The following is a 230,686-nucleotide window of genomic DNA, read 5'->3' on the forward strand; positions in this document are numbered from 1 at the left end:
ATAGAAGCGTTATTCTATTTGAGGCGCCAAATTTGAAGACAGATGCCTAAACACCCCCCAATTGAAGGCAACGAACTGTTAAAAAGCGTGGAGAATAAAGTATCTTCATTTGTTGCCTTTCGAAATTCATGACGCAGATCGATCTACCGGCAGACAACTCTGATACGGTTGCGAGGAACAGCACCGATAAACCTGACCGGATGAAGCAGGCCGTAAAGGACATGACACCACTGAAGGGCAAAACTGCGCTGGTGGTGGACTCAGCCTTGGCCACGCGGCGTGCGCTTCAGGAGCAACTTTCTCAACTGGGTGCAAAAGCGGTCATTTTCGCCAGTTCGGTTTCCGAAGTTGAACAGCACTTGAGTTCTCGCGAGTTCGCGCTGATTGTGTGCGAATATCAGCTGGAAGGCGACCGCAATGGTCAACAACTGCTGGAAGACCTGCGAGTGAACAAAAAACTGGCGTGGTCAACCGCTTTCATGATGGTGACTGGCGAGCGGAGCTACGGCAATGTGGTGGCAGTGGCTGAATTCGAACCCGACGATTACCTGATCAAACCTTTCACGGCCTCTACGCTTTCAGACCGTGTTGTTCGAGTATTCAACCGAAAAATTCGATTGGCCGATGCGTACCGTTCAATGTTTGAAGAACGGTTTCAAGAAGTGCCTGCCATTTGCGAAGATCTGGAATCAAAATTTCCGCAGTATTTGAATGAACTCGAACGCATGCGTATTGAATCGTTCTACAGATTGGCGGAATACGAAAAAACCGAACAGGAATTGCAGGCAAAGATTGAGAAGGCGCCAAAACCATGGATGCAACTGTTGCTGGCCAAGGTCAACCTTGAGAAAAAACAGTTTGAGCAAGCCAATGACCTGCTCACTGAGGTGGTAAAAACAAACCCGGAGTACCTGGCCGCCAGCGACTTGTTTGCCGACGTGCTTTGGGAGCAGAACCGCCCGGCCGATGCCCTGGATATTCTTGAAAAAATGGGAGCGAAGGCACTGTCATCGACGACCCGCCTGCGCAAACTTGCTGATCTCGCTGTTCGCATTGGTGACAATACGCGCTCGAAAAACTACCTGACGAAAGTAATTGATCGATCCCGAAACACCTCACTTTCGCAAATACACGACTACCTTCAGTTGTCGAAAATTTACGTGCAGGAAGGTCGACATGAAGAAGCCGAGAAGCTGACCGCAAAAATGCGCAGCACGGTGAATTCCACTGAACTTGATTTGGCGCGTGCCATGATGGCGATTCAAAAAGACATTGCCGATGGGCGCGGGGAGAAGGCAAGTGACAAACTGCTTTCGTTTTTCGAAGACAACACAGAAGCGTTGCCCAAGCTTGAGCCAGAAACCTTAACCAGTCTGCTGGAATTGTGTTTCGCAGTGAGTATGGACACCAAAGGCTATGAACTGGCCAGCCAGATCACCAAGCACAAACCGTCCAAAGCCATGCTGGACAGAATTCGAACTGCCATATCGGACTTCAAGGGCAGCCAGAGTACTGCCAACGACTGAATTTACGGTCTACAAGGCCCATGCGGCCTTGATCAACTGGTCCAGATAAGCGCCATAAAACTCGGGTAAACTGGCACCCAACAAGGGTTTGCCCGCCACAGCACCTTTTGCATTGAACACCATGACCGTGGGCGAAAACTTCACATTCAGCGGACTGGCCAGAGATTTTCCGGTGTATCGATTTCCATCAAACCAGATAAAACTGCGCTTGCTGTCTGAAAAATCGATTTCGTAAACAGCCACCTTGCCCTTGTAATCCGGATCGGTGCTGACATGGCGTAATGACTGCTGCCGGACCTTTTCGCAGTAAGCACAATCCGGCAAGGAAAACAGCACAACAACAGCTGGCACTTGCTGTTGTTGAAGATTAACCGGAAAAGAAAGTGCTTCTCCACCTGCACTGTGTGCAGGCGAGAGCCAGACCAACACAAGAAACACCCAGATTGCTTTCATGCAATTCAGACCACATATCCCGGGTTGTCGTTCATTCCAATCAGTTTTGGTGTGTAAGGCACTTTGGTGGCAATGGTTTTTTTGGCTTTCAAATAGGTTTCAACCACATCCCAAATTGGCGGTTCACCATTGTTGCGAGCCTCTTCGGCCACCGGAGCCCAGCCCGCCACCTTGTATGCTTTTGACGCCTCAATGGGTTTACCGTTCAAACGCATATCGGAAATGCGCTGGCCTGCTTCCCCGTTGGGATTGCAGGTGTAAGTCAAACCACCCACACGCACCATGTCGCCGCCCTGCTGATAATAAGGGTCCGGGTTGAACAAGTTGTCGCACACGTCTTCCAGCACAGTTTTGATGAACTCGCCTTTCATGTCGACCAAAGTAGTATTTGGATAGGTAATCGCTGTTTGGTCCATCAGGTGTTCACGCGTGATGGTTTGACCTGGCAGCAGGCTGGTGCCCCAGCGAAAGCCTGGAGAAAAAGCAATTTCAGCGCCCTTCACTTCCATCAGTGCATCAACAATCAATTGATCCCAACTGCCATTGAAGTTGCCACGGCGATACAGCAAACCTTCACTGACTGCCAAGGGTTCGCTCAGCTTTTCAATGTAGGGTTTGCGCACGTTGGTCACAAAGGTTTCCATCGCGGGGTCGGCGGGCAGCATGTTCGAGAACACTGGCAAGAGGCGGTATTTGAAATCGCGCAATTTGCCGCCACGAATGTCCATGTCAAGCACGCCCAAAAACTTGCTGTTGCTGCCTGCATTGGTGACATAGGTTGTGCCAGAAGAGTTTTTCACGGGAATGGCGTTGGGCACACCGTCGTGCGTGTGGCCACCCAAAATGAAATCGATCCCGGTCACGCGGCTGGCCAGTTTCAGGTCAACATCCATGCCATTGTGAGAAAGCAGCACCACCGCTTGCGCGCCTTTTGCCCGCACTTCGTTGACCACTTCCTGCATGCTTTCTTCCTGAATGCCGTAGGACCAGTCTTTGACGAAGTAACGCGGATTGGCAATTGGGCTATACGGAAAGGCTTGCCCGATGATTGCAACCTTGGCCCCATTGATGGTTTTCATCACATGGCTTGGAAAAACCGGATCACCAAAATCAGTGGTTTTAATGTTTTGGGCAACAATGTCGATTTTGCCTTTGAAATCTTTCTCGGCCACTTCAAGAATTCGGTCTGAGCCATAGGTGCATTCCCAGTGCAGGGTCATGACATCGACGCCCAGCATTTTTGCAGCATCAACCATGTCTTGCGCATTGGTCCACAAACTGGTGGCCGAGCCTTGCCAGGTGTCGCCGCCGTCCAGCAACAAAGCGCCAGGCCGGTTGGCCTTCATCATTTTCACCAAGGTAGACAAATGCGCAAAGCCACCCACCTTGCCATAATGCTTGGCGGCTTCTTCAAAATTCAGATAAGTGAACGCGTGCGCTTGTGCGGAACCCGGCTTGATATTGAATGCCTTGAGCAATGACTCGCCCACAAGGTGTGGGGCTTTGCCAAAGGCATCGGCCACACCCAAATTCACATTCGGTTCGCGGAAATAAATGGGCACCAGTTGCGCATGGCAGTCGGTCATGTGCAACAGGCTGGCATTGCCAAATGGTTTCAGGTCATACAGCTTTTCACCGTGACCACCGGCCAGTACATGCGGTGAGTTGATCGCCATGCCCGCCGCCGAGGCGGCCGCGAGCATGCCCATGAATTCGCGTCGATTCATCTGCATTGAATAATTTCGCTTTTCAGAGAGTTAGCACCTGCACTTTTTTCAAGCACAGGTGATCGGAACAATTTGTGTTTACTTGTTGACCGGCGAATCGGTTGCCATCAACAAGGCCATCACGTCTTTCAACTGATCTTCCGTCAAAATGCCTTCCGCGCCAAAACGAGGCATGTTGGAACATGCGTTGTAAGCATGTGAATTCCAGATTTTCGCCCAGGTGTATTTCATGATGGCATCCGAGTTGCCCCGCAACTTGCCATACTGATACAAGGACGGACCAATGTTTCCATAAGACAACTCCTGGGGTGCCAACTGGTGACAGGCGTAACAGTTGCCACCAGCAGCTGTACCTTCTTTGTCCGAAAACTGAAAACCAACGCCGGTCTGGGCAATTTTTTCACCGGCTTTCCAGTCGCCAAGGTACTTGCCATCGCCTGGATATTTCACCGAGGCCAAAGCGGCATTTTGCAGCGCAGTTCGCTGGGTATCGGGCAAACCTCCCGGTGCAGTTTCAGCCAGTGAACAGGCTTGCTGCAATTCGGTTTGCTTGATCCGATCCAGTTTGGCCTGGCCTTTGTCTTTGAACGAGGCCAACATCAACTGAGTGATTTCCTCATTGCTTGGCTCTGCGACCACGGGCTTGCTGTCTGTGTTCGCGCATGCCCCCAAAAGGGCAATGAGCAAAACACTGGCCGAATATTTAATTGTGCTGTGCATGTTTGTTCTCCTTGTTATTAGCGCTTCAGCGATGTGGCCTGCATGGTACCGCCCTCGGCTTTCACGCCCAGGAAGGTAATCAGGTCGATCGACGCTTGCGAGCCATACTTCAACTCGGGGAAACGTTGCTGCCGGAAACAGTCGTACATGCGCCATTGCATGGAACGCACAGCACCCTGAGAAACGCGATACGCTGGCCAAGCAGCAAATGCAGCTTGAGCAGGTTCGGGTTTGGTCAAGTTGGGCAGACCTTGCAAACGAATGCGCTGGTCGTCAGTTGCGTGGCAACTTGCGCAGGAAAAGTCATAAGGGCCTGCACGGTAAAAGAAGATTTTTTCGCCGCGTGCGCGGGATGCCTTTTCTTCAGGATGGCCTTGTGGAACCTTGATCATGGCACCACGGGATTGTGCGTACACATAAGCAACCAAAGACTCCATCTCGGTGGGTTTTTCACCCGCACTTGAGAAAGGTTTCTTGGTTATTTCAGCAACATCGCGCCCTTGCAATGTCACCATGCAATGCACCAGACGAGATTCCACGTCCATGACTTTGCCTGTGTCGCTGAAGAAGCGGGGCATGGTCGCCACTGCCCCTTCCAGCTTGCCGGGGCCTACGCCCAAATCGCATTGCTCAAGCGATGCATTCTTGGGGCCTTGCGGCTTTTGCCAAATGTCTTCGCCGCGCAACTCGACCAACTCGGCAGGATTGCCGTCGGCCAGCATGTCGCGGTATTCCTGAATACCCTGCTCGGTGGTTTTTTGTGCATGTGCGCTCATTGTGAAGGTCGCCATTGCACCTGCGCCCACAAAGGCCACAGCGGCTAGCTTGACCGCTGTTCTTGCTGTTTGCCTCATCTCACACCCCTTCTTATGGTTATGCATTAATTGGAGATTACGCCACTTTGGTCTTGTCAGTTCGGGAGTCGCCCTTGTTGTCAGTCCATGTCACTTCCACTGTATCACCGGCTTTGCCCCCATTGAAAGAGAAGGACAAGAAGGGATTTTTGGATACGGCAGGACCCCAATTGGCCTGCAAAACCACCTTGTCGTTGCACTTGGCGGTCACGTTCTGAATAAACCAGGCAGGAACCAAACTGCCATCGGAGGCTTTGCGCTGGCCAGTTTCCATTTCATGCGCCATCAATACTTTCACTTCCACTTCATCGCCGTTGGCCTTGGCGCGAATTTTCATTGGATCACCCATATTTTTCTCCTGAATTTTGAATTAACCGCCACAACCGCCGAGGGTTACTTTGACCTCTTTTTTGGCAAAGTAATACTTGCCATCGGCCTTGACGAGCGCATAAACATCACTGGACTTACCCATTTTTACGCGCGTGTTTACCTTGGCCTCTGTGCCAGCGGGAATCATGAACTGGGCCGACATCATGGAGGGGTTATTGGCAACCAACAGGGCTACTTCTGTGGTGTTTTTTAACTTGCTGTCAGCACCAACTGGCACCACGGCGCCGTTTTCAGCGATGTCAGGAGCAATCACTGTAATTTCCTTGCTTTCCGTGGGCATACTGCCGCCCAAGGCTTTCATCAGTTCATCCAGAGACTTGGCACCAAATGCTTTTTCTGGGTACCCAGCGGCTGCGAACACCTCATTGGGTTTGATCAATCCGGCGGCAACTGCCAAGCCCAATACTGTCAGGCCCGACGAGGCTTTCAGCATGGTGCGTCTGTTTTGGTTCATTGACTAACTCCTCCTAAAAATTCCATCAATCACTTCTTCTTGGACAAAAACCAGTCAGAAAGTGCGTTCAAATCTTCTTCAGACAAATGCGACTGCGCCGGCATGGGCATGTCACCCCAAACACCGCTGCTACCTGCCTTGATTTTACCCGCAAGATAGGCTTTTGCATCGGTTTTGTCAGCGTACTTATTGGCCACTGCCACAACAGACGGCCCCAATTTTTTACTGTCCATGCCGTGGCAGGCCACACAACCATTTGCGCTAAACAGGGACTCACCTGAGTGCTTGCTCATTTTGAGGCCTGCGGATTTTTCATTTGCCTGCGCCACAGTGAGTACGCCCCGAATCGGGCCAACCAAACGATTTTGATCCTTCAAATTGCCATGCGCATCACGTGCGTAATCGGGCAAAAAAGAAATGACTTTCGCGTCAGGTTTGCAGTTTGACATGCAACGTGGCGCTTTCACATCGGGTTTACCCGAGGCAAGCCACATGCCATGATTGGTTTGCATGCCGTTGCGGTTCGGCAGTCGGGCTTGAGTTTGCGCCATGTTTTGGTCGCTGAGGACAAAGTCATCACCCACGATTCCACCCATGTTCAAAATATAAGCAGTCACCGCATACACTTCCTCGGTACTCAGGCTTTTGGGTGCGGTCCAGGGCATGGCACGGTTGATGTAGTCCCACAAGGTGGACAGGGTAGGCACTTTCATCAAGGTAGTGCGTTGGGGAGAGGATCCGTCAATCAGCGATTGCACGCGACCCTTTTTAATGTCTTCGGCTGTAGTACCGCCAACGATGGGCGTGAATGCCTCATTGCTTTCGCCAAACACGCCGTGGCATGAGGCGCATTGCGATTCCCACACCTGCATGCCTTTGGTGACACTGCCACTGCCTTTGGGTAAGCCCACAAAATCAGGGCGAACGTCGATGTCCCAGGCTTTGACTTCATCGGGCGTTGCCACACGCCCCAAACCCTCAAAACCAAAAGCGTGGGTGCTGATTAAAAGCGTTGCACAAAGGGCGAGCAGGGATTCAAATTTGAATTTCATGCCTTACCCCACATGCACATTGTGCACTTCACCAGCGGCATCGACTCGCCAGCTTTGAATTGCGTTGTTGTGATAAATGCTTTTGTTGTCACGCTTCTCGCGAAGCGTGCGGTAGCTGGGCTGCACGTAACCGGTGCTATCAACCGCCCTGCTTTGCAGCAACACCTCACTTTTTCCATCCCAAACCCAAGGCAAGTTGAAACGGGTCAGCGACTTGTCATGTACAGGCCCCTGCAGTTTGGCAGTTTCCCAGTTTTTACCCCCATCGGTGGACACATCCACTGCAGTAATTTTCCCTCTGCCGCTCCAGGCCAGCCCTGTGATGTTATAAAAACCCGGGCTGAGTAATTGTTGACCGCCAGATGGCGTTGTGATCACTGATTTACATTCTTGAATCGATGTGTATTGACGGTGCGTGCCATCGGGCATCAAGTCAACGTAATGAATGGCTTCGTCTTTGGTGCCATAAGGTTTGTCGCCCACTTCAATGCGTCGCAGGTATTTGACCCAGCTTACGCCTTGAACCCCGGGCACCACCAAACGCAATGGATAACCATTTTCAGGCCGCAGCATTTCACCGTTTTGGCCATAAGCCAACAACACCTCGCCGCTTTCAACCAGCTCCATGGGAATGGTGCGGGTCATGGATGAACCATCGGCACCCTCGGCCAGAATGAAGCGACCCTTTTTCAAATTCACGCCGCAGTATTCCAACACCTTGATCAAGGGCACACCCGTGAATTCGGAACAGCTCAACATGCCATGGGTGTACTGCACGGTGGGCACCGCCACATTGGCCCATTCCATGCCGGAATTTGCGCCACACTCAATGAAATGCACACGCGAAACCGATTCCATGCGCATGAGTTCATCGACTGTGAACACCATTTCTTTTTTGACCAAACCGTTGATCATCAAGCGGTGTTGGGTGGGGTCGATGTCCCACCAACCCTGGTGATGGCGCTCAAAGTGAAGCCCGGAGGGTGTGATGACACCAAACAAACCCTGCAAAGGGCAAAACGAAACAGACGAGCCGCCCACGCGGGTCAAGCCCGGTGATTCACGGCGTTGCAAATTCTTCTCGTACTGTGAGGGCATGCCGTAAGGCATGGTGGCCACGGGCTGACCAAGCCCTTTGCTGTGTGCAGGCAAGTTGAGTATGGCTGGGTCGCCCTGCGCTGCACGAGCCAAAGCAGGTGTTGCCACCACCGCTCCCGCGGCAGCTGCTGCGAATGCTTTTTTGAAAAAACCACGACGATCCGTTTCACTGGCACGATTGACAAAGGCAATGTCACTGCGGCTTACAAAGTTTTCTGGTGCGCGTCGAACTTGACCCAACGGGGTGTCTGAAGAAATGTCAAACGACACAAATGTCTCCTGGATATGCATGTTTTTCCATACGACGCACTTGATTATTAAATCTTATATGCGCATATGATCATATCTAGAATTTACGCTCTAAATTTGACTTGTGCAAGCAGTTTGAACCTAGGGTTTCTTCTTAGTCTTCTGCACAGATTTCTGCTTTCGAAGACTGTCGTGGTCTATTTTGTAATCGGGTTTGGAAATGCCCTGGCTGGTGGGGTCGGTGGGCAAAACATTGTGCACGGCCTGCGCACCCACCTTGGCCACCAAACGAACGGTGTCATAAGCGGAGTGGGTGATCTTCTTTTCCACCATGTGTACCACCGATGAAATGGGTGCAATTGGGCGAATCTTCTTCAGCACGGAAAATGGAATGTCTGCAATTCGACGATGAACACCCTCAACTTGCCGGGTGCCTTCGTCAAGTGTGGCGGATACCAAGTCAACAATGCCGCGCAAATGGGGCTCAAGTGACTTTTTTCGGGACATACAAACCTCTTTGGGCCTTGATTGTTGTTGATCGAATTCTAGAAGAGATTCAAATTCAGCAGTAGGCAAACCATTCCACTGTAAAATACCCAAATTCAGAGACAGATTCAAATATTGTGGCAATCATTATTTACGACCTGGAGTGTGAGTACTCCCACCGCTTCGAGGGCTGGTTTCGATCCAACGAGGATTTCGACAACCAGCGCGAACAAAAACTTCTCACCTGCCCCGAGTGTGGCACATCTGCCATTCGTAAAGTGCCTTCAAAAATCAATATTGGCAGCAAGGCCGATCATGCACATGCAGTTACCGGGCAAAAAGCAGAAGAGTTACCTGCGGCACCCGCTGTGCAAAAACCAAATTCCGTGGATGTGGCCACTGCTTTTGTCATGGCACGGCAAGCCATACAGGCTTTAATTAATCATTCTGAAGATGTGGGCGACCGCTTTGCCGAAGAGGCCCGAAAAATTCATTACGAGGAAGCGCCCATACGCGCCATTCGCGGACAAGCCAGCCCAGAAGAGTTCGACGAACTGCGCGATGAAGGCATTGAAGTCATTGCACTGCCGGTGTTGCCCAGCGAAGAAGAGTTGAATTAAAACAGATTACCCGACCACCGCCAGCTACTTGACCCTACGCTTTTCAAGCTTGCGGGCCAGGGTTCGGCGGTGCATGCCCAACCTGCGCGCTGTTTCAGAAATATTGAAATCTGTCTCGACCAGCACCTCGTGAATACGCTCCCATTCCAGGTTTTTGATCGAGGTGGTTCGGTTGGTCAGCTCGACGGGTTCACTACCAGCCACATGTCCAAATGCAGCCTCAATGTCGTCGGTATTTGAGGGTTTGGCCAAGTACTGACAAGCGCCCAGCTTGATTGCTTCAACCGCCGTATTAATGCTGGCAAACCCCGTTAACACCACAATCAACATGGCTGGGTTGTGCGCATGCAAGGCTTGAACACAATTCAAGCCCGATGAGTTTCCACTGAGCTTCAAATCCACCACCGCATGCGTTGGCGTTTGTTTCAACAACACTGTCTGCATTTCTTCCTGACTGCTGGCATGAAGCACTTTGTAATCGCGCCGCTCAAATGAACGCTTGAGCACGCGGGCAAATGCTTCGTCGTCTTCGACCAGCAACAAAAGCCTTTCCGTACTGCTACTTTGGCTCATGGCTATTGGTTCTCCTGCAAGACCAGTGAGCTTAATGGCAATGTAATCACCACTTCTGCACCGCCCTCTTTGCGATTGTTGACTGCCAATGTGCCGCCCAAGGTGCGCGCCACATTCATTACCAAAAACAGACCCAAACCACCACCTGGGCGCCCCTTGCTTGAGTTGTAGGGCGTGCCCACCTGTTCAAGAATATCGGCCCGGAAACCAGGCCCACGGTCTGAAACAATCAGGAACAATTGCTCCTGGTTTTTGGACACCTCAAATCGCAACCAATTCGGAGAAACTTCAAGTGCATTGTCCAGTACGTTGAACAGCATTTGTTTCACCGTTGAATCAAAGGCCACGGTGAACTCTTCATCAATGCAATTGTTGTACTCAAAGTGCTGGGCCGGGCGACTACTTTCCCATTCTTCAACCAGACTTTCAAAGAAGTTGTCCAGACTGGTTTTTGATGAGGACTCCCCACGGGTTTCGCCAGCCGACAACAAAATACCGCTGACGATACTTTTACAGCGCAGCAGCTGACCTTCAATTTCTTCGATTTCCTCGAGCATGGCCGCATTGCCTGAAAATTGAGGCATTCGCTTCCAGTCACCCAACACAACCGACATGGTGGCCAATGGCGTGCCCAGTTCATGGGCTGCACCACTGGCCAACAAGCCCATGCGAACAATGTGCTCTTCCTCGGCGGCACGTTGTCGCAAGCTGGCAAGGGCAGCATCGCCAGCGCGCAAATTGCGCCCAATGCGGGTAATAAAGATAACCAGCAAGGCTGCGTTAAGCACAAAGCAAATGAGCAAACCGATGGCGTACAAATCAGCAAGCTTGTATGGGCTGTTGGCTGGCCACACCAGGGGCTTGTTCACAACCGACAGAAAAGCCAGACACAGGGTGGTGATGGCGACCACCAGCCAGGTGGATTCGGCGCGCAGCAGCACGGCACTTAAAATGACCTGCAGCAAAAACAGAAACACGAAGGGGTTGTTGATGCCCCCGGTGAAGTACAACTGCGCGGTAAGGCTGGCGATATCGACCAGCATGGCCAAAAACAATTCACGATTGCTGACCACGCGTTCTTCGTGCCAACGCAAGTGGCCACCCACATTGAAAGCAATCAGGCACACCATCACGGCAAGCATGTTGAACAGCGGCAACTGAATGCCAAAACCCCAGGTGGCCACCAGAATTGTGGCGATTTGACCACCCACAGCCAGCCAGCGCAGGTGAATCAAATGCAACATGTTTTTGTGGCCGGTTTCATTCAATACGTTTGTTTCATCAAACGCACTGGCGCCCTGCCGAATGGAAACAATGTCGGAATTAATGGCCATTGAAATGTGAATCCTGCTGCTGAACCTGTAAAAACGGGGTTGACCTGATCGGACTACTTTCGATTCAGCCACACAGTGACACCCGCCACCATCAAGGCCAAAGCATACCAAGTGAAGGCGTACACCAAATGGCTGTTGTGAAACTTGATCACAGTTAATCCATCCACTGGATAAGATTTCGGGGTAAAGCCTGTGATTTCTTCGCCCAGGTTGCGCGGTGTTCCAGCATCGATGAAGTAAGGCGCGGTACCTTCCAAACCATGGTGGGCAGACAGCGCCGCAATGTCGCGAGAATACCAACGTTGACCGGCCGGGTCGTTCTCTCTTAAAAACGCCCCGCCCGCTTCGCTGATTCGCAACAGGCCGCGCACTTCAAACTGCCCTTGGGTGTTTTCCGTTGTCATGGGATCTGCTTCATTGACCGGAATGTAGCCACGATTGATCCAGACAATGTTGCCCGCTGAATTGCGCAGTGGTGTCATCAACCAGTGCCCCGCACCCAAGGCTGTGGTGGCTTGCACACGGGTGGTGTATTCAGGCAGCAATTCGCCCTGCACTTTCACGTTCAGGTATTCGTGGGTATTCCGGCTAACCGCGGGCCATTCTGATTTGGCCGGTGCATCAACAGGCTGGGCATGCACCCGATTGTCTACCCGCTCAATCAGATCAAGCTTGTAATCCAGCCGATAAACCTGCCAGGTTCCCAGCGCACAAAATGCAAGGAAAAAAAAGGCCGCCAGGGCAAAGCCCAGCAGCCTTTTTACCGTATTGGTCGAGCTGTTTTTCACTTCAGTTGTTGAATCGACTCAATGGCCTCGTGATTCATGCCGGGCATCATGTTCGTGTTCAGGTGATACATCACCCAAATCGAACCGACCAAGGTGATCACCACGATAATCAAGGTGAACATCAAAGCCAGCATGGTCCAGCCACCTTCCGATTTGCTGTTCATGTGCAGGAAGTAAACCATGTGCACCACCATTTGAACAGCACCCAAAGCCAGAATAACCAATGCAGTGGTGGTCGAGCTTTCAAATACACCACCCATGACCAAAGCAAAAGGGATCACGGTGAGAATGACCGCCAACACGAAGCCGATGGTGTAATCGCGCATGCTGACATGCACTTCATCTTCATCATCGTGGTGATCGTGATGGTCATTTGTATTGTGTGGATGTGCGCTCATGGCAATACTCCCATCAAATAAACGAAGGTAAACACACCGATCCAGATCACGTCGAGGAAGTGCCAGAACATGGACAGGCACATGACGCGGCGGCGGTTTTCAGGAATCAGCCCGTGTTTTTTCAACTGGAACAACAACACCACCAACCAGATAATGCCGAAGAACACGTGCAAACCGTGCGTGCCCACCAAGGCAAAGAAGGCCGTTAGAAAGCCACTGGTTTGCGGTGTGGCGCCAATGCTGATGAAGTGCCAGAACTCGTAGATTTCGACTGCCAAAAAGGCCAGACCAAGTACGCCAGTAATTGCAAGCCACTGAATGGTTTTCTTCTGGTTGCGGTTTTGCATGCCGACCATGGCCACGCCATAGGTGATTGAACTCAGCAACAAAAATGCTGTGTTCAGAGCCACCAGATTCAAGTCGAAGATTTCCGCACCGGTGGGGCCACCGGCGTAGTTGCGACCAATCACCGCATAGGTTGCAAACAGACAAGCGAAAATCAGGCAGTCGCTCATCAGGTAAATCCAGAAGCCCAGCGACGAACCATTTTTCGGATGGTGGTCTTTCACGTAATAACGTGCACTAGGGTCAGCGGATTCGTTCATGGCTGCATTGATTGTTAAGTCAGACATGGGCTTGCTCCAGTTTCGTGCGCGCGGCTTCCGTGTTGGCCACCACATCGGCCTTGATGTAAAAGTCGCGTTTGTAATTGAATGTGTGTGCAATCACGGCCGCCAAGAGGGCCGCTGCACCGCCTGCGGCAAGCCACCAGATGTGCCACACCAAGGCAAAGCCGATCACAGCGCTGATTGCTGAAATAATGAAACCAGCAGCGGTGTTCTTGGGCATGTGAATGTCGACAAAACCACTGCTTGGGCGCTTGTAGCCATTCTTTTTCATGTCGGCCCAGGCGTCGGTGTCGTACACCACGGGTGTGAATGCAAAGTTGTACTCTGCAGGTGGGCTTGAAGTGGCCCACTCCAGCGTACGGCCACCCCAGGGATCGCCGGTGGTGTCGCGCAACTTGGCACGATCACGGTAAGTTGCATAGAACTGCATCAACATGGCCGCAATACCCACGGCAATCATGCCGGCACCCAAGGCTGCGATCTGGAACCAGATTTGCAGTGAGGGATCGTCAAACTGGCTCATGCGGCGCGTAACGCCCATCAGGCCCAACACGTACAGCGGCATGAAAGCGAAGTAGAAACCAATCACCCAGAACCAAAAAGACACCTTGCCCCAGAACTCGTTGAGCTTCACACCCAGCGCTTTGGGCGCCCAGAAGTTAATGGCTGCAAACAAACCAAACAACACACCACCAATAATCACGTTGTGGAAGTGCGCAATCAGGAACAGGCTGTTGTGCAAGACAAAGTCAGCAGGCGGTACGGCCAGCAACACACCAGTCATGCCACCGATCACAAAGGTGATCATGAAAGCAATGGTCCACATCATGGGCAACTCGAAACTGATTTTGCCCTTGTACATGGTGAACAGCCAGTTGAAAATTTTCGCACCCGTTGGGATGGAAATAATCATGGTCGTGATGCCGAAGAAGGCATTCACGCTGGCCCCACTGCCCATGGTGAAGAAGTGGTGCAACCACACCAGGTAAGAAAGAATCGTAATCACCACGGTGGCGTACACCATGGAGCTGTAACCAAACAGGCGCTTGCGGCTGAATGTGGACACCACTTCGGAGAACACGCCAAACAACGGCAGGATCAGAATGTAAACCTCGGGGTGGCCCCAAATCCAGATCAGGTTCACGTACATCATGGAGTTACCGCCAAGATCGTTCGTGAAGAAGTTGGTGCCCAAATAACGGTCCATGGTCAACATGCCCAATACTGCGGTAAGCACAGGAAAGGCAGCCACGATCAACACGTTTGCACACAGGGAGGTCCAGGTGAAAATCGGCATTTTCATCAGGCTCATGCCGGGGGCACGCATTTTCACAATGGTCACGATCAGGTTGACACCCGAGAGCAAGGTTCCGACCCCCGCAATTTGTAGCGCCCAGATGTAGTAATCAACCCCAACATATGGACTCTGGAAAATACCGGACAGCGGTGGATAGGCCAGCCAGCCAGTCATTGCGAATTCACCCACAAACAGCGACGCCATAATCAACGCGGCACCCATGGCGGTCATCCAGAAACTGAAGTTGTTCAGGAAGGGAAATGCCACGTCGCGCGCACCAATTTGCAGCGGAATCAGGTAGTTCATCAGGCCAGTGATCAAGGGCATGGCCACAAAGAAAATCATGATCACACCGTGGGCCGTGAAAATCTGGTCGTAATGGTGTGGTGGCAAAAACCCCTCGTTGCCGTTAAAGGCAATGGCTTGCTGTGCACGCATCATGATGGCGTCTGCAAAGCCGCGCATCATCATGACCAAGCCCAGGATCATGTACATGATCCCGATCTTCTTGTGGTCAATACTGGTAAACCAGTCGTGCCACAAAGTACCCCACAAACGGTGCTTGTGAATTAGCGCAAGAATCACGATACCCAGCGCCATTGCCACGGCCAGCGTACCCATGATGATGGGGTCGTAGTATGGAATCGCGTTGAGTGTTAGCCGCCCGAATATCGGGCTTGTTTCAATTGGATACTGAGTCATAGCCGTTCTTCTTGGATGAAGTAATGAGTGGAAGCGCGTCAGCGTTGGGTGCAATTGTGCACATGGCTTCGTTGATCAGAATTGCCAGTTCGTCGGCAGACAGATTGGTGCGGTTGCGCATGGAATCCGCCATCATCTGTGTGTCCATACACACTGTGCCCTCGACCACGCAACGGTTGACGATGGCATGAAACAGGTTTTGTTCCACATTGCCGTAGTACTCCACCGGATGCTTGGTGGTGGGCTTTTCCAGATCGATGTACTCTGCACGGTCTAGTGTTTGTCCCGCAGATTTGACCTGGGCTACCCATTGATCAAACTCGCCCTCGCTCACGCCGCGATATTTAAAACGCATGTGGGAAAAACCAGCGCCACTGTAGTTGGCCGAGAAACCTTCCCACTCGCCCTGCTCGTTGATTACGGCGTTCAGCGTGGTTTCCATGCCGGGCATGGAATAAATTTGACCAGCCAGTGCCGGAATGTAGAAAGAATTCATTACAGTGCTTGAAGTGATCTTGAAACGCACAGGCACATTGGCGGGCGTTACAAGTTCATTCACGGTGGCAATGCCCTGCTCGGGATAAATGAACAGCCACTTCCAATCCAGCGAAGTGACTTGCACCACCAGTGGTTCGTGATCAGCAGGCAACGGTGTGCTTGCATCGATCCGGTCCAGTGGGCGATAGGGGTCAAGTTTGTGGGTGCTTACCCAGGTGACCAAACCCAAAATAATAATGATCAGCAGCGGTGCGCCCCAAATGACCAACTCAAGCTTCGTGGAGTGGTCCCATTCAGGATCGTACTCGGCCTGGGTATTGGCCTTGCGATACTTCCACGCGAAGAAGCAGGTAAGAAAAATGACCGGCACAATGATGATCAGCATCAACACCGTGGACAGCACGATCAAATCGGCCTGTTGCGAAGCGATATCCCCTTTGGGATTCATCACGATGGTGTTACACCCTGCAAGCAGGAACAATGGCACCAGCAACAAAAGACTACGTTTCAGTGGCTTGAACATAAGACCCAGCACAGTTAGGAAATGATTTCATGCTAATTTACTGACATGGGGTGCTGCTGGGCATTGGACATATTGTCCCAGCCAGCAGATTTCACTTTCAAGCCATTGAAAATAAAAATAATATTGTTGCAAGCAAAGATTCGAGGAGAGCTTCAAATGTCCGGCACAAGTACAGTTCACGCGGAACAAGGCGTCACACCGGGCCACCACGGCAGCAACAGCAACGTCACACCCGGCGAAATTGCAATTGGGGTTGTGATCGGGCGCGCGTCTGAATATTTCGATTTTTTCGTCTACGCAATTGCGTCGGTGTTGGTATTTCCTGCAGTGTTCTTCCCTTTTGAAGACCCGCTCACTGGCACTCTGTATTCCTTCCTGATTTTCTCGTTCGCCTTCATAGCCCGCCCATTCGGCACAGTGGCGCTCATGATGGTGCAGCAAAAGTTTGGGCGTGAAACCAAACTGACAGTGGCCTTGTTCATGCTGGGTATTTCTACGGCAGGTATCGCCTTCCTGCCCAGTTATGCGTCGTTGGGCGCAGCAGCCATCGTGTTATTGGCGGTGCTCCGGATCGGTCAAGGCTTGGCTTTTGGCGGCTCCTGGGATGGCCTGCCTTCCTTGCTGGCGTTGAACGCACCTGAAAACAAACGTGGCTGGTACGCCATGTTGGGCCAGTTGGGCGCGCCCATTGGCTTTATTGTGGCCGCTGGTTTGTTTGCCTATTTGTTGTCTGCCTTGTCCAACGCTGACTTTCTGGATTGGGGTTGGCGTTATCCCTTTTACGTGGCATTTGCCATCAACGTAGTGGCCTTGTTTGCACGCCTTCGCTTGGTGGCCACCAGTGAGTACGCACGCCTGCTGGAAGAACGCGAACTTCAACCCGTCAAAGTGACCGAAATTGTGGGCTCGCAAGGCCATAATATTTTGGTGGGTGCGTTGGCTGCCTTGGCCAGCTATGCCCTGTTCCACGTGGTTACCGTATTTCCGCTCTCGTGGATTGCGCTGCACTCCGAGCGCTCCATTTCCGAATTTTTGTTGATTCAAATTGCAGGTGCCGTGTTAGCCGCAGGTTCAGTCGTGTTGAGTGGTGTGATTGCCGACAAGCTGGGGCGCCGCAATACATTGGGCTTTCTGGCCATTTTGATCGCCTTGTTCAGCTTTTTTGTACCCCACATGATGGATGGTGGCTACAGTGGTCAAAATGCATTCATCTTGATCGGCTTTGTGTTGTTGGGTCTTTCTTATGGGCAAGCCGCTGGTGCGGTAACCGCCAACTTCAAGGCAAAGTATCGTTACATGGGTGCGGCACTTACATCTGATTTGGCCTGGCTGGTGGGCGCAGGCTTTGCGCCGCTGGTGGCCTTGGGTCTGGCCGCTCACTTTGGCCTGGAATACGTAAGCTTGTATCTGCTTTCGGGTGCAGTGGGTTCACTTGCCGCGCTGAGCCTGAACCGTGCACTTGAGCTGAAAGACTAACCCTGAAGTTTTATATGATTTTCAACACGAAATACCCAATTGTGCAGGCACCCATGGCGGGTGTTCAAACCAGTGCCTTGTGCATTGCAGTCAGCAATGCTGGTGGCCTGGGCTCCCTGCCCTGCGCCATGCTCTCGGCCGAACAACTTCGTGCTGAACTACTGGCAATTCGTGCTGGTACAGACCAGCCTTACAACGTCAATTTTTTCGCCCACACGCCACCGGAAATTAACGCAGCACGCAATTTGAAATGGAAAAACACCCTTGCGCCTTATTACCGTGAATTTGGCTTGAATATTGATGAATTCCCAAGTGGCCAAGGGCGTACGCCTTTCAATGCCGAGTCAGCCGAACTGCTTGAAGAATTCAAACCGCCCATTGTTAGTTTTCATTTTGGCTTGCCAAAACCGGAATTGCTGAAACGCGTGAAGGCCATGGGTGCGCAAATTATTTCGTCGGCCACCACGGTTGACGAAGCAATTTGGTTGCAGGCCAATGGCTGCGATTTCATCATTGCGCAGGGGCTGGAAGCTGGCGGGCACCGCGGGCATTTTTTGAATCATGATTTGAACTTGCAAATGGGTACGTTCGCCCTGCTGCCCCAAGTGGTTAAAGCAGTTCAAGTACCGGTGATTGCAGCAGGTGGAATTGCCAATCCACAAGGTGTGGCAGCTGCAATGGCTCTGGGTGCCAGTGCAGTGCAAGTGGGTACAGCCTACCTGCTTGCGCCAGAATGCAGCACCAGCGCCATTCATCGCAAGGCCCTGCAAAGTGAAGCGGCCCGCCACACGGCGCTGACGAACTTGTTCAGCGGTCGGCCAGCGCGCGGCATTGTGAACCGTGTCATTCGCGAATTGGGGGCTTTGTCTGAATCGCCTCCCGAATTTCCATTGGCCACACCCGGCATTGCCCCCTTGCGAGCCAAGGCGGAAAGCATGGGCTCTGGTGACTTTTCGCCATTGTGGGCGGGCCAAAACGCCAGTGAATGCACTGCAACGGCTGCAGCCGAGACAACGCGCCGCCTTGTCAGTACTCTTTTGCCCGTAAAGGACTGAATCCAATAGAGGTTTTTTGAAGTAGAAGTGGTATAAACATCACAACAACTTCACGAGACATGCAACACCCAACAAACCCCGCCTCACGCCGAAAAAACGTGCTTATTGCGCTATGCGCGCTTCTCGTTCTGGCGCTTGTCGCGGGTATCTTCACTTACAAAACCACAAGTAAACCAGCCAGCACTGTCAGCGCCATTGACTCGGGCTTTGCACGCAGCATGCTGTTGCACCATGCCCAGGCCATTCAAATGTCGATGATGATGCGCAGCGAGGCGTCTCCTGAAATTCAAGCCTTGGCTCAGTCCATCATCATGAAACAGACGCGGGAAATGGGCGTGATGGAAGGTTGGCTCACAGCCTGGAATGAACCCGTGATGTTGGCAGGTCAGCCCATGGCTTGGGTGGAAAACGCAAGCCATGTGCGCCATCTGGATGACCAGTTGTACCAGGCCCAATGCAAAGCCGACGGTGGCGCCATGGCTGGCATTGCCACACCGGAGCAACTGGAACAACTCAAAAATGCCAAGGGTTCAGAGAAAGAAGTTCTTTTTCTTGAGCTGATGCTGGCCCACCACCGTGCAGCCATTCCCATGGCCTGGTTTGCAAACCGAAACGGCCAGTCCAGCCTGGTTAAAGCCCTGGCCAGCAGCATGATCCGCGACCAAGGCATGGAGATTGGCTGGATCCAATTGAAATTACAACAAATCAAAAATTCCTGAAATGGAGACATTCCCAATCATGTTAAAGAAACCGACACAAGTGGTACTCGCCGCCTTGTTGTTGCCCACGCTGGTCGCGGGCTGCCTGGGCGGCTCAGATTCCAGCAGCAACGTGGGTGCGCGCACCAATTCCAGTCAAGTGGTCAACGGTTTGAATGTAACCGCCACACCGCAAAGCCAATGCGGCCCGGGCTCGCGCCCTGAAACGGGCATGCAAGGCCGCGTTTCGCAGGCAGACCATGACGCAGGCCTGGCCACAGCTGGTTTTACGTGCAACACACAAATGGTGGGCTCGTTCGCGCCTGAACGCGTGATCGGTACCGTAGGTGGCTTCAAAGTGGAACGCTACCGCGACAAAGCAGGTCGCGACTGCGCATTCGCAGACAGCACCTTGTTGTTCCCCACCAATATTCTGGACATGGAATTGGGCGTGAATGTGTTCGACATGAGCGACCCCACCAAGCCAGTGCGCACTACACGTTTGATTACGCCTGCGATGTTGTCGCCGCATGAATCACTGGTGGTGAGTCAGGAAGGGGGCGTTTTGGCTGCTGTATTAGGCAACCCTGCATTTGGCCCGGGTATTGTCGATATTTACGATGTGTCAGAAGACTGCCGCAACCCTGTGTTGAAATCATCCACCCCTTTGGGCCTGTTTGGCCATGAAAGCGGTATTTCTCCCGACGGCAAAACATTTTTCTCAGGTTCGCCCTCCACTTCCACGCTGGTGGCGCTTGATATCTCCAACCCCAGCCTGCCACGCCCACTTTGGGCAGGGCAATATTCATCACACGGATTGTCGATTAGCCCCGATGGCAACCGCGCCTATGTGGCCAGCATTGGCGACCCTGCTGGCATGCTGATTCTGGATATTTCTGATATTCAGGCCCGCAAAGCCAACCCGGAAGTGCGTGAAGTTTCCCGTCTAACCTGGGACACGGTGACCATTCCACAAAACGCAATTCCGTTTACCCGCAATGGTAAAAAGTATGTGATGGAAGTTGATGAATATTCAGGTGGCAACAGTGGACCCTTGCCTGTGGGCGCGAATGGTCCCAATGTGGGCGCGGCTCGAATTATCGATATTTCAGATGAAACAAAACCCAAGGTCATTTCAAACTTGCGGCTTGATGTACACAACATTGCCAACCGCGAAGAAATTGCCAACGACCCGGGCGCACAAAACCCGACAGGTGGTTACGCAGGGCATTACTGCAACATTCCAACGCGTGTGAACCCCACCATTGTTGCTTGCAGCATGATTTTGTCTGGTTTGCGAATTTTTGACATTCGCGACCCCGCCAACCCTGTTGAAGTGGCCTATTTCAACGCTCCGGTGAAGCCGCGTGTGTTAACTTTGCCAGCACCTGCCAGCAACTGGGCCATGTCCAGCCCGGCATTTGTGCCTGAACGCAAAGAGATTTGGTACACCGATGGTTACCAAGGCTTTTATGTGGTCAAGGTCACCAACAACGCTTGGAAATAATTCAACCGGAATTTATCTCAATGAACTTTCAGTATTTGAATCTTGAAGTAGCAGAACGCGTGGCCACTGTCACGATCAACCGGCCCGACAAGGGCAATGCCTTGGCGCCTGATGTGCTTGAAGAAGTAACGGCGATGTTCAACGCGCTGGGTACAAGGCAAGACGTGAACGTGATTGTGTTCACCGGTGGCGAGCGATACTTTTCAGCAGGCTTTGACCTGAACGAAATTCGCAAACTGGAAAAGGTTAACAACGAAGCCTACACTGCCCTGTTTCACCGCGCATACCGTGCAATTTTGTTTTGCGAACAACCCGTGATTTGCGCTGTGGGCGGCGCCGCAATTGCAGGTGGGTTTGACTTGACCATGATGTGCGACATTCGTTATGCATCAACACGCGCCAAGTTCGGGCAGCGTGAAATTGTGTTGTCGCTGACCCCCATCATGGATCCGCTGTGGCGCATCATTGGCATGGGTCGAGCCAAGGAAGTGGCGCTGACTGGTCGCATTTATGATGCGGCTGAAGCCGAGCGCATGGGCTATGTCAGCAAGGTGTTTCCCGAAGGTGAACTACTAAGCTCGGTTGCGCAAATTGCGCGCGACATGGCGCAATACGACCGCGCCTGCTTGGCTGAAACGAAGCGGCTTTCGAATGTGGTGTTGAACCAGGATTTGGACATGTCCATGCGAACTCAAGAATGGCTGTTCAGAAGTTACATTGGTTCCGAAGACAACCACCAGCGCATTGATGCGCTGCAAGCACAATTGGCTGCAGCGCGGAAAGCAAAAAGCTAAATCTGTTTCAACTGTAGCGCGCGTACTCCACGGGGTCGTGCGCACAGAACAGCTCAACTTCATCGCCGCTGCTTTTCACCAACTCACGCAAACGCGCCTGCGTCGCAACGCGCTCTGCAGGCAATGTTTGCACCAGCTTTTCAAAAAATGCCACGCCCGCAGGCATGGGGTCTTCGTGCTTCAATGCCACTTCGCTGCGGTGAAAATAAGCATCGCCACAATGCAGTAGCCACTTACTACCCGACTCGTTGCCCTGCTTCACCGCCACACCCACATGGCCGCGGGTGTGTCCAATCAAGGGCACCATCAGCAAATCAACACCGGCAATCGGGCGAATGGCTTGAAAGCCATACCAGGTTTCAACTGGTTCTGAATGAATGACCCACTGTGGGCCATGCTCAAACTGCGCTTTTCTGAATCGCATGGAATCGCGCAAACTCGGGTTGATCGCATGCCGGTGTTCTGGCTCAAACACATGCACCTGCGCATCGGGAAAATCGCTCAAACCGCCTGCATGGTCCAAGTCGAGGTGAGTCGGCACAATGTGCTTCACATCACTCGCGTTAAACCCCATGGTCTTGATTTGCTCAATGGCTGTTTCTTCCATTTTCAATTGTGGTGCCAACATGGCCATAAAACCGGTGCCCAAGCGCCTTTTTGGCTCGAGTATATCGCCCGTGCCCACGCCGGTATCCACCAAAACAAGACCCTGCTCGCTTTCAACCAACAAGCAATGGCACACCATGTTCGCCCGTTCAAAAAAACCACCACTGCCGTTGATCAAGCGTTTACAGATCGGGCACATGGTGCCGCAATTCATGTGGTGAATTTTCATCAGTCAGATTCCGTGTGGTTGTGTGTATTCAGTTTAAATTGCAACCCATCCACAATGCCTTAAGCTGTTCAATTCTCCAACTCCTGAACCAACAATTCAGCAAAATAATCACAAGGCGGGCGCTTGGATTTCGAACTTCTGGACAACACCACCTCCACGGGCTGCAACGGTGGCAAGCCCTCCGCTGTACCCAGTCGCACCAGGTGCGAAGGCACGCCACACTGGGCCAAGGGCGCAATTGCAAGGCCAGCGTCTACCATACTCACCAAACCCTGCACGGCCGGGCTTTCGTACGACATGCGATAGGGAATTTTTGCTTGCTGCAAGGCTTTCAGAGCATGGGCACGTGCGGTGCTGCCCTCACCAAACACAGCAAGCGGCAACGGGCGCTCTTTCCAGATATTTTTGTTGCTGGGCGAGCCAGCCCACACCAAAGGTTCCATTCTCAACAACACACCAGGACAACCCTTGGTGCGTGTAATCACGGCCAAATCCACTTCATTGTCTTTCACCAATTGCGCAATGTGCTGGCTGGGCCTGCCCACCACTTGAATTTCCACCCTGGGGTAAGTGGCAGAAAATTTGCGCAACACTGGCGGCAGCAAAGACGAAGCATAGTCATCGGGCACACCGATACTGACACGCCCAGTCAATGCAGGCCGGGTTAATTCTGCAAACGCCTCATCCCGCAGAGCCAACATTTGTCGGGCATAGCCAATCAAAGTGTGTCCCTCAGCTGTCAACTCCAGGTTTCGAGTGTCGCGCAAAAACAGAGGCTTACCTAGCAAGCTCTCCAGCCCCTTGATTTGCATGCTGACCGCCGAGGGCGAGCGATGTACCAAAGCAGCACCAGCTGCAAAGCTGCCCGAGTCAGCTACTGCAATCAACATGGCCAAGGCATCCAGATCGAGTTTTTTCATTTAATCAGTTTTTCTGAATAATTAGTTCAATTTAATTCGTTTTACGAAACTTATCCAGTGTTCAATAATTCACCTCGCAATTCACTCAACAAGGAATTCTTCAAGTGCAAGACCTGAGTTCACTGTATGCATTTTTAGTGGTGGGCAGTTTGCTGTCCATTACCCCCGGTCCCAACATGATTTACGTGATCTCACGCTCAATAACACAAGGGCGGCGCGCCGGGCTGACTTCGCTGGGCGGCGTCATTGTGGGCTACCTTTTTTACATGTTTGGTGCTGCATTCGGAATTACTGCTTTTTTTAAAACACAGCTTCATGCCGCGCAAATACTCAGCGCCTGTGGTGCGGTGTACATGGGTTGGCTGGGCTGGAATACCATTCGCCCCGGCGGTCGTTCACCACTTGAAATTCGCGACCACTTACCGCGCGAACATACAGGCAAACTATTCGCGATGGGTGCCACCACCAGTTTGCTGAACCCAAAACTGGCTTTGATTTTTCTCACTTTGTTGCCGCAATTCATTGATGAAACCCAAGGCGAAATGTTGCAGCAGTCGCTTTTTTACGGCGGCTTGTTAATCTTCATGTTCGCCTTCGTGAATGCTGGCATGGCCCTGTTCTCGGGCAGCATGGCTGCTTTTCTTGCGCGTAAACCTGGCTGGCTGTTGGCTCAGCGTGTGGTGATGGGTGTTACCTTGCTGACCTTGAGCGCAGAGATGGCATTGCAGGCTTTGGGTTGATATGCTGTAGTGTGTTACGGTCAGTTTTACCGAAGGAAGTACCCCATGTCGCAAGCGTCCATGCCACTGTTTCCGTTGGCAACAGTCCTGTATCCACAAGGTGTTTTGAATCTTCAAATTTTCGAGGTGCGCTATCTCGACTTGATGAAAAAATGCCTGCGTGACAACACACCCTTTGGTGTGGTCAGCCTGCTCGATGGCAATGAAGTTCGCCGCCCCGATGAACAAATTCAGTTGGCCAAGTTCGGCACACTGGTCAATATTGAACACCACGAATTCACCACGCCCACATTGATGAACATTTCCACCGTGGGAACACAGCGTTTCAAGTTGCTGAATGCCGAACAAGAAAAAAATGGTTTGTGGATGGGCGAGATACAAACCCTGCCCGCTGACTCCGTGGTTGAAATACCCGACTACCTGCAAGGCAGCGCCAATGCCCTGGCCAACCTGATCAACTCAATCGACGAGCAAGGAATTGCCGAGGATCAATTGCCATTTCGCAAACCCTATAAATTGATGGACAGCGGCTGGGTTGCCAACCGTTGGTGCGAACTGCTGCCCCTGGACAAGCCCACCAAACTACAACTGCTGGCTTTGGACAACCCATTGCTGCGGCTTGAGTTGATTGACGACACTTTGGCAGCGCAAGGTTTGCTCAAAAGTTGACCAAACCAGCAATGCGACCTACTATTGCGCCATGCCTACCTTCAAAAAACATGCCGCAGCCGCACTGCACGCCTTGCTCAACTGCAAGGCACGCTGCCGCGCGCGTGTTTGCCCGCCGGCCGCACATTCTTAAGCCCGGCGATCACCCACCCTACCCAATTCGCGCACACCACACGCATCGCCGGGCACACTCCAAGCGCAACAGCCTGAGAGTTAAACATGAAGAAATTACGCACGCCCGAGCGATTGATGAACGAACTGGATTTGGCCCGCATTTCCAAATTGACTGCTCCATTCCCGCCGGAATTGCTGGAGGCGATTGATGATTCTGAAGTGATCACGCCGAAAGAAATTCCTGCCGACGTGATCACAATGAACAGCCTTTTTACCGTAGTTGAAACAGAAAGTGGACACAGCAACAAACTGATGCTGTGTTACCCCAACGATGCGGAACCTGCGAAAGGCTATATTTCCGTACTGTCGCCTGTGGGTGCCAGCTTATTGGGTCGTAAAGCGGGCACGCTGGCACAATGGGCAACCCCGAACGGAGAACAGCATTTCGCAGTGGTGAAGGAAATTCTGTTTCAGCCCGAGGCCAGCGGCGATTACACAACTTAAGTTGTTTAAGTGTTGGCTGTGATCACCACCTTGCCCACCACTTTTCTGTCCAACAAATCTTGCAGGGCCTGTGCGCCCTGCGAGAGTGGATACACCTTGGACACCAGTGGTTTCAGTTTGCCTTGTTCGATCAAGGCAAACATTTCACCCAGGTCTTTGATGAAATCGAACAACTGACGATTCACAAAGTCACCCCAAAATACACCCACAATCGCTGCGCCTTTAAGCAAGGGCAAATTCAGTGGAATACTTGGAATTTCACCGTCTGCAAAACCGATCACCAAATAGCGCCCACTCCAGCCAATGCTGCGAAATGCCGGTTCAGCATACTTGCCACCCACCGGATCAAAAATAACATTCGGACCTTTACCGCCAGTCAATTCTTTCACGCGTTCACGCAAATCGCTGGTGCTGTAATTAATTAATTCATCAGCTCCGTTCTCTTTGCAAATGGCCAGCTTTTCTTCCGTAGAAGCGGCTGCAATCACTTTCGCACCCAAGGCCTTGGCAATTTGAATAGCAGCCAAACCCACGCCACCTGCAGCACCCAACACCAACAGGGTTTCACCTTCTTTCAGTTGTCCACGGGCTTTCAATGCGTGGTAGGAAGTGCCATAGGCCAAGGTGAACGAGGCAGCAGTTTCGAAATCAATGGCCGCAGGCATTGGGATAATCTGCTTGGCTTGCACCAGCACTTTTTCAGCGAAGGCACCGTGTGTGCACATTGCAATCACGCGGTCGCCCACTTTCACGTTCTTTACACCGTCACCCAGTGCAGCCACCACACCAGCCAGTTCTGCGCCCGGCGCAAAGGGCAAGGCAGGCTTGAACTGATACTTGCCCTGGATAATCAAGGCATCGGGAAAATTAACACCAGCGGCTTTCATGTCCACCACCACTTGGCCTGGGCCCGGCTGCGGGTCGGCGGTTTCCTCATGCACCAGGGTGTCGGGCAATCCCAAAGTTTTACACAGCAATGCTTTCATTGTTTTGTCTCCTTCTTATTTTGGCAGTGTGGGATTTTGTTGCCCCAGAATTTCTTGCATACGGGTTTCAATCACCGGGAACATGTAGCTGTGTGGAATCACATAGAAACGGTTCTCTGAAATTGCATTGAAAGTTTCCACGGCCATGTCATCTGCAGTTAACTGCCCGCTGGCAATTGCCTTGCCAATTCGCTTGTTCAGTTGAGCAGAAAATCCCTCGATTGGCATGGTTTGCGCCACATCACTGGGTCGGTTGCGCTCGGAATTGCCAATGCCTGTCGGTACCCATGCCGGGCACAACAGAGAAACACCCACCGTTGATTGAGTCATTTGAAGCTCAAGGCTCAAGGTTTCACTTAGCGTTACCACACCGTGCTTACTCACGTTGTAAGCCGCCATGCCGGGGTTAGACACCAACCCTGCCACCGAGGCTGTGTTCACAATATGCGCCGCGCCGCCCTGTGCCTGCATGCGGGGAAGAAATTCAGAAATGCCGTGCACCACACTCCACAGGTTCACCTGCAACACCCATTCCCAATCGGCCACGGTGTGTTCCCACGTGGTGCGCGCCAAGGCCACTCCCGCATTATTGAACAGCAAATGCACGGCGTTGAATTTTGAATATGCTGCATCGGCAAGGGATTTTATTTCTGCTGCATGGCGCACATCGATGCGCAACGCCAACACCCGATCAGCCGGCAAGTTCAGTTGTTCTGTCGCCGCAAGAAGTGCAGCCTCATCAATGTCGGCCAGCACCATGTTCATGCCCTGTGCTGCTGCATGTTTGGCCAAAGCCAAACCAATGCCGCTGGCCGCCCCAGTGATCACGGCGGTTTTGCCGTTGAATTCATTCATGGATTGTTGTCTCCGAATTTCTTCTTTTGCTTTTCAGCTTCTGCTGAGTTAAAACCAGATTAACAGAACCAAAGGAACAGTTTTATCTCAGAGGCTTTGCAATGAAAAATCGATTAAATAAGTTGTTGGCGATGTCAGTCTTGCTGCCGTTGTTTTGGATTGGGAATAATGCCTGGGCCAGCTGCACCTACGCCACCATTGCCAACCCCCACCCCGATGGAATTGGCAAATCGTATTGCGACCGTCAAATTTCAAAAGTAATGGGTTGGCAAGGTGCGCCCTGGCTTGAGCGCCCTCAACGCCTTGAAGAAGAGCGCACCGATTTGCTGATCCAGAAATTGAATTTAAAACCCGGCATGGTGGTAGGCGACATTGGCGCGGGCACAGGGCACATTGCCCAAATGATCGCCGACAAAATTGCACCGAACGGTGTGGTTTGGGCAGTTGATATTCAGCCGCAAATGATCAAAATGCTGCAAAAGAAGGCAGATGGTTTACCCAAAGGCCGCATGCAAATTCGACAATCGGGCGAGAAGAACTTGAACCTGCCCGACCGAATACTGGATGTAGCGATTATGGTCGATGTGTATCACGAGCTTGAATACCCGCGTGAAACGCTTCAATCGCTGATGAAGGCTGTAAAAAAAGGCGGAAAAATTGTGTTTGTAGAATACAGGGCCTTTGACCCCGATGTGCCGATTAAAGCGCTGCACACCATGAGCGTGGCACAGGTTCAAAAAGAAGCGGAAAACCTGGGGCTGAAATACGAAAAAGCCGAAAGCCTGAGCTGGCAGAACATGATTACGTTCATCAATCCGTAATTGAGTCGTAATGCCAGCGCAACACGCCCTGCCCTGCAGCCATTCCGGTTGCAAAACAGGCAGTGAGCAAATAACCGCCAGTGGGTGCTTCCCAGTCCAGCATTTCACCTGCCACAAATGTACCCGGCTTGTGCGTCAGCATGTAATTGCTGTCCATGCCTTCAAAACACACACCACCTGCTGTGCTAATTGCCTCGTCGATGGGGCGTGTTGCGTGAACAGTAATCGGCAGGGCCTTGATGGTTGAAACCAGTTTGTCAGAATTCTTGAAACCATCTTTACCCAACACTTCATGCAACAGGGCCAACTTCACGCCTGCAATTCCCAATTTGCTCTTGAAGTAGCTGGACATGGACTGACTGCTGCGAGCCAAACCCGCCACGTCAGTTCGAACCCGATCAACACTGCGCCCCGGCAACAAATCGAGCGTGAAAGTTGCACTGCCCTGCGCATTCAACCGTTGGCGAATCTCACGCGAGAATGCATAAATCAGGCTACCCTCAACACCGTACTGGCCAATCACCATTTCACCTGGCCGCTCGGTTTCCAGACCTTGCAAGTTGGTAAATTTCAAAGCCACCGATTTAAGCGGTGCGCCTGCAAATTTCTCGCGAAGGTAATCGCTCCACTTCACCTCAAAACCGCAATTCGCGCTTTCAAGTTCAGCCACGCCAACACCAGCGCCACGCAAGAGGGGCACCCACGCACCATCGGAACCGAGCTTGGGCCAGCTTGCACCGCCCAGCGCCAGTATTGTGGCCGTGGGTGAACATTCAACTGAACCATTCGGCGTAGAAAATTGCAATTGACCCTGCGCGCACCAACCTTGCCACCGGTGGCGCACATGCATGCGCACACCCTTGCTTCGCAATCGATGCAACCAGGAACGCAACAAAGGCGCTGCTTTCATTTCCTTCGGGAACACCCGGCCTGAGGTACCCACAAAGGTTTCAATACCCAAACCATGCACCCATTCGCACAATTGCTCCGGTGTCATCAAATCAAGTGTGGCTTGTAAATGCGGTTGCCGGTCTGCATAGCGGGAGCAAAACTTTGCGTACTCTTCGCTGTGCGTAATGTTGAGCCCACCAATGCCAGCCAACAAAAACTTGCGCCCAAACGAAGGCATGGCATCAAACACATCCACCTGCACGCCCGCATTGCTGAGCACCTCCGCGGCCATCAAGCCCGCAGGACCGCCGCCAACAATGGCCACTGATTTATTCAAGGTGTCAGGCATGCAGTGATAGGCTTAATTTGAAGTTGAATTGCGAAGTGGTTTAAGCAAGTGGCTTAAACCGTTGTGGTCAATTTCCTGCATCAAGGCAAGCAAACGACCAATTTCACCTTTCGGAAAGCCCTCACGGGCAAACCAGTTCAGGTAATTGCCGGGCAAATCTGCAAGCAACTTGCCCTGGTGCTTACCAAAAGGCATTTTCATGGTCACAAGCTTTTGTAGATCGTCTGGATTCATTTAAAAATTATAAAGCATGAAGCCCGCCGCCCAGCAAGGTTTACCCTTGCGCGTTAAATCTGTACCCGCGTACCCAACTCCACCACCGCATTCGAGGGCAACCTGAAAAAATCCACCACACCGCCTGCATTGCGACTCATGGCAGCAAAAAGTTGCTCGCGCCACCTGGCCATGCCCGAACCCGCCGTGGGCACCACGGTTTCACGGCTCAAAAAGTAAGTGGTTTCGAACAGAGAAACTTTTAGGCCCACCTCGTCAGTCAACTCCAAAGCCTTGGGAATGTCAGGCGTGTTCATAAAGCCATAGCGCACCGTCACTTGCCAAAACCCGCGGCTTAGCGAATTCACTTCAACCCGGTTCAAATTGCCAACCCAAGGCACGCTTTCAAACACCACCGTCAATATCACGTTCGATGCATGCAGCACCTGGTTGTGTTTCAAGTTGTGCAGCAAAGCCATGGGTACTTTGTCAGGGTCAGCCACCGGGTACACGGCAGTGCGGTAAGCACGGTTAATTTGATCCACATTCAGTGTGGGCAAAAAATCGTTCAAATCAATGCCGTCTTTCTGAATACTTTTCATCAGCAACTTGCGGCCACGCCACCAGGTAGACATGGCTACAAACAAGGCCAAGCCCAACACGATCGGAAACCAGCCACCATCCAGCAATTTGAATGCGCAGCTAACCACCAGCAGTATGTCGATCAGAATGAAGAAGATGGTGGCCCCCACCGACAACCATGCAGGCAGACCCCAGCTGTGACGAATCACAAAGTAGGTCAGCGTGGTGGTGATCAGCATGGTCAAGGTGACCGCGATACCATAAGCCCCCGCCAGGTTGGAGGAATTATGGAACATCAATACCGCCAGCAACACGCCCGCCAACAACAACCAGTTTACGGCGGGCATGTAAATTTGGCCCGACTCTTTGGCGGAGGTGTAGTGAATTTTCATGCGCGGTAAAAAGCCCAGCTGAATGGCTTGCTTGCTCATGGAATACGCACCAGAAATAACCGCCTGCGATGCAATAATGGCGGCCATGGTGGCCAAGGCCAATGCAGGAATTACCATGGTTTCGGGGAACGAACGATAGAATGGATTTTCAATGGCGCTGGGGTCTGCAATCAACAAAGCCCCCTGCCCCAGATAATTCAAAGCAAGGCTTGGAAAAACAAAGAATGTCCATGCTAGCCGAATTGGTTTTTTCCCGAAGTGTCCCATGTCGGCATATAGCGCTTCTGCGCCGGTTAAGGCCAACACAATTGCGCCAAATGCAGCAAACAAACCCCATCCTCTGTCGAGCACAAATTGAACGGCATGCACCGGGTTCAGTGCGTATAAAATTTTGGGTGCACTGGCAATATTGACAATGCCCACCACGCCCAAGGTAATAAACCACACAACAATAACAGGGCCAAAAAACTTGCCCACCACCGAAGTACCGTGACGTTGAACAGCAAACAGCCCAATCAGGATCAATACACTAAGCGGAATAATGTAGGGCGTTAAGGTGGGCGTAATCAGCGTCAGCCCTTCCATGGCACCCAGCACTGAAATAGCTGGTGTAATTACGCTGTCGCCATAAAAAAGCGTGGCACCAAACACACCAATTAACAACAACACAGTTTTCAGTTTCGGGTTCTTGCGAACTGCTTCCGAGGCCAATGCGGTAAGCGCCAAGCCACCGCCCTCGCCATTGTTGTCAGCCTTCAAAATCAGGACCACATACTTCAAAGTGACCACCAACATCAAGGCCCAAAAAATGACGGAAATGGCGCCAGTTAGATTCTCGGGATTCAATGGCACGCCACTGTTCTCGCCAAACACTTCCTTAACTGTGTACAGCGGGCTGGTCCCAATGTCGCCGTACACAACGCCGATGGCACCCAAGGTAAGTGCGGCCAGGCCAGCTTTGGTTTTGTCTTTTGATTCGGGTTTGTTCATGTTTGCAACGCATCTGCAGTGTGAAAACAGCCTGCATCATGCGCTGCAACATATAAGGAAGTTATAAGGAAACTTATTCGCTGGCTAACATACGATAGCCAACACCGGTTTCCGTCAAAATAAAGTGTGGGTCTGCGGGGTTGTTCTCAATTTTCGCGCGCAACTGGCCAACATACAAGCGGGTGTATTGGGTGTGCTCAAGGTACTCCGCACCCCACACATCAGCCAACAATTGCCGATGGCTTACAGCCTGCCCGGCACTTCGCACCAGGCGAGCCAGTAACTCATACTCGGTGGGCGTTAATTTGATTTCAGCGCCTTGCAGGGTAATTTCACGCTTCACCAGGTCAATGTTCAAACCATCACGCTGATACATCAAAGTGGCTGGCTGCGCCAAATTGCCACGGTGGCGCAAGGCCACACGGATGCGTGCCAATAACTCGCCTACGTTAAAGGGCTTCACCAGGTAGTCGTCAGCCCCGGCATCCAGTAATTCAATTTTGCTGTCTTCATGCGGGCGCGCTGAAATCACAATCACTGGTGCACTGCCTGCCCGGCGGGCCAGTTCCAAAAAGCTTTTGCCATCGCCATCGGGTAAACCCAAATCCAGCAAATACAAATCAAAAGCCTGCCCATCGGGCTGATTGGCCAACAAGGCTTTGGCTTCAGACAAACTGGCCGCCGTGGCCACCGAATGCCCTTCCGTGATCAAAGTGTTGCGCAGCGCCTTGCCCAGCTCGCGGTCGTCTTCAATCAACAAAATACGAATGCTCATGTGTTGTTGTCCTGCACCGCGGCCAAGGGCAACGCAAAGGTAGCCAAAACGCCCTGACCGGAATTTGCTGGCGAGGAAAAACTCAAACGGCCCGAATGAACCTGCGCCACGGCATGGCAAAGCTGCAAGCCAATGCCCAAACCCCGGAATTCATCACCCTGCAATTTATGTTGACCCTGCATGCCCTGCCCACGGTCTGCCACTTGAAACACCACCTCACCCTGCTGTTGCAACACAAGCAATTCGACTGAACCAGGAGCGCCCGAATGTTTCATCGCATTGTCAATCAGATTGTCCAACACCTGCTCCACCAGCACCATATTGCAATTCACCAAGGGCAAGCCAGCATCAACTTTCACGGTGGGCAAATACAGGGTCTTGCGTTTTCTCAGGCGCTGCAACACGGCCGCTACCATGTCCTCAACCGATTCCAGTTGCATGGGCACCTGCACCTGTTCACCACTAAGCCGCGCCAGCGTCAGCGTGTTGTCGGTAAGGCGTGCCACCTGCTGCGATTCCTCTTGAATCAACTCAGCATAATGCCTAATTTCATCTTTGCTCAAACGGTCAGTTTGCTCCAGTATCGCCGAGGCGGAAGTCATGATACTGGCCAGCGGTGTGCGCTGATCGTGCGCAATCGATGTTAAAAACAAGCTGCGGGTTTTCTGGGTTTGTGCCGATTCACGTGCACTTTGGGCACGTAACACATTGTCTCGACGCTCGCAGGCAAGGCCCATTTGATCCAACAGTGCCTGCGCGTCCCGCACCCACAAAGTCTCGTTAAAATCAACATCACCACCCACACACACGCACACACCATAGGCTTTCGATTTTCCACGCATGGGCAGGTAAAGGTCTTCAAGGTTGTCGTAACGCCCAGTGCTTTTCCCCAGCGCCTTGTTCTCTTTCAGGCAGGCATTGAACGCTTTGATTTGTGCAGCATTCAGTGAATCAACCTCCGTAGCAGTAAACTCCACAACCACTTGTGCACAACCCTCGGCCATGCCAAGCAACAACTGCTGTAAATCTGAAAGCAGTTGTTCCGGCTTGTCGACCTCACGCAGCTTTTCACTCCACTGCATCAGCTGCAAGGTGCGCTGCGCCTGTTGCCGCTCAAGCGCAGCAATTTGCTTTTGACGCCGCAACAAATAGGTAACCAGCCACGACACACTCATCATTGTGATCAGCAAAATGCCATGCTCGTGAAGGTCAACATGAAATGTGTGCACGGGGGGCACCATTTGGTAGTTGAACATGAGTACCGCAAGCGCGCTGAGTGCCAACGAAAGCGCCAAAGGCAATAAAAGGGAATAGATGGAGGACACCAGAATGAGCACCACGGGCGCATTGGAAATCGTAACCCAGTCGTGCGGGTAGGCAAGCACCAACATCAGGGTGGCCCACAGGGCAATGCCCAAAACACCAGTCAGCAACGTGATCGATTTCATGAATTCATTTATCCAGAAGCTGTAGTTAAGCGTTCAATCAAATGCCTTGCAAAAGGCGTCAAATTGTCGTTATTTCGAATGCACACTTGCAAATTGCGTTTGGCCCAGGGTTCATCCAGGTCAATCACAACCAGGTCAGCTCTTGGCGAGCCATCGTGATTCACCAAGGCGCTGCGGGGCACCAAACCAACACCCACGCCCGCCGACACCATTCGACACACTGCCTCAAAGCTTCGAACCTGAATACGAACATCCAGGTGCCGCCCCAGTGCAGCGGCTGCATTCAGCGTAAAGGTGTGAATCGAAGAACCCGCATGCAACATGACAAAAGGATCGTCCAGCACCTCGCTGAATTTGATACGTTTGCGACGTGCACGCGGGTGGCTCAAGGGTGCAATCAACACCAGGCGATCCGAACGGTAGGGTAACAGCCTTACATCAGCCCCCTCCACTTCCTCGGCCACCACACCAACATCCACCTCGCCACGAACCAAAGCCATCACAATATCAAGGCTGGAGTGCTCCTCAAGCGAAATACTGACCTGCGGAAAGTCTTTCAGAAAGGCCGACAAATCGGCCGGTAAATAAGTATGTGTGGCATGGGTATTGGCCCACAGGCGAACATGTCCACGCACACCCCTCGCCAAGGGAGAAAGGTCGGCGTGCATTTGCTCAAGCTGGGCAAACACACGGCGAGCATGGCGCATCAGCGTTTCGCCAGCGGGCGTTAAGGTAACGCCACGCGCCTGCCGGGTGAACAAAGGCGTGCCAATTGCTTCCTCCAGGCTTTTAAGCCGATGGCTGGCTGAAGATGGTGCAAGGTTTACCTGCTGCGCACCGCGGGTCAGATTGCGCGCCTGAGCAATGGCCAGAAAAACCCGAAGGTCATCCAGGTCGTAACGCAAAGGATTCGTCATTTTCGAACGCTCATGTGCAGAAATAGCAATTTTCATTCAATTCTAAGCGGTTCATCATTCGATCCACAAGAACTCTGCACACAATCATGATTGCCACTGCCACCCTGTACTTCAACCGCATGTCGCCCGAACGCATAGGCGTACTGCTTGCAGTGTTGGCCGCCACAGGTTTTTCCATGAAAGCAATTTTCGTGAAACTGGCCTATGGTGCAGCACCCATCGACCCCATCACCACCTTGTCGCTGCGCATGCTGTTTTCATTGCCCCTGTTTTTGTGGATAGGCCGCAACGTGTTGTTCAGTGGCCCCGCCTTAAGCCGAGGAAATTGGGGCATGTTGGTGGCTTTGGGTTTGCTGGGCTATTACGGTGCCAGCATTCTCGACTTCATGGGTTTGCAATATATTTCGGCAGGCTTGGAAAGGTTGATTCTGTTCACCTACCCCACCATTACTTTGCTAATCGGCGTGCTGTTCATGGGCCATGCGCTGAGAAAGTCGCAAGTGGCTGCGGTGGTGCTCTCATACGTGGGCATTGGTATTGCGTTTTGGCATGACTTGAGTTTTACCGAGAACACCACTGAATTGTTGTTGGGCGCAGCCCTGGTTTTTGGCTCGGCCATTTCATATGCGCTGTACAGCGCAGGCACCGAGGGCATGGTGCGCAAAATCGGTTCACTGCGATTCGCTGTGTTGGCCACTTTAGTATCCACAGTGGCCACGCAAATTCATTTTGTGAGTAGCCAGCCAATCAGCGACCTGGTGCAACCTGCGCCGGTTTATTTCTATTGCGCAGCCATGGCCGTGTTTTCAACCGTGTTGCCCGTGGTGTGGCAGTCGATGGCCATACGCTCAATAGGTTCGGCACGTGCAGTGTTAATTGGCACATTGGGCCCAGTGCTTAGCATTGTGTTTGCATGGGCACTTCTGGCTGAACCCATTTCCGTGTATCAGTTGATCGGTGCAGGGTTTGTGCTGGCTGGGGTGTACCTGGTGTGGCGCACTCGCTAAGCGGTGTCATGTGGCAGCGGTATACTGCGGCATGAACGAATTACTTCTGCGCCTGAAACTGGCGGTTGCACACCCTCACGACGACAAAGTTTCCGTGCGATTTTTAGCCGACATGCACGGCGAATCCGCCCACGGCGCATTGCTGCTTTTTCTCGCAGTGCTCACCCTGCTGCCCATTCCCTTCTCAGGCTTTTTGTTCTCATTCGGAATCTGGGCAATTGCACGCATGATGTGGATCAACGACAGCAGCCACGGCCTGCCTGAATCGGTGTGCCGCGTTGAACTGTCCAAAGCATCGGCCACCCGCATGATCAAGATTTTGACGTGGATTTACACCAAAGCTGACCTGGTGTGCAAACCACGGCTTGAAGCACTCAGCAGCCCCGCCCACAGGGGCTGGCTTGTTCCCTTCATCGCGCTAATGGGCTTTATCATTTTCTTGCCCATACCCGGTGGCAACGGCACCCCCGCAGTTGCACTTATATTGATTGGGCTTGGGCTGATGGCGCGCGATGGTTTTGCGATCATCGCGGGCATTGTGACTGGCTTGGTGGGTGTCGGTGTGTTGGGGTTTTTGGTGTGGTTGATATTGAGAGTGGTTTAAGCGACTATTCATCGGCCTTTGCAGTCATTTGAAAGCAGTCAGCATCAGTCAGTTGTTCGGGCCATGGCAGAAGCGGCACTCATGACCTGGGGCGAAAACTCGACATGACGTTCAGTTATATCTTCCAACACCATGTCTGCGGCCTTCTCTGCAATCATGGTGGCGGCGGCATTCGTATTGCCACCCACCAAGGTCGGCATGATAGAACAGTCCACAATTCGCAAACCAGTCACGCCTCGGACTCTCAGGCGCGAATCTACCACGGCCATGTCATCAACACCCATTTTGCAAGTACCCACTGGGTGGTAAGCAGTTTCCGCCGTTTGGCGAACCCAGCTTTCAAGTTCTGCATCGGTTTGTACACCCTCGCCTGGAGCCAACTCTGATCGGCTATACGCTTCCAATGCCGGCTGCTTGACCAAATTCCGAAGAATTTTTATGGACTTAACCAAGCGGTCAATGTCGCGCTGATGCGCACCATAATTGGGATCAATTTCAGGGGGCTGCATTGGATCTGCACTTTTCAAACGGACTTCCCCACGAGATAGCGGACGAAGATCATAGGCCATGATGGAGTAGGCGTAATAGCGAAACAAAGGCCACAAGTTAAGACCATGCTTGGTTGCGGGTAACGGCACCACGTGAAATTGCAAATCCTCAATGGGTTCACTTTCCGCAGATTTCACAAAACCACCAGCCTCGGCCAAGTGGCTTGAAAACTCGCCTTTTTTGAAAAATACGTATTTGAACAAAGCCAACAAACGGGTACCCAATGCCAAGGGATTCATTGAAATGGTCACCCCGCGTTTTGCTTTCATCACCAAAAAAACATCCAGATGATCTTGCAAATTTTTGCCCACACCTGGCAACTCATGATGAAGATCAATATTGTGGCGATCCAGTTCAGCCTTCGGCCCTACACCGGACAGCATCAGTATTTGTGGTGTATTGAAAGCACCAGCGCTCAGAATAACTTCGCATCGAGCCTTGGCCACCATTTTTAAACCTTGAGAAAGGTATTCCACGCCCGTGGCTTTCTTTCCCTCAAAAAGAACCCGACTAACCCGGATATCGGCAATTACAGTCAAGTTGGGGCGCGTCATAATTGGCCACAAATAAGCCCTGGCATTGCTAAATCGCTGGCCGTCTTTGTGATACGACTTGTAAACCCCAAAACCAGTTTGAGTTGAACCGTTAAAATCATGGTTCTCTGGCCAACCCGCCTGAATTCCAGCCTGAACGAATGCCGAAGAAACAGGATTCAGATGCAAAGCGCTGGAAATATGCAATGGACCCTCGGTGCCATGAAATCTTGCAAGCTCGCTGGTGTTGTTTTGTCTCAAAGGCGCATAGCTTTCAGACTTCTTAAAATAAGGAAGCACCTCATCGTAGGACCAACCCTCGCAACCGAGATCTGCCCACAAATTGAAATCGGCAGGATTGCCACGAATGTTGACACACGCATTGATCGAGCTTGATCCACCCAGGGTTTTACCTCGCGGCTGAAACATCTCCCGATTACCCAAATGCGATTGAGGTGATGTCCAATAACGCCAAGTGTACTTTCGGCTAAACATCAAAGCAGCAATACCGGCTGGCATATTAATCAATGGATTTTTATGGTCTGTGGGGCCGGCCTCAAGCAACAACACCTTGAACCGCCCGCATGCAGTCAGACGGTTTGCCATGACACAACCGGAGGACCCAGCACCAACTACGACGAAGTCGAATTCATCCATCAGCCACCCTCTTGTTATTTTGATTCAAATTCATATTAATGGGTTGCATCGCCAGGACGCAGTGGCCAATACGAAGAAAGCTCAAGATTTTTTGACAGGGCCCATTGGTCGGGGCAAAAAGCCGTTCAAGGCTGCGCTGACGGTGGTTCTAACCACAAGTGTGGGTGTGCTTTGTTTGGTGTGGAGTTGTAATGTAGACAAACGCTGATTCAAAACAAAAAAGCCCAAGCTTTTAGACTTGGGCTTTTTCAATTTTGGTCGGAATGAGAGGATTCGAACCTCCGACCCCTTGCACCCCATGCAAGTGCGCTACCAGGCTGCGCCACATTCCGAGAAGGCTGGATTATACCTAGAAACGTTTAAGCTTTCAGGGCTTCACGCAAATTTAGCAATTGTTCTTTCAAAACTTCACGATCAATCAAAATTGGCAACGGTGCATCGCCCGCAGGGCCATTTTTTTCTTGATCCAAACGATTGCGTGCGCCGTTAATGGTAAAGCCGTGTTCATACAGCAATTCACGAATTCTGCGAATAAACAGCACTTCGTGATGCTGGTAGTAACGGCGATTGCCACGGCGGGTAATCGACTTCAGCTGCGTGAATTCTTGCTCCCAATAGCGAAGCACGTGGGTTTTAACGCCACACAATTCAGAAACCTCACCAATGGTGAAATAACGCTTGGCCGGAATGGGCGGCAAGCTGGCTGAGGGTGGTGCTCCGTCTGGGTTTACGGTTTTTTGCATTGAGTAATTTGCTTGTACTTAAATAATTTAGTGAAAATTATTCAACCAAAGCTTTAAGTTTCTGGCTGGGATGAAAGGTTACCACTCTACGCGCTGCAATGGGAATTTCTTCGCCAGTTTTTGGGTTTCTACCTGGGCGTTGTGGTTTGTCTCGCAGCTGAAAATTGCCAAAACCCGACAATTTGACCGAGTCACCGCCTTCAAGAGTGGTGCGAATTTCATCAAAAAACGCATCGACGAAATCTTTCGCCTCGCGCTTGTTCAAGCCCAGGCTGTCAAACAGCATTTCAGCCAGTTCGGCTTTGGTCAGAGACCCCGATGCCAGACCGTCTTCAATCAGGTCCATGCGGTCGGAGCGGGCTGTCATCTCGTTACTTCGGTCGTCGTTCAACACAAATTGATCCACAGTGAGTTCTACCTATTAACCAAATATATTTTTATCGCAAACGAGCAGCGCAACGCTGGCTGGCTTGCTCAATCATTTTCTTTAACAATGGCTCGATGTCTGCATCGGTCAGGCTGCGGTCCGCGGCCTGGAGGGTTAACCTGAATGCCAAACTTTTCTCATTTAGATTCAGACCCTTACCTTCTTCTTTCGGTACGAATTCATCAAAAAGGATAACCGATTTCAGCCAGCCAAGGTTGTCATCTTTCACTTCCGTGAAGGCTTTTTTAAGTTGCGCAGCAGCAATTGCCTGGTCCACCACAAACGCCAGGTCACGAACCACCACAGGTTGCTTGGACACCTCTTTGAATGCAGGCAACTTGCGGGTGTTCAGGCCATCGAGCAGCAATTCAAACACAATAGGCGCTTGGGGCAAATCGTACTCTTGTGCCAGCTTGGGGTGCAGCTCACCGATAAAACCAATGGGCTGCTTGTTCACCAACACGCGGGCACTGCGGCCTGGGTGCAAGGCTGGGTGTGGGTTTGCAGCATCGAATACTTCAAAGTCCACCTTGCGGCCATGCAGCAATTGCTCTACATCGCCTTTTACATCAAAGAAATCGAGTGCGCGGTTATTGCCGGCAGCCCATTGCAGCTGGTCGGCCAAGCCATAGGCCAAGCCGCCCAATTTCCAGGTTTGCTTGAAACCGGCCACGGTTTGCGCACCGTCTTGCACCTTGTCGTCTTTCTCGAACACGCGGGCCACTTCAAACACGCGCAAGCGGTCAACACGGTGGCCCAGGTTGTGTTTCAACACGCCAGCCAAGCTGCCTATCAAGGTGGAACGCATTACGCTCAAATGGCTTGCAATCGGGTTCAGCAGGCGCACAGGGTTGGTGTTGGCATTGAAGTCTGCCTCCCATTGTTCGGGCGTGAAGCTGTAGCTGACCACTTCCTGGTAGCCCAGCGCTGCCACTTGACGGCGAATGGCATGGCGGCCAATTTTGCCTTCAGCGGCAGGAAGCATTTTCAGCTTGCCCATGGGCGCGCGCAGCGGCAAGCTGTCGTAGCCAACCACGCGAATCACTTCTTCAATCAGGTCTTCTTCAATATTAATGTCGAAGCGGTAGCTGGGTGGGTTGACCACATAGCGGATTTCAGCGCCCTGCCCCTCGGTTGAAAACTGAAAACCCAGCTTGGTGAACACATCGTTTACTTGCTCAACAGTGAATGGCATGCCAATCACCATTTCAGCACGCGCATGGCGCAGCGTAACCGGCTTGCGTGCAGGCAGGTTCAACACCTGGTCCACCACGGGGCCAGCCTGGCCACCGCAAATTTCAAGAATCAAACTGGTAATGCGCTCAATGTGCTCGGGAATGGTTTGGAAGTCCACGCCACGCTCAAATCGGTGCGAGGCATCGGACGAGAAATTGAATTCGCGTGCACGGCCCACAATGGCGTCGGGGTGCCAAAACGCAGCTTCCACAAAAATATGGGTGGTGCCTTCGTTCACTGCAGTGTGGTCGCCACCCATAATGCCAGCCAGCGCTTCAGGGCCATTGGCATCACAAATCACGCCCATGTGCGGCTTCAGCGTTACTTCCATGTCGTTGAGCAGCTTCAGCTTCTCGCCGTCGCGAGCCCAACGCACGGTAAGGTCGCCCTGCACTTTGTCCAGGTCGAACACATGGCTGGGGCGGCCCAGTTCAAGCATCACGTAGTTGGAAATATCGACCAAGGCGTTCAAGCTGCGCTGGCCTGCGCCTTCAAGGCGATCAACCATCCACTGCGGTGTTTTTGCATTGTTGTTCACACCACGAATAACGCGCCCGGCAAAACGACCACACAGATCGGTGTTTTCAACTTTCACATTCAGTGTGTCGCCAATGCTTGCGGCCACAGGTGCAAATGAAGGCGCGTTCAGTGCTGCGCCTGTCAGTGCTGCCACTTCACGGGCCACGCCCCACACGCTTAAACAGTCCGCGCGGTTGGGTGTCATTTTCAGGGTGAACTTCATCTCGTTTAATCCGAGAAGTTCACGCACATTGCCACCCACTGGGAAGTCGCTGTTCAGAATGTGAAGGCCATCGACATCGCTGGGCACGCCCAATTCTTTGCCGGAACACAACATGCCGCCGCTTTCAACACCGCGCATTTTGGTGGGCTTGATCTTAAAGCCACCAGGCAACTCGGCACCGGGCAAGGCGCAAGGTACTTTCAGGCCTTCAGCCACATTGGGGGCACCGCACACAATTTGGCGCACATCGCCCTCGCCAACCTGCACTTGGCACACGCTTAAGCGGTCGGCATCGGGGTGCTTGTCTTTTTTAACAACCAAACCCACCACCACGCCAGAAAATTCTGGGGCCAGGGGTTCAAGTTCTTCAACCTCCAAACCCGCCATGGTGAGCTTGTCGCCCAGTTCTTGCGTGTTCAAAGGGGTGTTGACGAGTGACTTCAACCAGGATTCTGTGAATTGCATCTTGAAATATCCAAAACTGGTTTATTTAAATTTAATTGAATTGCTGCAGAAAACGAATGTCGTTTTCATAGAACAAGCGCAGATCGTTGATGCCATAGCGCAGCATGGTCAAACGGTCGGGGCCCACACCAAAGGCAAAGCCCGTATAGGTTTCCGGGTCGATGCCCACATGGCGCAACACATTCGGGTGCACCTGTCCGCAACCGGCAATTTCCAGCCACTTGCCTTTGTTGGGGCCACTGGTGAATGCCATGTCAATTTCCGCAGACGGTTCAGTGAACGGGAAAAACGAGGGGCGAAAACGAATGGTGATGTCGTCGGTTTCGAAAAAGGTTTTCAGGAAATCCATGAACACCGCTTTCAAATCAGCAAAACTGACGCCTTCATCAATCCACAAACCTTCAACCTGATGAAACATGGGCGAATGGGTTGCATCGCTGTCTACGCGGTACACGCGGCCCGGCGCAATAATGCGAATGGGCGGCTTGTTGGTTTGCATGTAGCGCACCTGCATGGGCGAGGTGTGCGTGCGCAGCAGGTTACCGCCGGTGCCTTCAACGTAGAAGGTGTCGTGCATGGAACGCGCGGGGTGATTCTCCGGTGTGTTCAATGCGGTGAAGTTGTGAAAATCGGTTTCAATTTCAGGCCCATCGGCCAAATCAAAGCCAATGGTGGTGAAAATTTCTTCAATGCGCTCTAGTGTGCGCATGGCTGGGTGCAAACCGCCGGTGCCACGCATGCGACCAGGCTTGGTGACATCAATGGCCTGTGCCTGCAGCTTGGCTTGCATGGCGGCATCGGCCAGCGCCTGGCGCTTGGCATTCAACACGGCCTCAACCTGCTGCTTAAGCTGGTTGATTTCCGCGCCGCGGGTTTTCTTTTCTTCGGGCGACAGCGCTGCCATGCCTTTGAGCAACTCGGTGACCTTGCCCTGCTTGCCCAAAAACTGGGCCTTGATGTTTTCAAGACTGGCCGGGTCGGTTGCCGATGACATGGCCTGTTCGGCCTCGGTAAGAATGGCTAAAAGCGATGCATCCATGGGTATTGGGTCGATTCTTCTTGAGATTGGAACGGCTTTGCGTAGAGCCCTGAATTGTACCGCCTGAAAACAAAAACGGAGCCCGAGAGCTCCGTTTTGTTTAGTCTTTTCGCCGACTTAAGTGAAATACCTCACTGGTAACACTTATGACAATTATTTGACTAGCTTAGGCCTGCGCTGCACGCACTTGACCCACGATGGCAGCGAATGCTGCTTTGTCGGTCACTGCCAAATCAGCCAACACCTTGCGGTCCAGACCAATTGCGGCTTTCTTCAAGCCATTGATGAATACGCTGTAGGTCATGCCGTGTTCACGCACTGCTGCGTTGATACGGGTGATCCACAGGGCGCGGAATACGCGCTTCTTGTTGCGACGGTCACGGTATGCGTACTGACCAGCACGCATAACCGCTTGCTTGGCAACGCGGAATACATTGTTACGACGACCGCGGAAGCCTTTGGCTTGGGCGATAACTTTTTTGTGACGGGCGCGAGCCGTTACACCACGTTTTACTCTAGGCATTTGACACTCCTCCCGGTTATGCGTAAGGCATCATGTCGCGAACGCGACCGATGTCTGATTTATGAATCGTTTCCATGCCGCGCAATTGACGCTTGCTTTTGGTCGTTTTCTTGGTGAGGATGTGGCGCTTAAAGGCGTGGCCACGCTTGATCGATCCGCTTGAGCGGACCAAGAAACGCTTGGAGGCGCTCTTTTTGGTCTTCATCTTGGGCATCTTGGTGCTCCTGATACTGTTTGGTAATTGAACCAAACCTGCTTGCAGGTGGCTTCGACGAAGCACTTTTCTGACCTGGTGGGCAATTTGTTGCGCTGTGTTTTTACTCACAATGCAGCAAGCCCGCGATTATAGCGCGGGTTTGCTAATACTGGCAATCTTTTTGGAAAATTACACTTTCTTGCGTGGCGCAATCATCATGACCATTTGGCGGCCTTCCATTTTGGGCATTTGTTCTACCTGACCAATTTCTTCGAGGTCGTTGCGAACACGCTCCAAAAGGCGGGCACCAATGTCTTGGTGAGCCATTTCACGTCCGCGGAAGCGCAAGGTAACTTTGCACTTGTCGCCGTCTTCCAGAAAACGGGTCAAATTACGCAACTTCACGTTGTAATCGCCGTCGTCTGTTCCGGGGCGGAACTTGATTTCCTTGATTTGAACCTGTTTTTGTTTGGATTTGGCCTCAGCAGCTTTCTTTTGCTCTTGGTAACGGAACTTGCCGTAATCCATCAGCTTGGCCACTGGCGGCACCGCCTGGGGTGCAATCTCTACCAAATCCACACCGCCTTCTTCAGCCATCCGCAGCGCGTCTGACGTTTTAACGATGCCTAACTGCTCACCCTCAATTCCAATGAGGCGCACTTCGGGGATACGAATTTCCTCGTTCGTGCGATTTTTCTTTTCTGCTACGATGTCTAGCCTCTTTCTTCTGGTTAAATAAAATCAGGCCCTGCTGTTGATTTCACCCAGCAAGCGCTGAACGAATTCATCAACAGGCAAGGAGCCCAGGTTTTCGTTGCCGCGCAGGCGCACAGCAACTTGGTTTGCATCACGTTCCGCGTCGCCGATTACAGCGATATACGGGATTTTCTGCATGGTGTGCTCACGGATTTTACGATTGATCTTTTCATTACGCAAATCCGCCTCCACCCTAATGCCTTGTTTTTTCAACATTTGCACCACATTGTGCGCGTATTCATTGTGCGCTTCGGTGATGGTAGCAACCACCACTTGCACCGGCGACAGCCACAGAGGCATGGCGCCCGCATGGTTTTCAATCAAGATGCCGATGAAGCGCTCCATTGAACCCACAATGGCACGGTGAAGCATAACAGGCACGCGGCGACTGTTGTCTTCGGCCACATATTCGGCACCCAAGCGACCAGGCAACTGGAAGTCAACCTGAATGGTGCCGCACTGCCATGAACGACCGATCGAGTCTTTCATGTGGTATTCAATTTTAGGGCCGTAGAAAGCGCCCTCGCCCGGCAGCTCGGTCCACTCAACGCCACAGGCCTTCAAGGCAGCACGCAGGGAATCTTCGGCTTTGTCCCAGGTTTCATCGGTGCCCAAACGGGCCTCGGGGCGCAAGGCCAACTTGACATTGATTTCATTGAAACCAAAGTCAGCGTACACCTGCATGGCCACCTGGTTGAATTTGGTCACCTCTTCGCGAACCTGATCTTCGGTACAGAAAATGTGACCGTCGTCTTGCGTGAAGCCACGCACTCGCATAATGCCGTGCAAGGCACCGGAGGTTTCATTGCGGTGGCATGCACCAAATTCACCATAGCGCATGGGCAAGTCGCGGTATGAACGCAAATCGCTCTTGAACACCTCGATGTGACCCGGGCAGTTCATCGGCTTTAAGGCGTAGTCGCGCTTTTCCGATTCGGTGGTGAACATGTGTTCTTTGTAGTTGTCCCAATGACCCGACTTTTCCCACAGCTTGCGGTCCAGAATCTGGGGGCAGCGAATTTCCTGGTAATCACCATCCAGATACACTTTGCGCATGTATTGTTCAATTTGCTGCCACAGTGCCCACCCCTTGGGGTGCCAAAACACCAGGCCTGGCGCTTCGTCTTGCATGTGGAACAAATCAAGCTGCTTGCCCAGTTTGCGGTGGTCGCGCTTTTCAGCTTCTTCAAGGCGGTGCAGGTAAGCGGCCAGGTCTTCTTTTTTGGTCCAGGCCGTGCCGTAGATACGCTGCAACATTTCATTGTTGGAGTTGCCGCGCCAGTAAGCACCAGCCACTTTCATCAGTTTGAAATGCTTTAACTTGCCGGTGTTGGGCACGTGGGGACCACGGCACAAATCGATGAACTTGCCTTCGCGGTACAGGGAAATATTCTCGTTGCTGGGAATGCTGGCAATGATTTCCGCTTTGTAATGCTCGCCTTGGTCTTTGAAAAACTGCACGGCGTCGTCGCGCACCCACTCTTCGCGAGTAACCACTTCATCGAGCCTGGCCAGTTCAGCCATTTTTTTCTCGATTGCTTCCAGGTCTTCAGGGGTGAAGGGGCGCTCGTAAGAAAAGTCGTAGTAAAAGCCGTCTTCAATGACCGGGCCAATGGTGACCTGCGCTGTGGGGAACAATTCCTTCACGGCATAGGCCAACAGGTGGGCCGTTGAGTGGCGAATCATGTCCAGCCCTTCCTCGTCCTTTTCAGTGACGATAGAAAGTGAGGAGTCGCTTTCGATGGTGTAGGAGGTATCAACCAGCGTGCCGTTTACCGTGCCGGCCAAGGCGGCTTTCGCCAAACCGGGGCCGATGCTTGCAGCCACTTGGGCGACTGTCACGGGGTGATCGAAAACACGTTCGGATCCGTCAGGCAGGCGGATAACTGGCATATGTACTTCCCTTACGATTGTTTAGGCTTGGATAGACTTTTCATCAACCCTCTATTTTAGCCTTTCAATCGGTGCCTGAATGTTGAAATCAAACCAATTTGGGCTTGTGAATGCCTTCCTTGATGTCTTTTTTCACTTTCTTCGCCGCTTTTTTCTCTTTGGGTGAGCTTAGCGCTTTCTTCTTGTCCATCTTGTTGCTTTTCTGTTCATGGCCCATGGCCAGCACTCCTGAAGGTTTCAAGCATGCAAATGCAAACCTGATTCCTGCATTGTGCAACGGAATGGAGATTCTTGATGATTTAGTTTTGGGGGGAGAATTTGGTAGGACCGACTGGAATCGAACCAGCGACCTCTGCCATGTCAAGGCAGCGCTCTAACCAGCTGAGCTACGGTCCTAAAGAAGAGTGCGAAATATACACCAGTGCGCTTGCGGGGGCAAGTCCAAACGCGCTTGACAAGACTTCTGACAAGAACTATTGTCATATTCAATTTTTCAAGACCTCCCTCACCCACAAGGAAAGCAAATGGCCATTAAAGTCAGCCCTCAATCGTTTGAATCCATGCGCAAAGTCATGAACGGCTTCTGGATTGTGGTTCCAGCCTATTTGCTGATTAGCCTGGTCATGCCTTTCCTGTTGGTGCTGGCCGCTTTGCTGCTGGTGGCGCACACGCTGGAATTGCCAATTGCCTTCTTGCGACTGCGCGGTAAAAACTTGCCAACCATGGAAGTGGTGTCAAAAACCCTGCTGTATGGCTTCACCTGGTGGCTGCCGAAAAGCCTGGAAGCAAAATAAAACCAGTCACATTGCTGTTTATGGCTCGGGGTTTTTGTCAAAAAAGAGTCATATAACTGTCACAAGGTAGTCAAATCGAGCGCGTTTAATGGGGCCATGACAAGAACATGGACATTAAAAATGCGCTCGAACCAGTTGAATTTCAAGCAGCAACTTGCCGAACAACTGTTTGCGAAAGCGACAACTGAAGAACATTCCCTCAATGCAGCGGCATCCGCAGTTTCTCAGGGTTCCGACCCCGTCGACCCTGCTTCTGAGGAACAAGGTTCCAACAAATACCGCACCATCTGGATTTCAGACATTCACTTGGGCACGCCCGGTTGCCAGGCCGACGCCCTGCTCCACTTCCTGAAACACAATGAAAGCGACACGCTGTACCTGGTCGGGGACATTATTGACGGCTGGCAATTGCGCAAAAGCTGGTTTTGGCCGCAAAGCCACAACGATGTCATTCAGAAAGTGTTGCGCAAAGCGCGCAAGGGCACGCAAGTGGTGTTTATTCCCGGCAACCACGATGAAGCCGCGCGCCAGTTTGCAGGCATGACCTTTGGCGATATTCCGATTATGGAAAATGCGGTGCACGTCACTGCAGACGGCAAACGTTTGTGGGTAGTGCATGGAGATGAATTTGATCAGGTGGTGCGCTACGCCAAGTGGCTGGCCTACCTGGGCGACACGCTGTACACCTTCGCTTTGACCATGAACCGAATGCTGAACAACATTCGAATCAAGCTGGGTTACCCGTACTGGTCGCTGTCCCAGTTCTTGAAGCAGCAGGTCAAGAACGCGGTGAACTTCATTCTCGAGTTTGAGCATGCTCTGATACATGAAGCCAAACACCGCGGCTACGACGGTGTTGTGTGTGGCCATATTCACAAAGCCGAGATTAAAGAAGTCGACGGCTTGTTGTACTGCAACGATGGCGACTGGGTGGAAAGCCTGACCGCCCTGGTTGAACACCCTTGCGGCAAACTGGACATTGTTCACTGGCCACACCGTGACCTGCCGGTTCGCAAACAAAAAGCGCTTGCGCACACAGCAGCGGAGTGAACCACCATGCGAATTCTGATAGCAACTGATGCCTGGGCACCACAAGTCAACGGTGTGGTACAAACGCTCAGCCAGGTGGTAGAACAGCTCACTGCCCGCGGCCACGACGTGCGGGTGATTCACCCTGGTTTGTTCAAAACCATTCCTTGCCCCACCTACCCTGAAATTCGCTTGGCCCTGTGGCCTTTCACCCGCCTGCGCACTGAACTCGACCAGTTTAAACCGCAGGCCGTGCACATTGTGACCGAAGGGCCCATCGGCTTGGCCATGCGTTTGCTGGCCCATGGCCGCAAGTTGCCCTTTACCACTGCGTACCACACGCAGTTTCCCGAGTATGTCAAAGCGAGGTCGGGCATTCCCATTCGCTTTACTGCCGCACTGTTGCGGTGGTTCCACAAGCCCTCCCGCGCAGTCATGGTGCCCACCCAATCAGTAATCACCACGTTGAAAAAGCGTGGTTTATCCAACTGCGTGCTGTGGCAACGGGGTGTGGATTTGAAACGCTTCAATCCCGATCAATCGGCCGCCAGCAAGCACCTAAGTTACAGCCCGCGCGATTTGCCTCAAGATGACGCGCAACAAGTAGAACTGCTGCGTCGACTGAATGAACTCACGGATGAAAAACCGGTGTTTCTGTACGCGGGTCGAGTGGCTGTGGAAAAAAACCTGGAGGCTTTTTTAAGTCTTGAATTGCCCGGCGAGAAGTGGATTGCTGGTGATGGACCCGCCCGCAAAGCGCTTCAAAGGCAGTTTCCCGAGGCCAAGTGGTTTGGCATGTTGAACCATGCTGCCTTGTCTGAATTGTACAAACGTGCTGACGTGTTTGTCTTTCCCAGCCTGACCGACACGTTTGGATTGGTGCTGCTTGAGGCCATGGCCAGTGGCTGCCCCGTGGCGGCCTTCCCCGTGAACGGGCCGCTGGATGTAGTAGGCAGTTCCGGTGCTGGCGTGCTGGACTGGAACCTGAAAACAGCCGCCATGGCCGCATTGAGAATTGAACGAAATGCGCCACTGAAACACGCCAGCACTTTTACCTGGGAAAACTGTGCTGAGCAGTTTCAAGGTTATTTGGCCCCAATTGGACTGGGCAACCTTGCTCCCAAGAAGCTGCCGGGCAACCCCAAACCTTTGTCCAACCGCCCCTGAAGTCGATTGCCCTGTGAATTGCCTATAATAGGCACAAAATGAAAACTCAAAACCTATTCTCGGGAGCAATACAAATTGGGATTCCTAGCCGGTAAAAAAATTCTGATCACAGGCCTGCTGTCAAACCGTTCAATCGCTTACGGTATTGCCAAGGCCTGCCATGCGCAGGGGGCTGAACTGGCCTTCACTTACCAAACCGAACGCTTTATCGACCGTGTAACCGACATGGCTGCCGAGTTTGACTCCAAGTTGGTGTTTCCTTTGGATGTGGCTGAAGACGCTCAAATTGAAAGCCTGTTTGCCGAACTGAGCAAGCAATGGGATGGTCTGGATGGTTTGGTACACGCCATTGGCTTTGCACCACGCGAAGCCATTGCAGGTGACTTTCTGGAAGGTATTTCACGCGACGCGTTCCGCATTGCGCACGATATTTCTGCCTACAGTTTTCCGGCACTGGCCAAGGCTGCCTACCCCATGATGCAGGGCCGCGAAGGCGCATTGCTTACGCTGAGCTATCTGGGTTCGGTGCGCATGGTGCCCAACTACAACACAATGGGTTTGGCCAAAGCATCGCTGGAAGCATCTGTTCGCTACCTGGCTGAATCACTGGGCCCCAAAGGCATTCGCGTCAACGGTATTTCGGCTGGCCCCATCAAAACACTGGCTGCCGCTGGCATTAAGGGCTTTAGCAAAATTTTGCACGCCGTGGAAGACGCGGCCCCACTGCGTCGCAACGTGACCATTGACGATGTGGGCAACGCCGCTGCCTTCATGTTGTCTGATTTGGCGCGTGGCATTACTGCTGAAATTACCTATGTGGACGCGGGCTACAGCACGGTTGTAGGTGGCATGGCAGAATAAGGAACATTGTTCCTAAAACGTTTCACCCTAGGGCGGTATTCAGGTGAATCAAGCACATGCAAACACGGCAACCCTCGCTGTAGCGGGGGTTTCAAAAACACTTGGTGGCGTTCAGCTTTTTAAAGACGTCAATCTGCAACTTCAGCAGGGTGAATCTCTTGCAGTGGTTGGAGAATCGGGCTCAGGCAAATCCACATTGCTCCACCTGATGGCGGCCCTGGATCAGCCCGATACAGGCGAAGTGTATTGGGCAGATAAAAATATCTGCACACTCAACACCAATCAAGTGGCGGCCATTCGCCTTCGGCACGTGGGTCTGGTGTTTCAGGCCTACTACCTGATGCCGCATTTAAGCGCCCGACAAAACGTTGAACTGCCCTTTCTGCTTGCGGGTCAAAAACCTGATTCCGCACACGCATCACTCTTGCTGGAACAAGTGGGCATGGCCCACAAGGCAAATAGTTTCCCCCGAGAAATGTCGGGTGGCGAGCAACAGCGCGTGGCCATTGCGCGTGCCCTGGCTTTGAACCCGCCCCTGATACTTGCAGACGAACCCACTGGAAACCTTGACGAAGACAACGCCGAACGTGTTCTGCAGGTGTTGCTGCAAGCCTGCAATACACATGGCTGTGCCTTGGTCATGGTGACTCACTCCATGAAGGCAGCAGGCCATTTGAATCAACAACTCAGCCTGGCCGAGCACCGACTGGTATGAAATCCGGCATGTACCTACCTGCGCAACTCGCATTGAAATTTCAATTGTTCTCGGGTGCGTTGCGGGACCAGCCTTTCAAATGGTTGATCGCCACGTTGTCAATTGCAGTGGGCGTGGGCCTTGGCTTTGCAGTGCACCTGATTCACAAACAGGCACTGGATCAGTTCAACAACGGTGTGCGCCAGTTTTCCGGGCAGGCCGATTTGCAATTGCTGCCGCACAGCCAACTGTTGCCGGAAGCCGCACTGGACCAACTCAGTGTGCTGCCTGAAGTGGCTGTGGCATCGCCAGTCATTGACATTTTGGTACCGGTCAGGGACCTGGAAAAACCAGTGCGTTGGTTGGGGCTGGATGTTTTTACCGCGGCCCTGGTAACCCCCAACCTGATTGGACAAACCAATGAAAAAACAGAGAACCCCCCAGAGCAAGGCGACATACCGCTGTTAAACAGCAACAACGTATTCATCAGCCCGGCATTGAAAGAACAGTTGCCCGGCGAACAGCCGACGCTCAGCACACTGCAAGGTAACCGTAGTGCTGAATGGCGCATTGCGGGCAATGTGCCTGCGGCGGGTGCGGGCCAGGTGTTGGCCATGGCGGATATCGCAGCAGTGCAGTGGCGCCTGGGCACCCTGGGACACATATCCCGAGTCGACCTGAAGCTCAGAGAAGGCGTAAGTCCGGCTGCATTTCAAAAACAATACGAGGCACAGTTCGCCAGCCTGGGCCGCCTTGAAACACCCAGTGAACAAGGCACACGGGGTGCCAGTGTGTCACAGGCCTACCGTGCCAACCTGTCAATTTTGGCCATGGTGGCCCTGTTAACGGGTGGCTTTCTCACCTTTTCAACTCAAATGCTCGCCGTGGCGCAACGTTCGCGCCAATGGGCCTTGTTGGCAGCCTTGGGGGCCAAAGCGGGCACATTGCGCATGCAAGTGCTGTTTGAATCCATGTGCTGCGGCATCGTGGGTGGGGCCTTGGGTGTTGCAATGGGCTGGGGATTGGCCTGGTCGGTAGTGCGCTATTTGGGCGTTGATTTGGGCGCAGGTTACTTTGAAGCAGCGCACGGTGCGGTAAGCCTTGCACCTGTTGACGCGATGCTGTTTGGCGGTTTCGGCGTGTTGGCGACATTACTGGGCGGCTTGTCCCCTGCATTTCAAACCGGGCAAATGGCTTTGCACCAGCGGCTGCGCGCTGGCACCGAAGAGGCAGGCCTGCAGTTTGCCAACAAAGCGCACTGGCTGGGCTTGCTGCTGTGTGCAATTGCGCTTGCCTGCCTGTGGATTCCTCCATATGGCAACATTCCCGTGGGCGGCTATTTGGCGGTTGCCTTTGGCCTGTTTGGCGGCATTGCCATGATCGGGCTTGTAGTGCGCGCATTCATTCGCCACCCCGTGCAGCTGTCTGCCCTTGGGGATCTTGCAAAATCGCGGCTGGCCAGTACGCCGAATTTGCTGGCGGTAGGGTTATCGGGCGTGGTGGCCAGTTTTGCGTTGGTGGTGGCCATGCATGTGATGATCTACAGTTTTCGCTTTTCGCTCGACAATTGGTTAACGCAGGTGCTGCCCGCGCCCCTGTATGTCAAATTAAACACACCCACAATTCCAGCATTTCCGGATGAATTTCAAAACAAACTGGCTGCGGAGCCAGGCATTGATTTGATTGAATTCTGGGGCTCGCAATCTTTGGTGCTCGACCCGAAACGACCTGCCGTGGAATTGATTGCAAGACCGATTGGTGTCGATGCGGCCCGGCAACGCCTGCCAATGACCGGCACCACCCTGGATTCACCACAGGCTGGTACTTTGCCAGTGTGGGTCAGTGAACCCATGACCGACCTTTACGGTTTTAAAGCAGGCAGTCAACTTGTGTTGCAACTGGACCAGGGCACCGTGATACCCACCACGGTGATGGGCGTGTGGCGCGACTACACCCGGCAGCACGGTGCGATCGTGTTGCCCAAAGCTGCACTGCTGAGTGAATTCAATGTGAAATTCAAAGACACTCAAGGCGCTGTATGGCCAAACCAGGCTGTCACGGTGAAAGAAGCCATCACCCGGATTGAAAAGGCAGCCAGCACTACCGCCTTGTCAAATAAAATCGACTTTGCCGAGCCCGGAGAAATCAGACAAATCAGCCTGGACATTTTCGATCGGAGTTTTGCGGTCACCTACCTGCTGGAAATTGCCGCCATAGTGATTGGCCTGTTTGGTGTGGGCACAACCTTCTCTGCCATGGCATTGCAACGCAAGCGCGAATTCGCGCTGCTCGGTGCCATTGGGGCTGGCCCGGGATGGATGCTCAAGCTGATTGCACGCGAAGCTTTCCTGGCCTCGACTTTGGCGGCTGGCGTGGGTTTGACGATTGGCCTTGCATTTGCAGCCATCCTGATTTTCGTGGTCAATCCACAATCGTTTCACTGGACCATGGAATGGTTTACGCCCTGGCGTGATCTGATCTTGATGGTCGTGGTGTTGGTGGCAATGAGCAGCGCAACAGTCACGCTTGCCCTGCGCGGCAAATTGAATACACAACTGGTGGACCAACTCAAAGAGGACTGGGCATGATGCGGCGGAAAATTCTGAAAGCAGGCTTGGCGCTGCCCGTCCTCGCGCAACTGGCCTTGCCGCGATCGGTTCATGCCGCACGCGGCCTTGAACGGGTATACGCACAGCCAAGCCCAGAGATACTACCCAGGCTGCCACAAGATCACGGCGTGCACCCTGCATTTCGTACCGAATGGTGGTACTTCACCGGGTGGTTTGAAAGCCCTGAATTTGAACAGGCTTTCGGCGTGCAAATTACGTTTTTCAGATCTGCACCCAATGTGAATGTTCAAAACCCCAGTGCATTCTCGCCCCAACAACTGTTATTTGCGCATGCAGCGGTGGCGCTGCCCAAGGCAGGCAAGCTGGTGCATGAACAAATCGTTCGCCGCGCAGGCCGCGGCGGCGCCGAATTGAAAACCAGCAGCACTGAGGTACTGAATATTCGAATGCCAGGCTGGCACCTGCAAAGTGGCAATGGCAGCCAATGGCAATGCCGGGTGGATACACCGCAACTTTCGATGAACCTGAGCATGGCAGAAACCCAGACCCCATGGATACAGGGCCAAGGCGGCTACTCCCAAAAAGGACCAAAACCAGAGCAAGCGAGTTATTACATCACCATGCCGCACCTGAAAAGCACGGGCACCATTCGCATTGAGGGCAAAACATTGCCAGTGCAAGGCACCTTCTGGATGGATCATGAATGGTCCAGCACTGTATTGGCACCCAACGCCCAGGGTTGGGACTGGGTTGGTTTGCACGGTGATCAGGGCGAGTCGCTGATGGCCTTTCAAATTCGCGACCGCGACAACACCAAACCCCCGGTGTGGACCCATGCGGCACTTCGCCAGGCCAATGGCGAGGTACGCAATTTCAGGCAAATCCAGTTCAAGGTGTTGCGCCAATGGAAATCAACCCGAACCGGAATTCAATACCCTGTGGCACAGCAACTGCAACTCGATGAGCAAACCTTCGAACTTGAACCGCTGTTTGATGATCAGGAACTGGACGCACGCGCCAGCACGGGCACTTTGTATTGGGAAGGCGCTGTGCGCGTGAAAAGCAACAAGGCTTCGCCTTGGGGCCGAGGCTATCTTGAAATGACGGGGTATGATCGCCCCATGCAACTTTAAGTCAAATGCCACACACTGAATGAGCAACACGAACAAACTTCAAACGTTGGGCTCCACACTCGGCTCGCTGATAAGCCCGCACAAGTCCTGGGCCATGGCCGCGCTGGGTGCATTGCTGCTGGGCTCGGCCATGTCGCTGACCATGCCAGTCATGTTTCGCTGGCTGATCGACAGCGGTTATCTGGCTGGTGAAAATCCGGAAGGCTTGAATACCGCATTTGCTTATTTACTGATATTGGTGTTCGTTCTGGCCATGGCCAGCGCTGTGCGGTTTTACCTGGTGACCACACTGGGCGAACGAATTTCTGCCGACTTGCGCAACCGCGTATACAGCCACCTGCTGGTACAACGACCCGAGTTTTTTGAAACGCTGAAAGTAGGCGAAGTACTTTCACGACTTACTGCCGACACCACACTCATCCAAACATTGATTGGCAGCAGCCTGTCATTTTTCTTGCGAAACAGTTTGACCTCATTGGGTGGTTTGGTGATGTTGTTGCTCACCAGCCCCCTGCTCTCGGGTGCGGTACTGCTCTTGGTCGTGGTGGTCATGATCCCGGTGGTGATATTGGCAAGGCGCGTACGCAAATTATCCCGGGCCAGCCAGGACAAACTGGCCGACAGCAGCGCAATTGCACAAGAGGTTCTAAACCAGATTACTACCGTACAGGCATTCAACCAGGAACACACCGAAGCAGCCAAATTCACCAAGTCCAGCGAGCAAACGTATCAAACCGCACGCAGGCGCACGGTGAACCGCTCGGCCTTGTTGTTTGTCGCCATTGGCTTGGCCTTTTCAGGCCTGGTGGTGGTGCTGTGGATGGGTGCCAAGGCAGTGGCCAGTGGTGAAATGAGCGCAGGCGAATTGGCCCAGTTTGTGATGTATGCAGCCTTTGTGGGCGCGGGCTTTGCAGCTTTGTCGGAAGTACTGGGAGAATTTCAACGTGCTGCAGGTGCAGCCGAGCGGCTGGTTGAATTGCTGAACCTGGACACCACCATTCACAAACATGGCTTGCCGCCGCCGCCCAAACAAGGTGGTTTCTTGATCGAGTTCAACCACATTGATTTTGCCTACCCTTCTGCCCCTGAAAAATTCATACTCGAAGACTTCAACTTGAGCATTCAACGCGGCGAGACATTGGCCGTGGTAGGGCCTTCGGGTGCTGGCAAATCAACCCTGTTCAGCCTGCTGCTACGCTGGTACGACGTGAACCAGGGACAAATTTTGATCGAAGGCAAAGCCCTGGAAAGTTTGCACCTGGAGCAATGGCGTGCCAATTGTGCCTATGTATCGCAAGAAGCCGTGATTTTTTCTGGAAGCCTTCAGGACAATGTGCGCTACAGCAAACCTGACGCCACCGCCGAAGAAATCAACAAGGCGCTTGCCGATGCGGCTGCAACCCATTTTGTACGCAGAATGCCAGAGGGCCTGGATACAAACGTGGGTGAAAAAGGTGTGCGCTTAAGCGGCGGCGAACGTCAACGGGTATCCATTGCCCGCGCTGTGCTGCGCGATGCAGGCTTGCTATTGCTTGACGAGGCCACCGCAAGCCTGGATGCAGAAAGTGAACAACTGGTACAACAGGCCATTGAAAAAAGCCGTCACGGCCGAACCACGCTGATTATTGCTCACCGCCTGGCCACAGTGATGGCAGCCGACCGCATTGTAGTGATGAATGAAGGCAAGATTGTCGAAATGGGCACCCACAAAGACCTGATGGCCCGGCAAGGGTTGTATGCCAAGCTGGCCTCGCTTCAGTTCATTGATGAAAATGCACAGAAAATGATGGCACCAGCTTAGGGTGCATCGGCCCGACAAGGTAAACTTATCGGATCCAAGAACCCTCGAATTTGCAGCGAATACACCATGCAACAGTACCTTGACTTGATGCAGCACGTGCTAAACCACGGCACCGACAAAATGGACCGCACCGGCACCGGCACGCGTTCCGTGTTTGGCTATCAAATGCGCTTCAATTTGCAAGACGGCTTTCCGATGGTGACCACGAAAAAATTGCACACTCGCTCGATCATTCACGAGCTGCTGTGGTTTCTGATGGGCGACAGCAACATTCGCTACCTGAAAGAAAACGGCGTCAGCATTTGGGACGAGTGGGCCGATGAGAACGGCAACCTGGGCCCTGTTTATGGTGTGCAGTGGCGCAGCTGGCCCACAGCCGACGGCCGCCACATCGATCAAATTTCGCAGTTGATGCAGCAAATCAAAAACAACCCCGATTCTCGCCGCCACATTGTGAGCGCCTGGAACGTGGCTGAAATCAACAATATGAAGTTGCCACCTTGCCATGCACTGTTTCAGTTTTATGTGGCCGATGGCAAGTTGAGTTGCCAACTCTACCAGCGCAGTGCCGATATTTTCCTGGGTGTGCCTTTCAACATCGCCAGTTACGCCCTGCTCACCCACATGGTGGCCCAGCAGTGCGATCTCGAGGTGGGCGATTTTGTGTGGACGGGCGGCGATTGCCACCTGTACAGCAATCACATGGAGCAGGTGGCCGAGCAACTCAGCCGCAAGCCCTATTCTTTGCCTACGCTACAAATCAAGCGCAAGCCCGAAAGTATTTTCGATTACAAATTCGAAGACTTTGAAATTCTGAATTACACTTGCCACCCGCACATCAAAGCGCCCGTGGCGATTTAAATCATGAAAGTATCCATTGTGGCTGCGGTGGCCAAGAACGGCATTATCGGCATCAACAACAGCCTTCCCTGGCATTTGCCCGAAGACCTGGCTTTTTTCAAGCAAACCACCCTGGGGTGCCCGGTTTTAATGGGCAGAAAAACCTATGAGTCGATTAATCGACCGCTGCCTGGTCGCCTGAACGTGGTGTTGTCGGGCAACGCGGAATGGACGCCCGCCCCCGCCAAAGACGGCACGCCTCGAAACGTAATCGCTTACCCTGCAGCGCTACCGGAAGGCAGCGCCACTCAAATTGCCACAGCCACAAACTTGCCCAATGCACTGAAATGGCTTGCAGGCTTTGAACAGGTATTTTTGATTGGCGGCAGCAACTTGTATCAACAGGCACTGAACCAGAACCTGGTCGACGAGTTGATTCTGACAGAGATCCATCACGACTTTGACGGTGATGCCAGTTTTCCAGATTGGGACCGATCCAGGTTCGGGGAAACAGATCGAATCGTCAATCCAGCCACCAGCGAACGCGCATGGGGCTTTGATTTTGTAAAATACGCAAAAGTAGACAATCACCCCGCGAAGAATTAAACCCTTTACAGGGTTAGAAGGAGTAAGAAATGGCACGCACAGTGAACTGCATTAAATTGGGTAAAGAAGCCGAAGGGCTGGACTTCCCCCCCGCACCCGGTGAATTGGGCAAGAAAATTTTTGAAAACGTGTCCAAACAAGCCTGGCAAGACTGGTTAAAGCACCAAACCATGCTCGTCAACGAAAACCGCCTGAGCCTGGCTGATGCACGCGCCCGCAAGTACCTGATGGAGCAAATGGAAAAGCATTTCTTTGGCGATGGTGCCGAACAGGCAGCGGGTTATGTACCACCCAGCAACTGATTGATCGAAGCAAATTTAGCTAAAAAAAAGCCCGCTACACAGTAATGAAGCGGGCTTTATAGTTTTACTCAGGCACAAACAGTGGTTGATCAGTTCCCCGAGGCTTCTTGGGCAACTGCCTCTGGACCTTGGTGGCGAACGTCACGCCCTTTGACCATGTAAACCACGTGTTCAGACATATTTTTGGAATGGTCGCCAATTCGTTCAATTGCTTTTGCAATAAACAAAATTTCAATAGAACGAGAAATGGTGCGTGGGTCTTCCATCATAAAGGTGATCAACTGGCGCAAAATCGCCTTGAATTCGTCGTCCACCTCTATATCCGCCTTCACCACTTCAGCCGCGGAAACCGCATTAACCCGAGCGTATGAATCCAACACCTTGCGCAACATGGCAATGGCGTTGCTGGCAATGCGGTGCAAATCGACTTTGGGTACAAAGTGCTTACCGGCATCGGCAATCATCATGCCCATGCGAGCCACTTTTTCGGCTTCATCGCCAATGCGTTCAAGGTCGCGAATCATTTTGATGGCCACAATCACGGAACGCAAATCGACGGCTGCTGGTTGGCGACGCGCAAGGATATGGTTACACAATTCATCAATTTCAAGTTCGATGTCGTTGACCTCTTTCTCGCGACGAATCACCTCCTTGAAAATGTTGGTATCGGCCGCACCCAGACCCTCGATTGCTGACACGATCTGATTCTCCACCAGGCCGCCCATCTGTAGAACGCGAGTGCGCAGCGACTCCAGTTCGGCGTCGTACTGTTTGGAGGTGTGTTCAGTCATTTGTCTTCCTTAACCGGATAATTGTTGTAACGATGCAATGTGGCACAAGCACATGACAGGAATTTGTCAAACCGAGCCACATCGTCACTTTATTCTGCCATGTTCTACACAATTATTCAGGCCTTCATCCTGTCTGCATGTGGGATTAAAGGGTTTTTATGCCCTCTGCTGTCGCTATTAGCACCACATCGGCCTTTCGAATCGCAAAAAGCCCGTTGGTTACCACGCCCGGCCAATGATTAATCTCTTTTTCCATGGCAACCGGATCGGTGATTTTCAAGCCACTCACATCCAGAATGATGTTGCCATTGTCGGTGGTAAAACCTTCGCGCAATTTCACCTGACCACCCAAGGCTTCGAGCTTTCGAGCAATCGCATTGCGCGCCATGGGCAAAACCTCAACTGGCAAAGGGAAAGCCCCCAGCACTTGCACCAGCTTCGATTGGTCTGCGATACAAACAAATTTTTCAGAAATATCGGCCACAATTTTCTCACGGGTGTTGGCACCGCCACCACCCTTGATCAGGCAATTCGCTGGATCCACTTCATCAGCGCCGTCCACGTAAATCGACAGACTTTCTACATCGTTCATGTCGACAATCGGCACGCCAATTTCACGCAGCTTTTTCTCGGAACGCACGGAAGATGACACTGCACCCTTGAGTTGAATGCCTGACTCGGCCAAGGCATCAATGAAGCAATCCACAGTCGACCCAGTGCCCACACCGAGTACGGTGCCCGGCTGGACATATTCAAGCGCGGCCTTGGCCACCATTTTCTTCAGTGTTAGAGCATCCATGATGGGTGTTGATATTCCTGATTGATATTGAGTGTGCTGACGGGTAAACCGTATTTTAAAGGCAGAAGTGAAGCGGAAAAGAAAAAACCAACTGCATGCAGTTGGTTTTTCCTCACTTTGCGACCAAGAGGTCTGTGTTTACTTCTTTTTCTGTGCTGGTAAATCGGTACACACACCTTTGTAAACCTCAGCAGCCATGCCCACACTTTCACACAGGGTTGGGTGGGGGTGAATGGTTTTGCCAATGTCGACAGCGTCTGCGCCCATTTCTACGGCCAGGCATACTTCGCCGATCAAGTCGCCGGCATTCATGCCGACAATACCGCCGCCCACCACACGCTTGGTTTCCTCATCAAACAGAAGTTTGGTGAAGCCATCATCGGCGTTGTTGGCAATGGCACGACCGGACGCCGCCCACGGGAATACCGCTTTGCCCACTTTAATGCCTTGGTCTTTGGCCTGGTCTTCAGTCAGACCGACCCAGGCCACCTCGGGGTGGGTATAGGCCACGCTTGGAATAACCCGAGCATCGAAATAGGCTTTTTCATCCGCAGCGGCTTCAGCGGCCACATGGGCTTCATGCACAGCCTTGTGCGCCAACATGGGTTGCCCCACTACATCGCCGATGGCGAAAATATTCGGCACGTTGGTGCGCATTTGCTTGTCCACCGGGATAAAGCCACGGTCAGTGACAGAAACACCTGCTTTGTCAGCACCAATTTTTTTGCCATTGGGCGTACGGCCCACTGACACCAACACCATGTCGTAAAGCTGGGGTTCTTTCGGGGCTTGCTCACCTTCGAAAGTTACCAAAATGCCTTTCTTGGTGGCCTCCACCCCCACGGTTTTGGTTTTCATCATGATGTTGTCAAAACGCGGTGTATTGCGCTTCTGCCAAACCTTGACCAAATCACGGTCAGCACCTTGCATCAGGCCATCGAGCATTTCGACCACATCAAGGCGTGCGCCCAGCGCGGAATACACAGTGGCCATTTCAAGGCCGATGATGCCCCCGCCAATAATCAACATGCGTTTGGGAACAAACGGCAGTTCAAGGGCACCGGTGGAATCGACAATTCGCGGATCTTCAGGAATAAATGGCAAATGCACAGGTTGCGAACCAGCAGCAACAATTGCCTTGCCGAATTGCACCACTTGTTTGCCGCCATCGGCAGCCACCACTTCCAGGTGATTGGCGCTCAAAAAGCTGCCCACACCTTGCAGGGTTTTTACCTTGCGGCCCTTGGCCATGCCAGCCAAACCACCGGTCAGCTTGCCCACTACGCCTGCTTTGTGCGCGCGCAGTTTGTCGAGGTCGATTTTCGGTTTGGCAAATGCAATGCCATGCTCGCCCATGTGCTGCGCTTCTTCAAGCACCTGTGCAGTGTGCAACAGTGCTTTGGAAGGAATGCAACCCACGTTCAAACACACACCACCCAAGGTGCTGTACCGTTCAACCAGAATTGTGTTCATGCCAAGGTCGGCACTGCGGAAGGCAGCGGAATATCCACCTGGGCCTGCGCCCAACACCAACACATCGCATGTGTGGTCCACTTGACCACTGTAGCTGCTGGCGGGGCCAGCAGATGCCACGGGTGCAGCGGCCACAGGCGCAGCCGGTTTGGACTCCACCGCAGGTGCTGCTGGCTTGGACTCGGCGGCAGGGGCAGAAGCCGGGGCGGCAGCAGAAGCACCACCACCACTGATTTCGCAAATCTCGCTGCCCTTGGATACTTTGTCGCCCACTTTCACGAGCAGCTTGGTAACCACGCCATCATCCGATGCCGGAATTTCCATGCTGGCTTTGTCGGACTCCACCGTGATCAAGGATTGCTCCTTGCTCACTTTGTCGCCTTCTTTCACCAACACTTCAATAATTTCTACGGAATCAAAATCACCAATATCAGGAACGATCAGTTTCATGTGTTCATCCCCCTTACAACAGCACTTTGCGCATGTCGGCCAACACGCCAGCAAGCTCAGTGGTAAATCGGGCAGCCATGGCACCGTCGATGACACGGTGGTCGTAACTCAAACTCAAAGGCAACATCAGGCGTGGTTCGAACTCCTTGCCGTTCCAAACCGGTTTCATGGCCGATTTGGACAAGCCGAGAATTGCAACTTCTGGTGCGTTAATAATGGGGGTGAACAGGGTTCCACCGACACCGCCAAGCGATGACACCGTGAATGTGGCGCCTTGCATGTCGGCACCTTTCAGCTTGCCATCGCGTGCCTGGGCGGAAAGCTCGCCCAATTCATTGGCAATTTGCGCAAAGCCTTTTTGGTCAACGCCTTTGATCACAGGCACCACCAAACCATTGGGTGTGTCGGCTGCAAACCCGATGTTCCAGTACTTTTTAACAATCAGCTTGTCGCCAGCTTCGGTTAGCGAGGCATTGAAAGCGGGGTACTTTTTCAGCACGGCCACGCAAGCTTTCATGACGAAGGCCAGCATGGTCAGCTTCACGCCCTGTTTGGCCAAAGCTGCATTGGTGTCTTTGCGGAATTGCTCCAGATCGGTAATGTCGGCTTCATCGAACTGGGTAACGTGGGGAATCATGACCCAGTTGCGATGCAAGTTCGGGCCAGACAGCTTCTTGATGCGAGAAAGCTCTTGCTCTTCAATTTCACCAAACTTGGTGAAATCCACTTTTGGCCAAGGCAACAAATCAAGGCCGACACCACTGCCGCCCTTGGCTGCACCGGTCGAAGAAGAACCCACTCCCGCAACGGCAGCTTTCACAAAATTGCGAACGTCGTCGGGCGTAATGCGACCCTTGGGCCCAGTGCCTTGCACGGTGGTCAAATTCACACCCAGTTCACGTGCAAACTTGCGCACGGAAGGGCTTGCGTGCGGTGCGTTCACCGGTGCAGCTGTTGGATTGTGCGGCTCAGCACCAACTGGAGCAGCAGGCGCTGGCGCAGCGCTTGCAACAGGCGCAGGCGCTGCGGCTGGTGCTGCAGGTTTCGGTGCTTCCGTTTTGGCTGCCTCAGCTTTCGGTGCTTCTGCCTTTGGGGCCGCTTCAGATTTAGGCGCTGCAGCAGCACCCCCTTCGGCAGGCTCCAGAATCAGCATCAAGGTTCCTTCTTTAACCTTGTCGCCGATTTTCACTTTCAGTTCTTTTACTACGCCGGCTTGCGGGCAGGGAATTTCCATGCTGGCTTTGTCAGATTCCACCGTGATGATGGATTGCTCCGCCGATACGGTGTCACCGGCTTTCACCAGCACCTCAATGATTTCCACCCCGTCAAAATCGCCGATGTCGGGTACTTTGATTTCGATTGTCATTTCAGTCGTCCTTTTTATGCGTAGGCTGGGTTGGGCTTGTTGGGGTTGATGCCGTATTTCTTGATTGCATCACCCACGGTGCTCAAGGGAATTTCACCCTGATCGGCCAGGGCCTTCAATGCTGCAACGGTTACGAAATGACGGTTCACCTCAAAATGCTCACGCAACTTGGAGCGGAAATCGGAACGACCAAAACCATCGGTGCCCAATACTTTGTATTCACGACCTTTGGGCATGAATGGACGAATTTGATCCGCAAACAACTTCATGTAGTCGGTTGAAGCCACAATTGGACCTTCGGTTTTTGCCAGCGTTTTTTCGACATAGCTAGGCTTGGATTTTTTCTCAGGGTGCAGCATGTTTTCACGTTCAACATCCAGGCCTTCACGGCGCAGCTCAGTGAAACTTGTTACTGACCACACATCGGCAGCAACACCCCAGTCTTTCTCAAGCAACTCCGCAGCTTCCAGTGATTCACGCAAAATGGTGCCCGAACCCAACAACTGAACGCGTTTCTTGCCCGCTTTCTTCAAGGCAGATTCGCGGCACACATACATGCCTTTCAGAATGCCCTCTTCGGTGCCCTTTTTCAGACCAGGTTGCGCGTAGTTCTCGTTCATCACGGTGAGGTAATAAAACACGTTTTCCTGATCTTCAACCATGCGCTTCAAGCCATGTTGAATGATCACCGCCAGTTCGTGCGCAAATGTGGGGTCGTAGCTAACGCAGTTGGGAATGGTCGAAGACAAAATATGGCTGTGACCATCTTCGTGCTGCAAACCTTCACCATTCAATGTGGTGCGGCCTGCAGTGCCGCCCAACAGGAAGCCACGCGCTTGCATATCGCCTGCGGCCCAGGCCAGATCGCCCACACGCTGGAAACCGAACATGGAGTAATAAATGTAGAAAGGAATCATGACGCGGTTGTTGGTGGAGTACGACGTGGCCGCCGCGATCCAGGAACTGAACGCACCCGCTTCGTTGATGCCCTCTTCCAGAATTTGGCCGGCCTTGTCTTCGCGGTAGTACATCACCTGGTCGCGATCCACTGGTTCGTACAACTGCCCCTGTGAGGAGTAAATACCCAACTGACGGAACATGCCTTCCATACCAAAAGTGCGGGCTTCATCGGGCACAATCGGCACAATGCGCTGACCCAGTTCTTTGTCGCGAACCAATGCAGTAAGTACGCGAACAAAAGCCTGTGTGGTGGAAATTTCACGGCCTTCCTTGGTGGGCTCCAGCACCGATTCAAATGCATCCAGGCCTGGTACTTTCAGCTTTTCGTCGGCCTCGCGGCGACGCTTGGGCAAATAACCGCCCAAAGCTTGGCGACGCTCATGCAGGTACTTGATCTCTGGCGCATCGTCGGCCGGTTTGAAGAAAGGTACTTCGTCGATGATGTCGTCGGAAACCGGAATATTGAAACGATCGCGAAATTCCTTGATGGATTGAATATCAAGCTTCTTTTGCTGGTGGGTGGTGTTCTTGCCTTGGCCCACTTTGCCCATGCCAAAACCTTTCACGGTTTTCGCAAGAATCACTGTAGGCTGACCTTCGTGTTTCATGGCCGCATCGTATGCAGCATGTACCTTGTGCGGGTCGTGGCCGCCACGGTTCAGGCGCCAAATGTCTTCGTCGGTCATGCGGGCAACCATTTCCAGCAATTTGGGGTGCTTGCCAAAGAAGTTTTTACGCACATAAGCGCCGTCGTTGGCCTTGCAGTTTTGGTATTCGCCATCGACCATTTCCAGCATGACTTTGCGCATCAGCCCGTCTTTGTCGCGGGCCAGCAGTTCATCCCAGTAACCGCCCCAAATTACTTTGAGTACATTCCAGCCTGAACCACGGAACTCGCCTTCGAGTTCCTGAATAATTTTACCGTTACCACGCACAGGTCCATCCAGGCGCTGCAAGTTACAGTTCACCACAAACACCAGGTTGTCGAGCTTCTCGCGCGCGGCCATGCCGATGGCGCCCAATGATTCGGGTTCGTCCATTTCACCGTCACCGCAGAACACCCACACTTTGCGCTTGGATGTATCGCAAATACCGCGGGCGTGCAGGTACTTCAGGAAACGGGCTTGGTAAATACCCATCAACGGGCCAAGACCCATTGACACGGTGGGGAACTGCCAGAATTCAGGCATCAACTTGGGGTGGGGGTAGCTTGAAAGACCCTTGCCATCGACTTCCTGGCGGAAGTTGTCCAGTTGATCTTCGGTTAGGCGACCCTCTAGAAATGCGCGGGCATAAATACCGGGAGAAACATGGCCTTGAAGGTACAACAAGTCGCCGCCGTGGTTTTCATCTTCAGCATGCCAAAAGTGGTTAAAACCCACGCCCAGCATGGTAGCCAGGGATGCAAACGACGCAATGTGACCACCCAGGTCCCCGCCATCGGGCGGGCTTTTTTTGTTGGCACGCACCACCATGGCCATGGCGTTCCAGCGCATCCAGCTGCGCAGGCGCTCTTCGTATTCCATGTTGCCGGGGCAACGGGTTTCAAGGTGCACGGGGATGGTGTTCACGTACTCGGTGTTCGCCGAAAACGGAATAAAGGCACCGCTTAAACGGGCTTTGGCAATGAGTTGTTCGAGCAAGTAATGCGCGCGCTCCGGGCCTTCGCGTTCAAGCACGGCCTCCAGGGCATCTAGCCATTCTTGGGTTTCTTGGAAATCGGGATCGTCCGATCCGGGGAAATCGAGTTGCGCTGACATTGCTTCCTCCTTGGGTCTCTGGGTTCTTTTGCAGAAGTACGAGCTTTTGGCTGTATTTCCTGTTGATATTAGAGTATCACACCTAATTCATAAAGTTTCAAATTATGATTTGTGTTTTCATATTGTGGAATTTATAAGGATTTTCCCGAATCCCCTTGAATCCAGTCAACCCACCTGCCCGCTTGTTTTGTACACTTCAGTCATCTTCAGGATTTCGAGACCGATTCGACCGTGCGCCTCAGCGATCAACCCCGTACAAGCCCATTGGTTTGGGCCACCCCGCTGGTGGGCATCATTCTGTTTTTGCTCGCCATGGGGGCGTTTTTCTACACCCTGCATTCCGAGGATCAAAATCAAACCCAATTGCGGGTAATCCGCGATGTCGAACTTGCACGCCAAACCATTCGTACCCGCTTGCTGGCCTCGCAAGAACGCCTGAACCAGATCGCCCGTGGCTTTGAACAAAACAGCAGTGATGTTGAGGGGTTTCGCTTTTCCGCCCAAGCCCTGCTAAATGAGTTTCAGGAAGTCAGCAGCGTGCTGATTATTGATGAGGAAAGACGGGTCACCAATTTGGCCCTGCCTGCTTCGCGATCCTCGGAAGTGCTGCATCCCCTATTCCAGACCATTGAAGATGCCGAGAGCTACTGGGCATTCAACACCGCCAGGGAAACTCGCCTGCCCGTGTTTTCACGACCTTTCCTGGACCCATCCGGCAAGGTTTTTATTGAAGTTCACAGCCCGATCTTTAACAAGGGCGATTTCATTGGCACAGTTGCCGCGACCATTCCCCTTGCCTCGTTGCTCAACGATGCAGTGCCGGAGTCTTTTGTTCAACTCTATCTGGTCAGCATTGTGGACGGAGGGGGCAACCCGGTGGCGTCCAATGTCAGCCGGTCGATCGACAATGCCAAACTAAGCCACGAGGTACCGCTAGACCCACCGGGGCACGGCCTGAAACTGCGCGCAGTGCTTTACAAAACCAACACCGAGCTGTTCTCCAATATGCTGGCGTGGGCCGTGTTTGGACTTTCATTGGTGATTGTATGGAGTTTTATCTTGCTGTTTCGCCATGCGAAACTTCGCAGTCAGGCCGAGAAGCGATTGTTGGCTGAGACCAAGTTTCGACGTGCGATGGAGGACTCAGTGGTCACCGGGATGCGAGCCATCGACATGCAAGGGCGGATTACCTATGTCAACCCAGCTTTTTGCAAGATGACAGGCTACAAGGAATCGGAACTGGTGGGCATGACGCCGCCGTTTCCTTATTGGCCAGACCGGTCTTACGAGGAACAGCAAACCAATCTGGACTTGATTTTGTCGGGCAACGCGCCGCAGAAGGGCATCGAAGTGCAAGTTCGCAGGCGCGACGGCAGCGTGTTCGATGCGCGCATGTACGTTTCGCCACTGGTCGATAGCGATGGCCAGCAAAGTGGCTGGATGACCTCAATGACAGACATCACCGAACCCCGCAGGGTACGCGATGAGCTGGCTGCAGCCCACCGCCGGTTTGTTCGCATTCTCGAAGAGCTGGATGCCGCTGTTTGCGTGCAAGGCCCCGAGGCCGGGCTTGACGAATATATTTTCGTGAATCGGCTGCATCGCGAATGGTTTGGTAAAGCGACGCCGCCACGCATGTCGAAGAATCGCCGAAACCGTGTGAACCTGTATGAGCCTTTTGAGTGGCTTAATCCCGTTTCACAGCGTTGGTACGAGGTTCGAAGACGATCCATTTCCTGGGTAGACGGCGCAACGGTGGTGATGCAGGTGGCCACCGACATATCTTCGCGCAAGGAAGCCGAGGACATGTCACGTCAGCAACAGGAAAAACTGCAGTTCACCTCCCGATTAATCACGCTGGGTGAACTTGCCTCCTCCCTGGCCCACGAGATTAATCAGCCGCTGGCGGCCATTTCCAACTACAACATGGGCAGCGTCACACGCCTTAAAGCAGGCAAGGTAAGTCCTGAGGAACTGCTGCCTGTGCTGGAAAAGGTCAATGTCCAGGCCCAGCGCGCCGGAGCTGTCATTCGCCGCATTCGCGAGTTTGTGAAGCAACAGGAACCCAAGCGTGGCCCCTGCCCGATCGGAAAAATTATTGAGGATGCGATCAGCTTCTCGCGACTGGAGGCGAAACACCAGTCTGCACGAATCGAAATGCACCTGCCGGACGCATTGATGTCTGTAGTAGCAGACCCCGTGCTGATCGAGCAAGTACTCATGAACTTGATCAAGAACGGACTTGAGGCCATGGGGCATTTGCCATCGGAGCAAAAACTGATTGAAATCCAGGTGGGCCAATCGGCTCAGTTTGCCCTGATTGAAGTTCGGGATCACGGTGTTGGAGTGCCCGAAGAAATTCGTCAACGGCTGTTTGAGTCCTTTTTCACCACCAAATCCGATGGAATGGGCATGGGGCTGAACATCTGTCGTACTATTATTGAGTATCATCAAGGCCAATTGTGGGTAGAACCCGCGCAAGGCCAAGGCAGCGTGTTCAAGTTCACCTTGCCCTTGGCCGAAGACTCGGTGCTTGCGCACATCAACCCACCTGTTATGGAATAAAGCCAATGCTCCACACCCAGCCACGCCCCACCGAAATACAAGAAACCGTGTTCATCGTGGACGATGACGAGGCGGTGCGAGACTCGCTTCAATGGTTGATTGAAACCGAGGGATATCAGGTAAAAACCTATGAAGATCCTGAGTTGTTTCTGGAACAACTGGCATGGCCACAGCCCTGTGTGTTGCTGCTGGACATACGCATGCCCAAGCTTTCTGGCCTGGAAGTTCAAAAAACACTGAATGAACGCGGCATACCGATTCCGATCGTGTTCATCACCGGCCATGGCGATGTCACCCTGGCCGTTGAAACCATGAAAAACGGCGCGGTTGATTTTCTGGAAAAACCCTTTGATGAAGGCAAAATCAAAGACCTGATTCACCAGCACATGCGCCTTGCCCATGAACTCGCACAAACTGCCAAACTTGATGAACAAATCAACAAACTGTATTCCAAGCTGACAACGCGTGAGTTGCAGGTGCTTGAGCGCATTGTTTCTGGCCGTTTGAACAAACAAATAGCCGACGACCTGAATATCAGCATTAAAACAGTAGAGGCCCACCGCGCCAATATTATGGACAAGCTGCAAGTAACCACTGTGGCCGACTTGTTGAAAATTGCCTTGCGTAAATCACCGGAATTGGCACAGTCCTGACGATCTCTCAACAAGGCCCACTGCCAACCTGAAGGTGGGCCTTGTTCAATTGAACCATTTCAAATTTAAGAACTCATTCAACCATGTCTGCACAACTTATCAGCGGCACTGAACTGGCTGCCTCAATTCGTGAAACCATTGCAAAGCGCGCTGCCGAACTCACCGCGCTGGGCCACCAGCCGGGCTTGGCCGTGGTACTTGTGGGTGAAGACCCAGCCTCGCAGGTTTATGTGCGCAACAAGGTATCTGCGTGCGAGAAAGCGGGCTTTAAATCGGTCATGCACCGCATGCCCGAAAACACCAGCCAGGACGCGCTGGTGGGCTTGGTTGAACAACTGAATGCCGACCCCAGCATCCACGGCATTCTGGTGCAACTGCCATTGCCCAAGCACCTGGATTCGCATTTGGTGATTGAGTCCATCAACGCCGAAAAAGATGTGGATGGCTTTCACATCAGCAATGCAGGCTTGCTGATGACAGGCAAACCCCTGTTTCGCCCGTGTACGCCCTACGGCGTGATGAAAATGCTGGAATTGACTGGCATTGAATTGCGTGGCGCAGAAGCAGTCGTCATTGGCGCGAGCAACATTGTGGGCAAGCCCCAAGCCATGTTGCTGCTGCAACAAGGTGCAACGGTCACCTTGTGCAACAGCAAAACCAAAGACCTGAAAGCGCATTGCCAGCGCGCTGACATACTTGTAGTTGCGGTGGGGCGCCCCAATATGATTACTGGCGACATGATCAAACCCGGCGCAGTGGTGATCGATGTGGGTATTAATCGCCTGCCAGACGGAAAATTGTGCGGCGATGTGGATTTTGAATCAGCCAAGGAAGTGGCCGGCTGGATTACGCCAGTACCTGGCGGCGTTGGCCCCATGACCATCACCATGCTGTTGCAAAACACAATTGAAGCGGTTGAACGCAGCATATAAGCGCAGCCTTTAAGCATTTTTTAGCAGGACCCCAGACCTATGAACGCGAACATGAGCAACCCCCTACTCGACTTTTCCGGATTACCTCGTTTTTCGGATATCAAAACCGAGCACGTGGAACCAGCAATTGACACGCTGCTTGCGGCTGCAAAAAAACAACTGGAAACAACCGCCAGCACCGCACCAGAACAAGCCACTTGGGAAGACACCCTTCTGCCACTGGATGTGGTCTGTGAACAGCTCAGCCGCGCTTGGGGTGTGGTGGGTCATCTGCATTCGGTGGCCGACACCGACGAACTGCGCGCAGCCTACAATGCCTGTTTGCCAAAAACCACCGAATTCTGGACCATGGTTGGGCAGGACGAACGCCTGTATGCCATATACAAAGCCATTGAACAAAGCGATGCAGCCAAGCTGTTCACACCGGCGCGACTGAAAGTACTGGCCAATTCCATTCGCGGCTTCAAGCTTGGCGGTGCCGAACTGCCGGCTGATCAAAAGCCGCGCTACGCCGAAATTCAAGACCGCCAGGCGGCCATTACGGCCAAGTTTTCTGAAAACGTGCTGGACGCGACCAATGCCTTTGAACTGATCGTGACCGACAAAGCCGAGTTGGCTGGCATTCCCGATTACGCAGTTCAGGCCGCTGAAGAGTTGGCGAAATCTGAGGGCAAGGAAGGCTACAAATTCACCCTTCAATTCCCCTCCTATTTTCCTGTGTTGCAGTACGCAGACAAACGCGAGTTGCGCGAAACCCTTTATGAGGCTTATGCAAAGCGCGCGTCTGAATTCGGCCCTGCGGAGCTCGACAACACGGCACTGATCCGCGAGCTGCTCCAGCTGCGCCTTGAAGAAGCCCAAATGTTGGGTTACAAGAATTTCGGTGAATTGAGCCTGGTTCCAAAAATGGCCAACACACCCGGTGAGGTTGTAAACTTCCTGCGCGAATTGGCCCTGAAGGCCAAACCATTTGCCTTGCGTGACCTTGAAGAAATCAAGGCATTTGCGAAAGCCGAGCTGGGCATGGATGAATTGCAAAGCTGGGACATGAGCTATGCATCCGAAAAACTGAAAGAAAAGAAATACGCCTTCAGTGATCTCGAAGTGCGCCAATACTTTCAGGAAGACCGCGTGCTGGATGGTCTGTTCAAGCTGACCGAGAAGCTGTTCAGCGTGCAAATTGTGAAAGCCCAGGCGGACACCTGGCACCCCGATGTACGCTTCTTTGAAGTTCAGAAAGAAGGCAAAGCGATTGCGCACTTTTACCTGGATCCGTATGCGCGTGCCAGCAAGCGCTCAGGTGCCTGGATGGACGATGCCCGTGGCCGCAAACGCACAGACCAAGGTGTGCAAACACCTGTGGCTTACCTCACCTGCAACTACACAAAACCGGCAGCGGGCAAGCCGGCACAACTTTCGCACGACGACGTTCAAACCCTGTTTCATGAATTCGGGCATGGCATTCACCACATGCTGACCCGTGTAGACGAACTGGATGTGGCCGGCATCAATGGCGTGGAATGGGATGCAGTGGAGCTGCCATCGCAATTCATGGAAAACTTTGCCTGGGAATGGAGTGTGGTTGAATCACTGACTGCACACGAGACCACTGGCGAGCCAATGCCCCAAGCCTTGTTCGACAAAATGGTGGCCGCCAAGAATTTCCAGAGTGGTTTGCAAACCCTGCGCCAAATCGAGTTTTCCTTGTTCGACATGCTGGTGCACACCGATTTCGACCCGCACAGCGGAACGAATATTCTGGACCTGCTGGCCCAAGTACGCAGCGAGGTGGCAGTGTTGATTCCCCCAGCCTACAACCGATTCCCCAATTCGTTCGGTCATATTTTTGCGGGTGGCTATGCCGCGGGTTACTACAGCTACAAGTGGGCTGAAGTATTGTCGGCCGATGCATTTGCCATGTTCGAGGAAAACGGAGTGGTAAGCCCGGAGACCGGCAAGAAGTTTCTGGAAGAAATACTGTCGGTGGGTGGCAGCCGCCCGGCAGCAGAATCGTTCAAGGCCTTCCGTGGTCGCGAACCCAGTATCGACGCCCTGCTTCGCCACACTGGCATGGTTGACAACAGGCAGGCGGCGTAATGGCCAACATTCAACTTGCAACCTGGAATGTGAATTCGCTGAAGGTGCGTTTGCCGCACCTCTTGCAGTGGCTTGAAAGCAACCCGGTTGACTTGCTGGGCCTTCAAGAGTTGAAACTGACTGACGAGAACTTTCCAGTGGCCGAGCTTCAAGCCGCTGGATACGGTGCCGTATTTGCAGGTCAAAAAACCTACAACGGCGTGGCCATTCTGTACAAAAAAGCCACCATGCCTGAGCCTGCAGATGTGCAGGTGAACTTGCCCAGCTTTCCGGATGAACAAAAGCGGGTCATTGCAGCCACATTCGGTGAATTGCGCTTTATCAGCGCCTATGTGGTCAATGGCTCAGAAGTGGGCTCGGACAAGTTCGAGTACAAAAAAGCCTGGCTGGATGCCTTGCTGAAAGACTGCAAAGGCTGGCTTGCTCAATATCCAAAGCTGGCCTTGGTGGGCGATTACAACATTGCCCCCGACGACCGCGATGTGCACGACCCCAAGGCTTGGGCCGGGCAAGTGTTGTGCTCAGACGATGAACGCAGTCGCTTCAACACGCTTCTGGGTATGGGTTTGGTCGACAGTTTTCGCCTGTTTGAGCAACCCGAGAAAACCTTCTCGTGGTGGGATTACCGCATGCTGGGTTTTCAGAAAAACAAAGGCTTGAGAATTGACCATGTTTTACTTTCCAAGCCACTTGCCGAGAATTGCACAGCCAGCGTGATTGACCGTGCCCCCCGCAAATGGGAAAAGCCTTCCGACCACGCCCCCGCAATTGCAACCTTGAATATTTGATTGACAAGCCCCCCCCTTCCAAAAGGGGGAATGCTTGAACCCAACAACCGTACTTTAGACACTGATAGCAGGCGATTTACCCCTCTAATTAGGCAATTAGTCTGGGGTAAGCGATGCGATGATCGAGGCTGTTCATCACCCTCCCAATCGCTCCGAATCATGAACCTAAAGACTCTGCCCCTTTCCAAACAGATCAGCTTTACCAGCGCCGCCTTGGTGGCCTTGATTGTATTGAGTCTGGTCGGCATTACTGCTGCTTACACTTTCAATGCCGCCACTGCGCGCACCGAGCGTGCCGTTTCAACTCAGGCTGAAGGTTTGCGACAAACAATGGAAATTGCCTACAAGCTGTCAGAAGGCTCTGTGACGCAACTTGCTGAATTGTTTGAGGTTGAGTTCAAAGGTGAGTTACTGGTTGATCCAGAACAGCCAATTTCAATTACCCCTGAAATTGACGGCCCCATGGTTACCCTGGATTCTACTTTCATCACCGGCAACTACGGTGTGGTCGATAACTTTACAAAAATGACCGGTGGCATTGCCACGGTGTTTGTTCGCACGGGCGACGACTACCTGCGAATTTCCACGAGTTTGAAGAAAGAAAATGGCGACCGTGCCGTGGGCACCAAGCTGGATCGCAGCCACCCAAGCTACGCCAAGGTGATTAAAGGCGAAACCTATGTGGGTGAAGCCCTGCTGTTCGGCAAGCGATACATGTCCAAGTACCTGCCGATTAAAAGCACCAACGGTCAACATGATTTGGTGCTGTACATTGGTTTTGACATGACCAATCTGTTTGCCGATGTTCAGAATGCCGTGTTGAGCACGCGCATTGGCGAAACTGGCATTCCTTACGTGCTTTACACCACCGGCGCCAATGCAGGCAAAGTAATGATTCACTCGCAACTCAAAGGCGATGAATTCAAGGAATTGGCAGCCAAAGAATCAGATTTGACGGGCTTGCTCGACAAGATGAGCAAGGAAGACAAAGGTATTACACAAGTCAGTTGGAACGATCCGAAATCAGGTGAAAGCCGCACAGAGTTTGTTGCATTCACCAAGGTTCCCCAGTGGGGCGGTGCAGCCATTGTTGCACCCGCGCTTACCTCTGAAATGTTTAGCACCATTTACGCCATGTCGTCGATGATGGTTGTGATGGGCCTGATCGCCTCTGCAATAATTGCTTTGGCCCTGTTTTGGGTAACCAACCGCTTGACTGCTTCTACCAAAGTACTGACTGCCTTGGCCTTGAAGTTGGGCAATGGCGATATGACCGCACGTGCTGCCGACGATGTGACCAATGGCAGCGTGTCCACGAAAAACGAAATCAGCCTGCTGGCTCGCAGCATGAATCGCATGGCTGAAAGCATGGAACAGGCGCTGGGCGCGGTAAAACGCAGCACAGATCAAGTTCAGTTTGCTTCTGAAGATCTGGTTCAAACCAGCGAAGAATTGAGCAAGGGTGCCGCATCGGGCAGCGATGCCGCCTCGGGTATGGCTGCTGCAGTTGAAGAAATGTCTTCTTCCATCTCCAGCGTGGGTGAGTCTGCAACCGAAGCCAAAGACGTGAGCAACAAGGCTCGCCAGTTGGCTGATGATGGTCTGGGTGCGATCAATTCAGCCACCCAGCAAATGCACAAGATTTCCGAGAACGTTCAGGGAACTGCCAGTGTGATTCAACAACTGGGTGAACAGTCTCGCGAGATTTCTGAAATTGCGCTGATTATCAAGGGCATTGCAGAGCAAACCAACCTGCTGGCCTTGAATGCCGCCATTGAAGCCGCACGTGCCGGCGAACAAGGTCGAGGTTTCTCTGTTGTGGCCGATGAGGTGCGCAAGCTTGCTGAACGCACTCGCAAATCTACCGACGATATTCACGGCATGATTGAAGCCATTCAAAACAGCTCAGGCGTGGCCGTGAACAACATGGACATGGCTGTAGAAAGCGTGAAAAAAGGCGTGGAACTTGTGGACCGTGCAGGCCAGGCGATGAATCAAATTACGGCAGACTCTTCTGCGGTAGCGCATTCAGTTGAAAATATTCATGCTGCCTTGCTGGAGCAAAACCAGGCCTCGGAAAGCATCGGCCAGCAAGTGGAAGTGGTAGCCCAGTTGTCCGAAGGCAACCTGGACATGGCACGCCGCGCGGCCAATGCTGTTTCAGGCCTGAAGGGTGTGGCCACCGATCTGTCCAATATTCTGAAAAAGTTTCAGGTTAAAAACATGTAATTTCACACCACCCGGTGTAACAAAAAAGCCTCTGCATGCAGAGGCTTTTTTGTTGGTGGGGCTGAACCAATCAATCGATGTCTTTTACATCAATATTCAGATCCTGAATTTTACGGGTAATGGTGTTGCGCCCTATTCCCAAACGCTGAGCGGCTTCAATTCGTTTGCCGTGTGTTGCCTTCAAAGCAGCTTGAATCATGGTGGTTTCAAACTGGGCAGTTAAGGCATCCATCACATCGGGTTGGCCGCGTTCCAATGCCTTTTCAGCCTCGATGAACAGCAATTCAAGCCAACTGACACTGCCAACCGGCACCGGTGAATTCGAAAATGAATCCACCACGCCAGAATCAACGGGATACTTGCCGGCAGACATGCCCGAGTTCAGCGGCAATGCCTGTGCATCTGTTGCAGGCAAGACAGGACTGCCCTCGGCACGCCAAAAGCTGGGGCTTGTAGAGGAGTTCTCCGCCATTTTATCCGGCGCTTTAGCACCTTCGTTCTGGAAGGCATTGAGCTCAGGAGGCAAATCACGCGCCTCGACCAATTGGGCAGGTGCCATTACAGTGATCCAGCGGCACACGTTTTCCAGTTGGCGCACATTGCCCGGAAACGGGAATTCGCCGATGATTCGAATGGCTGAATCGGACAGGCGTTTGGTTTCAGTACCCAGTTCGCGTGCCGACACATTGAGAAAGTGTTTGGCGAGAATGGGAATGTCTTCCTGCCGCTCGCGAAGCGGTGGCAATCGAAGACGAATCACATTCAAACGGTGATATAAATCCTCGCGGAACATGCCAAGCTTCACACGTTCATCCAGATTCTGGTGTGTGGCTGCAATCACCCGCACATTGGCCTTGATCGGTTGCTGGCCGCCCACACGGTAAAAATGCCCGTCAGACAACACACGGAGCAAACGGGTTTGCAGTTCAGCGGGCATGTCGCCAATTTCATCCAGAAACAGCGTGCCGCCCTCGGCCTGCTCAAACCTGCCCTGCCGTTGAGCCTGCGCACCCGTGAAGGAACCACGCTCGTGACCAAACAATTCCGATTCAAGCAGGTCTTTGGGAATGGCCGCCGTATTCAAGGCAATAAACGGCTTCACTGCGCGCGGACTGTGGCGGTGCAAGGCACGGGCCACCAATTCCTTGCCTGCGCCGCTCTCGCCCGTAATCAATACGGTGACGTTGGACTGCGACAAACGGCCGATGGCGCGAAAAACGTCTTGCATGGCGGGCGCCTGACCCAATATTTCAGGGGCTGCCGAATCAGCTTCTTCAACAAACTCTTCCGTTTGCGATTCGCGCACTGCGCGCAGAATCAATTCAACCGCTTTTTCTATGTCGAATGGCTTGGGAAGGTATTCAAATGCGCCACCCTGAAAGGCAGACACCGCACTGTCCAAATCAGAATAAGCCGTCATGATGATGACCGGCAAATCAGGCTGAAGCTCGCGAACCTTGGACAGTAGCGTAAGCCCGCTTTGCCCTGGCATGCGAATATCTGACACCAATACCTGTGGTACCTCAGTTTCCAGTCGTTCTAAAACCTCGGCTGCGGACGAAAAAATTTCGCAAGGAATTCCTTCGCGGGAAATTGCTTTTTGCAACACCCATCGAATGGAGTGGTCATCATCAACAACCCAAATTGGACGCATTAATTGTGGTTCCTTCAAACCGCTCAGTTGGTAGCGTGATCAAACTGCAGCGGCAATGTGACTTTAAAAAGTGTTCTTCCCGGTGTGGAGCTGCATTCAATAATGCCTTCGTGTTGTTGCACGAATGTTTGAGCCAACGTTAAGCCCAAACCACTGCCGCCCTCACGCCCGGAAACCAGCGGGAAAAAAATTCTTTCCATGATTTCAGCAGGTATGCCGGGTCCGTTGTCGATCACTTGCAAGTCTAATGCCAGCCTGTGTTGTTTGCGGTTTAAGGTTACCCTACGCACCACTCTGGTGCATAGAGTTATTTGTGCGGTGCTTTCTGCGATTTGTGGTGCCAAAGCTTGTGCAGCGTTGCGCACTATATTCAGGATTGCCTGAATAAGCTGCTCCAGGTCGCCCAAAAACTCGGGGATGGAAATGTCGTAGTCACGAACGAATTTCAAACCTTTTGGATGCTCAGCCAAAATCACAGAACGGACGCGCTCGCACACCTCGTGAATATTCATCATAGAGACAATGTGAGGTTTGCGGTGCGGGGCCAGCAGACGATCAACCAGGGTTTGCAGGCGATCTGATTCCTTGATCACCACCTGCGTGTACTCTTTTAGCTCGGGTGAAGGCAGCTCAATTTCAAGCAACTGCGCAGCGCCGCGAATACCACCCAAAGGATTCTTGATTTCATGGGCCAGGTTGCGAATCAGCTCTTTGTTCGCAAGCGACTGGTCCATCATTCTGGCTTCGCGATCTACTTTGAGCTGCTGTTCAATTTCACGCAGCTCGATCACGGTGACGCCGTTGGCACCATCGGGACATGAAAGAGTCACGTGCACATGCTCTGAGGTACCGCTTGGGCGAATCAGTTCAAACACCTGCCGCTTGACACCAAAGGGATCTGCCAGGGATTTGTTGAGAAACTCCCGAAACGCATTGGCCTCGACGAACCACGCGGCCAGTGACTGCCCATCCAGGCTTCGCCGTGACACTTCAAGCAAAGTTTCGGCAGACAGATTGGCGTACAACACCACGCCTTCCGGGTTACTTACCACCACCGCAGTGGCCAACAATTCAATGCCTTGAAACCGTTCTTTTTTCACTTCGTCCTCGGGTGACCCGGCGGCATTCAAAACAGCTATTTTGAAAGACGGATCAATTCTGTTTTAAGAATTTCAATATTGTCATTGGTCACCATGATTTCCTGCTCAAGTCGTGAAACACGGTCCAAATATTTTTGGTAATTTTTCTCACTGCCCAAGCGATCAGGCTGACCGTTTTTGTATTCGTCTTGCAAAGACTTCAACTTGCTTTCTTCAATGCGCAACTCTTCTTGCATAATTTTCATCCGATCGTCTTTCGCATTGAAATCGGCGGCTGAACGGTTGTCGTAAGCAGCCGTGGCTCGCCTTCCAGAACCACCTGTGGAGGAAGGCCCAGACATTCCGTTGCTTTTTGACGCTGAACGGGGAGAAGGCACCACAGTAATCGGATTCAGGTTCAACGGCACACAGCCGTCACCACCATCCGAGTTTTGATAGGTTCGAACACCGTCTGCGCCTGTACACACAAACATCTCGGTGCCTTTGGCTTGCGCCTTGGGTACAACAAAAACCCCCAGCACCAAGGCAAAAAATAAATGTTGGATGACGCTCGACTTCACCATGGTTGCATCTCTAAAAAATTCCGGACGACTTTCATGATACTCGATCCCCTTCGGAAGCCCCTCCCCATTGAAGGCGAGTGCTGATACCAGACGGGGGAAGACCTTTACAAACTGTTCAAAACAAAAATGGCCCTTTGCAGGGCCATTTTCACATCGGACTAATGCGTACAGTCTGAATTACAGGCCGTAGTACATGTCATATTCAGCTGGGTGTGGGCTCATGCGCAAGCGCTGAACTTCTTCCATTTTCAAGGCAATGTATGAATCAATCATTTCCTTGCTGAACACGCCACCACGAGTCAGGAACTCGTGGTCAGCCTGCAGGGCTTCCAATGCCTGTTCCAGGCTGGAACACACGGTTGGTACCAATGCGTCTTCTTCTGGAGGCAAGTCATACAGGTTTTTGGTTGAGGCTTCACCGGGGTGAATCTTGTTCTGAATGCCGTCCAGACCAGCCATCAACAAGGCAGAAAACGCCAGGTATGGGTTGGCCATTGGATCCGGGAAGCGCGCTTCAATGCGGCGACCCTTGGGGTTGGCAACGTGCGGAATGCGGATAGAAGCAGAACGGTTCTTGGCAGAGTAAGCCAGTTTTACCGGCGCTTCGTAATGAGGCACCAAACGCTTGTACGAGTTTGTAGATGGGTTGGTGATCGCGTTCAGGGCACGTGCGTGCTTGATGATACCGCCGATGTAATACAGGGCGAAATCAGACAAACCTGCGTAACCGTTACCAGCAAACAGGTTCACGCCGTCTTTCCAGATCGACTGGTGAACGTGCATACCGGAACCGTTGTCGCCCCACATTGGCTTGGGCATGAATGTGGCTGTTTTGCCATAGCTGGCGGCCACGTTCCATACGGTGTACTTCAAAATTTGAGTCCAGTCAGCGCGCTTGGTCAGCGTAGAGAACATGGTGCCGATTTCGTTCTGGCCTGCGCCAGCCACTTCGTGGTGGTGCACTTCAACGGGTACGCCTTGCTGTTCCAGCAACAGACACATTTCCGAACGAATGTCCTGGAAAGAATCAGTTGGGGACACAGGGAAATAGCCGCCTTTTACTGTTGGGCGATGACCCAGGTTACCGTGTTCGTAATCGATGCTGGTAGACCATGCAGCTTCTTCTGATTTGATCTTGAAGAAACAGCCAGACATTTCATCACCCCAGGTGATGCTGTCGAAAATAAAGAATTCGGGTTCTGGACCGAAGTAGGCAGTGTCGCCCAGGCCAGAGGACTTCAGGTAAGCTTCAGCACGGCGCGCGATGGAGCGTGGGTCGCGGTCGTAACCCTTGCCATCGGTTGGCTCGATTACATCGCAAGTCAAAATCAGTGTGGGCTCTTCGCGGAACGGGTCCATGCGAGCAGTGTCAGCATCGGGCACCAATAGCATGTCAGAGGCTTCAATGCCTTTCCAGCCAGCGATGGAAGAGCCATCGAATGCATGGCCAGACTCGAACTTGTCTTCGTCAAACATCTTAACTGGCACAGACACGTGCTGTTCTTTGCCTTTGGTGTCGGTGAAGCGGAAGTCAATAAACTTCACTTCGTTTTCCGCAACCATCTTCATTACATCTTGGGCGGTCGCCATTGAAAATCTCCTGGTACGTGAGGTGGATAGTGATCTAAAAAAATTCTGGGTTGAACTCTTTGATTTAAGCGAAACAATAGCACGTTCGATACAGCTATATATGACGCTCAGCACGAATTCAATCTTCAACGTGGAGGGGTAAAGCAAAGTTCATACCAAGTCGCAGGCAACACCAAATCAAGGCTTCACGCAGGTCACTTTGAATCAACCCAATCTGATTTGCACCATTACAGTGCAAAACGCACCACAACGGTGCAAATTAGTATTTTGTCTAATCGATCGCATGCTTGTATTACAATACACTCATTGATAATGCCATTTGCGAACAACATCTTGATGCCACCATCCACCTCACAACAATTGATTGACCTGGCCAAACAGTACGCGTCTGAAAAGGGGCTGGGCTATTTGGGCGCGCTGACCCCCCAAGAAGCCTGGGCGTTACTCAATACCGATGAAAATGCCGTGCTGATCGATGTGCGAACAGACGCAGAACTGGATTGGGTTGGGCAAGTGAGTTTTTCAGAGGACCGCTCATTTCACGTGGAGTGGAACAATTATCCCGACGGAATACGCAACCCAGACTTTATTGCTCAAATTGAAGCGCGGGTTGAAAAGCATCAACCGGTACTTTTTATTTGCAGAAGCGGTGCTCGCTCACACCATGCCGCCACATTGGCTGCCAAGCATGGTTTTGAATTTGCAATCAATGTTCTGGAAGGATTTGAGGGTGACAAGAACGACTTTCACCAGCGTTCGAGTACAAATGGCTGGCGTTTTCATGGGCTGCCCTGGGAGCAACATTAACGCCGCAATGTGGGCATTATTGCCCGAAAAGGCCAAACAACCTGCCAGCTACAAAAAACGCTGCCAAACAGCCCAGCACATGCACTGCGGCATGCCCCAAGGCCAGTACAGGCTTGTCGAGCAACAAATTAGCGCCTTCGGCTGTGAAGGCAGAGAAAGTGGTCAACCCACCCAATACCCCAGTCATGAGAAACAAACCCACAGGGTTGGCTTTTAACCACACGGGTCCCAAAACCGAGAACAAAATACCGGCGACAAAGCCGCCCGCCAGGTTGGCCGCCAAGGTCCCGATTTGAAAAGGTAACCAGGCGGGTTGAATCAATACCAACCCCAGGCCATAACGCCCTACTCCACCCAAGCCTGCGCCCACAAACACTGCCAAGGCGTTCAGCGCACTCACTGAGCCTGCTCCCAACGTGTTTTGGCGGAATCGTCGCTGTCGCGTGCGGACACCCAACGCGCACCGTCAGGCGTGTCTTCCTTTTTCCAGAAGGGCGCTTCTGTTTTCAGGTAATCCATGATGAACTCGCAGGCCAAAAAAGCCTGCTGCCTGTGTTCGCTGGTGGCTGCGGCAAACACGATCTGATCCTCAGGATACAGTGGCCCTACTCGGTGAATGATCATGGCTGATGTAATTTCGAACCGTGCATCAGCCACCTTCAAAATGTTTTCAAGTGCCTTTTCCGTCATGCCCGGGTAATGCTCAAGGGTCATTGCCTGAACTTTGCTGTTGTCGTTGATGTCGCGCACGGTGCCAATAAAGCTTGCCACTGCACCAATTTCGGGCAAACCTTGCCGAAGCCAGCGAATTTCCTCGGCCACATCAAAATCTGCCTCTTGAACCAAGACCTTGGAGCGCTTCATTTCAACCCCCTGTAACCGGCGGAAAAAAGGCGACCTCTGCGTGCTCAGCCACGGGCGTTTCATCATCGGCCATGTCCTGGTTTACAGCAGCACGCACACGCCCCACTTCTGAAATGGCCCTGGCGAAATCTGGATACTCGGCACACAAATAGGCACGCAAACCTGCCACGGTTGCAGGTGAAAATATCGCGTTGATCTCCAGACCGTCGCGCCCAACATATTCTTTCAGGCTCGCAAAAAACCGCACTTTTACTTTCATTTCATCAAATCCTGATACGACACGTAATCAACCCAGCCGCCCGGCTCAACTTGCTGCCCTTTCGCCAATCTGATCAAACCGCTGGAGCTGGCCAGCGAAGTCAACACGCCCGAGCTTTGATTCGCAAACAAACCCGCTTTGTCAGATTGTACATCGACCCGCAAAAACTCTTCACGGCGAGAATCGGGCTTGCTCCAGGCAAAATCCGCTTTTACTTTTCGCATGCGCGAACGCCAGTCCACCTCATTTCGGGCCTGGCCTTCCAGCAGGCCCAGAAAGGGTTTCACAATCAACTGAAAAGCGACTGCGCTCGAGACTGGATTACCAGGCAACCCGAAAAACCAGCTTTGCCCACCACCTGGTCGATTGATGTGACCAAATGCAATGGGCTTGCCGGGCTTCATCGCCACTTTCCATGAACGCAGCTGCCCCACTTTTTCAATGGCGGGTTTCACATGATCTTCTTCGCCAACCGACACCCCACCCGAGCTGATCACCGCATCGCAATCGGCCAAAGACTGTAGCGCAGTGCAGGTGGCCTCAAAATTATCAGGAACAATGCCCACCGAGCGCACTTCCATATTCATCGACTCAAGAAGACCACACCACACATACTCGTTGGAGTTGTAAATTTGACCGGGCTGTAAAACTTCTCCGGGGCTTTGAAGCTCGCTGCCAGTGACCATGACACCCACTTTCAGGCGCTTGGTGACCGTCACAGCGGGCACACCAATCGAGGCCAGTAAACCCACATGAATTGCATCCAGGCGGGAGCCTTTGGCCAACACCACCTGCCCGCTCGCAATGTCTTCGCCCGCGCGGCGTATCCATTGCCCTGGCTTTGACAAGGCGTTGAACGTGACGCTGGCGTCGTCATTGACCACAGCGTCTTCCTGCATGATCACGGAATCTGCGCCCGGAGGAATTGGTGCGCCGGTGAATATTCGGGCCACCGTTCCTGGCTGCAAATGTTGCGGTGAAGAACCGGCAGGCACACGTTGAGACACCCTGAATGGTTGACCCGGCTGTAAATCGGCACATCGAACTGCGTACCCATCCATGCCACTGTTGTCGTGCTGCGGTACGTTTAACGTGGACACAACGTCTTCGGCCAATACACGGCTCAAGGCATTCTTCAATTCCACAGATTCAGTACGCATTGCTTGCTGGGCGGCAATCGGCCACACCTGCTCAAGCAAATCATTCAAATCAATCATTCAAAAACCGTTTCAGAATAAATTTCGCAATTGAAGCGGGGTCATTCAAGGGGAGCACCGGCAAGCCGCGGCATTCAATTTCAGTGTCGCAAGCCACAGCCACAATGTTTTGATCCTGAGGATACAACACTGGCTTGCCGTTGGCCTCCCGCCAAATTTCAATTTTTGGAATATCTGCCCTTTTGAAACCTTCAACAATCACCAAGTCACAAGGAGACAGCTTTTCAAGTTGCTCTTCCAGGGTGGGCTCGGTTTCATTGCGCAACTCGTGCATTAACACCCAACGCTTGTTGGCTGTAATCAGTACTTCATAGGCGCCCGCCTCGCGGTGCCGATACGAGTCCTTGCCCGGTCGATCAATGTCAAAATCGTGATGGGCATGTTTAATCACAGACACCCGAACGCCCTCGCCAATCAAAATGGGCAAGAGCTGTTCAATCAATGTGGTTTTACCCACGCCGGAAAAACCGGCAAAGCCAAACACCTTGGGCACTTCAGTTTCCTTCTGACAGTTGCTTCTCGATCAGCAAAAGCTGCTGACCTGTTTCCTTCAAAATATCCGCGGATGGACGCGCCTTGCAACGCAATACGATTTCGAAACACGCACCGAATTGTGGTTCACCTTCAGGCACCACCGGGCTGGCGGCCAACAAATCGCCACCATAACGTTGCACCAACATCCGCGATACTGGCAAACCCAAACCGGTTCCCCGACCAGCCTGTTTGCTGGTGTAGAACATTTTGAAAATGAGTTGCAGGCGATCAGGGGGAATCGCTTCACCGTTGTTTTGTACCAGAATTTGCACTGCTTGCTGACCATCGCTCAAACGAACATCTGCAGTTTTTATGCAAATGGTGGGCCCTTCATTCAAAGCGGCAAACTGCGCATCAAAGGCCCCCTCCAATGCATGGGTTGCATTGATCAACAAATTCACCATGACCTGCTGCAATTCGGTTTTGCTGATTTGCACCGTTTGCTGCGCAGAAAAATCAAACTTCAATTGCGCACGCGCCGTGTCAATTTCATTGCGAACGAACAAAATACTGTCCTGAATGATTTCATTGACACTGACTTCTTCGGTGTAAGAAGCATATTCATCTGGTCTGCAAAATTGCAGCAGCTTTTGAACAATATTGCGCATGCGATGAACTTGCTCATCGAGCAAACGCAATGTTTTTGCGCTTTCAGGATCGTTCAAGGTGATGCGAATCAAATCCAGATGCCCCATCATGATCGCCAAGGGGTTATTGAATTCATGGGCAATACCCGCAGTCAATTGCCCCAAAGCCGCCAATTTCTCGGAGGCCAGCAACTGTTCCACCGCCTGATGAAGTTTTTGATTGGCCGCTTGCAAATCTGCCGTTCGTTGCCGCACACGCTCATCCAATTGCTCATTCAAGCCAAGCAACTCGCTGCGGCGAGCATCCAGTTGATCCAGCAAAGCATCAAAGTGATTGGCCAGGTCAGCAAACTCATCCTCGCGGCGAAGATCACCCACACGGGCTGCTGTATCGCCCTTTTCCTGCAGACTCATAATGTAGTTCATGCGGCGCAGCGGGTAAAAAATACCCGAAGTCAAGCGCACCACCATCATGGCACCCAACACCATGGCAGCGCCCACCGCCAGCAAAAACAAAATCAGCAACTGGGTTTTGATATTGGCGTAAGGTGCTTCCAGAAAGCCGACATAAAACATGCCGATCCGTGCGCCCTCCGGGCTCAACAACGGTGCGTAAGCGGCCACATACCAGTCGTTCACAACAAAGGCGCGTTCCAGCCACACTTCACCGCGCCCCAACACACTTTGCCGAACCACATCGGAAACTCGGGTACCCAAGGCACGCGACTCCCCATCGCGACGAACCGTGGTGGCCACACGCACGTCTTCCAGAAAAATCGTCGTGGTGCCGATCGAACCTTCCAGCAAAGTATTGGGCGAGTAAATCAGGTTGTTGATCTCATCCACCAAACTCAGGTTGCCGTTCAACAGCAAGCCACCTTCCAGGTAACCCAGCATGTTGCCGTCGTTGAAAACAGGTTGCAGAACCTGAACGACCAAACCTCGATCTTCGGTACTTTTGGGTGAAGGACTGGCGTTGGATGTGGGAATAATGGCTTGCACTGCACTCGACGCGAGATCGGGAGAAATGTCCTTCAGCTCTTTGTTCGAGAGCAACACAGTGTAACTGCCCGACTCTCGAAACTTCACCGACTTTTGAACCTCGGGGTCGAGCATGTAGGGCAAGCGAGACGGAAACGAATTCACAACCATGCCAGTTGGACTGATCAAACGAAGGTAAGCAAAACCGAGTCGCTCTGCCTGCGTTTGCAGGTCTTTGTTATTCAGTTTGCCACCACGCTGGCTCAACAAATTTCGAAGAAAGGCGCTCTCGGACCAGGCCTTTAACGCTTGCGATTTACTTTCTTGCACATCGGTAAGTTCTTGCTGTGCCAGCACCAGATCGCTGCGTACCTTTGAAATCAGGATTTTGGTGTAGGCAGCTTGCCCAGCCGACCACACCAACATGGCCACAATTGGTATAAGTACCAGCAAAGGGATACAGGCTGTAACAACCAGTTTGGTTTTGACAGTCCAGTGGCTGGGCCAGAAATGCCCGCGTGGCGGAAACGGCCGCTGACCTATTCTTGGCTCCACGCCATGCACTTTCGTTCAAGTGTTTTTCGGGACACGCCCAAGCGACGCGCCGCCTCGGATTTATTTCCGCTGCACGCATTCAACACACGGAGAATGTGGGCCTTTTCAACCTGTTCAAGTGATTCATTTTGTGGGTCTTCTTCGGTTTGCTCTCGCTCATCCAGATCAAGATTCAAAGGCAAGTCTTCTTTGGGGAAGTAGCCTAGAATCAATGAACGTTCAATGAAGTTGCGAAGCTCGCGCACATTGCCTGGCCATTCATAAGCCTGCAAGCGGGCCAGCATGTCGGGGCTGATTGTCAATGGATCAATGCGCAGCTTTTTGGCAAACACCTTGATGAAGTAATTGGCCAACAGTTCGATGTCTTCCGGGCGGGTTCTCAGGGGCGGCATTTCAATTGGCATCACCTGCAAGCGGTAGTACAAGTCTTGCCTGAAGCGCCCTCGCTTAACCTCGACATCCAGATTCACGTTCGTGGCAGCAACAATGCGCACATCCACATCCACTTCCTTGGTACTGCCCACGGGCCGAATTCGCCGATCCTCGAGAACACGCAGTAATTTGGTTTGCATGCTGAGCGGCAACTCGCCAATTTCATCGAGAAACAGGGTGCCACCTTGTGCGTAATAGAACAGACCCTGATGCGATTCATTGGCACCGGTGAAAGCACCTTTGGCATGACCAAACAACTCGCTTTCAATCAGCTCAGGGGAAATGGCACCACAGTTAATTGGCACAAACGGGCGTTCGCTGCGCAGGCTCATGCCATGAAGCGTACGGGCCAACACTTCTTTGCCTGAGCCTGACTCACCTGTAAGCAACACGGTTGAATCTGTGGGGGCCACTTTGGCCACCAGCTTTCGGAGCTGGCGCACAATCGGGCTTTCACCCACCATTACCTGCTCGTTTTGTTGCAGGTTGGAAACTGCCCGTTTCAATACAAAGTTTTCGCGCTTCAAGCGGTTTTGATCAGCCGCGCGATCCAGCGCATACCAAAGCTGATCAATTCGAAACGGTTTTTGCAGAAAATCCTGAGCCCCAGCCCGCAGTGCACCAATTGCAGTGTCCATGTCGGCATAGCCTGTGATTAAAATCACATCGCCTTCATAACCACCTTGCCGCAACTCATTCAACCAAGACAAGCCACTTTTACCCGGCAGGCTCACATCGAGCACCACAGTGCTGTAGTCATGGCCGTCAAACAGTGCTTGCGCCATTTCAACGGAACCAGCCGTGTCTACCCGGGCAAAACGGGTTTCCAGCGCTTTTTCCAGAAAGTGGCGCATGCCGGGCTCGTCATCCACCGCCAATGCGGCCAAACCCTTTCTGGGCTGGGCGTCAATGCCTTGGCCTGCGGCAACTTGGGGAAGGTCAACGGTGTTGGATTGAGAGGTCAAAACAGTGGCTTCACGAGGTGTTACTTAACTTTGCCATTGTTCATGATTCCGTTTGTACCTGCAAGTTAGGTAAACCCTATTACTTGCAGGCAAACGATTGTTTGAAATACCGAACTGGAACGATTTAAAGCCCAGTGTTGTCGGTAATGAATGCTTTGACCTGTTCTACTGAAACTGGCATTTCAGTTACACGCTGCGGCAACTTCTCGATGCCCTGGAACTGGGCCGGTACAGGTGGTGTTTGGCCTGTGGCTTCTTCAATGGTTTCGGCAAATTTCACCGCCAGCGCTGTTTCCAAAACCACCATGGGTACACCGGGCTCCACCAGGTCTCGAGCCACCTTGACTGCGTCTGCAGTATGTGTGTCGATCAAAGTACCGGTGCGGGCATACACTTCCTTGATGGTATCCAGACGATTTTGATGGCTGGATGAGCCCGACTGAAACCCGAAGTCTGATTCGATGTGTTTGAAGCGCGAATCATGGGACAGGTCAAAGTGACCGTTTTTCGCCAAACCTTGCCACAAGGCCTTCAATGCCTTGGGGTCTCGGCCCAGCAAGTCGTACACAAAGCGCTCAAAATTCGAAGCTTTGGAAATGTCCATCGACGGGCTGGAGGTAATGTAGGTTTCCACAGATTTACGCGGGCGATACACACCGGTTTTGAAAAATTCGTCCAGCACGTTGTTTTCATTGGTGGCCACAATTAGTTTGCGAATGGGCAAACCCATTTGGCGCGCAATGTGACCGGCCAACACGTTTCCGAAATTACCGGAAGGCACGGCAAAACTGACCGGATCACCGATTTTTTCAGCCGTACGCAGGTAAGCGTTGAAGTAATAAACCACCTGGGCGGAAATACGCCCCCAGTTGATGGAATTCACCGTGCCGATTTTTTGACGCGCTTTGAAGACCAGGTCTTCGCTGACCGCCTTTACGATGTCTTGGCAATCATCGAACAAGCCATCAACAGCAATGTTGAAAATATTGGGGTCTTGAAGACTGTACATTTGCGCGCGCTGAAACGCGCTCATTTTACCTGCCGGGCTCAGCATGAAAACACGCACGCCTTTCTTGCCACGCATGGCATATTCAGCTGCAGAACCCGTGTCACCACTGGTTGCACCCAAAATATTCAACTCGCGGTTGGTGCGGGCCAATTGGTACTCAAACAAATTGCCCAACAACTGCATGGCCATGTCTTTGAAGGCCAAGGTGGGGCCGTTGGACAGCTCCAACACCTTCATGCCATCAAACAGCTCACGAATCGGCGTAATTTCTTCGGTGCCATACACCGCCTTGGTGTAGGTTTTGGTGGTCAGTGCTTTCAGATCGGCTTCGGGAATGTCGGTGGCATAGGGCTTCAACACCTCAAATGCCAATTCACCATAGCTCAGGTCTTTCCAGCTTTCCAGCACATGCAGGGGCACTTGCGGATAAAACTCGGGTACGGCCAAGCCGCCGTCAGGGGCCAGCCCTTCCAGCAAAATCTCCGAGAAATCTTGGGGGTCCATTCCCCCTCGGCTGCTGAAGTATTTCATTTCAGCTCAAGTCCTCTACGCGAATACGAGTCAATGGGCCATGTACGCTGTCCAAGGCTTCAATTTTGGAAATCGCTTTGTTGACGTCGCCTTCCACACAACGGTGAGTCAACAGCACAATTTCAGCGGTCTCTTTCTCACTTGTGGCTTGGCGCTGAATCATGGCCTCGATTGAAATTTGATTGTCGGCCAACAGGCGCGTCACTTCAGCAAGCACACCCGGGCGATCGTCCACCGCCAAGCGCAGGTAAAAGGCCGTAACCACCTTCTCCATGGGCAATACTTCCAGATTCTGAATGCCCGACTTTTGGAACGCAAGCACAGGCACGCGGCTGGCCAATGGCCCCTGGCTTGCACGTGCAATTTCGATCAGGTCAGCCACCACAGCTGATGCCGTGGGCAAACTGCCCGCACCTGCGCCGTAGTACAAGGTTGGGCCCACGGCGTTGGACTTCACCAGCACCGCATTCATCACGCCTTCTACATTGGCGATCAGGCGCTTGCCCGGTATCAATGTGGGGTGCACCCGCAGCTCAACGCCTTGATCGGTGCGCTTGGCAATGCCCAGCAATTTCACACGATAACCCAGTTGCTCAGCAAACTGAATGTCTTCCTTGGTCAGTTTGGTAATGCCTTCAATGTAGGCTTTTTCGAACTGCACGGGCACACCAAAAGCAAGCGAGCTCAACAGGCTAATTTTGTGGGCGGCGTCCACGCCTTCAATGTCGAATGTGGGGTCTGCTTCGGCATATCCGAAGGCTTGGGCTTGGGCCAATACTTCAGTAAACGGCAAGCCCTTGTCCCGCATTTCCGACAAGATAAAGTTACAAGTGCCGTTAATAATGCCGGCCACGTACTCAATTTTGTTGGCAGCCAAACCTTCCTTGATCGACTTGATCACAGGAATACCGCCGGCCACCGCGGCTTCAAAAGCCACCATCACGTGTTTGGCTTCCGCTGCCGCAAATATTTCGTCGCCATGCACCGCCAGCAAGGCCTTGTTGGCGGTTACTACGTGTTTGCCTGCATCGATTGCGGCCAACACCAGTTGCTTGGCGATGGTGTAACCACCGATCAGCTCAACCACCACGTCGATATCATCGCGCTTGACCGCTTCGAATGCATCACCCAATACCTCAACACCGGGGCCAGCCAGTTCACGGGCTTTCTCGGTATTCAGGTCGGCGATGACTTTGATCTGAATGGGAAAACCCACACGGCGTTCAATTTCACTCGCATTGTCTTTCAGCACGTTGAATGTGCCAGAACCGACAGTACCCAAACCCAGCAGGGCCACTCGAAGAGGTTTATTCATTTTTAAATCAGCCAAGGTGTTGTTTTCGATAACTTTCCAGGAAGCGTGCAATTCTACCAACTGCGTCCGTCAAATCATCGGTGTTGGGTAGGAAAACCACCCGGAAATGATCCGGATTGATCCAATTAAAGCCTGTACCCTGCACCACAAGTACCTTTTCAGCCTCTAACAGTTCAAGCACAAAGCGTTGATCGTTCTTGATGGGGTAAATTTTGGGGTCCAGGCGCGGAAACAGATACAACGCTGCCTTGGGCTTCACACAAGTAACGCCAGGAATGGAAGTCATTAAATCGTAGGCCAAATCGCGCTGACGGGTTAAACGCCCACCCGGACCCACCAGGTCGTTGATACTTTGATAGCCGCCCAGCGAGGTTTGAATGGCGTACTGGCCCGGCACGTTGGCACACAGGCGCATGGACGCCATGATGCCCAAACCGTCGATGTAATCGGTGGCATGCCGCTTGTCGCCGGAAATCACCATCCAGCCTGCCCTGTAACCACAGGCGCGGTAGTTTTTGGACAAACCGTTCATGGTGATGAACAACACGTCGTCGGCCAGCGAGGCAATCGAGGTGTGCTCGGCACCGTCGTACAGCATTTTGTCGTAAATTTCGTCCGCAAAAATAATCAGCTGGTGCTCACGGGCAATCTGGATCAGCTCCTGCAACACTTCCTCGGGGTACAAAGCACCCGTCGGGTTGTTGGGGTTGATGATGACCATGGCCTTGGTTTTTTCATTGATCAGGCTGCGAAGGTGTTTGGTGTCGGGGTACCAATCGCTTTGCTCATCGCAAAGGTAGTGGCGCGGCGTACCGCCAGAAATACTGACGGCAGCGGTCCACAGGGGGTAATCCGGCGCAGGTACCAGCACCTCATCGCCATTGTTCAATAGCCCCTGCATGCTCATCACGATCAACTCAGACACACCATTGCCAACGATGATGTCGTCGAGTGTTACACCCTTGATTTTCTTTTGCTGGGTGTAATGCATGATGGACTTGCGCGCTGCAAACAGGCCTTTGCTGTCGCTGTAGCCCGAGGCATCGCCCAGATTCATGATCACGTCTTGCCGAACTTCGTCGGGTGCTTCGAACCCAAAAGGAGCCAGATTGCCAATGTTGAGCTTCAGGATTCGGTGCCCTTCCTCTTCCAGCTGCCGCGCTCGCTGCATCACCGGTCCGCGGATGTCATAGCAAACATTGGCCAGCTTGGCAGATTTGAGAATGGGTTTCATGTCGACCTGTGTGTAGATTGTTAAGGTTGTTATTCTTTTGCTCGCGCAAAGTCTTATAATTTAACCGTTTAGGCCCTTGCCTGCTAGGCTTTGGCCCCATCCTGGAGCATCTTTCGAATGAAATTTCAACCTGAATCGCTCGACAATCAATTCGTCGTTCAGCGGTATGACGAGGAAGGTGTCGTGATCAGCGGCAGGCTTCAAACTGAAAGTGTGGTGTTTGGCACCGATTTCGCACCCCGTATCTGGGAGAACACGGGTTCAGGCCCGCTAACGTTGGCACACTGCGAATGGCTTTACAGCCAATGCCCCGACAGCATGGAAGTGCTGCTGATTGGCACAGGTCCCAAACAGGTTTTTCCGGGCATGGACATACGCAAGTTTTTCGCCAACAAACGCTGCCCGGTGGAATACATGGACAGCCAGGCCGCATGCCGCACTTACAACATTTTAATTGGTGAAGGCCGGCAAGTAATTGCCGCGATTCTGCTATGACAAGCTACGCTGCAATGCTAGTACTTTCCGGCGTGGTACTGAATGCGCTGGCCCAGTTTCTCCTGAAAATGGCGACCAATAAAGTGGGGGTGATCGAAGTCTCCAGCGCGCTCAGCCTGGGTGCCATGTCTGCTTTGTTCTTGCAGTGGCCCATGATTCTGGGACTATTCTGTTATGGATTTTCGCTGCTCATTTGGCTGATGGCGCTGTCACGGGTCGACGTAACCCTGGCTTACCCCATGCTGGCCATTGGTTATGTGATCAACGCTTTTGCGGCACAGTACTTTTTGAATGAACCCGTGAGCCTGCAGCGCTGGGTGGCCATTGGGGTGATCGTACTCGGTGTGGCGCTTTTGGCGCGTTCCTGACACTTGCGGCAATTTGCTGCCAAAAGCTGTGGTTATACTGAGCCATCGACATGCAATCACAACACCGTGGGGAGCAGTACCGTGTCTCTTGAAGTCAACAGCAAAGTGCCTGATTTTTCAGCAGCTTGCACAGGCGGCGCCGATTTTACCCTGTCAGCTTGTGCTGGCAAAAACCTGGTCATTTATTTCTACCCCAAAGACAGCACACCCGGCTGCACAACCGAAGGCGAGAATTTTCGCGATCTACACCCCGAATTCTTGAAGGCAGACTGCCTTGTGTTTGGTGTTTCTCGCGACTCACTGAAGTCGCATGAAAACTTCAAAGCCAAACTGGACATGCCATTTGAGTTGATTTCTGATCCCGACGAAAAAGTGTGCACAATTTTCGACGTGATGAAAATGAAAAACATGTACGGCAAACAAGTGCGTGGCGTGGAAAGAAGTACCTTTGTAATCAACAAGAAAGGTGTTCTTGTGCAGGAATGGCGCGGCTTGAAGGTGCCAGGCCATGCGCAAGCTGTGCTTGACTTTGTACACACAATTGGGGACTAATATCCTCACGGGCGCGGGATTGACGACCCCGCGCGATTTATGAGCTTCCTACTTCAGATCGTTGACAATGCCTCTGCCCAAAGAACCCAGCAAACCCGCAACCACACTGAACGAAATTCCTCCAATCACGGCGCCCAAACCCAAGAAGCCGGCCAAGAAAATTGACGTTTCCGACAACACCGTGGCAACGGGCAAAGCGCCCCTGACCCTGGCTGCCGACAACACTGTCACGGCCAAAGCCCCGGAAACAAACCGCACTCGAAACATTCCAGCCGCTGCCTCTGGGAAAACGCGAAAATCTGCAGGCACTGCGATTACGAAAACCAAGCGACAGGTCACCCACACTGGCAAGAAAATTTTTGTGCTCGACACCAACGTGTTGATGCACGACCCCACATCACTATTCCGGTTTGAAGAACATGATGTGTTCTTGCCATTGATTACGCTTGAAGAACTGGATAACCACAAGAAAGGCATGTCGGAGGTGGCACGTCACGCCCGACAGGTTAGCCGGGCACTCGATGCATTGATGGAGAACATCGAGGACATCGAAAAAGGAGTCGCGCTGAACCGATTGGGCAATGTGGATGCCATGGGGCGTTTGCTTGTTCAAACCACAGAATTGGCTGCCGAATTACCCAAAACATTGCCAGTGGGCAAGGCTGACAATCAAATTCTGGGTGTGGTATTTGCATTGAGCAAACACCACCCAGATCGTGAAGTCGCATTGGTGTCCAAAGACATCAATATGCGAATCAAGGCGCGTGCCCTGGGCTTGCTGGCCGAAGACTACTTCAATGATCAGGTGCTGGAAGACCGTGATTTGCTGTATTCCGGCATCATGGAATTGCCATCCGATTTTTGGGAAAAGAACAGCAAAGGCATTGAAAGTTGGCAGCAAGGTGGCAGCACCTTCTACCGCATCAGCGGCCCTGCAGTGAAAGACATGATGGTGAACCAGTTCGTGTATTGCGAAACCGGCATTCCATTGATCGCCCAAGTACTCGAAGTGAGTGGCCGCACCGCAGTACTGAAAACACTGCGCGATTTCAGCCACAACAAGAACAGCGTTTGGGGCATTACCGCACGCAATCGCGAACAAAACTTCGCTTTGAATTTGCTCATGAACCCTGAATGCGATTTCGTGACGCTGCTGGGTCAGGCCGGTACGGGTAAAACATTGTTGGCTCTTGCTGCAGGTTTGTCGCAGGTACTTGAAAGCAAACAGTACTCGGAAATTATTGTGACCCGTGCCACCGTGCCTGTGGGTGAAGACATCGGCTTCTTGCCAGGTACTGAAGAAGAAAAAATGGCTCCCTGGATGGGCGCATTTGAAGACAACCTGGAAGTGCTGAACAAGCCCGACCCAAGCAGTGGTGATTGGGGCCGCTCGGCCACCACCGATTTGATTCGTACAAAAATTCGAATCAAGTCAATGAACTTCATGCGGGGCCGCACGTTTATCAACAAGTTTTTGATTATTGATGAAGCGCAAAACCTGTCACCCAAGCAAATGAAAACCCTGATTACCCGGGCAGGCCCTGGTACGAAGGTAATTTGTTTGGGTAACCTGGCGCAAATTGACACGCCTTATTTGACTGAAGGCTCTTCTGGCCTGACGTATGTGGTGGATCGATTCAAAGGCTGGCCGCATGCGGGGCACATTACGCTACAGCGTGGCGAGCGTTCAAGGCTGGCTGATTTTGCGTCGGATAACCTTTGATTCGTTGATGGGCATGTGAGCAATTGCATGCCCTCATCAAGGCAGCACGAGCAATACCCCGCTTATTCCCCTTCCGGCTGCATCCCTGCGTAATTCTCAAACTTGGTGTACATACCAAGGAAGGTCACCCGCACCGTGCCAATCGGTCCGTTACGCTGCTTGCCGATAATAATCTCGGCGGTGCCTTTGTCGGGCGAATCCGGGTTGTAAACCTCGTCACGGTAAATGAACAGAATCACGTCGGCATCTTGCTCAATCGCCCCCGATTCACGCAGGTCGCTCATCACTGGGCGCTTATTTGGTCGCTGTTCCAGCGAACGGTTCAACTGCGAAAGTGCAATTACAGGGCAGTTCAATTCTTTCGCCAAACCTTTCAACGAACGGGAAATTTCAGAAATTTCGGTGGCCCGGTTTTCTCCCGGCGAGGACGCACCCATCAATTGAATGTAGTCAATCACCACCAATCCGAGCTGGCCACATTGGCGCGCCAAGCGGCGGCAACGGGCACGCACTTCCATTGAAGACAAGGCAGGCGTTTCATCAATGAACAGCTGCGCATTCTGCATTTTCTCGACCGCATAAGTCAGGCGCGGCCAGTCTTCATCGGTCAATCGCCCGGTTCTCAAGCGGTGTTGGTCCAAACGCCCCACAGAACCCAGCAAACGCATGGCCAATTGGGTTGCGCCCATTTCCATGGAGAACACAGCCACTGCATGCCCCTCTTCCACGGCCACGTGTTCGCCAATGTTCAGGCTGAATGCTGTCTTGCCCATTGAGGGCCGACCAGCCACGATAATCAAATCACCGGGCTGCAACCCCGAGGTTTTCCCATCCAGATCAACGAAGCCGGTAGAAATACCGGTAATGTCACTGGTGCTGTCGCGGTGGTAAAGCTCGTCAATACGCTCCACCACTTTGCTGAGTACTGGTTGCAAGTCTTGAAAGCCACCTGCACCACGGGCGCCGTCTTCTGCAATTTTAAAAATCTTGCTTTCAGCTTCGTCCAGAATGGTTTTGGTGTCTTTGCCTTGCGGATTCAAGGCCGTGGTGGCAATGTCGTCGCTAATGGTGATCAAGCGCCGCAGCACTGCCCGATCGCGCACAATTTCCGCGTAGCGGCGAATATTGGCTGCAGACGGCGTGTTGGTGGCCAGCGTGTTCAGGTAAGCCAAACCGCCTACGTCTTCGGCCTTGCCCGAGGACTGCAATGATTCATACACGGTGATGACGTCGGCAGGTTTCGAACCGTCGATCAGCTTGGCGATGTGTTCGAAAATAACGCGATGATCGTAGCGGTAGAAGTCATCGGCACGAATAACATCGCCGATTTTATCCCAAGCCTGGTTATCAAGCAGCAGACCCCCCACCACCGATTGCTCTGATTCAAGCGAGTGAGGCGGAACACGCAGGCCCGTCATTTCTTGTTCTGTAAATCGATTCTCGGACATAGTTTCGCAATAGAAAAAGGCCACCCTGAGGTGACCTTTTTGTGGGGTTCAGGCAGATCAAAAGTATAACCGAATGTGGTCAATGCCTTTGATCTTATTCGCCGTAAAACCCGCGGGTACTTAAGCTGCTTCGCCAGCCACTACAACTTTCACGTCTACAACCACGTCGGGGTGCAGGGCTACAGTTACTGTGTGCTCGCCAGCAATTTTCAGTGCGCCGTTGGGCATGCGCACCTGGGATTTCTCAACTTTCAAGCCAGTCGCGTTCAAAGCGGCGGCAATGTCGTTGTTGGTTACAGAACCAAACAAACGACCGTCCACGGCAGCTTTTTCGCTCAACTGAACAGTTGCTGCAGTCAACCTTGCACCCAAGGCTTGGGCTGCGGTCAGCTTTTCAGCGGCTGCTTTTTCCAGTTCAGCACGACGTGCCTGGAACTCAGCAATTGCTGACTCAGTGGCGCGCTTGGCTTTGCCATAAGGAATCAAGAAGTTACGTGCGTAGCCGTCTTTTACGCGAACCACGTCACCCAGTTGACCCAAATTGGGCATTTTTTCAAGAAGAATTACTTGCATGGTGTTCTCCCGTACTGCTTAGTGGTTGTCGGTGTAAGGCAGCAAAGCCAGGAAACGTGCGCGCTTGATCGCTGTGTCCAACTGGCGCTGATAATTCGCCTTGGTACCAGTGATACGAGCGGGCATGATCTTGCCGTTTTCGCTGATGAAATCCTTGAGCGTGTCGATGTCTTTGTAATCGATTTGCTCTACCTTGCCCACTGTGAAGCGGCAAAACTTCTTGCGCTTGAACAAAGGGTTCTGTTGTGGACGACGTCCCTTGCGATCATTTTTACGACCAAAAGCCATAATATTCTCCAACTATTTCAAGTCTTCAACATTCGCGCACTGCGCAAACATGGAATCGAAGACTTTTTGATTTGTGCGAACGAAGCGCTATAAATCCGGACCAGTTTTTCAGGCTTCCCACTTCAAGGCCGCTGATTTGGTTGGCTGCCACACCCAGCGCGACCGCTGAAACTGTGCACTTCACCATTCTTGGCTTGCTGGCTTCAAGCTGTTCACCTTCGTGTTCAAGCTCAAATTCGCAAATGGGCAAACCTGCCGGGGTATATCGCAATATTGATTTTGCAACCAACGTGGCGGTCAAGGTGAACTGGTTAACGCCAGCATTTCCTTCTTCCCCAAACTTGTTTGAATTTTCCGCTGCTTCCTCCTGATTCATTGATTCAGTGTTTTGCGAAGACGAAATTACTCGTCATCACCCTCGTCTGAATCGGAACTGTCGTCGCTTGAAGACGCTGTGGCAGAAGCGGCTTTACGCTCTTGCTCACGCTGAACTTCCTTCATCATTGGAGAAGGAGCTGTTTCAGCTTTTTTCATCTTCACGGTCAAGTGACGCAGTACGGCGTCGTTGAATTTAAACGCAGTTTCCAGTTCTTCCAGAACTTCCTGGCTGCATTCGATGTTCAACAACACATAGTGTGCTTTGGCCAGTTTCTGGATTGGGTAAGCCAATTGGCGGCGACCCCAATCTTCGTGGCGGTGTACTTTACCGCCGTTGGCTTCGATGGTTCCACGATACTTCTCAACCATGGCAGGCACTTGCTCGCTTTGGTCGGGATGCACGATGAAAGCAATTTCATAGTGACGCATTGATTAACTCCTATGGATTTTCCACAATTGGAAAAGCTGCCACACCCCCGTGGTGCAGCAGCAGGTAACCAGAAATTATAGTGGGTTTTCAGAAAACAGGCAACGAAGTTGATCCATTGCCCACTAAAACCTGGAAAATCAGGCCGTTTGGTCTTGCAAGCGCTTCTTTTCCATGTCGCGAAGCTCCCTGCGCAACACCTTGCCCACCGGACTCTTGGGCAATTCCTTCATGAATTCCACGTGACGGGGAATTTTATAAGCGGTCATGTGCTTGCGACAATGCTCAATCACCGCCTCGGCGGTCAAATCAGCATCCTTTTTGACCACAAAAAGCTTCACGGCCTCGCCTGTCTTTCCGTCGGGCACGCCCACAGCTGCCGCCTCGAAAATACCAGTGAGCAACGTGGCGACCGCTTCAATTTCCTTGGGGTACACGTTAAAACCCGACACAAGGATCATGTCCTTTTTGCGATCGGTGATATAAAAATAACCGCTTTGATCCATGTAGGCGATGTCGCCGGTTTTCAACCAGCCGTCCTGCGTCAAAATCTCGGCAGTCTCGCGTGGCTTGTTCCAGTAGCCGCGCATAACCTGCGGGCCTTTTACGCACAATTCGCCCTCTTGCCCAACAGGCAATTCATTGAAATCATCGTCGCGAATGGTTACCTCGGTGGAAGGAACAGGCAGGCCGATCGAGCCGTTGTATTCCTCATGCAGCGGGTTAATACACACGGCGGGTGATGCCTCGGTCAAGCCATAGGCTTCCGACAGGCGGGTACCAGTCACTTTCTTCCAGCGATCGGCCACAGCGGGCTCAATGGCCGCACCCCCGCCCAGCACCAACTTCACATGTGAAAAATCAACCTGCTCAAACCCGGGCGTATTCAGCAGCCCATTAAACAAAGTATTTACACCCGTCAATGCGGTGAATGGCACAGCCGACAAGGTTTTAACAAATGTCTTCATGTTGCGCGGATCAGTAATCAATAGGCAATGCCCACCGACTTTGATGAATACCAGTATGTTCGCGGTCAGGCAGAAGATGTGGTACATCGGCAGCGCGGTAATGGCGATCTCCTTGCCTTCCTCAATGTCCTGATTCAACCAGGCTGATGCCTGCTGCAAGTTGGCCACAATATTGCCGTGAGTCAGCATGGCACCTTTGGCCACACCCGTGGTGCCCCCGGTGTATTGAAGAAAGGCCAGGTCGTCGTGAGTGATATTGACTTTGCGCAGCTCATTGTTGCGACCATGGGTCAAGGCTTTTTTGAAGGTAATGGCGCCGGCAATATTGAATGCTGGCACCAGCTTCTTCACATATCGCACTACAAAATTCAGCAACAAACGTTTGAAAAAGCCGTGCATTTCGCCCATTGAGGCCAGCACGATGTGCTCAACTGGGGTGTTTTTAATGACTTTTTCAAGGGTGTGGGCCACGTTCTCAAACACCACGATCACCTTGGCACCAGAATCGCGCAACTGGTGCTCCAATTCGGTGGGTGTGTACAGCGGGTTTACGTTTACCGCCACAAAGCCAGCGCGAATAGCGCCCAGCATCGCCACGGGGTATTGCAATAAATTGGGCATCATGAAGGCAACGCGGTCGCCTTTCTTCATGCCGGGCAGGCTTTGAAGGTAAGCCCCAAAGTCACGAGTCAGAGAATCGAGACGCTCATAGGTGAGCGCTGTACCCATGTTGCTGAAAGCAGTTTTGTCAGCGAACTTGCGACTGGCGTCCTCAAAAATATCCCGAATGGAGGGGTACTGATCCAAATCAACCGACGTGGGTACACCCGGTGGGTAGCTCTGAGCCCAGGCTTTATCTGTCACAAATGTCTCCTTCTTGTAGGCACTGCCGTGCTTCGCAACTGTTTTGTATTGATGGAAAACGATACCGGAATATCAAAGAGCATGGATTCTAATGCACTACGATTGTGATGTGTACCTGCCCCGAAGCCGCAATCAAGGAAATTTCGACAAGGTACCTTGTCGAATCCCTTCTAGTATGGACATCTCACGTTCTTGAATCAGTTGGAAAAAAAGGGTTGGCTTCTCAAGAGAGGCAAACGCATCCAGGCCCTGGCTTAAAAAATTGTGGAAATCCTCTAAATTGGCCTTTTGCGCTGCACCACGCGTCATCTTCATCAAAGGTCTCAAAAAAGGCAGACGCATCAATTTGCGCAAGGATTCGCCCACTTCCCGAACCAGCAGAATTTGCCGCTCGCGCAATTCAAACTGCCCTTGTTCCCGAAAGGCGTTTATGTACAGCATTTCTTTAAGTGAATTATCAGAAAAAAACTCTTTATTACTGATAAATAGGGTTATTTCATCATCCAGAAATTCCGCCAAATAGTCCATGTAAATCACTTTTCGCACGGTATCGACTGCGCCTGCGGGCAATAATTTTTCCAGTTTGGGCAACACTCTTTCCACCTGGTGGTCTCGCATGCTGACATCATGTGTGCAGTACAGCTGATCGAGGAAAAAACGGCACGCAGCACGCATGCCATCATCTGCAAGCAAATCCTTATATGTTCCCTCTAATCGACTGTTTTGAAATACTTTTATTTCTTTCTTTAAATTCAGAAATTCAACTGAACGCCCCTGTCCTTGTCGAAGGGCTGTGATGGCTTTCTGTAATTCCAAGGGAGAACTGTGAATATCGATCATGGCCATTGAATTGCAATTGCGTCATAAAGCTCCATGCTGTTTGCTGCATAGCAGCACAAATCAGACATGGAAAATAGTCAAAATTTATGTTTACATCCGTTAATGTTAAACCGGAGAGTGAGACAACAATGAATGCCCCATCCAAAGCACACGGCCAAGAATTGACAGCAGCAGAACTAAAAGCAACTTTGGAATCGTTAAAGCAAGCTTACCGCATCAATCCCTACCCGGAATGGAACCAGCGCAAAGCCTGGTTGATGGCGTTAAGCGACATGATTTATGACAACAAGCTTCGAATTGCAGACGCCATTTCTGAAGACTTTGGCTATCGCTCGAAAAACGACACGCTTCTGGCCGAGGTATTTCCCTCCCTTGAAGGTATTCGCCACGCGATCAAGCACGGCAAGAGTTGGATGAAACCACGCAATCAAGGCGCCAGCATTTGGTTCAAGCCTGCGAGCACTTGCCTGATGCCCCAACCGCTCGGCGTTGTGGGCGTGATCGTGCCCTGGAATTACCCCCTGTTTTTGTCAATCGGTCCCATGATTGCCGCACTGGCTGCAGGCAACCGTGTATTTATCAAAATGAGTGAGTACACCCCACGCTTCAGCGCTTTGCTCGATGAGTTATTGGCCAAAGCACTGGGTCGAGAAGTTGTGCAAGTCATCAACGGTGGTCCAGAGGTGGCAGCGGAGTTTTCACACCTTCCTTTCGATCACCTGCTGTTCACCGGTTCAACGCCTGTGGGTAAAATGGTGATGAAAGCCGCCAGTGAAAACCTGGTGCCCGTTACCCTGGAGTTGGGCGGCAAAAGCCCTGTGATTATTACTGCGCCCACCGCAGCCAATCCTGGCCGCTTTGACAATGCGATTGCCCGTACCTTGTCTGGCAAGTCAATCAATGCCGGGCAAACCTGTATTGCACCCGACTACTTGATGGTTCCGGAAGGTTGTGAAGAACAGCTGATCCAACACGCCAAAGCAATTATTGACCGTCGCTTCCCGGACGGCATTCTGTCCAAAGACTTCACTGGCATTATTTCTGACCGCCACGCCACGCGCCTGCAACGCCTGATTGACGAAGCTGAGGAACAAGGTGCGCGCGTAGTGTCACTCATGAAAACTGCCGACAGCCCTGGCCGCAAAATCCCGATGACTCTGGTGTTCAATGCCAAGCCCGATTCCATGCTGATGCAAGAAGAAATTTTTGGTCCAGTGTTGCCAGTGATCACATACAAACGCCTGGATGAAGCGATTGATTACATCAACGACCGCCCTCGCCCACTGGCCTTGTATTTGTTTGACGACGAATCAAAAACCCAAGACATGGTCATGAAACAAACCATTGCCGGTGGCGTGTGCCTGAACGAAACACTGTTCCACATTGCGCAGGAAAACCTGCCATTTGGTGGCGTGGGCGACTCGGGCATGGGTCACTACCATGGCAAATTTGGTTTTGACACCATGACCAAACTGAAACCCATTTTCAAACAAAGCCGTTTCCACGTCATGGAAATGTTGTCCCCCCCGTATGACAACAAAATGTTCGCCTTCATGACCAAACTGCTGACCCGCAAGGTATAAACCGCCACCCCATGAACAGACGTAAATTTTTCAAGCTTAGTGCCGCCGGCCTTTTAATGGCAGGCGGCTTGGGCTGGTTGGGCAAGCACTTTGCCCAGGTTGAAATTGTGGCGGGCCAATCGGTAGTACAGCCGCAGCACCTGCCCATGCTAAGGGCAATTGCAACAGGCTTGCTCGACTCCGCCTTACCGGCTACCGGCCGCGCTGAAGCAATTGAAACGGCAGTGAACACATTTGTGAACGCCAGCAAAATGTTGGCAGCCAGCGCACAGGCTGAACTGGGCCAATTACTGAACATTCTCGAAAACCCGGTGGGAAGAAGACTGATTGCAGATTTGGACAACAGCTGGGAAGATGCCACGCCAGCGCAAGTGCAAGCGTTTCTGTTCGCTTTTCGGGACCATCCAATTCCGGCACTGCAGCCTGGCTATCACGCGCTACACGATCTGATGATGGCTGGCTGGTACGGCCTTCCTGAGCAATGGGCTGACATGGGCTATCCTGGCCCTCCATTCAAGCTTTCCTGACACGTATTACCACCCTGAAGACCAATGACTGAACAAGAAATCAAGCCCATGAGCACATTGGTGCCAGACCTTTTCACAGCCGGCATTGCCAGTGGCTGGAATGCCTACGAAGCCCACAGCCGTGAAATGCCCAAACAAATGACTGCCGACGTGGTGATCATTGGCACGGGCGCGGGTGGTGGCATTACTGCTGAAATATGCGCCAAGGCTGGCTTGAAGGTTCTGCTGATCGAGGAAGGGCCACTTAAAACCTCGAAAGATTTCAAGATGCTGGAATCTGAGGCCTACCCCACGTTGTACCAAGAAAGTGCTGCTCGCAAAACTGCTGACAAGGCAATCAATATTTTGCAAGGCCGCGCGGTGGGCGGGTCTACTACAGTGAACTGGACCTCCAGCTTCAGAACCCCAGCTGACACACTCGCATTTTGGCAAAACCAGTTCGCCTTGAAGGACATGACCGTAGAGGCCATGGCACCTTGGTTTGAACAGGCTGAACGCCGTTTGAACATTGCTGACTGGTTGGTGCCACCCAATGAGAACAACGATATTTTGCGCCGAGGCGCTGAAGCAAAGGGCATTTCATGGGGCGCGATACGCCGCAACGTGAAAGACTGCTGGAACCTGGGCTACTGCGGCATGGGCTGCCCCACCAACGCCAAACAGTCCATGCTCGTGTCCACAATTCCGACCGCCCTGCAGCATGGTGCCGAACTGGTGGCTTCGCTTCGTGCACACTCATTCAAAATTGCGCAAGGCCGTATTCGCACACTGCGCTGTCAGGTCATGAACGCAGACGGCGTCTTGCCTTCCGGCAAGGAAGTTGAAGTCTCAGCCAAGCATTTTGTGCTGGCCGGTGGGTCCATCAATAGCCCCGCTGTGCTGTTGCGCTCGAATGCGAGCGACCCTTATGACCGCTTGGGCGAGCGTACCTTTTTGCACCCCGTTGTGATTTCCGCCGCCATGATGGAGCAGGAAGTGCGCGCAGATGCAGGTGCCCCCCAGACCATCTACAGCGACCACTACCTGCACACCGACCCGATCGACGGGCCTGTGGGCTTCAAGCTGGAAGCACCGCCCCTGCACCCGGTTATTTTTGCTTCGACTCTGCCTGGCTTTGCAAAAAAGCATGCAGACATCATGAAGAATTTCTCGAAAACGCACATGCAACTGGCCTTGCTGCGCGATGGTTTCAATTCAGGCAGCGTGGGTGGACAGGTGCGTTTGAACGGCGATGGCAGCCCTGTGCTGGACTACAAATTAACCCCCGCAATTTGGGATGCTGCGCGCCGTGCATTGATAGCCATGGCCGAATTGCAACACGCTGCAGGTGCGAAATCTACCCTGCCCGTGCATGAATTCGCCACACCGGCCAACAACATTGACGATGCATTGAAACAAATCAATCAACTCGACATGAAGCCCCTTAGCATGAAGGTGGTTTCAGCACACGTGATGGGCGGCTGCGCCATGGCTGGCGAAGAAAAGCTTGGGGTTACCCGGCCGGATGGCCGTCACTGGCAAATCGAAAACCTGTCCATTCACGACGGCTCGCTGTTCCCCACCAGCATCGGCGCAAACCCGCAGTTGTCCATCTATGGCCTCACCAATAAACTCAGCCAGCAACTGGTGGCCGAGTTGACTGGCCAAGCAGCCACGGCGCTGGCTTAAGTACCATGGTTCGCTACCTGAACAGGCTGTACTGGATTGGCTACATTTCAGTCATGTTCAGCCTTTACTGGGCACTTCACCATTGGCTCGGTATTCGGGCCGACAACGCTGCAGTGGCCGCCATGGCCCTGGTAGTCGGCGTATTGTTTGCCGCACATGTGGGCTTTAACATCTCGGGCTTCGCCCTTTCTTACAGCGTGCGTCAAATTCCGCAAGTCCGCGACAAGGGGCTTCACTTTCACAGCACCGAAGGGGAAGGATTTCACCGGCTTGGTCTTGCTCGCTGGATCAAGGCCGTGTTGGTAGAAAGTATCGCTTCGCTAAAACTGATCACCCTGTTACAACCCTGGGCCCCGAATCCCGACGGTATTCAATTGGCTGGCAAGGCTTGGCGCAGGAAAAAACCTCTACCTGTGCTATTGGTGCATGGCTATTTGTGCAACTCGGCGGTTTGGGCTGGAACCCGAACCCTGCTTGAACGAGCCGACGTGACTACACACGCAATTACGCTTGAACCTACGATTGGCTCGATTCGCAGCTACTCCGACACGATTCACGAGGCGATTGATGAATTATTGGTGGCGACAGGCGCCCCCCAAGTCAAAATAATTGCACACAGCATGGGCGGAGTCGCTGTGCGCTACCACGCCACCGAGTACGGGCACCATCGCATTGCCGGTATGATTACAATTGGCAGTCCGCATTACGGCACAGCCTTGTCTACCTTCGGTATTGGCAAGAATGTGAAGCAAATGGCCTGGGGAAGTTTTTTCTTGAATACGCTGCGGGAACACCCGACAGACCGAGAATTTCAGAACAAGATCTGGTCGCTGTGGAGCCCACAAGACAACATGGTGTGTCCACCGGTTTCCAGCAAACTGGAGTTTGGAAAAAACATCGCCGTGCCCGGATGCGGGCACGTGGCTTTGGTGACAGATTCCACCACGGAAGACCTGATTCTCAACTGGCTTGCAGAAGATGCTCAGGCCTATCCGTTGGCAGAAAACAGGGCTTAGAAGTGGATACCTTGCATCAGGGTTGAGAAGGCAACCTGCTCTGCAGATGGCCCACCACCCTTCTTGCCCTTCGCCGCAGATTCCGAATCCGGGAACATGCGGAACGAGGTATTCATCAAAATTTGCGCAGGCTTCGGTATCAGCGCATGCATTACCTGACCCAACACACCCAGGCGCGTTGCAATTCGAACCGGCTTGTGAATGACCGCTTGCGCAATCAAATCAGCTGCCTGCTCAGGACTCAGCGTGGGCACATTGTTGTACAGCTTGGTGGGCGCGATCATGGGTGTGCGCACCAGCGGCATGTTGATGGTGGTGAAAGTAATGTTCAAATCCGCAAATTCAGAAGCTGCACAACGCGTCCATGCATCCAGCGCCCCTTTGGAAGCCACATAGGCAGAGAAGCGAGGCGCGTTGGTCAACACACCAATTGAAGAAATATTCACCACATGGCCTTTGCGCTTTTCCATCATTTTTGGCAACAAACCGTAGGTAACACGCAAGGCACCAAAGTAATTCAGCTGCATGGTTCGCTCCAGGTCATGGAAACGGTCAAAGCTGTTTTCAATACCCCGGCGAATTGAACGACCCGCGTTGTTCACCAACACATCGACATGGCCGAAATCAGACAGCAATTGCGCAACGAATCGGTCGCAATCCTGCATGTCCGCAATGTCGACAGAATAAGTGTGCAGCGTGTTGCCTTCTGATTTGATCAAGGCCTTGGCCTCAGCCAGCTTTTCTTCATCGCGGCCACAAATAATGGTAATTGCACCCGCTGCCGCAAATTTTTGCGCAGCAGCCAAACCAATACCGGATGAACCACCAGTAATAAGCACCACCTTGTCTTTCACCTGGCCTGTCAGGCTGCGGTCGATGAACAAATCGGGATCCAGGTGACGTTCCCAGTAATCCCAAATGGCCCAAGCGTAGTCTTCAAGACGCGGGCACTCAATGCCACTGCCGTCCAGTGCAGCCAAAGTTTGGCGACAGTCGTATCGGGTTGGCCAGTTAATGTAACCAAACACCTCTTCGGGCAGGGCCAAATCTTTCAGCAAGGCATTGCGAATTCGGCGCACTGGGGTCAGGCTCATCAGCCCCTTCTTCACTGCACCAGGTACAAAACCGAACATGGCCGCATTAATGCGCATTTCCATTTTCGGTGCATGTGCAGCACGCGCAAAAATGTTCAGTACATCGCCAATTCGATTGGGGCTGGGGTCAACAAGGTGGAATGCCTTACCGTCCAGATCAGGCTGGTGCGCAATGTGATCCATGGCATTGACCACAAAATCCACAGGCACAATATTGATTCGACCGCCTTCGATACCGATCGTAGGCACCCAGGAAGGCAGTAGCTTGCGCATTTTCTGGATCAACTTGAACAGGTAATAGGGTCCGTCAATTTTGTCCATCTCGCCAGTTTTCGAATCACCCACCACAAAGCCCGGCCGGTACACACGCCATGCGCCTTTTACTTTCTTGCGCACAATTTCTTCTGAATCGTGTTTGGTGCTGAAATAAGGGTGATCCAGGTTCTCGGCCTCTTCGAACATGTCCTCACGGAACACGCCTTCGTACAAGCCAGCAGCCGCAATCGAGGAAGTCAGCTGAAAGCAGCCGGCTCCAATTGCATTGGCCAAATCCACCGCGTTTTCGGTGCCTTTGATATTGGTTTCTTGCTGGCTTTCGGCATCCGCAGCCAAATCATAAATGGCAGCCAGGTGAAAAAAGTGGGCAATATTCTTGTTTAGCTCCTTGATTTCAGTGGCTTTCAAACCCAACTTTGGTTTGGTCAAGTCACCAACCACAGGCACGCACTGCCCTTTCTTGGCACCCCAATACTTTTGGAGTTCGGGCACTTTGTCCAGACTCGATTCGCGAATCAAAAAGTAAATGGTGCCTTTGCGCTTTTGCTCAACCAAGCGTTTCACCAATCGTTTACCGATGAAGCCCGTGGCTCCGGTCACAAAATAATTCATGTATGTCTTCTCCGCGCGGGGTTTTTTATGGAAGATACGTCTCAGGAAGGCTTACTATAACTGCCCGCCCGAAATTCTCAAACTCCATGCGGGCTGTGCGGGTGTTTTGTCAGCACCCTGCTTACGGGAAAACACGAGGTAGGGTTTAGTGTGCCTTCTCTAGTGTGGCCTCGATAAACTACTACAATAATCAAAAAAGGCAGCGACCCGCGACGGGTCACTTTGCCATCACAAGGAGAGACAACATGGCCGGTAAGAAAAAGCCCATCAAAGGTGCAGTCGATAGCGCACAACAATTGTGGACCGCAGGTGTGGGCGCCATTACCAAAGCGCAAGAAGAAAGCAACCGTGTTTTGGAAAACCTGGTCAAGGAAGGCCATGATATTCAGGAGCGAACCGTGAAATTTGCAGATCAAAAAGTAGTTGAAGTAACCGGCAAGGTCAGCAAGCTGGCAGGCTCAGTATCCAGCAAAGCCACCCAACACTGGGACAAGCTTGAACAAGTATTCGAGGAACGCGTAGCCCGCGCCTTGGGTCGCTTGGGTGTTCCTACCAACAAAGACGTTCAACAATTGTCTGAACGTATTGATCAATTGTCTGCTGCCATTGCCGAATTGACAGGCAAAAAAGCAGAAACCAAAGCAGGCACTGCAAAGCGCACCAGCACCACGCGTGCCAAAAAATCTGCTGAGTAATTGAATCAATTGTTGACCGGGCCAACGACGGCCTTGTCAACAAACGCTTTGGGCTGGAGCACACAACCCGCATGAACAATCACGAATCTGGCCCGAAAATCGGGTTGGCCTTGGCAGGTGGCGGCCCCTTGGGCGCCATTTATGAAATTGGTGCATTGGTCGCGCTTTCAGAGGCCATCGATGGACTCGATCTGAACGACATGAGTGTCTATGTGGGTGTATCTGCTGGCGGAATTGTTGCCACCGGGTTGGCGCACGATCTGACTCCACACCAAATCTACAAGCTGTTCATTGAAGGCGAACCCGAAGAGTTTGCCTTTGATCCGTCGATTTTGTTGCGTCCGGCCTGGAAAGAGTACTGGATGCGCCTTAGAAAGGTACCCAGCCTTCTGGGCACTGCCATTTCAGACTATTTCCTGCGCGATGACGCCACTTGGGTCAGCTGCATTGAACGCTTGGGCGCAGCAATACCCACTGGCTTGTTCAATGGCGACGAATTGCACGAATGGATGGCGGACCTGATCGCCAAAGGCGGTGGTACCAACGATTTCCGCAGTTTGCGCAACCGGCTTATTTTGGTGGCGACCGACCTGGATTCAGGCGACTCCATCCCCTTCGGAATGCCCGGGTTTGATGACGTTCCCATATCAAAAGCTGTGCAAGCCTCTGCATCCCTGCCCGGCTTGTTTCCGCCCACGCGCATTGCCAATCGGCACTATGTAGATGGGGCGTTGAAAAAAACCCTGCATGCCTCCACAGCCTTAAAAGAAGGTGTGGAGTTACTGATTTGCCTGAACCCCTTGGTACCGTACGATGACCGGTTAAACCCCAAAAACCATCGGCGCAGGGCCAAGGGCAAAGCATTTCAGCCCGGATCGCGTTTATACGAAGGCGGATTGCCGCTGGTGCTCTCGCAAACGTTTAGATCAATTATTCATTCACGCATGGACATTGGCATGGAGCGCTACGCGCACCTTTATCCCAATGCTGACATTGTGCTGTTTGAACCCCAACATGGCGATGGCGAATTTTTCTTCACCAACCCTTTCAGCTACGCAAGCCGCCGACGTTTGTGTGAGCATGCCTACCAACGCACGCGCGAAGAATTGTGGGCACGCCGTTACGATTTGGCAGAGAAGTTTTCGCGACATGGTCTTGAACTGAATCTGGAAGTTCTGAAAGATCCCACCATGCAGCTGGCCAACAAAACCAGCAAAAGACCAGCACGTACTGGATCCATGGTGTCCAAATTTGATCAACTTGAAGACTCGCTCAACGAGCTTGATCGTTACATACGTATTGCAAAAACAAGAAATGCTGCGTGAAGAACGCCATTACTCACAAGTAACAAGGGCAGTGAGGCCCCAAATACTTGATAAAACAACGTAGACTAATAGTATTCAAAATACCAATAACAGACTTGCTGCATGAAGTCTTAAGCTTGATCAGGACTTTGGCCAGACAGGAGACGACCAGAACATGGAACGCAAGCCTCCAAGAAGAACAAGAGAACGAATTCTTGATTTATCGCTTCGGCTATTCAATGAATTCGGGGAGCCCAATATTACAACTACCGTGATCGCTGATGAAATGAACATCAGCCCCGGTAATTTGTATTATCACTTCCGAAACAAAGACGACATCGTCAACAGTATTTTTGCCAGTTTCGAGAAAGAAATTGATGGTCTGCTCGACGTACCCGGCAACCGCCAAGCCAATATCGAAGATGCCTGGCTTTACCTTCAGGTGTCATTTGAGCTGATTTGGCGCTATCGATTCCTGTACCGCGACTTGAACGATCTGTTGTCGCGCAACCGCACACTCGAAATCCATTTCAAACGCATTCTGAAACACAAAGTTGATGTGGCACGCCGCTTGTGTCAAGGCTTGGTGGAATCGGGTGACATGATGGCATCCCAGCCACAAATCAATGCCTTGGCCACCAACATGGTGGTTGTAGCCACTTACTGGCTGTCATTCGAATACGTCAGGGACCCGCGCCACTTCAACGATGAAGCCACCATGAGTGCTGCGCTGGCCAACGGTGTGTATCAGGTCATGTGCCTGCTCGCACCCTATTTACAAGGCAATGCCAAAGAACTGTTCGAAAGCCTTGCCCAATCTTTTATTACTGAAGAAAACACATAACAAGACTTAGGAGAACTTATGAGCGACTTGAAAGCCCGTTTCGAAAAGGCAGTGGCCGAATCAAAATCACTGCCGTCACGCCCCGACAATCAGACCCTGTTGAAGATTTATGCTTTGTTCAAGCAATCAACCGAAGGTGACAACACCGGAAAACGCCCAGGGTTCACCGACATTGTTGGCCGCGCAAAGTTTGACGCGTGGAAGGGCCTGGAAGGCACCAGCAACGATCAAGCCATGCAGAATTACATTGATCTGATTGAGTCGCTGAAATAAATCAAGGCACTGAATTCATAAAAAAAACCGGCCAATGGCCGGTTTTTTTATGGCTGCTTGAAAAAATCAGGCAGCTGCCTGGAGTCGACAGGCACGGCGTCTAGCTTGGCCGCCACATGCACACACACGGTTCGGCAAAGCTCCACCACTGTCGGCTCCTTTACCTGGTATAGCACCAAGGTGCCTTCTTTGCGGCGCTGTAACACGCCTGCACGGTACATCAAGTTCAAATGACGAGAAATATTCGACTGGGTTGAATCAACCTCTTCCACGATGTCGTTTACTGATTTTTCCCCGTTGCACAGGGCGTGGATAATTTTCAAACGCGTGGGTTCAGACAACACAGCAAAGTAGCCTGACACTTGTTCCAGCAGGGAATCCAGTTCACTCATAGCATGACCGATGTATTTTTTATGTTGAAATGATTGTACCCCCGTTTTCACACGGGGGTGGCGGGTCAGTGATTGGCCAACAAAAGCCCTGCATGTTCGCGCATGGGATGAAACTCAATGGTTTCCCAACGCTTTTGCATCACATCAAGATCAAATCTCGATGTCGCCAAAAAAGCGTGTGTGTCGGCAGCATCGGTCACAATGCGACCCACATTGGCATCCATAAACCGGCGCAAGTCATTGGCGTTTTTGCTGGTTACCCAACGTGCGCAACTGTAACGGCTTGGCGCCAGGCGAACTTCCACACCATACTCACCTTTCAAACGGGCTTGAACCACTTCAAACTGCAACTGCCCGATTGCACCCAACAACATTTCCGACCCCAACAGGGGCTTGAACACCTGAATGGCGCCCTCCTGCCCCAGTTCCATTAAACCTTTCTGTAGCTGCTTGCTTCGCATGGGGTCTTTCAATTCGACGGATGCGAACAGCTCCGGTGCAAAAAACGGCAAACCCGTGAATTGCAAACCTTCGCCTTCACTCAAAGAATCGCCCAATTGCAAACCACCGTGGGTGGTCAAACCGATGATGTCGCCCGCATAAGCTTCATCAACCCGATCGCGGCGCTGAGAAAGAAAGGTCACCACACTGGTGGGACGGAAATCCTTGCCTGTGCGCAACACCTTGAATTTCATGCCATGCTCAAAACGCCCTGACAGCACGCGAACAAAAGCAATGCGATCCCGGTGGGAAGGGTCCATATTGGCTTGAATCTTGAACACCACGCCGCTGAATTTGTTCTCGGTAGGCGCCACTTCACGCTCAATCGCTTTGCGCGGGCCGGGGTGTGGCGCAACGTCCACCAAAGCGTCCAGCACTTCCTGAACACCAAAATTGTTCACCGCAGAGCCAAAAAACATGGGCGTTTGCTTACCGGCAAGAAATGTTTTTTCATCAAAACTGGGGGCAGCGCCCGTAACCAGTTCAATTTCCTGCTCGGCCTGTTTGAACTCGTTGCCAAAGCGACTTCTGAGTAACTCGCGATTGTTGCCATCGACCACTTCGTCGTCTTCCCGACGGCGATCTGCACCGGGCGTAAATACCCGCATGTGGTTTTTGCGAATGTCGAAAATACCGTGGAACAACTTGCCCTGCCCCACAGGCCAGGCAAAAGGCACGCAAGGAATACCCAGCGTGCTTTCGATCTCGTCCATCAGCTCAAGGGGGTCACGCACCTCGCGGTCCATTTTATTGACGAATGTAATAATTGGCGTGTTACGCGCACGGCACACCTCGATCAAACGCAAGGTTTGCGGCTCTACACCGTTGGCGGCGTCAATTACCATCAAGGCCGCGTCTACGGCAGTCAACACCCGATAAGTGTCTTCAGAAAAATCCTGGTGGCCCGGGGTATCGAGCAAATTAATCACTTGGTCGCGGTATTCCATCTGCATCACCGAACTGGCCACAGAAATACCACGCTGCTTTTCAATTTCCATCCAGTCCGACGTGGCATGGCGACTCGCCTTGCGAGCCTTAACACTTCCAGCGATTTGAATGGCGCCCGCGAACAGCAAGAGCTTCTCGGTCAGGGTGGTTTTACCGGCATCGGGGTGGGAAATAATTGCAAACGTTCGGCGACGCTTGACTTCAGATTCAATCGACACAGCAGCCCTTTGGCTCAAAAGCGGTGATTTTACACGCCCGGTGGCTTAAATTCACCCTCTTTAATTGTCATATCGATACATAAACGACCAACCTGATAAAAACCCTGTTGCGGACATCCCGTATTGCTCATTTTGTGTATAAATAAGACATTAGCCAAGTGTATTTGCACACTCGATTCGTTCAATTAAAGAACGATAATAATCACAAAGCCCAATACCCAATGGGCACAGTTTCATCAAATCATAGGGGATACCAATGAAAGCAATTCTGGCAAAATCCGCCGTTGCAATCAGCCTGGCCGCGTTGGCCATGGGTGCAGCTTACGCAGACAAATCCAAATGGCCCAAAAGCTTTACCGTAGGTACAGCTTCTCAGGGCGGTACGTATTACGCATATGGCGCTGGCTGGGCAAACCTGGTTGCAGAAACTGTGGGCATTACCGGCGGCGCGGAAGTTACTGGCGGCCCCACTCAAAACCTCGCTTTGGTACACACAGGTAAACTTGCCTTTGGCATGACCACCATGGGCCCAGCGCGCGAGGCACTGGACGGCAAAAGCCCCCTGGCCCCCGGCCTGAAGATGAACAAGGTATGCGCCATGTTCCCCATGTACCAAACCCCGTTCTCGGTCACCGTGCTGTCCTCCAGTGGAATCAAATCCATTAAGGAGATTCCACCTGGCTCCAAAATCGGTTTTGGCCCTGCAGGTTCTACCTCTGACACCTACTTCCCGAAAATGCTGGAAACCCTGGGCGTGAAATTTGAACGCCGCAACGGTGGCTGGAGCGATTTGGGCGGGCAATTGCAAGATGGCCTGATCGATGTGGTGGCATTTGCAGCCGGTGTACCCATTCCTGCCGTGACCCAGCTTGAGGTGCAGACCGAGATCAATATTCTGGAATTTACAGAAGCTGAACAGAAAAAGATCATGGACACCTACCCCGTGTCGGCATTCCCGATCAAGGCCAGCACTTACAAAACCTTGAAGAAAGATGCACGTGCGGTATCCATGTGGAACTACGCCATTGCCAACTGCGACCTGCCAGAAAGCTTTGTATACGAAGCGACAAAGGCGGTGCTGGACAACAACGAGAAAATGTTGACCATCCACAAAGGTGCCCGCACCACATTGGCCGAGAACTGGGACAAGAACACATTCATCCCATTCCACCCCGGTGCCGTGAAGTATTACGAAGAAAAAGGCATCAAGATTCCAGCGAATCTTAAGTTGAAATAAAAAGCAAACAGCCTTGACGGCTGAATCGGGAAGCGCTGAACTCAACTCAAGAGTTCAGCGCTTTTCTTAAACCTCAATTCTCAATTTTTTTTGAATCGGTCAAATCATGTCCAAATCCACCAGCATATCCAGCCATGCCGAAGAGGAACACCTCATCGCGCAAGGCGTCGATGACGAACCAATGGCAAGCAATCAACGCAAATTTGTGCAAAAAACAGCGCTGTTTGTCTCGATCATTTCTGCGGCTTATGCGTTTTGGCATGTGTTTACCCTTAACATCGCGCCGGTGGAAACCTGGGCTTTTCGCATTCTGCACGTTTCAGGCGCGCTGATTATTGGTTTCATCGCCTATTCATCTGCGAACATTGACCAGCCGCAACGTGGCAATCAAATGCTGATCAAGGCCTTGGCTGTATTACTAGCCTTACCCGCCCTTTACTCGCTTTACATTGTGTTCGACATGAACCAGATCATTGCCAATGGTGAAATGATCGCACCCGAGATGGAAGTGAACCAGTTTGGCATTCCCCTGGCCATCGCAGGGCTGGGTGCTATCGTGGCCTCATGGTTTCTACGCCCGGAAGGCCATCGCTTCAACTGGCTGGATGCAACGCTGGTTCTGGCAACAATAGCGAGCACAGCCTATTTGATGGTGCACCTGGACGGCACTGCGCTGCGCATGCGTGCGGGCACGCCTTTCGCCTCACCCGGCAATGCCTGGGCAGCCATGGTAGGTCTTGCCCTGATTCTGGAACTGACGCGTCGCGTGGCCGGAAGCGCCTTGGTGATCATTTCAGTTATTTTCGTGCTCTATTCATTCGTTGGGCCTTACCTGCCCGGCTTTTTGACACACGACGGCTTTGATTTCAGCCGCTTCTTTTCCTACATCTACACCGATGCGGGAGTGTTGGGTGCAACCACGGCAGTGTCTTCCACCTACATTATTTTGTTCATTGTGTTCGCTGCGTTTCTGCAGGCTTCCAAAGTGGGCGACTACTTTGTCAATTTTGCATTTGCTGCCGCAGGAAGAGCCCGTGGAGGCCCTGCCAAAGTGGCAGTTTTCGCGTCTGGCCTGATGGGCATGATCAACGGCACGAGCGCCGGCAACGTAGTGGCCACGGGTTCGCTGACCATTCCACTCATGAAAAAAGTAGGCTACAACGGAAAAACTGCTGGCGCCATTGAAGCCGCAGCCTCTACTGGCGGGCAAATCATGCCGCCCATCATGGGCGCTGGTGCCTTCATCATGGCGGAAATCACGGGCATTCCCTACTCGGAAATCGCGATCGCGGCAGTGATCCCGGCCGTGTTGTACTTCCTCTCGACTTACCTGATGGTTGACTTTGAAGCAGCCAAACTGGGCATGCGTGGCATGCGGTCCGACGAACTGCCTCAATTCTCCAAAATGGTGAAACAGGTCTACCTGTTTATTCCCATCATCATCCTGATCGTTGCTTTGTTCATGGGCTATTCAGTGATCAGGGCCGGCACATTGGCCACGGCTGCTGCTGCTGTAGTTAGCTGGCTCACGCCCTTTAAGATGGGTCCAAAAAGTATTTTCAAAGCCTTCGATCTTGCGGGGGTCATGTCGATTCAGATCATCACAGTGTGTGCCTGTGCAGGCATTATCGTGGGTGTGATCGCCTTGACGGGTGTGGGCGCCAGGTTCTCCTCCATTCTTCTGGACATTGCTGAAAACTCGCAACTGATCGCCCTGTTCTTTGCCATGTGTATTGCAATCTTGCTGGGCATGGGAATGCCAACCACGGCAGCCTATGCAGTGGCTGCTTCGGTGGTTGCGCCTGGCCTGATTCAACTGGGAATTCAGCCACTGGTGGCCCACTTCTTCGTGTTCTACTTTGCAGTAATCTCGGCAATCACGCCACCTGTGGCGCTGGCCTCGTATGCAGCCGCCGGCATTTCAGGCGCAAACCCCATGGCAACTTCGTTCACGTCATTTAAAATCGGTTTGACGGCCTTTATCGTGCCTTTCATGTTCTTCTACAATGCGGCGTTGCTCATGGAAGGTGAATGGTTTGTGATTTTGCGTGCCTTTGTCACGGCGTGTATCGGCGTGTTTTTCCTGGCTTCCGCCATCCAAGGCTGGTTCTGGGGCGCACACTCGAACTGGGTAGTACGGGGCATTTTGCTTGTCGCAGCGCTTTGCATGATCGAAGGTGGTTTGTACACCGACATTGGCGGTGCTGTACTGGCTATCGTTGCCATCATTCTTAATAAATTCTTTAAAGGAAAACCCGCGCCAGAACCCATGGTTCAAACTCGCGGAATGGATTAAAAACGTAACACCCTGAGGCACCTACACTCTTTTTTAGTGTAGAGCCTCAGGTTCAAACCCTTTCATTGCTAAAGCGATTTCCCTATAGTGCGAAGTGTCACGAAATTTGACTACCCGCTACCCAAGGAGATCTCACGATGTACGCATTTGAAAAAACAGCTGAACTGCTGACCAAAACCAATACCGAACTGAAGAACCAGCACCAAGTTGCTGCCAAGGCATTGAACAGCCTGGTACAAGCACAATTTGGCCTGTTGTCACAAGGTTTGGGTAACGCATTCACTGCTGCTGAAAAGCTGCCTTTGGCTGACAAGTCAGTGGTTGTCAATGCACGCACCGAGATCAAGCAAGGCTTGGAAAAAGTTGTTGGTGTTAGCCAGGTGTACACACAAAAAGGCGTTGAGCTGTTCGAACAGCAACTGCCAGTTGTGATCGACAAAGGTTTTTCATACGCAGCTTTGGCTTTGTCGCAAGCCGAGTCTTTGACTGAAAACGCAATCACCATGGGTGTAAGCGCCTTGGAACAAGCCAAGAAAAACGAAACTTTGAAGCCTGCCATTGAACAAGCCGAGCAAATCGCTTCTCAGTTGTTCGAGAAAATTGGTGTGAAAGGTGAAACTGGCGCGACGAAAACTGCCAAGAAGCCCGCCGCCAAGAAAGCTGCTGCACCACGCGCCAAGCGCGCTGCTGCTACACCCAAGGCCTCGGTCTGAAAAGACATTGCCCAGCTTGAGCTGTGCTTTGACTAAACAAAAAACCCTCGAACTCTCGAGGGTTTTTTTATGGTGACAATGAATTGTTCAGTGCGTTGTCAGAGCAACCAAAGAATCAGGCCGTAGCACACACTGGCACCGAGTACACCGACAAACCACTCTCGTTTGGCTTCCAGTTCACCCAGCATGGTCACATCAAAGCGCTTGTTTGCGAAATCGTCCATGGTAATACTCCCGGTGCATAATGCACATGTGTGTTGATGACTCTATTTAAGAGCAAAAACACAAGTGCGTCTTTCCCACAAAGGGGGCCACCTTATCCGACTACCCCCAAGAGGTAAATACAATGACAATTAGTTCGGCCACCGCCTTTGCCATACTGTCCGCAGGATTTTTCCTGTTAGTAGGTCTTTGCAGCGGATTGTGGAAATTCTTGCAAATGTGGAAAAGCGCTGAAGGTTTGGCACACCCCTATGTAGACATCGCCCACCGGGCCAGCCTGCTTTACGGCTTTGCGTGCATCACTTTGGCCGTGTTGGCACATTTCAGTGTCTTCAATCCAGACAACAATCTTTACGCGGCAATAATCGTAATTGCTTTTTTTGTGCTGGCCGTTACCGGCTACCTGATACAGGCTGCACTCAAAGGACCCGACAACCAACTGCGACAACCCCACAAACTTGGAAAACACCCCATGCCCCGGGCGGGCCTGGCTGTATTCATGGTGGCCTTGGTATTCGCGGAAATTGGTGGGACACTCTACTTGTTTGCTGGTGCGCTACAGAACCCTTTGCTGCAATTCTGGTCTTAAAGAGCAAACCATGCTTACCCGGGGATACCTCACAATGTCTAACCAGTTCACTCGCCGTTTACTGCTTGCCACGCTGACCATGCTGACCATGGCGGCGTGTAGCACAACCAGTCCTGCAAATTCCACTGGTCAGTACCAGGCCAAAGCCAACTGGACCAGTTCGTTTTTGAGCCAGGTCTTTGGCGGTCAAACAATGCCCGATGGCGTTAACAATTGGGCGTGTCGCCCCACGAATGATCAAAACCCGGTGGTGCTGATACACGGTACTTTTTCTTCCAGCATGTATTCATTCGGCGCTTTGGGCCCAGCACTGGCCAATCAAAACCTGTGTGTGTATTCGATCGATTATGGTGCAGCCGAACCCAGCGACTGGTTCAAAGGCGTAGGCGCAGTTGATGAATCGGGACAACGGATCGCTGATTTCATCAAGTTCGTAAAATCAGCCACAAAGCACGACAAGGTGACCTTGGTGGGTCACTCTCAGGGTGGGCTGATTGGCTTTTATTATTTGAAGAAATTACAAGGTGCTGATCATGTTGATCGTTTTGTCGCTTTGGCACCCAGTGTCAATGGCACATCGATTGCAAAAACACCCAACCGCGATTTGGTGGAGTATTGCCTGGCTTGCGCGGACCAACACCCCCGCTCGGCATTGTTGCGTGATTTAAAAGATGGGCCCATTACAATGCCTGGTGTGCAGTACAGCGTGCTGGTCACCAAGAATGACAAGGTCGTGGTACCTGTTGAAAATCAGTTTGTGAAAGAGCCCGGCGTTCAAAATATTTATATTCAAGACTTGCTCCCGGGTAAAAGCGTGTCACACAGCGGCATGTTGTACGACACTGAAACTCTCGATTTGATTGTCAAGCTGGTTCAAGGAAAGCCGGTACAAACCGCCTCAAACTAGCACCGTGTACTCCCGGGTTGCAGTGTCGAAACGATACAAAGGATCGCTCACCACAGCTTGATCAATGCCCTCTTTCTTCAGTTGTACTTTTTGATATTTGAAGGTGCCGGTGGTTTCCACACTTTGAAGTAAGCGCACATACTGCGGCACTGCATACCCGGGAAGTTGGCTAGTCACATGCTGTGCCAAGGCTTTTAAGTCCAGCTCAACACCCGGCTTTACCGCCACAGCTGCCATGCCAGCCCGGCCATCAACGCCTTCCAGCTTGACGCCATACACCACTGCATGCTCCAGAAATGACAATTTGGCCAACACACCCTCAACTTCCGAGGTCGCTACATTCTCACCCTTCCAGCGGAATGTGTCGCCCAAACGGTCTACAAACTGAATGTGTTGCCACCCTTGCCTGCGCACCAAGTCGCCTGAATTGAACCAGCAATCACCTTGTTTAAACACATTGCGCAGCAGTTTTCCTTCGTTGGCTTTCGGGTCGGTGTACCCATCAAAGGGGCGCAGATCGGTCACTTCACTGATCAGCAAACCCACTTCGCCACGCGCAACTTTTCTGCAGAACCCGCGTGCATTTCGTACCACTTGCTCGGAATCCGCATCGCAGGCGATCACTTCAAATGGCATTGGACAAAAACCCACGGTTTCCTTCAACCCAAAGGCATTCATAAAACCCAGGTTGGATTCGCTTGCTCCGTAAAACTCGAAAATTTGATGAATACCAAACCGGTTCTCAAAGTCATCCCATATTTCCGGACGCAAGCCATTGCCCAATATCAAGCGAATTTCATGGTTTTGATCATCCATGGTGGGTGCTTGATTCAACAGATAACGCAGCAATTCCCCGATATAACAAAACGCAGTGGCTTTGTAATGGGCGATCCGTTTCCAGAATTGACTGGCACTGAATTTTTCATCCAGCGCAAAGCAGGCCCCCGAGGCCAACACAATACCAAGCGACACGGTAAGCGCATTGTTGTGATACAGCGGCAGACAACAATAAAACACATCATTCGCAGTTAAACGCACAGCCGTACTCATTCCCGAGGCAGCTTGCAACCAACGGTAGTGACTCATCACCGACGCTTTGGGTAAACCGGTAGTGCCTGAAGTAAAGATATAAAAACAGGGCCAGTTCGCTGTAATTTGAGCAGTTTGTGCCAGGTTGTGGGAAGGCTGCGTATACCAGGCACTGCGAAAATCACTTACCCGCAAAAGGCTACTGTCCGTTTGCAGCGAGAGCAATTCGATGCCTTTGAGCAGCGTGGCGTCCTCAGATTCCAGTTGCTTAAGAATATCCAGCCCACGATCGCAGGCCAAAATTATTTTGGGCTTCACCAACTTCAAACTGTGCGCCTGCACAGCACCTTGCTGATTGATATTCAACAGCGCGGCAACAGCCCCCAACTTGGCACAGGCAATTACTGCAAGCAAAGTTTCAGGTCGATTGGCCGACAGCAACCCGACCGTGTCACCGGCCTTGACTCCCATCGAAAGCAGCCCGCGCGCCATTTGATTACACATTGAGTTGGCTTGTCCGTAGGTCCAACATTGCTCGTCACTTTTCAGGAATGAAGATTTCGCATGCTTGCGCGCAGTTTCCTGAAACAGAAGGCCTAGTGAGCGGCGTGAATGCGGCCGGAGAAATGCCAAACTGGCCAATGAAGGTAAAATATGGGGGACGTCAGGCAGAAAACCCAAGGCACCTTTGGCAATGTCAATTGCGGATACTGTTTTGCCTTGAACTGTCATTTTGTGCGGCCTCCGGGCGCTGTCTCATGTTTTTTTATACAGAAAAAGATACACTCTTTGGGTCAACGAAATTCGCTTACACACCGTTTTTATCAATGTCATCAGGCTGCCCAGTTAAGTATTCTTCCATGCCCATAGCCAAAGTACGCTCGAAAACTGTTCTTTGCCTGCTTGCGCTTGCCATGGCACTGCCATTTCATGTGGCCAATGCCAAAAATTTTATCGGTTACACGGGCAAAGGCTGGAACAACGACTTTGGGGTACTGCGTGGGCAATGCGATGCCAAGCTGGTTCAAAACGAGGCACTCAAGGGTGCCCTGACCGAGCAAATGGCCTACGTTGAATCCACCGACGCCTTCAAGACAATCTTCACTGAAACCGAATTGGTTGATGCATTTGCGGTTGACTCCCATTGCTTCGGGCACACCATGGAATTGGTGCCCTCGGGGCAAGCTGTGCGCTGGCTCAACCCAGTGAATGGCGTTGGGGTGTATTTGTCGCCCGGCGCAAAGTCTGACACTTGCCGCACTTACTTGGGCGTCACGATTGTGAATGGTGAAAAAACCAAATTCCGGGGCGAAGTGTGCTCACCCAGCAAAGGGACCTGGCAAATTCAGCAGTAACCGCCCACCAGGCTCAGGCGTATACAGCACGGCGTAAACGCTGCAAGGTATCGACCTGCCCTACCAAAACCAACAACAACTTGGCGCGGGTCATGGCCACAAACAGCTTCCTGAAATCCGCCTCGTTGAAGTCAACAAAAGCCAATTCAGTCACCACAACAGCCTGTGCAGCCTGCCCTTTAAAACGATAAACCGATTCTGCATGTACATTGCCTTCGGTAAACACCTGGCTGCCATTGTCATCGTACCTACCCGTGAAATGCCGCAAGCTGTGCGGCCCAAGACTGGCTTGCGCCAATACCTTTGACTTCTCGTGACCGCGCATGCTGAGCACCGCAATTTTGTCGCGAGTAAAACCATGTCGCAAGCAGGCAGTAATGGCCTTGGCGGTCTGACTTAACAAGGACTCATCGCTGTCATACTCAAAAAACTCAAGTGGCAAACCTTCCAGTGGGCATGCCGCTTCAATGTCCAATAGTAGCGGCGACTCAAACCTGAATTCATGTTGAACAAGTTGCAATGCCTGCACCACGCGTTTGGGGTTGCGGTAATTCATGGGCGTGTGCAGGCTAACCCAAGCTGGCAAACTGACCGCCGGCTTGGCATACAGATTTTGAATGGGGTCCTCTAGCCACAACCAGCGTGTACCGGAATGCGCGCAACGCTGAAGCACAGGCAACCAGCTTTGGTCGAAATCCTGCCCCTCGTCCACCACAATTGAATCAAACACCCAACGTTTGTCCAAAGGGGTGGCCAGCACTTGCTCTGCCAAACGGCCAAACACGCCGGGCGAGGCGTAGTCCACTTCCTGCCCTGCATCTCGCAGCATGCGGTCGCACAGGGCATGAAAATTAAACACCACAGCACCCATCAAACCTGCTTCACGAACCTGCTGCGCCATGTGCGAAGAAAGCGGACGGTTGTAACACACATACAAAGTTCGCGCTTTCAAGGCATGGTTGCGTTGCAATTCACTGAAGGCCAATTGCGACTTTCCGCTGCCCGCAGTGCCCGTTACACGTAAACGAAAAGGCTCGAAACTGAGCCTTGAAACCCATTGTTCCAAGCCATGTGACAAGCGCGTGACCAAGATTTCAGCGGCTTGTGACAATGCCCCCACTTCAGGAACCAGATTCAGTTCATTGCACAAAAAGGAATGAATCGCTTTCGGATTGGAGTGGCTGCTGAACAGGTCAGCCGTGATGTCGATGGTTTGAATCAGTGCGGCCAACTCATCTTTGTGACGTGCGTCTACAATACGCTCGGCATTCACAGTCAGCCCGCTGGCATCTGACACGGTGAAATCCGGGCAATAAAAAACAGGCTCAACCCGAAGGGTGCCCTGGTGTTGTTGACTGAATTTTTGCTTGAGTAAAGCCCCTTGCTCGGCCAAAGCGTTGAACACGTCTTGGCGCTGCTCACCCAATTGCTTCACCACCCGGCCCTGGTCCAGCTTCATCAAACCGGTTTTCATCAAAATGCTGTAAACAATGCCGCTTGGGCCAAGTATCAGAAACTGGATACGGCCAGTGACCGTGAGCCCGTGCTCGATTCGTGACCAGTGTATGCCGTGATAAATGGTGTAGTTGTCGGGCAACTGCGCTTGCAATTGCAGCAAAACATCGCGCTCACGGGCTTGGGCGCCGTCTAGTGCAAGCTCGCTGGTGTCCGATGGATAAACCTTGGCGGGCACGCCTTACACCTCTTTGAACTGTTGTTTCAGTGTGGTGCCAGAGTAACGATCAACCCCAGCCTGAATGCGAAAACCCAGCATGATTTTGCCAGTGGTGCAATACACCTGCTCCCGCAGCCACTCAATGACTTCCTTGCCCTCGGAAAAGCCAACCGCCTCGAATTCCCAAACACGGTCATCCGCATTCCAGCGAAAACCCTTGGACTTTAGAAAATCTTTCTTCTCAAATGGTGCCTTCAGTGCAGCGATTTGGTAAATCGATTCATTGGCGCTGTCGAACAGCACCTGAAAAGGCATGCGTTGTGAAGTCTTCAGGGGCTGTGCCAATACATGAATCAAGGCATTGCAGTCTTCAACCGCGCGGTGTGCGCCGTGAAAGTAGCCGCAATCGGACAGCAAATGCTCTAGCTTACGAGCTGAATAATTTTCCTGTGTCCACGGCAATTCACGAAATGTGCAGGCCCAGATTGATTTCTCAAGCCAGGGAAAGCGGCGCAGCATAAAAGGTTTGTCGAATGCAGCATTGTGTGCCACAAACAATGCAGCGTCATTGCACAAGGCTTTCAAGGCCGCTTCATCGAAATACTGGTCTTTCACCATGTCATTGGTAATGCCATGAATGGCCGAATTTTCAGGAGTGATCGGTACTTTAGGCTGCTCGAGCCCACCGTAACTACCCAGCACCGCGCCAATTGCTCCGGTGTCCTGGTCCACCTCGATCAGCAAGGCACCCACTTCAATTACCTCACAAGTCGCAAAATCAAGACCCGTGGTTTCGGTGTCGACCACCAACACTTTCACAGGGCTGCTGATCTGCCCACCGAAACTGTCGCGCATTTGTATACGGCGCAGCACTTTGTAGTTGCCGCTGCTTTCCAGCCATTGGGCCACCGTTTCCGGGTCTATATTGCCCATGCTGTTGTTCAAGTCATCGTTATTCAAACGCTTTGTCCTATGGTTGAGTGTGTTGCAGGTGAGCCTGCTGTCGGCTTACTTTGACATGCCAACCTTTTTTCACCACCCGAATGCCGCCTTTGTTGATCCGCAACTGGCGGGCCAATTCCTGCAATTTCAGCTTGCCGCAACGTACCCCTTGCCCCAACAGCCAATGTCGAAGGGTATTCAATTGGTTTGTTTCATCCAGTTCCCGCCACGGATTCAATAGCAATGTTCCTGAAGCGGAAACCACTTGCGGCGTGTAAGCCTCGGTATTTGAGTCTTCTTCTGAATAGTGTGCCTGAAAAAATTCGGCCAGTTGCAACAAGGCCCTCGGGCTTTGAGGAAAGTGTTCTTCAAGACTGGGCAACAATTCGTGACGCACCCAATTGCGGCGCAGTGTGGTGTCATCATTACTGGGGTCTTCGATGTGTTGCAAGTGATTCAACCGTGCGTACTCCAGCAGGCTGGCCTTGCTACAGTTGAGCAAAGGGCGGCACAACAGCAATTGGGGATGCAGGTGTCGATCCACCCCCACCGGGCCCACAACCCGCATGCCACCCACACCCCGCAAACCAGACCCCCGCAGCAATTGCAGCAGCACAGTTTCAAGTTGATCATCCCGGTGGTGGGCACACAGCAATACCGTGTGTTGATTGGTTTTCATCCAGTTGAAAATTGCCCGATAACGCACCACACGGGCCTGGCCTTCAAGGCCCAAATCACCCGGCTCTACGTCGACCCTCAACGCTGTAAACGGTACACCCCACTGTTCGCACTGACTTTTGCAATGTGCTTCCCAAGAATCAGCCTGTTTCTGGATTTGATGGTTCACGTGCACAGCGTGCAGCGACAAGCCCATGCTGTGCAAAGCGTGTAACAACACGGTGGAATCGACACCACCAGAATAAGCCACTACAAAACTGGCGGGTGTCGGTGTGTGGCGTTTGAGGTCGCTTAAAAAGGCTTCAAGCGACGGCCTCAATTACTTGCTCACCTTGAAGTGACCATAACTCATCAAGCGGTCATGGCGAGCATCCAACAAAGTTTTGGGCTTGTAGGTCACCAACATATTCAAGGCAGCCTTGATGGCGGTTTTCAAATTGTTGGCTGTTTGCGCGTGGTCGCGGTGCGCGCCACCAAAACTTTCTTTGACAATTTCCTGAATCAAGCCCAAATCGCGCAGGCGTTTTGCCGTAATACCCAACGCTTCTGCTGCATCGGAGGCCCGTTCTGCACTGCGCCACAAAATCGAGGCGCAACCTTCGGGAGAAATAACGGAATAGGTGGCGTTTTCCATCATGATGACATGGTCGGCAACGGCCAATGCCAGCGCCCCGCCCGAACCACCTTCACCAATAATTGCGCTGACAATGGGCACCTGAATTTGTGCCATCTCGATCAGGTTACGACCAATTGCCTCGGATTGTCCGCGTTCTTCAGCATCAATGCCGGGGTAGGCCCCGGGCGTGTCAACCAAAGTCACAATGGGAATACCGAATTTTTCAGCGGTTTTCATCAAACGCAGCGCCTTGCGATAGCCCTCGGGGCGTGGCATGCCAAAGTTGCGCAGGGTACGCTCTTTCACATCACGACCCTTTTGATGACCAATTACCATCACGCTTTCACCATCCAGCCGGGCCAAGCCCCCCACAATCGAAGGGTCGTCGGCAAAATGGCGGTCGCCATGCAGTTCATGAAAATCAGTGAACGCGTTGGCAATGTAATCCAGCGTGTAAGGGCGCTGCGGGTGCCTTGCCACTTGCGAGACCTGCCAAGGGGTAAGTTTGCTGTAAAGCTCTTTGGTCAACACATCGCTTTTGCCTTCCAGGCGTCGAATTTCCTCTGACAAATCAACGGCTGAGCCATCTTGAACCAGGCGCAGCTCCTCGATTTTGCCTTTCAATTCGGCAATGGGCGCTTCAAAATCTAGAAATGTTTGCTTCATGAGGTTCTCTTAATAGTCCACCACAGCTGGATCCAGACTGCGCCACAAATACCACGCTGCCACGGTCCGCCAAGGTTTTAATTTTTCCCCGAATTGTAGTGCTTCTTTCGGTCCGATGGGTTCACCTTCGAAAAATTGGCGCGAGATACCGCGCTGCACACCAATGTCATCCACAGGCCATACATCGGGCCTGCGCAAACAGAACATCAAAAACATCTGCGCCGTCCAGCGCCCTACTCCCTTGATTTCACACAGGTGGCTGGTACAGGTTTCATCGTCCATCCTGTCAAGTAATTCCAGTTTTAACCGCCCCTGCTGTTCGAATTCGCTCAAAGCCCGGGAATAAGCAATTTTTTGGCGGGAAAGGCCTGTGGCCTTCAAAGTGTCATCCGCCAAGGCGAGCAAAGAATGGCTGGTGATTTGACCATTCAAGGCACCAACCACCCGGGCCCACACCGCATCTGCTGCTTTCACCGAAATTTGTTGACCCACCAACGAGCGCAACATGGTTTCATAAGGCGCACCGCGAGACCGCAATGCCCGGTCGGAATGCCGATTGACCAAGTCAGCCCACACAGGGCTTTGCAGGGTCAACGCCATGCACGCCTCCTGCCAGTAGGCAGGCGCATCAGGGTCGTGATTCAGCCTCAGGCTCGCCGCCATTCAGTGGCACCGCCCCGTTTGTCTTCCAGCACGACACCCAAATCAAGCAACTGCTGGCGAATGGCGTCTGCTTTTGCAAAATCTCGACCCGTCTTGGCCTGTGTGCGGGCGTCAATCAGCGCTTGAATCGCTGCCTCGTCGAACGTACCTGCCTGTTCGCCCACCTCCGCTTTCTGGAAGGCCTCGGAGGTTCGACCCAACAAGCCCAACACCTGTGCCAACGCTTTCAATCGCTCGGCCAGTGTTTGATCGGCGCTGCGATTCACTTCATGGGCCATTTCAAACAACACAGAAATCGCAATGGGTGTGTTCATGTCGTCATTCATCGCCTCGGCAAAGCGGGATTCGAAGTCCCGACTCCAGTCAATGGTTGTTGCGGCTTGCACATCGCCCACGGCTGTGTACAAACGGCCCAAGGCTGCCTTCGCGTCTTGAACATGACCTTCGGAATAAGTCAGTTGACTGCGATACTGGGCACGAAGAATAAAAAACCGCACCACCTCGGCATCGTAGACTTTCAAAATGTCGCGAATCGTGAAGAAGTTATTCAACGATTTCGACATTTTTTCCGATTGCCCATTGGTTTCTACCCGCACAAAACCGTTGTGCATCCAATACTGGGCAAAGCTTTCACCGGTCGCACCCACACTTTGGGCAATTTCGTTTTCATGGTGGGGAAACTGCAGATCTGCTCCACCGCCATGAATATCGAACGTATTGCCCAGCAACTTGCAACTCATGGCTGAACATTCAATGTGCCAACCCGGGCGACCTACGCCAAAATCAGATTCCCATTTGGCATCCGCAGGCTCATCGGTTTTGGCGCTTTTCCACAGAACAAAGTCAAGTGGATCATTTTTGCTGCCAGAGACACCCACGCGTTCGCCAGCACGCAACTCATCCAGGCTTTTGCCAGAAAGACGACCGTAGTCTGGAAATGCGCGAACGGCGAAGTTCACGTCGCCGGAATCATCCCGATACGCCAGTCTTTTGCTCATCAGCGTTTGGATCATTTCCTGCATTTCGGCCACATACTCTGTGGCACGCGGCTCATGATCAGGCCGCTCAATGCCCAATGCATCGGCATCCTCGTGCATGGCTGCGATAAAGCGATCTGTCAACGAACGAATACTTTCACCGTTCTCAACAGCACGGCGAATGATCTTGTCATCAATGTCAGTGATATTACGCACATAGGTAACCGGGTACCCCGAGGCGCGCAACCAACGCTTGAGCAAATCGAACACCACCATGACGCGGGCATGGCCCAGGTGACAGAAGTCATAGACTGTCATGCCACACACATACATCCGGACGTTCTGTGGATCAAGCGGTGAAAAAGCCTGCTTTTTCCTTAGAATTGAATTGTAAATTTGGAGAGACGATTTCATTGGACTCGGATAAAAAGCGGACTCAGCCTGTCAAAACGGTACAATCTGACACAGTAGCACTCAGGAAACCTAGTTCAGAAGCCAACCCGCTCTAGGGCTTGCTACAATAGCGGTCGAGTATATCATTACGCATGATCGAGTTTTTCCCAACCAATCACATGAACGGGTAACCCCGCAAAGGCGCAACCGAATGCAGGCTAAAAAAACAATCACGTCGTCAATCAGTGGCAAATTCAAAAAAAGCAAATATGCGCTGCTGATCGCCCTCATGGGCTTGGCGTTTGCCGGTGGCCCCGGCTATGCCGACGAGGCGGATGAAGTATCCAAATTAATTCAGAACAGTCAGTTCGAACAGGCTCAAGCCCGTGCTGACGCTTACCTGGCCAATCGTCCCAACGATGCACAAATGCGTTTCCTGAAAGGTTTGATCCTGACAGAGCGGAACAAGACCACCGAAGCGATCACTGTGTTTACCAAGTTGACTGAGGACTTTCCCGAGTTGCCTGAACCCTACAACAACCTGGCAGTGTTGTACGCGGGGCGCGGCGAATACGAAAAAGCCCGTGAATCGCTTGAAATGGCCATTCGCACCCATCCCAGCTATGCAACTGCCCATGAAAACCTGGGCGACGTGTATGCCAAATTGGCGAGTCAGTCCTACGACAAAGCCCTTCAACTGGATGGTCGCAATTCAACCGCTCAAACCAAACTGTCACTGGTGCGCAACCTGATTGCAGGCAAACCAGAAACAGTGGCTGTGGCCGCTGCACCTGCTGCAGCACCAGCCAGCAAATCCGCACCAGCCAAAACTGCACCCGCAGTAGTACCCACACCGCCTGTGGTTGCTGCCGCACCACCCACTGTTGAAGTGGCACCAAGCAAACCTGCCCCGGCAGCAGCGCCAGCAATCACTGCCAGCAAACCAGCCGAGACAAAACCAAATACGATCGGCATGGACAGCCAGGTACTTGCAGCTGTTGAAGCATGGGCCAAAGCCTGGACGGATCAAGACATGGCCGGTTATCTGGGCGCGTACAGCCAGGATTTCGACACACCCGGCAAAATGAACCGTGCCAATTGGGAAAAAATGCGCGAACAACGCATTGTTGGTAAGGAAACCATTCGCGTGGTTGTTGAAAACCCCTTAATCACAATCACTGGCAATGAAGCTGTGGTGAAGTTCAAGCAGAGTTATTTCTCCAACCGCCTGAACAATGTGTCCGCGAAAACATTGACCATGAAACAGGAAGGCGGCACCTGGAAAATTACCAGCGAGAGGGTGGGCGGTTAAATGTGGTTAAGCAATAAGCTTCGAAGAATGTCCAAAGGGTTGCGATTTGCCGCACCCCTGTTGTTTTGGGCATTCACCGCAGCCCCCACTTTTGTTCAATCAGGCTCTGAAGAGTCGTTTGACCTCGCCGCCTACAGTAGCGCCGAACCCAAAAAAGGCTCGCTGGCCAGCAAGCTGTTTGAGTCAGCCAGCTACCAGCCCGTAATCGACACCGCCGTAGAGGAAATTTACCTCGCCTTGAGCAAGCATGAGCTAAACAAGGCGCTGAAATTAACAGATCGACTGCTTGCCGAATTTCCCAATTTTTACCTTGGCCACATGCTCAAAGGCGATATTTTGTCATTGAAGGCTGGGCGTCCCTTAACGCAAATCGGCGACATGCTCGATGTTCCCAAGGGAAAACAGGAAGAACTCACTGAGTTGCGAGACGAGGCCATAGCACGATTCAAAGCAGTTAAAGATCGCCCCCAACGCGACTTGCTGCCTGCCGAACTGGTTGAACTGAATGACGATCAACGTTACGTGATTTTGGTAGACACCACTCGCTCACGGCTTTTTCTTTATGAAAACGCATTTCCCCAGCCACGCTTGGTGACTGACTTTTACGTGTCCCAAGGAAAAATGGGGGCGGTGAAGGTGCGCGAGGGTGACAAACGCACACCCATTGGCGTGTACACAATTACCGAATTACTGCCCAAAGAAAAACTGACTGATTTCTACGGGCCCATTGCCTTGCCCATCGATTATCCAAATGCTTGGGACAAACGGCTGGGTAAAACCGGCTATGGTATTTGGCTGCACGGCATGCCCAAACACTATGTAAGTCGCCCCCCCAAGGCCAGCGATGGCTGTGTGGTGCTGGCAAACCAGGACTTGCTTGCCTTGAAAAAATTTGTCGACATTGGCAGCACACAAGTTGTCATCAGCGAGAGACTTGACTTCGTGCCCGTGGATGTATGGCAAAGTCACCGCAAAGCCGCCTTGCGCATGGTGGACACCTGGAAAAAGGACTTGGAAAAAGGCTTTTCCAAAGGAATTTATCATTACGCAAGCGATGTGAAAATAGACGGCCAGGGTTTGATTGAGTGGCAGAAAAATCAGCAAATCGGCAACAAGTCGTTTGGAAAAATCTCCATCGACGACCTCACGGTCATGCGATACCCCAGCGACAAAGACATGATGCTGGTGTCCTTCAAACAAGAGGACAAATTGTCGGGTGAAATCCGCAAGCAACAGTACTGGATGAAAGTCGGCACACGCTGGCAAATTGTGCAAGAAGATACTTCAAAACTGTAAAGGACAAGTCTGTGACTCAAGGCAAACGTGTTTTTCTCAAGTGGTCGATGTTCTCGGCGATTGCTGTTAGCATCGGTAATTCTTCAATCTCCTCTGCGTTTGCAAAAGCGAAAAAACAAACCATGGTTAAACTTAAAACAAATTTTGGCGACATTACAATCGCCTTGGACGCTGAAAAAGCCCCCGCTACCGTGGCCAACTTTCTGGAATATGCAAAAAGTGGCTTCTACACCAACACCATTTTCCACCGTGTCATCGGCGGCTTCATGGTTCAAGGCGGCGGCTTTGAACCCGGCATGAAACAGAAGCCCACCAAAGACCCCGTGAAGAATGAGGCCGACAACGGCTTGAAAAACGAGAAGTACACCATTGCGATGGCGCGTACCAACGACCCGCACTCTGCGACTGCCCAGTTTTTCATCAACATGGAAAACAATGAGTTTTTGAACTTCAAAAGCCCTACCCCTCAAGGCTGGGGCTATTGCGTATTCGGCAAAGTGACCGAGGGCAAAGACATTGTCGACAAAATTGTGGCTGTCAAAACCGGCTCTAAAGGTTTTCACCAAGACGTACCGCTGGAAGATGTGATTATTCAGGGCGTCGAAGTACTGTAAAGCTACCCTATAAAAAAGCCCTTGTTCAAGGGCTTTTTTAATGACCTTATAATCAGGTAACAAGTTGATAGAAATTCCTCAACAAGGTGCTGCATTCTTTGCCTCCGACCTGCACTTGTCAGAACACACCCCCAAAACACTGGACGCCTTCGAGAATTGGCTGGTTAGCGTATCCCAGGAAAACACACTTGTCTTTTTGCTCGGCGACCTGTTCGAGGTTTGGTACGGCGACGACTACAGCGACAGCACCAGCGAGCGCGTTATCAAGGCTGTTCAAAGCGCAAAATCTACCGGTGCGACACTGTATTTCATGCATGGCAACCGTGATTTTCTTCTGGGCGATCAATTCGCCGAAGCAGCGGGGCTCGAGATTCTTCCCGATCCCGAATTTTTGCAGATCAATCACCAAGTCGTATTGATTACGCATGGCGATCAGCTTTGCACAGATGACAAGGCCTATCAAAAGTTCAGGCTTCAAAGCCGGGACGACAAGTGGCAAAAAAACTTTCTGGCACTACCCCTCGAACAACGTCTTGAAATGGCCAAGGCCATTCGCAGCGAAAGCAAAATACACAAGGCCAACAGTGCCATGAGTATTATGGACGCCAATCTGCACGCTGTGGCTGAGTCATTCAAGGGCAATTGGCCCGATGGTTACTACGTGGGAAAAAGCGATGTCATATTGCATGGCCACACCCACCGCTGTGCCATACACGGCACGTTCGATAGCCAGGCACCCCTGGTACCCGAAAGCACTCAAGGACAACTGCAAAAGGGTCAGCGAATCGTTTTGCCCGACTGGAACTTCGATGAACCAGAAAAAAACCGCCCAAAGGGCGGTTTCTTGAAATTACTCAGCACCGGGGAATTCAGCCTGAATCTGTTCAATTAATTGTCCACCAGTTTATTCAAGGCTTTCAGTTCTTCGCAGTCCACGGAATCGCCGCAATCCGGCTCTGCTTTGCCTTTGCTCAGTTGCTTTTCAAGTTGTTCGATTCGCTGCTGCTGAGCGATGGCCTGATCAATCAAACCATGCATCGCCTTGATCAGTGGGTCATCTCCGTTTTTAGACACACCATAGGCCAAAAACTCTTCCTTGGTTTTCGCCGCACCTGTCAACACTTCGTCAGGCGTTCGTTCAGCCGCTTTCAGAATCATTCGGGCGGGATTGCCCACCGCGGTGGCTCCTGCTGGCACTGGCTTCGTGACCACAGCGTTCGAGCCTATCTTGGCGCCCTCACCCACCACAAAGGGACCCAGCACCTGCGCACCTGCGCCCACGACCACACCTTTTTCCAGCGTGGGGTGGCGCTTGCCCTTGGCCAGTGAAGTACCGCCCAAGGTAACCCCTTGGTAAATGGTGACGTCATCATGAATTTCAGCAGTTTCACCAATGACCACGCCCATGCCATGGTCGATGAATACGCGCCTGCCAATATTGGCACCTGGATGAATTTCAATACCAGTAAAAAATCGACCCAAATGAGACAAAAACCGCGCGAGCGTGTTGAAACCAGCCGCCCATGCATTGTGGGCCAGGCGATGCCAAATCAAGGCATGCAAACCGGGGTAGCACAGGAACACTTCCAAACGCCCTCGGGCCGCCGGGTCTTTCCTCAAAATCGTGTCAATGTCTTCTTGTAGTCGAATCCACATGCGCGGAAAACCTTGGATCAATTGTTATTGGTACGTATACACTGGTCGCCGCAGTGTATCACGGCTGAATCAAGGCTTCTTGCGCTCGAATTCATGCGGATAAAGGCGATCGTCTACCACTCGGATCACATCTGAAAAAAACCCGCGCAGCATATCCACTTCCTCTTGTTCCAAAGGGGTTTTGGCCAACATTCTGGCCAAACGCTGAACTACTTTTTTCGGCTTGTCCGGGTTAATGAAGTCCACCGCCTGCATTGCCTGTAACCAATGGGCTTGCAAATCAGCCACAGCTTTCACGGTGGCCAGTTTTTCGCCTTTTGCCAAAGTGCCAGCCAAGGAATCTTCTTCCAGATCAAACTGCCCGGCGGCCCATTCAGTGCGCAAGGCGTAAGCAACAATTTGCACCGCTTGTGACAGGTTGAGCGAGCTATATGCCGGATTGGCAGCAATCGTCACCTGCCGGTTACACACCAGCAACTCATCATTGCTCAAACCCGTGCGTTCAGCGCCAAATACAAAAGCAGCGCCTACTGCGCTTTCAGTTAATTTCAAGGCTTCCTGTGCCGCCTCTTGGGGGCTTTGTAAACGCGGGCCCAGGTCCCGCAAACGCGCTGACAAGGCAAATGCAACGCTTCGATCTGCCAAGGCATCGGGCAAAGTATTGAAAATTCGAGCCTTTTCAAGTACATCCGTGGCACCGCTGGCCAGCGAAATCGCCTCATCAGCGCTGCAAATGTCTGTCGTTTTGGGTTCAACGAGTCGCAAATCACTCAGGCCCATGGTTTTCATGGCACGCGCCACTGAACCAACATTGCCCGGATGGCTTGTTTTTACGAGAACAATTGAAATGGATTCGAGGGAAATGGCTGCGGTCATTTATAATGTCGGGTTAAACGTATTCAAATTGAAAGGAAAGGCCATGCATCCGATGTTGAACGTGGCGGTGAAAGCCGCTCGCGCTGCGGGAAAAATCATCAACCGAGCGGAGCTTGACCTCGATCAGGTAAAAATCGGAGTCAAAGGGCCCAACGATTTCGTCACCGAAACCGATCAGGCCGCTGAAAGCGCCATTATCGACGTGCTCAAGCAAGCCTTTCCCGATCACGCCATTCTAGCCGAGGAAAGCGGCGCCTCTGGCAAATCAGATTACGAGTGGGTGATCGATCCCATCGACGGCACGGCCAACTTCATTCATGGCTATCCACACTATGCCATCTCTATCGCACTTCGCGTCAATGGCAATGTGCAACAGGCCGTGGTGTACAACCCAGCCACGAACGATCTGTTCACCGCCTCCAAGGGCGAAGGTGCGTTCTTGAACAACCGTCGCATCCGGGTTTCCAAGCGCAGCAAACCCAATGAATTTTTGGTGGGTTTTGCGTTCCCGAGCGGCCAGAATGAAGGCTCCCTTGGCGTAAAGCGTAAAATGCTGGCCCTGACTGAGAGCACCGCAGGTATTCGCAAATCAGGCTCAGCCGTTCTCGACCTGGCTTATGTGGCTTGCGGTCGCCTGGACGGCTACATGTGTTTTGGCCTGAAGCCATGGGACTTGGCAACAGGCGTGTTGCTTGTCTCCGAGGCAGGTGGTTTGATTACCGACCCACAAGGCAACGACACCTACATGGCAACTGGCGACGCAGTAGCCGGAAACCCCAAAGCACTTCAATACCTGCTGAGCTTCAAATAAAACAAACAGGGACCCAGTTGAGCAAACAAGCGAGTACAAACAACCAGGCCGCATCACAGGCGTTTGAAAGCCACACGCCGATGATGCAGCAGTACCTCACGCTGAAAGCCGAATACCCAGACAAGCTGCTGTTTTATCGCATGGGCGATTTTTACGAGCTGTTTTTTGACGATGCCCAACTGGCCGCACAATTACTCCGAATCACCCTGACTCATCGGGGTCAATCTGCCGGGCAGCCCATACCCATGGCTGGCGTACCATTTCACGCCGCAGACCAATACCTGGCCAAGCTGGTTGCCTTGGGGCATTCAGTGGCCATTTGCGAACAGGTGGGCACGCCAGGCCTGACCAAAGGCCCCATGGAGCGAAAGGTGGCGCGGGTGGTTACGCCAGGCACACTGACCGAATCAACCCTGCTGCCTGATCAAGAAAACAAAACCTTGCTTAGCCTGTATTCCGAAGATGGCAAGTATTGGGGTGTCGCCTGCCTGGCCTTGTCAGCTGGCTCCATTCGTTTGCTCGAATGTGATTCAGGCGCATTGGCTGCGCACATCAGCCGCTTCAACGCGGCCGAAGTGCTGGTGAACAACCGCAGCTGGGCGCAGCAAAGTCAAATCACGGGTAGCTTTGAGCGACCCGCCTGGCACTTCGATGCCGGTTTTGCGCAAACCCATTTGCAGTCGGTATTACAGGCTGCGAATCTCGAAAGCCTTGAACTACACAAAGCCAAGCTTGCCGTGCCCGCCATGGGCGCAGCTTTGCAATATGCCAAGGAAACTCACCTTAGCATCGATACCTTCAAGCACGTGTCCGATATTCAGGTGGAACACGAGCAAGACTTTCTGGTGCTTGACGAAGCCGCACGCCGCAATCTGGAATTGACTGAAACATTGAGGGGCGAGCCAGCGCCTACCCTGTTTTCACGGATCAACCGCACAGGCAGCGGCATGGGTGCGCGGCGCTTGCGCCAATGGTTGCTCGAACCGCTGCGCAGTATTGAATCCATTGAAGCACGACAAAACAAAATACAGCACCTGCTTGCCACTTTGGGCCAGGCCCCTGAACCGGCCTGTTTCGCACTTGTGAAAACCTTGCGCGCCATGGCAGACATTGAACGCATTAGCAGCCGTGTGGCCATGCAAACGGCCAAGCCTCGCGATTTGCTGGCGCTGCGGGAAAGCCTGCAAGCGCTGCCGCAAGTTGCCGAACTGATTGCAAACTTTGGCGACAATGAATTCAACACTGCACTGCAGGCATTGGAAGCACCCCCACAGTTGCTGGCAGAATTAATGCAGGCCTTGGCCGAAAATCCGCCTGTGCTGATTCGCGACGGTGGTGTAATCGCCGACGGCTATCATGCCGAGCTGGATGAATTACGCAATATTCAAACCGGCAGCGGGCAGTTTTTAATTGAGCTTGAAAAACAGGAACGCGAAGCCACTGGCATTGCCAACCTGAAAGTCGAGTTCAACCGCGTGCATGGTTTTTACATTGAGGTCAGCAGCGCGCAGGCCGAAAAGGTGCCAGCACACTACATTCGCCGGCAAACCATGAAAAATGCCGAGCGCTACATTACCGAAGAGCTGAAAGCCTTTGAGGAAAAAGCGCTGTCGGCCAAAGACAAAGCCCTGAACCTTGAAAAAGTCATTTATGAAAACCTGATGACGTGGCTTGCTCAGTTCACCCCGTTTTTGCAACGCTGCGCACGGGAGTTGTCTGAACTCGATGCCTTGGCTGCGTTGGCCATTGTGGCTTTTGAGGCCAACTGGGTACGACCACACATGCTGCCTCACGCCCTGCTGAATATTCAACAAGGCCGCCACCCCGTGCTGGAAGTTCAGGTAGAACAATTCACACCGAACGACTGTGCATTACACCCAGGCAAACACATGGCGCTGATCACCGGTCCGAACATGGGCGGTAAAAGCACCTACATGCGCCAAACCGCGCTGATTGCGTTGCTTGCTCACATGGGCAGTTTCGTACCGGCAAGCAGTGCACAAATTGGGGTGCTTGACAGAATTTTTACACGAATCGGCGCATCCGATGACCTGGCCGGAGGCCGCTCCACCTTCATGGTGGAAATGACCGAAGCTGCCACCATTGTTCGCCAAGCCACGCCACACAGCTTGGTCATCATGGACGAAATTGGGCGTGGCACCTCCACGTTCGACGGTTTGTCACTGGCCTGGGAAATTGCCAAGCGCCTGGCCAACACCAACAAATGCTTAACACTGTTTGCCACGCATTATTTTGAAATCACAGCGCTGGGCAACGAGCTGGACAGCGTATTCAATGTTCATTTGTCTGCCACCGAGCACCAAGGCAAGTTGGTATTTTTGCACCGCATCGAGGCTGGCCCTGCAAGCCAAAGTTACGGCCTGCAAGTGGCCAAACTGGCAGGCTTGCCAGCCTTGGTGGTAAAAAATGCGCAAAAGCGACTGGACCAACTGGAAGCTGAAAAACGCGCCATGACGACGCAAGTGGATTTGTTCGACCTGCCGGTTGAAACAGACACCGAAGCACCGGCCAGCCCGCAGCATGTGAACCTGATTCTCGAAAAGCTCAACGAGATCGACCCCGATGAGCTCAGCCCCAGAGAAGCACTGCAGTTGATTTTTCAGCTCAAGGGCCTTCATACATGAACTTGCGCCGCACGGTAAGCAAAACCTGTGCGGCTACTTTGCTGGTGGTCTTGCCCATCACCACCCCATGGGTATCGGCCAATGCACATACCGACAGTTTCAGCTTCGCACTCATCGGCGATCAGCCTTACAACAACTTTTTTGAACCTGCAACCAGCCAGCTGATACAACAAATCGGGCGGGAACGCCATGTAAGCTGGATATTGCACATTGGCGACATCAAAGGCGGCAACGAGCCCTGCTCCGATGACTTGCTTGAACGCAGACTGGATCAACTACAACAAAGCGAAAAGCCCTTGGTGTATGTACCCGGCGACAACGAATGGACTGATTGCCACCGATCATCAAACGGAAATTTTGACACGCAGGAGCGCCTGGAATTTTTACGCAAACAAGCCTTCTCAAAATCTCGCACACTGGGCAAACAAGGCTTCTCGATTCGCCAGCAAATTAAGCACCCCTACCCTGAACACCTGATGTGGACTCAAGGTAGCACGCTGTTCCTGAGCTTGAATATCCCCGGCAGTAACAACGACCTGCTCAACCCAAAATCCAGAAATGCCAGCACAAAAAAAGTAAAACAATTATTCGAGGCACGTTCCCTGGCCATTGAATCCTGGCTTGCGGAAGCAGAACAACTGTTCGACAAGGCAGACCCACGCCTCACGGAAACCGTGATCGCCATTCAAGGCAATCCAATTGATGGATCGGGCGGTGCAGGCAGCAATCCGGTCAAAAATGGATATGCCCGCTTTATGAAAAGCTTGGTGAAATACATCAACACCACCAAGCGCCCTGTGCTGTTGGCGCACGGCGACACACACAGGTTTAAATGGGACAAACCCAGTCTTGAACGATTTGGGGGAACACCCGAAACAGATGCACTGTTCTATCGGGTCGAAGGCTGGGGCCATCCGTTCATGAACGCATGGGTACAGGTCACGGTAACACCCGGTACCAAGATGCCTTTTGAGGCCAGCAGTATTTCGCTGCCCGCCCCAGAAGTCAGCAATTAGTTCAACTTGCCTGCACCCGGATTGGGCGCCACGCTGAACAACGATTGGGCTGCTGCGCCTTGCGCCTTTTCTTCCTCGTTGGCTGCGCGAATGTCCAGCACTTTCAAGTGATATCGCAGAGCCATGCCAGCAAACGGGTGATTGCCGTCCAGTACCACCTTGCCCTCGGCAATGTCAGTCACTGTCCAAACCCGGCCAAAACCCGTGTTTTCCTCGGTGGCCTGCTCGTCTGGCTCGTTCTCGTCGTCGACAGGCACTTCTTCCAGTTGCATGCCGATTTCCAATTCTTCGCCGAACATTTCAATGTCCTCAACCCGCATCAGCTCCGGATCAAAGTCACCAAATGCATCCTCGGGCTCTAGCTGAGCAAACACTTCATCGCCAACAGCCTTGCCGAGTACAGCCTCTTGAAGTTTCGGAAATACTTCATTCTCGCTGCCCTGCAGGTAAATGATCGGCTCGCCACCATGTTCCTGAATCAGTTCACCCTGCGCATCACGCAGCTCAAAATCAAGGGTAACCACCGTGCCGTGCTCAACAATCATCGTACATAACTCCAGAAATCAGCGCCCGAACAGTGGGCAGTCTTTTAAGGTGGCCTATGATACCCGTAATCGATAAATCACCCAAATAAAGCTCCCGCAGATGATCAAACCCCTCACCCAAATCGCCAATCTGACCACTGAACAGTTCATGACCGAACACTGGCACGTCAAACCATTCCTTTTTCGTCAAGCGTTCCCGAATTTTGAACCCCTTTGCGATCTGGACACCATCGCCGAGATGGCCTCGGATGAAGACATTGAAAGTCGCTTGATTCAATATGGAAAAAACGGCTGGACACTCGAGCAAGGGCCGTTTGACGAGCTTCCACCCATGAAGAAAAAGGCATGGACCGTGCTAATCCAGGGCATCGACCATCACCTGCCCGAGGCCTACGATCTGCTACAACTGTTTCGCTTTATTCCCGATGCGCGCCTTGATGACATCATGCTCAGCCTGGCCAGCGACGGTGGCGGCGTGGGCCCACATTACGACTCCTACGATGTATTTTTGCTTCAAATGCATGGCAAAAGGCGCTGGAAGATCGGTCCGCTTTTAAACAAGGAACTCGAAGAAGGCGTACCTTTGAAAATACTGAAGGAGTTCGAGCCAACAGAGGAATTTGTGCTCGAACCTGGTGACATGCTTTACCTGCCGCCCAATTATGGTCACGATGGGATCGCAGAGGGCACCTGCTCGACACTAAGCATTGGATTCAGAGCACCCACACAAGCGGAGGTTCTAAGCGGTATTTTGCGCGACATGGCCGATCAAATTGAACAAGATCCAGGCATGACTCAAAAATTGTTTTCTGACCCAGCGCGAGGGCTACAGAAAAACCCCGCAGAAATTCCTGACGACATGCTGAATTTCGGTTTTAATTTGATTCAGCAGTTTTCAGCGCAATCGCCTCAAATACAGCGCAGCATGGGGATTTTGCTGACCGAACCCAAGCCTCATGTGTATTTTGTAAACAACACAGACGATCAAGATATACCGGAAATAATTAGTGTACTTGGCGTGCGCGGCATTGCATTAAGCATGAAAACTAAAATGTTGTTCAAAGATGAGGTTTTCTATATCAATGGCGACGCTGTCAACCCGACCAGTGCCCTTACCGTTAAACAGCTGCAAAAGCTCGCAAACCAGCGTGAAATGGAGCCAACCGACGCCGCAGAAGCATTAAAAAACCCTGAATTTCAGTATTTTTTAATTGGTTTTGCAAAAGCCGGTTGGGTAGAAACCCTAATATGATTAATTTCATTTAGAATTTGAAACGACTCGGCAAAGTCAATAGAATTTTGCTTCGAAAATAAGGTCGAAACAATGACTTGAATTTGACGGGCTATTCGTTAGAATTTGCAGAGTTTTCCGCTTGAGTGCTTGAACACCCGGCAGGAAAATGGGTGATTCTGGGTTCTCTTGTGAGCCTATTTGCTCTAAAAAAGGCGCTTGAATCGGCGCCTAGTTCGTGACCCCAAAAGGAATAAACATGAAAAACTCAATTTTGATCGCATCTTTGTTTGCAGTTGCTTTGGCCGCTTGTGGCAAGAAAGAAGAAGCAGCTCCTGTTGAACCAGCAGCGCCTGCAGTAACTGAGCAAGCTCCTGCAGCTACTGAGCCAGCAGCAACTGAGCCAGCAGCAATGGAACCAGCAGCAACTGAGCCAGCCGCTACTGAGCCAGCAGCTGCCCCAGCTGAAGAAGAAAAGAAGTAAATTCAATTCGCTTGTAAAAGCGATTGAAAACAAAAAGCCCCAGGTGAAAACCATGGGGCTTTTTTGTTGATTCAGCTGAAAAAAATCAAGCGGCTATTTGCCTTGAATCAAGACTGGTCCAACCAAAACCCTCCGCCTGGCAGGCAATGTCAAACGCAATTCCCCGTGGGGTCAGTACCTCGGCCCACATTTGTTGAACCACATTGGGACAATTCGTGGTTTGGCTTAAATGAGCAGCCACCACAAACTGCAAACTGCCGGAATCAAGCCTTCTGAGAATGTCGCAAGCCACCTGATTACTCAGGTGCCCATAATCGCCGCCTACCCTTTTTTTCAAGCTTGGCGGATAAGGCGAATTGGACAGCATTTCAGGGCAGTGATTGGATTCGAGAATCAGGGCATGCGCCCGGTTCAACATGTTCACCAAATGCGGCGTAGCGCTGCCACAGTCGGTCAGAATGCCAGTGACAAACCCCGACTTCGATTCAATCAGCATTTGAATCGGTTCAGCAGCATCGTGAGGCACGGGAAATGGGTGCAAAGTCAGGCTTTTCACGCTAAACGGGGAATGGCTGTCAATTAACACCACCCGCCCCGATTGCAGATAATCCTCGTCGGTCAATTTGGATCTCAACGCGGCACGCCAGGTACCGTGCGTCAAATACACAGGGGTGCCAAATTTTCGACTGAACTTGAACACCCCACCAATGTGATCACCATGCTCGTGGGTGACCACAATGGCGTCGACATCCCCAGGCGCAAGTCCAACGCGCTCAAGGCGCCCCACGGTTTCCTTGACAGCAAAACCGCAGTCCACCATCAGGCGTGTGGGGGCATCAGTCAGCCTGCATTCAAACAGCCAACTGTTGCCTTCGCTACCACTGCCCAGACTCGCAAAGCGCACACCAATTACCGGAGTTTACCGGCCAGCTTGGTTGCCGCTTCTTCGGAAATTGCAGCATCAACAGCCGCACCACGCTCGGAAGTAAACTTGACCGAGGTTGATTTGTTACCTTCAGGCGCAACAACCACCTGGAAGCGTTGATCTGCTTTCAGGGTGTTGTCATTGGATGCACCACCGAAAAGTTTTCCGAAGAAACCGGTTTTCTCGCCTTCCGCCGAGGCCGAATCAGGAATGTACTTCACGTAGTACACACCATTGGAGCGATCACGGTCTTCGACGATAAAGCCGGCACGATCAAGACCAAAGCCCACGCGTCGCCATGCCAACGGAAAATCCTCAGCCAATATGATCGACGTTCCTTCAGGTTTCTTCTGCACGGAAATCAACTCTTGGGTGACTGGGCGACCTGCCGCTGCTGCAGCCTTTTCATCGCCTGTCAGCTTGGCCATCAAGCGGTTCAGCATTTCGGCTTCAAGTTCGGGATCAGAAGGACGACTCATCCACACCAGGCTGGACTGAGACTGATCGGTGTAGTTTTCTTCCATACCACGGTGGGTCACGAAAATTTCAACACCCCCTGCAATGGGCTCAACACGGGTACGGTAACGGTCACGGGTATTGCTGGAGTAAATACCATCAAATACAGTACCGATAACCTTGCGAATTCCATCCAAGGGAATATTTGCCCGGTTTTCAGCCCAGTTGGTTTCCATTAAACCAATTTTGGGATCATCCACTGCCAACTCAAATCCTGTGTCTTTCCAGAATTCACGCAACTTGGGCCACAGTTGTTCCGGAGGCATTTTCACTTCCAGAGAACGCAAATTGCCCACGCGCTTGATTTTTACATCTTCAGAAGCCACCAGTATGGGCTCGGTCTGCGCTTGTGGACGTGCTGCTGCGGGACGAGTACCGCCGCCGCTGTAGAAAGACGATGCCGACACAGAACCTGAACCAGACTCACCGGGAATCAGGAATTGCTCATCAGCCGACTGAGCAGTCAAATCGGGCGGCACTTCAAGGCCCTGCTCCCGCTTTTCAGCGGTGCGGTATGCCGTTTTCTGTCCTTCCACAGCCTCTTTGTAGGAGGCGCAGCCTGCCGCAGTGGATACAGCCGCTACGATCAGCAACAGTTTGAAAGAGGTTGTCTTGTTCAATTCCATTTGTTTCACAGCCTTAAGTCGTCTTTAGTCGATCAACCGGTGCGCACGCAAGGCGGCGTCCACGGTTTGGTGAAAATTGGATTCCAGTCGAGTTAGTGGCAAGCGCACACCCGGTGCCATTTTGCCCATTTTACTCAATGCGTATTTCACGGGAATTGGGTTGGCCTGTACAAACATGGCTTGGTGCAAATCCAGCAAACTCAAATTCAATGCGTGTGCAGTTTTCGAATCGCCTGCAATGGCAGCAACACACAGTTCATGCATCAACTTGGGGGCCACGTTGGCAGTCACCGAAATATTGCCTTTCCCGCCCATGAGCATCAAATTCACGGCGGTGGGATCGTCTCCGCTATACACCGCAAAATCGGGCGCTGTATCGCGGATCAGCCACGCGCCACGCTCAAGGTCGCCAGTGGCTTCCTTGATGCCCACAATACCATCGACCTGGCTTAGCCGTACAACCGTAGAATGCGCCATATCGGCCACCGTGCGCCCTGGCACGTTGTACAGAATAACTGGCAGATTTACAGCCTCGGCCACCTTGCGCATGTGCAGGTAAATGCCTTCCTGGGTGGGTTTGTTGTAGTAAGGCACCACCTGCAAGCTGGCAGCGGCGCCCACCTTGCGTGCAAATTCAGTAAGCTCGATTGCCTCGGTGGTTGAATTGCCGCCGGTACCCGCAATAATAGGTATGCGGCCAGCAGCCTGCTCCACAGCAACGCGGATCAGCTCGCCATGCTCTTCAACGTCCACAGTAGGCGATTCGCCAGTGGTTCCTACCGCTACGATCGAGTCGGTACCTTGTTCAATGTGCCAATCAATGAGCTGACGGTAACTGTCATAGTCCAGCGACCCGTCTTCAAACATCGGCGAAACAATCGCGACAATGCTGCCAGTGATCATTTAGTCCCTTTGAGTGAGTGTTATTGTTCCAGATTGTATCTCAGACCAAGCACCTGTAATGCCCATGGCCCGTTGAATCATTGCAGGGCTTGGAATGCTTCGCAGCCCCTGTTCAAAACGCATTACATTCAATGAAGACATACGGGAAAGTAATTCGCCCGGTTGCAGCAAAAACTGCGGGCTGCGTGGCGAACCGAATTGCGCATTGCCATCCATGAAGGTTTCATAAACCAGCACTGCATTCTGAGACTTCAGGTTAGCCAAAAGGTTCGCAAAATGTGGGCGATGCAGGTAGTTGGTCACCACGATCAAGTCGTATTGCTGCCCGGCCAAAGGCCAATCAGCCTGCTCCAGATCCATGGCCTCAAACTGTACATTGACGGGCCAAATGGTGTCTGGCGTATTTTTGTCAACAGCATGCACCGTGTAACCAAGAGAAGCCAAATACAGAGCGTGGCGACCACCGCCGCAAGCAAGGTCAAGTGCCCTTAAACCTGGCTTGACAGCACCCGAGGCATGCAGGCTTTCCACACAAAGGCGAACCCATGGTGAAGGCGCCATGGCAGGGTTGGCATGGTGTTCAGTCATCTCAGGAATAATCCAGACCCATGTGCTTGCGCACGTCTTTCATGGTGTCGTTGGCCATGGCACGCGCACGCTCACAACCTTCGCTGATTATTTTGCGCACCAGTGTCGGGTTCTCCGTGTACATGGCTGCACGCTCGCGCATGGGAGCCAATTCATCGGTGATCGCTTGAATAATCGGTTCTTTGCATTGAATGCAGCCAATTCCCGCCGATTTACACCCCTCTTGTACCCACTGCTTGGTGCTGGCATCGGAATACACTTCATGCAGCGGCCACACGGGACATTTCGCGGGGTCACCGGGATCCGTGCGGCGCACCCGAGCGGGATCGGTGGGCATTTTCCGCACTTTTTGAGAAATGTTTTCGGGTGTTTCACGCAGGGCCAAGGTGTTTTGGTAGCTCTTGGACATCTTAAAACCGTCCAGGCCCGGCATTTTGCTGGCTTCAGTCAGCAAAGCTTTGGGCTCCAGTAAAATCGGCTTGCGGCCAATTTCGGCACCTTTCGCATTCAGCAACTTTTCCTTGCTGTAAAAGTGGTTGAAGCGCCGCGCGATTTCACGTGTTAATTCAATGTGCGGCACCTGGTCCTCGCCCACCGGCACCTGCGTTGCTCGGTAAATAAGAATATCGGCAGACTGCAACAGCGGGTAACCCAGAAAGCCATAGGTGCCCAAGTCTTTGTCGCTGAGCTTTTCCTGTTGGTCTTTGTAAGTGGGTACGCGTTCAAGCCAGCTCAACGGCGTGTTCATCGAGAGCAGCAAATGCAACTCGGCATGCTCGGGCACCTTCGATTGAACAAACAAGGTGGCTTTCTCGGGATCTACGCCCGCAGCAAGCCAGTCAACAACCATGTCCCACACGTTTTCCTTGATCACTTCAGGGGTTTCGTAGTGCGTGGTCAGCGCATGCCAATCGGCCACAAAAAACAGGCAGGGAAACTCATTTTGCAGTTTCACCCAGTTTTTCAGCACGCCATGATAATGGCCAAGGTGTAACAAACCGGTTGGGCGCATGCCCGACAATACGCGTTCAGCAAACATGGTGGCTTAAAAATTAAACAAAAGGGTTAGCACGTTCAACCCGACACTAACAACGGGCTGAATGAACATGGGCAAGATACCCAGCATCAAGAGTGCAATGAGCACGATCATGCCATAGGGCTCGGTGCGGCTGAAACTATAGGCTGCAGAACTGGGCAGGAAGCTGAACAGAATTCGACCACCATCCAGCGGCAAAATGGGTAACAGGTTCAAAGCCGCCAACACCAGGTTCACCACGATACCGGCCTTGGCCATTTCAGCGAAAAATGGTTCGTTCAAACCGGTAACAATTTGTAATTTCAGACTGAGCACCCACATCAGGGCCATGATGAAATTTGCACCTGGACCGGCAAATGCCACGAAGCGAATGTCTTTTTTCGGATTGCGCAAATTCCCGAAATTCACGGGTACGGGCTTGGCCCAGCCAAAGAGAAAAGCGCCAACTCCCATTAAGCTCGAAGACACCAAAATTGCGATTGGCACCAGAATTGTGCCCACAGGGTCAATGTGCTTGATCGGGTTTAACGTAATTCGACCCGCGTACATCGCAGTGTTGTCGCCATACATTCTTGCTACATAACCATGCGCAGCCTCATGCAAGGTAATGGCAAACAACACCGGCAGTGCATACACCGCAATCGTTTGAATGATGCTTGAATCCATTACAGCTCTTCCTGTTCTTCAATGTTGACTGGCTCGAGCGGGCCGGTTAAAGGCCCGGCACCCACACGCACTACCACCGGATCTTCGCCAGTCCAGTCGATCACTGTGGTCGGGAAAGCGCCACAATATTCACCATCGTCCACAATCAAATCGACATCATTGCCCACAGCCTCTTGGGCTTCCCAGCCACTGCGTGCCGGCTCTTCCATTCCCGGAAGTTGCAAAGTCGTGGCAATCAACGCGCCTTCAATGTGTTCGAGCAAGCCCTGCACCACTGCGTGAGCAGGCACGCGCAAACCAATTGATTTTTTGGACGGATGCGAAACCCGCTTGGGCACTTCTTTGGTTGCTTCAAGAATGAAGGTGTAAGGCCCCGGAAAAACCGACTTCAACAGGCGGTATTGAACATTGTTCACTTTGGCGTAGCTGCCCAGTTCACTCAAGTCTTTGCATAGCAAGGCCAAGTGCTGTTTCTCGGAAATACCTTTCAGCCTGCGCAAACGTTCTACTGCATTTTTATCATCGAGATGGCACACCAGGGCGTAGCAACTGTCCGTTGGAATGGCGGCAATGCCACCTGAATTGATCAGGTCAGCCGCCTGCTTGCACAAACGCGATTGCGGATTTTGGGGGTGAACGTTGAATAACTGCGCCAATGGGGATCCTGTTAGCTGAACAACTTGCCCCAATTATCCCAGATTGGCACGCAACCATCCGGCAGACGGGGCAATTCACCCAAATTAACCCTGGATTCAGTGGGACCATGAAAATCGGACCCACGCGACGCCTTCAAACCTGAGCGCACCGACTTGCGTGCATAGGTGGCGTACTGATCGGTGGTGTGGCTGCCCGTTACCACCTCTATGCCCTCCCCGCCCAGCTTCACAAACTGGGTAACCAGTTCGTCCATCTGCATGGGATTCAAATCGTAGCGCCCAGGGTGCGCAATCACGGCCTGGCCATTTGAATCGAGAATCCATTGCACCGCCTGTTTCAGGCTGGCCCATTCATGCGGCACGTAGCCGGGCTTACCGGGGGTCAAAAAGCGCTCGAACACTTCACGAATGTCTTTGCAAACGCCCCTTTCTACAAGACAACGCGCAAAATGTGTGCGGCTGATCAGGTTGGGATTACCCACGAACTTCAAGGCGCCTTCGTACACGCCATCAATACCAACCTTTTCCAGTTGGCGCGACATTTCCATGGCACGTTCGGTGCGTCCATTTCGCACGCTGACCAAGCCATTCTCCAGGGGTGAGTTCACGTAATCAACATTCAAACCCACAATGTGCAAGGTCACCGCAGACCAGGTCACCGAGATTTCAACACCAGGAATAAAAATCATGCCATGTTCAGCGGCGGCTTTTGACGCTCGGGCCAAACCACCCACCTCATCGTGGTCGGTCAGTGACCAAATTTGTACACCGTTGGCTGCTGCGCGTTCTGCCAACTCTTCTGGCGTCAACGTGCCATCCGATGTGGTGGAGTGGCAATGCAAATCCGCATTGATCAAATGCGGGTCGCTCCAATTGATTTGTGCTGCTTTACTCATACTTTTGCAATTGGCTTATTGGGCCGATTGCTCCAATTCAACTTGCATCAACCAGGCCAACTCTTCTTCAGAGAAACCAGCCTGGGCGCGAGCCTTGAAATTGAACGGCGATCGGGGCTGTGGTGCGGTGTATTCCCGCAGACAATATTCGAACGCTTCAATGGGATCGCGTAATTCATTGTTGCACACTTCATTGAACCAGCGGTTGCCAATGGCCACATGCCCAATTTCATCACGCAAAATAATGTCTAGCACTTTGGCGCTTTCCATGTCGCCAGCTGCGGCCAGTTTCTCACGTATGGCAGGCGACACATCCAGCCCCCGTGCCTCCAGTAACCTGGGCACCAGTGCAAGTCGCGCCAGCAAGCTTTCTTTGGTTTTTTCGGCCATTTGCCACAGGCCGTCGTGTGCAGGGTAGTCCCCATACGTCAATTCATACGCCGCAAGACGGTCGCACAACAACGAATGGTGAAGCGCCTCTTCTTTGGCCACCTTCAGCCAGTCCAGATAAAACTGTTCAGGCATGAAAGGAAAACGAACCAGCAAATCGAGCGCCAAGTTAATTGCATTGAATTCAATATGGGCCAGTGAGTGCAGCAACATGCCACGCCCCACGGGTTGACTGACTTTTCGTGTGGGCACGCGCGCAGGGTGAACCAGCTCAGGCTTGTCTGGCCGCCCCACGCGGGAGCAAAAGCTTGCTTGACTCCCAAGGGGCAAGCTCACGTCAATTGCAAGAACAAGACGCACCTTCTCCAGGGAATCTTTACATTCCAAAGCCTGCAAGGCGGTCTGTCTTAAAGTTTGTTCAAGTCCACTGCCCATGAGCACACTGCATAAGGGATCGATCATGGTATTTTAAGGCAAACAAACCATGGCAACACCCCGACACAGGAGACAATTGTGGCCAAGTACAAAATCAACGGCGAAGCGCCCACCGTGCACTCCAGCGCCTATGTGGCTGAAATGGCCAGCATCATTGGCAAAGTGCAGCTCGATGAAAACACCTCGGTTTGGGATTTTGCTGCCATTCGCGGCGACAACGAACTAATCCACATCATGGAAGGCAGCAATGTGCAGGAAGGCGCGGTGCTGCACACCGACATCGGCTACCCCATGGTTGTGGGCAAAAATGTCACTGTGGGGCATCAGGCTTGCCTGCACGGCTGCACAGTGGGTGAAGGCAGTTTGATCGGTATTCGTTCAGTGGTGTTGAACGGTGCGAAGATCGGAAAAAACTGTATCATCGGCGCCGGCGCCCTGATCACCGAAGGCAAGGAAATTCCCGATCGCTCCCTGGTAGTAGGCTCGCCTGGAAAAGTGATCCGAACCTTGAACGACGATGAAGTGGCCCGCCTGATTGGCGCCGCCTTCTATGTACAAAAAGCCAAGTTGTTCAAAGAAACACTTGAAAGAATCGACGATTAATCTTAGCAGCCCCAATTAGTATCCATGACCGACACTCTACGTACCCTGATTTTTGATCAATCCAGTTGCCGCGCGCACTTGGTCCACCTTTCCAAGGCTTGGCAACAAGTGGTTCAAAACAACGACTACCCCAGGCCTGTTCAAAAAGTACTGGGTGAATTGGTCGCTGCCAGCACCATGTTGTCCGCATCCCTGAAGTTTGAGGGATCCTTGATTATTCAAATACAAGGCGACGGGCCAATTCGTTTATTGGTTGCTGAATGCAACAGCCGCTTGGGCTTGCGTGCCACTGTCAAGCTTGCTGAAGATGCTGAAATTCCTGAGAATGCCAGCTTCAAAGACTTGGTCAATGCAACGGGCAAAGGCATTTGCGCCATTATTCTGGATCCACGCAACCGCCTGCCGGGACAAGCCCCCTACCAAGGCATTGTGCCGCTTGCAGGCAGCACCGTGGCCGATTCTCTTGAAGCGTACATGCACAGCAGTGAACAGCTGGAAACCCGCCTGATTTTGAATTCGGACGCAACAACCGCAGCCGGTGTCATGCTTCAGCAAATGCCACAACACGGGGGCATTACTTCAAGCAAAGAATTTGATGCCGATGGCTGGGACCGCTTAAAAGCCTTGATTAACACACTGCAAACGGAAGAACACCTGACAATCGAAACCGACGAGTTGGCAAAGCGGCTTTTTTGGGAAGAAGACCCAGATGGTCTGGCAGAGCGCCAAGCGCACTTTGAATGCACCTGCTCACGCGAAAAAGTTGGGAAAATGTTGCTGACTCTGGGACAGGCCGAGCTTGACGACGCCTTATCGGAAAACCCGACAGTGGAAATTCAATGTGATTTCTGCAATGCAAACTATTCTTTTACCCGAGACGATTGCAATGCATTGTTCACCGACGACGCTCAAAACGACGGGGATCAGCCTCCCTTGCCGCCCACTCTGCATTAATTGGCAGGTTTTGCAGCTGCACCAGACGGTGCGGCCGCAGGCTGTCCGCGGGGCTCAATCAACTGAATAAATACTTCGTCTTTTTTAATCATGCCGAAGTCGTTTCTGGCACGTTCTTCGATCGCCTCAACACCCTCACTCAAACTGCGCACATCGCCTTCAAGTTGTTGATTGCGCAAACGCAATGCTTCATTCACCTGTTTTTGCTGCTCAAGCTGACCTTGCAGATCGCTAACGCGCAGCATCCCCCCTTTGCCGAACCACAAGGGGTATTGAAGCAAAATCAGCAAAGCAAAAAGGACGAGTGAGATCAGCCTGGGGTTCATATACAAGAAGGCCCCGCTGTGCGGGGCCACCTTTGATTAATACCGATTAATCCAGGTTGTAGAAGGCTGAACGGCCTGGGTAGTAGGCAATGTCACCCAAGTCTTCTTCAATACGCAACAGCTGGTTGTATTTTGCAACACGGTCCGAACGGCTCATTGAACCGGTCTTGATTTGCATTGCATTCGTACCCACAGCAATGTCGGCAATCGTGCTGTCTTCTGTCTCGCCCGAGCGATGTGAGATCACTGCGGTGTAACGCGCACGCTTGGCCATCTCGATGGCTGCAAAGGTTTCAGTCAATGTACCAATCTGATTGATCTTGATCAAAATGGAGTTTGCAATGTTCTTTTCAATGCCTTCGGCCAAAATCTTGGTGTTGGTTACAAACAGGTCGTCGCCCACCAACTGTACTTTGCGGCCCATGGTTTTTGACAAATAAGCCCACCCGTCCCAATCGTCCTCGGCCATGCCGTCTTCGATGGAAATGATTGGGTACTTGTTGCACCAGCTTTCCAACAGGTGCGCGAATTCCTGCGAACTCAGCTCCATGCCCTCACCGGCCAACTTGTACTTGCCGCCTTTGTAAAATTCAGAGGCAGCACAGTCCAGACCCAAAGCCACTTGCGTGCCAGGCTCAAAGCCTGCAGTTTCAATGGCCTGAATGATCATTTGAATGGCAGCCTCGTGATTGGCCACTGAAGGTGCAAAACCGCCCTCGTCGCCAACGGCAGTGGACATGCCCTTGTCGTGAATGATCTTTTTCAAGGCATGGAACACTTCAGCACCATAGCGAATAGCCTCACGGAAAGAAGGCGCACCCACTGGCAAAATCATGAACTCTTGCAAGTCAAGGTTGTTATTGGCGTGTGCACCACCGTTGATCACGTTCATCATGGGCACTGGCAGGCTCATGCCGCCCATGCCGCCGAAATAGCGATACAAAGGCAAGCCAGTTTCTTCGGCGGCTGCGCGGGCCACTGCCATGGACACTGCCAAAGTGGCATTGGCACCCAAACGGCTCTTGTTTTCAGTACCGTCTAGGTCGATCAGGTTTTGATCCAGAAACACTTGCTCTTGTGCATCGAGACCCAGAATTGCTTCAGAAATCTCTGTGTTGATGTTTTCAACCGCGCGCAATACACCCTTGCCCAAATAACGGGATTTGTCACCGTCGCGCAGTTCAACGGCTTCACGGGTACCTGTAGACGCACCAGAGGGCACGGCCGCACGGCCCATTGCACCACTTTCCAGCAGCACGTCACATTCCACGGTGGGATTGCCGCGAGAATCAATAACCTCACGACCAATCACGTCAACAATTGCGCTCATAGTTTCCTCTTGGATGGATTAAATTCTGTTTTGAATACTCGGCCTGTTTATTTCATCAGGTCTGTTTCGGCCAGTGGGCCAGACTTCACCAAACGGTCCAGTTCCTGCAAAGTAGCCAACAAGGCTTTCATGCGGGGCAAAGGCCAGGCATTGGGGCCATCTGACATGGCCTTGGCCGGGTCAGGATGACTTTCCATGAACAAACCTGCCACACCCACTGCCACCGCCGCGCGGGCCAACACGGGTACGAATTCACGCTGACCACCGCTTGCTGTGCCCTGCCCACCTGGCAGTTGCACACTGTGTGTAGCATCAAATACGACTGGGCAATTTGTGTTGCGCATAATGGCCAGGCTTCGCATGTCTGAAACCAGGTTGTTGTACCCGAAGCTGACTCCGCGTTCACACACCATGATATTTTTGCCATCGCCGCCTGCCTCAATGGCAGCCGCGCGCGCCTTGTCCACTACATTGACCATATCGCCGGGGGCCAGAAACTGCCCCTTCTTGATATTGACTGGTTTACCGCACGTGGCCACTGCTTCAATAAAGTCGGTTTGGCGGCACAAAAACGCAGGGGTTTGCAACACATCCACCACGCTGGCTACTGCCGCAATTTCCTCAATGGCATGAACATCAGTCAACACGTTTACATTCAAGGCTTTCTTCACGTTGGCCAGAATGTCCAACCCCTTGTCCATGCCCAAACCACGAAAGCTTTTGCCTGAACTGCGGTTGGCTTTGTCGTACGAGCTTTTGTAAATGAAAGGCACGCCCAACGACTCGCAGATTTCCTTGAGTTGACCCGCAGTGTCCATGGCCATTTGTTCACTTTCAATGACGCATGGGCCCGCGATCAGGAAAAAAGGTTTGTCCAAACCCACTTCAAAATTGCATAGTTTCATGAGGTGTCCTCCTGTTGGGTCCAGCTTATAACGCTTTGGCTAATTTGTGGGCCAAACCGGCCTTCACGTACGCCAAAAACAAGGGGTGGCTGTCCCGTGGGGTGCTGGTGAACTCGGGGTGAAACTGCACACCAAAGAACCAGGGGTGATCAGGTAATTCCATGATCTCGGGCAAATTCTCGGTGGGCGTACGGGCCGATATGCGCAGGCCAGCTTCTTCAAGCTGCGGCACAAAATTGTTGTTCACTTCATAGCGGTGGCGGTGGCGCTCGTTCACTTCGGGGCCATAAATGGATTCAGCCAAAGTACCCGGCTTGATCGGGCAACGCTGCGAGCCCAAGCGCATGGTGCCGCCCAAATCGCTTTGATCACTGCGCAACTCAACCTTGCCAGTGCTGTCTTTCCACTCGGTGATCAGGGCCACAACCGGAGTTTCTGCCAGGCTGTCAAACTCAGTTGAATTGGCCTTGGGCAAACCTGCGCAATGGCGTGCAAATTCAATGACTGCCAATTGCATACCCAAACAAATACCCAAGTAAGGAACCTTGTTTTCACGGGCGTATTGAATGGCCTTGATTTTGCCTTCTGTGCCACGCTTGCCAAAACCGCCAGGCACAAGGATCGCGTCCAGTTTTTTCAAACTTTCGGTACCGTTGGTCTCAATTTCTTCTGAGTCAATGTAGTTGATGTTCACCTTGGTTCGCGTGTGCAAGCCAGCGTGATTCAGGGCTTCGATCAAAGACTTGTAGGATTCGGTCAAGTCAACGTATTTACCCACCATACCAATGGTGATGTTTTGCTCAGGGTTTTCCTGCGCGTACACAATTTCAGCCCATTTGGACAAATCGGCGCGAGGCACCTCAATGTTCAGTTTCTCGAGCACAATGTCATCGAGTTTCTGAGCTTCCAGCATGGCCGGGATTTTGTAAATTGTGTCGGCATCCCAAACAGAAATAACCGCTTCCAGTTGCACGTTCGAGAACATGGAAATCTTGGCGCGTTCATCATCGGGAATACGGCGATCCGCGCGGCACAATAGTGCGTCTGGGAATATACCGATTTCACGCAGTTTCTGAACACTGTGCTGCGTGGGCTTGGTTTTCAATTCGCCTGCAGAGGCAATGAATGGCACCAATGTAAGGTGCACAAAACACGCACTGTTGCGCCCCAAGCGCAAGCTCATTTGACGCACAGCTTCAAGGAACGGCAAAGACTCGATGTCACCCACGGTGCCACCAATTTCTACAATGGCCACATCGGTTTCACCACCCCAGGCCGCGCGCGCGCCTTTTTCAATGAAAGCTTGAATTTCATTGGTAATGTGGGGAATCACCTGAACCGTTTTGCCCAGGTACTCACCACGGCGCTCTTTGCGCAGCACAGATTCGTAAATCTGGCCTGTTGTGAAGTTGTTGGACTTTTTCATCTTGGTCGAGATGAAACGCTCGTAATGGCCCAAATCAAGGTCAGTTTCCGCGCCGTCTTCGGTCACGAACACTTCACCGTGCTGGAATGGGCTCATGGTACCCGGATCCACGTTGATGTACGGATCCAGTTTGAGCATGGTGACTTTCAGGCCACGACTTTCGAGAATCGCGGCCAAAGATGCTGCGGCAATACCTTTGCCAAGGGACGAGACAACCCCGCCAGTAACGAATACATATTTGGTCATAGTGCCAGGCGGCGCTCTGTTCGGCGCTCAGTAGGGCGCACAATTGAGCGAATTGTGCGCTGTTTGAAAGCAGAATTATAACCTGAGCGCGCTTGGTCCATGCCAGTGATCTTAACTAAACTTCAGTTCACACCCTGTTTTTTCTTGGAGTTCTTCTCTAGATACGCCTGGCGCTATTTCCAGCACTTCGAGTCCATGCGTGGTGACGTCCATCACCGCCAAGTCCGTAATAATGCGGTTGACCACGCCTTTACCTGTCAACGGCAAGGTGCATTCAGGCAAAATCTTCAAATCAGTCGTGCCATCTTTCTTGCGAGCCACATGCTCCATCAATACGATTACACGCGACACACCCGCCACCAAGTCCATGGCACCGCCCATGCCTTTCACCAGTTTGCCGGGAATCATCCAATTGGCCAAATCGCCATTCTGACTGATCTGCATGGCCCCCAAAATGGCCAAATTGATATGCCCGCCGCGAATCATCGCAAACGATTCTGAACTTGAGAAGAAAGCTGACCCATTCAGAGTGGTCACGGTTTGCTTGCCTGCATTGATCAAATCGGCATCCACCTGCTCCTCGGTAGGAAATGGCCCAATGCCCAACAAACCATTTTCACTTTGCAACATCACATCCATGCCATCAGGAATGTGGTTACTGACCAAAGTGGGCAAACCGATACCCAGATTCACATAAAAACCGTCTTGCAATTCGCGCGCAGCGCGTGCTGCCATTTCATCGTGATTCCACGCCATTTTTTGTTCTCCTTATTGTGCAGGGGTAGCCAGTGTGCGTTTCTCAATCCGCTTTTCAGGATTGGCGTTCAATACAACACGCTGCACATAAATACCTGGGGTGTGAATAAAGTTGGGATCAAGCGCACCCACTTCCACAATTTCTTCCACTTCCACCACCGTAAATTTCGAGGCTGCCGCACACTCTGGATTGAAATTGCGCGCAGTGAGGCGATAAATCAGATTGCCAGAGGTATCCGCCTTCCAGGCTTTCACCAGCGAAATATCGGCTTTCAGGCTGTGCTCCAGCACATAGTTTTCGCCGTCGATCACCCGTGTTTCCTTGCCATCGGCAATCACGGTTCCAAAACCGGTTTTCGTGAAAAAAGCTGGAATACCGGCACCACCTGCGCGCAGTTTTTCGGCCAAGGTACCTTGTGGCGTGAATTCCAGTTCCAGTTCACCGCTGAGATACTGGCGCTCGAACTCTTTGTTCTCACCCACATAAGACGAAATCATCTTGCGTACCTGCCTGGTTTCCAGCAATCGGCCCAAGCCAAAGCCATCCACACCCGCATTGTTCGAGATCACAGTCAAATCTTTTGCACCCGATGCACGAACTGCCTCAATTAAAGCCTCTGGAATGCCGCACAGGCCAAAACCACCCACGGCAAGCGTCATTCCGTCCTTGATCTTGTCCGCCAAAGCCTCTGTGGCACTGGCCGATACTTTGTTCATCCCCATTTCTATTCCTCATGCTTTGAATTTGTGCCATTAGTTTAACTTCTTGGCGCACGCAATCTTCTTGCTGCATTGCACAAAAGCAAGTTTCTCAGACTAGAGATCAAAGTCAACTATTTTTTCCCGATATGCAATAAGCTTTCGGCTTAAAATCAAAGCTGCACCTCGCTGTAGCAACCGCGACAAATTTTAAGGAGACGCACCCAATGTCGGCTGTCGAAAGAGACATGATGGAATACGATGTATTGGTAGTTGGTGGAGGCCCTGCCGGCCTTTCAACTGCCATTCGCCTGAAACAAGTGGCCGCAGAAAAAGGCCAGGAAATCAATGTGTGCGTACTGGAGAAAGGCTCTGAGGTTGGCGCCCATATTTTGTCAGGCGCCGTGATGGACCCCCGCGCAATCACTGAACTTTTCCCTGACTGGAAAGAACGCGGCGCGCCACTGAACACAGAGGTCACTGAAGACCAGTTTTTGTTTTTAACTGAAACGTCCGCAAAAAAAGTACCCAATGCGCTTTTGCCCGAATGTTTCCAGAACCATGGCAACTATGTCATCAGCTTGGCCAACGTGGTCCGCTGGCTGGGTGAGCAAGCCGAAGCTTTGGGTGTTGAAGTATTTCCGGGCTTTGCAGGTGCAGAAATTCTGTACGACGAAAAAGGTGCCGTGAAAGGCGTACAAACCGGCGACATGGGCATTGGTAAGGATGGTGAGCATACCCACGCTTACCAGCCAGGCATGGAACTGCATGCCAAGTACACCGTGTTCGCCGAAGGCGTACGCGGCCACTTGGGCAAACGCGTCATCGAAAAATTCAACCTGAACGAAGGTCGCGACCCACAGGTATACGGCATCGGGCTAAAAGAACTGTGGGAAATTGATCCAGCCAAACACAAGCCAGGCTTGGTCATTCACTCTGGTGGCTGGCCGCTCGATTCAAGCACCTATGGCGGCTCATTCCTGTATCACCTGGAAAACAACCAGGTTGCAGTGGGCTTTGTGGTGGGCTTGGCCTACGAAAACCCCTACTTGTCGCCTTTTGAAGAATTCCAGCGCTACAAAACCCACCCCGAAATTCGCAAGTATTTTGAAGGTGGCAAACGCATTTCCTACGGCGCTCGCGCAATTGCTGCAGGCGGCCTGATGAGCCTGCCGAAACTGGTATTCCCGGGTGGTGCATTGGTGGGTTGCGATGCAGGCTTTCTGAATGCGTCCCGAATCAAGGGATCACATGCGGCCATCAAGAGCGGCATGCTGTGTGCCGAAGCGATTGCTGATGCCTTGGCTCAAGATCGTGCTGGCGACGAGCTCGAAGCCTATCCAAAAGCTTTCCACGACTCTTGGCTATTCGACGAACTGTACCGCGCTCGCAACTTCAAACAATGGATGAGCAAAGGTTTGTACACCGGCACCATGATGGTGGGTATTGAACAAAAACTGTTCAATGGCAAGGTGCCCTGGACTTTGCACCACAAGCACGCAGACCATGAATGCCTGCGCCCTGCTTCTGAATTTCAACCGATCAACTATCCAAAACCCGATGGGAAGATTACATTTGATCGCTTGAGTTCGGTGTTCATCTCCAACACCAACCACGAAGAGAACCAGCCAGCACACCTGACATTGAGAAATCCAGAGGTACCGGTTGCAACCAACCTGACCACCTACGCAGGCCCCGAGCAGCGCTACTGCCCGGCAGGTGTGTATGAATATGTGAAAAAGGAAGACGGGAAAGATCAGTTGCAGATCAACGCACAAAACTGCGTACACTGCAAAACCTGTGACATCAAAGACCCCACACAAAATATTGTGTGGGTGACACCGGAAGGTGGTGGTGGACCCAATTACCCGAACATGTAAGCAAGTTCAAAACGCCGACTTTTCAGTCGGCGTTTTTTTCAGGTTTTCAGATCGCTTGAGGTTTCGTCTAATCGCTTTGAGTTTTCATTTGCATCGATCTCAAAGGTGTATTCGCCTTCAAGCAGATGAGTTACATAGGCGAATCGACCATTTACGGTCACCCCGTCGAGCGTCAATTCGTAATAGCACCCCGCAACCTTGCCGCACCCTTTTTCAAACAGGGCACGACTGGTTTTTTCATCAATCCAGTCCACTGAATATTTTTGATCGGCAATATACACTGTGACCGGTTTCCACTCTGTTTCACAGAAATTCTCGATCACCTGGGCGCCGGCAGATTTGTAAACCAGTTCACAATCGGTTTTGGCGAGAAACTGCAGTTTGCGAGTTGTTTCCGGTGAATTGGTACAAGCAACCAGCAAAACCGCACAGGAAGCGGCGAGAACAAGCAGCAAGCGTTTCATGGCATTGATTCCTGAAAGGACATTTACTTTGAACGCAAGAATGCCGTTGATGGAGTACACAGAACGTGCCGCAGCAAAGATCAGCCTTTGGGCGCACGCCACAAAAAGCGGTAAACGAAACCTGGAAAAGCGAACACCAGAAAGAGACATGCTGTTAACGCATAAAATTCCCAGCGTTGAGGAGTAACCTGACTCAGGCTTGCTTCAATGGCAAAGCCGATCAGACCCACGATAAAGTAACCGGCGATTACTTCGAGTACACGGGTCCAACCGCCTTTTTTAGTCACAGGCAAAACGCCCATGATGCGGTTGCTCACAAAAGGCAGGTTCGCAAACAGCAAGGCCAAGCCAAACAACAACCAATGCCCAATCGTCTGCGTCAAAACCTACCCCTTGAAAGTTCTAAAATATTCAGTTAACCAGCCAGCGTTTGCTGAATGGCTGTCATGCAATATGCCATCAACGGCGCGGGTAACAAACCCAGCGCGATCACAGCCAAACCGTTCAGGCCCAATACTGCACGTGCATCGTTGCCCATCACGATTTCAGTTTCATCCGCAGGCGCTTCGAAATACATGGTTTTCACAATGCGAATGTAATAGAAAGCACCCACCAAACTGAACATGACTGCATAAACCGCCAACCACACCTGGCCGGTGGCCAACAAGGCTTTCAGAACCAACAATTTGGCAGCAAAGCCCACCATGGGTGGAATACCAGCCAAGGAGAACATCAACAACAGCATGATCAAAGCCAACCAAGGTGCGCGTTTGTTCAAGCCCTTCAAGTCGCTGATGTGTTCCACTTCAAAGCCTTTGCGTGACATCACCATGATCACACCGAAGGTACCCAGAGTGGTCAACACATAAGTAATGCTGTAGAACATGGCCGAAGAATAAGCCTGTGCCGCGTTACCGGTATCTTGCCCTGTTACGCCCGACAAGAAACCCAACAGCATGAAACCCATTTGTGCAATCGTTGAATAAGCCAGCATGCGCTTCAGGCTGGTTTGGGCAATGGCGGTCAGGTTACCAATGGCCAGCGAAGCAATCGCCAACACCATCAGCATGTTTTGCCAATCGAAAGCCATCACAAACAAACCATCAACGAGCAAGCGCATCAACATGGCAAATGCAGCCAGTTTGGGTGCACCGCTAATCAGCAAGGTGGAAATTGAAGGCGAACCCTGATACACGTCGGGAACCCACATGTGGAACGGCACCACGCCCAACTTGAAGGCAAGGCCAGCCACCAGGAACACAATACCGAATACGAAAATAATTGATTTTTGACCCGACACCGCCGCGGTCGCAGCAAATGCAATGTCAGAGTGATTCAGCGAACCTGTTGCACCGTAAATCATCGACATGCCATACAACAGGAAACCTGAAGCCAACGCACCAAGAACGAAATACTTCATCGATGCTTCGGTTGCGCGCACATTGTCGCGTTGCATGGCCACAGCGGCATACAGGCTGAGAGACAGCAACTCGACACCCAAGTACACCAACAACAGGTTGTTGGCAGAAATCATGATCATCTGACCGAGCAAAGCAAACAGCACCAATGCGTGCAACTCACCTTTAAACATATCGCGGTCTTTGGCATAGTTCGCACCCACAATTAAGGTAAATGCGATTGCCAAGGCAGAAAAGCCTTTTAAGATCAGGGCCATGCTGTCGGCAATGTACATATTGGAGAAAGCCAGCTCGGTGCCCGCGGTGGGTACTTGCGCCAGGCAATACACGCCAAGGCCGATACAGAACAACACCACAATGTTATGCAGCATTGGCAAAATACGGCCTTTGGTCACGCTGTCAGCAATCAGAAACGCACAGGCGAAAAGCGCCAGAGCAATTTCAGGAATAGCGAGTGAGAGATTCATCTGATCCACGAACATTCCTCAATTAAAGCTTGGACTGAGCCACATGTTGCAACAAGGCATCGACAGACACCTGCAACACATCAGTAAAGGGTTTGGGGTACAGGCCCATGGCCATCACCAAAATTGCCAGTGCACCCAGCATCAGGAATTCACGGGTGTTCACATCGGTCAATTTTTTCACGTCGTCATTGGCCACTTCACCAAACACCACGCGCTTGTACATCCACAGCGAATAAGCAGCACCGAAAATCAGGGTGGTTGCAGCCAGCAAACCGATCCAGAAGTTGTACTTCACTGCGCCCAGGATCACCATGAATTCCCCCACAAAACCACTGGTTGCAGGCAGACCCGCGTTGGCCATGGCGAACAAGAGGAAGAAGGCGGCAAACTTCGGCATGGTATTGACCACACCGCCATAGGCAGAAATCTCGCGACTGTGCACGCGATCATAAAGCACGCCGATACACAGGAACATGGCGCCCGACACAAAGCCGTGGGAGATCATTTGAATGATCGCACCCTGCACCGCCAAATCCTGGAACATGAAAAAGCCCAAAGTGACGAAACCCATGTGGGCAATCGATGAATACGCCACCAGCTTTTTCATGTCCTTCTGAACCAGTGCCACCACACCGATATACACCACCGCGATCAGCGACAAGGTAATCATGAAACCAGCCAACTCATGGCTTGCATCAGGCGCAATCGGCATGCTGAAACGCAAGAAGCCATACGCGCCCAGTTTCAACATAATTGCAGCCAGAACCACCGAACCACCCGTGGGTGCTTCCACGTGCGCGTCGGGCAACCAGGTGTGAACTGGCCACATGGGCACTTTCACAGCAAAGGCCATGAGGAACGCCAGGAAAATCAATATTTGCTCAGTCATGCCCAGCGGCAGTTTGTGCCACGCTGCAATTTCAAAAGTGCCCGACTGAAACTGCAGGTAAATGAGTGCGACCAGCGTAAGCAAAGAACCCAACAGCGTATACAGGAAAAACTTGAACGCTGCGTAGATGCGGTTGGGACCACCCCACACACCCACGATGATGTACATCGGGATCAAGGTCGCCTCAAAGAAAACATAGAACAGCAAGCCGTCGGTGGCCGAGAACACACCCACCATCAACCCCGAGAGGATCAGGAATGCGGCCATGTACTGTGCCACTTTTTCGGTAATCACTTCCCAGGCAGCAACCACCACAAAAATGGTGATCAAGGCGGTCAAGATAACAAACCAGACTGACAGGCCATCCACACCCAAACCATAGGAGGCACCAAAGGCCTCAATCCAGGGCAGATTTTCAACAAACTGCAATTGGGCTGTGCTGGTGTCAAAACCAAAGTACAAAGGCAAAGTAACGACAAAGCTGATCAGCGCAGCAATCAGGGACGCTCCCCGGACTGCACCTGCGTTTTTGTCATTGCCCAGAGCCATGATCAAAACACCAAAGGCGATTGGCAGCCAGATCGCCAAACTCAGATAAGGAATATTGTTAGACATTGATATTTTCCAATCGTAAGAACCGAAGTTCCGCCTTTGTTATTTGAGTGTGATGAAAGTGATGATCATGGCCAATACGCCAAGAATCATCGCGAACGCATAGTGATAAATGAAACCACTTTGCGCGAATCGAACCACACCCGAGATCAAACCCACCAGTTTGGCGCTGCCATTGACCAACAAACCGTCGATCAGCATGCGATCACCAAACTTCCACAATGCCTCGCCCAAACCACGGGCGCCGCCGGCAAACACTACCTCATTGAATTTGTCCATGTAGTACTTGTTGTCGAGCAAGGTGTGCACGGGCTTCAAGACCCTCATGAACGCTGCCGGAATGGCAGGCACCCACAGGTAACAAACCGCAGCGGAAACCACACCCGCCAATGCCAACCAGAATGGCGCTGTTTGCAGGGAATGCACACCCATGGCAGCTGCGCCATGGAAAATACTGCTCAAGCCAGCCATTGCGCCATGTTCAGGATTAATGGTGAGCACGCCTTCGAAGAAAGTACCGTGCAGCATGGGCTCAACAGCAATGTAACCAATGATGACCGATGGAATTGCCAGCAAGATCAACGGCAAGGTAACAACCCAGCGTGACTCGTGTGGTTGCACGGGTCCGTGATGCGCATGGTCATCATGGCCATGATCATCATGATGCTGAACATCATGGAAACGCTCTTTGCCATGGAACACCAGGAAATACATGCGGAAACTGTAAAACGCAGTGATGAACACACCGGCAACCACGGCAAAGTACGCAAACCCTGCTGCTGGCAAATTACTGAAGTGCACGGCTTCAATAATGCTGTCTTTGGAGTAGAAACCTGAGAAGAAAGGTGTCCCAATCAAGGCCAGCGAGCCAAGCAAGGAAGTTAGCCAGGTAATGGGCATGTACTTCCACAGACCGCCCATGTGGCGAATGTCTTGGTTATGGTGCATGCCGATGATCACAGAACCTGCCCCAAGGAACAACAAGGCTTTGAAGAAAGCGTGAGTCATCAGGTGGAAAATAGCAACCGGGTAAGCCGATACACCCAAAGCCACCGTCATGTAACCCAACTGCGACAGCGTTGAATAGGCCACCACCCGTTTGATATCGTTTTGAATAATGCCCAGAAAACCCATGAACAGCGCAGTGATTGATCCAATCACCAAGACGAAGTTCAGGGCGATGTCACTGAGTTCAAACAGCGGCGACATGCGACTAACCATGAAAATACCGGCGGTCACCATGGTAGCTGCGTGAATCAAGGCAGAGATCGGTGTTGGGCCTTCCATGGAATCGGGCAGCCAGACATGCAGCGGGAACTGGGCTGATTTGCCCATCGCACCAATGAACAAACAAATACAGGCAACTGCCAACAAAGGCCAATCGGTACCAGGCATGGTTTGGGCTGCCAGGCCGTCAGCCTGCGCAAACACCTCCGCGTAATTCATGGAACCAGCCGAGGCCATGATCAGGCCGATGCCAAGAATAAAGCCAAAGTCACCCACGCGGTTTACAAGAAATGCTTTCAGGTTTGCGTAAATGGCAGTCGGTTTGGTGTACCAAAAACCAATCAACAGATAAGAGACCAGACCAACCGCTTCCCAACCGAAGAACAGTTGCAGGAAGTTGTTGCTCATCACGAGCATCAACATCGAGAAAGTAAACAGCGAAATGTAAGAGAAGAATCGCTGATAGCCGTCATCCTCTTCCATGTAACCAATGGTGTAAATGTGCACCATCAATGAAACGCTGGTCACCACCAACATCATGGTGGCGGTCAAGGTGTCAATCAGAAAGCCAACTTCAAACACCAAAGTACCCACAACAGCCCATTCATAGAGCGTGCCGTTGAAAGTGTTGCCTTCCATCACATCCATAAACACCAGGATAGATGCGATCAGGGAAATGGCAACGCCAGCGATGGTGACTGTGTGTGCGCCTGTGCGGCCGATTTGCTTGCCGAAGAAGCCGGCAAGTATGGAACCGACCAGCGGTGCGAACGGAACGATCAAATACAAGGGATTCATTCGCGCTTACCCCTTCAGCTGGTCGAGGTCTTCGACGTTGATTGAATTCATGTTACGGAAAAGGACCACCAGAATTGCCAAACCAATTGCGGACTCGGCAGCGGCCACTGTGAGAATGAAGAAAACGAACAACTGCCCGGACAAATCGCCCAAGAAGTGAGAAAACGCCACGAAATTCATGTTCACAGCCAGAAGCATCAGTTCAATGGCCATCAGAATCACGATCAGGTTCTTGCGGTTCAAGAAAATACCTATCACGCTGATCGAGAACAAAATCGCGCCCAGCACGAGGTAATGAGATAGTGAAATCATTGTTGTCTATTCCCGGTTAGGCTTGGCGACCGCTGTTGGTGTCGCTTTTGGTTTGTTTGCGGTCCAGATCGGCAGGCATGCTCACCAGCTTGACGCGGTCTGTGGACTTCACGCGAACCTGGTCTGAAGGCACCTGGCCTTTCGTGTCCTTGCGCTTGCGCAAAGTCAGGGCAATCGCCGCAACCATCGCCACAAGCAAAATCAAGGCAGCCACTTCAAACGGATACAAATACTCGGTGTACAGCAATTTACCCAGTGCCTGCGTATTGTTGGCCGCCTGCTCTGGCGTTTCAAGATTGGGGTCCCAAAAGCCACGCAACAACACCACCGACATTTGGAAAGCAATCAGCGAACCGACGATTGCTGCCACTGGCAAGTTTTTCCAAAAACCGGCGCGTACCTTGTCCATGTTCACATCCACCATCATGACGACGAAGAGGAACAACACCATCACTGCACCCACATACACAAGCACCAGTGAAATGGCCAGGAACTCTGCTTCCAACAGCATCCACAAGGCAGAGGCCGAAAAAAACGAGAGCACCAGGTACAAAGCCGCATGTACAGCATTGCTGGCGGTTATCACGCGCACCGCGGCAAACACCAGAATGGCGGCGAACACATAAAAGAAACCGGTTATTGCATCCATTGCATTTAGTCTTCTAAGTTTTGTATCAAGTTAACGGTAGGCCGCATCGGCTTCACGGTTTGCTGCAATTTCAGCCTCGTAGCGGTCGCCCACAGCCAGCAGCATTTCCTTGGTGAAATACAGATCGCCGCGCTTCTCACCGTGATATTCGTGAATGTGGGTCTCAACGATTGAGTCCACTGGGCACGATTCTTCACAGAAACCGCAGAAAATACACTTGGTCAAATCAATGTCGTAACGGCTCGTCCGACGTGTGCCGTCTTCGCGCTGTTCCGATTCAATTGTAATTGCCAAGGCTGGGCACACTGCTTCACACAGCTTGCAGGCAATGCAACGCTCTTCGCCATTTTCATAGCGGCGCAGCGCGTGCAAACCACGAAAACGCGGCGACATCGGCGTTTTCTCCATGGGGTACAACACAGTAATTGGCTGGGTGAACATGTAGCTCATTGTGAGCGCCATGCCCTTGAGCATTTCGCGCAACAACAAACTGTTCAAAAACTCTTTAACAACTTGAAACATGGTTCGCTCTCAATTAATTCCAGATGTTCCAGGGGGTCTGCATCCAGGCAGCAACCACTACCAACCACACCAAGGTCAGCGGAATAAACACTTTCCAGCCCAAACGCATGATTTGGTCATAGCGATAACGCGGGAACGATGCGCGGAACCAGATAAACATGGAAACCAGCAGGAAGGTTTTAAGGCCCAGCCAGATCCAGCCCGGTATGAATTCAAGGAATGCAACCGGCGCGTCCCAGCCACCGAAGAACATGATTGCAGCCAGGCAAGACAACAAAATCATGTTGGCGTACTCGGCCAGGAAAAATACCGCAAAGGTCATGCCAGAGTATTCAACCATGTGGCCAGCCACGATTTCTGACTCGCCTTCCACCACGTCAAAGGGGTGTCGGTTGGTCTCTGCAACTGCTGAGATCATGTAAATCACCAGCAAGGGCAGCAAAGGCAACCAATTCCAGGACAGGAAATTCAGGCCCATATCGGCAAATTGACCCGTGGTTTGTGTCATCACGATGTCGGTCATATTCAAGCTACCAGCCACCAACAACACGGTAACCAATACGAAACCAATCGCCAATTCATAGGACACCATTTGCGCAGAAGCACGCATGGCAGCCAGGAAGGCGTACTTGGAGTTCGATGCCCAGCCCGCAATGATCACGCCATACACTTCAAGCGAAGTAATCGCCATGAGGTACAACAAGCCAGCATTTACGTTGGCCAACACCGTTTCAGGGCCGAATGGAATTACGGCCCATGCCGCCAGAGCAGGCATGATGGTCATGATCGGCGCAATAATGAACAGGCCTTTGTTGGCGTTCATTGGCACGATGATTTCCTTGAACATCATCTTGACCGCGTCAGCGATTGGCTGAAGCAAACCCATGGGCCCCACATAACTTGGGCCCATGCGAATGTGCATGCGACCAATCATCTTGCGTTCCCAGTAAGTCAGGTACGCAACCAGGCCAAGCAAAGGCAAGGTGATGCACAAGATCTTGATCAATGTCCAGACAGGTACCCAAGCCGGACCGAGCAAACCCGAACCGAAAGTGGTGATCATTTCAACCGGTGAGCTCATGCCTGCACCTCGCTGGCCACCACTGCTTCAACAGCAACGCCACCAAACACATTGCGCAGGCTTTGCGTGTCAGCTCGACCCACAGGCACCAGCACCGTATTTTCAGCAATGGTTTTATTCACTAGAACTGCTGCACACAAGGTGCCGCCCTCGGAGTCAGTCAATTGGATTTTGTCCCCGCTTTTAACGCCTAGAGTCTCTGCAGTTTGCACACTGATTTGCGCAAGAGCAGGTTTGGCTGCTTTTGTTTCGCGCAGTGATTCGGCGCGACGAACAAGTGCGTCGGTGTCATAAATTGGCGCAAATGCCGCCAACTCAAGTTTACCGTTCAGTGCGACGCCAGCCACTGCTTGCTCCGGAATCGCATTGCTCAACACGGCGGAAAGATCAGCAGGCAAGTATGCTTTCAATACCTCTTCAGAGCTATTGAACTCAAAACCATCGAGACCCAACAAATTGCCCAATACACGCAACACTTTCCAGCCCGGGCGTGTTTCACCCAAAGGACGAACCGCAGCCTTGAAGGTTTGTGCAGTGCCTGCAATATTGATGTAAGTACCGGAAGTTTCGGTGCTTGGCGCGATCGGCAACAACACATCAGCGTACTGCTTTGCATTGCCCACGAACGCACAGGCTTGTACGACAAATTCGGCGTCGATCAGGCCGCGCATAATTTTCTGGCCCTCGACGCTGTCCAGGTCTGGCTCTGCGCCAAAAACGATCGCTGCCTTGGCCTTGCCTTCCAACATGGCTTGCGCGTTTTTGCCACCGTTGGCGCTGGCCTGAACACCAGCCACAAATGATCCAACCCAGTTGGCAGCATCGCCCAGGAAGCCCAATGTCGAACCAGTGGACTTCGCCAATTCGGCCGCTTTGGCCAACACCTGACCGGCAAACGGGCTCATCAACACCTGCTGGCCAATCAATACAAACTTGGCACCTTCGGGCGCACTCAGTGCGTTGGCCACAGCATCGTGGCTCAATGTTTCAGCCCATTTGGAAGGAGCAGTTTTCAGCCACACGGCTTTGGGCATCAACGGGTCCAATCCACCCGCATTCACGAGCACCACACGGGCGCCCTGCTTTGCAGCCTGTCGAACACGCTGAGTCAACAAGGGTTGATCGTTTCGCGGATCAGTACCCACGATCACGATGGATTCCGCGTCGGCCAATTGTTGAATGGAGCCACCCAACCAAGGTGTGGCGCCGGACAAATTCAAGTTGGCACTGTGACGCAGGCCTGCGTCAACGCTGGATGAACCGATGCCGCTCATCAAGGCCTTGGCCAAAGCCATTTCCTCAAAGGTGCTGTTCGGGGATACCAGCATGGCAATGTTGTTCAGGTCAGTCGACTCGCGACGGGCTTTCTTCAAACCTTCAAACGCCACGTTCAAGGCGGTTTGCCAATCGGTTGTCACCCATTGACCATTTTTCTTGATCATGGGTTCTTTCAAGCGATCGGCTGCCTGCAAACCTTCGTAGCTAAAGCGGTCCCGATCTGAAATCCAGCACTCGTTCACATTGTCGTTTTCTTGAGGAACAATGCGCATGACTTTGTCGGCCTTCACCTGTACCACCACGTTCGAGCCCAGGCTGTCGTGCGCGGAAATCGACTTGCGTCGTGCCATTTCCCATGTGCGGGCGTTGTAGCGGAAAGGCTTCGACGTGAGCGCGCCCACAGGGCACAGGTCAATCATGTTGCCCGACAATTCGGAATCAACCGAATTACCTACGAAACTCAGAATTTCTGAGTGTTCACCGCGATTGGCCATGCCCAGTTCCATGACGCCGGCCACTTCCTGGCCAAAGCGCACGCAACGCGTACAGTGAATACAGCGGCTCATTTCCTGTGCGGAAACCAGCGGGCCGATGTCTTTGAAAAACACCACACGCTTTTCTTCCTGATAGCGGGATGACACACCACCATAGCCCACCGCGATGTCTTGCAGCTGGCACTCACCGCCCTGGTCACAAATTGGGCAATCCAGTGGGTGGTTGATCAGCAAAAACTCCATCACGCTTTTCTGTGCGTTCACGGCTTTTTCGCTCTTGGTGCGAACGATCATGCCGGGCGACACAGGCGTGGCGCACGCGGGCAAGGGCTTGGGCGCTTTTTCTACATCGACCAGGCACATGCGGCAGTTTGCCGCAATCGACAATTTTTTGTGATAGCAAAAGTGAGGCACATAGCTGCCTGCTTTCTCAGCGGCGTCCATGAGCATGCTGCCCTCGGACACCTCAACTTTTACACCATCAATCTCTAGTTCAACCATTTGTATCTACCCGCAGGGAATCAAACGTAAGCCGGCACAATGCACGACTTGTGTGTGATGTGATGCTCAAATTCTTCATGGAAATGTTTCAGGAAAGCGCGAACCGGCATGGCTGCAGCATCACCCAGCGCGCAAATGGTGCGGCCCTGAATGTTGTCGGCAATTGAGTTCAGCATGTCCAGATCCTCGGGACGACCTTCTCCGTGTTCGATGCGGTTGATGATTCGATACAACCAGCCAGTGCCTTCACGACACGGTGTGCATTGACCACAGCTTTCTTCGTAATAAAAATAAGACAAACGCAACAGGCTTTTCACCATGCAGCGTGTTTCGTCCATGACGATTACCGCGCCAGAACCCAACATGGAACCAGCTTTTGCAATGGAGTCGTAGTCCATGTCGGTGGCCATCATCACATCGCCTGGCAGTACAGGCATGGAAGAACCACCGGGGATCACGGCCTTGATTTTACGGCCACCCTTCATGCCACCCGCCATTTCAAGCAGGGTTGCAAATGGAGTACCCAAGGGAATCTCGTAGTTGCCGGGTTTTTCAACGTCGCCGGAAATCGAGAAAATTTTCGTACCACCGTTGTTGGGCTTGCCCAGTTCCAGGAACCAGTCACCACCGTTTTGAATAATGAACGGCACGGCAGCAAATGTTTCGGTGTTATTGATCGTGGTGGGCTTGCCATAAATGCCATAAGACGCCGGGAATGGCGGCTTGAAGCGGGGCTGGCCTTTCTTGCCTTCAATCGATTCGATCAATGCGGTTTCTTCACCGCAAATATACGCGCCATAACCCTGGTGCGCATGCAGTTGGAAGCTGAAGGTTGACCCCATGATGTTGTCACCAAGGTAACCAGCCGCACGAGCCTGCTCCAGCGCCTCTTCAAAGCGTTCGTATGTTTCCCAGATCTCGCCATGGATGTAGTTGTAACCCACGGTAATGCCCATGGCGTAGGCGGCAATGGCCATGCCTTCAATCACGGAATGCGGGTTGTAGCGCAAAATGTCGCGGTCTTTGAATGTACCGGGTTCGCCTTCATCCGAATTACATGCCAAATACTTTTGGCCCGGAAACTGGCGAGGCATGAAGCTCCACTTCAAACCCGTGGGGAAGCCTGCGCCTCCACGACCACGCAAAGCCGATTTTTTGACCTCAGCAATGACGTCTTCCTGAGAAATGCCTTCAGTCAGAATTTTGCGCAGGGCCTTGTACCCGCCACGCGCCTCGTAACCTTTCAGATCCCAGTTACTGCCATCAAGACCAGCCAGAATTACCGGGTTAATGTGTCGTCCGTGCAAACAAGTCATGACTTCAACTCCTCTACCAACGCATCGATTTTCTCGGTGCTCATGAAACTGCACATGCGGTGGTTGTTCACCAACATGACTGGAGAATCGCCGCAGGCGCCCATGCACTCACCTTCTTTCAGGGTGAACAAGCCGTCTTTGGTGGTTTCGTTGTAATCAATACCCAGTTTCTTCTTCAAGTACTCAGCTGCATCCGTACCACCCGACAATGCACAGGGAAGGTTCGTGCACACAACAATTTTCGACTTACCAACTTTCTTGGTGTCGTACATGTTGTAGAACGTGGCCACTTCGTAGGCTGCGATCGGTTGGATTTCCAGGTATTCGGCAACAGCCTCAATGGCATCGGTAGGCAACCAACCCAATTCCACTTGCGCAATACGCAAGCCCGCCATGACCGCTGAAATCTTCTGGTCAGCAGGATACTTGGTCAGTTCTTTGTCTATCAAACGATAGGTGTTTTCGCTCAACTTCATGATTCAATTCAATCCTTAGCGATCAATTTCACCGAACACAATGTCTTGGGTACCAATAATGGTCACCACGTCGGCCAACATGTGGCCGCGAGACATTTCGTCCAAACCTTGCAGGTGCGCAAAACCAGGGGCACGAATCTTCAAGCGATAAGGCTTGTTTGCACCGTCAGCGACCAGGTAAATACCAAACTCACCCTTCGGATGTTCAACCGCTGCGTATGACTCACCCTCAGGCACATGCATGCCCTCTGTGAACAACTTGAAGTGGTGGATCAATTCTTCCATATTGGTTTTCATGTCCACGCGCTTGGGCGGCGTTACCTTGTGGTTGTCGCTCATGACTGGGCCAGGGTTGGCACGCAACCACGCAACACACTGCTTGATGATTTTGTTCGACTGGCGCATTTCTTCAACGCGCACCAGATAACGGTCGTAGCAATCGCCGTTTTTGCCCACTGGAATATCGAAATCCATGCGGTCGTACACTTCATAAGGTTGCTTTTTGCGCAAGTCCCAGGCGATACCTGAACCACGCAGCATGGGACCGGTAAAGCCCATGGACAAAGCACGTTCAGGCGTAACCACACCCACGCCGACCAAACGCTGTTTCCAGATGCGGTTGTCGGTCAACAGGGTTTCGTATTCGTCCACATACTTCGGAAACCGCTGGGTGAAATCGTCAATAAAATCGAGCACGGAACCTTGTCGGTTCTTGTTCAACTCATCCACTTTCTTGGCAGAACGCACCTTGGACGGCTTGTACTGGGGCATGCGATCAGGCAAATCGCGATACACGCCACCCGGGCGGTAATAGGCTGCGTGTAAACGTGCCCCGGAAACCGCTTCATAGCAGTCCATCAGGTCTTCACGTTCACGGAAGGCATACAGAAATACCGCCATGGCACCCACATCAAGGCCGTGCGCACCCAACCACAGCAGGTGATTCAGGATACGGGTGATTTCATCGAACATGACGCGAATGTATTGCGCGCGAACAGGCACTTCGATGTTCAACAGCTTTTCAATGGCCATGCAGTAAGCATGCTCATTGCACATCATGGACACGTAATCAAGGCGGTCCATGTAAGGCAATGATTGAATAAAAGTTTTGTGCTCTGCCAGCTTTTCAGTGCCACGGTGCAACAGGCCAATGTGCGGGTCTGCGCGCTGGACGACTTCACCATCCAGCTCGAGCACCAGGCGCAACACACCGTGTGCTGCCGGGTGCTGAGGACCAAAGTTCAGAGTGTAATTTTTAATTTCAGCCATGATTATTTCGCTCCACCGTATTGAGGTTCGCGAATGATGCGGGGTGTAATTTCACGCGGCTCAATGGTGACGGGTTGGTACACCACACGACCTAATTCAGGGTCGTAGCGCATTTCGACATGGCCAGACAAAGGAAAGTCTTTGCGGAACGGATGCCCCACAAAACCATAGTCAGTCAAAATGCGGCGCAAGTCGGGGTGACCTTCGAATACGATGCCATACAAGTCGAAGGCTTCGCGCTCGTACCAATTGGCCGAAGACCACACGTCGATCACAGAGGCCACGGTGGGCAAATCGTCATCGGGGCAACACACCTTCAGGCGCACGCGCAGGTTTTTCGATACAGACAACAACTGACACACCACCCAGAAACGCTGGGATTCGTTCAATTCATTGCCATATTCACTGCGATCAAGACCACACAAGTCAATTAATTGCTCAAACTGCAGGGTTTCGTCATCGCGAAGAATGGTGCAAGACTCGAAATAAGAATCGGCCTTCACCGTCAAATTGACTTCACCGAAAGCAAGCTTGCATTCAACGATGCGATCACCGAGCGCAGCGAGCAGATCAGCGCTCAACTTTTCAAGGCTTAAAGTCTGGTTCTGTGTCATGAATAGAACCCCTTATCGCGCAATGGTGGAAGTGGTTTTGATCTTGTTCTGCAATTGCAGCAGACCATACATGAGCGCTTCCGCTGTGGGAGGGCAGCCCGGCACGTACACATCAACCGGCACGATGCGATCGCAACCGCGAACAACCGAATAAGAGTAGTGATAGTAACCACCACCATTGGCACACGAACCCATGGACAGCACCCAACGTGGCTCAGCCATTTGGTCGTACACTTTGCGCAAGGCTGGCGCCATTTTGTTACATAGCGTGCCCGCCACAATCATGAGGTCGGATTGACGTGGACTCGGTCGAAAAATAATGCCAAAACGGTCCAAGTCGTAGCGACTGGCACCCGCATGCATCATTTCCACCGCACAACAAGCCAAGCCAAAGGTCATCGGCCAAAGCGAGCCAGTACGGCCCCAGTTGATCAATTTATCAGCCGTGGTGGTGATAAAACCTTCGTTTAAAACACCGTCAATACCCATTTGCTTACTACCTTCACGAAAGTGGGGCGATCATTTGCCCGTAAATAGCCCGCTTATTGGCCAATTTATTCCCAATCCAGCGCACCGCGGGTCCATTCGTAAATGAAACCCACCACCAGAACACCCAGGAAAATCATCATGGCCCAGAAACCAACAGGACCAATTTCCCTGTAAGCCACAGCCCAGGGGAAGAGAAACGCGATTTCGAGATCGAACAGAATAAAAAGAATGGCAACAAGGTAGTAACGCACGTCGAATTGCATGCGGGCGTCTTCAAACGCCTCGAAACCACATTCGTAGGGGGAAAGTTTTTGCCCGTCTGGGCGGTGGGGGGCAAGGATACGACCAACCAGCATGGCACCACCGCCGACACTGATCCCCACAAGGATGAACATTAACACTGGAAAATAAGACTCTAAATTCACTGTGACTCCCGTGTAAACCCTAATAGCCTTCGATTAGCCCGAAAAAAAGCCGGTCGTTATGTACAAGACCGGCTTTGATTTAAACCTTGGTGCCGACGACGAGACTCGAACTCGTACAGCCTGTGGCCACTACCCCCTCAAGATAGCGTGTCTACCAATTCCACCACGTCGGCATATCATTGCAGCGCAATAAATTGCTTTGCAATAAATTACTTTGGAATATCCTGCACGGGCGTTTTTGGTTCAGCCGGTTTGGTCTCCGTAGGGGTTGCCGTTCCCTCTACTGGAGAAGCCTGAATGGCCTCCATTACACCACCGGATTCCGCTTCAACGCCAGCCCTTGAATAAAAGGCCAAACCCAGTGTGCAAAGCAGAAAGATTGTAGCACAAAAGCCCGTAGCCCGGCTCAAGAAATTCGCCGATCCAGTTGCACCAAACAGGCTGCCAGATGAGCCGCTGCCGAAGGCTGCGCCCATGTCTGCGCCCTTGCCGTGCTGCAACAAAACCAGAACGATAACGGCGATTGCAGAGATGATCTGCATGATCACCAAGAATGAATTGAATATGCTCATAAATTATTTAACCTCTCGCGGCGCGTATTATTCCAGAGAAATCATCAGAAGACAAAGCTGCACCACCAATTAGGCCACCATCAATGTCAACTTTTGAAAAAATCTCGCTTGCATTGCCCGGCTTTACACTTCCGCCGTACAAAATTCGGGTGCTCTGGGCTACTTCTGGCCCCAACATGGCATTCAGTCGGGCACGAATCATGGCGTGCACCTCTTGCGCTTGCTCCGGACTGGCCGTAACGCCAGTGCCAATGGCCCAAACCGGCTCATAGGCAATCACCAGATTCCAGGCGCCGTTTTCAACAAATTTCGAGCAATGCTCAACAACCGGATCCAATTGGGAGGCGATCACAGCCTCTACCTGCCCGGCTTCGCGCTCTGCCAGCGTTTCACCCACACACACAATCGGCGTGATGTCACCTTGAAGGGCCGCGACCGCTTTTTGTGCAACAGTCGCGCTGGTTTCTGCGTGGTACTGGCGACGTTCTGAGTGGCCCACCAACACCTGCTTGACCCCGAATTCCTTCAGCATTTCGACTGACACCTCGCCGGTGTAGGCTCCACTGGATTTTGCTGACACATCCTGCGCACCGAAGATAACTGCTTGATCTTCCAGCAACTTTCCTAGTTGGGCCAGATAAGGAAACGGGCAAAATACAGACACGTCAACCTGATCGTCTACTTCGGGCAGGAACCCAAGAACAAGCGCCTCATTCGAGTCGAAGTCGCCGTTCATTTTCCAGTTACCAGCCACCAATTTCTTTCTTGAATTGTGTTTGGATGTTTCACTCATGCTCTTTCTGATTCCTTTTCTTGATTCTCGATATTGAGCACAATTTTTCCCAAGGCGTTACCTGACTCCATCAACTGGTGAGCCTTGGCAACATCAGCAAGTGTGAAAGTGGCTTGCACCAGCGATTTCAGCACTTGCGCAGAAAAACCCTCTATTAATTCCCGCTCGACCTGCCGCGCCAAATCCGCCTTGAATTCAGCGGAACGGGGCCGCAAGGTAGTTCCAGTCAAAACCACTTGTTTGGTCATCAGTTTTGCAGCGTCAATATTGGCGAAACGTCCGCCCAGCAATGCAATCACGATCACCATGCCCTGCGGTTTCGCGCAGTTCAAATCTTTGTTCAGATAATCGCCAGCCACCATGTCGAGAATCAAATCGACACCCTGTTGCTGTGTATCCTGCAACACCTGCTGCTCCCAATCCTGGGTTTTGTACAGGTAGGCCCTTTCAGCCCCCAAAGCGGTGCAAAAATCTGCCTTTTCCTGACTGCCCACAGTTACAAAAGTGCGCAATCCATGTTTCTTGCACAACTGGATGGCAGCGGTGCCAATGCCACTACTGCCCCCATGAATCAATACTGTTTGACCAGCCCTGGCAGCACCTTTCAAAAACAGGTTTTGCCAAACGGTCATGTACACCTCGGGCAAACTGGCCGCCTCGGTGAAACTTAAACCTTTGGGAATTTGCATGCACTGCCTTGCGGGCACGCATGCATACTCCGCATAACCACCGCCATTGCACAAAGCCATGACGGGTTCGCCCAAATGGCTTTCAGGTACGCCCTGCCCCACAGCCACAACCACACCCGACACTTCCAGCCCCAAATTGGGATTGGCATCGGCGGGTGGCGGATACAAACCCAGGCGTTGCAACACATCGGGACGATTCACCCCGGCGGCCTTGACCTGAATTAGCACCTCACCTGGCATGGGCGAAGGAACCGGTAATTCAATCAACTCAAGCTGATCGACACCACCGGGGGCCTTCACTCCCACTGCCCTCATACTGACAGGCAGTTGCGGGGCTGCTGTACTCATTAACCTTCGCTGGGACCTTCGGCGGCCTGCTCAGCAGGAGCCTCGGGAGCCAACAGGGCTTTCATGGACAAGCGCAGGCGACCTTTTTCATCGGCCTCAAGCACTTTAACCTTCACAACCTGGCCTTCTTTCAGGAAATCGCCAACGGTGTTCACACGTTCGTTGGCAATTTGCGAGATGTGCAACAGACCATCCTTGCCTGGCAATACGCTGACGATGGCGCCGAAATCGAGTAGCTTCAGCACGGTGCCTTCGTACACGGCACCCACTTCCACTTCAGCCGTGATGTCTTCGATCAGCTTCTTGGCGCGCTCGCCTGCGTCACCATCAACAGAGGCGATGGTGATTGAACCATCTTCCTTGATGTCGATACTTGCGCCTGTTTGCTCGGTAATGCCGCGAATGGTTGCACCACCCTTGCCAATTACGTCACGAATTTTCTCAGGATTGATCTTCATGGTGATCATGCGTGGTGCGTAGGCAGACAACTCACCCACATTGCCACCTGTGGCTTCTTTCATGATACCCAGGATATGCATGCGGCCTTCGCGAGCTTGTGCCAATGCAACTTGCATGATTTCTTTGGTAATGCCTTGAATCTTGATGTCCATCTGCAGCGCAGTCACACCGTTTTCAGAGCCAGCCACCTTGAAGTCCATGTCGCCCAAGTGATCTTCATCACCCAAAATGTCTGTAAGAACAGCGAACTTGTTGTCTTCTTTGATCAAGCCCATGGCAATACCAGCCACCAGCTGCTTCAGGGGAACACCCGCGTCCATCAGGGACAATGCACCGCCACACACAGAAGCCATGGAGCTTGAACCATTGGATTCAGTGATTTCTGACACCACACGCATTGTGTACTGGAAGTCTTCAGGCGCGGGCAACATCATTTCAACTGCACGGCGTGCCAAACGGCCATGGCCGATTTCACGGCGCTTCGGTGCACCCATGCGACCACATTCGCCGGTGGCGTACGGGGGCATGTTGTAATGGAACATGAAACGATCACGGTATTCACCGGCAACCGCATCAATCATTTGCTCGTCACGACCGGTACCCAGTGTAGTGACCACCAAAGCCTGTGTTTCACCACGTGTGAACAAGGCGGAACCGTGGGCACGTGGCAATACGCCGGTGCGAACGGTGATTGGGCGTACGGTGCGGGTATCGCGACCGTCGATGCGTGGCTCGCCATTCAGGATCTGACCGCGAACAATTTTGGCTTCCAGGCCGAACATGATGTCGCTGACGTCTGCGTTGGTAATGCCAGCGCGCTGCTCTTCAGTCAACTTGGAAGGCAGTTCAGCAGCCACTTCAGCAGAAATTTCTTTCAGGCGTTGGCTACGGGCCTGCTTTTCAGTCATTTTGTAAGCAGCGGCCAGTTTCTCGCCAGCCAATTCGGTAACAGCAGCCACCAAAGGCTCGTTTGCAGGTGCAGCTTTCCAGTCCCATTCAGGCTTACCAGCTTTGGCGGTCAGCGCGTGAATGGCATTGATTGCGGTTTGCATTTGTTCGTGACCGAACATGATGCCGCCCAACATGATTTCTTCAGACAACTCATGCGCTTCAGATTCAACCATCAGCACAGCAGCTTCGGTACCTGCAACAATCAGGTCCATCTTGCTGTCTTTCAACTGTGTGGCTGTTGGGTTCAGCACGTACTGCTCGTTGATGTAACCAACGCGCGCACCACCGACCGGGCCATTGAAAGGAATACCAGCGATTGACAGTGCCGCAGACGCGCCGAGCATGGCTGGAATGTCTGGATTGACTTCAGGGTTGATCGACATCACGGTCAAGGTTACCTGTACTTCATTGAAGAAGCCTTCAGGAAACAGGGGGCGCAACGGACGATCGATCAGGCGTGCATTCAGGGTTTCTTGTTCAGTGCCCTTGCCTTCGCGCTTGAAGAAGCCACCGGGAATACGGCCAGCGGCATAGAATTTTTCAACGTAATCAACGGTCAAGGGGAAAAAGTCTTGACCGGGTTTGGCAGACTTGGCGGCTACAACAGTGGCCAATACGACGGTGTCGTCTACGGTTACGATGACAGAGCCACCCGCCTGGCGGGCGATTTCACCGGTTTCCAGGGTCACTGTGTGTTGACCATACTGGAAGGTTTCTTTATGAATTTCAAACACTTTGTCTTTTCCTTTTAGTAATCTCGCCGGGCCAATACCCGGATGCGAGAGCCCGTCAGTTTTAAAACACAAATGCCCACAACCGGGGTTGCAGGCATTTGAGTCAAATCAACGGCTTGTAGCAGCGACCAATTACTTGCGTAGACCCAAGCTGCTGATCAGGTTGCGGTAAGCATCTGCGTTTTTGCGCTTGAGGTAATCAAGCAGCTTACGACGACGAGACACCATGCGCAGCAAACCGCGGCGTGAGTGATGGTCTTTGGCGTTGGCCTTGAAGTGATCGGTCAACGAGTTGATTCGGGCTGTCAACAATGCTACTTGAACCTCGGGAGAACCTGTGTCGCCCTTGGCGCGTTGATATTCGGCGAGAATTGCCGCTTTATTGATTTCTGACATCTTTATTACTCCACTTGCGTGAACTAGCAGCCACTGTTCAGACCGCTGTTCCGTGTAAAAAGACCACCCGTTTTAAAAGGTGGTCACCTGAACCCGCTATTGTAGGGGAAAACCGGTAAAAATCAAACCTGTGGATTCAACTTTTCGTGTTTTGACTGCAATTTGTTCAAAGCTGACAAATAGGCTTTGGCCGATGCGACCACAATATCGGGATCTGCCCCCACACCATTGACTATTCGACCACCCTTTTGCAAGCGCATGGTGACTTCGCCCTGAGATTCAGTGGTACCGGAAGTAATGCCATTGACAGAGAAGAGCAAGAGTTCAGCACCGCTTTGCACTTCAGCCTCGATGGCCTTCACTGTGGCGTCCACTGGCCCGTTGCCCTGGCTTTCAGAAATGACCTCCCGACCTTCAATTGAGAACACCACCCTTGCCTTGGGGCGTTCTCCGGTTTCGGAGTGCTGGACCAAAGACACATAGCGATAATGTTCAGATTCGCCACCAGCGCCATCACCCGACACCAAGGCATGAATGTCTTCATCAAAAATTTCGGCTTTGCGATCGGCCAAATCCTTGAATCGCTGGAAAGTATCGTTCAAGGCCTGCTCGCTTTCCATTTCAATACCCAGCGCCTCAAGACGCTGCTTGAAGGCATTGCGACCAGACAGCTTGCCCAGCACAATTTTGTTGGCAGACCAGCCGACATCCTCAGCAGTCATGATTTCATAGGTTTGACGGGCTTTCAGTACGCCATCCTGATGAATGCCGGAAGCATGCGCGAATGCATTGGCCCCCACAATCGCTTTGTTGGGCTGAACCACAAAGCCGGTGATATTGCTGACCAATCGGCTGGCCGAGACGATTTGCGTGGTGTCGATGCCCACATCCATATTGAAGAAGTCTCGGCGGGTTTTAACTGCCATGACAATTTCCTCTAGGGAACAATTGCCCGCCCGCTCACCCAAACCATTGATTGTGCACTCTACCTGGCGCGCACCACCAATGGCCACGCCGGCCAAAGAATTGGCCACTGCCATGCCCAAGTCGTTGTGGCAATGAACAGACCAGACGGCTTTGTCGCTATTTGGGGTCATGGTGCGAAGATCGCGCATGAATTCGCCATACAAGGAAGGCACTGCATAACCAACCGTGTCGGGAATATTGATGGTTTTTGCACCCGCCTTGATCACGGCCTCGCAGACTTTGGCCAGAAATGGCAGTTCAGAGCGGTAGCCATCTTCAGCCGAAAACTCAACATCATCGGTGTACTGCAGGGCCAGCTTTACAGCCTTGACGGCCTGCTCCAAAACCTGATCAGGCGTCATGCGCAACTTCACTTCCATGTGCAAAGGCGAAGTGGCAATAAAGGTGTGAATGCGGCGGCGCTCAGCTGGAGCCAATGCATCGCCAGCACGCATGATGTCTTTGTCATTGGCGCGGGCCAAAGAACACACTGTGGATTCTTTGATGACCGAGGCAATGGACTTGATCGCCTCGAAATCGCCGTTGCTGGAGGCGGCAAAACCGGCCTCGATCACGTCAACTTTCAACTTCTCAAGTTGCTTGGCAATACGGATTTTTTCTTCACGGGTCATCGAGGCGCCGGGGCTTTGTTCGCCGTCGCGCAGAGTAGTGTCGAATATGATGAGGCGGTCTGACATGCTGTTCTCCTGATTATGTTCTAAGGATACAACAATGCAGGCGTGAAGCGGTATTGCGGGGAACCCGTGAAGGGCCGAATACAGCGTATCCGGCCTGAATGACACGAATTAAAAGTGTTCGTCTCTTTCGATATCCATGCCCTTAAGGCCCTGCCCCTTCACCTTCCGGACCAGGTAAACGACATAGCCAGAAAGACCGTACAACACAAATACGCCGAACAATACCTTGGGCGGGTCTTGGGACACGAGCGCAAATACGAGGGGAATCAAGGCGAGCACCAAGAAAGGCACACTGCGGCGGAAATGGAAGTCTTTGCCGCTGAAGAAAGGCACGTTGGACACCATGGTAATACCTGCGTAGAAGGTAATACCCCAGGCCAACCAATCCAACTCGGCACCTGCCATTTTGGCGTCGTCCATCACCCAAACAAAACCGGTGACCAGTGCCGCGGCAGCAGGGCTGGGCAAACCTTGGAACCAGGCTTTGTCTACGACTGCCGCATTGGTGTTGAAACGGGCCAGGCGCAAAGCGGCACCTGCCAGATAAACAAAAGCGGCAACCCAACCCAGTTTGCCCATGCCGCTGAGCGACCACTCATAAATAATCAATGCTGGGGCTGCACCAAACGACACCATGTCTGCCAAGCTGTCGTATTCGGCACCAAATGCACTTTGGGTGTTGGTCATTCGGGCAACTCGACCATCCAGGCTGTCAAGTACCAAGGCAGCGAAAATGGCAACCGCTGCAGCAGTGAATTGTTGACCCATGGCCATGACAATGCCATAAAAACCGCTAAACAGAGCCGCCGTGGTAAACAGGTTGGGCAACAAATAAACGCCCTTGTGGGGCTTGCCTGCCGGGCGCGAAGCCGCGTTTGAAAACGCGCGCGGTGCTCCAAAACGGTTTTTATTCCGCTTGAATCGCATAATCAGGACACCAACTCGGCCAACACGGTTGAAGAAGCTGAAACCTTGTCGCCAATTGCCACTTTGGGCACTGAATCAGTTGGCAAATAAACATCCACACGGGAACCGAAACGAATAAATCCGTAACGCTGTCCTTTCTCAACAGCCTCTGTGGGTTTGACGTAACAAAGAATTCGACGCGCGATCAAGCCGGCAACCTGAACAGCAGTTACGGTAGCGCCACTTTCAGTGTGAATCACAATTGCGTTGCGCTCATTTTGGGTACTCGCCTTGTCCAGGTCTGCATTCACAAACAAACCGGGGAAATAATCCACCGACTTGATTTCACCACCAATTGGAATTCGGTTGGAGTGCACATTGAATACGTTCATGAACACGGAAATTTTCAAGGCTTCACGCTGGGCGTAAGGATCTTCTACGCGCTCAACAGCAACGATGCGGCCATCTGCTGGCGACACAACCGCATTTTTCTGTGCGGGAATGTAACGGGGAGGATCACGGAAAAACTGCAGAACAAAGATGAACAGAATCCACGCCACGACCGATAGAAACGTGAGGCCAAAAGACTGAAGGGCAAGCGCCAAAACAGCAACGATTGCAAGAAAAGGCCAACCCTCGCGGGCAATGATGGGATGTGGGTAGTTCATAGCTCTTTGTTGTGAATGGTTATAGTGCAGATTTTATAAGCCAAAATGACCAAGTGCGGTAAGTTTTGTGCGAATTGCTCAATAAGAATCCGAAGTGAACCCCCATTTGGCCAGAAAACAAAAAACCCACAGCACTTTCAGACTGTGGGTTTTCCGTAAAGCAGTCAAGCGGCAGATTAGTTCTTGGACTGATCAACCAACTTGTTTTTGCTGATCCAGGGCATCATGCCGCGCAGCTGCGCACCCACGATTTCAATGGGGTGTTGTGCATTCAAGCGACGACGCGCGGTCATTTCCGGATAGTTGGTTTTGCCTTCCAGAATGAAACGCTTGGCGTATTCACCGTTTTGGATATTGGCCAAACATTCCTTCATGGCTGCGCGGGCCTGGTCGGCGATTACTCGGTTGCCGGTTACGTACTCGCCATATTCCGCGTTGTTGGAAATGGAGTAGTTCATGTTGGCAATGCCGCCTTCGTACATCAGGTCAACAATCAACTTCAGCTCGTGCAAGCATTCGAAGTAAGCCATTTCAGGTGCGTAACCTGCTTCAACCAAAGTTTCGAAACCGGCTTTTACCAGCTCAACCGCACCGCCGCACAACACAGCCTGCTCACCGAACAAGTCTGTTTCTGTTTCTTCGCGGAAGTTGGTTTCGATTACGCCACCCTTGGTGCCGCCATTCGCTGCTGCATAAGCCAGGGAAATGTCGTGTGCGTTACCAGTGGTGTCTTGGTAAATCGCGATCAGTGAAGGCACGCCGCCACCTTTCAGGTATTCAGAACGCACGGTGTGGCCTGGGCCTTTGGGGGCGATCATGATGACGTCGATGTCGGCGCGGGGCACAACCTGGTTGTAATGCACGTTGAAGCCGTGAGCGAAAGCCAAAGCTGCACCAGGCTTGATGTTTGGAGCAACTTCCTTGTTGTACACGTCGGGAATGTTTTCATCGGGCAGCAAAATCATGACCACGTCGGCTTCTTTTACCGCGTCAGCCACTTCTTTCACTTTCAAGCCAGCACCTTCAGCTTTGGACCAGGATGCACCGCCTTTACGCAAACCAACAACTACTTCTACGCCAGAATCGCGCAGGTTTTGTGCGTGGGCGTGACCTTGTGAACCGTAACCAATGATGGATACTTTCTTCTTCTGGATCAGGGAAAGATCCGCGTCTTTGTCGTAATAAACTTTCATGTCATTTTCCTTTTGATTCAGGTATTTAAATTCATCTTTCAGACGCGCAGAATTCGTTCGCCGCGGCCAATGCCAGAACTGCCCGTTCGGACAGTTTCCAAAATGGCTGTGCGGTCAATCGAGTCCAGGAATGCATCCAGCTTGGATTTGTTGCCAGTCAACTCAATGGTGTAGCTTTTCTCGGTGACATCAATGATGCGGCCACGGAAAATATCCGCAGTGCGCTTCAATTCTTCACGCTCTTTGCCAACTGCACGCAATTTTACCAGCATCAGCTCACGTTCAATATGCGCACCATCACTTAGATCAACCACTTTAACCACTTCAATCAAGCGGTTAAGGTGTTTGGTGATCTGCTCGATGATGTCATCGGAACCGACAGTGACAATGGTCATGCGGGACATGGTTTCGTCTTCCGTGGGGGCCACGGTCAGGGTTTCAATGTTGTATCCGCGGGCGGAAAACAACCCCACCACGCGGGACAACGCACCTGGTTCGTTCTCGAGGAGAACGGAAATAATGTGTCTCATATTTGCCATCTCCTTGTTAAAGTTCTTCCGAACCCAGCAGCATTTCGGACAAGCCCTTGCCAGCCTTCACCATGGGCCACACGTTCTCGGTGCGGTCGGTGATGAAGTCCATGAACACCAAACGGTCTTTGTACTTGCCAAACGCGTCGCGCAAGGCAGGCTCAACATCGGATGGCTTGGTAATTTGCATGCCGATGTGGCCATACGCTTCCACCAACTTGACGAAATCCGGCAGCGCATCCATGTAGCTTTCAGAGTAGCGTGAGCCATAATCAAGCTGTTGCCACTGGCGAACCATGCCCAGATACCGGTTGTTCAAGTTCACGATTTTCGGTGTGAAATGGTATTGGAAGCAGGTGGACAATTCCTGGATGTTCATCTGAATAGACGCTTCACCCGTAATACAGGCCACTTGTGCGTCGGGGTTGGCCATTTGAACGCCCATTGCGTATGGCAAGCCCACGCCCATGGTGCCCAAGCCACCCGAGTTGATCCAGCGGCGTGGCTTGTCAAAGCGATAGTATTGCGCAGCCCACATTTGGTGCTGACCCACGTCGGATGTCACAAAGGCATCACCATTGGTGACTTCCCACAGCTTTTCAACCACAAACTGGGGCTTGATGACTTCGTCGGACTTTGGGTAGTCCAGACACTTGCGGCCACGCCATTTTTCGACTTGTTCCCACCAGCCCTGCAACTTGCCTTGATCAACACGCTTGCCACTTTCTTCAAGCAATTGGATCAGGTCAACCAGCACGTCTTTGATGTTGCCCACGATAGGCACATCCACCTTGACGCGCTTGGAGATTGAGGACGGATCGATATCGATGTGAATGATTTTGCGGGGGATGGACGCGAAATCTTTTGGGTTACCAATGACTCGATCGTCGAAACGGGCACCCACGGCGATCAACACGTCGCAGTTTTGCATGGCAAGGTTGGCTTCATAAGTGCCGTGCATGCCTGGCATGCCCATGAACTTCTTGTCGCTGGCCTTGAATGCGCCCAAACCCATCAGGGTGTTGGTACAAGGTGCACCGACCCATTCAACCAAACGTGTCAGTTCAGCAGAGGCATCGCCCAAAATAACGCCACCGCCGGAATAGATCATGGGGCGCTCGGCTTCCAGAATCATTTGCACGGCTTTTTTGATTTGACCCTGGTGGCCCTTGACCACGGGGTTGTACGAGCGCATTTTCACGGGCTCGGAGTAATCAAAAGCGGTTTTGTGAATGGTGATGTCTTTGGGGATATCCACCAGCACTGGGCCTGGGCGACCTGTACGGGCGATGTAAAACGCTTCTTTCATGACACGCGCGAGGTCTTTCACATCTTTCACAAGGAAGTTGTGCTTAACGCAAGGGCGTGTAATACCCACGGTGTCACATTCCTGGAATGCATCCTGACCGATCGCGTGCGTGGGCACCTGACCAGACAAAATCACCATGGGAATTGAATCCATGTAGGCAGTGGCAATGCCGGTTACAGCATTGGTGAGGCCGGGGCCTGAAGTAACGAGACAAACACCCACCTTGTCGCTTGAGCGCGAATAGGCATCGGCTGCATGAACTGCAGCTTGTTCGTGACGTACCAGAATATGTTCGAAGCCGTCTTGCTTGAAGATGGCATCGTAGATGTAGAGTACTGCTCCGCCTGGGTAACCGAAAACGTGCTTGACGCCTTCTTCTTCCAGACATTTGACAACGATTTCCGCGCCGGTATATTCCATTTTAAAAAAATCCTGACAAAATCCACGGGACATTGGTCGGATGCCTTCCTGGATCGCATTGCCGTGGGGCACAGGCTTTTTGAAAATGAACAACCTTGTGGGTATGGACATGTCGCAAAGCGCTGGCGATCACAACCCGATTATGTCGGGCAGGTTGGCCATGGGCTTCTGAACCACAAGTTCAGCGCCCTAGCGCGTCTTTCGCTAAAACAACAAGGGTATGTTGATTAACTAGAGACAAAAACAGGGTAGAACGAGATCTTAGTGCGAAGCCCGCCGTGGGTCAAGAAAAAAGCCTGCGGCTTTGATATCATGCCGTATTGTTAAATATTGCGAATCATTCTCGCCTCGACCCCCAAACCCCTCTGACACCACCTCGACACACACATTTATGGCAAGCACGCGAGAATTAGAGGACTTTTTGAAAGAGGTGTCGCACCGGGCTTATCGCCAGGCGTTTTTTGCCGTTAAAAACCAAGAAAGCGCTATGGACCTGGTGCAGGAAAGCATGATGAAGCTTTCCGACAAGTATGGCGGCAAGCCCAAAGAAGAACTGCCAATGCTGTTTACCCGCATTTTGCAGAACACGATCTTGGACTACCACCGACGCCAGAAGGTCAGAAATACCTGGACGACCCTGTTTTCAAGCTTTCAAAAGAAAGATGAAGAAGATTACGACGTGCTTGAGAACCTTCTCGCACAGGATGAATCTCAGAACGCGAGCGCCCAGGACGAAATTGAACAGTCACAAAATATGGCCGCCATCGAAGAAGCCATCGCAAATTTGCCGGAGCGTCAACGCCAGGCATTCATCTTGCGTTATTGGGAAGAGATGGACTTGGCAGAAACTGCAGAGATCATGGGATGCTCGGAAGGCAGTGTGAAAACACATTGCTCCAGAGCGACAAAGGCATTGGCACTGGTATTGAGGCAACAGGGGTTTCGGGAATGAATGAAGATCGGCTAACCGCAAATGTAGTAAAAAGGCTACTTGATGAGTCGGCATGTCAAGTTCCGCCCCATATCCAAGAACGCTTGAATCTTGCAATCGCCCAATCGGTGCAACTGCACGCCGAAAAACACGGCAGTGCAGTCAAATCCAAACAGACCGGTGCCGGCCCGATCGGTGGTTTATTTCAACAGTTTTCCGAGTGGTTTAATCGCCCAGCCTTGTCCATGGCGGTCAGCGCACTATTTATTGCGGGTGCCGCGTTCGGTGTGGCGCAGTTTGGCCTGGAAAACTCAGATGCTCGTATTTCGGAAACAGCCGATCTGGACGCCGCTATTTTGTCCGATGACCTTCCGCCAGACGCCTACCTGGATCCTGGATTCATCAATTACGCCACTGAATTGCAGAAAAACAATGCAATTCCGGCTGAAGACGGAATTGAACAATGGATGGATTCACTACCCGCCGACTTCACTACGTCGATCTAGCATTTTAAGGATTGAGGGGTACGATCATGATTAGACTCTATTCCGGATTGATGACTTTGGGCTTGCTTTTGGTGCTGAGTCTGCAAAGTGGTCAGGCTTTGGCTGCGACCGACTGGTCGAAATTGTCGGCCAAACAACAGGAATTGCTCTCTCCCCTGCAGAACGACTGGAACTCAATGACCAACGCACAGCAAGAACGCTGGCTGAAAGTAGGTCGAAAATACGAAAGTGAACCAGCCGAGCGCCAGGCCATTATGCGTGAACGGGTAAGCAGCTGGAGCGAACTGAGCCCCAGAGAAAAAGCGGCTGCTCGTGAAAACTACAAGGCCTTGAAGGAAAAACGCCAAGGTGAGCGAAACTCAAGCTGGAACAGCTATCAAAGCCTGGACAAAAAACAGCGCGATGAATTCAAGGGAAAAAGCAACAAACCCTCGCTGAATTAAAACCCCCGCTCCATTTCCAATGCGCGTCAGCGATAAAATGACGAAATGGAACGACTACTCAACAACGGGCTGATCAGCCCCAGCCGAAAACGCCGACTTGCCAGCATGCTGTATGAAAGCATGCTGTTGTTCGGCGTTTTGTTCATTGCAGGCTACTTTTTCGACACCCTCACCCAAAGCCGGCATGCGCTGTACCTGCGGGATGTTCGCCAGTGGTGGTTTTTCGCAGTACTGGGCTTGTATTTTGTGTGGTTTTGGCGCCATGGCGGCCAAACCCTGGCCATGAAAACATGGCACATTCGTTTGGTCAAAGAAAACGGCGAACGAGTTGGGCTGGCGCAAGCCATGCTGCGCTACGTGCTTTGCTGGTTTTTCAACCTGACAGGCATTGCATTTATTTATTCGTTTTTCGACAAAAACGGGCAGTTTCCCCAAGACCGCTTGGCAAAAACACTGTTGGTTTCAACCAAGCCACGGGAACGCGGCATTGAAGAAGTAATGCGCCACAACTAGTCACCAAGCGAATTGACCGCGTTCTCGAGGCGATGCCAATCGTCCTCCGACCGCGGCACGCCACAACGCAAAATACAGTCCTCTGTGGGGTAGGTTCGCACCAGAATTCCCATGTGTTCCAGGTCGGTCGCCCACTGTTCATTTTTCGGGTGGGTAAAGCTGATGTAGTAGCCACCTTTGCGAATTTGAACCTGCTCGTCCAATCGAACACGCCAAAGCGACTCTAGCCTTGTACACACCGCATCGAGTCGAATCAACTGCGCGGCTCTCCAGCCTTCGGCAGCAAAATATTGCAGCGCCAGCCACCATTGCGGCGATGACACTGCTTGAGTACCGACCTCGTTGAGCAGCGCTGTACACACGGCCTTGGGGCCACACACAAATGCCAGGTTTGCACCTGCCAAACCAGAAAAAGGTGCCACGGAGCGAAGCACAATGGCGGGTTCGGCTTCGATAAACGAGGCATAGGACTCTTCTCCGGTCCAGTCCAGATAGGCTTCGTCCAGGATAAGCCAACCGCCCTGTTCCCGAAGCTTTCGTGCAAGTGGCTTGATTTGGGCAATCGTGATCATTTGGCAGCTTGGATTAACCGGGCGCCCCAACACCACCACATCGCACTCTGGAATTTCGCCTTCGAGCACCAGTTCCACGGGCCAATCGAGCACAACATGATTTGCTCTGCGAAAGCGTTTGTCCCACTGATCGAAGCTGGGCTCGGCCAAGACCACCCGCATCGACCCGTACCAAGTTTGAAACAAGCGTGCAAGCGCGGAAATGCCGCTGTCTATGCCGGTAACCGCCAGAACTGACTCGCACTCAAAAAAACGTGCCGCTTCAAGATGAAACCGCGACCGCAACAGGTCGGGACTGGCCCATACAGAAGCAGGCATGTCTGGCAGCTCAAGCTCAAACGGCGCAACAGAGCCAGAAAGATCAAGCTTTGCCTGATGCTTGACTTGGGTTTCAATGCGCATCCGAGGTTTCCAGAAGCACAGGAAATCCCCACAAACGCTCCACTTGCGCCAGTGTTTTCTCGGCCTCATCAATGTTCAATGGTCTTCCTCGGCGGCTCATGTGGGTCAGCGTTAATGACCGATCTGTCATGCGTGCATAGGAAGTCACCTGGATGTCGGGCACCATGCTTTCGCGTGAATACTGGTTGGCCAACAGGGTGCGGATTCGTTTGTAGCCTTCATCGTTGTGAATACAGTCGATAAACAAGTCACTTTCAGTTTTGTGATCTGCGATGGTGAACAAACGGAAATCACGAATCACCTTGGGTGATAAAAACTGACGAATGAACGACTCATCCTTGAAATTGCGCATGGCAAAGTCAACCGCCTTTAACCAGTTGCCGCTGCCAGCCAATTCAGGAAACCAGCGCTTGTCCTCTTCGGTGGGTTTTTCGCACATGCGGCGAATGTCGCTAAACATGGCGAAACCCAATGCATAGGGGTTCAAGGCACGAAAACGCCCATCGCGGGAATCGGGTTGAAATACCACATTGGTGTGCGAGGTCAGGAACTCCAGCATGAAGCCATCGGACACCAACTTCTCGTCGTAAAGGGTATTCAGCAGGGTGTAATGCCAGAAGCTGGCCCACCCTTCGTTCATGACTTTGGTCTGCCCCTGTGGGTAAAAGTACTGGGACATCTTGCGGACAATGCGCACCAGCTCACGTTCCCAATCGCGAAGTTTAGGGGCTTCCTTCTCGATAAAGTACAAAATATTCTCAACGGGCTCTCTTGGGTAGTTGTCTTGTCGGCGTTCAATTTGAGCGGCTTCAACAGGCGATACTTTGGCCATGATTTCGTCATACTGCCGACGCTTTTCTTCAGCAAGGTCATCACGTTTTACTTTCAGCGAGGCCTCTGACTCAAATCGACGCTTGTAACGATCTACGCCGAAATGCTGGATGGCATGTGCTGCATCCAGTACTTCCTCTACCGCATCGATGCCGTACTTTTCTTCGCATTCCATCACATACTTCTTGGCAAACACCAGGTAATCGATAATGGCGTCGGCCTGGGTCCACTGCCTGAACAGGTAGTTCCCCTTGAAGAAAGAATTGTGCCCATAACAGGCATGCGCAATGACCAAGGTCTGCATGGTCATGGTGTTCTCTTCCATGAGGTAAGAAATGCAGGGGTTGGAGTTAATCACCACCTCGTAGGCCAGGTTTTGCTGACCTGTTTCATACAAATGCTCATTTACCGAGAAAGATTTACCATAGCTCCAGTGTGGATACATCACCGGCATGGCACCACTGGAATAGGCATCCAGCATTTGCTCGGCGCTGATCACTTCGATCTGATTGGGAAAGGTGTCGAGCTTGTATTGGTTGGCAGCAATGTCGTGCAGCTGCGTGTCAATGTCGCGCAGCAGATCAAATGTCCACTCATTGCCGGCCAGGTCAAGTTGTTGGGCCATTGTTGCTACTCCTAGCGCCCAAAGGCGACTTCTTTCTTCTCAAACAAGCCACGAAACACAGGGTAAATGTCGCGGCGGTTGAACAACTTGCGCATGGCAAAGTGCCCGACAAAGCTGTCTTCCAGACGTTCAAAACTTTCCCACAAATCGGACGCACGGGCCATGCCGAACATGGGTGTAGGCATGGTTTCCACGTATGCGTAGTAACGCACATGCGGCATGATTTTGGAAGAGAGATACTCCGCGCTGGCCCGCGCGTCGCGCGAGGTGGCATCACCGTCAGAGGCTTGCGCCACGTACACATTCCATGCGCTGCCGGGATAGCGGGTTTCGATGATGTGATGCATTAATTCCATGGCGGGCATGATTTCGGTGCCGCCACTTTTCTTACCGTAGAAAAAGTCTTCTTCGCTGACCTCTTCGGCTTCATCGGTGTGGCGAATGAAAACCAGCTTCACCTCTTCATATTTGCGGGTAAGGAACAGATACAACAAGGTATAAAAGCGTTTGGCCAAATCTTTCTTGGCCTCATCCATGGAGGCAGACACGTCCATGAGACAGAAAATGACGGCATTGGTTGACGGCTCGGGATACGTTACGCGATTGCGATAACGCAGGTCGACTTCGTCGAGAAAAGGCACATAAGATTTTTTCTTGGGATCATCCAGCAAATCGAGCTGTCCCTTTTCTTCGTCTTCCTCTTCATCCTCTTCGTCGCGAGGCTCAAGCGCGACTCGCCGCATGAGTGAGGCCTTCATGGTGCGCAACACAGACAGAGAAGTGGGAGCGCCAGTGCGGGAATAGCCTGCGTTGCGGCTTTTCAGGCGTTTAACCGATGAAATTTCACGCTTCAACAGTTCAGGCAACTCAAGGTCATCGAAGTAAAGATTCAGGAACTCTTCACGAGACAACACGAAGGTGAAACCATCTTCGCCCTCGCCCTTGCCAGGTTTTCCGCCACCCTGCCCTTCACCACCGCCACTGGGCCTTGGAATTCGATCGCCAGGCACAAAGTCGCGATTGCCTGGCACCACATGTTCCACATCGCCACCCTGACCGAAAATGAAAGTGGGCTCGGACACTTCCCGAGTGGGAATCCGCACTTTCACACGTCCGTCTCCGCTGACATCGGAGATGGATGACTCACCAGCCACGTCAGCGACCGCCTTTTTCAGCTGTGTTTTGTAACGCCGAATAAAGCGCTCGCGATTGGGCAAGCTTCTGTTTTTGCCGTTGAGCCTGCGATCAATAATGGTTGAATCGCCCATGGCAAACTCCTTTATGCTTTTTGCGTGATCAAGACGCCTTTTTCACGCGCAAATGCCACTCTACCAACAGGCGAACCTGTTTCTCGGTATAACCTTTGGCCGCCATACGGTCCACGAAGTTTTCATGCTTTTCCTGACTTTCTTTGGATCCTTTGTGATCGAAAGAAATCACGGGCAGCAAGTCTTCAGTTTTCGAGAACATGCTTCGCTCGATCACTTCGCGCAACTTCTCGTAACTTGTCCATGCGGGCATGGTGCCGGAATTGCTGGCCTGTGCACGCAACACAAAGTTGACTACCTCATTGCGGAAGTCTTTGGGATTGGCAATACCCGCAGGTTTTTCAATGCGGTTCAGCTCTTCGTTCAATGAGTCACGATCAAAAATTTGTCCCGTGGCCGGGTCGCGGAATTCTTCGTTCTGAATCCACTTGTCAGCAAACTGAATGTAACGCTCGAACAGGTTTTGCCCGTACTCGCTGTAACTCTCCAGATAGGCTGTTTGAATTTCCTTGGCCACGAATTCTGCGTACTTGGGTGTCAAGTAGCTCTTGATGAAATCAAGGTACTTGCGGGTTTGTTCCTCGGGCAGGTTGTCTTTAATGACTTGCTGCTCAAGCACATACAACAGGTGTACTGGATTGGCAGCCACCTCATGGTGGTCAAAGTTGAACACCTTGGACAACACTTTGTAAGCCCAACGCGTGGATGATCCATTCATGCCCTCGTCGGGCCCGGACTGATCACGGTATTCCTGAATTGGTTTGGCATGCGGGTCGACGTCTTTCAGGTTCTCACCGTCGTACACGCGCATCTTGCTGAACAGGTTGCTGTTGGCAGGCTCTTTCAGGCGAGTCAACACACTGAACTGCGCCATCATGTTCAGGGTTCCCGGTGCGCAGGCTGCCTTGTTCAGAGAAGAATTTTCCAGCAATTTCTCGTAAATCTTCACTTCTTCGGACACACGCAGGCAATACGGCACTTTCACGATGTAGACACGATCAAGAAACGCTTCGTTGGTTTTGTTGTTACGGAATTGCTGCCATTCAGATTCGTTGCTGTGAGCCAGAATAATGCCGTCAAAGGGAATGGAGCCAAAGCCTTCCGTGCCTTTGAAGTTGCGTTCCTGCGTGGCGGTGAGCAAGGGGTGCAGCATCTTGATGGGTGCCTTGAACATTTCCACAAATTCAAGCAAACCCTGGTTGGCCAAACACAAACCACCACTGAAGCTGTAAGCATCGGGATCGTCTTGGCTGAACTGGTTCAACATGCGAATGTCGACCTTGCCCACCAAGGCAGAAATGTCCTGGTTGTTTTCATCACCGGGCTCGGTCTTGCTGATCGCGATCTGGTTCAAAGTCGAAGGCATCAGGCGGATCACCCGGAACTTGCGCAGGTCGCCTCCGAATTCGTCAAGGCGTTTGGTGGCCCAGGGGCTGGCAATACCGGTTAGGTAACGACGTGGAATGCCGTATTTGTCTTCCAGTGAAGCGCCAAACTGAACTGGATCAAACAAGCCCAGTGGCGACTCATTAATGGGTGAGCCCTTGAGCGCGTAAATGGGTTGCTGCTCCATCAGCGCTTTCAGACGCTCAGCCAGAGAGGATTTGGCACTGCCGACAGGGCCAAGCAGATAAAGCACCTGCTTGCGTTCTTCGAGCCCCTGTGCGGCATGGCGGAAATAAGCGACGATGTTTTCAATCACTTCTTCCATGCCGTAAAACTCTTTGAACGAGGGATAACGGCGCACCACACGGTTTGCGAAAACTCGGGACAGACGTGGATCGTGGCGGGTGTTGATCACTTCGGGTTCGCCGATGGCGTGCAACATGCGTTCGGCAGCGCTGGCGTAGGTGAGCGGGTCGGCTTTGCACAGGTCGAGGTATTCTTCGAGGCTCATCTCGGTTTGCTGCAAAGCTGCAAAACGGGACTGAAACTGACCAAAAATGTCAGATTCGCTGGAATTCAAATCACGCGGTTCAAGCTCTGTGTTCATGATGTCCTCCTGCACAACGCTTCTTTGCCTTTTACTTCGGCCGTGAACCTATTTCGCGCCCAAAGCAATCAATCTCATCTTCCGAAAAAGTTGCAAAAAACAAGCCAGCTTTTTTATTTACATTTTTGTGCTGTTTTGGTGCTTGCAACACTTTCAGGTTAACCATGCCGTTCCCACTATCTCCCATCGATTGGGGCATTAAACCCCTGAAGCGGTTAGAGCTTCCCTTTTATTTAGACGCCAGACCGTTTGAGAAATTGCACTTTTTTCAAATTTTTGTTGCCCCTGCTCTTCCAGAAACTCGAGCACATTCATGACCACACCCTTTTTGGCCAACACGCCGGGCATGTCATCAAGGCGATACTGCTTGCGCAGCAACTCAAACATGGGTTTGTCGATGGCAATTGACTTGCCTTGTTGTATATGTGACGCAATCGCCTTGATTAATTCCTTCTGGGTATCAATTTCAGACAACTTGCTGAATTCAAGTACGAAGCCATGTTTGCGCAATCGGTTCACAAATCGGGAAGGCTTCAGGCGCCCGGAGAGCACCACAGTCATTTCTATGGGCAAGCCGGCCATGCGCTGCAAATAGTTTTCGTGAAGCAAGGTTGGAAACACGATCAGGCTGCCACCTGAATCGCCCACATGGTCCATATTTTCAATGCGTGGCAACTGCCGACCCGGCACTTTCAAAAGCAACTGGGCACGCAGCACCACATAGGGCTGCTTGAACAACCACAAACCCAAAACGACCACATTGATTGCAGTGACCGCGGTGAATACCCAAAGCACCTCACCTTTCATTGCCAACAAAATTGCAATTGCAAACCCTGCAGACACCACCATAAAGAAGGAATTGATAATGTTATTGGCCGACACCACGCGCGAGCGGCTTTCCTTGGGTGCAAAGGCCTGCATGGTGGCGTACAAGGGCACGCTGTATAAACCCACGCCAATGCTGATCAGCACAAAAAGGCCCAGCACAGACAAATTGTGCAATTGACCAAAGAAAGCCACCACGGTTTGCTGATCGGGATTGGTTTGATAAGCCACCAATACCCAGTGCAACAGGCCGCCAGCAACAATCATCACGACCAGCCCCCACAACACCAAACCCATTTCAATGCGTTTGCGCGACCACTTCTCGCAGAGGAATGCGCCAATACCCAGGCCCACCGTGAATGCAAACAGCAACACTGTGGCCACACCCGGACTTGCGTTGAGCAGGGTTTTCGACAACAGCGGAAACTGGGTCAAATAAGTAGCACCCACAAACCAAAGCCATGAAATGCCCAACAAGGCTGGCCACACCTTGGGCAAATTGGTGGCGAAACGTACGTTGCGCCAGGTCTCAGTGAACAGGTTCCAGTTCACTTTCAAGTCGGGTGAGTGCGAAGGCGTTAGTGGCATTTGCCGGGCTTGATAAACCCCCATCAAAGCCACCACAAAACCAAATCCACAGACGATGTAAACGGCAAGATTGCCTGCGTCTTGACTCATCAAGCTGCCCGCTGCAATGGTGCCGAGCAAAATAGCCATGAAGGTGGCGGACTCTACCAAGGCATTGGCCATGACCAGTTCGCTGGACTTGAGTTGTTCTGGCAAATAAGCGTATTTTGCGGGGCCAAAAAACGCAGACTGTGTGCCCAGTAGAAACACACCGAGTATGAGCAGTTCAACCGAGTTCAGAAGAAAACCAGCTGCGGTGATCAAAACAATGGGGGGTTCTAGCCACTTGGCCAAACGCATGACTTTGGTTTTGTCGAATTTGTCGGCAAGCTGCCCACTGGTGGCCGAGAATAATACGAATGGAAGGATGAACAAGGCAGCGATCAGGTTGATCAACAAACCAGGTGAAAAACTGCCGCGAAGTGCATCGTTGTAAGTGACGGCGAGCGTGACGGCAAACTTCAAAAGATTGTCGTTGAACGCACCGAGAAACTGCGTCCAGAAGAAAGCACCAAATCGTTTGTCACGAATCAATTGAATTGCCATGCATTGAGCATAGCGCAAAATATTCCGTGCGAGAAATAAAAAAGCCCCTCACGCGAGGGGCTTTCTTTGGCGTTTTTACTACAACAGAAATGTTGCGAAAAACTTGCCTTTAAAATCAAGCAGCTGCTTTGTACTCAGTCACTGGCTTGGCTTCAACGATTTCGTCAGGAATTTGACCATTGGTGCGCAAATAGTCTTTGCTGAAGTCATCGGTCAAGATCGCGTCGAAACGAATTGGCTCGTATTCACGAATGCCTTGGGCCAAATCAGGACTAATCAGGTTCTTGGCCACAGCGTCTTTCAGTTGATCTTCCAGACCTTCACCGATCACTTTGCCCGAAGACACAGCTTTCAGGAAGTTGCTGTAACCAGGCTCAATGGACAACAGCTTGTCAGCAGCTTCCAGAATGCGACCGGTTGGGTCTGACAAACCTTCGCCGACGAATACTTTGTCGAGCAGACGTTCTGCAAATGCATTGCGTGTCATCAGCAACTCGGCAACTTCAGCATTGGTTTTGTCACTTGGGCCTTTGGATTTGCCCATACCCAAGGGGTAGGCCACAAAGCTCAGCAGCTTGCCAATGGCCTTGTTGGGGAAGTTGCGGTTGAACTCGGTGAACGCTTTGTCGATTTCGAACAAGGAGTCTTCAATCGCCCACTGTGCGTGCGGCAACTCGTCAGCCAAGCGACCGTTGGTTTCAAAATACTTCAGCACGGCTGTGGCCATGTAAAGGTGGCTTAGCACGTCGCCCAAACGGGCCGACAAGCGCTCGCGACGCTTCAGTTCGCCACCCAATACACCCATGGCCACGTCGGCTGTGAATGCCAGTGCAGCGGAACGACGCTCAATGGCTTTGGCGTAATCAGCCATGGGGCCACTGACCGGGCTTTTTGCCAAACGGTTGCCAGTCAAACCAAGTACCAGGGCACGCATGGCGCGATTGAAAATGTGGCCCAAGTGACCGAAGAATGCTGTGTCGAAATCACGCAGACCTTCTTCTTTGTTGGGGTTCTGGGCTGCCTGCATTTCCTTCAATACCCAAGGATGACAGCGAATTGCGCCCTGACCAAACACGATGAGGTTACGCGTCATGATGTTCGCGCCTTCAACTGTGATAGCCACTGGCATGGCCTGATAAGCCTGACCCAGGTAGTTGCGTGGGCCAAGAATAACAGTGCGGCCACCGTGCACGTCCATGGAGCGCAGGATGATCTCGCGCATCATTTCAGTCATGTGGTATTTCATCATGGCGGTAACCACAGAAGGTGCACATTCTGCACAGGCTGTTGCGGTCAACACGCGAGAGGCTTCCAGCTTGTAGGTCAGGCCGCCGATTTTACCGGTTGCTTCCTGAACACCTTCAAAACGGCCAATTGGCATTTTGAACTGGCGACGAATGCGTGCATACGCACCAGTGGCCAGGTACATGCCCCAACCAGAGGCTGCCGACAAGGCGGGCAAGGAAATGCCACGGCCTGCTGACAAACACTCAACCAGCATTCTCCAGCCTTTGCCGGCCATTTCACGGCCACCAATGATGGCGTTCAATGGAATGTAGACGTCGTTACCGATGATGGGGCCGTTCATGAAAACAGCACCGGGGAAATGACGACGACCAATTTGTACATTCGGCGTGTCAGCTGGCAACAAGGCGCAGGTAATGCCGTAATCGACTTTGGATTTGTCGCCCAGCAGGCCTTGCGGATCTTTCAGCTTGAATGCCAAACCAACCACCGTGGCCACTGGTGCCAGGGTGATGTAGCGCTTGCTGAAGTTCAGCACGATACCCAGCTCTTCTTTGCCGTCGACCACGCGCTTGACAACAACGCCTGTATCGGGAATTGCAGATGCGTCGGAGCCTACTTCAGGGCCAGTCAAACCAAAACAGGGAATTTCACGGCCATCCACCAAACGTGGCAACCAGTAGTCTTTTTGCTCTTGCGTACCGTAGTGCATGATCAACTCGCCTGGGCCCAAGGAGTTGGGAACCATCACGGTGACCGATGCGGTCAATGAGCGGGTGGCAATTTTCGCCACTACGCAGCTTTGCGCGTAGGGGGAGAATCCCAAACCACCGTGTTCTTTGGCAATCAACATGGCAAAGAATTTATTCTTGCCCATGAAATCCCAGACTTCTTGAGGCAGGTCTTTCAACTCGAAAGTGATCTTCCAGTCGTCGAGCATTTTGCACAGCTCTTCTGTCTCGTTGTCCAGGTAAGACTTTTCATCGGCGGTCAGCTCGGTGTACTTGACGTTCATCAGCTTGGACCAATCTGGCTTGCCACCAAACATTTCGGCTTCCCACCAGGTGTCACCCGCTTCGAGCGCATCTTTTTCGGTTGGGCTCATGGCAGGCAGCGCCTTGCTGAAAGCCTTGAAAATAGGCGCAGTCAAAACACCACGGCGCAAGCTAGATACGTTCAGCACCACTGCGATGGGAAGGTAAATTGCAGCGAACACGATCAGACCAAGTTCACCCAATCCGCCCAGGGCATAGAAGCCCAGCGCAGACGCGCCAATGGCGGCGGTGAAGGTCAGCAGGTTTGCACCGCTGTAGATGAGGCCGATCAGCACAATGGCTGAAAAAACGGCGAAAAGTGAATTTGACATGGTTATACCCCTTGAATGTCATCAAAGTTACTTCTAAGTTACTTAGGCGTAACATGCGCTTTCAGTGAACAACTGTCAACCTCATTGCACCAAAAAAACAGCGACTTTTCTAGAGACTTAGTTCGAAAAAAATCAATGATTTACATTGCAATGCAACATAAGTTTTTTAAAAAACAAACAAGAGCAAGCATAGGCAACAGTTCCAGAAGACCAGAAAAACGGTGCAGCGCAACACAGTTGTTTTTAGTTGAACCCGGTAATTCACCAGATTTCACAAGCCCCCAATGAAGCGCCACGCAGTTACCTCATCGGGCTAACAAGCGCGCCAATTAACCGATACACTTCAACCCATGCAGTACAACATCCACAATAAAAAGCGAGGGAAATATGGCAGTTAACGTGAATGTAAAAATCGAAAAATCGTTCAAAGTGGCTTGCAGTGCCAAAAAAGCGTTTGACCAGTTGGCGGATGTTGCGGACACCGTTTCCCTGTTTCCCAAACTGGACAAAATTGTGGATCTTGGCGATGCCGTGTGGCGCTGGGAAATGGCGAAGATTGGCGCAGCAGGTATTTCCCACCAGGTTAAGTATGCTGTGAAGTACACCAACGATGGCGCATCCAAAATTGACTGGAACCCTGTTCCAGGCGAAGGCAATGCCACCGTATCGGGCGGCTGGGTCATTAAAGAAGACAGCCCCAAGGCATGTACAATTTCGTTCCGCTCGACCGGTGAGTTCGAAATGCCAGTGCCTCGCCTGATGAAAGGAATTGCAGAAGGTATTGTGAAATCGGAATTTGACGCGCAGGTGGGTACCTTCCTTGATCGCGTAAAAGCCAAACTGGAATCTTGAACACAACAACAAGGGAGCCCCACTGAGGGCTCCAAAGCGCTTTAGGAGACGCAATGCCCTGGATGATTTACGGTGCCAATGGTTACACCGGTGAAATGATTGCACGTGAAGCCGCCAAACGCGGCATGCGCCCCATTTTGGCAGGCCGCAATGAAGCGGCGGTTACAGCCCTGGCCAATCAATTGAGTTTGCCCAGCCGGGTTTTCTCGCTGAGCGACGAGACTGAAATTCTGGAAGGCCTGAATGAAGTCGACCTAGTGCTGCACTGCGCGGGTCCGTTTTCAGAAACCGCCGAGCCAATGATGATGGCCTGCCTTCAGACCAAAACACACTACCTTGACATTACCGGTGAAATTTCAGTGTTCGAACTGGCCCAGTCGCTAAGCGGCAAGGCGCGCAAACAGAAAATTGTGTTGTGCCCCGGCGTGGGTTTTGATGTGATTCCAACAGATTGCGTTGCTGCACGCCTGCATGAAACACTGCCCGATGCCACACATTTGGCCTTGGGTTTTGATTCCAGAAGTGGTTTGTCAGCAGGTACCGCCAAAACCACCGTGGAGGCCATGAAACTGGGTGGCCGTGTGCGTGAAGGCGGTGAAATCAAGGCCGTGGGTCTGGGCTACAGCACCCGAGAAATCAATTTTGGCAATGGCACCAAGTTTGCCGTCACGATTCCTTGGGGCGATGTGTCTACCGCATTTCATAGCACCGGCATTCGTAACATCGAGGTGTACATTCCCTCCTCGCCAAAATCAGTACGCATGATGCGCGCTGCTAACCTGGCACGCCCAATTCTTGGCATGTCGCTTGTACAGGGAATTCTGAAAAAACAGGCTGCAAAGGTTGAAGGCCCGAATGAGGAACAACGTGCAAAAATGCCTGCGTACGTTTGGGGTGAAGCCACCAATGCCGAGGGCAAGAAGGTGGTCGCGCGCGTTAAAACCGCCAACGGTTATTCGCTAACGGTGATGGGATCATTGGCGGTAGCCAGCTTCATTTTGATGGAAAAAAATGTAGCTGGTGGTGCCTACACGCCGTCGAAGCTGATGGGCAGTGATTTGGTAGAGCGCCTCGACGGGTGCGGGAAAATCCAGATCTTCGAGCAGTAAGTTTTTCGCGCAGATTCAATAAAAAAACCCCTTGCTGTTTTGATGCAGCAAGGGGTTTTTCTTAAGCCTGAAAATTACTTCTGAAATTCTTCGCGTTGAATTTTCCAGGCACCACTGGCTTTGGACAGGGTAAGCACTTTAATACCCGAGTCCTTGTAACGGTTGGATGAATAGTCCTGCTTAAACTTGACCGTGGCCAAGGCTTCGGACTGCACATCAATTTGAACATCGGACACAGTTACCGAAATTGATTCCTTGTCAGACAAACGCGCGCGGCGCTGACTTTCCCAGGCACTGCGAGACTTTTTACCATGCTCAAAGGTGTCCGCGTAGAAACCCAAATAACCTTGAACGTCTTTGGAAGACCATGCGGCTGCCCAATTGCTTAACATGTCGTTGATGGTTGCAGCGTCACCCACATCGGCACCAACTGCCAGGCTGGGCTCGGGTGCCATCACTTCGCCAGCGCTGGCTTCAGGTGCAACAACTGCAGAAGCATCAACTACCGGTGCTTCGGCTGAAGCCTCAGCCACTGGGGGAGGCGGAGGTGTCAATGGCGCAAGACGAACCACTTTCTGGTCTTTAAAATAAACTGCGTAAGGCACGAACTCTTCATTGGCGCCCTGCCCTTTTTTCAAGATGTAGTCCCAGCGATCATCTTGATCCTTTTCACTTAGCATGGGCATGCCCAATCGGTTTTGCACTTGAAGCGGCGACATGCCAAGCTTGATTCGGGCCAAATCAATGTTGGTAATGAATTCACGTGGGCCGACATGTTCAAAGTCAGAATCAAGATATTCGGGGATGTCTTTGACGCCTGTAATTGATCCGCAAGCGGCCAGAACAGTGACGGAAAGCGCCAAGGCCGCAGTTTTGATAAAACGAGAAGTGCCGATGCGATCAAATGTACTCAAAGTTGTCTCCCTTTGATGTGTATTGTGTGAAAGTCGTTTGATAATAAAGGAATGCAGCAAGCCTACCCTAGATGCAGGCTTGAAAATCGAATGTCTACGCGCATCTTAACCAATGCCACTCTGTTTGGTAAACACCCGTATACATTTGGATTGCGCTTACAATGCCAGTACCCAATGTTTACGATAGCAATTCATGATCAATAAAAATCAATTATAGATATTGACTATTGCAATTCACGTGCAACACACAGGATTAAAACTATGAACACCACCATCATTGGCAGCGGCGTGGCCGCCTGGACTTTGGTTCGAGAACTTCGCAAAGCCGACCCGGAAGCAGAAATTCGCCTGATCACAGCCGACAGCGGCGACTTTTATTCCAAACCCATGTTGAGCAATGCATTGGCCAGCGGAAAAACGGCAGAAACCCTGGTGATGACGCCCGCTGCAAAATTTGCTGAGCAACAAAAAGTTGAACTGGTGGCCAACACCACGGTGAACTCAGTGGATGCCGCTGCGCGCAAGTTAAGCAGCAGTGCGGGCGAATTCAGCTATGACAACCTGGTGTTGGCCTTGGGCGCCGACACCATCAAACTGCCCATTGAAGGCGATGGTGCCGCCGACGTTATCAGCGTGAACGATCTGAATGATTACGCTGAATTCAGAAAACTGCTGGACGGCAAACAAGAAGTAGCCGTATTGGGTGCCGGTTTGATTGGTTGTGAATTTGCCAATGATTTGCTGAAGGCCAACATTCACACCACCGTGTTTGATCTGGCCGATCGCCCCTTGGCACGACTGCTGCCCGAGCAAGCCAGCACATTCATGCAAAACAAGCTGGCCGAAAAAGGCGTGAGCTGGAAGCTGGGCCGCACGGTCAGCAATATTGCAAAAACTGGCGCAAGCTACACATTGACCGATTCCACCGGTGAAACCACACAGGCCGATTTGGTGCTGTCTGCAGTGGGATTGAAGCCACGTATCGATTTGGCTGCCAAAACAGGATTGAATGTAGCGCGTGGCGTGGTGGTGAACAGCATTGGCCAAACCAGCAACGAGAACATTTACGCGCTTGGCGATTGCGCCGAATACCTGGGCAAGTTTGTGTTGCCCTACATTATGCCGGTGATGCAAGCGGCACGCGCCATGGCACAAACATTGGCTGGCAAGCCGACCGACATCAAATTCCCCGCCATGCCGGTGAGCATTAAAACGCCCGACTGCCCCGCTGTGGTAAACCCACCCCTGCCGGAACACGAAGGTGAATGGGAAATAACAGCCGATGAGAATGGCGTGAAAGCCTTGTTCAAGGGCAAGGATGGCGCACTGCTGGGCATGGCCTTGCTGGGTGAGGCCAGCAAAGAACGCCAAGCTTTAACCCCCCAACTGCCTGCGATGATTTAAAATTGCGGCAACGTTAAACCTATTGAATTGGAAACCGAATGGCCCAGTACGTCTACAGCATGAACCGCGTGGGGAAAATTGTTCCCCCCAAGCGCCAGATCTTGAAAAACATTTCGCTGAGCTTTTTCCCCGGCGCAAAAATTGGTGTGCTGGGCTTGAACGGCTCTGGCAAATCCACCCTGCTTAAAATTATGGCGGGTGTGGACAAAGACATTGAAGGCGAAGCAGTGCCCATGCCCAATTTGAACATTGGGTACTTGAGCCAAGAACCGGAACTGAACCCCGAGCACACCGTGCGCCAAGCAGTTGAAGAAGGCCTGGGTGAACTGGGCATGGCCCAGCAAAAGCTGGAAGAAATTTACGCGGCTTATGCAGACCCTGACGCTGACTTTGACAAACTGGCTGAAGAGCAGGCCAAGTGGGAAGCGGTTATTTCAGCCGCAGGCAACGATGCAGAGCACCTGATGGAAATTGCAGCCGATTCATTGCGCCTGCCACCTTGGGAAGCCAACGTAGCCAACTTGTCGGGCGGTGAAAAGCGCCGCGTGGCCCTGTGCCGCCTGCTGATGAGCAAACCCGACATGCTGCTGCTCGACGAACCCACCAACCACCTGGATGCGGAATCGGTGCATTGGCTGGAACAGTTCCTTCACAAATTCCCGGGCACCGTGGTCGCTGTTACCCACGACCGCTACTTTTTGGACAACGCTGCCGAATGGATTCTGGAACTGGACCGTGGATCTGGCATTCCATGGAAGGGTAACTACAGTTCTTGGCTGGACCAGAAACAGGATCGCCTGAAGCAGGAAGAAAGCAGCGAAAGCGCGCGCCAAAAAGCGCTGAAGAAAGAACTGGAATGGGTTCGCCAAAACCCAAAGGGTCGCCAGGCCAAGTCCAAAGCGCGTATTGCACGCTTTGAAGAATTGTCGAGCCATGAATACCAAAAGCGCAATGAAACACAGGAAATTTTCATTCCCGTGGCGGAGCGTTTGGGCAACGAAGTATTTGAGTTTGAGAATGTGAGCAAAGCCTTTGGCGATCGCTTACTGATCGACAACCTCAGCTTTAAAGTACCACCCGGCGCAATTGTGGGTGTTATTGGCCCCAACGGTGCGGGTAAATCAACCCTGTTCAAAATGATTGCAGGCAAGGAAGAACCCACCAGCGGCAACATCAAGATTGGATCTACAGTGCGCATGGCTGTTGTGGACCAGGCCCGCGATTCACTGCCCAACGACAAAACCGTGTTTGATGGCGTGGCCGACGGTGCCGACATTTTGACTGTAGGCAAGTTTGAAATGCCCTCACGTGCCTACCTGGGCCGCTTCAACTTCAAGGGTGGCGACCAGCAAAAGTTGATCGGCAATTTGTCGGGCGGTGAACGTGGCCGCCTGCATTTGGCCAAAACCCTGATTTCCGGCGGTAACGTGTTGCTGCTGGACGAACCCTCGAACGACCTGGACGTGGAAACACTGCGTTCGCTGGAAGACGCGCTGCTGGAATTTGCGGGCACTGTGCTGGTTACATCGCACGACCGCTGGTTCTTGGACCGCATTGCCACGCACATTTTGTCGTGTGAAGGCGATTCGCAGTGGGTGTTCTTCGATGGCAACTTCCAGGAATACGAAGCCGACAAAATCAAGCGACTGGGTGAAGAAGGTGCGCGCCCGAAGCGAGTGCGTTACAAGCCTTTGAAGTGATTTTTTTGGATAGATGTAAAAAAAACCGAACCTTGGGTGAACCGGGTTCGGTTTTTTTATTGGGGGTTGGGGGGTTGTCCGTGCTAAATACTGGGGGAAACCCTAACGCTAAAGTTAAGCGGCGGCGACCTGCGGAGCAGGTTGATATCCGCTTGAGCAAACAGTTAGGTCAATTTGTGAAACTCTCATGATTTGCCTCTCGCATCACAGGGGATGAATAGGTTCAGTGATGAATTTTTCGCCAAATTCAATGGCTTTTATCATTTCGGCCCTGATTTTTGTGACGTCTCTAGCCTGTGTGGCTTCAAAAAATTCTTGGTTCAACTTAAGTTGAACGCCACAGAATCCTGGTCGTGTTGGGATGGTTATGGCGATTGGAATTGCGGCGGCGATGCATCCACCAATAAATTCAAGAATATTTATTTTTATAAGTATTTCACTTGGGTTTCCAAGCGGTTGGATGATAAAGCCGCCGGTTGTCAAATTTCCGCGAATAATAACTTTGGAGCGGTCGGGACGCCATTCATCTGTTAAGTGCTCTATTTGTCTCCAGCCGCAGTACCAAGATCTGCAAGTATTGGGTCGCGAGTCATATATGCTACATCCCTTATCAGGTGACAGATGCTCACACGGTTGATCAGCATGCTTCTTCAGCATTGGTTCGTCTATTCGTAGCGCAACGCAACACGCGTTGCAAGAGCCGCATTCCCGGCCTGGAACTAATTGCTCATTTTTGTTCATGGCTCTAGGGCCTAATGTTTTAAGTGAGCGGCTGACAAATGGCCCGCGCCCACGCTTGAATAACAAACCAACCGAGCCGCCATTTGGCAGTCCGCTCGACGGATGGGTTGGGCTTTCATCATTGAACTAACGAGTCAGTCCGCACCAATTTGTAATCTTGCGAAAGTGACATATCGGTAGCCAAATTGATGATCTCAATTTCATATTCGCCCAGTTCGTTTGGTGTATGGTCTTTCAGAAACAAGGATGGGTCGCAGTGGTCATACGGATTAAGGTTAGTGTCAATCAAAGGAAACGAAACCGGCAAGGGGCCTTTGCTGCCCTTGATTGTCACTACTCCCAAAATTATCAGCGATCCGAAGCTACTCGGCTCCGAGGTTATACTGCCAGTCGGAAGCCGTCTTTGCCCACTAAGAATTCGGAAGTGATTTTCAGTTTCCAGTTTGCAACTTGCACGACTGCCATCATTTAGCGCAAACGTTGTGTTGGACATTAAACACAAAATGGCAAGCGAAATTCGATCAGTCTGAGCATCCCACGCTTGCTCATCAAAGTTGACCCCTTGAGCATGCATAACCTCCTTCATTTGTTGGTGAAAGTCTCGAACATGAAAGGCAGGCCGTGAATGAATGAATCCAGTAACATATTGCAGGGCTGCGATAAGCTCTGAACCACCCTTGCCTGTTCGCAACGAACAAGTATCGGTTTTCCTATCGACTGTGAAATTTGATTCAATCTTTTTGATAAGTGAAGAATGACTCACTTTAAATTCGGCTTTTAGCCGACGCTCATCCGAAAGACGAGTCTGAGAAAGGAATAAGCGATAGACATATGATGGGAACGGCGCATCCAAAATTAAGGACTTTTTCCCCGAAACATATTCAACGAAAAATCGCATTGAATCAGCCATCGCTGTCAGAGATTGCTGTGCAACACCTCTATCACGTGCATCTGGATGAGCTACAAAATGCGCAACCTCAAGAAAGACGGTTCTTGTGCATGCATATGGCCGTAGCTTCATAAGTAGACCATCGATGTCATTTGCATCGAACTGCCCGCCTTGGATGCGAGAAATGGTCTGGTTAAGTTTGGCGCGGTCTTTGAGTGGCAGCATCATTTGGTCACCGATTGTTTTGGTTGAACTTGCGCTGTTTTCATATGAAGCCCAACGTTTTAACTGGCCGGAACGCAGCACATACGCGAAGCGACTTCCTTCAGTTGCGTTTCCGTGTCGAGTGACATGCTAAGCCTCACGGCTTGCCATGACACCAACGTTGTCAATAAACCACGATCGGTACGGCGCTGCGTAACAAAGCATGACACACCCACCCCACAAATAAGAGGCAAGATATGAGAACGCAGCGGCAAACCCCGACTGCCCGCTAAAGCCTAATCCAAACCACCCGATTAGTGTGAGTGCCGTTCCAACAACTGCAAGTCGAGGCGCCCAGCGTCGAAAGCGATAAAGTCCATACGTCGAAACTAGCGCCAAGCCTGCACCGGGCAAACCAAAAACTAACCCAATCACCAGACGAGGCGTGGGCAATCCGGCATCGTATTCCTCTTGGGCTACGCGCAGAGCGTCAGGTACCAGCGAAGGTACGGCCAAATCCAGGAAGCCTCCGAGCGCGCCGAGCAACAAAGAAAGTAGCAGGATGATCCGATATTGAGTTTGAGTCATACAAGTGATTTCATAAAGTTTAGTGAGGCTTAACGCCGGTATTCAGGGGAGTTTGAGGTTTCAGACAGTTTGGGGCGACAAAATGGCCGACGGGTCAAACGTCCCACTGCAACACCTTGTTAGACCGATATTCCACGACTTGGACACAGCGACAATCCGGTACCGTTCGCATAGTTTAAGAGCATCTCTCCAGTGATTTGCATAGGACCTAGTGTTGCTACCTCAGTAGCGCGGCCACCGTTTGAATGGTTTAAAAATAGCCTGAATGTGTAATTCCCCTCTTTCCATGTCGAGAAAGGATACTTTTCCGCCCTTTCCTCTTGAGAGAATAGGAGGTGCTTCTTTTGGGTTTCTTTTCCATCTAAGGAAAAGGCATTGAACGAACCAACAATGTTTTCGCCGTGGAGTTTACGAATACCTGACAAATATTTCTGAAAATCCACCTGTGCCAACGGCGTATACATCTTGACTACTCCGTCGCATTCCACGCGAAGTGCAAGCATGTGAACTACTCCTGCACCATTACCTTTGTTCATGAAGGTAATCGGCAACACGAGAGCAAGACTGTCGTGTGAAGGACCACTAGTTGGAGCTAGGATTATTTCATCCAAAAGCACTACGGGCTGGAACGGGAAGATGTCTTCCTTAAAGGCTGAAACAATAGACACTACAAGCGCTAACAGGGAAATCAAAACAGCGACGTACTGTGCAATAGAGGCATCAACCACGAGGAGGCCAGAGATCACCAGCACGCTCGCGACGAATAGGGCTACGATAATTTTAGGCATCGATTTAACGTTTGACATGAGAGGCTAGGCCCAGCTTGCCGGGACTGGTCCTCTCGATGGAAGGATTAGGCGTCGTCTTAGAAGGCTGCGACAACGCCTTCTCCCCAGCTTGCAAGCTTCGGAGCTGTTTGATCGGGACGAGGGCTATCAGCGTAGGTGGTGTTCTGCGCAAACAGGACAACTCGAGAGAAGACATAGCTTTTCTCGCTCTCCGTCATTCCTTCATACCAGCTTGGATTAATTGCGAAGTTCTCCGTATTGTCAAAGATGACATGTAAGACAGACGCCGTTAGGTCCTGAGAGCGAACAACAGAATCGAAGTAGCGCTGAGGGGCGCTATTTGCCGAGTCAAGCCAGCTGAATATGGCTGCTCCCCCAGTCTCGGTTGGAATGACAGAGATGCAGATTTGACTAGTTTCTGATTCGAGGTCCTCGAAGTCTTGAAGCTGGTTGCCATCCATGTCGATGAACGGCTGAAATGCTGCTGCAGCAAGAACTGTCGGAGTGCTTGGAAACAGGATTGCGCGTGTTACCAAACGATCCCAGCTTTGAGCTAGCAAATGCTTATCGAACGCGGACTTCAACCGCTCCACATCTTCTGCGCCCTTCAACGATGCTGCTTGGAACATCAGCATGGCTCCGGAGAACTGGATTTTTTGCTCCACCCCGTGAACTGATGCAACCTCATCAGGCGTGGGAATCGACTCAAACTGCTTGCGCTTCAGGTAGCACTCGCGAGCAACTGCGCGATAGGCAAGCATGAAACACTGCTGTCGCTGAAACCGGAACGGCTCGAGCTCAAGACAAGCAAACAAGTCTCGATCGTGCTTCTGGCAGAAGCCGTTGAAGACCGTTACGTCCCTAAGCCCCTTCCTATGAATTTCTATCGGAAACGTATCCTTTGCGAATCTCTTTGCTTGTGCCACGACATAAACGTGTGAGTCAGTGGCAACCTTTCGAAGCATGGCCTCAACCGAAAGCGTGTGGGCGGCGACTACCGGACCATGATGATCTAGGTTTGGCGCCATACAGACCTTTGAGCTGAAGCGCCTTCGATATTTAGCGATGAGCTCGGCGGCTGCTTTCGGATTTGGGAGATCGGACAGTGACATTACGACGCCTAACGTTTGAGTTGACTGACAAATGCCGGGATGCGAAGCATGCCGGCGTTTGTCCGGTTGAACGAAGGGTTAGGCATCACGCCAGCACTTCGGATCGGAAGCGAATTTTAGCTTTTCGAGCTGACGAAGCTCTTCGAAGCTACTGGTTCGCTCCTTGATTTCATTCCATGCCTTGCGGAAGGCCGGGAGATTCAGGTTGTACTCAATACCGATGCACCAGCTAGCCCAGACCTTTTTACTTATTCTGTTGCGCTTCCTGAGCGCGACCTGCTCATTCGACAGATCGATATACCGGAAGAACTCGTCTCGTGATTGTCGGTGCTCTGCTTCTGAGAGCTCAGTTCCATAGAAAGCTTTTGTCGGGATTCCGGCGGCCAGATCTCGATACTCTTTCGCAAGGGTATCTTCAAACTGAAGTTGTGCGATTGATTTCGTGACCCACAGTTGCCACAGCGCAAGTAAAACGCCAGCAGCGGTTACCGCGTTAGCAAGCGCGGACAGCGCATTCCAGTCAAAGTAGTTCGGCAGTGGCATAGGAGTCTTCTTTGATGCCTAACGTTTGGTTAAGGGGCGGGCTTTAGCCCGTCCCAGTGAGCGAAGCGAACGCTTTGAACCATTTGTTATGTGTTTATTTTTCATTGGTTGATTCATCTGTTTCCGGCAAGTAACTAACTCTAAATTCAGTTCCGTTCAGACAGTCTTCTATAAACGCCTTTTTAGGTATTGGGCCAACAGCACCAACCTTCTTCTTTTTGTCAAAGAATACCAGGCGCCACAACACCTCTCTGCCAAAGTCCAGATAGACCTTTACCTGTGATTCAGACCAGTTTTCTAGAAATTTTCCTCGACCATGCCAATTGATTTGATATGCCAATGGGCCTTTTTGTAAAGGCTCTCTGCTAACCCCCATGTGGAAGTATGCCTCTGTCAGGTCATCACGAACTCCATTCACAACCCAAATCATTTCTTTATAGAAAACTTCCCTAGATACTCGCTCTGCTTGTTTTATATTTGAATTTTGAAACTCAACTACAAGGCCGTAGGGGTTTTTAATATCGGCAATGTGTTTCTCACCTGTAGACGAGTCAGCATGGATAACTTCTTGCCATTCCTCTGGGAAGTGATTTTTCCAACTTCTATGCCACTCGCCTTCTGATTCCCACCAAGGGTCACAATCAGCTCTACTTTTATGCGCCCAGTGCCAGATTTTATGGCGACCACACCTAGAAATCATTTCAGAGCCGCAATAATTACAAGTGCCTCTTAACTTCGGCTGTGCCAGCACCTTATGTCCATCAACAATTGCGTATTTCAAACTAACTCCCTAGGCTGGGGAAGACACATAACGTCGGAGTTGACCGGCACGGAGTGGCATTGCGCCGCGAGGCGCATGCTCACCTGCACGCCACGCAGCGCAATACCGCTGCGTGTCCGTGTCGAATGTCTTGTTAGGCAACTCGATCACCGTGCGACGTTTCCCCGCTGACATACCGTCTCGCCAGATTTGTCAGATTACGGTTCTTCTTTTCGAATGACTTGCGATAGTCTAGAAGGTCCTCAAAGAGGGGAATCGTCTCGCCATAAGTGCGCCCATCTCGCATCACCGCAGCCAATCCGACTATAGAGTCGTCCGCTGGCAGCTCACTTCGATAACGTTCAATAGCCTCACGAACCAGCTGATCGGATTGGCCAAGCACCTTCTGGAGTTGATCTCGGATCGTTTGATGAATTTTCCAGAGCCCCTCGATGTACTCACGCATGAAGGGCCTGATGTCGATCTTCTCCTCCATCGACTTGAGCTCGGCCAGAACTGACGCTTTGAACTTTCCGTCCTCTTCTAGTCTGGTCGCTTCAACGTACGGGGTGACCATATAGACAATACCGTTGGCAACCCGGCTTGCGCCGTAGGTAACGCCGTGAATCGGATACCCCCGGTGCTGCACATAGTTGCGCAATGCTTCCATGAAGCGGTAGCCCAAGGATTGGTCGTACTGCGCTGACATAGCGACGTCAATACTGTTCTTCACGCCACTGACAGTCTTATCGATGTTCCCGAGGTGGTGCCGCGTATGGTCGAGATACAGTCTCGCCGCGCTCAGCAGGTTTATGACACGACGGTTCATGTGGTTGCGCTGGTCTTGGAACTCAGTCCAACTGCGGGCGCCTCGAACAAGTTCCCTGGCGCCGATTTCCAGTAGCTCCGTCTCGAACTCGAGGTAGTCATCAATCAAGAGATCGAACTTCTGCTCAATAAACAGACCTTCCCGCAGAAGATCGCGAGAACGCTTCACGTCCTCGTACTCTCGTTGAGTAAGTACAACGAATTTGGGGGAGCCGAGTACTAGCCTAGCTAAGCCATAGTCCATAAGTTGCCTAACGCCCGCGGTAAGCTGCGCCGTAGCGAAGCGGAGGAAACCAACAGGCAGAGCCTGTTGGCGTCAGCTTGACCAAACAGTTAGGCCACAATTTTTAGCCACACCGCTTAGCTCGCCGCTTCCGCTTGCATCCGGATGGTTTGCAGAAAAAACTACTCTTTATAACGGACTCATCAGGTGATGCACTATAAAATCCGTCCACCAACTTAAGAAGTTCCAGGGCTTCAGTGCGTTCGGCTGTGTTCATTGACTTGAAGATAAAACGGCGCCCTGCGTACATACGTTTTGCCAGATTGGGAGCTAGCGAGTGCAGCAGTGGACCGCGATCTTCAAAGAGGGCAAATTTTTTGAAGGTCACAATAGACGCTCTTCCACGGCGTGAACCTTGCTGACGCATTGGGTTTATACCGATCCAGTTCAATTTGCGATCGATGCCAAATGACTGCGGTTCTTTTCCTGTGCCACCAACCCCGATAACAGCATCAAAGTCAAAATTGCGAATAGTGCCCATACAGTCATTGATGCCGAAGCGTCCTTTGACATCAGGATCACCTATATGCGTTCGTTTGTAGACAAGTATTTTCAAGTAATTTCCGTTTCCAAGCTTTAAAGATTATTGAACGCGCCTTCAAGTTTGGCCTAACGTTCGAGTTAATCCGCCTGCAGAGGCAGGCAGCGGGTCGGCTTGAACGAGTGGTTAGGCGCGTCGCCTTGCTGCGAACTGAATGCGTCTTCACTATGCGCTCCAGTTCGCCGCTGCAACATGGACGTTCCATCCTGACTTTCGCAGCAGTGCTTCGAAAGAGTACGTGTGATCGGAGCCGCAGACGAACAAGCAGGGCCAAGCGTTGAATGTCTCCAGTTCCTGCAACCACCATTCTTCTCGGCGACGGTTGTACCCAGCCAGCTCTGAAGCTACCTCTTCCTCGCTCGGCCGACTTGACGGCCATCCCTTGAATCGAATTTGGTTCGCTTGCAAGATCCCCATTGATCTACTCTGCTCGATCGATGGATCGCAGTACCTGTGCGCCAGGCTGACCTCTTGAGCCATTGACTCGAGAACAGTCCGATACAACCCCTTTCCCGCCAGCGCGTCGAGACTGTGCTCCTCCGCGATGGCGGCGACGCCATGCTCATGTATACAACGCCTGACGAAGGCGTCGAAGGCTTGATGGGCGACTTCCGGGAAGTCTGCGCACCCCTCCTGATACCGATGGTCAGTTCCGACCAACACTACCGATGGCAGAGAACGGTTCACTTGCGACGCCTAACGCTTGAATTAAGCCGACCCGCGAAGCGGGTTCGGTTTGAATGAATTGTTAGGGGGCACCTAGCAGCCCCCGAATTTCTCGTATAAGTTCCATCGCGCTATCCGCAGAGCTCTGAGCTGCACGTATTGCTTGTCCACCGATTTCGGCTATCTCAACTGCTTTCTCGTGCACGAGGTCTTTCCGAGCTTCACGGAATTCCTGTACTCGACCAAGCACAACAGAGTCGGTGATGCCAAGTATCTTCAACCGCTCCTCGTGAGGCAACCGATCAACTTTCAGTGCTTCCACGCGGCCTAAACGACTCTGCAAGGCGATGTACAAGAGTGCATCTAGGAACATGCCCGCAAATACGATTGCAACCATTGCATTTTTAAAGGAGCGGCGGTCGGGATCCCAGAGAATGATGTAGCCAGGCTCACCATCCGGTTTAAGCGATCTTGACGCCTCCAAATCCGCGCGCATTTCGTGATGCGCCTCGTCGGCGATGGACCAATAAACGTCAATATTGCTGATGATGCTCACGTGCCCCCTAACGTCTCAAATCACAGACGGCTAAAATCGGAGCGAGGAACGAGCTACGCTTTTAGGCGTCCGAGTTAATTTATCTTGTTAGACATTTTTACCTTTGCTCCAGAGATAAATATCAAAAACTCTTTCCTGAAACCAAGATTTTGAAGACACTTCCTTTATGTATTCTTTTGTCCCCACCTCTTGATCAACCGCATACAAGTTAAGTTCAGGCAATTTAGAACAAGACTTTTGAATTTGTTCTTTGTGTATTTCAAAACTTTCATTCCATTTTTTGTAGTAACCAGCCAAGTCTCCATTCTCTGAGCCCACAGCAATTCTTGCTTGTGAGTCATAGATTAAAACTGGTTGTTTTATCTTTAGCCAAAGAAATTTAGTGGTTAGTGATAAAACACTTCTGTTTCCATATTTTCCTGATATTTCTCTTTCTATTTCCAATATTTTTTTGACTTGATCATCCCTAAAGTGCTCCTTACTTACACCATCGAGTATTTCCAAGACAGGTTGGTATCTTTTAAGCCCTTTCTTTTCATCAAATTCACTAGGCAGATTTCTAGCAACCCTATAAAAGCCTCCTGCACTTTTCAATGCGGATAATTTTTTCTCCTCATTACCTTTAGAGAAAGCTTGACAGTAGCCTCGGTCATAAGTAAGCCACTGATTAAGGTAATAAAGTGAGCAATAATCAAAAGTCTGGATTGACATATTTTTGATGCCTAACGCTCGGCTTTGCGGCGTGTCGAAGCGAAGCGTAGACACGTCCGACAACAGCCGTTTGTTAGATTATCTCTCTGCTTTCATAGCGTTAATTGCTTCCAAAAGCTTAATTGTTGCTTCCCCGTCCATAGCTTCTCCTGAATAGCGGACTTCATATAGACCCTGCAGGTTGCTGGGCAGTTTGACGCCAACTTTAACCAAAAGAATAAAGCGTTTCTTATATAGAGCCATGGCGGCTCCGATTTCTATTAGTACATTTGGATTCAACATCACATGTTCTTTTGCATCTTTATCAAGAAGGGTAAGCTCGTCCTCAACATGAATTATTGCTGCTCCACACTCCCGCATGTCGTTCATGACTTTTTCTGGGACAGGTTGCGATACTGATTGTTTTTCTACCGAGACAACCGCCTCCATCTCGCCAAAGCTCAGAAGCTTTTTAATAGGCTCAATAAAAGTCTTATTTCTTCCGTGAGTTATGAATACTTTTTTGTTGTTCGCCAATGGCACCGGAGTTGCTGGTGCATGTAAGTGTATCGGCTGGACATTGGGAACTTCATCGGAGTTAGCATCATCATCTTCGAAATCAGTTTCATCCACTTCGGGAAGCGGCATCGATATTCTTGCTTCTTTTGGAGCGGTTAGGTTGACATATTTTTTTGTCTTAATTTCTGTTATTAGACCAAGACCTTCTGCACCCTCAATGATGAGTGATAAGACATCTGAAGCCCGCTCGCTCGGAACCCCCATACTAACTAACACGTTCTGTGCAATTTGATCTTTTGGTATTGGCGATCCGTTGTACTTATGCAAAAAATCCCCGATTATTTTGGGCCTCATAAGTGCCTCTCTTCTCGCGGCAATATCCATGCCTTCTTCTAATGGTTGCAGTATCTTTCTCGCAAGATCTGACAATGCAATTTCTTGAGACTGGGCGCCACCATCAGTTAGGCCATAGGCGATAGCTGAACCGGTGAGCATGCGAAACTGCGAAGAGGTGGGTAGCAGATCCATGGCTGCCGCTACATCGATTGGTTTCGATGGGCCGCCGGCGTAATTCTCAAAGATTGCCGTAGGTACCCGCATCGCATGCTCTAGAGAATAAGCTGGAACATCAGACTGATTTAATCTCTTTTTGTTTTTTCGAGGAGCCTTATCTTTCCCTTCATCTACCATGTCAGTTTCCTATTTCTGTAAATTGAAGCACGGGTTAATCTAACGCCTGAGTTAAGGCGAGCCGCGAAGCGGCTTCGGTTTGAACGAATTGTTAGGACTCAGCCTACGGCGTTTTGGTCTTGATGTAGGCGTAGTCAACATGATCTTGAGCACGAAAGATGCTGACCTCCAAGAGGCCAGGAACCCCACTCCAGCGCATGACAAAATCATTGGAGAATGATGCAGAGGATTTGTCGAGGCCGAACAATGGAAGAGCTTCCTCTGAGTAGGGCACACCGTCCAGGGCGTTGACCGTAATCCAGTCTGCCTTGCCAGAGATGAATACAACCTCGGTGTCACCCGGTTGGTAGAAGCATTTCTTGCCGTGCTTAGTGTTCTCGCAAGAAGTTGGCTCACCGAGTGCAGTTGCTACTTGTTTTTCCTCTTGTCCGGCGATGCTGGGGACATTGACGATGGCCGTGATCTTTGGCTCTGGCGGCGGTATGGGTGCTGACGTGGCGGGAGCGGGTGACGAAGGCTGCTCTCCGCCACAACTGGCAAGAAAGATGGAGGTAATCGCTGTTGTTACAAATTTTCGCATAAGTTTCCGTGAGTCCTAACGTTTGGTTAAGGGGCGGGCTTTAGCCCGTCCCAGTGAGCGAAGCGAACGATTTGAACCAGTTGTTAGGTGTCTGCTAGCGAATGAGTGAGTTCATTTCTTGCTTCTGCTAGAACTGCCGATTGTGCAATTTCGACTAGCTTGAGTGCTTTTGATACGTACTCGGCTGTGCCAGCACTGAACTCTGCAGCCCCCCAATGATCGCGAACTAACTGCTCAAGCGACTCAATTGCTTTGTCTGAGAGAAATACTGAAGCAGGGCCAATAAGTTCTCGAATTGCTTGGTACGATTCATAACCGACCCGTGATAATTCTTTAAAATGCTCTCCTTGGGATCGTGTGCGGTCATGTTCTGAACCTGGCTCCATGTAGTACGAATTACGATCTTCCAAGGAAAGGCTTAGCTTCATGAGGTGTGATAGTAAGCTCATGTAATGCTGTTCTCGGATGGCCCATTGCTGCTGGGTAAGCCAATTTTTGCGTGACAATGTTGTTTTTATTTCTTCTGTATCTTGGGTTGTTTTTCTTAATTGATCACGCAGTTTGTCAAAGTTTTCTTGGGTTGCTCGATCCTCTGCTTTCCGCTTTAGATAGGCCCCGAAGTAGGCCCCAGTCATAGATAAAATTAAAGTAAATACATAGCTCCACCAGGGAAAGTCAAGGCCTTGCTGGATTGCTACTTCGGTAGCTATGCGCATATCTTCGGGGGGCATAAAAGACACCTAACTTGATTTATCGAACAATAACGGCGATATCCATTTATCCGAACATCACACCAAGTGGCTCCTCAACCAAGTAAGCCCTTTGAACAGCGTGGCGATCGAGAAATACGCTTTACCTAAAAACAGAATAACCAAAACCCAAAACTCGCCACTTTTGCTTGGCCAATAGCACACTGCAACTCTCTATAAACACTATTTTTACGCAACCGAAAAAGCCTATACCTCCCAAGGTCGGTTTTACACTCACTTTCCCAACCCACCATGGCTACCGCAAGCCAATACCAAAGCCAAGTAAGTTATTTGAAATGTAATTTCAATAGCTTCAAAATGTAAATTAATTAGTATGCAACGGCAAGCAAGCTGATCCGCTCACTCTGTTGTTTGTGAAGTAGGCAATGGGCCAAAGCCCGTCCAGCCTTGTTGTGCGCAACTAGTTAATATGCGCCACCCTGCATTTGCGGGGGAACCATGCAAAACTACTTTAGGCAAACAAAGGGAAATAGAATGGGGCGAAAGCCCCAACAACTGTTAGTTGTCTTTTTTGTTTTTTGTTTTGGTGTACAAGTTTTCCGCCCATTGTGCGCTTGATTCAGCCGCAGGGGCTTTACTCTTCCCTATCCTGCGCGCCAGCACCACGGCAATAAGCAACACCACAAAAGGCCCCAACCACAGCACCGCATTTTCCATGCTGTAAGCAGGCTTGTAGATTACAAACTCGCCATAGCGGTCTTGCATATAGCTTTTGATTTCTTCGTTGGTTTTGCCCGCGCGAATTTGCTCGGCAATTTTTTCTTTTAAGTCCACTGCAAGAGAGGCATGTGAATCCGCCAGCGACTGGTTTTGGCACACCAGGCAACGCAGTTCGCTGGCCACTTCTTTGTACTGTTCTTTCTCAACTGCATTCAGGTCGTTCACATTCATCGGGAAGCCTCAATGGCGGGCAGTGCCATGCTGTCAAAGTAATCGGCAGGTATGGGGCCTACCTGCTTGTGAATAATGGTGTTGTTGGCGCTCATCAAAAAAGTTTCGGGCACGCCATACACGCCCAATTCAATGCCGTACTGGCCTTGTTGGTCCACCAAAATCAAATCATAGGGGTTGCCGTATTGCGCCAGCCAGCGGCGGGTATTGGCCAAATCGTCTTTGTAGGCCAAGCCCACCAGCTTGATTTTTTTCTGTTTGGCCAAAGCAATAAAATGCGGGTGTTCAACCAAACAGGCCTGGCACCACGATGCAAACACATTCAGCACCCAGGGCTGCCCTTTCAAGGCATCAATATTCTGAATGGTTTGAATATCGACCAGTTGTATTGCACCCGCTTCAGGCCCAGTGAAACTGAGCACGGGTAAAACCACCGCAGGTGCAGGTTTGCCGATCAAGGCAGAGGGCAATTTTTTGGGGTCAAGCCACAAACCGCGCAGCAAAAACACACCCAGAAACAACAAAACCAGAATGGGCAAATAAAGGCGCAAGCGTTTTTTGATCATGCTGCAACCCCTGCTTTTTTGGGGCGATACCGGCGATCAAACACGGTGACCAAACCACCCAGTGCCATTAGCGCACAGCCCCACCAAATCAGGTTGATCAAGGGTTTGTAATACAAGCGCACACCCCAGGCACCTGCGTTGGTGCTGCTTTGAACTGCGTCCCCTAAACCAACATACACATCAGAAAACCAATCGCTGTGAATGGCTGCTTCGGTCATAATTTGTTCGGAGCTTTGATAACGGCGCTTCTCGGGTTCCAGCAAATGAATCAAGGTACCGTCGCCACGCGTCAATTCAAACACCCCCAGTGCAGCAACATGGTTTTGTCGCTGCACGGAATCAACACCAATGAAGGTGACACGCCATGGGCCAATTTCAGAAGTTTCTCCCGGCTTTAACACAGCATCGGTTTCTGTCTCGAAGGTTTTAACCCAACTAACGCCGACCACGAACACGGCCACACCCAAATGCGCAAGCACCATGCCCCAGTAGGAAAGTGACAAACGGCGCATGCGATAAAGCAAACCACTTTCAGGCGCAGCAGCACCTGCTTTGCGCGTGGCCACTGCCGCATGGGCCAAAGTGGCCACCGCCATGAACACCGCGCACACCACACCAATGGCCCACAACAGGCTGAAATAACCATTGAACAGCGCAGCGCCCACCAACACCAGCAGCGCCACGCCCATGGCCACAACACCTGGCTTTACATATTGCGCAAGGCGGGTTTCGCGCCAGCGGGAATCGGGGCCCAATGCCATGAGCAACACGGCAGGCAGCAAAATGGGGGCAAACATGGCCTCAAAATAGGGTTGCCCCACCGACATTTTTCGCCCACCGATTACTTCGACCACCAAGGGGTAAAGCGTGCCCAACATAACTGCCACAAGTGCTGCGCTCATCAACACATTATTCGACAACAACAGCGACTCGCGCCCGGTGGCTTTGAAGTTACCACCCTGCCCCACCTCGCCTGTTTTAAGCGCATACAAAATGTAGGAAGAACCTACAACGATGAACAACAAGGCAAGAATGAACACACCGCGCTCGGGGTCGGTTGCAAATGCATGTACCGATGTAAGCACACCGGAGCGAACCAGGAATGTTCCCAACAGAGACAAGGCAAAAGTGGTCAGCGCCAGCAGCAAAGTCCAACTGCGCAACGCACCGCGTTTTTCAGACACGGCCAGCGAATGGATTAGTGCCGTGCCTGCCAACCATGGCATCAGGGATGCGTTCTCGACCGGGTCCCAAAACCACCAGCCACCCCAACCCAATTCCCGATAAGCCCACCAGCTGCCCAAGGCAATGCCCATGGTCAGAAAGGCCCAAGCCACATTGGTCCAGGGGCGGCTCCAGCGGGCCCAGGTCATGTCGAAACGGCCCTCGAGTAAACCGGCCACTGCGAATGCAAAGGTAACCGCAAAGCCCACATAGCCCATGTACAACAAAGGCGGGTGAATGATCATGCCAATGTCTTGCAGCAGCGGGTTCAAATCCCGACCATCAATGGGTGTGGGGTACAGGAATTCAAATGGGTTGCTGGCGACCAACAGGTACAGTAGAAAACCCACCAACACCAATTGCAAAGTGGCCAACACGCGCACTTTGAAACAGGCCGACACCTCGAATTTGGCCCAGGCCACGGCTTGGGTCCAACCTGCAAACATGAGTACCCACAACAAGAATGAGCCCTCGTGCGAGCCCCAACTGGCAGCCACCTTGTAAAACACAGGCAAGGTTAAATTTGAATTTTCAGCCACATTGCGAACTGAAAAGTCGCTGATGACGAAGGAATAAATCAGACCAATAAAGGCAGTGCCCACCAGCCCGGAAACCAGCAACACATTGCGTTGAATCGATTTCAACAAAGGCACTGCCGGGGCATGGTTGTACACACCGCGCACGGCTGCAAAACCGGCCACTGCACCAAACAAGGCCAACACTGTGGCCAAGGCAAGGCTAAATTGCGAGACAAGCGCGATCACTCTTGCACCCCTGGCGGCATGTAATCTTCATCGTGTTTGGCCAACACTTCACTGGCCACAAAAGTGGTGCCATCCCATTGGCCATCGGCCACCACACCAGTGCCTTCTTTGAACAAATCAGGAACAATGCCATTGAATTCAACCGGCACCTTGTTATTCAAGTCGCTGACTACAAAACGTACTTTCAATGAGTCGGCCTCGCGTTGAACGCTACCCGTTTCAACCATGCCGCCCAAGCGATACGTTTTCTCGCCCTTGGGCACATCGCCGCTGAGTATTTGGGTGGGGGTGTAGAAGAACACCAGGTTGTCGTTGAACACTTTGACCAAGGCAATGCCAAAACCCAAAGCAACCACCACAATGGCTGCCAGCCAGGCGGCCCTGTGTGCGCGCGCATTACTCATTGCCTGCCCCCTTGCCAAGTTTTGCCATTCGATTCGCGCGCTTTTGTTCACGAACCAAGTCGGTTTTGCTGGGGCCAGCACGACCGGCCAACAATCCATCCAGACCCAAAACCAACAGGCTTAAAACCACACAAACCCAAATTGTTTGCCATGCATCAAGATTCATTGCTTTTACCTTTTACCCGTTAAAGCCAACGCCGTTGTACCAACAAACGCCGCGCACGGTTCAACACCGTGCTGGCACAAATCAACCAAAAGCCCAACACGCTAAGCCACATGCCCATGGCAATGTCGGGGTGAATTCGGTTGCCACTCATCGACACGCTGTAGCCCTGATGAAGCGTATTCCAGAAAACCACTGAGAGGTAAATCAGTGGAATATTGACTGCGCCAATCAACAAGCCCACTGCCAGCACGCGATCGGCCTTGGCGGGGTTGGTGGTCAATTGGCCCAGGGCAATCAGGCCCAGGTAAATAAACAGCAACAAGAGCTCGGAAGTCATTCTTGCATCCCAAACCCAGTAGGTGCCCCAGGTCGGTTTGCCCCAAAGCGCGCCGGTGATCAAGGCCAAGGCCGTCATCCAGGCACCGGTGGGCAGCAGTGCCCGCATCATGACGGCTGACACATCACTTCGATACACCCAATTCATGCCCGCATACCCACAGGCCACCAAGTACAGGAACATCGACATCCAGGCGGCAGGCACATGCACGTAAATGGCGCGGTAAACTTCGCCCTGCTGCACATCCACTGGCGCGAGGAAAAGCCCCGTGTACAAACCAAAACCCAGCAACAACACACCGGCAACGAGCAGCCACACCCAAAGCCAACTGGCCAGGGCGTGAAATTTAGGTGGTGAGGCCAACTGTGCAAACATCGCTATTCCTGAATTAAAGCAACAAGGCGCTTGGCCACAAATGGCCCAAGCAAACAACCCAACATACCCAGGCTTGCCAGCACCGCAAACGGTGCAATTGCACTGCGGCCCAAACCGCCCGCCTGGCTGGCTTCAAGCCCGAAAATCAGCACGGGCACCAGCAACGGCAAGGCAAGCAGGTAAACCAATACAGCACCGCCGCGGGTCAACATCACCAAAAGCGCGATCAAGCCCAACAAAGGCGCCACCGCCCAAATGCCCGCAATCAACGCGCAAACAAGTTCAAGGGTTTGTACACCGGTCAAACCCAGTTGCAGTGCAACCAGGCCGGTCACGGGCACCAACACCAGTGCCTGGCACAAGGCCAGAAAAACAACCCGCATCAGCCAATAAAACGCAATGTTGTCTGCGTTAAGGTTGGCCACAAAACCCAGCCAGCCTGCACGGTGATCCTCGGCAAACCAGTCTTTTGCACCCAGCAACAGCGCGAGCAACAAACTGACCCACACGGCCACTTGCGCAAATTCGGCACTTGGCTTTCCCAATCCAATGCCAAAAAAACTCAGCACCATCCAGTGAAACAAAGCGCCCCACAACAGGGCTTGAGGATTGCCCCAGGCCACCGCCCAGTCGCGCTTGAGCAGCGCAGACAAAGCGACCCTGGCAGGAAGTTGGCTCACTTCGGAAGGGGCAAGTGGATCAGCACTTGCAGGTGCAAAGTTACCCACCAAGCCGCCGTGTTCCAGCCAGCCCTCTTTGACCGGAACAAGGCTTAAGTGTTGACTCAACACTGCCGCATCCACATGCGTGGCCATGAACAATATGCCGCCCCGCTGAAAGTGGATTTCGATGGCCTTGGCCAAGGTGGCCACACCGTCATGATCCAGGGCATTCAAAGGTTCGTCGAGCAGCCAAACCTTGAATTGCCCGGCCAGCAAGGTACACAAACCCAAACGCGCGCGTTGGCCTGAGGACAAGGTACCAATACGCTCGTATTGCCAATTGCTCAGGCCCACCTGTTCAAGCAGTTGCTCAATCTGATTTGAATCAGCCCCAAGGTGGTCCATCACAATTTGAAGATGGGTATCAACGAGCAATTCGTCGCGCAAGCCAAATTCAGGCTTGAACAAAATACCCTGTCCCGGCAATGCGTTGCTCATCAACCTCAGCAATGTTGATTTGCCCACGCCATTTCCGCCACGAATGACGTTGATTTCACCCGACTTCAATTCGAATTCGATTGGTCCGGACAAAAGCACAGTGGCCGCCTCGAGAGCTGGCGTTTTAACCTGTAATCCGGTCACTGAAAGTGAAACTTGCATCATGGACTTGCCGGAATATCGGGCAAACTCAATTCGACACCAGAGGCCAGTTGATTGCGGGCAAGCGTTCGCCAGGCCGACTCGATATCTCCGGCACCTGTTTGCGCCATGCCTTGAATCGACAAGCGCGCTTGGATGTGCACGGTATCTGGCAAATTACCAACACCACCTTCCTGAATGAAGTCACCAGGCCCCATTCGCACGACCTGCTCACCAGCGATTAACTGGGATGCAGGCACGCGGACCACTGCCAAAGGCATGCCGGGGCCAGCTTGCGCTTTGAGAAACACAAACAAGGCTGAACTGTCGCCAACGCGTTTCAAGACAGTTGCTGGAATGGTGACCGTGACGGCGGTAAGCACGTCTTCAGGCACGGGTTGGCTGGTATTTTTCAGGCTGGCTTGCTGAACCTGACTGAGAAGTTGCCAGTACACCTGCGCTTTGTCTTGGTCACCTGCCTGCTCCGCTGCACTGGCTGCCAGTGCAAGTGCTTTTTCATGCCTTGGATCGCTTTGCAAGGCAGCTGCAATGTACTTTTCTGGCTCGCCAGCCAATTGCCGACCTTGCGCCATGGCGGTCATGTCGGCCAAATCGGCAAGAATGTCCGGATGCCCGGGTGTTAACTCCAACGCTTTTTTCAGGGCACTCGCGCTTTCCTGATAATTGGCCATAGAGGCATGTGTACGCGCCAACAACACCCAGCCGCGCAAATCATCAGGCTGCTCTGCCAGTCGCAGTTTAAGGCCGGCCAATCGGTCCTCAAGGCTGGCACCATCGCCTGGATGCCCTTCTGAAGCGGCCACTGCCTGATCAACATTGGATACGGCGATGTCGGCAGAATTTCCTTGCGGCCATGTAAAAGCGCTGCGGTGTATTGCCCCAATTGAATAAGTGAACAAAACAGCAAGACCCAAGCTGGCAAGAATCAACCAAGGCATGAGTTTGGGCTTGGCCCAGGCGAGACGCTGTGTGGAGGTACCTGCAGGTGCCATGTGTTGCTTACTTTCGCTGGCCATGCTCAGCCAGTTTTCGATGAGCACCTGCTTGCTGGAATTGTCGAGTGTTGGGTCTGTTTCAATTTCCTGACGTCGATTCAAAAAAGCGCGCCACTCCGGGCTGTCCTCCAGAGTCCCTACCTCGTTCGTGGTTTTTTGTTCATTGGAGAAAAAAAATTCATTCCACGCGAAATACAGGCAAAATACTAGAAAAAACAGGAAGATAAAGCCTATAAAGGCCACGCCAAGACTCAATTGTTAACCCCCAGACATGAAGTAGGGATACTAACATTACCAATGATCACGTAACATTAAAGGCTACACAGAATTAAGCGTAAACCCTGAGCAGCATTACCTCTGACCATTCGCCAAGGCGCTGAACACATGATTCAGGACAACCTGTTCAACTACAAACGATTCGTCTTTCTGAAATGGGCCTTGCTGCTGACTCTCATTTCATCGTTTGCCTACCTTATTGACCAACCAAAAATCAATGCCAATGGTGGCACCTGGCTGGGCTACACCTTGGGAACCATCGGCGCTTTGCTGATTGTCTGGCTGATGTGGTTTGGGGTGCGCAAACGCCAGTATGCCAATGAAACGGGTAACTTGCGCGGCTGGGTTTCAGCACACATTTATCTGGGTTTGGCTTTGTCTGTAGTAGCCACCTTGCACACGGGTTTTCAAATCGGCTGGAACATTCATTCACTGGCCTATGTGCTGACCATGGCCACCATTGGCACTGGTGTATGGGGTTTAAGCTTTTACCTGCGCTACCCCACAGAAATGTCGAATGTGTTGAACCGCCAAAGCCCCGAACAAATTGTGGGACAAATTCAAACGCTTGATCGCGAGGCGCAAAAACTACTTAAAAACACGACCGACATGGTTACCCGCATCGTCAATGCCTCGCTGAATCAACACATTTTTTCCACTCGCAGAAATCAACGCAAAGGAACTGTGAAAGACTGCGCCACCGAAAAAGCGGTCCATTCTCTGCAGCAGGAAATGACGCGAATTGACGGACTTTCTGACATTTACGGAAATCAGGTTCAGCGCCTGCGCGCCTTGAAACAGCTACGCCGGTATTACCACATGCGTTATTGGCTTGAACTCTGGCTGTCTTTCCACGTTCCCTTGTCGTTTGGGTTGCTGGCAGCACTGATCGCACACGTGCTTTCTGTTTTCATTTACTGGTAAGCGAACATGGCAGAACAAGAAAAAAGCCCGCTTCAACGTGAGCAACTGGCATTACAAAAGCCCTTGGGGTTAAAACGCCCCCTGTCGTGGATTCTTTTTGTCCCTATTCTTTTCGCGTTTTTGATTTTGCCTTTGGTGGCCATGCAGGCACCTGAATTGTTTGGTGTTGAACAAACAAGTACGAACAAAGACCCACAAACGGTTCGCGCTGAAAAATTGCCCTTAAACGCACACCCGAGCCTTCAAAACACAGCGGCCCCAAACACACGCAACGCCACGGCTCTAGCACTCGATTCAATTTGGAATCCAGGTCCGCTTGCGTCTGCTCATTCGAATCTGGAGGGAGATTGCCAGGCCTGCCACGCCGGTGATTTTTCCCGTGTGAAAGATGAAAGCTGCATGGTGTGCCACAGCAACATGGGCTTGCATGTGGCCGAACAAACCTTGCCGAATACTTCATTTGAAGAAGGCCGCTGCGCCAGTTGTCACCGTGACCACAAGGGCCGTGAAAGCCTTGCCGAACAGAACAAACATTTTGTGGGTGCCGACTGCGCCACTTGCCACGCCGACATTCAAACCGTTGCCCAGAAAACCGAAACGCTGGCTGTCAGCGACTTTGCGGGCGACAAACACCCTGCATTTCGAATTACTGTTGCCACAGGTCCTGAACCCAGTGATTTGCGTAGAATTCGCATGGTGGCAAATACCCCGGTTATCGAAAAAACCAGTCTGAAGTTTCCGCACGATGTTCACCTTGACCCCAAAGGAATCGACAGCCCAAGCAAGAAGGTGGTGATGAAATGCGCCAACTGCCACGAGCCCGCAGACACGGCAACCGGCTTTAAAAAACTAAGCATGGAAAGCCACTGCCAGGACTGTCACAAACTGAGTTTCGAACCAGCTTTGCCTGATCGCCAGGTTCCCCACGGACCTGTTGACGCCGTACTCAGCACTGTTGAGGAGTTTTACAGTTACCTTGCCCTTCATCCCGAAGAACGCAACAAAGTGAATGCTCAACGCGCTGTATTGCGCGCTCGCCCTGGCGAGAAAAACCCCAACAGGTCCAACCTGCGAAACCTGAGTGGCAATCCGCGTGCACAGGCTGCTTTTGCAACGGTGGAATTGTTTGAAAATACGGCTTGTGCCGTGTGCCACCAGGTGAAAGCTGTGGAGGGTTTGGGCAACACCAAAACCTCGGGCTCTAGAATGCCGCAGTACCAAATTGCAGACATCAACCCAACGCATCCGTGGATGCCAATGGCCAAATTCGACCACAAGGCCCACGAATTTGAAAGCTGTGAGAGTTGCCACAAGGCAAGTCGATCCGAAGAAGCCAGCGAAGTACTAATGCCTTCAATAGAAGGCTGCCAAACCTGCCACGCTGGCAGCAAACCCGTGATGAACAAAGTGCAATCCAACTGTGGCGTTTGCCACGAATACCACATACACAACAAAGAAGTGGCAGCGAAGTAAAAACGCCATTCGACGCAGTAACTTGAGTAGACAGACCAGCAGTGAACTGGGGGCGCACAGGCAAGTGGGCCCATTGAACAACAAAGATGAGCGAGTTAGAAGTCGATGCGTACACGCACACACGCCGTGAATGGCGTTAAACAATTCAAACGAATTGCAATGGGAGTTGCCGTTTGTTTGGCCGCACCTTTGATTCTGGTGTCGTGCGGAGGCGGGGGCGGTGGTGACGGCCCGGCCTCCACCACGCCAAGTTTCAACGTTGAGCCTTTGGGAACACAGAGCCTGTCCATCGCGGAGATCAACGACATCGTGAGTCGCGCGATACAGGCTTCCATTTCACGGGGCGTGCAATCCACCATTGCTGTCACAGACCGCGTTGGAAATGTGTTGGCAGTGTATCGAATGACCAACTCCAGCCCCAGCGTAATTATCACCAGTGGATTGAGTGGTGCCGACGGGAAGGGGCTGGATGGATTCACCCCGGTGCCCAGCGAACTGGCTGCAATTGCCAAAGCAATTACCGGCGCTTACCTGTCTTCCACGGGCAACGCATTCAGCACCCGAACCGCCAGCCAGATTGTTCAGGAGTTTTTTCAACCAGGTGAAACAGGTCAGCCAAGCGGTCCCCTGTATGGTGTGCAGTTCAGTCAACTGCCCTGCTCTGACCTGAATGTGTGGCTTTCTCAAAACGCAACGATTGGACCCAAACGTTCACCATTGGGTTTGTCTGCAGACCCAGGCGGATTCCCGATTTATCAGGAAGGACGTGTAGTGGGTGGAATCGGCGTGATCGCATCGACCGATGCCGGTACACAAGGCGTGTATGGACTCGATCGCGACATTCTTACCAACGAAGTCGACCTTGAAGAAGAAATTGCGTTTGCTGCACTGCCTGAGGCATTCCGTGCGCCCGAGCAAATACGTGCCAACCGGATTACCGCAAACGGTCAAACATTCCAGTTTTCCAACTCCACGCCCGCAGTGGCAGGGGCTGCTTCTTTGGCAGGCAATGGCAATTTTGTGGCCGTAACCGGCTACAAGGCAGCCGCCGGTGTGATCGCAGGAACCTCTTACGGCAACAGTCAATCGGGATACGTGGCCACCACAGCACCCGCTTTCAATGGCCTTGACACCTTTACCTTGATCACCAACCCGGCAGACAACACCTCGGTGCGTTTTCCGCCAATCGCTGGCGGCAATCTAACGCAGCCTGAGGTTCAAAATATTCTGGTTGAAGGGATGAAAATTGCCAACCGGGCACGGGCGCAAATTCGCATACCGTTGGGTGCAGCAGCGCAGGTCACGGTGAGCGTGGTGGACACGACCGGCCAAGTGCTTGGCTTGGTACGTTCTTCTGATGCGCCAATTTTTGGTACCGATGTTGCCGTTCAAAAAGCACGTTCGGCACTCGCATTCAGTTCAGCCGAGGCATTGACTGATTTCACGGCAATTGATGCGGGCAACCATGCAGCCTTTGCCAATGCCATGAACACATTTTTCTCGCAAACTTCGAACGCATTAAACGGTTCAGCCGCCTATTCGGCACGTGCAATCGGCAATGTGCATCGGCCCTATTTTCCTGACGGTGAGGTTGGCACACCCAAAGGCCCCCTGTCGTCTCCAATTGCTGAGTGGAGCCCTTTCAACGTTGGTTTTCAGTTGAATATTGTGACCAACAAGGTACTGGGTACCCTGACGGCAACAACGCGCGTAGCGAATCAGTTTTCACCACCCGCAGCGCTGACCTGTGTGGATGATGGAAACATACCCGCAGGGCGACAAAGCCGCTTTGCCAATGGAATTCAAATTTTCCCGGGCGGTTTTCCGATTTACAAAGGCGACACATTGGTGGGCGCAATTGGTGTTTCCGGTGACGGTGTGGACCAGGACGACATGGTGGGCTACCTGGGTGTAATCAATAGCGCAGCGGCTGTGGGCAGCACCATGCGCCCATTTCCATCCACTTTGTTAACAGCCAACGAGTTGTCAAATTCTGGCGAATTCCTGAAATACGTGCAATGCCCTCAGACTCCGTTCAACAACAGCAGTGAACAAAACGTGTGCCCAACACCATGAGCAAGAAGAACAACAACATCATGCGTTTAAAACCCTTGGCTGTAGGGCTGACTCTGGCAGGCCTGTTGCCCCTGCCAGCCATGGCGCAAATTCGGGCAGACATTCGAAGCGACACCAAACCCGATATTGTTGCGCAAGTCACAGAGACCGTTGAGAAAGTGGGTCGGAAAGTAGCGGGTATTCCAGAACTTGATGAACTGGACAACGCTGAACGCCCTTTGGTGTTGCTGCAGGTGTTTGACAACCGAAGTATTGTCTATTCGAAACCGAACTCGGATTCGCGTGCAATTGGTGAGTTTTTCAAAGGGCAACTGGTGGATGCCTTTGAAGAAAAAAATGGATGGTACCGCGTCCGAATTCAAGACAGCCTGCTAGGCAGCACGGATGGCTGGGTGCAACAAGGTACAGGTCAATATGGCGAACAATCCCTGGGTATTTTTGCGCCCAGAGCGTTTTCTGCCGATGTGCTGCAAGACCAGGCGGGCACGGGTATTCGCCCTTCGCAAAATGCAACGCCTGGTTTGGTGCCACAAGGCATACCCCAAACACCCCAGGTTCAACGTGCCATTCCTGGCCGAGACACCCCCATTGTGCCGCGCGACATTGCCATTCCGGTTATCGACCCTAGCCAGGTGCCCCCACCCTTGCCCAACCTGCCACGCGAAACCGTGGCAGTGCCTGATCGCTGGCGGATCATGCAATCGCTGGGCTTCAAGTTTCCCTTGTACGACCCTTACAACCAAAACGTGATCAAGGGCGACCTGCCGGTGTTGCAAAACACATTGGGTCCTGACTGGTTTTTTAACCTGGGCATTATTGCTGACACGCTTTACGAACAACGCAACTTTCCGGTGCCTGTGCCCCCGGCAACTTCTACTACCAGTGGGCAAGCGAATATTTTTGGTAATGGCGAGCAGTCTATTTTTGCGCACAACCTGATCGTGAGTTTGTCACTGACCAAGGGCAACACCACATTCAAACCACCCGATTACGAATTCCGTTTAACACCGGTATTCAACTACACCGATGTGCGGGTGAATGAAGACCGCTTGCTGAAAATCTCATCCTCTTCAGGCGATGTTCGCCGCGAAGGCTTTGTGGGTATTCAGGAAGCATTTGTGGATGTGCACTTGCGAAACGTATCCGATCGATACGACTTCGACAGCCTGCGCGTGGGTATTCAGCCTTTCATCAGCGATTTCCGCGGCTTCCTGTTTCAGGACCTGCCCATGGGCATTCGCCTGTTCGGCAACCGCAACAACAACATTTATCAGTACAACATTGGCTACTTCAAGCGGGTTGAAAAAGACACCAACAGTGGCCTGAACGACATTCGCCAAGACCTGCGCGACGATGATTTTTTTGTCGCCAACCTGTACAGGCAAGACTTCCCGTTTTTGGGATTCACCAGCCAGGTTTCGTACATTCACAACCGCAATGATGAAGACGGCCAACGGTACTTTGATGCGAATGGCTTTTTGGCACGCCCTTCCTCGCTGGGTGATCAAAAGCCGTTTGGCTACCACGTGGATTATTTTGGACTCAGCGGTGACGGCCACTATGGGCGGCTAAACATTACAACCTCGACCTACTACGCCACAGGTAAAACAGATCGCCACCCACTGGCCCAACGTGAACAGAACATTGACGCGCTCTTTCACGCCACAGAGATTTCACGCGACTTCGACTGGTTCCGCCTGCGCGGCAGTTTCCTGTATGCATCGGGCGATAAAGATCCGTTCGACGGCAAAGCAGAAGGCTTCGATGCAATTTTCGAAAACCCCCAGTTTGCAGGGGCAGACACCAGCTTTTTCATCCGCCAGAATATTCCTTTGGTCGGTGGCGGCGGCGTGTTTTTATCGGGTAGAAATGGCCTGTTGCCATCCTTGCGTTCAAGCAAGGAACAGGGGCAATCAAATTTCATTAACCCAGGCCTGTGGTTGGTGGGTGTGGGTGCCGATATCGATGTGTTACCCGAACTTCGTTTGGTTGCCAATTTGAACAAGCTGGAATTTGACAACACCAATGTGCTCGGTACTTTGCGCCAACAACGCCCGCCTTCGACTGATTTGGGTATTGATGCATCGGTGGGTTTTCAATACCGCCCATTCTTTTCCCAAAACATTGTTGTGAACGGCTCATTTGCCAAACTTTTGCCGGGCAAGGGTTACAAAGAACTGTTCCCCGAAGATGAAGATCCTTACTCGTTTTTGTTCAACGTGATTTTAAGTTTTTAAAGCAGGTTGTTTGTTGATGAATTTGAATAATGCCAAAGCAGCGCAAGCCAAACCAGCCAACCAGTTCCGTTGGCAGGGGTGGCTTTCTGCGCTCGGTTTCGCGCTGTTGTTCAGCGCGGGTGTGGCCCATTCAGCAAGCGACAATTTGCCAGAGAAAAGCTACACCATGGCGCCAGCTGCACCGGAGCGCCAAACCGCACAACAGGCCTTTGCAAAAACCGAAGGCTGCATGAGCTGCCACACGCAAACCGACCAGCACACCATGCATGCCAACCCAGGTGTGGTCATTGGTTGTACCGATTGCCACGGTGGTGATGCCACAGTAAAGTGGAATGGGCCGGAGCAAAAGCAGGGTACGCTTGCCTACGACCACACACGTGCTGCACGCGAAAAAGGATTTGCACCCGAATACCGCGCTGCGCTGGACAAAGCCCACATTGCACCCCGCAATGAAAAGTTCTGGAACTACCCTTCTTCAGCCAACCCCAAGCGTTCTTATTCCAAACTGAACAAAGAACACCCGGCCTACATTCGCTTTATCAACCCGGGCGATCTGCGCGTGGCGCGCGAGGCTTGCGGGGCATGCCACCTGCCGGTGATTCAAGCGCAAGAACGCAGCTTGATGAGCACATCGGCCATGCTGTGGGGCGGCGCTTCGTACAACAATGGCATATTGCCTTACAAGCGCTACATTCTGGGCGAAGCGTATACGCAAGACGGCAAACCAGGCCTGTTGAAAAACCCGGTGGAAGCGAACAACGAACTGTTTGTACACAAAGGCATTTTGAATGAACTGGCGCCCTTGCCAGCGTGGGAAACCGCCCCACCCGGCGACGTTTTCCGGGTGTTTGAACGTGGCGGAAAGGTCATCAACAGTATTTTTCCGGAAGTGGGTTTGCCCAATGTGCTTGGTCAAATTCAGCGCCTGGATGAACCGGGCCGCCCAGACATTAAACAATCGAACCGTGGCCCCGGCACAGGCCAACGCATTGCGGTGCCGTTGATCAACGTGACCAAAACCCGCCTGAATGACCCACACCTTTGGTTTTTGGGCACCAACGAACAACCGGGCGATTACCGTTCATCGGGCTGCACAGGTTGCCACACGGTGTACACCAACGACCGCGACCCAAGGCACGCAGGCCCCTACGCCAAGTTTGGTCACGACGGCACCACACAAACCATCGACCCCACCATTGCGAAAAATGAAAGTGGCCACCCGGTGAAACATGAATTCACCCGCGCCATTCCAAGTTCACAATGCATGGTGTGCCACATGCACCAGCCCAACGTGTTTGTGAACAGTTATTACGGCTACATCATGTGGGATTACGAAAGCGATGCGCCGCACATGTGGCCGGAAAAGCAGCGTTACCCCACCGATTCTGAAATGCGTGAAATTCTGGACCGCAACCCCGAAGAAGCAGCAGTGCGGGGCAAGTGGAGCGACCCGGAATTCCTGAAGAATGTTTCAACGCTGAACAGCAAATTGAAAGACACCCAGTTTGCGGATTACCACGGCCACGGCTGGAACTTCCGTGCCGTGTTCAAACGCAACCGCAAGGGTGCATTGCTGGATGCGCAAGGCAACATTGTTGCCGACGACGACCCCAAAAAATTCGACAAGGCGGTGCATTTAAGCTCGATTCACCTGGACGTGGGCATGCACTGCGTAGACTGCCACTTTGCGCAAGACATGCACGGCAATGGTCATATTTACGGTGAAGTGGCTGCGGCTGTTGAAGTGGATTGTGCCGACTGCCACGGCACGGCCACCAAGTACCCCACGCTGCGCACCAGCGGCCCAGCCTCGCCCCCAGGCGGCACCGACCTGACCCAATTGCGTACGCAAGACGGCCGCAAGCGGTTTGAATGGCGCGATGGCAAGTTGTACCAGCGGGCGGCACTGGACCCCGACAAAGAATGGGAAATGAGCCTGGTCAAAGACAATATGAACCCGGCCCACCCGCAGTACAACGCCAAGGCCGCACGCGCCAAACTGATGGGTGCAGGCGCGGAAGGACAAGACGGGAAATGGGGCCCAGGCGTGAAGGAACTGGCCCACGACAACGACAAGATGACCTGCTTTACCTGCCACCTAAGCTGGACCACCAGCTGCGCGGGTTGCCACTTGCCGATTCAGGCCAACTGGAAAACCGAACGCTTGCACTATGAGGGTGGGGAAACCAGAAACTACGCCACTTACAACCCGCAAGTAGCGCGGGATGACATGTTCCAGCTGGGCGTACACGGCCCGGTGAAAGGCAATCGCATTGCGCCAATTCGCTCAAGCTCGGCCTTGATTCTTTCGTCGATGAACGCAAACCGCGAACGCATTTACATTCAGCAGCCGCCGATCTCAGCCAGTGGTTTTTCTTCACAAGCCTTTGCACCGCATTACCCACACACCGAGCGCAAAGAAGAAACCAAAACCTGTAGCGATTGCCACTTGTCTCGCGAAGATGACAACAACGCCATCATGGCGCAACTGCTTTTGCAGGGCACCAACTTCGTGAACTTCATTGGTTTCAATGCATGGTTGGGTGGCAGCGAACACATTGCTGCAATTACAGTGACCGAATGGGATGAACCCCAAGCCGTGTTGGGCAGTTACCTGCACAAATACGCCTACCCCGATTATTACCAGAACCACTTGAACCGCAAGCGCGAACTGGCCGACACCGTGGTGCCAGCGTTAATGGACCACGCCACCAAGGGCGTGGCCAGTTGCATTCAGTTGCGTGGCGAGTACGTTTTTGTGGCCGAAGGCAAAGGCGGTTTCCGGGCCTACGACGCGGCCAGCGTGGCCAACAAGGGCTTTGGTCAGCGTGTAATTACGGCACCATTCAGCCCACTGGGGCACGACACCCATGTGGCCAGCAAAAATGCCACCTGCATGGCCTTGCCCACCAACCAGCCCATCAACCCCGAGAAAAACCAGGGCGATTTGATGCGCATTACCAATATGGAACAGCCCTTCCACCCCATCTACAACTACGCTTTCATTACCGACAGTGAGGAAGGCTTGATTGCGGTGAATGTGAATACGCTGGCCGATGGCGAACCGCGCAACAACTTCTTTGAACGCGCTGT

General features: G+C 52.0%; 222 protein-coding genes and 3 tRNA genes (1 of these 225 cut by a window edge). 75 read left to right on the plus strand and 150 right to left on the minus strand.

The genetic code is table 11. From position 1 onward, the window contains the following. Positions 1 to 128: 128 nt before the first annotated feature. The gene (locus FRIGORI9N_RS10885; RefSeq protein ID WP_159570738.1) at positions 129 to 1,526 is read left to right on the plus strand and encodes a response regulator; all 1,398 of its coding nucleotides are present in this window, start codon (positions 129 to 131) and stop codon (positions 1,524 to 1,526) included. A gap of 9 nt (positions 1,527 to 1,535) precedes the next feature. Here the strand turns inward: FRIGORI9N_RS10885 and FRIGORI9N_RS10890 are convergent, their stop codons facing one another. The 9 genes from FRIGORI9N_RS10890 to FRIGORI9N_RS10930 form a co-directional block, all read right to left on the minus strand. Continuing rightward, positions 1,536 to 1,979 (minus strand): thioredoxin fold domain-containing protein, encoded by a 444-nt coding sequence (locus tag FRIGORI9N_RS10890; RefSeq protein ID WP_159570741.1) that lies wholly within the window; start codon positions 1,977 to 1,979, stop codon positions 1,536 to 1,538. Between the two features lie 5 nt (positions 1,980 to 1,984). Then, complete coding sequence (gene soxB / locus FRIGORI9N_RS10895) at positions 1,985 to 3,706, minus strand: thiosulfohydrolase SoxB (protein ID WP_201301494.1); 1,722 nt, start codon at positions 3,704 to 3,706, stop codon at positions 1,985 to 1,987. A gap of 78 nt (positions 3,707 to 3,784) precedes the next feature. Further along, on the minus strand, positions 3,785 to 4,426 hold the full coding sequence (gene soxX / locus FRIGORI9N_RS10900) for a sulfur oxidation c-type cytochrome SoxX (RefSeq protein ID WP_159570747.1): 642 nt from the start codon (positions 4,424 to 4,426) through the stop codon (positions 3,785 to 3,787). Between the two features lie 17 nt (positions 4,427 to 4,443). Beyond that, complete coding sequence (gene soxA, locus FRIGORI9N_RS10905) at positions 4,444 to 5,280, minus strand: sulfur oxidation c-type cytochrome SoxA (protein ID WP_201301477.1); 837 nt, start codon at positions 5,278 to 5,280, stop codon at positions 4,444 to 4,446. A gap of 37 nt (positions 5,281 to 5,317) precedes the next feature. Continuing rightward, positions 5,318 to 5,629, minus strand: a complete 312-nt coding sequence (gene soxZ / locus FRIGORI9N_RS10910) for a thiosulfate oxidation carrier complex protein SoxZ (protein ID WP_159570750.1) — start codon at positions 5,627 to 5,629, stop codon at positions 5,318 to 5,320. A 21-nt stretch (positions 5,630 to 5,650) separates the two neighbouring features. Further along, positions 5,651 to 6,124: a thiosulfate oxidation carrier protein SoxY gene (soxY, locus tag FRIGORI9N_RS10915; RefSeq protein ID WP_159570753.1), complete on the minus strand. Its 474-nt coding sequence runs from the start codon at positions 6,122 to 6,124 to the stop codon at positions 5,651 to 5,653. A 29-nt stretch (positions 6,125 to 6,153) separates the two neighbouring features. Beyond that, the gene (locus tag FRIGORI9N_RS10920) at positions 6,154 to 7,176 is read right to left on the minus strand and encodes a c-type cytochrome (protein WP_159570755.1); all 1,023 of its coding nucleotides are present in this window, start codon (positions 7,174 to 7,176) and stop codon (positions 6,154 to 6,156) included. Between the two features lie 3 nt (positions 7,177 to 7,179). Continuing rightward, the gene (soxC, locus tag FRIGORI9N_RS10925; RefSeq protein ID WP_236550872.1) at positions 7,180 to 8,544 is read right to left on the minus strand and encodes a sulfite dehydrogenase; all 1,365 of its coding nucleotides are present in this window, start codon (positions 8,542 to 8,544) and stop codon (positions 7,180 to 7,182) included. Positions 8,545 to 8,664: 120 nt separating this feature from the next. After that, positions 8,665 to 9,030 (minus strand): hypothetical protein, encoded by a 366-nt coding sequence (locus tag FRIGORI9N_RS10930; protein WP_159570761.1) that lies wholly within the window; start codon positions 9,028 to 9,030, stop codon positions 8,665 to 8,667. Positions 9,031 to 9,146: 116 nt separating this feature from the next. Between FRIGORI9N_RS10930 and FRIGORI9N_RS10935 the strand changes: the two genes are divergently transcribed. Continuing rightward, a complete protein-coding gene (locus FRIGORI9N_RS10935) occupies positions 9,147 to 9,629 on the plus strand; it encodes a DUF1178 family protein (RefSeq protein WP_159570764.1) in 483 nt (160 codons plus the stop codon). A 24-nt stretch (positions 9,630 to 9,653) separates the two neighbouring features. Here the strand turns inward: FRIGORI9N_RS10935 and FRIGORI9N_RS10940 are convergent, their stop codons facing one another. From FRIGORI9N_RS10940 to cyoA, 7 genes are read right to left on the minus strand one after another with little or no spacing between them, the layout of a single operon-like run. Further along, positions 9,654 to 10,202: a response regulator transcription factor gene (locus FRIGORI9N_RS10940; RefSeq protein WP_159570766.1), complete on the minus strand. Its 549-nt coding sequence runs from the start codon at positions 10,200 to 10,202 to the stop codon at positions 9,654 to 9,656. Positions 10,203 to 10,204: 2 nt separating this feature from the next. After that, complete coding sequence (locus tag FRIGORI9N_RS10945) at positions 10,205 to 11,536, minus strand: ATP-binding protein (protein ID WP_159570769.1); 1,332 nt, start codon at positions 11,534 to 11,536, stop codon at positions 10,205 to 10,207. Between the two features lie 53 nt (positions 11,537 to 11,589). Next, a complete protein-coding gene (locus FRIGORI9N_RS10950; protein WP_159570772.1) occupies positions 11,590 to 12,324 on the minus strand; it encodes an SURF1 family protein in 735 nt (244 codons plus the stop codon). Further along, positions 12,321 to 12,722, minus strand: coding sequence for a cytochrome o ubiquinol oxidase subunit IV (cyoD, locus tag FRIGORI9N_RS10955; protein ID WP_159570775.1), 402 nt, complete (start codon positions 12,720 to 12,722; stop codon positions 12,321 to 12,323). Before cyoD ends, FRIGORI9N_RS10950 begins: the two co-directional genes overlap by 4 nt. Beyond that, the gene (gene cyoC, locus FRIGORI9N_RS10960; RefSeq protein WP_159570778.1) at positions 12,719 to 13,354 is read right to left on the minus strand and encodes a cytochrome o ubiquinol oxidase subunit III; all 636 of its coding nucleotides are present in this window, start codon (positions 13,352 to 13,354) and stop codon (positions 12,719 to 12,721) included. Before cyoC ends, cyoD begins: the two co-directional genes overlap by 4 nt. After that, positions 13,347 to 15,350, minus strand: coding sequence for a cytochrome o ubiquinol oxidase subunit I (cyoB, locus tag FRIGORI9N_RS10965; protein ID WP_159570781.1), 2,004 nt, complete (start codon positions 15,348 to 15,350; stop codon positions 13,347 to 13,349). The genes cyoC and cyoB overlap by 8 nt, the downstream gene beginning before the upstream one ends. After that, positions 15,331 to 16,371, minus strand: coding sequence for a ubiquinol oxidase subunit II (gene cyoA, locus FRIGORI9N_RS10970; protein ID WP_159570784.1), 1,041 nt, complete (start codon positions 16,369 to 16,371; stop codon positions 15,331 to 15,333). The genes cyoB and cyoA overlap by 20 nt, the downstream gene beginning before the upstream one ends. 156 nt (positions 16,372 to 16,527) lie before the next feature. On the opposite strand from cyoA, the gene FRIGORI9N_RS10975 reads away from it, so the two are divergent. Genes FRIGORI9N_RS10975 through FRIGORI9N_RS10995 form a run of 5 tightly spaced genes read left to right on the plus strand, consistent with a single transcriptional unit; the run spans position 16,528 to position 21,901 of the window. Beyond that, complete coding sequence (locus FRIGORI9N_RS10975) at positions 16,528 to 17,847, plus strand: MFS transporter (protein WP_159570787.1); 1,320 nt, start codon at positions 16,528 to 16,530, stop codon at positions 17,845 to 17,847. 14 nt (positions 17,848 to 17,861) lie between these two features. Then, positions 17,862 to 18,902, plus strand: a complete 1,041-nt coding sequence (locus tag FRIGORI9N_RS10980) for a nitronate monooxygenase family protein (protein ID WP_159570789.1) — start codon at positions 17,862 to 17,864, stop codon at positions 18,900 to 18,902. Positions 18,903 to 18,961: 59 nt separating this feature from the next. Beyond that, the gene (locus FRIGORI9N_RS10985; protein ID WP_159570791.1) at positions 18,962 to 19,621 is read left to right on the plus strand and encodes a DUF305 domain-containing protein; all 660 of its coding nucleotides are present in this window, start codon (positions 18,962 to 18,964) and stop codon (positions 19,619 to 19,621) included. 19 nt (positions 19,622 to 19,640) lie between these two features. After that, the gene (locus tag FRIGORI9N_RS10990) at positions 19,641 to 21,107 is read left to right on the plus strand and encodes an LVIVD repeat-containing protein (protein ID WP_159570793.1); all 1,467 of its coding nucleotides are present in this window, start codon (positions 19,641 to 19,643) and stop codon (positions 21,105 to 21,107) included. A gap of 20 nt (positions 21,108 to 21,127) precedes the next feature. Further along, entirely contained in the window at positions 21,128 to 21,901 is a 774-nt protein-coding gene (locus FRIGORI9N_RS10995; protein WP_159570795.1) for an enoyl-CoA hydratase/isomerase family protein, read from the plus strand. Between the two features lie 7 nt (positions 21,902 to 21,908). Here FRIGORI9N_RS10995 and FRIGORI9N_RS11000 read toward each other — a convergent pair whose 3' ends face one another. Both FRIGORI9N_RS11000 and FRIGORI9N_RS11005 read right to left on the minus strand, forming a co-directional pair. Further along, positions 21,909 to 22,736 (minus strand): MBL fold metallo-hydrolase, encoded by an 828-nt coding sequence (locus FRIGORI9N_RS11000; RefSeq protein WP_159570797.1) that lies wholly within the window; start codon positions 22,734 to 22,736, stop codon positions 21,909 to 21,911. 68 nt (positions 22,737 to 22,804) lie between these two features. Continuing rightward, the gene (locus FRIGORI9N_RS11005; protein WP_159570800.1) at positions 22,805 to 23,656 is read right to left on the minus strand and encodes a LysR substrate-binding domain-containing protein; all 852 of its coding nucleotides are present in this window, start codon (positions 23,654 to 23,656) and stop codon (positions 22,805 to 22,807) included. Positions 23,657 to 23,760: 104 nt separating this feature from the next. Between FRIGORI9N_RS11005 and FRIGORI9N_RS11010 the strand changes: the two genes are divergently transcribed. The 3 genes from FRIGORI9N_RS11010 (at position 23,761) to FRIGORI9N_RS11020 (ending at position 25,683) form a co-directional block, all read left to right on the plus strand. Next, on the plus strand, positions 23,761 to 24,396 hold the full coding sequence (locus FRIGORI9N_RS11010; RefSeq protein WP_159570803.1) for a LysE family translocator: 636 nt from the start codon (positions 23,761 to 23,763) through the stop codon (positions 24,394 to 24,396). A gap of 45 nt (positions 24,397 to 24,441) precedes the next feature. Next, positions 24,442 to 25,065 carry an LON peptidase substrate-binding domain-containing protein gene (locus FRIGORI9N_RS11015; RefSeq protein ID WP_159570806.1) on the plus strand — a complete coding sequence of 208 codons (624 nt, stop codon included), beginning with the start codon at positions 24,442 to 24,444 and terminating at the stop codon, positions 25,063 to 25,065. A 219-nt stretch (positions 25,066 to 25,284) separates the two neighbouring features. Then, on the plus strand, positions 25,285 to 25,683 hold the full coding sequence (locus FRIGORI9N_RS11020; protein ID WP_159570809.1) for a GreA/GreB family elongation factor: 399 nt from the start codon (positions 25,285 to 25,287) through the stop codon (positions 25,681 to 25,683). A 5-nt stretch (positions 25,684 to 25,688) separates the two neighbouring features. Here the strand turns inward: FRIGORI9N_RS11020 and FRIGORI9N_RS11025 are convergent, their stop codons facing one another. Both FRIGORI9N_RS11025 and FRIGORI9N_RS11030 read right to left on the minus strand, forming a co-directional pair. Further along, on the minus strand, positions 25,689 to 26,669 hold the full coding sequence (locus tag FRIGORI9N_RS11025) for an NADPH:quinone oxidoreductase family protein (RefSeq protein WP_159570812.1): 981 nt from the start codon (positions 26,667 to 26,669) through the stop codon (positions 25,689 to 25,691). Between the two features lie 15 nt (positions 26,670 to 26,684). Next, on the minus strand, positions 26,685 to 27,524 hold the full coding sequence (locus FRIGORI9N_RS11030; protein ID WP_159570815.1) for an SDR family NAD(P)-dependent oxidoreductase: 840 nt from the start codon (positions 27,522 to 27,524) through the stop codon (positions 26,685 to 26,687). Positions 27,525 to 27,625: 101 nt separating this feature from the next. Here FRIGORI9N_RS11030 and FRIGORI9N_RS11035 point away from each other — a divergent pair, with 101 nt between their 5' ends. Beyond that, on the plus strand, positions 27,626 to 28,345 hold the full coding sequence (locus FRIGORI9N_RS11035) for a class I SAM-dependent methyltransferase (protein ID WP_236550873.1): 720 nt from the start codon (positions 27,626 to 27,628) through the stop codon (positions 28,343 to 28,345). Here the strand turns inward: FRIGORI9N_RS11035 and FRIGORI9N_RS11040 are convergent. The 6 genes from FRIGORI9N_RS11040 to FRIGORI9N_RS11065 all read right to left on the minus strand — a co-directional run bounded on the left by FRIGORI9N_RS11040 (position 28,335) and on the right by FRIGORI9N_RS11065 (position 34,902). Further along, positions 28,335 to 29,585, minus strand: coding sequence for a TIGR03862 family flavoprotein (locus FRIGORI9N_RS11040; RefSeq protein ID WP_159570820.1), 1,251 nt, complete (start codon positions 29,583 to 29,585; stop codon positions 28,335 to 28,337). The two genes, FRIGORI9N_RS11035 and FRIGORI9N_RS11040, sit on opposite strands and share 11 nt — an antisense overlap. 12 nt (positions 29,586 to 29,597) lie before the next feature. Next, positions 29,598 to 29,819: a DUF3820 family protein gene (locus FRIGORI9N_RS11045; RefSeq protein ID WP_159570823.1), complete on the minus strand. Its 222-nt coding sequence runs from the start codon at positions 29,817 to 29,819 to the stop codon at positions 29,598 to 29,600. A gap of 53 nt (positions 29,820 to 29,872) precedes the next feature. Continuing rightward, positions 29,873 to 31,762, minus strand: a complete 1,890-nt coding sequence (locus FRIGORI9N_RS11050; protein WP_159570826.1) for a potassium transporter Kup — start codon at positions 31,760 to 31,762, stop codon at positions 29,873 to 29,875. A gap of 73 nt (positions 31,763 to 31,835) precedes the next feature. Further along, a complete protein-coding gene (locus tag FRIGORI9N_RS11055) occupies positions 31,836 to 32,537 on the minus strand; it encodes a response regulator (protein WP_159570829.1) in 702 nt (233 codons plus the stop codon). Further along, positions 32,534 to 33,985 carry an ATP-binding protein gene (locus FRIGORI9N_RS11060; RefSeq protein ID WP_159570832.1) on the minus strand — a complete coding sequence of 484 codons (1,452 nt, stop codon included), beginning with the start codon at positions 33,983 to 33,985 and terminating at the stop codon, positions 32,534 to 32,536. Before FRIGORI9N_RS11060 ends, FRIGORI9N_RS11055 begins: the two co-directional genes overlap by 4 nt. Positions 33,986 to 33,993: 8 nt before the next feature. Beyond that, the gene (locus FRIGORI9N_RS11065; RefSeq protein ID WP_236550874.1) at positions 33,994 to 34,902 is read right to left on the minus strand and encodes a LysR family transcriptional regulator; all 909 of its coding nucleotides are present in this window, start codon (positions 34,900 to 34,902) and stop codon (positions 33,994 to 33,996) included. Between the two features lie 86 nt (positions 34,903 to 34,988). On the opposite strand from FRIGORI9N_RS11065, the gene FRIGORI9N_RS11070 reads away from it, so the two are divergent. Both FRIGORI9N_RS11070 and FRIGORI9N_RS11075 read left to right on the plus strand, forming a co-directional pair. Then, positions 34,989 to 35,909, plus strand: coding sequence for a DMT family transporter (locus FRIGORI9N_RS11070; RefSeq protein ID WP_159570835.1), 921 nt, complete (start codon positions 34,989 to 34,991; stop codon positions 35,907 to 35,909). Between the two features lie 31 nt (positions 35,910 to 35,940). Further along, the gene (locus FRIGORI9N_RS11075) at positions 35,941 to 36,513 is read left to right on the plus strand and encodes an exopolysaccharide biosynthesis protein (RefSeq protein WP_159570838.1); all 573 of its coding nucleotides are present in this window, start codon (positions 35,941 to 35,943) and stop codon (positions 36,511 to 36,513) included. A gap of 44 nt (positions 36,514 to 36,557) precedes the next feature. On the opposite strand, the gene FRIGORI9N_RS11080 is transcribed toward FRIGORI9N_RS11075, so the two are convergent. The 12 genes from FRIGORI9N_RS11080 to FRIGORI9N_RS11135 form a co-directional block, all read right to left on the minus strand. Then, a complete protein-coding gene (locus FRIGORI9N_RS11080; protein WP_159570841.1) occupies positions 36,558 to 38,252 on the minus strand; it encodes a GMC family oxidoreductase in 1,695 nt (564 codons plus the stop codon). 255 nt (positions 38,253 to 38,507) lie between these two features. Next, positions 38,508 to 38,584, minus strand: a tRNA-Pro gene (locus tag FRIGORI9N_RS11085). Positions 38,585 to 38,611: 27 nt separating this feature from the next. Continuing rightward, complete coding sequence (locus FRIGORI9N_RS11090; RefSeq protein WP_138518433.1) at positions 38,612 to 38,995, minus strand: MerR family transcriptional regulator; 384 nt, start codon at positions 38,993 to 38,995, stop codon at positions 38,612 to 38,614. A gap of 37 nt (positions 38,996 to 39,032) precedes the next feature. Next, positions 39,033 to 39,386 carry an integration host factor subunit alpha gene (locus FRIGORI9N_RS11095; RefSeq protein ID WP_371717251.1) on the minus strand — a complete coding sequence of 118 codons (354 nt, stop codon included), beginning with the start codon at positions 39,384 to 39,386 and terminating at the stop codon, positions 39,033 to 39,035. Positions 39,387 to 39,432: 46 nt separating this feature from the next. Next, positions 39,433 to 41,865, minus strand: a complete 2,433-nt coding sequence (gene pheT, locus FRIGORI9N_RS11100; RefSeq protein WP_159570844.1) for a phenylalanine--tRNA ligase subunit beta — start codon at positions 41,863 to 41,865, stop codon at positions 39,433 to 39,435. Between the two features lie 31 nt (positions 41,866 to 41,896). Further along, a complete protein-coding gene (gene pheS / locus FRIGORI9N_RS11105; RefSeq protein WP_369745970.1) occupies positions 41,897 to 42,859 on the minus strand; it encodes a phenylalanine--tRNA ligase subunit alpha in 963 nt (320 codons plus the stop codon). 211 nt (positions 42,860 to 43,070) lie between these two features. After that, the gene (gene rplT / locus FRIGORI9N_RS11110; RefSeq protein WP_008249959.1) at positions 43,071 to 43,427 is read right to left on the minus strand and encodes a 50S ribosomal protein L20; all 357 of its coding nucleotides are present in this window, start codon (positions 43,425 to 43,427) and stop codon (positions 43,071 to 43,073) included. 16 nt (positions 43,428 to 43,443) lie between these two features. After that, on the minus strand, positions 43,444 to 43,641 hold the full coding sequence (gene rpmI, locus FRIGORI9N_RS11115; RefSeq protein ID WP_008249957.1) for a 50S ribosomal protein L35: 198 nt from the start codon (positions 43,639 to 43,641) through the stop codon (positions 43,444 to 43,446). A gap of 171 nt (positions 43,642 to 43,812) precedes the next feature. Then, the gene (infC, locus tag FRIGORI9N_RS11120; protein ID WP_159571815.1) at positions 43,813 to 44,334 is read right to left on the minus strand and encodes a translation initiation factor IF-3; all 522 of its coding nucleotides are present in this window, start codon (positions 44,332 to 44,334) and stop codon (positions 43,813 to 43,815) included. A gap of 30 nt (positions 44,335 to 44,364) precedes the next feature. Next, complete coding sequence (gene thrS, locus FRIGORI9N_RS11125; RefSeq protein ID WP_159570847.1) at positions 44,365 to 46,272, minus strand: threonine--tRNA ligase; 1,908 nt, start codon at positions 46,270 to 46,272, stop codon at positions 44,365 to 44,367. 88 nt (positions 46,273 to 46,360) lie between these two features. Beyond that, entirely contained in the window at positions 46,361 to 46,513 is a 153-nt protein-coding gene (locus FRIGORI9N_RS11130) for a hypothetical protein (protein WP_159570850.1), read from the minus strand. Between the two features lie 78 nt (positions 46,514 to 46,591). Continuing rightward, a tRNA-Val gene (locus FRIGORI9N_RS11135) sits at positions 46,592 to 46,668 on the minus strand. Between the two features lie 128 nt (positions 46,669 to 46,796). On the opposite strand from FRIGORI9N_RS11135, the gene FRIGORI9N_RS11140 reads away from it, so the two are divergent. From FRIGORI9N_RS11140 to FRIGORI9N_RS11190, 11 genes are all read left to right on the plus strand, one after another. Next, positions 46,797 to 47,066, plus strand: coding sequence for a hypothetical protein (locus FRIGORI9N_RS11140; protein ID WP_008249951.1), 270 nt, complete (start codon positions 46,797 to 46,799; stop codon positions 47,064 to 47,066). A gap of 120 nt (positions 47,067 to 47,186) precedes the next feature. Next, positions 47,187 to 48,116 carry a UDP-2,3-diacylglucosamine diphosphatase gene (locus FRIGORI9N_RS11145; protein ID WP_159570853.1) on the plus strand — a complete coding sequence of 310 codons (930 nt, stop codon included), beginning with the start codon at positions 47,187 to 47,189 and terminating at the stop codon, positions 48,114 to 48,116. 6 nt (positions 48,117 to 48,122) lie between these two features. Beyond that, entirely contained in the window at positions 48,123 to 49,262 is a 1,140-nt protein-coding gene (locus tag FRIGORI9N_RS11150; protein WP_159570856.1) for a glycosyltransferase family 1 protein, read from the plus strand. A gap of 75 nt (positions 49,263 to 49,337) precedes the next feature. Further along, complete coding sequence (fabI, locus tag FRIGORI9N_RS11155; RefSeq protein WP_159570859.1) at positions 49,338 to 50,123, plus strand: enoyl-ACP reductase FabI; 786 nt, start codon at positions 49,338 to 49,340, stop codon at positions 50,121 to 50,123. Positions 50,124 to 50,166: 43 nt separating this feature from the next. Next, positions 50,167 to 50,838, plus strand: coding sequence for an ABC transporter ATP-binding protein (locus FRIGORI9N_RS11160; RefSeq protein ID WP_159570862.1), 672 nt, complete (start codon positions 50,167 to 50,169; stop codon positions 50,836 to 50,838). Beyond that, complete coding sequence (locus FRIGORI9N_RS11165) at positions 50,835 to 53,405, plus strand: FtsX-like permease family protein (RefSeq protein ID WP_159570865.1); 2,571 nt, start codon at positions 50,835 to 50,837, stop codon at positions 53,403 to 53,405. The genes FRIGORI9N_RS11160 and FRIGORI9N_RS11165 overlap by 4 nt, the downstream gene beginning before the upstream one ends. Further along, positions 53,402 to 54,520: a lipocalin-like domain-containing protein gene (locus FRIGORI9N_RS11170; RefSeq protein WP_159570868.1), complete on the plus strand. Its 1,119-nt coding sequence runs from the start codon at positions 53,402 to 53,404 to the stop codon at positions 54,518 to 54,520. The genes FRIGORI9N_RS11165 and FRIGORI9N_RS11170 overlap by 4 nt, the downstream gene beginning before the upstream one ends. Positions 54,521 to 54,539: 19 nt before the next feature. Continuing rightward, positions 54,540 to 56,321 (plus strand): ABC transporter transmembrane domain-containing protein, encoded by a 1,782-nt coding sequence (locus FRIGORI9N_RS11175; RefSeq protein ID WP_159570871.1) that lies wholly within the window; start codon positions 54,540 to 54,542, stop codon positions 56,319 to 56,321. A gap of 66 nt (positions 56,322 to 56,387) precedes the next feature. Then, positions 56,388 to 57,182 carry a thymidylate synthase gene (thyA, locus tag FRIGORI9N_RS11180; RefSeq protein ID WP_159570874.1) on the plus strand — a complete coding sequence of 265 codons (795 nt, stop codon included), beginning with the start codon at positions 56,388 to 56,390 and terminating at the stop codon, positions 57,180 to 57,182. Positions 57,183 to 57,185: 3 nt separating this feature from the next. Next, positions 57,186 to 57,767, plus strand: coding sequence for a dihydrofolate reductase (locus FRIGORI9N_RS11185; RefSeq protein WP_236550875.1), 582 nt, complete (start codon positions 57,186 to 57,188; stop codon positions 57,765 to 57,767). A gap of 29 nt (positions 57,768 to 57,796) precedes the next feature. Then, on the plus strand, positions 57,797 to 58,069 hold the full coding sequence (locus FRIGORI9N_RS11190; protein ID WP_008249931.1) for an oxidative damage protection protein: 273 nt from the start codon (positions 57,797 to 57,799) through the stop codon (positions 58,067 to 58,069). 89 nt (positions 58,070 to 58,158) lie between these two features. Here FRIGORI9N_RS11190 and phoU read toward each other — a convergent pair whose 3' ends face one another. From phoU to aceE, 5 genes are all read right to left on the minus strand, one after another. Beyond that, a complete protein-coding gene (gene phoU / locus FRIGORI9N_RS11195) occupies positions 58,159 to 58,860 on the minus strand; it encodes a phosphate signaling complex protein PhoU (protein ID WP_159570877.1) in 702 nt (233 codons plus the stop codon). A gap of 145 nt (positions 58,861 to 59,005) precedes the next feature. Continuing rightward, positions 59,006 to 59,659, minus strand: coding sequence for a ribose-5-phosphate isomerase RpiA (gene rpiA / locus FRIGORI9N_RS11200; RefSeq protein ID WP_159570885.1), 654 nt, complete (start codon positions 59,657 to 59,659; stop codon positions 59,006 to 59,008). A gap of 138 nt (positions 59,660 to 59,797) precedes the next feature. Further along, entirely contained in the window at positions 59,798 to 61,582 is a 1,785-nt protein-coding gene (lpdA, locus tag FRIGORI9N_RS11205) for a dihydrolipoyl dehydrogenase (protein ID WP_159570888.1), read from the minus strand. 13 nt (positions 61,583 to 61,595) lie between these two features. Next, positions 61,596 to 62,948, minus strand: a complete 1,353-nt coding sequence (aceF, locus tag FRIGORI9N_RS11210) for a dihydrolipoyllysine-residue acetyltransferase (RefSeq protein ID WP_159570891.1) — start codon at positions 62,946 to 62,948, stop codon at positions 61,596 to 61,598. A gap of 14 nt (positions 62,949 to 62,962) precedes the next feature. After that, the gene (gene aceE, locus FRIGORI9N_RS11215) at positions 62,963 to 65,668 is read right to left on the minus strand and encodes a pyruvate dehydrogenase (acetyl-transferring), homodimeric type (RefSeq protein ID WP_159570894.1); all 2,706 of its coding nucleotides are present in this window, start codon (positions 65,666 to 65,668) and stop codon (positions 62,963 to 62,965) included. Between the two features lie 231 nt (positions 65,669 to 65,899). Between aceE and FRIGORI9N_RS11220 the strand changes: the two genes are divergently transcribed. The 6 genes from FRIGORI9N_RS11220 (at position 65,900) to FRIGORI9N_RS11245 (ending at position 74,932) form a co-directional block, all read left to right on the plus strand. Further along, entirely contained in the window at positions 65,900 to 68,233 is a 2,334-nt protein-coding gene (locus FRIGORI9N_RS11220) for a PAS domain-containing sensor histidine kinase (protein WP_159570897.1), read from the plus strand. A 5-nt stretch (positions 68,234 to 68,238) separates the two neighbouring features. Next, the gene (locus FRIGORI9N_RS11225; protein ID WP_201301478.1) at positions 68,239 to 68,886 is read left to right on the plus strand and encodes a response regulator transcription factor; all 648 of its coding nucleotides are present in this window, start codon (positions 68,239 to 68,241) and stop codon (positions 68,884 to 68,886) included. Between the two features lie 83 nt (positions 68,887 to 68,969). Beyond that, positions 68,970 to 69,818 (plus strand): bifunctional methylenetetrahydrofolate dehydrogenase/methenyltetrahydrofolate cyclohydrolase FolD, encoded by an 849-nt coding sequence (gene folD / locus FRIGORI9N_RS11230; protein ID WP_159570900.1) that lies wholly within the window; start codon positions 68,970 to 68,972, stop codon positions 69,816 to 69,818. Between the two features lie 39 nt (positions 69,819 to 69,857). Beyond that, a complete protein-coding gene (locus FRIGORI9N_RS11235; protein ID WP_201301479.1) occupies positions 69,858 to 71,915 on the plus strand; it encodes a M3 family metallopeptidase in 2,058 nt (685 codons plus the stop codon). Between the two features lie 8 nt (positions 71,916 to 71,923). After that, positions 71,924 to 72,703 (plus strand): exodeoxyribonuclease III, encoded by a 780-nt coding sequence (gene xth, locus FRIGORI9N_RS11240; protein ID WP_159571824.1) that lies wholly within the window; start codon positions 71,924 to 71,926, stop codon positions 72,701 to 72,703. Between the two features lie 159 nt (positions 72,704 to 72,862). After that, the gene (locus FRIGORI9N_RS11245) at positions 72,863 to 74,932 is read left to right on the plus strand and encodes a methyl-accepting chemotaxis protein (RefSeq protein WP_159570906.1); all 2,070 of its coding nucleotides are present in this window, start codon (positions 72,863 to 72,865) and stop codon (positions 74,930 to 74,932) included. Positions 74,933 to 75,002: 70 nt separating this feature from the next. On the opposite strand, the gene ntrC is transcribed toward FRIGORI9N_RS11245, so the two are convergent. The 4 genes from ntrC to glnA all read right to left on the minus strand — a co-directional run bounded on the left by ntrC (position 75,003) and on the right by glnA (position 79,839). After that, positions 75,003 to 76,586 (minus strand): nitrogen regulation protein NR(I), encoded by a 1,584-nt coding sequence (gene ntrC, locus FRIGORI9N_RS11250; RefSeq protein ID WP_159570910.1) that lies wholly within the window; start codon positions 76,584 to 76,586, stop codon positions 75,003 to 75,005. Between the two features lie 23 nt (positions 76,587 to 76,609). Then, positions 76,610 to 77,716, minus strand: a complete 1,107-nt coding sequence (glnL, locus tag FRIGORI9N_RS11255; RefSeq protein WP_236550876.1) for a nitrogen regulation protein NR(II) — start codon at positions 77,714 to 77,716, stop codon at positions 76,610 to 76,612. A 5-nt stretch (positions 77,717 to 77,721) separates the two neighbouring features. Then, positions 77,722 to 78,249 carry a DUF4124 domain-containing protein gene (locus FRIGORI9N_RS11260; protein WP_159570913.1) on the minus strand — a complete coding sequence of 176 codons (528 nt, stop codon included), beginning with the start codon at positions 78,247 to 78,249 and terminating at the stop codon, positions 77,722 to 77,724. A gap of 177 nt (positions 78,250 to 78,426) precedes the next feature. After that, on the minus strand, positions 78,427 to 79,839 hold the full coding sequence (gene glnA, locus FRIGORI9N_RS11265; RefSeq protein WP_159570916.1) for a type I glutamate--ammonia ligase: 1,413 nt from the start codon (positions 79,837 to 79,839) through the stop codon (positions 78,427 to 78,429). Positions 79,840 to 80,175: 336 nt separating this feature from the next. Between glnA and FRIGORI9N_RS11270 the strand changes: the two genes are divergently transcribed. After that, a complete protein-coding gene (locus tag FRIGORI9N_RS11270) occupies positions 80,176 to 80,646 on the plus strand; it encodes a rhodanese-like domain-containing protein (protein WP_159570919.1) in 471 nt (156 codons plus the stop codon). Positions 80,647 to 80,662: 16 nt separating this feature from the next. On the opposite strand, the gene FRIGORI9N_RS11275 is transcribed toward FRIGORI9N_RS11270, so the two are convergent. The 10 genes from FRIGORI9N_RS11275 to FRIGORI9N_RS11320 form a co-directional block, all read right to left on the minus strand. Further along, positions 80,663 to 81,046 (minus strand): CrcB family protein, encoded by a 384-nt coding sequence (locus FRIGORI9N_RS11275; RefSeq protein WP_236550877.1) that lies wholly within the window; start codon positions 81,044 to 81,046, stop codon positions 80,663 to 80,665. Then, positions 81,043 to 81,510 carry a molybdopterin synthase catalytic subunit MoaE gene (moaE, locus tag FRIGORI9N_RS11280; RefSeq protein ID WP_159570922.1) on the minus strand — a complete coding sequence of 156 codons (468 nt, stop codon included), beginning with the start codon at positions 81,508 to 81,510 and terminating at the stop codon, positions 81,043 to 81,045. Before moaE ends, FRIGORI9N_RS11275 begins: the two co-directional genes overlap by 4 nt. Before the next feature lies 1 nt (position 81,511). Continuing rightward, positions 81,512 to 81,769 (minus strand): molybdopterin converting factor subunit 1, encoded by a 258-nt coding sequence (gene moaD, locus FRIGORI9N_RS11285; protein ID WP_159570925.1) that lies wholly within the window; start codon positions 81,767 to 81,769, stop codon positions 81,512 to 81,514. Further along, on the minus strand, positions 81,766 to 82,986 hold the full coding sequence (glp, locus tag FRIGORI9N_RS11290) for a gephyrin-like molybdotransferase Glp (RefSeq protein WP_159570928.1): 1,221 nt from the start codon (positions 82,984 to 82,986) through the stop codon (positions 81,766 to 81,768). The genes moaD and glp overlap by 4 nt, the downstream gene beginning before the upstream one ends. After that, positions 82,979 to 83,479: a molybdopterin-guanine dinucleotide biosynthesis protein B gene (gene mobB, locus FRIGORI9N_RS11295; protein WP_159570931.1), complete on the minus strand. Its 501-nt coding sequence runs from the start codon at positions 83,477 to 83,479 to the stop codon at positions 82,979 to 82,981. The genes glp and mobB overlap by 8 nt, the downstream gene beginning before the upstream one ends. A gap of 1 nt (position 83,480) precedes the next feature. Next, positions 83,481 to 85,643, minus strand: coding sequence for a cache domain-containing protein (locus FRIGORI9N_RS11300; RefSeq protein WP_159570934.1), 2,163 nt, complete (start codon positions 85,641 to 85,643; stop codon positions 83,481 to 83,483). Further along, complete coding sequence (locus FRIGORI9N_RS11305) at positions 85,628 to 87,040, minus strand: sigma-54 dependent transcriptional regulator (protein WP_159570937.1); 1,413 nt, start codon at positions 87,038 to 87,040, stop codon at positions 85,628 to 85,630. The genes FRIGORI9N_RS11300 and FRIGORI9N_RS11305 overlap by 16 nt, the downstream gene beginning before the upstream one ends. Before the next feature lie 124 nt (positions 87,041 to 87,164). Beyond that, positions 87,165 to 88,580 (minus strand): threonine synthase, encoded by a 1,416-nt coding sequence (gene thrC, locus FRIGORI9N_RS11310; RefSeq protein ID WP_159570940.1) that lies wholly within the window; start codon positions 88,578 to 88,580, stop codon positions 87,165 to 87,167. Position 88,581: 1 nt separating this feature from the next. After that, on the minus strand, positions 88,582 to 89,895 hold the full coding sequence (locus FRIGORI9N_RS11315; RefSeq protein ID WP_159570943.1) for a homoserine dehydrogenase: 1,314 nt from the start codon (positions 89,893 to 89,895) through the stop codon (positions 88,582 to 88,584). Positions 89,896 to 89,902: 7 nt separating this feature from the next. Beyond that, positions 89,903 to 91,129 (minus strand): pyridoxal phosphate-dependent aminotransferase, encoded by a 1,227-nt coding sequence (locus FRIGORI9N_RS11320; protein WP_159570946.1) that lies wholly within the window; start codon positions 91,127 to 91,129, stop codon positions 89,903 to 89,905. Positions 91,130 to 91,246: 117 nt separating this feature from the next. Between FRIGORI9N_RS11320 and FRIGORI9N_RS11325 the strand changes: the two genes are divergently transcribed. The 4 genes from FRIGORI9N_RS11325 (at position 91,247) to FRIGORI9N_RS11340 (ending at position 94,267) form a co-directional block, all read left to right on the plus strand. Further along, complete coding sequence (locus tag FRIGORI9N_RS11325) at positions 91,247 to 91,624, plus strand: Mth938-like domain-containing protein (protein ID WP_159570948.1); 378 nt, start codon at positions 91,247 to 91,249, stop codon at positions 91,622 to 91,624. A gap of 14 nt (positions 91,625 to 91,638) precedes the next feature. Further along, entirely contained in the window at positions 91,639 to 91,992 is a 354-nt protein-coding gene (locus tag FRIGORI9N_RS11330) for an SMR family transporter (RefSeq protein WP_236550878.1), read from the plus strand. 81 nt (positions 91,993 to 92,073) lie between these two features. Beyond that, positions 92,074 to 92,544 carry a peroxiredoxin gene (locus FRIGORI9N_RS11335; protein ID WP_159570954.1) on the plus strand — a complete coding sequence of 157 codons (471 nt, stop codon included), beginning with the start codon at positions 92,074 to 92,076 and terminating at the stop codon, positions 92,542 to 92,544. Between the two features lie 67 nt (positions 92,545 to 92,611). Then, positions 92,612 to 94,267: a PhoH family protein gene (locus FRIGORI9N_RS11340; RefSeq protein WP_159570957.1), complete on the plus strand. Its 1,656-nt coding sequence runs from the start codon at positions 92,612 to 92,614 to the stop codon at positions 94,265 to 94,267. Between the two features lie 62 nt (positions 94,268 to 94,329). Here the strand turns inward: FRIGORI9N_RS11340 and FRIGORI9N_RS11345 are convergent, their stop codons facing one another. The 7 genes from FRIGORI9N_RS11345 to FRIGORI9N_RS11375 all read right to left on the minus strand — a co-directional run bounded on the left by FRIGORI9N_RS11345 (position 94,330) and on the right by FRIGORI9N_RS11375 (position 100,059). Next, complete coding sequence (locus FRIGORI9N_RS11345; RefSeq protein ID WP_159570960.1) at positions 94,330 to 95,715, minus strand: replicative DNA helicase; 1,386 nt, start codon at positions 95,713 to 95,715, stop codon at positions 94,330 to 94,332. 120 nt (positions 95,716 to 95,835) lie between these two features. Further along, positions 95,836 to 96,288: a 50S ribosomal protein L9 gene (gene rplI, locus FRIGORI9N_RS11350; RefSeq protein WP_159570964.1), complete on the minus strand. Its 453-nt coding sequence runs from the start codon at positions 96,286 to 96,288 to the stop codon at positions 95,836 to 95,838. Between the two features lie 18 nt (positions 96,289 to 96,306). Next, on the minus strand, positions 96,307 to 96,576 hold the full coding sequence (rpsR, locus tag FRIGORI9N_RS11355) for a 30S ribosomal protein S18 (protein ID WP_008249877.1): 270 nt from the start codon (positions 96,574 to 96,576) through the stop codon (positions 96,307 to 96,309). 25 nt (positions 96,577 to 96,601) lie between these two features. Next, positions 96,602 to 96,952 carry a primosomal replication protein N gene (gene priB, locus FRIGORI9N_RS11360; RefSeq protein ID WP_159570969.1) on the minus strand — a complete coding sequence of 117 codons (351 nt, stop codon included), beginning with the start codon at positions 96,950 to 96,952 and terminating at the stop codon, positions 96,602 to 96,604. Between the two features lie 26 nt (positions 96,953 to 96,978). Continuing rightward, the gene (rpsF, locus tag FRIGORI9N_RS11365) at positions 96,979 to 97,383 is read right to left on the minus strand and encodes a 30S ribosomal protein S6 (protein WP_138518387.1); all 405 of its coding nucleotides are present in this window, start codon (positions 97,381 to 97,383) and stop codon (positions 96,979 to 96,981) included. A 138-nt stretch (positions 97,384 to 97,521) separates the two neighbouring features. Then, entirely contained in the window at positions 97,522 to 99,213 is a 1,692-nt protein-coding gene (locus FRIGORI9N_RS11370) for an AMP-binding protein (RefSeq protein ID WP_159570974.1), read from the minus strand. Positions 99,214 to 99,345: 132 nt separating this feature from the next. Beyond that, positions 99,346 to 100,059 (minus strand): hypothetical protein, encoded by a 714-nt coding sequence (locus FRIGORI9N_RS11375; RefSeq protein ID WP_159570979.1) that lies wholly within the window; start codon positions 100,057 to 100,059, stop codon positions 99,346 to 99,348. A 122-nt stretch (positions 100,060 to 100,181) separates the two neighbouring features. On the opposite strand from FRIGORI9N_RS11375, the gene FRIGORI9N_RS11380 reads away from it, so the two are divergent. Genes FRIGORI9N_RS11380 through FRIGORI9N_RS11395 form a run of 4 tightly spaced genes read left to right on the plus strand, consistent with a single transcriptional unit; the run spans position 100,182 to position 104,847 of the window. Next, positions 100,182 to 101,636: a coniferyl aldehyde dehydrogenase gene (locus tag FRIGORI9N_RS11380; protein ID WP_159570984.1), complete on the plus strand. Its 1,455-nt coding sequence runs from the start codon at positions 100,182 to 100,184 to the stop codon at positions 101,634 to 101,636. An 11-nt stretch (positions 101,637 to 101,647) separates the two neighbouring features. Beyond that, positions 101,648 to 102,163 (plus strand): hypothetical protein, encoded by a 516-nt coding sequence (locus FRIGORI9N_RS11385; RefSeq protein WP_159570987.1) that lies wholly within the window; start codon positions 101,648 to 101,650, stop codon positions 102,161 to 102,163. Between the two features lie 24 nt (positions 102,164 to 102,187). Beyond that, complete coding sequence (locus FRIGORI9N_RS11390) at positions 102,188 to 103,831, plus strand: GMC family oxidoreductase (RefSeq protein WP_159570989.1); 1,644 nt, start codon at positions 102,188 to 102,190, stop codon at positions 103,829 to 103,831. 5 nt (positions 103,832 to 103,836) lie between these two features. Then, positions 103,837 to 104,847 carry a triacylglycerol lipase gene (locus tag FRIGORI9N_RS11395; protein WP_159570991.1) on the plus strand — a complete coding sequence of 337 codons (1,011 nt, stop codon included), beginning with the start codon at positions 103,837 to 103,839 and terminating at the stop codon, positions 104,845 to 104,847. Here the strand turns inward: FRIGORI9N_RS11395 and FRIGORI9N_RS11400 are convergent. Further along, a complete protein-coding gene (locus tag FRIGORI9N_RS11400; RefSeq protein WP_159570993.1) occupies positions 104,844 to 106,829 on the minus strand; it encodes an SDR family oxidoreductase in 1,986 nt (661 codons plus the stop codon). The genes FRIGORI9N_RS11395 and FRIGORI9N_RS11400 overlap by 4 nt on opposite strands. Positions 106,830 to 107,074: 245 nt before the next feature. Between FRIGORI9N_RS11400 and FRIGORI9N_RS11405 the strand changes: the two genes are divergently transcribed. The 4 genes from FRIGORI9N_RS11405 (at position 107,075) to FRIGORI9N_RS11420 (ending at position 109,945) form a co-directional block, all read left to right on the plus strand. Further along, a complete protein-coding gene (locus tag FRIGORI9N_RS11405) occupies positions 107,075 to 107,524 on the plus strand; it encodes a phasin family protein (RefSeq protein WP_159570995.1) in 450 nt (149 codons plus the stop codon). Between the two features lie 71 nt (positions 107,525 to 107,595). Continuing rightward, positions 107,596 to 108,849 carry a patatin family protein gene (locus FRIGORI9N_RS11410; RefSeq protein ID WP_159570998.1) on the plus strand — a complete coding sequence of 418 codons (1,254 nt, stop codon included), beginning with the start codon at positions 107,596 to 107,598 and terminating at the stop codon, positions 108,847 to 108,849. A 154-nt stretch (positions 108,850 to 109,003) separates the two neighbouring features. Beyond that, complete coding sequence (locus FRIGORI9N_RS11415) at positions 109,004 to 109,672, plus strand: TetR/AcrR family transcriptional regulator (RefSeq protein ID WP_138518378.1); 669 nt, start codon at positions 109,004 to 109,006, stop codon at positions 109,670 to 109,672. An 18-nt stretch (positions 109,673 to 109,690) separates the two neighbouring features. Continuing rightward, on the plus strand, positions 109,691 to 109,945 hold the full coding sequence (locus tag FRIGORI9N_RS11420; protein WP_159571001.1) for an acyl-CoA-binding protein: 255 nt from the start codon (positions 109,691 to 109,693) through the stop codon (positions 109,943 to 109,945). A gap of 47 nt (positions 109,946 to 109,992) precedes the next feature. On the opposite strand, the gene FRIGORI9N_RS11425 is transcribed toward FRIGORI9N_RS11420, so the two are convergent. Continuing rightward, entirely contained in the window at positions 109,993 to 110,337 is a 345-nt protein-coding gene (locus FRIGORI9N_RS11425) for a helix-turn-helix transcriptional regulator (protein ID WP_159571004.1), read from the minus strand. Positions 110,338 to 110,402: 65 nt separating this feature from the next. Then, positions 110,403 to 112,004: a peptide chain release factor 3 gene (locus FRIGORI9N_RS11430; protein WP_159571007.1), complete on the minus strand. Its 1,602-nt coding sequence runs from the start codon at positions 112,002 to 112,004 to the stop codon at positions 110,403 to 110,405. A gap of 256 nt (positions 112,005 to 112,260) precedes the next feature. Here FRIGORI9N_RS11430 and FRIGORI9N_RS11435 point away from each other — a divergent pair, with 256 nt between their 5' ends. From FRIGORI9N_RS11435 to FRIGORI9N_RS11445, 3 genes are all read left to right on the plus strand, one after another. Next, on the plus strand, positions 112,261 to 113,241 hold the full coding sequence (locus FRIGORI9N_RS11435; RefSeq protein WP_159571010.1) for a TAXI family TRAP transporter solute-binding subunit: 981 nt from the start codon (positions 112,261 to 112,263) through the stop codon (positions 113,239 to 113,241). A gap of 106 nt (positions 113,242 to 113,347) precedes the next feature. Continuing rightward, positions 113,348 to 115,537: a TRAP transporter permease gene (locus FRIGORI9N_RS11440; RefSeq protein ID WP_159571013.1), complete on the plus strand. Its 2,190-nt coding sequence runs from the start codon at positions 113,348 to 113,350 to the stop codon at positions 115,535 to 115,537. 137 nt (positions 115,538 to 115,674) lie between these two features. Next, positions 115,675 to 116,250, plus strand: coding sequence for a hypothetical protein (locus FRIGORI9N_RS11445; RefSeq protein WP_159571016.1), 576 nt, complete (start codon positions 115,675 to 115,677; stop codon positions 116,248 to 116,250). Positions 116,251 to 116,348: 98 nt separating this feature from the next. Here FRIGORI9N_RS11445 and FRIGORI9N_RS15510 read toward each other — a convergent pair whose 3' ends face one another. Then, positions 116,349 to 116,474, minus strand: a complete 126-nt coding sequence (locus FRIGORI9N_RS15510; RefSeq protein WP_256366118.1) for a hypothetical protein — start codon at positions 116,472 to 116,474, stop codon at positions 116,349 to 116,351. 122 nt (positions 116,475 to 116,596) lie between these two features. On the opposite strand from FRIGORI9N_RS15510, the gene FRIGORI9N_RS11450 reads away from it, so the two are divergent. Beyond that, the gene (locus FRIGORI9N_RS11450; protein ID WP_159571019.1) at positions 116,597 to 117,061 is read left to right on the plus strand and encodes a hypothetical protein; all 465 of its coding nucleotides are present in this window, start codon (positions 116,597 to 116,599) and stop codon (positions 117,059 to 117,061) included. A 34-nt stretch (positions 117,062 to 117,095) separates the two neighbouring features. Next, positions 117,096 to 117,968, plus strand: a complete 873-nt coding sequence (locus FRIGORI9N_RS11455) for an alpha/beta fold hydrolase (protein WP_159571022.1) — start codon at positions 117,096 to 117,098, stop codon at positions 117,966 to 117,968. On the opposite strand, the gene FRIGORI9N_RS11460 is transcribed toward FRIGORI9N_RS11455, so the two are convergent. Beyond that, positions 117,960 to 119,729, minus strand: coding sequence for a long-chain-acyl-CoA synthetase (locus FRIGORI9N_RS11460; protein ID WP_159571025.1), 1,770 nt, complete (start codon positions 119,727 to 119,729; stop codon positions 117,960 to 117,962). The two genes, FRIGORI9N_RS11455 and FRIGORI9N_RS11460, sit on opposite strands and share 9 nt — an antisense overlap. Before the next feature lie 128 nt (positions 119,730 to 119,857). Here FRIGORI9N_RS11460 and FRIGORI9N_RS11465 point away from each other — a divergent pair, with 128 nt between their 5' ends. Next, the gene (locus tag FRIGORI9N_RS11465) at positions 119,858 to 120,352 is read left to right on the plus strand and encodes a hypothetical protein (RefSeq protein WP_159571028.1); all 495 of its coding nucleotides are present in this window, start codon (positions 119,858 to 119,860) and stop codon (positions 120,350 to 120,352) included. Positions 120,353 to 120,365: 13 nt separating this feature from the next. Here the strand turns inward: FRIGORI9N_RS11465 and FRIGORI9N_RS11470 are convergent, their stop codons facing one another. The 6 genes from FRIGORI9N_RS11470 to cysS are packed head-to-tail and all read right to left on the minus strand — an operon-like array spanning position 120,366 to position 126,983. Then, a complete protein-coding gene (locus FRIGORI9N_RS11470; protein WP_159571031.1) occupies positions 120,366 to 122,045 on the minus strand; it encodes an ATP-binding domain-containing protein in 1,680 nt (559 codons plus the stop codon). 3 nt (positions 122,046 to 122,048) lie between these two features. Next, a complete protein-coding gene (locus FRIGORI9N_RS11475; protein ID WP_159571034.1) occupies positions 122,049 to 122,987 on the minus strand; it encodes a 3'-5' exonuclease in 939 nt (312 codons plus the stop codon). 10 nt (positions 122,988 to 122,997) lie between these two features. Continuing rightward, positions 122,998 to 123,966: a tRNA lysidine(34) synthetase TilS gene (gene tilS, locus FRIGORI9N_RS11480; RefSeq protein WP_159571037.1), complete on the minus strand. Its 969-nt coding sequence runs from the start codon at positions 123,964 to 123,966 to the stop codon at positions 122,998 to 123,000. After that, positions 123,967 to 124,929, minus strand: coding sequence for an acetyl-CoA carboxylase carboxyltransferase subunit alpha (locus tag FRIGORI9N_RS11485; RefSeq protein ID WP_159571040.1), 963 nt, complete (start codon positions 124,927 to 124,929; stop codon positions 123,967 to 123,969). A 9-nt stretch (positions 124,930 to 124,938) separates the two neighbouring features. Next, complete coding sequence (locus tag FRIGORI9N_RS11490; protein ID WP_201301480.1) at positions 124,939 to 125,592, minus strand: DNA-3-methyladenine glycosylase; 654 nt, start codon at positions 125,590 to 125,592, stop codon at positions 124,939 to 124,941. Then, positions 125,577 to 126,983, minus strand: a complete 1,407-nt coding sequence (gene cysS / locus FRIGORI9N_RS11495; protein WP_159571043.1) for a cysteine--tRNA ligase — start codon at positions 126,981 to 126,983, stop codon at positions 125,577 to 125,579. The genes FRIGORI9N_RS11490 and cysS overlap by 16 nt, the downstream gene beginning before the upstream one ends. Before the next feature lie 190 nt (positions 126,984 to 127,173). On the opposite strand from cysS, the gene FRIGORI9N_RS11500 reads away from it, so the two are divergent. The 4 genes from FRIGORI9N_RS11500 (at position 127,174) to FRIGORI9N_RS11515 (ending at position 131,076) form a co-directional block, all read left to right on the plus strand. Beyond that, positions 127,174 to 128,274: a tetratricopeptide repeat protein gene (locus FRIGORI9N_RS11500; RefSeq protein ID WP_159571046.1), complete on the plus strand. Its 1,101-nt coding sequence runs from the start codon at positions 127,174 to 127,176 to the stop codon at positions 128,272 to 128,274. Then, the gene (locus FRIGORI9N_RS11505; protein WP_159571049.1) at positions 128,275 to 129,570 is read left to right on the plus strand and encodes a murein L,D-transpeptidase family protein; all 1,296 of its coding nucleotides are present in this window, start codon (positions 128,275 to 128,277) and stop codon (positions 129,568 to 129,570) included. A gap of 122 nt (positions 129,571 to 129,692) precedes the next feature. Further along, positions 129,693 to 130,184, plus strand: a complete 492-nt coding sequence (locus tag FRIGORI9N_RS11510) for a peptidylprolyl isomerase (protein ID WP_159571836.1) — start codon at positions 129,693 to 129,695, stop codon at positions 130,182 to 130,184. 64 nt (positions 130,185 to 130,248) lie between these two features. Continuing rightward, on the plus strand, positions 130,249 to 131,076 hold the full coding sequence (locus FRIGORI9N_RS11515) for a UDP-2,3-diacylglucosamine diphosphatase (protein ID WP_159571052.1): 828 nt from the start codon (positions 130,249 to 130,251) through the stop codon (positions 131,074 to 131,076). Here FRIGORI9N_RS11515 and cysE read toward each other — a convergent pair. Then, a complete protein-coding gene (gene cysE, locus FRIGORI9N_RS11520) occupies positions 131,073 to 131,840 on the minus strand; it encodes a serine O-acetyltransferase (RefSeq protein WP_201301481.1) in 768 nt (255 codons plus the stop codon). The two genes, FRIGORI9N_RS11515 and cysE, sit on opposite strands and share 4 nt — an antisense overlap. A 69-nt stretch (positions 131,841 to 131,909) precedes the next feature. Continuing rightward, positions 131,910 to 132,716 (minus strand): RNA methyltransferase, encoded by an 807-nt coding sequence (locus FRIGORI9N_RS11525; protein ID WP_159571058.1) that lies wholly within the window; start codon positions 132,714 to 132,716, stop codon positions 131,910 to 131,912. A gap of 43 nt (positions 132,717 to 132,759) precedes the next feature. Between FRIGORI9N_RS11525 and FRIGORI9N_RS11530 the strand changes: the two genes are divergently transcribed. From FRIGORI9N_RS11530 to FRIGORI9N_RS11540, 3 genes are all read left to right on the plus strand, one after another. After that, complete coding sequence (locus FRIGORI9N_RS11530) at positions 132,760 to 133,527, plus strand: inositol monophosphatase family protein (protein WP_201301482.1); 768 nt, start codon at positions 132,760 to 132,762, stop codon at positions 133,525 to 133,527. A gap of 80 nt (positions 133,528 to 133,607) precedes the next feature. Then, on the plus strand, positions 133,608 to 136,172 hold the full coding sequence (mutS, locus tag FRIGORI9N_RS11535; RefSeq protein ID WP_159571839.1) for a DNA mismatch repair protein MutS: 2,565 nt from the start codon (positions 133,608 to 133,610) through the stop codon (positions 136,170 to 136,172). After that, on the plus strand, positions 136,169 to 137,188 hold the full coding sequence (locus FRIGORI9N_RS11540; protein ID WP_159571061.1) for a metallophosphoesterase: 1,020 nt from the start codon (positions 136,169 to 136,171) through the stop codon (positions 137,186 to 137,188). Before mutS ends, FRIGORI9N_RS11540 begins: the two co-directional genes overlap by 4 nt. Here FRIGORI9N_RS11540 and FRIGORI9N_RS11545 read toward each other — a convergent pair. Further along, positions 137,185 to 137,733, minus strand: coding sequence for a peptidylprolyl isomerase (locus FRIGORI9N_RS11545; RefSeq protein WP_159571064.1), 549 nt, complete (start codon positions 137,731 to 137,733; stop codon positions 137,185 to 137,187). The genes FRIGORI9N_RS11540 and FRIGORI9N_RS11545 overlap by 4 nt on opposite strands. A gap of 100 nt (positions 137,734 to 137,833) precedes the next feature. Here FRIGORI9N_RS11545 and FRIGORI9N_RS11550 point away from each other — a divergent pair, with 100 nt between their 5' ends. Beyond that, a complete protein-coding gene (locus FRIGORI9N_RS11550; protein ID WP_159571067.1) occupies positions 137,834 to 138,985 on the plus strand; it encodes a cupin domain-containing protein in 1,152 nt (383 codons plus the stop codon). A gap of 238 nt (positions 138,986 to 139,223) precedes the next feature. Further along, complete coding sequence (locus FRIGORI9N_RS11555; protein WP_159571070.1) at positions 139,224 to 139,448, plus strand: hypothetical protein; 225 nt, start codon at positions 139,224 to 139,226, stop codon at positions 139,446 to 139,448. Positions 139,449 to 139,533: 85 nt separating this feature from the next. On the opposite strand, the gene FRIGORI9N_RS11560 is transcribed toward FRIGORI9N_RS11555, so the two are convergent. Genes FRIGORI9N_RS11560 through FRIGORI9N_RS11600 form a run of 9 tightly spaced genes read right to left on the minus strand, consistent with a single transcriptional unit; the run spans position 139,534 to position 147,112 of the window. Then, complete coding sequence (locus tag FRIGORI9N_RS11560) at positions 139,534 to 140,352, minus strand: MBL fold metallo-hydrolase (protein ID WP_201301483.1); 819 nt, start codon at positions 140,350 to 140,352, stop codon at positions 139,534 to 139,536. A gap of 5 nt (positions 140,353 to 140,357) precedes the next feature. Beyond that, on the minus strand, positions 140,358 to 141,515 hold the full coding sequence (gene bamC / locus FRIGORI9N_RS11565; protein ID WP_159571073.1) for an outer membrane protein assembly factor BamC: 1,158 nt from the start codon (positions 141,513 to 141,515) through the stop codon (positions 140,358 to 140,360). Between the two features lie 24 nt (positions 141,516 to 141,539). Continuing rightward, positions 141,540 to 142,418, minus strand: a complete 879-nt coding sequence (gene dapA / locus FRIGORI9N_RS11570; RefSeq protein ID WP_159571076.1) for a 4-hydroxy-tetrahydrodipicolinate synthase — start codon at positions 142,416 to 142,418, stop codon at positions 141,540 to 141,542. Further along, positions 142,419 to 143,006 (minus strand): bifunctional 2-polyprenyl-6-hydroxyphenol methylase/3-demethylubiquinol 3-O-methyltransferase UbiG, encoded by a 588-nt coding sequence (locus FRIGORI9N_RS11575; RefSeq protein ID WP_159571079.1) that lies wholly within the window; start codon positions 143,004 to 143,006, stop codon positions 142,419 to 142,421. A 1-nt stretch (position 143,007) separates the two neighbouring features. Then, positions 143,008 to 144,045 (minus strand): tryptophan--tRNA ligase, encoded by a 1,038-nt coding sequence (trpS, locus tag FRIGORI9N_RS11580; RefSeq protein WP_159571081.1) that lies wholly within the window; start codon positions 144,043 to 144,045, stop codon positions 143,008 to 143,010. A 6-nt stretch (positions 144,046 to 144,051) separates the two neighbouring features. Continuing rightward, a complete protein-coding gene (locus FRIGORI9N_RS11585) occupies positions 144,052 to 144,708 on the minus strand; it encodes a site-2 protease family protein (protein ID WP_159571084.1) in 657 nt (218 codons plus the stop codon). Then, positions 144,708 to 145,364, minus strand: a complete 657-nt coding sequence (locus tag FRIGORI9N_RS11590) for an L-threonylcarbamoyladenylate synthase (RefSeq protein WP_159571086.1) — start codon at positions 145,362 to 145,364, stop codon at positions 144,708 to 144,710. Before FRIGORI9N_RS11590 ends, FRIGORI9N_RS11585 begins: the two co-directional genes overlap by 1 nt. Positions 145,365 to 145,375: 11 nt before the next feature. Beyond that, positions 145,376 to 146,260: a 3',5'-nucleoside bisphosphate phosphatase gene (locus tag FRIGORI9N_RS11595; RefSeq protein ID WP_159571089.1), complete on the minus strand. Its 885-nt coding sequence runs from the start codon at positions 146,258 to 146,260 to the stop codon at positions 145,376 to 145,378. 15 nt (positions 146,261 to 146,275) lie between these two features. Continuing rightward, on the minus strand, positions 146,276 to 147,112 hold the full coding sequence (locus FRIGORI9N_RS11600) for a ferritin-like domain-containing protein (RefSeq protein WP_236550879.1): 837 nt from the start codon (positions 147,110 to 147,112) through the stop codon (positions 146,276 to 146,278). Between the two features lie 51 nt (positions 147,113 to 147,163). On the opposite strand from FRIGORI9N_RS11600, the gene FRIGORI9N_RS11605 reads away from it, so the two are divergent. After that, positions 147,164 to 147,688: a gamma carbonic anhydrase family protein gene (locus FRIGORI9N_RS11605; protein WP_159571092.1), complete on the plus strand. Its 525-nt coding sequence runs from the start codon at positions 147,164 to 147,166 to the stop codon at positions 147,686 to 147,688. 24 nt (positions 147,689 to 147,712) lie between these two features. Then, positions 147,713 to 148,642, plus strand: a complete 930-nt coding sequence (locus tag FRIGORI9N_RS11610; protein WP_159571095.1) for an Hsp33 family molecular chaperone HslO — start codon at positions 147,713 to 147,715, stop codon at positions 148,640 to 148,642. Here FRIGORI9N_RS11610 and ftsB read toward each other — a convergent pair. From ftsB to FRIGORI9N_RS11640, 6 genes are all read right to left on the minus strand, one after another. Beyond that, complete coding sequence (ftsB, locus tag FRIGORI9N_RS11615; protein WP_159571098.1) at positions 148,639 to 148,968, minus strand: cell division protein FtsB; 330 nt, start codon at positions 148,966 to 148,968, stop codon at positions 148,639 to 148,641. The genes FRIGORI9N_RS11610 and ftsB overlap by 4 nt on opposite strands. A 46-nt stretch (positions 148,969 to 149,014) precedes the next feature. Continuing rightward, positions 149,015 to 150,298: a phosphopyruvate hydratase gene (gene eno / locus FRIGORI9N_RS11620; RefSeq protein WP_159571101.1), complete on the minus strand. Its 1,284-nt coding sequence runs from the start codon at positions 150,296 to 150,298 to the stop codon at positions 149,015 to 149,017. A gap of 47 nt (positions 150,299 to 150,345) precedes the next feature. Beyond that, complete coding sequence (gene kdsA / locus FRIGORI9N_RS11625) at positions 150,346 to 151,203, minus strand: 3-deoxy-8-phosphooctulonate synthase (RefSeq protein WP_159571104.1); 858 nt, start codon at positions 151,201 to 151,203, stop codon at positions 150,346 to 150,348. Positions 151,204 to 151,228: 25 nt separating this feature from the next. Beyond that, positions 151,229 to 152,875 (minus strand): CTP synthase, encoded by a 1,647-nt coding sequence (locus FRIGORI9N_RS11630; protein ID WP_159571107.1) that lies wholly within the window; start codon positions 152,873 to 152,875, stop codon positions 151,229 to 151,231. 111 nt (positions 152,876 to 152,986) lie between these two features. Beyond that, positions 152,987 to 153,631, minus strand: coding sequence for a 3-oxoacid CoA-transferase subunit B (locus FRIGORI9N_RS11635; RefSeq protein ID WP_159571110.1), 645 nt, complete (start codon positions 153,629 to 153,631; stop codon positions 152,987 to 152,989). Between the two features lie 12 nt (positions 153,632 to 153,643). Then, positions 153,644 to 154,348, minus strand: a complete 705-nt coding sequence (locus FRIGORI9N_RS11640) for a CoA transferase subunit A (protein WP_159571851.1) — start codon at positions 154,346 to 154,348, stop codon at positions 153,644 to 153,646. Positions 154,349 to 154,557: 209 nt separating this feature from the next. On the opposite strand from FRIGORI9N_RS11640, the gene FRIGORI9N_RS11645 reads away from it, so the two are divergent. After that, on the plus strand, positions 154,558 to 156,210 hold the full coding sequence (locus FRIGORI9N_RS11645) for an electron transfer flavoprotein-ubiquinone oxidoreductase (protein WP_159571113.1): 1,653 nt from the start codon (positions 154,558 to 154,560) through the stop codon (positions 156,208 to 156,210). Between the two features lie 38 nt (positions 156,211 to 156,248). Here FRIGORI9N_RS11645 and FRIGORI9N_RS11650 read toward each other — a convergent pair whose 3' ends face one another. The 28 genes from FRIGORI9N_RS11650 to FRIGORI9N_RS11785 form a co-directional block, all read right to left on the minus strand. Continuing rightward, on the minus strand, positions 156,249 to 156,674 hold the full coding sequence (locus tag FRIGORI9N_RS11650) for a hypothetical protein (RefSeq protein WP_159571116.1): 426 nt from the start codon (positions 156,672 to 156,674) through the stop codon (positions 156,249 to 156,251). A gap of 80 nt (positions 156,675 to 156,754) precedes the next feature. Then, positions 156,755 to 157,057 carry a DUF2818 family protein gene (locus tag FRIGORI9N_RS11655; RefSeq protein WP_201301484.1) on the minus strand — a complete coding sequence of 101 codons (303 nt, stop codon included), beginning with the start codon at positions 157,055 to 157,057 and terminating at the stop codon, positions 156,755 to 156,757. Between the two features lie 32 nt (positions 157,058 to 157,089). Then, on the minus strand, positions 157,090 to 158,574 hold the full coding sequence (nuoN, locus tag FRIGORI9N_RS11660; protein WP_201301485.1) for an NADH-quinone oxidoreductase subunit NuoN: 1,485 nt from the start codon (positions 158,572 to 158,574) through the stop codon (positions 157,090 to 157,092). A 7-nt stretch (positions 158,575 to 158,581) separates the two neighbouring features. Next, the gene (locus FRIGORI9N_RS11665; RefSeq protein ID WP_159571122.1) at positions 158,582 to 160,063 is read right to left on the minus strand and encodes an NADH-quinone oxidoreductase subunit M; all 1,482 of its coding nucleotides are present in this window, start codon (positions 160,061 to 160,063) and stop codon (positions 158,582 to 158,584) included. Positions 160,064 to 160,102: 39 nt separating this feature from the next. Next, a complete protein-coding gene (gene nuoL / locus FRIGORI9N_RS11670; protein WP_159571125.1) occupies positions 160,103 to 162,085 on the minus strand; it encodes an NADH-quinone oxidoreductase subunit L in 1,983 nt (660 codons plus the stop codon). A 6-nt stretch (positions 162,086 to 162,091) separates the two neighbouring features. Next, the gene (nuoK, locus tag FRIGORI9N_RS11675) at positions 162,092 to 162,397 is read right to left on the minus strand and encodes an NADH-quinone oxidoreductase subunit NuoK (protein WP_008251215.1); all 306 of its coding nucleotides are present in this window, start codon (positions 162,395 to 162,397) and stop codon (positions 162,092 to 162,094) included. 16 nt (positions 162,398 to 162,413) lie between these two features. Further along, positions 162,414 to 163,046 carry an NADH-quinone oxidoreductase subunit J gene (locus FRIGORI9N_RS11680; protein WP_159571145.1) on the minus strand — a complete coding sequence of 211 codons (633 nt, stop codon included), beginning with the start codon at positions 163,044 to 163,046 and terminating at the stop codon, positions 162,414 to 162,416. Between the two features lie 30 nt (positions 163,047 to 163,076). Beyond that, entirely contained in the window at positions 163,077 to 163,568 is a 492-nt protein-coding gene (gene nuoI, locus FRIGORI9N_RS11685) for an NADH-quinone oxidoreductase subunit NuoI (RefSeq protein ID WP_159571147.1), read from the minus strand. A gap of 13 nt (positions 163,569 to 163,581) precedes the next feature. Continuing rightward, positions 163,582 to 164,631 carry an NADH-quinone oxidoreductase subunit NuoH gene (gene nuoH / locus FRIGORI9N_RS11690; RefSeq protein WP_371717256.1) on the minus strand — a complete coding sequence of 350 codons (1,050 nt, stop codon included), beginning with the start codon at positions 164,629 to 164,631 and terminating at the stop codon, positions 163,582 to 163,584. 14 nt (positions 164,632 to 164,645) lie between these two features. After that, positions 164,646 to 166,922 carry an NADH-quinone oxidoreductase subunit NuoG gene (gene nuoG, locus FRIGORI9N_RS11695; RefSeq protein WP_159571153.1) on the minus strand — a complete coding sequence of 759 codons (2,277 nt, stop codon included), beginning with the start codon at positions 166,920 to 166,922 and terminating at the stop codon, positions 164,646 to 164,648. A gap of 20 nt (positions 166,923 to 166,942) precedes the next feature. After that, entirely contained in the window at positions 166,943 to 168,238 is a 1,296-nt protein-coding gene (nuoF, locus tag FRIGORI9N_RS11700; protein WP_159571156.1) for an NADH-quinone oxidoreductase subunit NuoF, read from the minus strand. Next, positions 168,235 to 168,714, minus strand: coding sequence for an NADH-quinone oxidoreductase subunit NuoE (gene nuoE, locus FRIGORI9N_RS11705; RefSeq protein ID WP_159571159.1), 480 nt, complete (start codon positions 168,712 to 168,714; stop codon positions 168,235 to 168,237). The genes nuoF and nuoE overlap by 4 nt, the downstream gene beginning before the upstream one ends. A 15-nt stretch (positions 168,715 to 168,729) precedes the next feature. Next, positions 168,730 to 169,983, minus strand: coding sequence for an NADH-quinone oxidoreductase subunit D (locus tag FRIGORI9N_RS11710; RefSeq protein WP_159571162.1), 1,254 nt, complete (start codon positions 169,981 to 169,983; stop codon positions 168,730 to 168,732). A gap of 2 nt (positions 169,984 to 169,985) precedes the next feature. Further along, a complete protein-coding gene (locus FRIGORI9N_RS11715; RefSeq protein WP_159571165.1) occupies positions 169,986 to 170,597 on the minus strand; it encodes an NADH-quinone oxidoreductase subunit C in 612 nt (203 codons plus the stop codon). A 12-nt stretch (positions 170,598 to 170,609) separates the two neighbouring features. Beyond that, positions 170,610 to 171,086, minus strand: a complete 477-nt coding sequence (locus FRIGORI9N_RS11720) for an NADH-quinone oxidoreductase subunit B family protein (RefSeq protein WP_008251188.1) — start codon at positions 171,084 to 171,086, stop codon at positions 170,610 to 170,612. A gap of 65 nt (positions 171,087 to 171,151) precedes the next feature. Then, a complete protein-coding gene (locus tag FRIGORI9N_RS11725) occupies positions 171,152 to 171,511 on the minus strand; it encodes an NADH-quinone oxidoreductase subunit A (RefSeq protein WP_159571168.1) in 360 nt (119 codons plus the stop codon). Positions 171,512 to 171,598: 87 nt separating this feature from the next. After that, a tRNA-Leu gene (locus tag FRIGORI9N_RS11730) sits at positions 171,599 to 171,684 on the minus strand. Positions 171,685 to 171,720: 36 nt separating this feature from the next. Next, positions 171,721 to 172,083 carry a preprotein translocase subunit SecG gene (secG, locus tag FRIGORI9N_RS11735; protein ID WP_159571171.1) on the minus strand — a complete coding sequence of 121 codons (363 nt, stop codon included), beginning with the start codon at positions 172,081 to 172,083 and terminating at the stop codon, positions 171,721 to 171,723. Between the two features lie 7 nt (positions 172,084 to 172,090). Next, a complete protein-coding gene (tpiA, locus tag FRIGORI9N_RS11740; protein WP_159571174.1) occupies positions 172,091 to 172,876 on the minus strand; it encodes a triose-phosphate isomerase in 786 nt (261 codons plus the stop codon). Further along, positions 172,873 to 173,913 (minus strand): NAD(P)H-quinone oxidoreductase, encoded by a 1,041-nt coding sequence (locus tag FRIGORI9N_RS11745; protein ID WP_159571176.1) that lies wholly within the window; start codon positions 173,911 to 173,913, stop codon positions 172,873 to 172,875. The genes tpiA and FRIGORI9N_RS11745 overlap by 4 nt, the downstream gene beginning before the upstream one ends. Next, on the minus strand, positions 173,913 to 176,057 hold the full coding sequence (gene pnp, locus FRIGORI9N_RS11750) for a polyribonucleotide nucleotidyltransferase (RefSeq protein WP_159571178.1): 2,145 nt from the start codon (positions 176,055 to 176,057) through the stop codon (positions 173,913 to 173,915). Before pnp ends, FRIGORI9N_RS11745 begins: the two co-directional genes overlap by 1 nt. Positions 176,058 to 176,189: 132 nt before the next feature. Continuing rightward, the gene (gene rpsO, locus FRIGORI9N_RS11755) at positions 176,190 to 176,453 is read right to left on the minus strand and encodes a 30S ribosomal protein S15 (RefSeq protein WP_008251166.1); all 264 of its coding nucleotides are present in this window, start codon (positions 176,451 to 176,453) and stop codon (positions 176,190 to 176,192) included. 122 nt (positions 176,454 to 176,575) lie between these two features. Then, the gene (locus FRIGORI9N_RS11760; RefSeq protein WP_159571180.1) at positions 176,576 to 178,117 is read right to left on the minus strand and encodes a 2-isopropylmalate synthase; all 1,542 of its coding nucleotides are present in this window, start codon (positions 178,115 to 178,117) and stop codon (positions 176,576 to 176,578) included. Positions 178,118 to 178,225: 108 nt separating this feature from the next. Next, positions 178,226 to 179,044 (minus strand): CDP-diacylglycerol--serine O-phosphatidyltransferase, encoded by an 819-nt coding sequence (gene pssA, locus FRIGORI9N_RS11765; protein ID WP_159571182.1) that lies wholly within the window; start codon positions 179,042 to 179,044, stop codon positions 178,226 to 178,228. Between the two features lie 2 nt (positions 179,045 to 179,046). Beyond that, the gene (locus FRIGORI9N_RS11770) at positions 179,047 to 179,691 is read right to left on the minus strand and encodes a phosphatidylserine decarboxylase (protein ID WP_159571184.1); all 645 of its coding nucleotides are present in this window, start codon (positions 179,689 to 179,691) and stop codon (positions 179,047 to 179,049) included. Between the two features lie 176 nt (positions 179,692 to 179,867). Beyond that, the gene (ilvC, locus tag FRIGORI9N_RS11775) at positions 179,868 to 180,884 is read right to left on the minus strand and encodes a ketol-acid reductoisomerase (RefSeq protein WP_159571186.1); all 1,017 of its coding nucleotides are present in this window, start codon (positions 180,882 to 180,884) and stop codon (positions 179,868 to 179,870) included. Positions 180,885 to 180,922: 38 nt separating this feature from the next. Continuing rightward, on the minus strand, positions 180,923 to 181,414 hold the full coding sequence (gene ilvN, locus FRIGORI9N_RS11780) for an acetolactate synthase small subunit (RefSeq protein WP_159571189.1): 492 nt from the start codon (positions 181,412 to 181,414) through the stop codon (positions 180,923 to 180,925). 16 nt (positions 181,415 to 181,430) lie between these two features. Next, a complete protein-coding gene (locus FRIGORI9N_RS11785; protein WP_159571192.1) occupies positions 181,431 to 183,143 on the minus strand; it encodes an acetolactate synthase 3 catalytic subunit in 1,713 nt (570 codons plus the stop codon). Positions 183,144 to 183,183: 40 nt separating this feature from the next. Here FRIGORI9N_RS11785 and FRIGORI9N_RS15515 point away from each other — a divergent pair, with 40 nt between their 5' ends. The 5 genes from FRIGORI9N_RS15515 to FRIGORI9N_RS11805 all read left to right on the plus strand — a co-directional run bounded on the left by FRIGORI9N_RS15515 (position 183,184) and on the right by FRIGORI9N_RS11805 (position 185,536). Continuing rightward, on the plus strand, positions 183,184 to 183,315 hold the full coding sequence (locus FRIGORI9N_RS15515; protein ID WP_256366122.1) for a hypothetical protein: 132 nt from the start codon (positions 183,184 to 183,186) through the stop codon (positions 183,313 to 183,315). A gap of 219 nt (positions 183,316 to 183,534) precedes the next feature. Next, on the plus strand, positions 183,535 to 184,095 hold the full coding sequence (locus FRIGORI9N_RS11790) for an RNA polymerase sigma factor (RefSeq protein ID WP_159571195.1): 561 nt from the start codon (positions 183,535 to 183,537) through the stop codon (positions 184,093 to 184,095). Continuing rightward, the gene (locus tag FRIGORI9N_RS11795; protein ID WP_159571198.1) at positions 184,092 to 184,580 is read left to right on the plus strand and encodes a DUF3619 family protein; all 489 of its coding nucleotides are present in this window, start codon (positions 184,092 to 184,094) and stop codon (positions 184,578 to 184,580) included. Before FRIGORI9N_RS11790 ends, FRIGORI9N_RS11795 begins: the two co-directional genes overlap by 4 nt. A gap of 26 nt (positions 184,581 to 184,606) precedes the next feature. After that, positions 184,607 to 185,023 carry a DUF3106 domain-containing protein gene (locus FRIGORI9N_RS11800; protein WP_159571201.1) on the plus strand — a complete coding sequence of 139 codons (417 nt, stop codon included), beginning with the start codon at positions 184,607 to 184,609 and terminating at the stop codon, positions 185,021 to 185,023. Between the two features lie 45 nt (positions 185,024 to 185,068). Continuing rightward, a complete protein-coding gene (locus FRIGORI9N_RS11805) occupies positions 185,069 to 185,536 on the plus strand; it encodes an RDD family protein (RefSeq protein WP_159571204.1) in 468 nt (155 codons plus the stop codon). Here FRIGORI9N_RS11805 and FRIGORI9N_RS11810 read toward each other — a convergent pair. The 7 genes from FRIGORI9N_RS11810 to FRIGORI9N_RS11840 all read right to left on the minus strand — a co-directional run bounded on the left by FRIGORI9N_RS11810 (position 185,533) and on the right by FRIGORI9N_RS11840 (position 195,836). Then, positions 185,533 to 186,510, minus strand: coding sequence for an aminotransferase class I/II-fold pyridoxal phosphate-dependent enzyme (locus FRIGORI9N_RS11810; protein ID WP_159571207.1), 978 nt, complete (start codon positions 186,508 to 186,510; stop codon positions 185,533 to 185,535). The two genes, FRIGORI9N_RS11805 and FRIGORI9N_RS11810, sit on opposite strands and share 4 nt — an antisense overlap. Next, positions 186,500 to 187,966 (minus strand): SpoVR family protein, encoded by a 1,467-nt coding sequence (locus FRIGORI9N_RS11815; RefSeq protein WP_159571210.1) that lies wholly within the window; start codon positions 187,964 to 187,966, stop codon positions 186,500 to 186,502. Before FRIGORI9N_RS11815 ends, FRIGORI9N_RS11810 begins: the two co-directional genes overlap by 11 nt. An 11-nt stretch (positions 187,967 to 187,977) precedes the next feature. Beyond that, entirely contained in the window at positions 187,978 to 189,234 is a 1,257-nt protein-coding gene (locus FRIGORI9N_RS11820) for a YeaH/YhbH family protein (RefSeq protein WP_159571213.1), read from the minus strand. Positions 189,235 to 189,262: 28 nt separating this feature from the next. Beyond that, positions 189,263 to 191,227: a PrkA family serine protein kinase gene (locus tag FRIGORI9N_RS11825; protein WP_159571216.1), complete on the minus strand. Its 1,965-nt coding sequence runs from the start codon at positions 191,225 to 191,227 to the stop codon at positions 189,263 to 189,265. Positions 191,228 to 191,258: 31 nt separating this feature from the next. Further along, a complete protein-coding gene (locus FRIGORI9N_RS11830) occupies positions 191,259 to 191,426 on the minus strand; it encodes a hypothetical protein (RefSeq protein ID WP_159571219.1) in 168 nt (55 codons plus the stop codon). Next, positions 191,426 to 193,225, minus strand: a complete 1,800-nt coding sequence (locus tag FRIGORI9N_RS11835) for an MFS transporter (RefSeq protein ID WP_159571222.1) — start codon at positions 193,223 to 193,225, stop codon at positions 191,426 to 191,428. The genes FRIGORI9N_RS11830 and FRIGORI9N_RS11835 overlap by 1 nt, the downstream gene beginning before the upstream one ends. A gap of 115 nt (positions 193,226 to 193,340) precedes the next feature. Further along, a complete protein-coding gene (locus FRIGORI9N_RS11840) occupies positions 193,341 to 195,836 on the minus strand; it encodes an acyl-CoA dehydrogenase (RefSeq protein ID WP_159571225.1) in 2,496 nt (831 codons plus the stop codon). A 387-nt stretch (positions 195,837 to 196,223) separates the two neighbouring features. Between FRIGORI9N_RS11840 and FRIGORI9N_RS11845 the strand changes: the two genes are divergently transcribed. Next, positions 196,224 to 196,688: an SRPBCC family protein gene (locus tag FRIGORI9N_RS11845; protein WP_159571228.1), complete on the plus strand. Its 465-nt coding sequence runs from the start codon at positions 196,224 to 196,226 to the stop codon at positions 196,686 to 196,688. A gap of 53 nt (positions 196,689 to 196,741) precedes the next feature. Then, a complete protein-coding gene (locus tag FRIGORI9N_RS11850; protein ID WP_236550880.1) occupies positions 196,742 to 197,797 on the plus strand; it encodes a trans-acting enoyl reductase family protein in 1,056 nt (351 codons plus the stop codon). Between the two features lie 74 nt (positions 197,798 to 197,871). On the opposite strand, the gene bamE is transcribed toward FRIGORI9N_RS11850, so the two are convergent. Continuing rightward, complete coding sequence (bamE, locus tag FRIGORI9N_RS11855; protein WP_159571231.1) at positions 197,872 to 198,711, minus strand: outer membrane protein assembly factor BamE; 840 nt, start codon at positions 198,709 to 198,711, stop codon at positions 197,872 to 197,874. 261 nt (positions 198,712 to 198,972) lie between these two features. Between bamE and FRIGORI9N_RS11860 the strand changes: the two genes are divergently transcribed. Both FRIGORI9N_RS11860 and ettA read left to right on the plus strand, forming a co-directional pair. Then, positions 198,973 to 200,115 carry an NAD(P)/FAD-dependent oxidoreductase gene (locus tag FRIGORI9N_RS11860; RefSeq protein ID WP_159571234.1) on the plus strand — a complete coding sequence of 381 codons (1,143 nt, stop codon included), beginning with the start codon at positions 198,973 to 198,975 and terminating at the stop codon, positions 200,113 to 200,115. A 38-nt stretch (positions 200,116 to 200,153) separates the two neighbouring features. Next, positions 200,154 to 201,815, plus strand: coding sequence for an energy-dependent translational throttle protein EttA (gene ettA / locus FRIGORI9N_RS11865; protein ID WP_159571237.1), 1,662 nt, complete (start codon positions 200,154 to 200,156; stop codon positions 201,813 to 201,815). Between the two features lie 204 nt (positions 201,816 to 202,019). Here ettA and FRIGORI9N_RS11870 read toward each other — a convergent pair whose 3' ends face one another. The 21 genes from FRIGORI9N_RS11870 to FRIGORI9N_RS11970 all read right to left on the minus strand — a co-directional run bounded on the left by FRIGORI9N_RS11870 (position 202,020) and on the right by FRIGORI9N_RS11970 (position 220,709). Continuing rightward, positions 202,020 to 202,556 carry a YkgJ family cysteine cluster protein gene (locus FRIGORI9N_RS11870; RefSeq protein WP_159571240.1) on the minus strand — a complete coding sequence of 179 codons (537 nt, stop codon included), beginning with the start codon at positions 202,554 to 202,556 and terminating at the stop codon, positions 202,020 to 202,022. Between the two features lie 118 nt (positions 202,557 to 202,674). After that, positions 202,675 to 203,673, minus strand: a complete 999-nt coding sequence (locus tag FRIGORI9N_RS11875) for a hypothetical protein (RefSeq protein ID WP_159571860.1) — start codon at positions 203,671 to 203,673, stop codon at positions 202,675 to 202,677. A gap of 683 nt (positions 203,674 to 204,356) precedes the next feature. Then, the gene (locus FRIGORI9N_RS11880) at positions 204,357 to 205,043 is read right to left on the minus strand and encodes a hypothetical protein (protein ID WP_159571243.1); all 687 of its coding nucleotides are present in this window, start codon (positions 205,041 to 205,043) and stop codon (positions 204,357 to 204,359) included. Between the two features lie 59 nt (positions 205,044 to 205,102). Next, the gene (locus tag FRIGORI9N_RS11885) at positions 205,103 to 206,137 is read right to left on the minus strand and encodes a hypothetical protein (RefSeq protein ID WP_159571245.1); all 1,035 of its coding nucleotides are present in this window, start codon (positions 206,135 to 206,137) and stop codon (positions 205,103 to 205,105) included. A 78-nt stretch (positions 206,138 to 206,215) separates the two neighbouring features. Continuing rightward, positions 206,216 to 206,680, minus strand: a complete 465-nt coding sequence (locus FRIGORI9N_RS11890) for a hypothetical protein (RefSeq protein ID WP_159571248.1) — start codon at positions 206,678 to 206,680, stop codon at positions 206,216 to 206,218. 94 nt (positions 206,681 to 206,774) lie between these two features. Beyond that, positions 206,775 to 207,461, minus strand: coding sequence for a competence protein CoiA (locus tag FRIGORI9N_RS11895; protein WP_159571251.1), 687 nt, complete (start codon positions 207,459 to 207,461; stop codon positions 206,775 to 206,777). 133 nt (positions 207,462 to 207,594) lie between these two features. Further along, entirely contained in the window at positions 207,595 to 208,437 is an 843-nt protein-coding gene (locus FRIGORI9N_RS11900; RefSeq protein ID WP_159571254.1) for a hypothetical protein, read from the minus strand. Positions 208,438 to 208,615: 178 nt separating this feature from the next. Next, the gene (locus FRIGORI9N_RS11905) at positions 208,616 to 209,107 is read right to left on the minus strand and encodes a hypothetical protein (protein ID WP_159571257.1); all 492 of its coding nucleotides are present in this window, start codon (positions 209,105 to 209,107) and stop codon (positions 208,616 to 208,618) included. 733 nt (positions 209,108 to 209,840) lie between these two features. Then, positions 209,841 to 210,314 (minus strand): hypothetical protein, encoded by a 474-nt coding sequence (locus FRIGORI9N_RS11910; RefSeq protein WP_201301486.1) that lies wholly within the window; start codon positions 210,312 to 210,314, stop codon positions 209,841 to 209,843. Between the two features lie 87 nt (positions 210,315 to 210,401). Continuing rightward, positions 210,402 to 211,025, minus strand: coding sequence for a hypothetical protein (locus FRIGORI9N_RS11915; protein WP_159571260.1), 624 nt, complete (start codon positions 211,023 to 211,025; stop codon positions 210,402 to 210,404). A 78-nt stretch (positions 211,026 to 211,103) separates the two neighbouring features. Next, a complete protein-coding gene (locus tag FRIGORI9N_RS11920) occupies positions 211,104 to 212,213 on the minus strand; it encodes a TIR domain-containing protein (protein ID WP_159571263.1) in 1,110 nt (369 codons plus the stop codon). Positions 212,214 to 212,316: 103 nt separating this feature from the next. Then, positions 212,317 to 212,793, minus strand: a complete 477-nt coding sequence (locus tag FRIGORI9N_RS11925) for a hypothetical protein (protein WP_159571266.1) — start codon at positions 212,791 to 212,793, stop codon at positions 212,317 to 212,319. An 83-nt stretch (positions 212,794 to 212,876) separates the two neighbouring features. Further along, positions 212,877 to 213,524 carry a hypothetical protein gene (locus FRIGORI9N_RS11930; RefSeq protein ID WP_159571269.1) on the minus strand — a complete coding sequence of 216 codons (648 nt, stop codon included), beginning with the start codon at positions 213,522 to 213,524 and terminating at the stop codon, positions 212,877 to 212,879. 537 nt (positions 213,525 to 214,061) lie between these two features. Beyond that, the gene (locus tag FRIGORI9N_RS11935; protein WP_159571272.1) at positions 214,062 to 214,454 is read right to left on the minus strand and encodes a cytochrome c-type biogenesis protein; all 393 of its coding nucleotides are present in this window, start codon (positions 214,452 to 214,454) and stop codon (positions 214,062 to 214,064) included. Continuing rightward, on the minus strand, positions 214,451 to 215,020 hold the full coding sequence (locus FRIGORI9N_RS11940; RefSeq protein WP_159571275.1) for a DsbE family thiol:disulfide interchange protein: 570 nt from the start codon (positions 215,018 to 215,020) through the stop codon (positions 214,451 to 214,453). The genes FRIGORI9N_RS11935 and FRIGORI9N_RS11940 overlap by 4 nt, the downstream gene beginning before the upstream one ends. Further along, positions 215,017 to 217,008: a heme lyase CcmF/NrfE family subunit gene (locus FRIGORI9N_RS11945; RefSeq protein WP_159571278.1), complete on the minus strand. Its 1,992-nt coding sequence runs from the start codon at positions 217,006 to 217,008 to the stop codon at positions 215,017 to 215,019. The genes FRIGORI9N_RS11940 and FRIGORI9N_RS11945 overlap by 4 nt, the downstream gene beginning before the upstream one ends. Next, positions 217,005 to 217,412 (minus strand): cytochrome c maturation protein CcmE, encoded by a 408-nt coding sequence (gene ccmE / locus FRIGORI9N_RS11950; protein ID WP_159571281.1) that lies wholly within the window; start codon positions 217,410 to 217,412, stop codon positions 217,005 to 217,007. The genes FRIGORI9N_RS11945 and ccmE overlap by 4 nt, the downstream gene beginning before the upstream one ends. Beyond that, on the minus strand, positions 217,405 to 217,578 hold the full coding sequence (locus FRIGORI9N_RS11955; protein ID WP_159571284.1) for a hypothetical protein: 174 nt from the start codon (positions 217,576 to 217,578) through the stop codon (positions 217,405 to 217,407). Before FRIGORI9N_RS11955 ends, ccmE begins: the two co-directional genes overlap by 8 nt. A 19-nt stretch (positions 217,579 to 217,597) precedes the next feature. Further along, a complete protein-coding gene (gene ccmC / locus FRIGORI9N_RS11960; protein ID WP_159571287.1) occupies positions 217,598 to 218,290 on the minus strand; it encodes a heme ABC transporter permease CcmC in 693 nt (230 codons plus the stop codon). Between the two features lie 2 nt (positions 218,291 to 218,292). Further along, positions 218,293 to 219,615: a heme exporter protein CcmB gene (locus FRIGORI9N_RS11965; protein WP_159571291.1), complete on the minus strand. Its 1,323-nt coding sequence runs from the start codon at positions 219,613 to 219,615 to the stop codon at positions 218,293 to 218,295. After that, a complete protein-coding gene (locus FRIGORI9N_RS11970; protein ID WP_159571294.1) occupies positions 219,612 to 220,709 on the minus strand; it encodes a hypothetical protein in 1,098 nt (365 codons plus the stop codon). Before FRIGORI9N_RS11970 ends, FRIGORI9N_RS11965 begins: the two co-directional genes overlap by 4 nt. A 282-nt stretch (positions 220,710 to 220,991) precedes the next feature. On the opposite strand from FRIGORI9N_RS11970, the gene FRIGORI9N_RS11975 reads away from it, so the two are divergent. The 5 genes from FRIGORI9N_RS11975 to FRIGORI9N_RS11995 form a co-directional block, all read left to right on the plus strand. Then, complete coding sequence (locus FRIGORI9N_RS11975) at positions 220,992 to 221,807, plus strand: hypothetical protein (RefSeq protein WP_159571297.1); 816 nt, start codon at positions 220,992 to 220,994, stop codon at positions 221,805 to 221,807. 6 nt (positions 221,808 to 221,813) lie between these two features. Further along, positions 221,814 to 223,280, plus strand: coding sequence for a cytochrome c3 family protein (locus tag FRIGORI9N_RS11980; protein WP_159571300.1), 1,467 nt, complete (start codon positions 221,814 to 221,816; stop codon positions 223,278 to 223,280). A gap of 105 nt (positions 223,281 to 223,385) precedes the next feature. Beyond that, a complete protein-coding gene (locus FRIGORI9N_RS11985; protein WP_201301487.1) occupies positions 223,386 to 225,356 on the plus strand; it encodes a heme-binding protein in 1,971 nt (656 codons plus the stop codon). Next, the gene (locus FRIGORI9N_RS11990; protein ID WP_159571303.1) at positions 225,353 to 227,593 is read left to right on the plus strand and encodes an SH3 domain-containing protein; all 2,241 of its coding nucleotides are present in this window, start codon (positions 225,353 to 225,355) and stop codon (positions 227,591 to 227,593) included. The genes FRIGORI9N_RS11985 and FRIGORI9N_RS11990 overlap by 4 nt, the downstream gene beginning before the upstream one ends. A 16-nt stretch (positions 227,594 to 227,609) precedes the next feature. Next, a protein-coding gene (locus FRIGORI9N_RS11995) for a hypothetical protein (RefSeq protein ID WP_159571305.1) crosses the window boundary here: on the plus strand, positions 227,610 to 230,686 show its 5' portion. It continues 808 nt past the right edge of the window; the window shows 3,077 of its 3,885 coding nt (coding positions 1–3,077); its start codon is at positions 227,610 to 227,612; its stop codon lies off the right edge, out of view.

The organism is Limnobacter sp. 130 (genome assembly GCF_902506325.1).
In the GTDB taxonomy this organism is placed as follows: Bacteria; Pseudomonadota; Gammaproteobacteria; order Burkholderiales; family Burkholderiaceae_B; genus Limnobacter.

Bases quoted from the DNA above. Each gene is read 5' to 3' on its own strand.
- FRIGORI9N_RS11885 (WP_159571245.1), bottom strand. From the start codon at position 206,137: ATGTCACTGTCCGATCTCCCAAATCCGAAAGCAGCCGCCGAGCTCATC.
- moaD (WP_159570925.1), bottom strand. From the start codon at position 81,769: ATGAAAGTAAAAGTGCGGTTTTTTGCGAGCCTGAAAGAATATGTTGGG.
- glnA (WP_159570916.1), bottom strand. From the start codon at position 79,839: ATGGCGACCGCCCAAGATGTAATGAAGATGGTTGCGGAAAACGAAGTG.
- FRIGORI9N_RS11440 (WP_159571013.1), top strand. From the start codon at position 113,348: ATGTCCAAATCCACCAGCATATCCAGCCATGCCGAAGAGGAACACCTC.
- FRIGORI9N_RS11530 (WP_201301482.1), top strand. From the start codon at position 132,760: ATGCATCCGATGTTGAACGTGGCGGTGAAAGCCGCTCGCGCTGCGGGA.
- FRIGORI9N_RS11665 (WP_159571122.1), bottom strand. From the start codon at position 160,063: ATGTCTAACAATATTCCTTATCTGAGTTTGGCGATCTGGCTGCCAATC.
- FRIGORI9N_RS11270 (WP_159570919.1), top strand. From the start codon at position 80,176: ATGCCACCATCCACCTCACAACAATTGATTGACCTGGCCAAACAGTAC.
- FRIGORI9N_RS11015 (WP_159570806.1), top strand. From the start codon at position 24,442: ATGTCGCAAGCGTCCATGCCACTGTTTCCGTTGGCAACAGTCCTGTAT.
- FRIGORI9N_RS11790 (WP_159571195.1), top strand. From the start codon at position 183,535: ATGGCAAGCACGCGAGAATTAGAGGACTTTTTGAAAGAGGTGTCGCAC.
- FRIGORI9N_RS11455 (WP_159571022.1), top strand. From the start codon at position 117,096: ATGTCTAACCAGTTCACTCGCCGTTTACTGCTTGCCACGCTGACCATG.
- tpiA (WP_159571174.1), bottom strand. From the start codon at position 172,876: ATGAGTGAAACATCCAAACACAATTCAAGAAAGAAATTGGTGGCTGGT.
- FRIGORI9N_RS11600 (WP_236550879.1), bottom strand. From the start codon at position 147,112: ATGATCGATCCCTTATGCAGTGTGCTCATGGGCAGTGGACTTGAACAA.
- FRIGORI9N_RS11715 (WP_159571165.1), bottom strand. From the start codon at position 170,597: ATGACACAGAACCAGACTTTAAGCCTTGAAAAGTTGAGCGCTGATCTG.
- rpiA (WP_159570885.1), bottom strand. From the start codon at position 59,659: ATGGATGCTCTAACACTGAAGAAAATGGTGGCCAAGGCCGCGCTTGAA.
- FRIGORI9N_RS11585 (WP_159571084.1), bottom strand. From the start codon at position 144,708: ATGGATTCAAGCATCATTCAAACGATTGCGGTGTATGCACTGCCGGTG.
- ccmE (WP_159571281.1), bottom strand. From the start codon at position 217,412: ATGAGTAATGCGCGCGCACACAGGGCCGCCTGGCTGGCAGCCATTGTG.
- FRIGORI9N_RS11760 (WP_159571180.1), bottom strand. From the start codon at position 178,117: ATGTCAGACCGCCTCATCATATTCGACACTACTCTGCGCGACGGCGAA.
- FRIGORI9N_RS11610 (WP_159571095.1), top strand. From the start codon at position 147,713: ATGACCGACACTCTACGTACCCTGATTTTTGATCAATCCAGTTGCCGC.
- FRIGORI9N_RS11490 (WP_201301480.1), bottom strand. From the start codon at position 125,592: ATGGCGGCGAGCCTGAGGCTGAATCACGACCCTGATGCGCCTGCCTAC.
- FRIGORI9N_RS11990 (WP_159571303.1), top strand. From the start codon at position 225,353: ATGAGCAAGAAGAACAACAACATCATGCGTTTAAAACCCTTGGCTGTA.
- FRIGORI9N_RS11640 (WP_159571851.1), bottom strand. From the start codon at position 154,348: ATGAACAAAGTATCGGCCAGTGCCACAGAGGCTTTGGCGGACAAGATC.
- FRIGORI9N_RS10920 (WP_159570755.1), bottom strand. From the start codon at position 7,176: ATGAAATTCAAATTTGAATCCCTGCTCGCCCTTTGTGCAACGCTTTTA.
- FRIGORI9N_RS11630 (WP_159571107.1), bottom strand. From the start codon at position 152,875: ATGACCAAATATGTATTCGTTACTGGCGGGGTTGTCTCGTCCCTTGGC.
- FRIGORI9N_RS11915 (WP_159571260.1), bottom strand. From the start codon at position 211,025: ATGTCAATCCAGACTTTTGATTATTGCTCACTTTATTACCTTAATCAG.
- nuoI (WP_159571147.1), bottom strand. From the start codon at position 163,568: ATGTTTCAAGTTGTTAAAGAGTTTTTGAACAGTTTGTTGTTGCGCGAA.
- dapA (WP_159571076.1), bottom strand. From the start codon at position 142,418: ATGATCACTGGCAGCATTGTCGCGATTGTTTCGCCGATGTTTGAAGAC.
- FRIGORI9N_RS11575 (WP_159571079.1), bottom strand. From the start codon at position 143,006: ATGACTGAACACCATGCCAACCCTGCCATGGCGCCTTCACCATGGGTT.
- FRIGORI9N_RS11035 (WP_236550873.1), top strand. From the start codon at position 27,626: ATGAAAAATCGATTAAATAAGTTGTTGGCGATGTCAGTCTTGCTGCCG.
- eno (WP_159571101.1), bottom strand. From the start codon at position 150,298: ATGAGCGCAATTGTTGACGTGATTGGTCGTGAGGTTATTGATTCTCGC.
- FRIGORI9N_RS11680 (WP_159571145.1), bottom strand. From the start codon at position 163,046: ATGGATGCAATAACCGGTTTCTTTTATGTGTTCGCCGCCATTCTGGTG.
- rpsO (WP_008251166.1), bottom strand. From the start codon at position 176,453: ATGTCAGAAATCAATAAAGCGGCAATTCTCGCCGAATATCAACGCGCC.
- FRIGORI9N_RS10885 (WP_159570738.1), top strand. From the start codon at position 129: ATGACGCAGATCGATCTACCGGCAGACAACTCTGATACGGTTGCGAGG.
- FRIGORI9N_RS11850 (WP_236550880.1), top strand. From the start codon at position 196,742: ATGCCCTGGATGATTTACGGTGCCAATGGTTACACCGGTGAAATGATT.
- FRIGORI9N_RS11710 (WP_159571162.1), bottom strand. From the start codon at position 169,983: ATGGCTGAAATTAAAAATTACACTCTGAACTTTGGTCCTCAGCACCCG.
- moaE (WP_159570922.1), bottom strand. From the start codon at position 81,510: ATGAAGCGCTCCAAGGTCTTGGTTCAAGAGGCAGATTTTGATGTGGCC.
- aceF (WP_159570891.1), bottom strand. From the start codon at position 62,948: ATGACAATCGAAATCAAAGTACCCGACATCGGCGATTTTGACGGGGTG.
- FRIGORI9N_RS11445 (WP_159571016.1), top strand. From the start codon at position 115,675: ATGTACGCATTTGAAAAAACAGCTGAACTGCTGACCAAAACCAATACC.
- FRIGORI9N_RS10890 (WP_159570741.1), bottom strand. From the start codon at position 1,979: ATGAAAGCAATCTGGGTGTTTCTTGTGTTGGTCTGGCTCTCGCCTGCA.
- FRIGORI9N_RS11870 (WP_159571240.1), bottom strand. From the start codon at position 202,556: ATGAACAAAAATGAGCAATTAGTTCCAGGCCGGGAATGCGGCTCTTGC.
- FRIGORI9N_RS11830 (WP_159571219.1), bottom strand. From the start codon at position 191,426: ATGCCCCAATCGATGGGAGATAGTGGGAACGGCATGGTTAACCTGAAA.
- FRIGORI9N_RS11820 (WP_159571213.1), bottom strand. From the start codon at position 189,234: ATGGGCGATTCAACCATTATTGATCGCAGGCTCAACGGCAAAAACAGA.
- trpS (WP_159571081.1), bottom strand. From the start codon at position 144,045: ATGTTTGCTGAACGCGTATTGTCGGGCATGCGCCCAACCGGTTTGTTA.
- FRIGORI9N_RS11055 (WP_159570829.1), bottom strand. From the start codon at position 32,537: ATGAGCATTCGTATTTTGTTGATTGAAGACGACCGCGAGCTGGGCAAG.
- nuoL (WP_159571125.1), bottom strand. From the start codon at position 162,085: ATGAATCCCTTGTATTTGATCGTTCCGTTCGCACCGCTGGTCGGTTCC.
- FRIGORI9N_RS11510 (WP_159571836.1), top strand. From the start codon at position 129,693: ATGGTTAAACTTAAAACAAATTTTGGCGACATTACAATCGCCTTGGAC.
- FRIGORI9N_RS11190 (WP_008249931.1), top strand. From the start codon at position 57,797: ATGGCACGCACAGTGAACTGCATTAAATTGGGTAAAGAAGCCGAAGGG.
- FRIGORI9N_RS11965 (WP_159571291.1), bottom strand. From the start codon at position 219,615: ATGATGCAAGTTTCACTTTCAGTGACCGGATTACAGGTTAAAACGCCA.
- rpmI (WP_008249957.1), bottom strand. From the start codon at position 43,641: ATGCCCAAGATGAAGACCAAAAAGAGCGCCTCCAAGCGTTTCTTGGTC.
- FRIGORI9N_RS11460 (WP_159571025.1), bottom strand. From the start codon at position 119,729: ATGACAGTTCAAGGCAAAACAGTATCCGCAATTGACATTGCCAAAGGT.
- FRIGORI9N_RS10975 (WP_159570787.1), top strand. From the start codon at position 16,528: ATGTCCGGCACAAGTACAGTTCACGCGGAACAAGGCGTCACACCGGGC.
- FRIGORI9N_RS11505 (WP_159571049.1), top strand. From the start codon at position 128,275: ATGTGGTTAAGCAATAAGCTTCGAAGAATGTCCAAAGGGTTGCGATTT.
- FRIGORI9N_RS11260 (WP_159570913.1), bottom strand. From the start codon at position 78,249: ATGGTGAAGTCGAGCGTCATCCAACATTTATTTTTTGCCTTGGTGCTG.
- FRIGORI9N_RS11150 (WP_159570856.1), top strand. From the start codon at position 48,123: ATGCGAATTCTGATAGCAACTGATGCCTGGGCACCACAAGTCAACGGT.
- FRIGORI9N_RS11170 (WP_159570868.1), top strand. From the start codon at position 53,402: ATGATGCGGCGGAAAATTCTGAAAGCAGGCTTGGCGCTGCCCGTCCTC.
- FRIGORI9N_RS11345 (WP_159570960.1), bottom strand. From the start codon at position 95,715: ATGTCCGAGAATCGATTTACAGAACAAGAAATGACGGGCCTGCGTGTT.
- nuoG (WP_159571153.1), bottom strand. From the start codon at position 166,922: ATGGTTGAACTAGAGATTGATGGTGTAAAAGTTGAGGTGTCCGAGGGC.
- FRIGORI9N_RS11040 (WP_159570820.1), bottom strand. From the start codon at position 29,585: ATGCCTGACACCTTGAATAAATCAGTGGCCATTGTTGGCGGCGGTCCT.
- cyoB (WP_159570781.1), bottom strand. From the start codon at position 15,350: ATGACTCAGTATCCAATTGAAACAAGCCCGATATTCGGGCGGCTAACA.
- priB (WP_159570969.1), bottom strand. From the start codon at position 96,952: ATGAATCAGGAGGAAGCAGCGGAAAATTCAAACAAGTTTGGGGAAGAA.
- FRIGORI9N_RS11070 (WP_159570835.1), top strand. From the start codon at position 34,989: ATGATTGCCACTGCCACCCTGTACTTCAACCGCATGTCGCCCGAACGC.
- nuoH (WP_371717256.1), bottom strand. From the start codon at position 164,631: ATGATCACCACTTTCGGTTCGGGTTTGCTCGGTCCGGCTTGGGTACCT.
- FRIGORI9N_RS11815 (WP_159571210.1), bottom strand. From the start codon at position 187,966: ATGGCCCAACAACTTGACCTGGCCGGCAATGAGTGGACATTTGATCTG.
- FRIGORI9N_RS11645 (WP_159571113.1), top strand. From the start codon at position 154,558: ATGTCGGCTGTCGAAAGAGACATGATGGAATACGATGTATTGGTAGTT.
- FRIGORI9N_RS10940 (WP_159570766.1), bottom strand. From the start codon at position 10,202: ATGAGCCAAAGTAGCAGTACGGAAAGGCTTTTGTTGCTGGTCGAAGAC.
- ilvN (WP_159571189.1), bottom strand. From the start codon at position 181,414: ATGAGACACATTATTTCCGTTCTCCTCGAGAACGAACCAGGTGCGTTG.
- FRIGORI9N_RS11410 (WP_159570998.1), top strand. From the start codon at position 107,596: ATGAACAATCACGAATCTGGCCCGAAAATCGGGTTGGCCTTGGCAGGT.
- FRIGORI9N_RS11065 (WP_236550874.1), bottom strand. From the start codon at position 34,902: ATGACGAATCCTTTGCGTTACGACCTGGATGACCTTCGGGTTTTTCTG.
- FRIGORI9N_RS11425 (WP_159571004.1), bottom strand. From the start codon at position 110,337: ATGAGTGAACTGGATTCCCTGCTGGAACAAGTGTCAGGCTACTTTGCT.
- FRIGORI9N_RS11595 (WP_159571089.1), bottom strand. From the start codon at position 146,260: ATGAGTAAAGCAGCACAAATCAATTGGAGCGACCCGCATTTGATCAAT.
- cysS (WP_159571043.1), bottom strand. From the start codon at position 126,983: ATGAAATCGTCTCTCCAAATTTACAATTCAATTCTAAGGAAAAAGCAG.
- FRIGORI9N_RS11315 (WP_159570943.1), bottom strand. From the start codon at position 89,895: ATGAATAAACCTCTTCGAGTGGCCCTGCTGGGTTTGGGTACTGTCGGT.
- FRIGORI9N_RS11720 (WP_008251188.1), bottom strand. From the start codon at position 171,086: ATGGGTATTGACGGTGTTTTAAACGAAGGTTTTATCACCACCACGGCT.
- ntrC (WP_159570910.1), bottom strand. From the start codon at position 76,586: ATGCGTCCAATTTGGGTTGTTGATGATGACCACTCCATTCGATGGGTG.
- nuoE (WP_159571159.1), bottom strand. From the start codon at position 168,714: ATGAAGTTGAGCGAAAACACCTATCGTTTGATAGACAAAGAACTGACC.
- FRIGORI9N_RS11800 (WP_159571201.1), top strand. From the start codon at position 184,607: ATGATTAGACTCTATTCCGGATTGATGACTTTGGGCTTGCTTTTGGTG.
- FRIGORI9N_RS11090 (WP_138518433.1), bottom strand. From the start codon at position 38,995: ATGCAAAAAACCGTAAACCCAGACGGAGCACCACCCTCAGCCAGCTTG.
- FRIGORI9N_RS11450 (WP_159571019.1), top strand. From the start codon at position 116,597: ATGACAATTAGTTCGGCCACCGCCTTTGCCATACTGTCCGCAGGATTT.
- FRIGORI9N_RS11745 (WP_159571176.1), bottom strand. From the start codon at position 173,913: ATGAGTACAGCAGCCCCGCAACTGCCTGTCAGTATGAGGGCAGTGGGA.
- FRIGORI9N_RS11140 (WP_008249951.1), top strand. From the start codon at position 46,797: ATGGCCATTAAAGTCAGCCCTCAATCGTTTGAATCCATGCGCAAAGTC.
- FRIGORI9N_RS11980 (WP_159571300.1), top strand. From the start codon at position 221,814: ATGGCAGAACAAGAAAAAAGCCCGCTTCAACGTGAGCAACTGGCATTA.
- pheT (WP_159570844.1), bottom strand. From the start codon at position 41,865: ATGCAATTCACAGAATCCTGGTTGAAGTCACTCGTCAACACCCCTTTG.
- FRIGORI9N_RS11045 (WP_159570823.1), bottom strand. From the start codon at position 29,819: ATGAATCCAGACGATCTACAAAAGCTTGTGACCATGAAAATGCCTTTT.
- pssA (WP_159571182.1), bottom strand. From the start codon at position 179,044: ATGCGATTCAAGCGGAATAAAAACCGTTTTGGAGCACCGCGCGCGTTT.
- FRIGORI9N_RS11380 (WP_159570984.1), top strand. From the start codon at position 100,182: ATGAATGCCCCATCCAAAGCACACGGCCAAGAATTGACAGCAGCAGAA.
- FRIGORI9N_RS10945 (WP_159570769.1), bottom strand. From the start codon at position 11,536: ATGGCCATTAATTCCGACATTGTTTCCATTCGGCAGGGCGCCAGTGCG.
- FRIGORI9N_RS11810 (WP_159571207.1), bottom strand. From the start codon at position 186,510: ATGCGCATTGAAACCCAAGTCAAGCATCAGGCAAAGCTTGATCTTTCT.
- FRIGORI9N_RS11000 (WP_159570797.1), bottom strand. From the start codon at position 22,736: ATGAAAATTCACCACATGAATTGCGGCACCATGTGCCCGATCTGTAAA.
- pheS (WP_369745970.1), bottom strand. From the start codon at position 42,859: ATGTCATCGGCAACCGACCCGGCCAGTCTTGAAAACATCAAGGCCCAG.
- soxA (WP_201301477.1), bottom strand. From the start codon at position 5,280: ATGAGGCAAACAGCAAGAACAGCGGTCAAGCTAGCCGCTGTGGCCTTT.
- FRIGORI9N_RS11185 (WP_236550875.1), top strand. From the start codon at position 57,186: ATGAAAGTATCCATTGTGGCTGCGGTGGCCAAGAACGGCATTATCGGC.
- FRIGORI9N_RS11400 (WP_159570993.1), bottom strand. From the start codon at position 106,829: ATGAATTATTTTGTGACCGGAGCCACGGGCTTCATCGGTAAACGATTG.
- aceE (WP_159570894.1), bottom strand. From the start codon at position 65,668: ATGTCAGCGCAACTCGATTTCCCCGGATCGGACGATCCCGATTTCCAA.
- ilvC (WP_159571186.1), bottom strand. From the start codon at position 180,884: ATGAAAGTTTATTACGACAAAGACGCGGATCTTTCCCTGATCCAGAAG.
- FRIGORI9N_RS11955 (WP_159571284.1), bottom strand. From the start codon at position 217,578: ATGAATCTTGATGCATGGCAAACAATTTGGGTTTGTGTGGTTTTAAGC.
- FRIGORI9N_RS11785 (WP_159571192.1), bottom strand. From the start codon at position 183,143: ATGGAATATACCGGCGCGGAAATCGTTGTCAAATGTCTGGAAGAAGAA.
- FRIGORI9N_RS11795 (WP_159571198.1), top strand. From the start codon at position 184,092: ATGAATGAAGATCGGCTAACCGCAAATGTAGTAAAAAGGCTACTTGAT.
- thrS (WP_159570847.1), bottom strand. From the start codon at position 46,272: ATGCCAGTTATCCGCCTGCCTGACGGATCCGAACGTGTTTTCGATCAC.
- FRIGORI9N_RS11650 (WP_159571116.1), bottom strand. From the start codon at position 156,674: ATGAAACGCTTGCTGCTTGTTCTCGCCGCTTCCTGTGCGGTTTTGCTG.
- FRIGORI9N_RS10930 (WP_159570761.1), bottom strand. From the start codon at position 9,030: ATGTCCCGAAAAAAGTCACTTGAGCCCCATTTGCGCGGCATTGTTGAC.
- thrC (WP_159570940.1), bottom strand. From the start codon at position 88,580: ATGAAATACTTCAGCAGCCGAGGGGGAATGGACCCCCAAGATTTCTCG.
- FRIGORI9N_RS11395 (WP_159570991.1), top strand. From the start codon at position 103,837: ATGGTTCGCTACCTGAACAGGCTGTACTGGATTGGCTACATTTCAGTC.
- folD (WP_159570900.1), top strand. From the start codon at position 68,970: ATGTCTGCACAACTTATCAGCGGCACTGAACTGGCTGCCTCAATTCGT.
- FRIGORI9N_RS11985 (WP_201301487.1), top strand. From the start codon at position 223,386: ATGCGTACACGCACACACGCCGTGAATGGCGTTAAACAATTCAAACGA.
- FRIGORI9N_RS11875 (WP_159571860.1), bottom strand. From the start codon at position 203,673: ATGATGCTGCCACTCAAAGACCGCGCCAAACTTAACCAGACCATTTCT.
- FRIGORI9N_RS11525 (WP_159571058.1), bottom strand. From the start codon at position 132,716: ATGACCGCAGCCATTTCCCTCGAATCCATTTCAATTGTTCTCGTAAAA.
- thyA (WP_159570874.1), top strand. From the start codon at position 56,388: ATGCAACAGTACCTTGACTTGATGCAGCACGTGCTAAACCACGGCACC.
- soxB (WP_201301494.1), bottom strand. From the start codon at position 3,706: ATGAATCGACGCGAATTCATGGGCATGCTCGCGGCCGCCTCGGCGGCG.
- FRIGORI9N_RS11975 (WP_159571297.1), top strand. From the start codon at position 220,992: ATGATTCAGGACAACCTGTTCAACTACAAACGATTCGTCTTTCTGAAA.
- FRIGORI9N_RS10990 (WP_159570793.1), top strand. From the start codon at position 19,641: ATGTTAAAGAAACCGACACAAGTGGTACTCGCCGCCTTGTTGTTGCCC.
- ftsB (WP_159571098.1), bottom strand. From the start codon at position 148,968: ATGAACCCCAGGCTGATCTCACTCGTCCTTTTTGCTTTGCTGATTTTG.
- FRIGORI9N_RS11925 (WP_159571266.1), bottom strand. From the start codon at position 212,793: ATGCGAAAATTTGTAACAACAGCGATTACCTCCATCTTTCTTGCCAGT.
- FRIGORI9N_RS11835 (WP_159571222.1), bottom strand. From the start codon at position 193,225: ATGGCAATTCAATTGATTCGTGACAAACGATTTGGTGCTTTCTTCTGG.
- rpsR (WP_008249877.1), bottom strand. From the start codon at position 96,576: ATGGCTTTTGGTCGTAAAAATGATCGCAAGGGACGTCGTCCACAACAG.
- FRIGORI9N_RS11050 (WP_159570826.1), bottom strand. From the start codon at position 31,762: ATGAACAAACCCGAATCAAAAGACAAAACCAAAGCTGGCCTGGCCGCA.
- FRIGORI9N_RS10995 (WP_159570795.1), top strand. From the start codon at position 21,128: ATGAACTTTCAGTATTTGAATCTTGAAGTAGCAGAACGCGTGGCCACT.
- soxX (WP_159570747.1), bottom strand. From the start codon at position 4,426: ATGCACAGCACAATTAAATATTCGGCCAGTGTTTTGCTCATTGCCCTT.
- FRIGORI9N_RS11415 (WP_138518378.1), top strand. From the start codon at position 109,004: ATGGAACGCAAGCCTCCAAGAAGAACAAGAGAACGAATTCTTGATTTA.
- rplI (WP_159570964.1), bottom strand. From the start codon at position 96,288: ATGCAAGTAATTCTTCTTGAAAAAATGCCCAATTTGGGTCAACTGGGT.
- FRIGORI9N_RS11500 (WP_159571046.1), top strand. From the start codon at position 127,174: ATGCAGGCTAAAAAAACAATCACGTCGTCAATCAGTGGCAAATTCAAA.
- cyoC (WP_159570778.1), bottom strand. From the start codon at position 13,354: ATGTCTGACTTAACAATCAATGCAGCCATGAACGAATCCGCTGACCCT.
- FRIGORI9N_RS10985 (WP_159570791.1), top strand. From the start codon at position 18,962: ATGCAACACCCAACAAACCCCGCCTCACGCCGAAAAAACGTGCTTATT.
- FRIGORI9N_RS11145 (WP_159570853.1), top strand. From the start codon at position 47,187: ATGCGCTCGAACCAGTTGAATTTCAAGCAGCAACTTGCCGAACAACTG.
- FRIGORI9N_RS11435 (WP_159571010.1), top strand. From the start codon at position 112,261: ATGAAAGCAATTCTGGCAAAATCCGCCGTTGCAATCAGCCTGGCCGCG.
- FRIGORI9N_RS11235 (WP_201301479.1), top strand. From the start codon at position 69,858: ATGAACGCGAACATGAGCAACCCCCTACTCGACTTTTCCGGATTACCT.
- lpdA (WP_159570888.1), bottom strand. From the start codon at position 61,582: ATGAAACTGATCGTTCCTGATATTGGTGATTTTGATTCCGTAGAAATT.
- FRIGORI9N_RS11770 (WP_159571184.1), bottom strand. From the start codon at position 179,691: ATGAACTACCCACATCCCATCATTGCCCGCGAGGGTTGGCCTTTTCTT.
- soxZ (WP_159570750.1), bottom strand. From the start codon at position 5,629: ATGGGTGATCCAATGAAAATTCGCGCCAAGGCCAACGGCGATGAAGTG.
- FRIGORI9N_RS11935 (WP_159571272.1), bottom strand. From the start codon at position 214,454: ATGAATGTGAACGACCTGAATGCAGTTGAGAAAGAACAGTACAAAGAA.
- FRIGORI9N_RS11375 (WP_159570979.1), bottom strand. From the start codon at position 100,059: ATGGCCATGATCGATATTCACAGTTCTCCCTTGGAATTACAGAAAGCC.
- FRIGORI9N_RS11825 (WP_159571216.1), bottom strand. From the start codon at position 191,227: ATGAACACAGAGCTTGAACCGCGTGATTTGAATTCCAGCGAATCTGAC.
- ccmC (WP_159571287.1), bottom strand. From the start codon at position 218,290: ATGTTTGCACAGTTGGCCTCACCACCTAAATTTCACGCCCTGGCCAGT.
- nuoN (WP_201301485.1), bottom strand. From the start codon at position 158,574: ATGTTCGTGGATCAGATGAATCTCTCACTCGCTATTCCTGAAATTGCT.
- FRIGORI9N_RS11420 (WP_159571001.1), top strand. From the start codon at position 109,691: ATGAGCGACTTGAAAGCCCGTTTCGAAAAGGCAGTGGCCGAATCAAAA.
- FRIGORI9N_RS11325 (WP_159570948.1), top strand. From the start codon at position 91,247: ATGAAATTTCAACCTGAATCGCTCGACAATCAATTCGTCGTTCAGCGG.
- FRIGORI9N_RS11555 (WP_159571070.1), top strand. From the start codon at position 139,224: ATGAAAAACTCAATTTTGATCGCATCTTTGTTTGCAGTTGCTTTGGCC.
- FRIGORI9N_RS11005 (WP_159570800.1), bottom strand. From the start codon at position 23,656: ATGAAAAAACTCGATCTGGATGCCTTGGCCATGTTGATTGCAGTAGCT.
- FRIGORI9N_RS11550 (WP_159571067.1), top strand. From the start codon at position 137,834: ATGATCAAACCCCTCACCCAAATCGCCAATCTGACCACTGAACAGTTC.
- FRIGORI9N_RS11880 (WP_159571243.1), bottom strand. From the start codon at position 205,043: ATGTCAAACGTTAAATCGATGCCTAAAATTATCGTAGCCCTATTCGTC.
- soxY (WP_159570753.1), bottom strand. From the start codon at position 6,124: ATGAACCAAAACAGACGCACCATGCTGAAAGCCTCGTCGGGCCTGACA.
- nuoK (WP_008251215.1), bottom strand. From the start codon at position 162,397: ATGATTTCACTATCTCATTACCTCGTGCTGGGCGCGATTTTGTTCTCG.
- nuoF (WP_159571156.1), bottom strand. From the start codon at position 168,238: ATGACTTGTTTGCACGGACGACACATTAACCCGGTAATTCTGGCTGGT.
- FRIGORI9N_RS11920 (WP_159571263.1), bottom strand. From the start codon at position 212,213: ATGGTAGATGAAGGGAAAGATAAGGCTCCTCGAAAAAACAAAAAGAGA.
- FRIGORI9N_RS10980 (WP_159570789.1), top strand. From the start codon at position 17,862: ATGATTTTCAACACGAAATACCCAATTGTGCAGGCACCCATGGCGGGT.
- FRIGORI9N_RS11540 (WP_159571061.1), top strand. From the start codon at position 136,169: ATGAACTTGCGCCGCACGGTAAGCAAAACCTGTGCGGCTACTTTGCTG.
- FRIGORI9N_RS11545 (WP_159571064.1), bottom strand. From the start codon at position 137,733: ATGATTGTTGAGCACGGCACGGTGGTTACCCTTGATTTTGAGCTGCGT.
- cyoA (WP_159570784.1), bottom strand. From the start codon at position 16,371: ATGTTCAAGCCACTGAAACGTAGTCTTTTGTTGCTGGTGCCATTGTTC.
- FRIGORI9N_RS11385 (WP_159570987.1), top strand. From the start codon at position 101,648: ATGAACAGACGTAAATTTTTCAAGCTTAGTGCCGCCGGCCTTTTAATG.
- FRIGORI9N_RS11930 (WP_159571269.1), bottom strand. From the start codon at position 213,524: ATGCCCCCCGAAGATATGCGCATAGCTACCGAAGTAGCAATCCAGCAA.
- FRIGORI9N_RS11860 (WP_159571234.1), top strand. From the start codon at position 198,973: ATGAACACCACCATCATTGGCAGCGGCGTGGCCGCCTGGACTTTGGTT.
- FRIGORI9N_RS11330 (WP_236550878.1), top strand. From the start codon at position 91,639: ATGCTAGTACTTTCCGGCGTGGTACTGAATGCGCTGGCCCAGTTTCTC.
- secG (WP_159571171.1), bottom strand. From the start codon at position 172,083: ATGAGCATATTCAATTCATTCTTGGTGATCATGCAGATCATCTCTGCA.
- FRIGORI9N_RS15510 (WP_256366118.1), bottom strand. From the start codon at position 116,474: ATGGACGATTTCGCAAACAAGCGCTTTGATGTGACCATGCTGGGTGAA.
- rpsF (WP_138518387.1), bottom strand. From the start codon at position 97,383: ATGCGTCACTATGAAATTGCTTTCATCGTGCATCCCGACCAAAGCGAG.
- phoU (WP_159570877.1), bottom strand. From the start codon at position 58,860: ATGACTGAACACACCTCCAAACAGTACGACGCCGAACTGGAGTCGCTG.
- FRIGORI9N_RS11030 (WP_159570815.1), bottom strand. From the start codon at position 27,524: ATGAATGAATTCAACGGCAAAACCGCCGTGATCACTGGGGCGGCCAGC.
- FRIGORI9N_RS11225 (WP_201301478.1), top strand. From the start codon at position 68,239: ATGCTCCACACCCAGCCACGCCCCACCGAAATACAAGAAACCGTGTTC.
- FRIGORI9N_RS11405 (WP_159570995.1), top strand. From the start codon at position 107,075: ATGGCCGGTAAGAAAAAGCCCATCAAAGGTGCAGTCGATAGCGCACAA.
- FRIGORI9N_RS15515 (WP_256366122.1), top strand. From the start codon at position 183,184: ATGCCTTCCTGGATCGCATTGCCGTGGGGCACAGGCTTTTTGAAAATG.
- kdsA (WP_159571104.1), bottom strand. From the start codon at position 151,203: ATGAAACTATGCAATTTTGAAGTGGGTTTGGACAAACCTTTTTTCCTG.
- FRIGORI9N_RS11890 (WP_159571248.1), bottom strand. From the start codon at position 206,680: ATGCCACTGCCGAACTACTTTGACTGGAATGCGCTGTCCGCGCTTGCT.
- FRIGORI9N_RS11485 (WP_159571040.1), bottom strand. From the start codon at position 124,929: ATGAAGCAAACATTTCTAGATTTTGAAGCGCCCATTGCCGAATTGAAA.
- FRIGORI9N_RS11060 (WP_159570832.1), bottom strand. From the start codon at position 33,985: ATGAAATCGATCACGTTGCTGACTGGTGTTTTGGGCATTGCCCTGTGG.
- FRIGORI9N_RS11465 (WP_159571028.1), top strand. From the start codon at position 119,858: ATGCCCATAGCCAAAGTACGCTCGAAAACTGTTCTTTGCCTGCTTGCG.
- FRIGORI9N_RS11635 (WP_159571110.1), bottom strand. From the start codon at position 153,631: ATGGCGTGGAATCACGATGAAATGGCAGCACGCGCTGCGCGCGAATTG.
- FRIGORI9N_RS11020 (WP_159570809.1), top strand. From the start codon at position 25,285: ATGAAGAAATTACGCACGCCCGAGCGATTGATGAACGAACTGGATTTG.
- FRIGORI9N_RS11165 (WP_159570865.1), top strand. From the start codon at position 50,835: ATGAAATCCGGCATGTACCTACCTGCGCAACTCGCATTGAAATTTCAA.
- cysE (WP_201301481.1), bottom strand. From the start codon at position 131,840: ATGTGGATTCGACTACAAGAAGACATTGACACGATTTTGAGGAAAGAC.
- FRIGORI9N_RS11320 (WP_159570946.1), bottom strand. From the start codon at position 91,129: ATGAAACCCATTCTCAAATCTGCCAAGCTGGCCAATGTTTGCTATGAC.
- FRIGORI9N_RS11075 (WP_159570838.1), top strand. From the start codon at position 35,941: ATGAACGAATTACTTCTGCGCCTGAAACTGGCGGTTGCACACCCTCAC.
- FRIGORI9N_RS11175 (WP_159570871.1), top strand. From the start codon at position 54,540: ATGAGCAACACGAACAAACTTCAAACGTTGGGCTCCACACTCGGCTCG.
- ettA (WP_159571237.1), top strand. From the start codon at position 200,154: ATGGCCCAGTACGTCTACAGCATGAACCGCGTGGGGAAAATTGTTCCC.
- FRIGORI9N_RS11805 (WP_159571204.1), top strand. From the start codon at position 185,069: ATGGAACGACTACTCAACAACGGGCTGATCAGCCCCAGCCGAAAACGC.
- FRIGORI9N_RS11845 (WP_159571228.1), top strand. From the start codon at position 196,224: ATGGCAGTTAACGTGAATGTAAAAATCGAAAAATCGTTCAAAGTGGCT.
- FRIGORI9N_RS11390 (WP_159570989.1), top strand. From the start codon at position 102,188: ATGACTGAACAAGAAATCAAGCCCATGAGCACATTGGTGCCAGACCTT.
- bamC (WP_159571073.1), bottom strand. From the start codon at position 141,515: ATGGAATTGAACAAGACAACCTCTTTCAAACTGTTGCTGATCGTAGCG.
- mutS (WP_159571839.1), top strand. From the start codon at position 133,608: ATGATGCAGCAGTACCTCACGCTGAAAGCCGAATACCCAGACAAGCTG.
- FRIGORI9N_RS11840 (WP_159571225.1), bottom strand. From the start codon at position 195,836: ATGTCAAATTCACTTTTCGCCGTTTTTTCAGCCATTGTGCTGATCGGC.
- glp (WP_159570928.1), bottom strand. From the start codon at position 82,986: ATGATTGATTTGAATGATTTGCTTGAGCAGGTGTGGCCGATTGCCGCC.
- FRIGORI9N_RS11340 (WP_159570957.1), top strand. From the start codon at position 92,612: ATGCCTCTGCCCAAAGAACCCAGCAAACCCGCAACCACACTGAACGAA.
- FRIGORI9N_RS11080 (WP_159570841.1), bottom strand. From the start codon at position 38,252: ATGGATGAATTCGACTTCGTCGTAGTTGGTGCTGGGTCCTCCGGTTGT.
- FRIGORI9N_RS11245 (WP_159570906.1), top strand. From the start codon at position 72,863: ATGAACCTAAAGACTCTGCCCCTTTCCAAACAGATCAGCTTTACCAGC.
- rplT (WP_008249959.1), bottom strand. From the start codon at position 43,427: ATGCCTAGAGTAAAACGTGGTGTAACGGCTCGCGCCCGTCACAAAAAA.
- cyoD (WP_159570775.1), bottom strand. From the start codon at position 12,722: ATGAGCGCACATCCACACAATACAAATGACCATCACGATCACCACGAT.
- FRIGORI9N_RS11025 (WP_159570812.1), bottom strand. From the start codon at position 26,669: ATGAAAGCATTGCTGTGTAAAACTTTGGGATTGCCCGACACCCTGGTG.
- FRIGORI9N_RS11940 (WP_159571275.1), bottom strand. From the start codon at position 215,020: ATGATCAAAAAACGCTTGCGCCTTTATTTGCCCATTCTGGTTTTGTTG.